228 protein-coding genes, 2 tRNA genes, 1 other RNA gene, 6 pseudogenes and 1 riboswitch (2 of these 238 running past the window's edge) are annotated in these 220,184 nt (G+C 70.9%); of the genes and pseudogenes, 74 read left to right on the top strand and 163 right to left on the bottom strand.

The window, feature by feature from the left end; genetic code table 11:
- The 8 genes from ACYQ1L_RS07285 to ACYQ1L_RS07250 all read right to left on the bottom strand — a co-directional run.
- On the bottom strand, positions 1-446 hold the 5' portion of the coding sequence (locus ACYQ1L_RS07285) for a hypothetical protein (RefSeq protein ID WP_460003553.1). 34 nt of this gene lie to the left of the window's left edge; only the first 446 of its 480 coding nucleotides appear in the window; it begins with the start codon at positions 444-446; its stop codon lies off the left edge, out of view.
- Positions 443-1,246 carry a GH25 family lysozyme gene (locus tag ACYQ1L_RS07280; protein WP_460005776.1) on the bottom strand — a complete coding sequence of 268 codons (804 nt, stop codon included), beginning with the start codon at positions 1,244-1,246 and terminating at the stop codon, positions 443-445. Before ACYQ1L_RS07280 ends, ACYQ1L_RS07285 begins: the two co-directional genes overlap by 4 nt.
- A 53-nt stretch (positions 1,247-1,299) precedes the next feature.
- Positions 1,300-1,980, bottom strand: coding sequence for a hypothetical protein (locus ACYQ1L_RS07275; protein WP_460003552.1), 681 nt, complete (start codon positions 1,978-1,980; stop codon positions 1,300-1,302).
- A gap of 8 nt (positions 1,981-1,988) precedes the next feature.
- Positions 1,989-2,741, bottom strand: a complete 753-nt coding sequence (locus tag ACYQ1L_RS07270; protein WP_460003551.1) for a hypothetical protein — start codon at positions 2,739-2,741, stop codon at positions 1,989-1,991.
- 8 nt (positions 2,742-2,749) lie between these two features.
- The gene (locus ACYQ1L_RS07265; protein WP_460003550.1) at positions 2,750-3,742 is read right to left on the bottom strand and encodes a hypothetical protein; all 993 of its coding nucleotides are present in this window, start codon (positions 3,740-3,742) and stop codon (positions 2,750-2,752) included.
- Positions 3,739-4,776: a hypothetical protein gene (locus ACYQ1L_RS07260; protein WP_460003549.1), complete on the bottom strand. Its 1,038-nt coding sequence runs from the start codon at positions 4,774-4,776 to the stop codon at positions 3,739-3,741. Before ACYQ1L_RS07260 ends, ACYQ1L_RS07265 begins: the two co-directional genes overlap by 4 nt.
- Before the next feature lie 73 nt (positions 4,777-4,849).
- Positions 4,850-6,106 carry a hypothetical protein gene (locus ACYQ1L_RS07255; RefSeq protein ID WP_460003548.1) on the bottom strand — a complete coding sequence of 419 codons (1,257 nt, stop codon included), beginning with the start codon at positions 6,104-6,106 and terminating at the stop codon, positions 4,850-4,852.
- Positions 6,107-6,115: 9 nt separating this feature from the next.
- The gene (locus ACYQ1L_RS07250) at positions 6,116-7,963 is read right to left on the bottom strand and encodes a tape measure protein (protein WP_460003547.1); all 1,848 of its coding nucleotides are present in this window, start codon (positions 7,961-7,963) and stop codon (positions 6,116-6,118) included.
- Positions 7,964-8,011: 48 nt separating this feature from the next.
- Between ACYQ1L_RS07250 and ACYQ1L_RS07245 the strand changes: the two genes are divergently transcribed.
- On the top strand, positions 8,012-8,401 hold the full coding sequence (locus tag ACYQ1L_RS07245; RefSeq protein ID WP_460003546.1) for a hypothetical protein: 390 nt from the start codon (positions 8,012-8,014) through the stop codon (positions 8,399-8,401).
- Here ACYQ1L_RS07245 and ACYQ1L_RS07240 read toward each other — a convergent pair.
- The 35 genes from ACYQ1L_RS07240 to ACYQ1L_RS07070 form a co-directional block, all read right to left on the bottom strand.
- Complete coding sequence (locus ACYQ1L_RS07240; protein WP_460003545.1) at positions 8,385-8,513, bottom strand: hypothetical protein; 129 nt, start codon at positions 8,511-8,513, stop codon at positions 8,385-8,387. The genes ACYQ1L_RS07245 and ACYQ1L_RS07240 overlap by 17 nt on opposite strands.
- A 68-nt stretch (positions 8,514-8,581) precedes the next feature.
- Complete coding sequence (locus ACYQ1L_RS07235) at positions 8,582-8,950, bottom strand: hypothetical protein (RefSeq protein ID WP_460003544.1); 369 nt, start codon at positions 8,948-8,950, stop codon at positions 8,582-8,584.
- A 13-nt stretch (positions 8,951-8,963) separates the two neighbouring features.
- Positions 8,964-9,539, bottom strand: coding sequence for a hypothetical protein (locus ACYQ1L_RS07230; RefSeq protein WP_460003543.1), 576 nt, complete (start codon positions 9,537-9,539; stop codon positions 8,964-8,966).
- A 3-nt stretch (positions 9,540-9,542) separates the two neighbouring features.
- Positions 9,543-10,571 carry a phage tail tube protein gene (locus ACYQ1L_RS07225; RefSeq protein WP_460003542.1) on the bottom strand — a complete coding sequence of 343 codons (1,029 nt, stop codon included), beginning with the start codon at positions 10,569-10,571 and terminating at the stop codon, positions 9,543-9,545.
- Positions 10,568-10,885, bottom strand: coding sequence for a hypothetical protein (locus ACYQ1L_RS07220; protein WP_460003541.1), 318 nt, complete (start codon positions 10,883-10,885; stop codon positions 10,568-10,570). The genes ACYQ1L_RS07225 and ACYQ1L_RS07220 overlap by 4 nt, the downstream gene beginning before the upstream one ends.
- 10 nt (positions 10,886-10,895) lie before the next feature.
- Complete coding sequence (locus tag ACYQ1L_RS07215) at positions 10,896-11,363, bottom strand: hypothetical protein (protein WP_460003540.1); 468 nt, start codon at positions 11,361-11,363, stop codon at positions 10,896-10,898.
- Entirely contained in the window at positions 11,360-11,950 is a 591-nt protein-coding gene (locus ACYQ1L_RS07210; RefSeq protein ID WP_460003539.1) for a hypothetical protein, read from the bottom strand. Before ACYQ1L_RS07210 ends, ACYQ1L_RS07215 begins: the two co-directional genes overlap by 4 nt.
- Positions 11,947-12,417, bottom strand: a complete 471-nt coding sequence (locus tag ACYQ1L_RS07205; RefSeq protein WP_460003538.1) for a hypothetical protein — start codon at positions 12,415-12,417, stop codon at positions 11,947-11,949. The genes ACYQ1L_RS07210 and ACYQ1L_RS07205 overlap by 4 nt, the downstream gene beginning before the upstream one ends.
- 66 nt (positions 12,418-12,483) lie before the next feature.
- On the bottom strand, positions 12,484-13,917 hold the full coding sequence (locus ACYQ1L_RS07200) for a phage major capsid protein (protein WP_460003537.1): 1,434 nt from the start codon (positions 13,915-13,917) through the stop codon (positions 12,484-12,486).
- Between the two features lie 137 nt (positions 13,918-14,054).
- Positions 14,055-14,855, bottom strand: a complete 801-nt coding sequence (locus ACYQ1L_RS07195) for an HK97 family phage prohead protease (RefSeq protein WP_460003536.1) — start codon at positions 14,853-14,855, stop codon at positions 14,055-14,057.
- Positions 14,852-16,015, bottom strand: a complete 1,164-nt coding sequence (locus tag ACYQ1L_RS07190; RefSeq protein ID WP_460003535.1) for a phage portal protein — start codon at positions 16,013-16,015, stop codon at positions 14,852-14,854. Before ACYQ1L_RS07190 ends, ACYQ1L_RS07195 begins: the two co-directional genes overlap by 4 nt.
- Positions 16,016-16,018: 3 nt before the next feature.
- Positions 16,019-16,174: a hypothetical protein gene (locus ACYQ1L_RS07185; protein ID WP_460003534.1), complete on the bottom strand. Its 156-nt coding sequence runs from the start codon at positions 16,172-16,174 to the stop codon at positions 16,019-16,021.
- A gap of 8 nt (positions 16,175-16,182) precedes the next feature.
- A complete protein-coding gene (locus ACYQ1L_RS07180) occupies positions 16,183-17,676 on the bottom strand; it encodes a hypothetical protein (RefSeq protein ID WP_460003533.1) in 1,494 nt (497 codons plus the stop codon).
- Positions 17,627-18,028, bottom strand: a complete 402-nt coding sequence (locus ACYQ1L_RS07175) for a hypothetical protein (RefSeq protein WP_460003532.1) — start codon at positions 18,026-18,028, stop codon at positions 17,627-17,629. The genes ACYQ1L_RS07180 and ACYQ1L_RS07175 overlap by 50 nt, the downstream gene beginning before the upstream one ends.
- A gap of 117 nt (positions 18,029-18,145) precedes the next feature.
- Positions 18,146-18,337 (bottom strand): hypothetical protein, encoded by a 192-nt coding sequence (locus ACYQ1L_RS07170; RefSeq protein ID WP_460003531.1) that lies wholly within the window; start codon positions 18,335-18,337, stop codon positions 18,146-18,148.
- A 6-nt stretch (positions 18,338-18,343) separates the two neighbouring features.
- Positions 18,344-18,649, bottom strand: a complete 306-nt coding sequence (locus ACYQ1L_RS07165; protein ID WP_460003530.1) for a hypothetical protein — start codon at positions 18,647-18,649, stop codon at positions 18,344-18,346.
- A gap of 115 nt (positions 18,650-18,764) precedes the next feature.
- On the bottom strand, positions 18,765-18,932 hold the full coding sequence (locus ACYQ1L_RS07160) for a hypothetical protein (protein ID WP_460003529.1): 168 nt from the start codon (positions 18,930-18,932) through the stop codon (positions 18,765-18,767).
- Positions 18,933-19,152: 220 nt separating this feature from the next.
- On the bottom strand, positions 19,153-19,473 hold the full coding sequence (locus ACYQ1L_RS07155; RefSeq protein WP_460003528.1) for a hypothetical protein: 321 nt from the start codon (positions 19,471-19,473) through the stop codon (positions 19,153-19,155).
- Positions 19,473-20,324, bottom strand: coding sequence for a hypothetical protein (locus tag ACYQ1L_RS07150; protein WP_460003527.1), 852 nt, complete (start codon positions 20,322-20,324; stop codon positions 19,473-19,475). The genes ACYQ1L_RS07155 and ACYQ1L_RS07150 overlap by 1 nt, the downstream gene beginning before the upstream one ends.
- 141 nt (positions 20,325-20,465) lie before the next feature.
- Positions 20,466-20,936 (bottom strand): single-stranded DNA-binding protein, encoded by a 471-nt coding sequence (locus ACYQ1L_RS07145; RefSeq protein WP_460003526.1) that lies wholly within the window; start codon positions 20,934-20,936, stop codon positions 20,466-20,468.
- Entirely contained in the window at positions 20,926-21,426 is a 501-nt protein-coding gene (locus ACYQ1L_RS07140; RefSeq protein WP_460003525.1) for a hypothetical protein, read from the bottom strand. The genes ACYQ1L_RS07145 and ACYQ1L_RS07140 overlap by 11 nt, the downstream gene beginning before the upstream one ends.
- Positions 21,423-21,599 (bottom strand): hypothetical protein, encoded by a 177-nt coding sequence (locus tag ACYQ1L_RS07135; RefSeq protein WP_460003524.1) that lies wholly within the window; start codon positions 21,597-21,599, stop codon positions 21,423-21,425. The genes ACYQ1L_RS07140 and ACYQ1L_RS07135 overlap by 4 nt, the downstream gene beginning before the upstream one ends.
- Positions 21,583-22,296 (bottom strand): hypothetical protein, encoded by a 714-nt coding sequence (locus ACYQ1L_RS07130; RefSeq protein ID WP_460003523.1) that lies wholly within the window; start codon positions 22,294-22,296, stop codon positions 21,583-21,585. The genes ACYQ1L_RS07135 and ACYQ1L_RS07130 overlap by 17 nt, the downstream gene beginning before the upstream one ends.
- Before the next feature lie 330 nt (positions 22,297-22,626).
- Positions 22,627-23,778: a DUF7666 domain-containing protein gene (locus tag ACYQ1L_RS07125; RefSeq protein ID WP_460003522.1), complete on the bottom strand. Its 1,152-nt coding sequence runs from the start codon at positions 23,776-23,778 to the stop codon at positions 22,627-22,629.
- A complete protein-coding gene (locus ACYQ1L_RS07120; protein WP_460003521.1) occupies positions 23,775-24,197 on the bottom strand; it encodes a hypothetical protein in 423 nt (140 codons plus the stop codon). The genes ACYQ1L_RS07125 and ACYQ1L_RS07120 overlap by 4 nt, the downstream gene beginning before the upstream one ends.
- Complete coding sequence (locus tag ACYQ1L_RS07115; RefSeq protein ID WP_460003520.1) at positions 24,194-25,108, bottom strand: DNA-methyltransferase; 915 nt, start codon at positions 25,106-25,108, stop codon at positions 24,194-24,196. Before ACYQ1L_RS07115 ends, ACYQ1L_RS07120 begins: the two co-directional genes overlap by 4 nt.
- Positions 25,105-26,400, bottom strand: a complete 1,296-nt coding sequence (locus ACYQ1L_RS07110; RefSeq protein WP_460003519.1) for a helicase-related protein — start codon at positions 26,398-26,400, stop codon at positions 25,105-25,107. The genes ACYQ1L_RS07115 and ACYQ1L_RS07110 overlap by 4 nt, the downstream gene beginning before the upstream one ends.
- Positions 26,397-26,846, bottom strand: a complete 450-nt coding sequence (locus ACYQ1L_RS07105; protein WP_460003518.1) for a hypothetical protein — start codon at positions 26,844-26,846, stop codon at positions 26,397-26,399. The genes ACYQ1L_RS07110 and ACYQ1L_RS07105 overlap by 4 nt, the downstream gene beginning before the upstream one ends.
- Positions 26,843-27,526, bottom strand: coding sequence for a hypothetical protein (locus tag ACYQ1L_RS07100; protein WP_460003517.1), 684 nt, complete (start codon positions 27,524-27,526; stop codon positions 26,843-26,845). The genes ACYQ1L_RS07105 and ACYQ1L_RS07100 overlap by 4 nt, the downstream gene beginning before the upstream one ends.
- On the bottom strand, positions 27,523-28,500 hold the full coding sequence (locus tag ACYQ1L_RS07095) for a YqaJ viral recombinase family protein (RefSeq protein ID WP_460003516.1): 978 nt from the start codon (positions 28,498-28,500) through the stop codon (positions 27,523-27,525). Before ACYQ1L_RS07095 ends, ACYQ1L_RS07100 begins: the two co-directional genes overlap by 4 nt.
- Positions 28,497-28,793, bottom strand: a complete 297-nt coding sequence (locus tag ACYQ1L_RS07090) for a hypothetical protein (RefSeq protein ID WP_460003515.1) — start codon at positions 28,791-28,793, stop codon at positions 28,497-28,499. The genes ACYQ1L_RS07095 and ACYQ1L_RS07090 overlap by 4 nt, the downstream gene beginning before the upstream one ends.
- Complete coding sequence (locus ACYQ1L_RS07085) at positions 28,790-29,140, bottom strand: hypothetical protein (protein ID WP_460003514.1); 351 nt, start codon at positions 29,138-29,140, stop codon at positions 28,790-28,792. Before ACYQ1L_RS07085 ends, ACYQ1L_RS07090 begins: the two co-directional genes overlap by 4 nt.
- Positions 29,137-29,448 carry a hypothetical protein gene (locus tag ACYQ1L_RS07080; protein ID WP_460003513.1) on the bottom strand — a complete coding sequence of 104 codons (312 nt, stop codon included), beginning with the start codon at positions 29,446-29,448 and terminating at the stop codon, positions 29,137-29,139. Before ACYQ1L_RS07080 ends, ACYQ1L_RS07085 begins: the two co-directional genes overlap by 4 nt.
- On the bottom strand, positions 29,445-29,681 hold the full coding sequence (locus ACYQ1L_RS07075) for a hypothetical protein (RefSeq protein WP_460003512.1): 237 nt from the start codon (positions 29,679-29,681) through the stop codon (positions 29,445-29,447). The genes ACYQ1L_RS07080 and ACYQ1L_RS07075 overlap by 4 nt, the downstream gene beginning before the upstream one ends.
- A gap of 67 nt (positions 29,682-29,748) precedes the next feature.
- On the bottom strand, positions 29,749-30,471 hold the full coding sequence (locus tag ACYQ1L_RS07070; protein ID WP_460003511.1) for an antA/AntB antirepressor family protein: 723 nt from the start codon (positions 30,469-30,471) through the stop codon (positions 29,749-29,751).
- Positions 30,472-30,503: 32 nt separating this feature from the next.
- Here ACYQ1L_RS07070 and ACYQ1L_RS07065 point away from each other — a divergent pair, with 32 nt between their 5' ends.
- Entirely contained in the window at positions 30,504-30,788 is a 285-nt protein-coding gene (locus ACYQ1L_RS07065; RefSeq protein ID WP_460003510.1) for a hypothetical protein, read from the top strand.
- Between the two features lie 17 nt (positions 30,789-30,805).
- Here ACYQ1L_RS07065 and ACYQ1L_RS07060 read toward each other — a convergent pair whose 3' ends face one another.
- The 3 genes from ACYQ1L_RS07060 to ACYQ1L_RS07050 form a co-directional block, all read right to left on the bottom strand.
- On the bottom strand, positions 30,806-31,129 hold the full coding sequence (locus tag ACYQ1L_RS07060) for a hypothetical protein (RefSeq protein ID WP_460003509.1): 324 nt from the start codon (positions 31,127-31,129) through the stop codon (positions 30,806-30,808).
- Positions 31,126-31,353: a helix-turn-helix domain-containing protein gene (locus tag ACYQ1L_RS07055; protein WP_378805919.1), complete on the bottom strand. Its 228-nt coding sequence runs from the start codon at positions 31,351-31,353 to the stop codon at positions 31,126-31,128. The genes ACYQ1L_RS07060 and ACYQ1L_RS07055 overlap by 4 nt, the downstream gene beginning before the upstream one ends.
- 411 nt (positions 31,354-31,764) lie before the next feature.
- Positions 31,765-31,840: transfer RNA gene (locus ACYQ1L_RS07050), tRNA-Lys, on the bottom strand.
- 164 nt (positions 31,841-32,004) lie between these two features.
- Here ACYQ1L_RS07050 and ACYQ1L_RS07045 point away from each other — a divergent pair.
- On the top strand, positions 32,005-32,829 hold the full coding sequence (locus ACYQ1L_RS07045) for an inositol monophosphatase family protein (RefSeq protein ID WP_460003508.1): 825 nt from the start codon (positions 32,005-32,007) through the stop codon (positions 32,827-32,829).
- Between the two features lie 185 nt (positions 32,830-33,014).
- A complete protein-coding gene (locus ACYQ1L_RS07040; RefSeq protein WP_460003507.1) occupies positions 33,015-33,407 on the top strand; it encodes a hypothetical protein in 393 nt (130 codons plus the stop codon).
- Positions 33,408-33,662: 255 nt separating this feature from the next.
- Here the strand turns inward: ACYQ1L_RS07040 and ssrA are convergent.
- Both ssrA and ACYQ1L_RS07030 read right to left on the bottom strand, forming a co-directional pair.
- Positions 33,663-34,032, bottom strand: a transfer-messenger RNA (tmRNA) gene (gene ssrA, locus ACYQ1L_RS07035).
- 181 nt (positions 34,033-34,213) lie between these two features.
- Entirely contained in the window at positions 34,214-34,570 is a 357-nt protein-coding gene (locus ACYQ1L_RS07030) for a hypothetical protein (protein ID WP_460003506.1), read from the bottom strand.
- A gap of 104 nt (positions 34,571-34,674) precedes the next feature.
- Here ACYQ1L_RS07030 and ACYQ1L_RS07025 point away from each other — a divergent pair, with 104 nt between their 5' ends.
- A complete protein-coding gene (locus ACYQ1L_RS07025; RefSeq protein WP_460003505.1) occupies positions 34,675-35,331 on the top strand; it encodes an SIMPL domain-containing protein in 657 nt (218 codons plus the stop codon).
- A gap of 65 nt (positions 35,332-35,396) precedes the next feature.
- Here the strand turns inward: ACYQ1L_RS07025 and ACYQ1L_RS07020 are convergent, their stop codons facing one another.
- From ACYQ1L_RS07020 to hflX, 3 genes are all read right to left on the bottom strand, one after another.
- Entirely contained in the window at positions 35,397-35,603 is a 207-nt protein-coding gene (locus tag ACYQ1L_RS07020) for an LAVTG motif-containing sortase-dependent surface protein (RefSeq protein WP_460003504.1), read from the bottom strand.
- Positions 35,597-37,354: an MSCRAMM family protein gene (locus ACYQ1L_RS07015; RefSeq protein WP_460003503.1), complete on the bottom strand. Its 1,758-nt coding sequence runs from the start codon at positions 37,352-37,354 to the stop codon at positions 35,597-35,599. The genes ACYQ1L_RS07020 and ACYQ1L_RS07015 overlap by 7 nt, the downstream gene beginning before the upstream one ends.
- Before the next feature lie 67 nt (positions 37,355-37,421).
- Positions 37,422-38,927: a GTPase HflX gene (gene hflX / locus ACYQ1L_RS07010; protein ID WP_460003502.1), complete on the bottom strand. Its 1,506-nt coding sequence runs from the start codon at positions 38,925-38,927 to the stop codon at positions 37,422-37,424.
- A gap of 74 nt (positions 38,928-39,001) precedes the next feature.
- On the opposite strand from hflX, the gene ACYQ1L_RS07005 reads away from it, so the two are divergent.
- On the top strand, positions 39,002-39,643 hold the full coding sequence (locus ACYQ1L_RS07005) for a class I SAM-dependent methyltransferase (protein WP_460003501.1): 642 nt from the start codon (positions 39,002-39,004) through the stop codon (positions 39,641-39,643).
- 6 nt (positions 39,644-39,649) lie between these two features.
- On the opposite strand, the gene dapF is transcribed toward ACYQ1L_RS07005, so the two are convergent.
- Entirely contained in the window at positions 39,650-40,522 is an 873-nt protein-coding gene (gene dapF, locus ACYQ1L_RS07000) for a diaminopimelate epimerase (protein ID WP_460003500.1), read from the bottom strand.
- A 198-nt stretch (positions 40,523-40,720) separates the two neighbouring features.
- On the opposite strand from dapF, the gene ACYQ1L_RS06995 reads away from it, so the two are divergent.
- Both ACYQ1L_RS06995 and ACYQ1L_RS06990 read left to right on the top strand, forming a co-directional pair.
- Complete coding sequence (locus ACYQ1L_RS06995; protein WP_460003499.1) at positions 40,721-41,341, top strand: ClpP family protease; 621 nt, start codon at positions 40,721-40,723, stop codon at positions 41,339-41,341.
- A 1-nt stretch (position 41,342) separates the two neighbouring features.
- A complete protein-coding gene (locus tag ACYQ1L_RS06990) occupies positions 41,343-42,008 on the top strand; it encodes a ClpP family protease (RefSeq protein WP_460003498.1) in 666 nt (221 codons plus the stop codon).
- Here ACYQ1L_RS06990 and ACYQ1L_RS06985 read toward each other — a convergent pair.
- A complete protein-coding gene (locus tag ACYQ1L_RS06985) occupies positions 41,990-42,358 on the bottom strand; it encodes a helix-turn-helix domain-containing protein (RefSeq protein ID WP_460003497.1) in 369 nt (122 codons plus the stop codon). The genes ACYQ1L_RS06990 and ACYQ1L_RS06985 overlap by 19 nt on opposite strands.
- 207 nt (positions 42,359-42,565) lie before the next feature.
- Between ACYQ1L_RS06985 and ACYQ1L_RS06980 the strand changes: the two genes are divergently transcribed.
- The 4 genes from ACYQ1L_RS06980 (at position 42,566) to ACYQ1L_RS06965 (ending at position 45,403) form a co-directional block, all read left to right on the top strand.
- Complete coding sequence (locus tag ACYQ1L_RS06980) at positions 42,566-42,817, top strand: DUF4242 domain-containing protein (protein ID WP_460003496.1); 252 nt, start codon at positions 42,566-42,568, stop codon at positions 42,815-42,817.
- Between the two features lie 16 nt (positions 42,818-42,833).
- Positions 42,834-44,087, top strand: coding sequence for an AAA family ATPase (locus tag ACYQ1L_RS06975; RefSeq protein ID WP_460003495.1), 1,254 nt, complete (start codon positions 42,834-42,836; stop codon positions 44,085-44,087).
- A 93-nt stretch (positions 44,088-44,180) separates the two neighbouring features.
- On the top strand, positions 44,181-45,287 hold the full coding sequence (locus ACYQ1L_RS06970) for a tetratricopeptide repeat protein (RefSeq protein WP_460003494.1): 1,107 nt from the start codon (positions 44,181-44,183) through the stop codon (positions 45,285-45,287).
- Complete coding sequence (locus tag ACYQ1L_RS06965) at positions 45,233-45,403, top strand: LuxR C-terminal-related transcriptional regulator (RefSeq protein ID WP_460003493.1); 171 nt, start codon at positions 45,233-45,235, stop codon at positions 45,401-45,403. The genes ACYQ1L_RS06970 and ACYQ1L_RS06965 overlap by 55 nt, the downstream gene beginning before the upstream one ends.
- Positions 45,404-45,509: 106 nt before the next feature.
- Here ACYQ1L_RS06965 and ACYQ1L_RS06960 read toward each other — a convergent pair whose 3' ends face one another.
- The 12 genes from ACYQ1L_RS06960 to dapA all read right to left on the bottom strand — a co-directional run bounded on the left by ACYQ1L_RS06960 (position 45,510) and on the right by dapA (position 58,207).
- Entirely contained in the window at positions 45,510-46,007 is a 498-nt protein-coding gene (locus ACYQ1L_RS06960) for a GNAT family N-acetyltransferase (RefSeq protein ID WP_460003492.1), read from the bottom strand.
- On the bottom strand, positions 46,000-46,977 hold the full coding sequence (miaA, locus tag ACYQ1L_RS06955) for a tRNA (adenosine(37)-N6)-dimethylallyltransferase MiaA (protein ID WP_460003491.1): 978 nt from the start codon (positions 46,975-46,977) through the stop codon (positions 46,000-46,002). The genes ACYQ1L_RS06960 and miaA overlap by 8 nt, the downstream gene beginning before the upstream one ends.
- Positions 46,974-48,524: a tRNA (N6-isopentenyl adenosine(37)-C2)-methylthiotransferase MiaB gene (gene miaB / locus ACYQ1L_RS06950; RefSeq protein ID WP_460003490.1), complete on the bottom strand. Its 1,551-nt coding sequence runs from the start codon at positions 48,522-48,524 to the stop codon at positions 46,974-46,976. The genes miaA and miaB overlap by 4 nt, the downstream gene beginning before the upstream one ends.
- Before the next feature lie 78 nt (positions 48,525-48,602).
- Positions 48,603-49,427, bottom strand: coding sequence for a regulatory protein RecX (locus ACYQ1L_RS06945; RefSeq protein WP_460003489.1), 825 nt, complete (start codon positions 49,425-49,427; stop codon positions 48,603-48,605).
- Positions 49,428-49,460: 33 nt separating this feature from the next.
- On the bottom strand, positions 49,461-50,510 hold the full coding sequence (recA, locus tag ACYQ1L_RS06940; RefSeq protein ID WP_460003488.1) for a recombinase RecA: 1,050 nt from the start codon (positions 50,508-50,510) through the stop codon (positions 49,461-49,463).
- A gap of 271 nt (positions 50,511-50,781) precedes the next feature.
- Complete coding sequence (locus ACYQ1L_RS06935; RefSeq protein ID WP_159576291.1) at positions 50,782-51,006, bottom strand: DUF3046 domain-containing protein; 225 nt, start codon at positions 51,004-51,006, stop codon at positions 50,782-50,784.
- A gap of 7 nt (positions 51,007-51,013) precedes the next feature.
- Positions 51,014-51,322, bottom strand: a complete 309-nt coding sequence (locus tag ACYQ1L_RS06930) for a helix-turn-helix domain-containing protein (RefSeq protein ID WP_045251803.1) — start codon at positions 51,320-51,322, stop codon at positions 51,014-51,016.
- A gap of 141 nt (positions 51,323-51,463) precedes the next feature.
- Positions 51,464-52,000, bottom strand: coding sequence for a CinA family protein (locus ACYQ1L_RS06925; RefSeq protein WP_460003487.1), 537 nt, complete (start codon positions 51,998-52,000; stop codon positions 51,464-51,466).
- Positions 52,000-52,587 carry a CDP-diacylglycerol--glycerol-3-phosphate 3-phosphatidyltransferase gene (gene pgsA / locus ACYQ1L_RS06920; protein WP_460003486.1) on the bottom strand — a complete coding sequence of 196 codons (588 nt, stop codon included), beginning with the start codon at positions 52,585-52,587 and terminating at the stop codon, positions 52,000-52,002. The genes ACYQ1L_RS06925 and pgsA overlap by 1 nt, the downstream gene beginning before the upstream one ends.
- The gene (locus ACYQ1L_RS06915) at positions 52,587-55,361 is read right to left on the bottom strand and encodes a DNA translocase FtsK (protein ID WP_460003485.1); all 2,775 of its coding nucleotides are present in this window, start codon (positions 55,359-55,361) and stop codon (positions 52,587-52,589) included. The genes pgsA and ACYQ1L_RS06915 overlap by 1 nt, the downstream gene beginning before the upstream one ends.
- A gap of 114 nt (positions 55,362-55,475) precedes the next feature.
- Positions 55,476-57,152, bottom strand: a complete 1,677-nt coding sequence (locus ACYQ1L_RS06910) for a ribonuclease J (protein WP_460003484.1) — start codon at positions 57,150-57,152, stop codon at positions 55,476-55,478.
- A 77-nt stretch (positions 57,153-57,229) separates the two neighbouring features.
- The gene (dapA, locus tag ACYQ1L_RS06905) at positions 57,230-58,207 is read right to left on the bottom strand and encodes a 4-hydroxy-tetrahydrodipicolinate synthase (protein WP_159576296.1); all 978 of its coding nucleotides are present in this window, start codon (positions 58,205-58,207) and stop codon (positions 57,230-57,232) included.
- Positions 58,208-58,271: 64 nt separating this feature from the next.
- On the opposite strand from dapA, the gene ACYQ1L_RS06900 reads away from it, so the two are divergent.
- Positions 58,272-58,811, top strand: coding sequence for an NUDIX domain-containing protein (locus ACYQ1L_RS06900; protein ID WP_460003483.1), 540 nt, complete (start codon positions 58,272-58,274; stop codon positions 58,809-58,811).
- A gap of 6 nt (positions 58,812-58,817) precedes the next feature.
- Here the strand turns inward: ACYQ1L_RS06900 and ACYQ1L_RS06895 are convergent, their stop codons facing one another.
- Genes ACYQ1L_RS06895 through ACYQ1L_RS06885 form a run of 3 tightly spaced genes read right to left on the bottom strand, consistent with a single transcriptional unit; the run spans position 58,818 to position 60,876 of the window.
- On the bottom strand, positions 58,818-59,579 hold the full coding sequence (locus ACYQ1L_RS06895) for an SDR family NAD(P)-dependent oxidoreductase (protein ID WP_460003482.1): 762 nt from the start codon (positions 59,577-59,579) through the stop codon (positions 58,818-58,820).
- A 14-nt stretch (positions 59,580-59,593) separates the two neighbouring features.
- Positions 59,594-60,070, bottom strand: coding sequence for a dihydrofolate reductase (locus ACYQ1L_RS06890; protein ID WP_460003481.1), 477 nt, complete (start codon positions 60,068-60,070; stop codon positions 59,594-59,596).
- Complete coding sequence (locus ACYQ1L_RS06885; RefSeq protein ID WP_460003480.1) at positions 60,067-60,876, bottom strand: thymidylate synthase; 810 nt, start codon at positions 60,874-60,876, stop codon at positions 60,067-60,069. The genes ACYQ1L_RS06890 and ACYQ1L_RS06885 overlap by 4 nt, the downstream gene beginning before the upstream one ends.
- 137 nt (positions 60,877-61,013) lie before the next feature.
- Between ACYQ1L_RS06885 and ACYQ1L_RS06880 the strand changes: the two genes are divergently transcribed.
- From ACYQ1L_RS06880 to ACYQ1L_RS06870, 3 genes are read left to right on the top strand one after another with little or no spacing between them, the layout of a single operon-like run.
- Positions 61,014-61,448, top strand: coding sequence for a TlpA family protein disulfide reductase (locus ACYQ1L_RS06880; protein WP_460003479.1), 435 nt, complete (start codon positions 61,014-61,016; stop codon positions 61,446-61,448).
- The gene (locus tag ACYQ1L_RS06875; RefSeq protein ID WP_460003478.1) at positions 61,445-61,999 is read left to right on the top strand and encodes a DUF4395 domain-containing protein; all 555 of its coding nucleotides are present in this window, start codon (positions 61,445-61,447) and stop codon (positions 61,997-61,999) included. The genes ACYQ1L_RS06880 and ACYQ1L_RS06875 overlap by 4 nt, the downstream gene beginning before the upstream one ends.
- 44 nt (positions 62,000-62,043) lie before the next feature.
- Entirely contained in the window at positions 62,044-62,469 is a 426-nt protein-coding gene (locus ACYQ1L_RS06870) for an OsmC family peroxiredoxin (RefSeq protein WP_460003477.1), read from the top strand.
- Positions 62,470-62,557: 88 nt separating this feature from the next.
- Here the strand turns inward: ACYQ1L_RS06870 and ACYQ1L_RS06865 are convergent, their stop codons facing one another.
- Together ACYQ1L_RS06865 and dapB are read right to left on the bottom strand one after the other, a co-directional pair.
- A complete protein-coding gene (locus tag ACYQ1L_RS06865) occupies positions 62,558-63,031 on the bottom strand; it encodes a hypothetical protein (protein ID WP_460003476.1) in 474 nt (157 codons plus the stop codon).
- On the bottom strand, positions 63,028-63,774 hold the full coding sequence (gene dapB / locus ACYQ1L_RS06860) for a 4-hydroxy-tetrahydrodipicolinate reductase (protein WP_460003475.1): 747 nt from the start codon (positions 63,772-63,774) through the stop codon (positions 63,028-63,030). Before dapB ends, ACYQ1L_RS06865 begins: the two co-directional genes overlap by 4 nt.
- 84 nt (positions 63,775-63,858) lie before the next feature.
- Between dapB and ACYQ1L_RS06855 the strand changes: the two genes are divergently transcribed.
- Entirely contained in the window at positions 63,859-64,341 is a 483-nt protein-coding gene (locus ACYQ1L_RS06855; protein WP_460003474.1) for a GNAT family N-acetyltransferase, read from the top strand.
- Complete coding sequence (locus ACYQ1L_RS06850; protein ID WP_460003473.1) at positions 64,338-64,772, top strand: pyrimidine dimer DNA glycosylase/endonuclease V; 435 nt, start codon at positions 64,338-64,340, stop codon at positions 64,770-64,772. The genes ACYQ1L_RS06855 and ACYQ1L_RS06850 overlap by 4 nt, the downstream gene beginning before the upstream one ends.
- A gap of 3 nt (positions 64,773-64,775) precedes the next feature.
- Here ACYQ1L_RS06850 and ACYQ1L_RS06845 read toward each other — a convergent pair whose 3' ends face one another.
- From ACYQ1L_RS06845 to ACYQ1L_RS06830, 4 genes and pseudogenes are all read right to left on the bottom strand, one after another.
- Positions 64,776-65,378: a histidine phosphatase family protein gene (locus ACYQ1L_RS06845; protein ID WP_460003472.1), complete on the bottom strand. Its 603-nt coding sequence runs from the start codon at positions 65,376-65,378 to the stop codon at positions 64,776-64,778.
- An 81-nt stretch (positions 65,379-65,459) separates the two neighbouring features.
- A pseudogene (locus tag ACYQ1L_RS06840) lies at positions 65,460-66,499 on the bottom strand (aldo/keto reductase).
- A gap of 201 nt (positions 66,500-66,700) precedes the next feature.
- Positions 66,701-68,977, bottom strand: coding sequence for a polyribonucleotide nucleotidyltransferase (locus ACYQ1L_RS06835; protein ID WP_460003471.1), 2,277 nt, complete (start codon positions 68,975-68,977; stop codon positions 66,701-66,703).
- Between the two features lie 156 nt (positions 68,978-69,133).
- Complete coding sequence (locus tag ACYQ1L_RS06830; protein WP_460003470.1) at positions 69,134-71,074, bottom strand: GDSL-type esterase/lipase family protein; 1,941 nt, start codon at positions 71,072-71,074, stop codon at positions 69,134-69,136.
- A 169-nt stretch (positions 71,075-71,243) separates the two neighbouring features.
- Here ACYQ1L_RS06830 and ACYQ1L_RS06825 point away from each other — a divergent pair, with 169 nt between their 5' ends.
- From ACYQ1L_RS06825 to ACYQ1L_RS06810, 4 genes are all read left to right on the top strand, one after another.
- Positions 71,244-71,414, top strand: coding sequence for a DUF5302 domain-containing protein (locus ACYQ1L_RS06825; protein ID WP_460003469.1), 171 nt, complete (start codon positions 71,244-71,246; stop codon positions 71,412-71,414).
- 174 nt (positions 71,415-71,588) lie between these two features.
- Positions 71,589-71,750: a hypothetical protein gene (locus ACYQ1L_RS06820; protein ID WP_460003468.1), complete on the top strand. Its 162-nt coding sequence runs from the start codon at positions 71,589-71,591 to the stop codon at positions 71,748-71,750.
- Between the two features lie 93 nt (positions 71,751-71,843).
- Complete coding sequence (locus tag ACYQ1L_RS06815; RefSeq protein ID WP_460003467.1) at positions 71,844-72,290, top strand: hypothetical protein; 447 nt, start codon at positions 71,844-71,846, stop codon at positions 72,288-72,290.
- Positions 72,291-72,305: 15 nt separating this feature from the next.
- Positions 72,306-72,734: an aggregation-promoting factor C-terminal-like domain-containing protein gene (locus ACYQ1L_RS06810; protein WP_460003466.1), complete on the top strand. Its 429-nt coding sequence runs from the start codon at positions 72,306-72,308 to the stop codon at positions 72,732-72,734.
- Between the two features lie 10 nt (positions 72,735-72,744).
- Here ACYQ1L_RS06810 and ACYQ1L_RS06805 read toward each other — a convergent pair whose 3' ends face one another.
- Both ACYQ1L_RS06805 and ACYQ1L_RS06800 read right to left on the bottom strand, forming a co-directional pair.
- Positions 72,745-73,230: an SRPBCC family protein gene (locus ACYQ1L_RS06805; protein WP_460003465.1), complete on the bottom strand. Its 486-nt coding sequence runs from the start codon at positions 73,228-73,230 to the stop codon at positions 72,745-72,747.
- 67 nt (positions 73,231-73,297) lie between these two features.
- On the bottom strand, positions 73,298-74,740 hold the full coding sequence (locus tag ACYQ1L_RS06800) for a cation:dicarboxylate symporter family transporter (protein WP_460003464.1): 1,443 nt from the start codon (positions 74,738-74,740) through the stop codon (positions 73,298-73,300).
- Positions 74,741-74,920: 180 nt separating this feature from the next.
- Here ACYQ1L_RS06800 and ACYQ1L_RS06795 point away from each other — a divergent pair, with 180 nt between their 5' ends.
- The 3 genes and pseudogenes from ACYQ1L_RS06795 to ACYQ1L_RS06785 all read left to right on the top strand — a co-directional run.
- Positions 74,921-76,219, top strand: a complete 1,299-nt coding sequence (locus ACYQ1L_RS06795; protein ID WP_460003463.1) for a sensor histidine kinase — start codon at positions 74,921-74,923, stop codon at positions 76,217-76,219.
- The gene (locus ACYQ1L_RS06790) at positions 76,216-76,899 is read left to right on the top strand and encodes a response regulator (RefSeq protein WP_460003462.1); all 684 of its coding nucleotides are present in this window, start codon (positions 76,216-76,218) and stop codon (positions 76,897-76,899) included. The genes ACYQ1L_RS06795 and ACYQ1L_RS06790 overlap by 4 nt, the downstream gene beginning before the upstream one ends.
- Before the next feature lie 21 nt (positions 76,900-76,920).
- Positions 76,921-77,065, top strand: a riboswitch (FMN riboswitch).
- 7 nt (positions 77,066-77,072) lie between these two features.
- Positions 77,073-77,513 (top strand): annotated as a pseudogene (locus ACYQ1L_RS06785) (6,7-dimethyl-8-ribityllumazine synthase); the annotation flags it as partial.
- A gap of 63 nt (positions 77,514-77,576) precedes the next feature.
- On the opposite strand, the gene ACYQ1L_RS06780 reads toward ACYQ1L_RS06785, so the two are convergent.
- The 5 genes from ACYQ1L_RS06780 to efeU form a co-directional block, all read right to left on the bottom strand.
- Positions 77,577-78,221, bottom strand: coding sequence for an FMN reductase (locus ACYQ1L_RS06780; protein WP_460003461.1), 645 nt, complete (start codon positions 78,219-78,221; stop codon positions 77,577-77,579).
- 1 nt (position 78,222) lies between these two features.
- The gene (locus ACYQ1L_RS06775) at positions 78,223-79,437 is read right to left on the bottom strand and encodes an LLM class flavin-dependent oxidoreductase (RefSeq protein WP_460005775.1); all 1,215 of its coding nucleotides are present in this window, start codon (positions 79,435-79,437) and stop codon (positions 78,223-78,225) included.
- A gap of 124 nt (positions 79,438-79,561) precedes the next feature.
- The gene (gene efeB / locus ACYQ1L_RS06770) at positions 79,562-80,884 is read right to left on the bottom strand and encodes an iron uptake transporter deferrochelatase/peroxidase subunit (protein WP_460003460.1); all 1,323 of its coding nucleotides are present in this window, start codon (positions 80,882-80,884) and stop codon (positions 79,562-79,564) included.
- Between the two features lies 1 nt (position 80,885).
- Positions 80,886-82,115, bottom strand: coding sequence for an iron uptake system protein EfeO (gene efeO / locus ACYQ1L_RS06765; RefSeq protein WP_460003459.1), 1,230 nt, complete (start codon positions 82,113-82,115; stop codon positions 80,886-80,888).
- Positions 82,112-83,107, bottom strand: coding sequence for an iron uptake transporter permease EfeU (efeU, locus tag ACYQ1L_RS06760; protein WP_460003458.1), 996 nt, complete (start codon positions 83,105-83,107; stop codon positions 82,112-82,114). Before efeU ends, efeO begins: the two co-directional genes overlap by 4 nt.
- Positions 83,108-83,326: 219 nt before the next feature.
- On the opposite strand from efeU, the gene ACYQ1L_RS06755 reads away from it, so the two are divergent.
- Positions 83,327-84,331, top strand: coding sequence for an isopenicillin N synthase family dioxygenase (locus tag ACYQ1L_RS06755; protein ID WP_460003457.1), 1,005 nt, complete (start codon positions 83,327-83,329; stop codon positions 84,329-84,331).
- 64 nt (positions 84,332-84,395) lie between these two features.
- Here ACYQ1L_RS06755 and ACYQ1L_RS06750 read toward each other — a convergent pair whose 3' ends face one another.
- The gene (locus tag ACYQ1L_RS06750) at positions 84,396-84,539 is read right to left on the bottom strand and encodes a hypothetical protein (protein ID WP_460005870.1); all 144 of its coding nucleotides are present in this window, start codon (positions 84,537-84,539) and stop codon (positions 84,396-84,398) included.
- Between ACYQ1L_RS06750 and ACYQ1L_RS06745 the strand changes: the two genes are divergently transcribed.
- The 5 genes and pseudogenes from ACYQ1L_RS06745 (at position 84,499) to ACYQ1L_RS06725 (ending at position 88,808) form a co-directional block, all read left to right on the top strand.
- On the top strand, positions 84,499-85,371 hold the full coding sequence (locus ACYQ1L_RS06745; RefSeq protein WP_460005774.1) for an ABC transporter ATP-binding protein: 873 nt from the start codon (positions 84,499-84,501) through the stop codon (positions 85,369-85,371). The two genes, ACYQ1L_RS06750 and ACYQ1L_RS06745, sit on opposite strands and share 41 nt — an antisense overlap.
- Positions 85,368-85,852: pseudogene (locus tag ACYQ1L_RS06740) on the top strand (ATP-binding cassette domain-containing protein); the annotation flags it as partial. The gene ACYQ1L_RS06745 and the pseudogene ACYQ1L_RS06740, both read left to right, overlap by 4 nt.
- Positions 85,853-86,047: 195 nt before the next feature.
- Positions 86,048-86,392 carry an oligopeptide/dipeptide ABC transporter ATP-binding protein gene (locus ACYQ1L_RS06735; RefSeq protein WP_460005773.1) on the top strand — a complete coding sequence of 115 codons (345 nt, stop codon included), beginning with the start codon at positions 86,048-86,050 and terminating at the stop codon, positions 86,390-86,392.
- Positions 86,379-87,589 (top strand): annotated as a pseudogene (locus tag ACYQ1L_RS06730) (amidohydrolase family protein). The gene ACYQ1L_RS06735 and the pseudogene ACYQ1L_RS06730 overlap by 14 nt, the downstream one beginning before the upstream one ends.
- A complete protein-coding gene (locus ACYQ1L_RS06725; RefSeq protein ID WP_460003456.1) occupies positions 87,573-88,808 on the top strand; it encodes an MFS transporter in 1,236 nt (411 codons plus the stop codon). Before ACYQ1L_RS06730 ends, ACYQ1L_RS06725 begins: the two are co-directional and overlap by 17 nt.
- A gap of 93 nt (positions 88,809-88,901) precedes the next feature.
- Here the strand turns inward: ACYQ1L_RS06725 and rpsO are convergent, their stop codons facing one another.
- Complete coding sequence (gene rpsO, locus ACYQ1L_RS06720; protein WP_045251768.1) at positions 88,902-89,171, bottom strand: 30S ribosomal protein S15; 270 nt, start codon at positions 89,169-89,171, stop codon at positions 88,902-88,904.
- A gap of 217 nt (positions 89,172-89,388) precedes the next feature.
- On the opposite strand from rpsO, the gene ACYQ1L_RS06715 reads away from it, so the two are divergent.
- On the top strand, positions 89,389-90,621 hold the full coding sequence (locus ACYQ1L_RS06715; protein ID WP_460005772.1) for an MFS transporter: 1,233 nt from the start codon (positions 89,389-89,391) through the stop codon (positions 90,619-90,621).
- Between the two features lie 33 nt (positions 90,622-90,654).
- Here ACYQ1L_RS06715 and ACYQ1L_RS06710 read toward each other — a convergent pair whose 3' ends face one another.
- Positions 90,655-91,149: a carboxymuconolactone decarboxylase family protein gene (locus tag ACYQ1L_RS06710; protein ID WP_460003455.1), complete on the bottom strand. Its 495-nt coding sequence runs from the start codon at positions 91,147-91,149 to the stop codon at positions 90,655-90,657.
- Positions 91,150-91,234: 85 nt separating this feature from the next.
- On the opposite strand from ACYQ1L_RS06710, the gene ACYQ1L_RS06705 reads away from it, so the two are divergent.
- Together ACYQ1L_RS06705 and ACYQ1L_RS06700 are read left to right on the top strand one after the other, a co-directional pair.
- Positions 91,235-92,101 carry a sigma-70 family RNA polymerase sigma factor gene (locus tag ACYQ1L_RS06705; protein ID WP_460003454.1) on the top strand — a complete coding sequence of 289 codons (867 nt, stop codon included), beginning with the start codon at positions 91,235-91,237 and terminating at the stop codon, positions 92,099-92,101.
- Between the two features lie 69 nt (positions 92,102-92,170).
- Positions 92,171-93,073 carry a DNA-3-methyladenine glycosylase family protein gene (locus tag ACYQ1L_RS06700; protein WP_460003453.1) on the top strand — a complete coding sequence of 301 codons (903 nt, stop codon included), beginning with the start codon at positions 92,171-92,173 and terminating at the stop codon, positions 93,071-93,073.
- An 87-nt stretch (positions 93,074-93,160) separates the two neighbouring features.
- On the opposite strand, the gene ACYQ1L_RS06695 is transcribed toward ACYQ1L_RS06700, so the two are convergent.
- The 3 genes from ACYQ1L_RS06695 to ACYQ1L_RS06685 form a co-directional block, all read right to left on the bottom strand.
- Positions 93,161-93,709: a YceI family protein gene (locus ACYQ1L_RS06695; RefSeq protein ID WP_460003452.1), complete on the bottom strand. Its 549-nt coding sequence runs from the start codon at positions 93,707-93,709 to the stop codon at positions 93,161-93,163.
- A gap of 158 nt (positions 93,710-93,867) precedes the next feature.
- A complete protein-coding gene (locus ACYQ1L_RS06690) occupies positions 93,868-94,236 on the bottom strand; it encodes an FKBP-type peptidyl-prolyl cis-trans isomerase (protein ID WP_159576330.1) in 369 nt (122 codons plus the stop codon).
- A gap of 219 nt (positions 94,237-94,455) precedes the next feature.
- Positions 94,456-95,838, bottom strand: a complete 1,383-nt coding sequence (locus ACYQ1L_RS06685; protein ID WP_460003451.1) for a PrsW family intramembrane metalloprotease — start codon at positions 95,836-95,838, stop codon at positions 94,456-94,458.
- Positions 95,839-95,898: 60 nt separating this feature from the next.
- Here ACYQ1L_RS06685 and ACYQ1L_RS06680 point away from each other — a divergent pair, with 60 nt between their 5' ends.
- A complete protein-coding gene (locus ACYQ1L_RS06680; protein WP_460003450.1) occupies positions 95,899-96,768 on the top strand; it encodes a fumarylacetoacetate hydrolase family protein in 870 nt (289 codons plus the stop codon).
- Between the two features lie 76 nt (positions 96,769-96,844).
- Here the strand turns inward: ACYQ1L_RS06680 and ACYQ1L_RS06675 are convergent, their stop codons facing one another.
- The 4 genes from ACYQ1L_RS06675 to ACYQ1L_RS06660 form a co-directional block, all read right to left on the bottom strand.
- The gene (locus ACYQ1L_RS06675; RefSeq protein ID WP_460003449.1) at positions 96,845-98,305 is read right to left on the bottom strand and encodes an aspartate ammonia-lyase; all 1,461 of its coding nucleotides are present in this window, start codon (positions 98,303-98,305) and stop codon (positions 96,845-96,847) included.
- A gap of 64 nt (positions 98,306-98,369) precedes the next feature.
- Entirely contained in the window at positions 98,370-99,272 is a 903-nt protein-coding gene (locus tag ACYQ1L_RS06670; RefSeq protein ID WP_460003448.1) for a metallophosphoesterase, read from the bottom strand.
- Positions 99,273-99,336: 64 nt separating this feature from the next.
- Positions 99,337-99,669, bottom strand: a complete 333-nt coding sequence (locus tag ACYQ1L_RS06665; protein WP_460003447.1) for a peptidase — start codon at positions 99,667-99,669, stop codon at positions 99,337-99,339.
- Complete coding sequence (locus ACYQ1L_RS06660) at positions 99,666-100,916, bottom strand: inorganic phosphate transporter (RefSeq protein ID WP_460003446.1); 1,251 nt, start codon at positions 100,914-100,916, stop codon at positions 99,666-99,668. The genes ACYQ1L_RS06665 and ACYQ1L_RS06660 overlap by 4 nt, the downstream gene beginning before the upstream one ends.
- A gap of 168 nt (positions 100,917-101,084) precedes the next feature.
- On the opposite strand from ACYQ1L_RS06660, the gene ACYQ1L_RS06655 reads away from it, so the two are divergent.
- Together ACYQ1L_RS06655 and ACYQ1L_RS06650 are read left to right on the top strand one after the other, a co-directional pair.
- Positions 101,085-103,217 carry a S9 family peptidase gene (locus tag ACYQ1L_RS06655; protein ID WP_460003445.1) on the top strand — a complete coding sequence of 711 codons (2,133 nt, stop codon included), beginning with the start codon at positions 101,085-101,087 and terminating at the stop codon, positions 103,215-103,217.
- Positions 103,218-104,087: 870 nt separating this feature from the next.
- On the top strand, positions 104,088-104,279 hold the full coding sequence (locus tag ACYQ1L_RS06650) for a DUF559 domain-containing protein (protein WP_460003444.1): 192 nt from the start codon (positions 104,088-104,090) through the stop codon (positions 104,277-104,279).
- 137 nt (positions 104,280-104,416) lie between these two features.
- Here ACYQ1L_RS06650 and ACYQ1L_RS06645 read toward each other — a convergent pair whose 3' ends face one another.
- From ACYQ1L_RS06645 to truB, 6 genes are all read right to left on the bottom strand, one after another.
- Positions 104,417-105,445 (bottom strand): 6-phosphofructokinase, encoded by a 1,029-nt coding sequence (locus ACYQ1L_RS06645; protein ID WP_460003443.1) that lies wholly within the window; start codon positions 105,443-105,445, stop codon positions 104,417-104,419.
- A 216-nt stretch (positions 105,446-105,661) separates the two neighbouring features.
- On the bottom strand, positions 105,662-107,806 hold the full coding sequence (locus ACYQ1L_RS06640) for a DEAD/DEAH box helicase (RefSeq protein ID WP_460003442.1): 2,145 nt from the start codon (positions 107,804-107,806) through the stop codon (positions 105,662-105,664).
- 254 nt (positions 107,807-108,060) lie between these two features.
- Entirely contained in the window at positions 108,061-109,026 is a 966-nt protein-coding gene (locus ACYQ1L_RS06635; protein ID WP_460003441.1) for a bifunctional riboflavin kinase/FAD synthetase, read from the bottom strand.
- The gene (locus tag ACYQ1L_RS06630) at positions 109,023-109,448 is read right to left on the bottom strand and encodes a hypothetical protein (protein WP_460005771.1); all 426 of its coding nucleotides are present in this window, start codon (positions 109,446-109,448) and stop codon (positions 109,023-109,025) included. Before ACYQ1L_RS06630 ends, ACYQ1L_RS06635 begins: the two co-directional genes overlap by 4 nt.
- A 139-nt stretch (positions 109,449-109,587) precedes the next feature.
- Positions 109,588-109,959 (bottom strand): hypothetical protein, encoded by a 372-nt coding sequence (locus tag ACYQ1L_RS06625; protein WP_460003440.1) that lies wholly within the window; start codon positions 109,957-109,959, stop codon positions 109,588-109,590.
- Positions 109,956-110,867 carry a tRNA pseudouridine(55) synthase TruB gene (truB, locus tag ACYQ1L_RS06620; RefSeq protein ID WP_460003439.1) on the bottom strand — a complete coding sequence of 304 codons (912 nt, stop codon included), beginning with the start codon at positions 110,865-110,867 and terminating at the stop codon, positions 109,956-109,958. The genes ACYQ1L_RS06625 and truB overlap by 4 nt, the downstream gene beginning before the upstream one ends.
- Positions 110,868-110,954: 87 nt before the next feature.
- On the opposite strand from truB, the gene ACYQ1L_RS06615 reads away from it, so the two are divergent.
- Positions 110,955-111,851 (top strand): HhH-GPD family protein, encoded by an 897-nt coding sequence (locus tag ACYQ1L_RS06615; RefSeq protein WP_460003438.1) that lies wholly within the window; start codon positions 110,955-110,957, stop codon positions 111,849-111,851.
- 21 nt (positions 111,852-111,872) lie between these two features.
- On the opposite strand, the gene ACYQ1L_RS06610 is transcribed toward ACYQ1L_RS06615, so the two are convergent.
- The 5 genes from ACYQ1L_RS06610 to nusA form a co-directional block, all read right to left on the bottom strand.
- A complete protein-coding gene (locus tag ACYQ1L_RS06610; RefSeq protein WP_460003437.1) occupies positions 111,873-114,068 on the bottom strand; it encodes a helix-turn-helix transcriptional regulator in 2,196 nt (731 codons plus the stop codon).
- 203 nt (positions 114,069-114,271) lie between these two features.
- Complete coding sequence (gene rbfA, locus ACYQ1L_RS06605) at positions 114,272-114,703, bottom strand: 30S ribosome-binding factor RbfA (RefSeq protein WP_460003436.1); 432 nt, start codon at positions 114,701-114,703, stop codon at positions 114,272-114,274.
- Between the two features lie 147 nt (positions 114,704-114,850).
- Positions 114,851-117,628: a translation initiation factor IF-2 gene (gene infB, locus ACYQ1L_RS06600; RefSeq protein WP_460003435.1), complete on the bottom strand. Its 2,778-nt coding sequence runs from the start codon at positions 117,626-117,628 to the stop codon at positions 114,851-114,853.
- A 59-nt stretch (positions 117,629-117,687) separates the two neighbouring features.
- Positions 117,688-117,978 (bottom strand): YlxR family protein, encoded by a 291-nt coding sequence (locus ACYQ1L_RS06595; protein WP_460003434.1) that lies wholly within the window; start codon positions 117,976-117,978, stop codon positions 117,688-117,690.
- A 63-nt stretch (positions 117,979-118,041) separates the two neighbouring features.
- Complete coding sequence (nusA, locus tag ACYQ1L_RS06590) at positions 118,042-119,028, bottom strand: transcription termination factor NusA (protein ID WP_460003433.1); 987 nt, start codon at positions 119,026-119,028, stop codon at positions 118,042-118,044.
- A 65-nt stretch (positions 119,029-119,093) separates the two neighbouring features.
- Between nusA and ACYQ1L_RS06585 the strand changes: the two are divergent.
- Positions 119,094-119,366, top strand: a pseudogene (locus ACYQ1L_RS06585) (nucleotide disphospho-sugar-binding domain-containing protein); the annotation flags it as partial.
- A 140-nt stretch (positions 119,367-119,506) separates the two neighbouring features.
- Here the strand turns inward: ACYQ1L_RS06585 and ACYQ1L_RS06580 are convergent.
- The 5 genes from ACYQ1L_RS06580 to ACYQ1L_RS06560 form a co-directional block, all read right to left on the bottom strand.
- Positions 119,507-120,547, bottom strand: a complete 1,041-nt coding sequence (locus ACYQ1L_RS06580) for an LOG family protein (protein ID WP_460003432.1) — start codon at positions 120,545-120,547, stop codon at positions 119,507-119,509.
- Positions 120,548-120,622: 75 nt separating this feature from the next.
- Positions 120,623-121,063, bottom strand: a complete 441-nt coding sequence (locus ACYQ1L_RS06575) for a cupin domain-containing protein (RefSeq protein WP_460003431.1) — start codon at positions 121,061-121,063, stop codon at positions 120,623-120,625.
- Positions 121,060-121,671: a pyridoxine/pyridoxamine 5'-phosphate oxidase gene (locus ACYQ1L_RS06570; protein ID WP_460003430.1), complete on the bottom strand. Its 612-nt coding sequence runs from the start codon at positions 121,669-121,671 to the stop codon at positions 121,060-121,062. The genes ACYQ1L_RS06575 and ACYQ1L_RS06570 overlap by 4 nt, the downstream gene beginning before the upstream one ends.
- A gap of 36 nt (positions 121,672-121,707) precedes the next feature.
- The gene (locus ACYQ1L_RS06565; protein WP_460003429.1) at positions 121,708-123,465 is read right to left on the bottom strand and encodes a proline--tRNA ligase; all 1,758 of its coding nucleotides are present in this window, start codon (positions 123,463-123,465) and stop codon (positions 121,708-121,710) included.
- A gap of 74 nt (positions 123,466-123,539) precedes the next feature.
- Entirely contained in the window at positions 123,540-124,313 is a 774-nt protein-coding gene (locus ACYQ1L_RS06560; RefSeq protein ID WP_460003428.1) for an isocitrate lyase/PEP mutase family protein, read from the bottom strand.
- 49 nt (positions 124,314-124,362) lie between these two features.
- On the opposite strand from ACYQ1L_RS06560, the gene ACYQ1L_RS06555 reads away from it, so the two are divergent.
- Entirely contained in the window at positions 124,363-125,781 is a 1,419-nt protein-coding gene (locus ACYQ1L_RS06555) for an RNB domain-containing ribonuclease (RefSeq protein ID WP_460003427.1), read from the top strand.
- 56 nt (positions 125,782-125,837) lie between these two features.
- Here ACYQ1L_RS06555 and ACYQ1L_RS06550 read toward each other — a convergent pair whose 3' ends face one another.
- Genes ACYQ1L_RS06550 through ispG form a run of 3 tightly spaced genes read right to left on the bottom strand, consistent with a single transcriptional unit; the run spans position 125,838 to position 128,357 of the window.
- Positions 125,838-126,296, bottom strand: a complete 459-nt coding sequence (locus ACYQ1L_RS06550) for a GNAT family N-acetyltransferase (protein ID WP_460005770.1) — start codon at positions 126,294-126,296, stop codon at positions 125,838-125,840.
- Between the two features lie 40 nt (positions 126,297-126,336).
- Positions 126,337-127,209 (bottom strand): alanyl-tRNA editing protein, encoded by an 873-nt coding sequence (locus tag ACYQ1L_RS06545; protein ID WP_460003426.1) that lies wholly within the window; start codon positions 127,207-127,209, stop codon positions 126,337-126,339.
- Positions 127,206-128,357, bottom strand: coding sequence for a flavodoxin-dependent (E)-4-hydroxy-3-methylbut-2-enyl-diphosphate synthase (gene ispG, locus ACYQ1L_RS06540; RefSeq protein ID WP_460003425.1), 1,152 nt, complete (start codon positions 128,355-128,357; stop codon positions 127,206-127,208). The genes ACYQ1L_RS06545 and ispG overlap by 4 nt, the downstream gene beginning before the upstream one ends.
- A 244-nt stretch (positions 128,358-128,601) precedes the next feature.
- Here ispG and ACYQ1L_RS06535 point away from each other — a divergent pair, with 244 nt between their 5' ends.
- On the top strand, positions 128,602-130,506 hold the full coding sequence (locus ACYQ1L_RS06535) for a chorismate-binding protein (RefSeq protein ID WP_460003424.1): 1,905 nt from the start codon (positions 128,602-128,604) through the stop codon (positions 130,504-130,506).
- A 46-nt stretch (positions 130,507-130,552) separates the two neighbouring features.
- Here ACYQ1L_RS06535 and ACYQ1L_RS06530 read toward each other — a convergent pair whose 3' ends face one another.
- From ACYQ1L_RS06530 to ACYQ1L_RS06520, 3 genes are all read right to left on the bottom strand, one after another.
- Complete coding sequence (locus ACYQ1L_RS06530; protein WP_460003423.1) at positions 130,553-131,881, bottom strand: M50 family metallopeptidase; 1,329 nt, start codon at positions 131,879-131,881, stop codon at positions 130,553-130,555.
- Between the two features lie 71 nt (positions 131,882-131,952).
- Positions 131,953-133,038, bottom strand: coding sequence for a 1-deoxy-D-xylulose-5-phosphate reductoisomerase (gene dxr, locus ACYQ1L_RS06525; protein WP_460003422.1), 1,086 nt, complete (start codon positions 133,036-133,038; stop codon positions 131,953-131,955).
- Between the two features lie 15 nt (positions 133,039-133,053).
- Positions 133,054-134,022, bottom strand: coding sequence for an FKBP-type peptidyl-prolyl cis-trans isomerase (locus ACYQ1L_RS06520; RefSeq protein ID WP_460003421.1), 969 nt, complete (start codon positions 134,020-134,022; stop codon positions 133,054-133,056).
- A gap of 238 nt (positions 134,023-134,260) precedes the next feature.
- Between ACYQ1L_RS06520 and ACYQ1L_RS06515 the strand changes: the two genes are divergently transcribed.
- On the top strand, positions 134,261-134,950 hold the full coding sequence (locus ACYQ1L_RS06515; RefSeq protein WP_460005769.1) for a lysophospholipid acyltransferase family protein: 690 nt from the start codon (positions 134,261-134,263) through the stop codon (positions 134,948-134,950).
- A 45-nt stretch (positions 134,951-134,995) separates the two neighbouring features.
- Here the strand turns inward: ACYQ1L_RS06515 and ACYQ1L_RS06510 are convergent, their stop codons facing one another.
- A complete protein-coding gene (locus ACYQ1L_RS06510; RefSeq protein WP_460003420.1) occupies positions 134,996-135,481 on the bottom strand; it encodes an OsmC family protein in 486 nt (161 codons plus the stop codon).
- Positions 135,482-135,563: 82 nt separating this feature from the next.
- Here ACYQ1L_RS06510 and ACYQ1L_RS06505 point away from each other — a divergent pair, with 82 nt between their 5' ends.
- Positions 135,564-136,559, top strand: a complete 996-nt coding sequence (locus tag ACYQ1L_RS06505) for an asparaginase (RefSeq protein WP_460003419.1) — start codon at positions 135,564-135,566, stop codon at positions 136,557-136,559.
- A 66-nt stretch (positions 136,560-136,625) separates the two neighbouring features.
- Positions 136,626-137,741, top strand: a complete 1,116-nt coding sequence (gene ald, locus ACYQ1L_RS06500; RefSeq protein ID WP_460003418.1) for an alanine dehydrogenase — start codon at positions 136,626-136,628, stop codon at positions 137,739-137,741.
- On the opposite strand, the gene ACYQ1L_RS06495 is transcribed toward ald, so the two are convergent.
- From ACYQ1L_RS06495 to prmC, 17 genes are all read right to left on the bottom strand, one after another.
- The gene (locus tag ACYQ1L_RS06495) at positions 137,713-140,574 is read right to left on the bottom strand and encodes an FtsK/SpoIIIE domain-containing protein (RefSeq protein ID WP_460003417.1); all 2,862 of its coding nucleotides are present in this window, start codon (positions 140,572-140,574) and stop codon (positions 137,713-137,715) included. The genes ald and ACYQ1L_RS06495 overlap by 29 nt on opposite strands.
- A gap of 57 nt (positions 140,575-140,631) precedes the next feature.
- On the bottom strand, positions 140,632-141,450 hold the full coding sequence (locus ACYQ1L_RS06490; RefSeq protein WP_460003416.1) for a PP2C family protein-serine/threonine phosphatase: 819 nt from the start codon (positions 141,448-141,450) through the stop codon (positions 140,632-140,634).
- 82 nt (positions 141,451-141,532) lie between these two features.
- Entirely contained in the window at positions 141,533-142,504 is a 972-nt protein-coding gene (locus ACYQ1L_RS06485; protein ID WP_460003415.1) for an aldo/keto reductase, read from the bottom strand.
- 109 nt (positions 142,505-142,613) lie between these two features.
- A complete protein-coding gene (locus ACYQ1L_RS06480) occupies positions 142,614-143,384 on the bottom strand; it encodes a large exoprotein (protein WP_460003414.1) in 771 nt (256 codons plus the stop codon).
- A 103-nt stretch (positions 143,385-143,487) separates the two neighbouring features.
- The gene (locus ACYQ1L_RS06475) at positions 143,488-144,252 is read right to left on the bottom strand and encodes a YaaA family protein (protein ID WP_460003413.1); all 765 of its coding nucleotides are present in this window, start codon (positions 144,250-144,252) and stop codon (positions 143,488-143,490) included.
- Between the two features lie 82 nt (positions 144,253-144,334).
- A complete protein-coding gene (locus tag ACYQ1L_RS06470) occupies positions 144,335-144,595 on the bottom strand; it encodes a F0F1 ATP synthase subunit epsilon (protein WP_159576379.1) in 261 nt (86 codons plus the stop codon).
- A 2-nt stretch (positions 144,596-144,597) separates the two neighbouring features.
- A complete protein-coding gene (gene atpD, locus ACYQ1L_RS06465) occupies positions 144,598-146,034 on the bottom strand; it encodes a F0F1 ATP synthase subunit beta (RefSeq protein ID WP_460003412.1) in 1,437 nt (478 codons plus the stop codon).
- A gap of 23 nt (positions 146,035-146,057) precedes the next feature.
- A complete protein-coding gene (locus ACYQ1L_RS06460; protein WP_159576381.1) occupies positions 146,058-146,957 on the bottom strand; it encodes a F0F1 ATP synthase subunit gamma in 900 nt (299 codons plus the stop codon).
- A gap of 20 nt (positions 146,958-146,977) precedes the next feature.
- Complete coding sequence (atpA, locus tag ACYQ1L_RS06455; protein WP_460003411.1) at positions 146,978-148,618, bottom strand: F0F1 ATP synthase subunit alpha; 1,641 nt, start codon at positions 148,616-148,618, stop codon at positions 146,978-146,980.
- A gap of 51 nt (positions 148,619-148,669) precedes the next feature.
- Positions 148,670-149,458, bottom strand: coding sequence for a F0F1 ATP synthase subunit delta (locus tag ACYQ1L_RS06450; RefSeq protein WP_460003410.1), 789 nt, complete (start codon positions 149,456-149,458; stop codon positions 148,670-148,672).
- Positions 149,458-150,012, bottom strand: a complete 555-nt coding sequence (locus ACYQ1L_RS06445) for a F0F1 ATP synthase subunit B (RefSeq protein WP_460003409.1) — start codon at positions 150,010-150,012, stop codon at positions 149,458-149,460. Before ACYQ1L_RS06445 ends, ACYQ1L_RS06450 begins: the two co-directional genes overlap by 1 nt.
- A gap of 28 nt (positions 150,013-150,040) precedes the next feature.
- On the bottom strand, positions 150,041-150,277 hold the full coding sequence (atpE, locus tag ACYQ1L_RS06440; protein WP_045251710.1) for an ATP synthase F0 subunit C: 237 nt from the start codon (positions 150,275-150,277) through the stop codon (positions 150,041-150,043).
- Positions 150,278-150,326: 49 nt separating this feature from the next.
- The gene (atpB, locus tag ACYQ1L_RS06435) at positions 150,327-151,112 is read right to left on the bottom strand and encodes a F0F1 ATP synthase subunit A (protein WP_460003408.1); all 786 of its coding nucleotides are present in this window, start codon (positions 151,110-151,112) and stop codon (positions 150,327-150,329) included.
- Between the two features lie 139 nt (positions 151,113-151,251).
- The gene (locus ACYQ1L_RS06430) at positions 151,252-151,767 is read right to left on the bottom strand and encodes a Cg1360 family ATP-synthase-associated protein (protein ID WP_460003407.1); all 516 of its coding nucleotides are present in this window, start codon (positions 151,765-151,767) and stop codon (positions 151,252-151,254) included.
- Positions 151,764-152,921 (bottom strand): MraY family glycosyltransferase, encoded by a 1,158-nt coding sequence (locus ACYQ1L_RS06425; RefSeq protein WP_460003406.1) that lies wholly within the window; start codon positions 152,919-152,921, stop codon positions 151,764-151,766. Before ACYQ1L_RS06425 ends, ACYQ1L_RS06430 begins: the two co-directional genes overlap by 4 nt.
- A 24-nt stretch (positions 152,922-152,945) precedes the next feature.
- Positions 152,946-153,620, bottom strand: coding sequence for an L-threonylcarbamoyladenylate synthase (locus tag ACYQ1L_RS06420; protein ID WP_460003405.1), 675 nt, complete (start codon positions 153,618-153,620; stop codon positions 152,946-152,948).
- A 79-nt stretch (positions 153,621-153,699) separates the two neighbouring features.
- Complete coding sequence (gene prmC / locus ACYQ1L_RS06415) at positions 153,700-154,557, bottom strand: peptide chain release factor N(5)-glutamine methyltransferase (RefSeq protein WP_460003404.1); 858 nt, start codon at positions 154,555-154,557, stop codon at positions 153,700-153,702.
- A 135-nt stretch (positions 154,558-154,692) separates the two neighbouring features.
- On the opposite strand from prmC, the gene cysK reads away from it, so the two are divergent.
- Genes cysK through ACYQ1L_RS06400 form a run of 3 tightly spaced genes read left to right on the top strand, consistent with a single transcriptional unit; the run spans position 154,693 to position 157,313 of the window.
- Complete coding sequence (gene cysK / locus ACYQ1L_RS06410) at positions 154,693-155,631, top strand: cysteine synthase A (RefSeq protein ID WP_460003403.1); 939 nt, start codon at positions 154,693-154,695, stop codon at positions 155,629-155,631.
- The gene (epsC, locus tag ACYQ1L_RS06405) at positions 155,631-156,215 is read left to right on the top strand and encodes a serine O-acetyltransferase EpsC (RefSeq protein ID WP_460003402.1); all 585 of its coding nucleotides are present in this window, start codon (positions 155,631-155,633) and stop codon (positions 156,213-156,215) included. The genes cysK and epsC overlap by 1 nt, the downstream gene beginning before the upstream one ends.
- Positions 156,216-156,248: 33 nt before the next feature.
- A complete protein-coding gene (locus ACYQ1L_RS06400; RefSeq protein ID WP_460003401.1) occupies positions 156,249-157,313 on the top strand; it encodes a DNA polymerase IV in 1,065 nt (354 codons plus the stop codon).
- A gap of 36 nt (positions 157,314-157,349) precedes the next feature.
- Here ACYQ1L_RS06400 and prfA read toward each other — a convergent pair whose 3' ends face one another.
- From prfA to lysA, 5 genes are all read right to left on the bottom strand, one after another.
- Positions 157,350-158,429, bottom strand: coding sequence for a peptide chain release factor 1 (prfA, locus tag ACYQ1L_RS06395; protein WP_460003400.1), 1,080 nt, complete (start codon positions 158,427-158,429; stop codon positions 157,350-157,352).
- A 42-nt stretch (positions 158,430-158,471) separates the two neighbouring features.
- Positions 158,472-160,397, bottom strand: a complete 1,926-nt coding sequence (gene rho / locus ACYQ1L_RS06390) for a transcription termination factor Rho (RefSeq protein WP_460003399.1) — start codon at positions 160,395-160,397, stop codon at positions 158,472-158,474.
- A 196-nt stretch (positions 160,398-160,593) separates the two neighbouring features.
- Positions 160,594-161,529, bottom strand: a complete 936-nt coding sequence (gene thrB / locus ACYQ1L_RS06385; protein ID WP_460005768.1) for a homoserine kinase — start codon at positions 161,527-161,529, stop codon at positions 160,594-160,596.
- A gap of 22 nt (positions 161,530-161,551) precedes the next feature.
- Positions 161,552-162,871, bottom strand: a complete 1,320-nt coding sequence (locus ACYQ1L_RS06380; protein WP_460003398.1) for a homoserine dehydrogenase — start codon at positions 162,869-162,871, stop codon at positions 161,552-161,554.
- Positions 162,868-164,328 carry a diaminopimelate decarboxylase gene (lysA, locus tag ACYQ1L_RS06375; protein WP_460003397.1) on the bottom strand — a complete coding sequence of 487 codons (1,461 nt, stop codon included), beginning with the start codon at positions 164,326-164,328 and terminating at the stop codon, positions 162,868-162,870. The genes ACYQ1L_RS06380 and lysA overlap by 4 nt, the downstream gene beginning before the upstream one ends.
- A 137-nt stretch (positions 164,329-164,465) precedes the next feature.
- Here lysA and ACYQ1L_RS06370 point away from each other — a divergent pair.
- Positions 164,466-164,857, top strand: a pseudogene (locus tag ACYQ1L_RS06370) (VOC family protein).
- Positions 164,858-164,898: 41 nt separating this feature from the next.
- On the opposite strand, the gene ACYQ1L_RS06365 reads toward ACYQ1L_RS06370, so the two are convergent.
- Complete coding sequence (locus ACYQ1L_RS06365) at positions 164,899-166,338, bottom strand: HNH endonuclease signature motif containing protein (protein WP_460003396.1); 1,440 nt, start codon at positions 166,336-166,338, stop codon at positions 164,899-164,901.
- Positions 166,339-166,616: 278 nt separating this feature from the next.
- Here ACYQ1L_RS06365 and ACYQ1L_RS06360 point away from each other — a divergent pair, with 278 nt between their 5' ends.
- Entirely contained in the window at positions 166,617-167,753 is a 1,137-nt protein-coding gene (locus ACYQ1L_RS06360) for a YihY/virulence factor BrkB family protein (RefSeq protein WP_460003395.1), read from the top strand.
- 27 nt (positions 167,754-167,780) lie between these two features.
- Here ACYQ1L_RS06360 and ACYQ1L_RS06355 read toward each other — a convergent pair whose 3' ends face one another.
- From ACYQ1L_RS06355 to ACYQ1L_RS06345, 3 genes are all read right to left on the bottom strand, one after another.
- A complete protein-coding gene (locus ACYQ1L_RS06355; protein WP_460003394.1) occupies positions 167,781-168,695 on the bottom strand; it encodes an LmeA family phospholipid-binding protein in 915 nt (304 codons plus the stop codon).
- Between the two features lies 1 nt (position 168,696).
- Positions 168,697-170,364, bottom strand: coding sequence for an arginine--tRNA ligase (gene argS / locus ACYQ1L_RS06350; RefSeq protein ID WP_460003393.1), 1,668 nt, complete (start codon positions 170,362-170,364; stop codon positions 168,697-168,699).
- Between the two features lie 65 nt (positions 170,365-170,429).
- The gene (locus tag ACYQ1L_RS06345) at positions 170,430-171,404 is read right to left on the bottom strand and encodes an N-acetylglucosamine kinase (RefSeq protein WP_460003392.1); all 975 of its coding nucleotides are present in this window, start codon (positions 171,402-171,404) and stop codon (positions 170,430-170,432) included.
- A 119-nt stretch (positions 171,405-171,523) separates the two neighbouring features.
- Between ACYQ1L_RS06345 and ACYQ1L_RS06340 the strand changes: the two genes are divergently transcribed.
- From ACYQ1L_RS06340 to ACYQ1L_RS06305, 8 genes are all read left to right on the top strand, one after another.
- A complete protein-coding gene (locus tag ACYQ1L_RS06340; protein WP_460003391.1) occupies positions 171,524-172,456 on the top strand; it encodes a MurR/RpiR family transcriptional regulator in 933 nt (310 codons plus the stop codon).
- A complete protein-coding gene (locus ACYQ1L_RS06335) occupies positions 172,453-173,205 on the top strand; it encodes a sugar isomerase domain-containing protein (protein ID WP_460003390.1) in 753 nt (250 codons plus the stop codon). Before ACYQ1L_RS06340 ends, ACYQ1L_RS06335 begins: the two co-directional genes overlap by 4 nt.
- A 59-nt stretch (positions 173,206-173,264) precedes the next feature.
- The gene (gene ngcE / locus ACYQ1L_RS06330; RefSeq protein ID WP_460003389.1) at positions 173,265-174,683 is read left to right on the top strand and encodes an N-acetylglucosamine/diacetylchitobiose ABC transporter substrate-binding protein; all 1,419 of its coding nucleotides are present in this window, start codon (positions 173,265-173,267) and stop codon (positions 174,681-174,683) included.
- A gap of 50 nt (positions 174,684-174,733) precedes the next feature.
- Positions 174,734-175,708, top strand: a complete 975-nt coding sequence (locus tag ACYQ1L_RS06325) for a carbohydrate ABC transporter permease (RefSeq protein ID WP_460003388.1) — start codon at positions 174,734-174,736, stop codon at positions 175,706-175,708.
- On the top strand, positions 175,705-176,616 hold the full coding sequence (locus ACYQ1L_RS06320; RefSeq protein WP_460003387.1) for a carbohydrate ABC transporter permease: 912 nt from the start codon (positions 175,705-175,707) through the stop codon (positions 176,614-176,616). Before ACYQ1L_RS06325 ends, ACYQ1L_RS06320 begins: the two co-directional genes overlap by 4 nt.
- A gap of 109 nt (positions 176,617-176,725) precedes the next feature.
- Positions 176,726-176,798 (top strand) — tRNA-Arg (locus tag ACYQ1L_RS06315).
- 84 nt (positions 176,799-176,882) lie between these two features.
- Positions 176,883-177,464: a hypothetical protein gene (locus ACYQ1L_RS06310; protein ID WP_460003386.1), complete on the top strand. Its 582-nt coding sequence runs from the start codon at positions 176,883-176,885 to the stop codon at positions 177,462-177,464.
- A 222-nt stretch (positions 177,465-177,686) separates the two neighbouring features.
- A complete protein-coding gene (locus ACYQ1L_RS06305; protein ID WP_460003385.1) occupies positions 177,687-180,290 on the top strand; it encodes a WD40/YVTN/BNR-like repeat-containing protein in 2,604 nt (867 codons plus the stop codon).
- A 51-nt stretch (positions 180,291-180,341) separates the two neighbouring features.
- Here ACYQ1L_RS06305 and ACYQ1L_RS06300 read toward each other — a convergent pair whose 3' ends face one another.
- From ACYQ1L_RS06300 to ACYQ1L_RS06290, 3 genes are all read right to left on the bottom strand, one after another.
- On the bottom strand, positions 180,342-180,728 hold the full coding sequence (locus ACYQ1L_RS06300; RefSeq protein ID WP_460003384.1) for a DUF1304 domain-containing protein: 387 nt from the start codon (positions 180,726-180,728) through the stop codon (positions 180,342-180,344).
- Positions 180,729-180,756: 28 nt separating this feature from the next.
- Positions 180,757-181,482 carry a tRNA (guanosine(46)-N7)-methyltransferase TrmB gene (trmB, locus tag ACYQ1L_RS06295; protein WP_460003383.1) on the bottom strand — a complete coding sequence of 242 codons (726 nt, stop codon included), beginning with the start codon at positions 181,480-181,482 and terminating at the stop codon, positions 180,757-180,759.
- 95 nt (positions 181,483-181,577) lie between these two features.
- Positions 181,578-182,441, bottom strand: coding sequence for a DUF3097 domain-containing protein (locus ACYQ1L_RS06290; protein WP_460003382.1), 864 nt, complete (start codon positions 182,439-182,441; stop codon positions 181,578-181,580).
- A gap of 125 nt (positions 182,442-182,566) precedes the next feature.
- On the opposite strand from ACYQ1L_RS06290, the gene ACYQ1L_RS06285 reads away from it, so the two are divergent.
- The 4 genes from ACYQ1L_RS06285 (at position 182,567) to ACYQ1L_RS06270 (ending at position 186,665) form a co-directional block, all read left to right on the top strand.
- Positions 182,567-184,591, top strand: coding sequence for a TPM domain-containing protein (locus ACYQ1L_RS06285; protein ID WP_460003381.1), 2,025 nt, complete (start codon positions 182,567-182,569; stop codon positions 184,589-184,591).
- A 67-nt stretch (positions 184,592-184,658) separates the two neighbouring features.
- On the top strand, positions 184,659-185,399 hold the full coding sequence (locus ACYQ1L_RS06280; protein ID WP_460003380.1) for a PspA/IM30 family protein: 741 nt from the start codon (positions 184,659-184,661) through the stop codon (positions 185,397-185,399).
- A gap of 1 nt (position 185,400) precedes the next feature.
- Entirely contained in the window at positions 185,401-186,213 is an 813-nt protein-coding gene (locus ACYQ1L_RS06275; RefSeq protein WP_460003379.1) for an arginase family protein, read from the top strand.
- Positions 186,210-186,665 (top strand): Fe-S oxidoreductase, encoded by a 456-nt coding sequence (locus ACYQ1L_RS06270; RefSeq protein ID WP_460003378.1) that lies wholly within the window; start codon positions 186,210-186,212, stop codon positions 186,663-186,665. Before ACYQ1L_RS06275 ends, ACYQ1L_RS06270 begins: the two co-directional genes overlap by 4 nt.
- Before the next feature lie 93 nt (positions 186,666-186,758).
- On the opposite strand, the gene ACYQ1L_RS06265 is transcribed toward ACYQ1L_RS06270, so the two are convergent.
- Both ACYQ1L_RS06265 and ACYQ1L_RS06260 read right to left on the bottom strand, forming a co-directional pair.
- The gene (locus ACYQ1L_RS06265; RefSeq protein WP_460003377.1) at positions 186,759-187,223 is read right to left on the bottom strand and encodes an SIP domain-containing protein; all 465 of its coding nucleotides are present in this window, start codon (positions 187,221-187,223) and stop codon (positions 186,759-186,761) included.
- 74 nt (positions 187,224-187,297) lie between these two features.
- Complete coding sequence (locus ACYQ1L_RS06260; protein ID WP_460003376.1) at positions 187,298-188,002, bottom strand: tyrosine-protein phosphatase; 705 nt, start codon at positions 188,000-188,002, stop codon at positions 187,298-187,300.
- 240 nt (positions 188,003-188,242) lie between these two features.
- Here ACYQ1L_RS06260 and ACYQ1L_RS06255 point away from each other — a divergent pair, with 240 nt between their 5' ends.
- The 6 genes from ACYQ1L_RS06255 to ACYQ1L_RS06230 all read left to right on the top strand — a co-directional run bounded on the left by ACYQ1L_RS06255 (position 188,243) and on the right by ACYQ1L_RS06230 (position 194,291).
- Positions 188,243-189,190 (top strand): alpha/beta fold hydrolase, encoded by a 948-nt coding sequence (locus tag ACYQ1L_RS06255; RefSeq protein WP_460003375.1) that lies wholly within the window; start codon positions 188,243-188,245, stop codon positions 189,188-189,190.
- A 114-nt stretch (positions 189,191-189,304) separates the two neighbouring features.
- Complete coding sequence (locus ACYQ1L_RS06250; RefSeq protein WP_460003374.1) at positions 189,305-190,837, top strand: ABC transporter substrate-binding protein; 1,533 nt, start codon at positions 189,305-189,307, stop codon at positions 190,835-190,837.
- Between the two features lie 10 nt (positions 190,838-190,847).
- The gene (locus tag ACYQ1L_RS06245; RefSeq protein ID WP_460003373.1) at positions 190,848-191,801 is read left to right on the top strand and encodes an ABC transporter permease; all 954 of its coding nucleotides are present in this window, start codon (positions 190,848-190,850) and stop codon (positions 191,799-191,801) included.
- Positions 191,798-192,685 carry an ABC transporter permease gene (locus ACYQ1L_RS06240; protein WP_460003372.1) on the top strand — a complete coding sequence of 296 codons (888 nt, stop codon included), beginning with the start codon at positions 191,798-191,800 and terminating at the stop codon, positions 192,683-192,685. The genes ACYQ1L_RS06245 and ACYQ1L_RS06240 overlap by 4 nt, the downstream gene beginning before the upstream one ends.
- Positions 192,682-193,467, top strand: a complete 786-nt coding sequence (locus ACYQ1L_RS06235) for an ABC transporter ATP-binding protein (protein ID WP_460003371.1) — start codon at positions 192,682-192,684, stop codon at positions 193,465-193,467. Before ACYQ1L_RS06240 ends, ACYQ1L_RS06235 begins: the two co-directional genes overlap by 4 nt.
- On the top strand, positions 193,464-194,291 hold the full coding sequence (locus ACYQ1L_RS06230) for an ABC transporter ATP-binding protein (RefSeq protein ID WP_460003370.1): 828 nt from the start codon (positions 193,464-193,466) through the stop codon (positions 194,289-194,291). The genes ACYQ1L_RS06235 and ACYQ1L_RS06230 overlap by 4 nt, the downstream gene beginning before the upstream one ends.
- Before the next feature lie 81 nt (positions 194,292-194,372).
- Here the strand turns inward: ACYQ1L_RS06230 and ACYQ1L_RS06225 are convergent, their stop codons facing one another.
- From ACYQ1L_RS06225 to ACYQ1L_RS06215, 3 genes are all read right to left on the bottom strand, one after another.
- Positions 194,373-195,551, bottom strand: coding sequence for a DUF3100 domain-containing protein (locus tag ACYQ1L_RS06225; RefSeq protein WP_460003369.1), 1,179 nt, complete (start codon positions 195,549-195,551; stop codon positions 194,373-194,375).
- A 140-nt stretch (positions 195,552-195,691) separates the two neighbouring features.
- On the bottom strand, positions 195,692-196,489 hold the full coding sequence (locus ACYQ1L_RS06220) for a peptidase dimerization domain-containing protein (protein ID WP_460003368.1): 798 nt from the start codon (positions 196,487-196,489) through the stop codon (positions 195,692-195,694).
- Entirely contained in the window at positions 196,425-196,928 is a 504-nt protein-coding gene (locus ACYQ1L_RS06215; protein ID WP_460003367.1) for a zinc-binding metallopeptidase family protein, read from the bottom strand. Before ACYQ1L_RS06215 ends, ACYQ1L_RS06220 begins: the two co-directional genes overlap by 65 nt.
- Positions 196,929-197,053: 125 nt before the next feature.
- Here ACYQ1L_RS06215 and ACYQ1L_RS06210 point away from each other — a divergent pair, with 125 nt between their 5' ends.
- Positions 197,054-198,052 (top strand): Lrp/AsnC family transcriptional regulator, encoded by a 999-nt coding sequence (locus ACYQ1L_RS06210; RefSeq protein WP_460003366.1) that lies wholly within the window; start codon positions 197,054-197,056, stop codon positions 198,050-198,052.
- Between the two features lie 51 nt (positions 198,053-198,103).
- On the opposite strand, the gene ACYQ1L_RS06205 is transcribed toward ACYQ1L_RS06210, so the two are convergent.
- The 4 genes from ACYQ1L_RS06205 to ACYQ1L_RS06190 all read right to left on the bottom strand — a co-directional run bounded on the left by ACYQ1L_RS06205 (position 198,104) and on the right by ACYQ1L_RS06190 (position 203,625).
- Positions 198,104-199,291 (bottom strand): amidohydrolase family protein, encoded by a 1,188-nt coding sequence (locus ACYQ1L_RS06205; RefSeq protein WP_460003365.1) that lies wholly within the window; start codon positions 199,289-199,291, stop codon positions 198,104-198,106.
- A complete protein-coding gene (locus tag ACYQ1L_RS06200) occupies positions 199,278-200,615 on the bottom strand; it encodes an aspartate aminotransferase family protein (RefSeq protein ID WP_460003364.1) in 1,338 nt (445 codons plus the stop codon). The genes ACYQ1L_RS06205 and ACYQ1L_RS06200 overlap by 14 nt, the downstream gene beginning before the upstream one ends.
- Positions 200,612-202,147, bottom strand: a complete 1,536-nt coding sequence (locus tag ACYQ1L_RS06195) for an APC family permease (protein WP_460003363.1) — start codon at positions 202,145-202,147, stop codon at positions 200,612-200,614. Before ACYQ1L_RS06195 ends, ACYQ1L_RS06200 begins: the two co-directional genes overlap by 4 nt.
- Before the next feature lie 134 nt (positions 202,148-202,281).
- Complete coding sequence (locus ACYQ1L_RS06190) at positions 202,282-203,625, bottom strand: type I glutamate--ammonia ligase (protein WP_460003362.1); 1,344 nt, start codon at positions 203,623-203,625, stop codon at positions 202,282-202,284.
- A gap of 171 nt (positions 203,626-203,796) precedes the next feature.
- Here ACYQ1L_RS06190 and ACYQ1L_RS06185 point away from each other — a divergent pair, with 171 nt between their 5' ends.
- Both ACYQ1L_RS06185 and ACYQ1L_RS06180 read left to right on the top strand, forming a co-directional pair.
- Positions 203,797-204,609 (top strand): class II glutamine amidotransferase, encoded by an 813-nt coding sequence (locus ACYQ1L_RS06185; RefSeq protein WP_460003361.1) that lies wholly within the window; start codon positions 203,797-203,799, stop codon positions 204,607-204,609.
- Positions 204,610-204,622: 13 nt separating this feature from the next.
- Positions 204,623-205,480: a MurR/RpiR family transcriptional regulator gene (locus ACYQ1L_RS06180; RefSeq protein ID WP_460003360.1), complete on the top strand. Its 858-nt coding sequence runs from the start codon at positions 204,623-204,625 to the stop codon at positions 205,478-205,480.
- Between the two features lie 15 nt (positions 205,481-205,495).
- Here the strand turns inward: ACYQ1L_RS06180 and ACYQ1L_RS06175 are convergent, their stop codons facing one another.
- From ACYQ1L_RS06175 to ACYQ1L_RS06160, 4 genes are read right to left on the bottom strand one after another with little or no spacing between them, the layout of a single operon-like run.
- Positions 205,496-206,029, bottom strand: coding sequence for a GNAT family N-acetyltransferase (locus ACYQ1L_RS06175; protein ID WP_460003359.1), 534 nt, complete (start codon positions 206,027-206,029; stop codon positions 205,496-205,498).
- The gene (locus tag ACYQ1L_RS06170; RefSeq protein WP_460003358.1) at positions 206,026-206,715 is read right to left on the bottom strand and encodes a uracil-DNA glycosylase; all 690 of its coding nucleotides are present in this window, start codon (positions 206,713-206,715) and stop codon (positions 206,026-206,028) included. The genes ACYQ1L_RS06175 and ACYQ1L_RS06170 overlap by 4 nt, the downstream gene beginning before the upstream one ends.
- Entirely contained in the window at positions 206,715-207,434 is a 720-nt protein-coding gene (locus ACYQ1L_RS06165; protein ID WP_460003357.1) for a Type 1 glutamine amidotransferase-like domain-containing protein, read from the bottom strand. Before ACYQ1L_RS06165 ends, ACYQ1L_RS06170 begins: the two co-directional genes overlap by 1 nt.
- 2 nt (positions 207,435-207,436) lie before the next feature.
- Positions 207,437-208,270, bottom strand: a complete 834-nt coding sequence (locus ACYQ1L_RS06160) for an SDR family oxidoreductase (RefSeq protein ID WP_460003356.1) — start codon at positions 208,268-208,270, stop codon at positions 207,437-207,439.
- A 166-nt stretch (positions 208,271-208,436) separates the two neighbouring features.
- Here ACYQ1L_RS06160 and ACYQ1L_RS06155 point away from each other — a divergent pair, with 166 nt between their 5' ends.
- The 3 genes from ACYQ1L_RS06155 to metX all read left to right on the top strand — a co-directional run bounded on the left by ACYQ1L_RS06155 (position 208,437) and on the right by metX (position 212,697).
- Positions 208,437-209,759 carry a bifunctional o-acetylhomoserine/o-acetylserine sulfhydrylase gene (locus ACYQ1L_RS06155; protein WP_460003355.1) on the top strand — a complete coding sequence of 441 codons (1,323 nt, stop codon included), beginning with the start codon at positions 208,437-208,439 and terminating at the stop codon, positions 209,757-209,759.
- Positions 209,760-210,070: 311 nt separating this feature from the next.
- Positions 210,071-211,102 carry a hypothetical protein gene (locus tag ACYQ1L_RS06150; RefSeq protein ID WP_460003354.1) on the top strand — a complete coding sequence of 344 codons (1,032 nt, stop codon included), beginning with the start codon at positions 210,071-210,073 and terminating at the stop codon, positions 211,100-211,102.
- Positions 211,103-211,488: 386 nt separating this feature from the next.
- Positions 211,489-212,697 carry a homoserine O-acetyltransferase MetX gene (gene metX / locus ACYQ1L_RS06145; RefSeq protein ID WP_460003353.1) on the top strand — a complete coding sequence of 403 codons (1,209 nt, stop codon included), beginning with the start codon at positions 211,489-211,491 and terminating at the stop codon, positions 212,695-212,697.
- Positions 212,698-212,739: 42 nt separating this feature from the next.
- Here metX and ACYQ1L_RS06140 read toward each other — a convergent pair whose 3' ends face one another.
- Genes ACYQ1L_RS06140 through ACYQ1L_RS06120 form a run of 5 tightly spaced genes read right to left on the bottom strand, consistent with a single transcriptional unit; the run spans position 212,740 to position 217,383 of the window.
- Positions 212,740-213,387, bottom strand: coding sequence for an NUDIX hydrolase (locus ACYQ1L_RS06140; RefSeq protein WP_460003352.1), 648 nt, complete (start codon positions 213,385-213,387; stop codon positions 212,740-212,742).
- A 50-nt stretch (positions 213,388-213,437) separates the two neighbouring features.
- Positions 213,438-214,679 (bottom strand): MFS transporter, encoded by a 1,242-nt coding sequence (locus ACYQ1L_RS06135; protein WP_460003351.1) that lies wholly within the window; start codon positions 214,677-214,679, stop codon positions 213,438-213,440.
- A gap of 9 nt (positions 214,680-214,688) precedes the next feature.
- A complete protein-coding gene (locus tag ACYQ1L_RS06130) occupies positions 214,689-215,021 on the bottom strand; it encodes a thiamine-binding protein (protein ID WP_460003350.1) in 333 nt (110 codons plus the stop codon).
- On the bottom strand, positions 215,021-216,379 hold the full coding sequence (locus ACYQ1L_RS06125; protein WP_460003349.1) for a hypothetical protein: 1,359 nt from the start codon (positions 216,377-216,379) through the stop codon (positions 215,021-215,023). Before ACYQ1L_RS06125 ends, ACYQ1L_RS06130 begins: the two co-directional genes overlap by 1 nt.
- A complete protein-coding gene (locus ACYQ1L_RS06120) occupies positions 216,376-217,383 on the bottom strand; it encodes an ADP-dependent NAD(P)H-hydrate dehydratase (RefSeq protein ID WP_460003348.1) in 1,008 nt (335 codons plus the stop codon). Before ACYQ1L_RS06120 ends, ACYQ1L_RS06125 begins: the two co-directional genes overlap by 4 nt.
- Positions 217,384-217,538: 155 nt before the next feature.
- Between ACYQ1L_RS06120 and ACYQ1L_RS06115 the strand changes: the two genes are divergently transcribed.
- Entirely contained in the window at positions 217,539-218,606 is a 1,068-nt protein-coding gene (locus ACYQ1L_RS06115) for an NADH:flavin oxidoreductase/NADH oxidase (protein ID WP_460003347.1), read from the top strand.
- 79 nt (positions 218,607-218,685) lie between these two features.
- Here the strand turns inward: ACYQ1L_RS06115 and ACYQ1L_RS06110 are convergent, their stop codons facing one another.
- Positions 218,686-219,747, bottom strand: a complete 1,062-nt coding sequence (locus tag ACYQ1L_RS06110; protein ID WP_460003346.1) for a hemolysin family protein — start codon at positions 219,745-219,747, stop codon at positions 218,686-218,688.
- Positions 219,744-220,184, bottom strand: partial view of a hemolysin family protein gene (locus ACYQ1L_RS06105; protein WP_460005767.1) — the end only. Its footprint extends 873 nt past the window's final position; the window shows 441 of its 1,314 coding nt (coding positions 874-1,314); its start codon lies off the right edge, out of view; the stop codon is at positions 219,744-219,746. Before ACYQ1L_RS06105 ends, ACYQ1L_RS06110 begins: the two co-directional genes overlap by 4 nt.

Raw genomic sequence — 220,184 nt, 5'->3', positions numbered from 1 at the left:
CGGCCGATGTCTCTTCGGAGGCCGCGCACATCTGCGCGGACCTCGCCCGTCTCGGTACGGCCGGCTTGGACGTCCTCGCGCAGCTGCTTGACGTCCTCAGAGGTGTCTCGGTTGGCGCGGACACTGTGCTCTGCGATCTCGCGCACGACGGTGAGTTCGCGGCGCACGTCGTCGACGTCGTCGCGGAGGTTCGTGCCGTGGCTGTTCTTCACCTGGTGACGGACCTCGCTGGTCCGCTGCACGAGCAGGCCGAGGAATGTGCCCGCGGTGCCGAGCAGCACGATCAGGATCTTCGCGACGGTGTCGTCGAGCAGCGGTGTTCCGTCGACAGGGTCGTGCAGGCCGCCCGCCCAGATGAGAGCGCCTCCTGTGGCGAGGACGCCGAGCGCAACGATCGCCCAGGACGGCAGGGTCCAGTGCTTGTGCGTCGGCTCCTCGTCGGTCATGCTGCCGCCTTGTAGATCGGGATCCCGCCGAGCCGCCGGGTGAGGTCCGTGAGCGTCTTCGTGCCGGGGTCGCCGTCGACCTTGAGGCCGAACTTGGTCTGGTAGAGCTCGACGACGCGGGTCGTGTCGTCGCCCTTGATCCCGTCGACCTTGAGATGCTCGCCGAGGATCTCGTTGAGGGCCTGCTGCAGGGCGTGCACGGTCCACAACGGGGTCCGGACGTTCAGGTCCAGGTTCCCGTCATAGCCGGGCATCCTGCCGGCACTGGTGTACTGCCACAGCTCCGCGGTCGGCCAGTAGCCGACGAGCGGCACCGACGACTGGGTGCCGTCGTTGAGCCCGTAGTCCGCCGCCCACACGGGCAGACCGAGCGCGACCACCGGAGACCAGTCGACGTTGCGGGTCACCGACGCAGACAGGTAGATCTCCTGCCGGGCCAGCGGCACCACATCGGCGAGCAGCTGCGCCGCCTGGACAACCTCCGCAGGCGTCCAGTGCGGCATGCTCTCCTCGTCCTCGACATCCCACACGAACTTCTCGTCGAGACGCAACGGGGTAGCGGCGAGGTACTGCTTGATCGCGATCACCTGGTCAGCAACGGCCGACGTCTCCCTCACGCCCGGTCCGTTGAACCAGTACCGGTCCGCGCGCAGGCCAGCGTCGTGCGCCGCGGCGACTTGGGCGCGGTGAGTCCAGCTCTCGTAGATGCCGGCGTTGCCGCCTCCGAGCTTCACGACCAAGCGGCCGACGGGCCAGGTGCGGAGCGTGTCGGCGGTGAACTCGGGCTGCCAGTGGGAGATGTCGACGAACTCCGGGTTCTCCGGTGTGGGCGTCCCCGGCTCAGGGTCCGGGGTCAGGCTTTTCCCGGGCGCACCGCGGCGAGCGACGCGAGCACCACGGCGGCGTGGCTGGCGCTGATCTTCGCCGGGGACCCGGCGAGGTTGTGCGCCCCAGCGACAGCCGTGTTGTATGCACCGTCCGCGCTGGACCACTGCTCGCCGTACCCGCTGGGGGTGTAGATCAGGTTCTGCTGCTGGCCCTTGTCGTCGAGCCACCAGACGTAGATTTCCTTCATGTCGTCCTCCTCGGACGGGTCGGCGGCCGCGGCCGCGGGGATGGAGTCCTTCCCCACGTCGGGGAGGCTGATCGGGCAGTCGAAGATGCTGGACGTCCAGCCGAGGTACTCCCGGCCGATCTGCTCCTCACGCTCGTCGAGCGTGCAGGTTCCGGTCTCACGCCATCCGGGATAGTCGGTCGCGGCGACCCGGCCCCCGCCGATGCTGATGACGACGTCGCCGTCGAGGTTCCCGTCGCTGTGCCGGCGACCCCACCAGACGGCGGCGCCGGCGGGCGGGTTGCGGTCGCCGGGTCGCTGGCCGCGGGACAGTTGCCACGCCTCATAGGCGGTACCGGCGCTGAGCCCAGTGGACGCACCCTGCGCCTTGTACGCGAGCCACACCCAGTAGAGGCATCGGCTCGGGGTGATGTCGGTCTGGTTGAGCAGCCACTGCGCGGCCACGACACCGTCGATCATGATGCCTCTCAGACCTGGTAGGAGAAGTTCGCGTGAAGCGTTCCGGACGCCCACGCGAACGGTGCCGACGCGCCGATGTTGTTGCTGTAGACGGTCGAGCCTGAGACGAACAGGTAGAAGAACGTCACGGATCCGACAGCGGCCTTGCGGGTGATCCCGGGAACCTCGGATCCCGCTGACGGGATGCAGGCCGTCGTCCCGTTCAGGTGCTCCACGAGAGCGTCGCTCGCGTTCTTCGGCAGCGTCACGGTCGGGTTGGTGCCCATCGTCGTGACCGCGATCCGGACGCGGCACTCGACCTCATGCAGCCCGTTCATCCGCCACATCGCGGTCGTCGTCCCGGTGACGTTGGACACCGTCGGCGTCCACGCGATCCAGTCCTGCGGCGCCCACGCGGCACCGTCCCAGAGATACCGGAGCCCGTTCGACACGCACTCGTCGTACACGGCGAGAAGGGCACTATTCGCCGTGGTCCAGGAGTCGCGCGCGGAGTCACTCGCGAACCGCAACTGCCCAGACACCGGCACGAACACCGTGCCGTCCTTCGTCAGCTCGACCGTGTGCAGGCCGGGAGCGTCCGCCCGACGCGTGAGCAGCGGCGCCGATGCGAGCACCTGCCCGCCGGCGACGACAGCCGACGCGACCTGCGCCTGCTCGGTCGCGTTCGCGACGGGGACGACGTCGTTGATCGACAGGATCGCGGCGCGGGACGGCTGCTCACCGCTGGCGATGCTGGTGTGCTTCTTTGCGTCGGTCGACATGGCGGCTCCTAGACGTTCTTGGTGTAGGTGATGGTGAGGACGAAGGATCCGGGGGTGGCTGTGCCGCCGAAGCCGCCGTAGTCGGATCCGACGGCGATGAGGCCCTTCACCGCGCCCGTGCGGAACGCCTCGTTCAGCGCGGCGGGGAGATTCACGGTGCCCCAGTTGCCCGGGCCGATCGCGGCGGTCGACGCGGTGCCGTACGCCGCGCCGGCGGGCGCCCCGCCAGGGCGCCCGCCGGACGCGGTGCCCTGCACGGTGAGCGCCGCGGACAGACCGTTGACGTCGTTCTTGCGAGCGGTGAGCAGGATGCTGCTGATCGCGACGGCGCCGAGGTTCACGATCTGATCGCCGTACCCGGCCCACCCGAGAAGCGGCCCGGACCCGTACGCGTCGCCCTGGTAGATGTCGGTGCGACCCCCGTACCGGTCCGTGTTCCAGGAGTCCCACCGGCCGCCGGAGGTGAGCCAGGTGCCGGAGTCCTGCGACCCGATCGTCGCGGTCGCGACGACTGTGCCACCGGACCCGGGGGCGGTGCTGCTCGCCCATCCGGGCGCGGGAGCAGTGGAGGGGCCAACAGCGACGACGGGAACACCCCATTCGTCGAGGATCACCCACGCGGACTGGCCGACCGTGTAGGTTCCGGACGCGGTCGGGATCGTGACCGAGGCCCCCTGGTAGGTGATCGTGACCGTTCCGGACCCGGTCGCGGAGACGCCGGCGACGACGGCCGGGGCGGCGGGGTCGACGGCGCCGGCGACGAGCACAGGGCGGGTCTGGATGGGGTCGAGGAGGATGCGTGCGAGGCCCCCGGACTGGTATCGGTCGGCGATCGCGGGGAGCGTGACCGTGCCCTGACGGGTGCCGACCTGCACGGTCTTCTTGACCGGGTCGACCGTGTACACGATCCCGGTCGCGTAGAGCGTCGCGTCGTCGGATTGGGCGGGGCCGGCGGGGAGGATTCGGGCGATCGCGCCGCGGCGGTCGAGAGCGTCGCTCATCCCGCCACCCCCACGTCGATGCGCATCGCCCCGCCGGTCGCGGTCAGCGGCAGGTCGTACCCGGTGACCCACCCCCACAGCTGCCAGTCGGTGCCGCGGAGGATCTTCACCGGGTCGTCGAGATCGATCCGCGGATCCGGCGCGATCGTCACCGGCACGGACTGCGCCGGCCGTGTCGAGTTGTCGAGCATGGTCTTCGCCGCCGCGGCTGCCGTCGCGGCAGAGTCCAGCAGCGGTGACGACCACCGCTTCACGACCCGCCCGTACGGGCCGTTCACGGACATCGGCCCAGCGGTGACCTGCGCGACCCCGAATACGTCGGCGCGGTCGCTCGCGGAGCTCGTCGCGACGACCACGTTGTACGCGTCCTTGCGGGAATCGGCACGGGGCGCCGAGATCAGAGTGCCGCCCTCACCGTCCGTGAGAGTGACGACCGGGGTCGGCACCGCCGGCAGCGGCGCCTTGAACCGGATCTGCCCCCACTCGTCCGTGCGCAGCAACGCCGGCCAAGCCCGAGCGATCTCCTGCAGCGCACCGAGCCGGTCCTCCGACCAGGACATCGAGGTCGGGCAGGTCCGGTCGACGAGCGCCGAGTCGAAGCTGACACCCATCCCGGGCGGAATCAGGCGCCGCACCTCCTGCGTGAGCGTCCCCGTCGGGGACGTGACCTGCGTCAGCTTGTCGTCCCGCGGGCGGGCGAGGAGCCCTTCCGCAGTGACAGTGATCGCGCCGGAATCGTCGTCGGCCCAATCGGAGATCTGATACCGGCCGATCCGGGTCTCCCAGCTCGAGGCGTTCGCGACCGACGAGACGATCACAGTCACGTCCAGCTGCTGCCCGAACCGGGCGAGCGCCGCGCGCGTGTTCGTCCCCGGCCGCCAGTCCACAACATCACCGCCATCGACGGCGGCCGCGAACCGCGGCACCGTCAAGGTGAGCTTCTCTGGGACGTCCTGGGTGGCTTTCGCCGTGACCCGGCCGGCGACGATCGGGACCTGGCCGGCGAGCAGCTCTCCGCCCAGCCAGGACGACACCCGACACCCGTACAGCGGGGTGCCAGCAAGAACCTCATCGGGAGCACCAGGACGCATGCGCACCCCCCTCGGGTCAGTAGAACAAGGCCCAGTCCGCAGCGTCGAACTGATCCCACGTGGCGAACATCTCGTCGAACGAGCCGACGGGGATGGTCGCGCCCTGGCTGAAAGTGATCGCGTCGAAGTCGAGCGTGTCGCCAGCGAGGAGCCCGGAGGTATTAGCCCAGACATCCCAGGAGAGACCCGTCGCGCCGGACGGCACTGTGCCGGTACATGCGAGCTGCTGCCATGCTCCGGTCGCTGTGGCACCGACCGAGGCGATGGCGATACCGCCGTTGCGCATCAACCACAAACCGATCGCTCGACCGGCAGGGGCTCGCACTCGGGCGGTGAGCGTCACGACCATTCCAGGGACGACGGGCGCGCCCAGCGTGACCGCTGCCTTCGTGTAGTCCGGGTCGATCACAGACGCGAACGTCGCGGCCGTGGTGACCGTCAGCCGCCCGAACGTAGTCCCCGACCCATCCGGATAGCCGCCCGTTGCCTGGGAGCTCAGCGTGCCGTTCCCGGCCGTCAGACCCGCCACGTTCGACAGGGTCGAGTGGTAGGACCAGACGCGCGGTTTCGCCATCGCCTGATCGAAGTTGTCCCACAGGTATGCGGCGAGCAGCGCCGACGGCTGCGGATCCGAGATCTCGTGCACCTGCAGCGTGAACCGCCGCCACGTGTCCCCACCACCGGTGAGCAGCTCGTCGTGCCAGGACAGCACTACACCGATCACGACCGTCTGGAAGTCGCGCATCCCGGGTGTCAGCCGCCGCACGACTGGAGTCCCGGTCGCGAGGATCGCCCGCAGCGCCGCCGTGTCGGTCTGCTGGGTGTCGATCAGCCAATCCGTGATCGCGGACCCGGGAACGTCCAGCCGCGCCGCCGGAGTCGACCGGCCCGCGATCTCGAACGTCGACGCCCGGATCCCATGCTTCTGCGGTTCCGTCACCGACGCGACCTCGATGTCGACGATGTTCTTCCCGCTGAGAGTCTGCAGCACCCCGACACCCGACCAGGTCACCGTCACCGGCGCCGCAGAATACGTGGCGCCGGCGACGAGCACCGTGTACGTCACCGCGACATTGAGCGCTGCCCGGTTGTCGACGACGACGACCTGAGTTCCCGCCGACGTGCCCTTGCCACCCGGGACCGGCCACGACGAACCATCCGCGGTCGTCCCACGGATCTCGTACGCCTGGCCTGCCGTGGTCCCGTTCAGGGTGATCTGCACCGGCCTCGGATTCGACGCGGTCAACAGCACCGCAGCGAGCGTGACAGCCATCCGTCCCCCCTAGCTGAGCGAGTCGAACACGGCCTTGGTGCCGCCGCGGTTGATGCCGTCGACGATGATCTGCCCGAGCTTCTGCAGCGAGTAGTCATCAAGACGGACAGGGCCCGTTGCGGCCTGGCCCGCGGCCGCCTGCATGGAAGGCTGGCCGATCGCGCGAGCCGCTGCGGCGAGCGCGACTCGCTCGAGTTGCTCTTGTGCCTGGTCGAGCGGTGTGACGATCTCGTGGCCGCCGGGGTTGTCACCGATGAGGGCGACCATGGGCCCGTTGGTGATGCCGCCTGTCGCGAGTCGTGGGAGGCCGACGTGGCCGATGGTGCCGATGTGGATTCCGACGACTCCGCTGACGTTGTTGACGGCGCCGATCATCCCGTTGATGAGGTCGATTGCGCCGTTGATGCCGCTTTCGATCCAGCCGAGGACGCCGTTGAATACGCCGCGGACGACGCCGGCTAGGCCGCCCCAGATGTTCGACCAGACCTGGTTGATGAAGTTCAACCCGTTCTGGATCGCTGATCCCACCCATCCGATGGCGCCGGAGACGGCGCTGACGATGCCATTCCAGATGCCTGTGACGAACCCGGCGATGCCGTTCCAGATCCCGACCCAGAACGAGACGTAGGCGTTGAGCGCAGCCATCATGAAGGCCACGAACCCGTTCCACACACCGACGATCCAGTTGATGAACCCGTTCCAGACATCGGAGATCCACTGTCCGACGGCGGACCAGACGCCGTTCCACCAGCCGACGAACGCGTTGATCACGCCACTGATCCAGGACATGAACCCGGCCCACACGTCGGAGATCCACTTGACCGCGGTGTCCCAGTTCATGATGAGCCAGACGATTGCGGCGACGAGGAGCCCGATGCCGATCACGATCCAGGTGATCGGGTTCGCGAGCAGCGCCACGGTGAACGCCCACGTCGCGGTGACGCCGGCCCAGATGGCCGGGGCGAGCGCGTACAGCAGAGCGGCACCGAGCCCGGCAACGACGGGGATGAAGATCTTGCTGTTCGAGATGAACCCGGCGAGCGTGGAGGTGAAGCCGGTGACGACCGGCTTGATGTAGTCGAACGCGGCGGCGAGCTTGCCGACGATGGTGGCCTGCAGGTTGCCGACGGCACCCTCGAATGTCTTCGTTGAGGTGGCCGCCTCGACGGCGACAGGCTTCGATCCGAGGGTGAGCAGGGCGGCGTTGAACTCGTCGGCGGAGATCTCGCCCTTCTGCATCGCGTCCCGGAAGTTGCCCGTGTAGGCGCCGGCCTTCCGCAGTGCCTCCTGCAGCAGACCGGACGCCCCGGGGATGGCGTCGGACAGCTGGTTCCAGTTCTCGGTGGTGAGCTTGCCCTGGCCGGCGGTCTGGGTGAGCACCATGCCGACGGACTTGAACGTCTCCGCGTTGCCGCCAGCGGCCGCGTTCAGGTTACCGGCGGCCTGAGCGAGCTTGTCGTAGTTCGGGACCCCGTTGGACGCGAGCTGCGCGGTGATGTTCTGGATATCGCCGAGCGAGTAGACGGTCTTGTCGGCGTACTCCTGCGTCGACTTGGTGAGAGCGTCGATCGCGTCGGGCTTGAGCCCAGCGAAGTTCAGCGACTGCTTGAACTTGTCGGTCGCATCCGACGCCTGCGCGGCCTGCCCGATCATGTCACCGACGGCCGACGTGATGCCACCGACTGCGTTGGAAACAGCGTTGCCGAGGAAGGATCCGGCGAACGACCCCTTGAAGACGTCCGCGGCCTGCTTTCCCTGCTCGAAGTTGCTCTTCAGCTTGGATCCGAAGGTCTCGACCGCCTGCACAGCGCTCGAGCTGTCGCCGATGATGCGGATCTCGAAATCGCGACCGGCCATGGATGACCTCCCTTGATGCCGCCACCCGGGAGGCGGTAGACATGCGGCATGGTGAATTTCACGGATCGGCTGAACTCAGCCGTCGGCTACCAGGCGCTGTACGGGCCCCACTGGGTGAAGAAAGGCGTGCTGTCGGTGCTGCCGAAGGGCAACCTGAAGCGGAGCTCGCATGACGTGAGCGGGGCCACTGCGACGTTCGAGACTGGCGACGAGCTCGGCGACCGGTCGACGCTGACGCGCGTGGCTGCGGGCGCGATCATCGCGGGGCCGGTCGGGGCGATCGTCGGCGCGCTGTTCCGGAAGGACCGCACCCGTGCCTATGTCACCGTCGAGTGGCCCGACGGCGTGGTATTCGTCATCGACGGGCCACGAAAGGACGCCGAGAAGATGCGTCACTTCGCTGACCAGGTGAACGCGGCCGCTAACGCCGGCTCATAGCGCTGCGCTGCTTCCGGTTCTCCGCGACGTACTCGTCGTATTCCAGGGCGAGTATCACCCACATCTCGTACTCGAGATCGAGGATCACCTCGGCGGTGTACCCGGGGAACACGTGGCCGATCCCGGCGAACCGGGACGCGATCTGAAGATCGATCCACGGCTCGGCGCGGTTGAACGCCGCTAGGCGGTCTGCTCCTCGGGCGCCGGATCCGCCGCGCGGTTGTCGCCGCCCGGATCGGAATCCGCGCGGGACATCTGAGGGTCCGGCTCCTCGACCTCCTGGCGGCGGTTGTCGCCGGGCTCCTCGATCAGCTCGAAGTCGTCCGTGTCGCGGTCGAGGAGCTCGTCCCAGGAAGGGTTGAAGCCGGCGTTGTGGAGTGCGCAGAAGACAGCCATCAGGCCGCCGTACACGCTGAGCTCGGCCTGCGTGAGCTTGCTCATGTCCCAGCCGGTCTGCTGCTGCAACTCCGCGAGCGCGCGGGTGGTCTTCTTGACGACGAGGGGCTTGCCGTCGATCGCGTCGTTGTAGCCGGTGATCTTGACCTTCAAGGTGGTCTCTCCTTCAGTTCTGCGCGAGGCGCTGCAGCGCGTCGTCGATGATGTCGGCGATGTGGTCTCGCATCGCCGTCGTGTGTCGGCGGACGGGGCCCCAGAAGTAGTCCTGGCCCTGCTGGTACATCCACCCGTGGCCGAACACCGGGTGCCGGAACCGCTTCTTTCCCCAGGTGCGGGCCATGTTGTAGCCGTCGTTGCGGGGACCGGTCGTCTTGATCGACACGGACTGTCGGGTCTGCCCGGCGGTGACACGGGTCCGGAGACCGGCGGAGATCTGCTTGCGCAGGTCTCCGACACCCCCGCTGTCTCGGTCCTCGCCGGTCTTCCAGACGATCCGCTTCGCGCGGTACGGCTTGCGCCCGTCCTTCGGGACGATGAGCCGGTACTCGTGATGATCGACGGCGAGCGAGCCGGGCAGGCTGCCGCTCAGCACGGCGCGGATCTCGGCGATCGTCTCGTCCCCCGTTGACCGAAGCTCGCGCCGGAGTCCGGTCGCGAGCTTCGGGTCGAACTCCTTCACATGAGAGAGGAGGCCGCGGAGATCCGGCGCGTCGATGTCGAACTCGAACTCGCCGTCGGCCATGGGTCAGAGCGCCGTGTCTGCCGTCTGCACCGCGACGTAGATGGGCTCCGCGGCGACGAGGTTGTCGTAGGCGGTGAAGTCCATCGACTGGGTGATGACGTCGGTGCCGGACACCTTCGCGAGCTCGCCGTTGAACCGGACGTCCGGGCAGACGATCTGCAGCACCGGCTTCTTGCCCGTCACGATGTCCGCGGCCGCGGACGCGGTGAACGTCGCGACCAGCGCGAGCGCCGTGTTCGATGCGAGGGCGTCACGGAACGTCGTCGAGTCGTACTCGGCGGTGAGCTTGCCCTTGATCTCCGCGAGCTGCACCGCGGACTGGCGGGTCCGCTTGCCCGAGCCGCCGAGGTTGCCCTTGTTGTCGTCGAGCTTGTTGTCGTACGTGAGCGAGAAGTCGCGCACGTCGGCGACCGTGGTGCCGCCGGTGGCGAGCGCCGTGGTCGTCGGGACGGTGACCGTGCCGCCGACGGTGAGCTGCGCGCCGACGAACGAGAACAGGTCGATCGGGGTGGGGTAGGTCGGAACCGCGTAGGCGACGCCCGTCTGCACCTCCTTGGACCGCCACGTCGTCTTCAGCTTGAGCACGTCGCTGTTCGACACGGAGAACTCGGCCGACTCGCACTCGGATCCGAGGTAGGTCTGCGTGTCGACGGTGTTGGCGCCGAGACGCGGCACGCCCTCCTGGATCGTGAACGACGGGAGGTAGTCGTTGTGCGTCGGGGTGAACAGCTGCTGGTACAGGCCAGCGCTCACCAGGGTGGACGTGCCGACCCCGAAGATCGCCTGCAGGAACGTCCCGAGACCACGGGACGGCACCTCGAGCTCGATGTCACCCTTGCCGCCGTCGCGGGACAGGACTCGGCGACCGGAGCGTGCAGCCCGGCGACCGGGTCGCAGACCCTGCCCCTGGTAGTAGTCGCGATCGAAGTCGAGGCTCTCCGAGGTGAACTCGAGGAACCGGTCGACGACGACGGCGGTGCCGTACGTGGTCTCCTGCTTGAGACCGATGCTCGCATCTGCCTGGATCGTCATGCCGAGACCTCCTCAGTGGGTGCAGCCTCAGCAGCTGCGGGGACGGTGGTGAGGGCCGCGCCGACCTCGGCGATCGCGAGGGCGGTCACGAGCTGGTGCCGGTCGAGACCGGTGTGGTCGATCTCGGCGTCCTTCGCGAGCGCCCGGAGCTCGGTGAGCTTCGGCGGCGCGGCGAGGCGGAACAGGTCGCCCTGGGTGAGCAGCGACAGGGCGATGTCGTCGTCGACGTCGAAGGGGACGCCGGGCGCGACGGTCCCGAGGACGGTCGGGATCTCGAGGTCGCCGAGCGGCGACTCGTGGATGAGCGTTGCCACGGTGGGGCTCCTATCCGGTGATGCGCACGCGCGCGGTGAAGGTGAACTCGATCTCGCACAGGCGGCCCTGCGCGAGCTGGTCGGCCGTGGTGTAGCCGAACGACCGGGCGGAGGTGAGGAAGCACCACAACGCGACGCCGCCGAGCGTGGGGTCCGTGCGGCGTACCTGGCGTTCGATGCTGCGGAGGATGTCCCAGGCGGCGTCCTCGACGGCCTTGTCATCGTCGTAGCCGGCCATCTGCACGGACACGACCCCGTCGACGGAGATGTCTTCGTCGCGGGACCGGTTCGTGGACAGCGTCGCGGGCTGCTGCTGCAGCTCGACGCCGAGGAACGCGACGATCTGGGTCTTGTCGCGGCCGATGGTCGGGATGCCCTGGGCGACGAGGACGACGTCGGGATCGCTGACGGCTCTCGCAGCGGCGACCAGCGCCTCCTTGACCTTGAGCGCCGTGGTGGCGGTGTCGGATCCGTTCACGCGAAGCCGCCTCCCATGAAAGGCCCGCACAGCTGGCGGACACGACGGGGGATGGCATACGGGTCGATCGGGTCCGCGGTCGAGTCGGTCTGCAGGTTGAGTACGCCGCCGGCGGGCGACTGCTTCCCGATCTGCACCCAGTAGCGGACGAGCTCACGGGCGGCGAGCTGCAGCCCGTCCGGGACGGGGTTGTAGCCGATCGTGAGGTCGACCTCGACATTGCGGACGCCGGGCGGGAAGCGGAGACCGGACCAGGTGGGGCCGGCGTAGACGATGCCGCTGTCGGCGTTCACGGTGTACCCGGACCAGGCGCCGCCGTCGACACGGACCGCGGTGACCGCGGCGGGGTTGGCGATCGCACCGGGCAGGAGCACTCCGAGCTTGCCGCCGTCGAGCATGATCGTCTTGGTCTGCGGGAGGACGGGCCCGACGAGGTACTCGATGACCGGGGTGGCGGCCTTGATGTAGGCGACGATGTCAGCGTCCCGGGCGGACGTCCCGTCACCCGGCGGCTGCACGGCGCCATAGCCGAGGCCGGTGAGCGCGTAGTCGAGGGTGATGAGCCCGCCCGGGACGCTGACGGTCACGCCTCTTCGCTCCGGGTCGTGTCGGGTCCGGCCGGCTTGGCGTCGGTCGGGGTGATGTCCTCGCCGGCGAGCTGCGCCTCGTGGCGGGCCCATGCGGCGAGTGCGCCGGTGGAGCGGTCGGCGAGCTTGGTGAAGCTGTCGTCGCGGTTGGGGTCGCCGACGAGCTGGCGGTAGTTGTCCTGCAGCCAGTCGGGCAGCGTCGTGATGAACGTCTCCTCGGCGGGTGCGGGCTCCTCGGCGGGAGCGAACACGGGCACGTCGTCGGCCGGCGGTGCGCCGTTCGGGTCGATGCTGGCGTCGTCCTCGGCGGGCGGCGTGGTGTCGGACGTGGGCTCCTCGGCGGGAGCGAACACGGGCACGTCGTCGGCCGGCGGTGCGCCGTTCGGGTCGATGCTGGCGTCGTCCTCGGCGGGCGGCGTGGTGTCGGACGTGGGCTCCTCGGCGGGAGTGTTCTTGCGCTGGGCCATGGTGGTCCTCCTTGTGCTGGGGGCGGGCCGCTCACCGGGTGAGGGTGAGCGGCCCGCCGTTCACGGTCAGAACGTGGGCGCGACCAGACCGAAGCCGGCGGCGGAGTTGCCGCCGACGACGCCGACGGCGGACGGGTAGCGGCCCGCGGTGAACGCGATGTAGCCGTACGCGACGAGCCGGTAGGTCAGCTGCTGACCGAGCGGCTGCTCGAAGCGCAGGGTGAACGGCGCGGACGGGTCTTCCCAGAGCATCAGGTCCTCGCGGCGGGCGACGATGACCTGGTCCTCGGGGCCGGAGCCGACGGAGGTCGGGATCGACGCGTCCACGATGACCGGGATGCCGAACAGCCAGCCGACCGGGGCGGTCGAGGCGACGTCCTCGCCGGGCTCGGGTGCGGCGACGCCGATGCCGTTCATCGGGCCGTTGGTGTTCGGCACGACCAGCGGACGGTTGGAAGAATCCAGCTGCGTGAGCAGCCAGTTCCACCGGCGCGGGTGCATGATGATCACGTTCGGGCCGTAGTACCGCGACGTCTCGACGGCGTTGATCGCGCCGGCGAGCTTCGTGTAGAACGTCTGCACAGTCGCGGCGGCGGCGAACGCGGTCGCCTGGTTGATGCCGGCGGTCGCGAGGATGCCGAGCGCCTGACCGGCGGCACCGGTCCCGGACAGCACCTGCTGGTTGACGTTGACCGCATACGCGCCGAGCAGGTCGGCGAACACGATCTGGTCGACGCCCGCGGCCCGCTCGATCGCCTGGCGGCTGATGTCGTTGTAACCGCCGACGGTGACCACCGGGACGGTCAGGTTCGACCAGACCTCGTCCTGCGTGGTGAGCGCGGTGTTCTCCGCCGTCTGCACCGCGGTCGCGGCGCCGGTGGTGCCACGCGGGATGATGAGCGACATGCCGTCGGACGGCAGATCCAGGTGCTCGACGACGTTCGCGGTCGGGCGGCCAGCACGCGCGATGAGCGCGTACTTGTCGACGAGGTACTGCGGCGGGATGATGCCCGCGAACGTCGACGTCGCCGCGGCACGCTCGGAGATGCGACCCGCGGCGCGGGCTTCCGCCTCGTGCTTCTGCAGCCGCTCCGTGGTCTCGCCGCGCGCCTGGCCGGTCGAGAACGCGAACAGGTCGCGCAGGAACTCGCCCTGGTTTCGCTCGTTGTACACGGTGTCGCGGTCCTGGGCGCGGAACGTGCCGCCGCGCGGCGCGTTGTCCAGGTCGTGCTGCTCCTGGGAGCGCCGGTCGAGCTCGGCGTCCTTGGCCTGCTCGGCGCGCCACTCGGTGACGTCCTTGTCGATCTCGGCGATCTGGTCGTCGAGCGTGCGGACCTGCGAGGTCTTCTCGGAGAACGCGGTGCGCTGCTCGTCGGTGAACGATGCATTGTCGGCGAGGGCGTCGACCATGGCGCGCTGCTCGGCCTTGAGGCCGGAGCGCTGCTGCTCGAGCGCGGCCTTGCGGCGCAGTGCCTGCTCGATGAGTGCCTTCCAGTTCATGACTGGTTCCTTTCGGGAAGTGGTGATGATGGTGGGTTGCGCGCTACGCATCCGGCTCATCTGGCCTGCCTTCCCTCCTCTGGGGTCAGCGGGCAGCGCAAGCACCCCGGGTCTGTGCCGGGGTGAGTTGGGGTGGGTCAGACGGCGTCGTCGAAGCCGGCGTCGAGCAGGGCCTCGATGGTCGCCTTGTCCGGCCCGGTGGGCGTCGCGGCCTCTTCCTCGTCGTGGACGTCGTCGGCCTGCACGTCGTCCACGGCGGCCGCGGCCCGGGTGGCGTCGCCGGCGAGGCGCTGCTGCGCGGCCTCGACGACGGAGCGGAGCACCGGCATCGGCAGGTCGTCGACGGCGCTCAGCGCAGCCTGGGCGCGCGCCGCGATCGACGTGTTCGGGTTGGCGCCGTAGTTCACGGCCGAGACGTCGCCACGGTTGAGGTCGACCTCGAGGATCCGGTACTCCTCGTAGTCCGGGGACCACTGCCCGCGGACGATCTGGAACGCGAACGACATCTCGGTGATCACGCCGTCGTCGATCGCCGCGGTGAGGTCCTTGACGTCGGACCGCTCCGGGTTCAGGTAGGAGCGGGACAGGAGACCGTGCTCGTCGACGGACAGCTCGAGCGTGCCGTTCGTTGTGCGCGCCATGGTGAGGCCGCGGTGGTTGACGAGGAACGACACGTCGGCGCCGGCGCCGAGGGTGCGGTCGAACGCGCGGGCGTCGATCACCTCGGTGTACGGGCCGAACATGTCGTACATCTCGTACGGCTCCTCGACGGTCGAGGCGTACCCCTCGAGGAGGCGGAACGCCTTGCCGTCGCGCTCGACGAGCTGGGAGCGGATCTGCCCGCCCTGCCAACGCTCTCGCGCGGGCGCGGACGGGATGCCGCCGGGGTGGGCGGTGCTCGCCGCGCGGCGGCCGGCGATGTCTGCTCGGATCTTCACTTCGATCCTCCGATCTGAGGCGCAAGCGGCGCCGGCGGGAGCTGATGGGTAATGCCGAGCGCTTCGAACTCGGCGAGCTGATCGGGCGTGAACGGCTGACGGTTCATCAGCGCGCGGGCCTCCGAAGGGGCGGTTATCTTCCCGGCCACCTCGGATGTGAGGATCCGGGACGTGGTCTCGGGGTCCATGCGCAGGATCGCGGCGGTGTTGAGCTTCACGAACCGCGGCGCCGGCAGCAGTGTGGACAGCGCGTCCTCGCGGCGTGCGACCGCGCCGCCGAGGTGCATGATCAGCAGCTGCAGGTTTCGCTGCGTGATGTTCGCGTACGTGATCGACTGGCCCTTGGTGGCGACGTCGATCAAGTCACCCGGGACACCGAGGAACCGTGCGGCCGCGGCATCGGCGTTCTCCTGCGCGGCGAGGAACTGGGCGTCGGCGGTGGCCGCGTTGATCGTCGAGAACTCCCAGTCCTTGCCGGTGACGAACACGTCGCCGCCCTCGACCGCGACCTTGAACCGCTCCTTGACCTTGTCGGCTTCGCCGTCGGCGAGGGTCTTGCCGACGTTCTTCAGGTGCGCGTTCGGGGTGATGCCGTGGTTCCCGAACCACTCGAGCGCGAACTCCGCGGCCGACTGCCACGTCGACAGAGACCAGGCCGCATAGGCGATCGGCGACAGACCGACCGGCAGGCCCGGGACGGTGTACTGCCGCTCGTGCCAGATCTGCTCGGTCGGGGTCACCTTGCCCTTGACCCGATAGACGACCTCGCCCTTCTCGATCTTCACGGTCACGTCTGACTGCGCGAGCAGGTCGATGCGACGGGGCTTGCCATTGCCGTCGAGCTCACGGATCAGCCCGAAGCAGTTCCCGTACCGGTCCAGATCGATCTGGGTGGAGTACATCCACTCGCGCATCGACAGCAACTGCGGCGACGGCGACGTGAGCACGGGAGGCTTCGTTACCTCGATCTGGATCCCGCCGCCCAACCGGAATGCGTCGATCGGGAACGAGCTGATCAGGTTCGCACGGAGCTGCAGCGCCGCCCAGACCGCGGACTGCCGGAACGCGGCGTCGGCGGTGACGATCGGGCTCGCGTGCGCGGACCGCGACCGGGACGGCCACCATGGCGTCGCGGAGGGAGCATCACGCTTCTGAAACACGTGTCACTCCTCCTTCCGGTTGTGATCGAGCAGTAGGCCGGTGCCGACGAGCGCGAGGCCGGCGGCGATGAGCACGGCGGCGATGCCGAGGGAGATGCCGACGCCGACGATCACGATGAGGAGTCCTGCAAGGTACAGCAGCTCGGCGAGGTACTTCACAGCGCCTCCTAGGCGATCGAATCCATGACGTCGTACTCGTGCTCGCCGAACTCGATGCGCAGCACGGCGGGGCCGATCGATACCGCCACGAGTGGGCAGATAATCGAGGTCGCCTTGCGGGTCTCCCACACGCGCGCCTCGCCGTTCGTCCACGCGGCACCGCCCACGGCGATGTCGAGCGGCAGTTGCCCTTCAGCGCGGTGCACGATCGAGGGCGGCGAGTCTGTGGTGCCTTCGACGTACTCGGCGACGGCGGCCGCGTAGTCGGCGCGGGACAGCACGACCAGCTCGATGCCGGCGCGCTCGAGTGCGTCCGCGCGAAGCGCCGCCTGTCCCCCGGGCGCGCAGTAGACGCGCCTGGGCGACTTCGGGTTCGCGGCGAACAGGGAGACGAAGAATGGCACGATCCAGTGCGTCGAGCGCTCGTGCTTCACGAGCTCCGACTGCACCTCACCGGACGAGTTCTCGCCGCACCATGCGACCGATGCCCAAGAGCTGTCGTTCGCGACGTCCAGCAGCATCACTCGGTGGCCGACGATGTCGTCCTCTACGGCGGCGTCCCCCCACTGCTCAGGGGTGAACACCGCGTCCTTCCCTGTGCTGGACCAGATGCCGAGACGCTCACGGCGGAACTGCTCGTCGGAGCCGGTCTCGCGAGCCAGGGTGTCGAACTCGTCGCGCACGTACTCCTCGGAGATCCGGATCCCCAGACCCGGGTTCGCCTCGTACCAGGCATCGACGTCGTCAGACGCCCGCGACTCGTCGACAGACCATTCGAAGTAGGCGAGGCGCTGCGCGCTCTTGTCCATCGCCTGCCGCCGCAGCGCGGCGAGCTGAGTGGACTCCGGCATCCCCGCCGAGGACGTGAACCACACCTGCGGATTCCCCGCCTTCGATCGGGCCGCCATCGTCGGCAGCAACGCCGCCATCTCGTCCAGGCTCAGCGCGTACGCCTCATCGAGCACGACCAGGTCGCCCGTGAAACCGCGTCCAGATCCCTTCGACCGAGCAGCGTAGGTGAGCCGGTTCCCGTTCTTCAGCGTGATGCCCGGCTTGTTGCCCGTGCGCATCCCAGGCACGCGCCGCTGATCGTCAACGTCGTCACCGACCTCCATGCCCTCGACGAGCTCGAGCAACTCCGGCGTCGACTTCAGGCGCGCCATCAGCGCCATCATCGACTCGTTCGCAGTCTTGTACTCGTGCGCCGTGTGCACGATGACCTTCTCGCCGAACAGGAACAGGCCGGCGAGCTCGCGCGCCTCGAGCAACGCGTTCTTGCCGTTCTGCCGCGGCACGACCAGACAGTTGCGGAACGACGTCCAACGTCCGTCCTCCCGCTCCCCCAGCGAGCCGCGGAGCACATGCTCCTGCCACGGATCCAGCTGCAGGCCGGCCACCGCGGCGAGATCGATCGCGTCGTCCGCGGCGGTGGTGAAGTACGGCGGGTACAGCTCAATGCGCGGAAGCTGCGAGCCTCTCCGCTCGGCGTCGGGCGAGTTCATCGAGCTTGCTCTCCTTCGGCCGGGCGGCGCCCTCGAGCTTCCGGATCAGCGCGACCAACTCCATCCGCTGCTTCGCCAGCGACGCGAGCCCGGGCGCTCCCGCCTTCATCGCGGCCGTGACCATGCGCAGCGTGTCCCGCGCCTCGGCGAGCTCGTCGATCGGCGCGTCCTCTGCCGGCGCTTCATCGACCGCGAGCGCGACGACCGCGGCGGTCTCCTCCCGCTTCGCGCGGACGCGGGAATTCTTCTGCTCGCGCGCGGCCGCCGCGCACGCATCATCGACGGGCTCGCCGCGACGGCGATGACGTCGGTACGCCGCGGGAGTGCCGCACGGAGCAAGAGGACGATCCATCGCGACACCTCCCGGATGTCAGACCCGGCGAATGTCAGACCGCCCAACAGACCGTGTGTGAAAAATGGAGACGGCGCGGTCTTGTCGCACCTCCACGATGCGAAAAAGCGGGTAGGTTTACCGGCGGCACCGCTCGAGGACGACGGCGATCGCGGTGTCGAGGGTGGTGAGGGCTTCGCTCGCGGTCAGGCTGTTCGGGTCGCGGCCCTGATCGGTGAGTGTGGTGAGCACCTCGGCTGCTACTTGGTCGACCTCGTCAGGGGTGAGGCCACGCCACAGGCTGGCAGCGGCGATGATCCAGGGCAGCATGCGCGGTCACGTCCAGTCGGGTGAGGTGGTGAGCTCTAGTCCGGTCTCGCCTCGGCGCTTGGCGTTGGTGCGGTGCGCTCCCCCGCGGTAGTTGCAGGGGGCGCACTGGGGTCCGTAGTTCGCTGGGTCGAATGGATCCGTGAGGCCGAGGTCGACGTCGGTGTAGTGGCCGACGGTGATCGACTGGGGGTTCGGCTTCCGTGCGGACGCGAGGAGTTCCTTCCCGCAGGACCAGCACGTCTGCACCTCACCGCGGGATCGCAGTTCGGCGAGCGCGAGCGCCTGCCGGGGATCGTGGTGCACCGAGCTCACGACTACCTCCGTGCCGGGGTGTCCCCACGGCTGAGCGCCCATCCCAGGAACGCACGCCAGGTGCGCAGCCAGACGACCACGGCCGTTACGCCGATCGCGACGCCGGCGAGGATCTTCACTGCAGGGCCAGGCGTGCGGTGGTGAGGTTCTCGTCCCACTCGTGGTCAGGATGCGCGGCGACGAACGCGTGGATCGCGTCCAGAGCATTGTCGTGCTCCGCCTGCAGGCGCGAGATCTCGTCAAGCGCCCCGTTCAGCGTGCGCTCCCACGTCGCCCCGAGCATCGGTCAATCCTCGTCACCGAACGCCGCCGGGTCACAGCACCATGACGCCGCGAGCTGCGACGTGTGCTCCTCCCCGCACTCATCACACACCCACAGCTGCCCGGACATGGCGAACCTCCCCGGGAACGACGAAGGCCCCTCCGTCAGTGGAGAGGCCTTCGGCATAGAACTTGTGCAAGCACAGCTTAACAGAAATCAGCGACACGTTTCCGAAGCACCATCACGGCGCGCCGTCGTCTGGACTCCCGATCGTGCGATCCGTGTGCCCGTACTCGTCGGGCGAGTCGCACTGGTCCGACCGGTGCGGCGTGTAGCAGCCGTGGACATGGATCGGAGCCGAGCATGTGCCCGAGCCGTCGCACTCGCCAGGCGCGAACTCGTCGTCGTCGCTCCGGATCGTGCGGTTCGGCATGAGCTTCGACGAGCAGCGGCGATTCTGTTCGCGGGCGAGCGACATGAGCGTGTGATGCGCTGCGTCGATGCGTGCGGACGCCGCCAGCATCTCGGCGGCCAGCTCCTCGTCGGTGAGTTCGTCCCACATCAGCGGTCCTCCTGACGAATCGTGCGGATGGGAGTGATCTTCTCCCCCGCGTTCAGCACTGCGAGCACCTGCGCGTTCTTCGGTCGGCCGACCTTCCCGGCCATCGCTGCCTTCACCCGCGCGAGGTCCGAGCCACGGAACATCGCGATCCGGGCGCCGGCGATCGTCACCGTGCGCACCGGCGCGATGAGTCCGTCCTTCCGCCACCGCTGCAACGTCCGCGCCGTGCCGACGAACTTCTCCGCCTGTTGGCGTGTGAGCAGCCCGTCGCCGTGCTCCGCGACACCGCCCACGACGATCTCGTCCGCGTCGTCGTCCGCCTCCCACGGCTCCCGCTTCGTGCGACGTTCAGCACCCCACTTCGCCCGAGCGTCCGCGACCGACCAGAACGACCGGATCCCGTCGGCGTCGAGCTCGTTGCGGTCCAAGAACCCGGTGCAGAGATCCTCCACATGTTGGTGGTCGTTCACGAGGCCGTCGATCGCCTGCTCGAGCGTGTCCGGGAAGCAGAAGGCCTGCCAGGCGCCCCACGTCGTCACCACATCGTTCAGCGCGTCCAGGAGATCAGCGTCGACCGGGGCCAGAGGCTCCGACGAGCCCCCACCACCCGGTGCCTTGTCCGTCGGCGTCGCCTTCGTCGGATCCGCCATCGATCGCATATGGCCGATCACATCCGGAGTGTCGTAGATCAGACCACGGAGGCGGCCATAGCAGCGGTCGCAGATCAGCGCGTGATCCCGAGCCGGGGTCTCCGCGCAGCCCGAGCACGGCGCCGGGCTGTTCGGCAGCGCCACGACCATCGGCACCAAGGCTTCGTCGATGCCGTACCAGGCGCAGGACGCGTAGTGCACGCCCCTCTGTGTGCACCCGCGGATGCAGAACCTCTCGCTCATAGCTCCCCCTCCGTGCATGTGCAGTCGATCTCGGTGTCCGGGTCCTTCGTCACGACGACGATCCCGGCGCCATGGCAGTACGGGCAGGACGGATCCGGCTCAGAACGGGGTGTCATCACCGAACCCCCATCCGTCTGCAGGCGGCTCCGACGTCGCCCACGTCTCCTCAGCGGCCGGCGCCGACGGCGCCGCGGTCCCGCCGGCACGCGCCGCGCGCGTCACCTGGGCGGTCGCGTAGCGGAGCGAGGGGCCGATCTCGTCGACCTCCAGCTCGATCGCGGTGCGGTTGTTGCCGTCGCGGTCCTGGTAGGAGCGCTGACGCAGGCGTCCGGATGCGATGACCCGCATGCCCTTCGTCAGGGATCCCGCCACGTGCTCGGCGAACTCGCGCCACACGGACGCGCGGAGGAACAGCGCTTCGCCGTCCTTCCACTCGTTCGCCTGGCGGTCGAAGGTGCGCGGCGTCGAAGCGATCGTGAAGTTCGCCACCGGCAGCCCGTTCTGCGTGTAACGCAGCTCAGGCGTGTCGGTCAGGTTGCCGACGATAGTGATGACGGTCTCATTGACCACGGTTGTACCTCTCTCGCTTGGTGGCGATCGGCCCGCCCGAGCGCGCGTAGCGGATGCCGCGCACGATCTGGCTGACCAGCCCGTTGGTGATCCGGTAGTCGCGCGCCAGGTTGACCTGGCTGGCGCCGTGCGCGTACCGCAGACGCATCGTGACGATCTCCTCGTCGGTGAAGCGCCCAGGGCGGTCTCGGCGCGCTGCCAGCATGTCGGCGACGTTCCCAGCGCGGGTGTCGAACCGAAGGTGATGCGGGTTGCAGCAGATCGGGTTGTTGCAGCTGTGGCAGGTATCCAGACCCGGGGCGCGCGTCTCTCCGGTCGTGAACGTCAGCGCGAGCTCGTGCGCCCCGACCATCTGCCCGTCCCAGAAGAACCGGCCGTACCCGTCCTCCTCGTACCCGATCCAAGGCCAGCACTCAGCCTCGTCATCCGAAACCGCCACGCTCATCCAGAACTCGGTGATCCGCGGCGCTACGTCGATCGGGGTGCTCATGATGCTGTCCTCCTCTGTGCCGCCTCGAACGCTTCGCGGCGGATCCTCTGTGCGGTCTCTCGTGGTGTCTCGTCCGCCTCGGCGAGCAGCCGGAGCCGGAACGCGCGGTCCTTCTCGAACCGCAGCGCGGTCATCTCGACGAAGTCGCCGAGAGCGTCAGAACGGTTCGTCATCCCAGACCCCTTCGGTCTCCTGCTTCGCCTCGTGGTAGTCGGTCATGCGCTCCTCGTAGACCTTCGAGACCACCCACTCCTCGCGGATGAGCCGTGCGTCCCTGCATGGCCCGCACTTCTTCTGGCCGGCACCGCCCGGCATGTGCTTGCGGCAGAACATCGGCGGGGCGTCGAGCATCCACGGGCGCTCCGGACGCTCCGGGGCGGGCTCCCGGTCCCGCTCCACCGCGTCCCACGCCGCGGCGCGCGCTTCCCGCTCGGCCCGCAGCTCCTCGCGCGCCCTCTCCCGCGCCCCCGCGCGCCCTCCCCCCACAGCCACGGGATACCCCGCGGGAAGTCGGACGAGACTCGCGATCTCGGGTGGCGGCTCCGGGGAACTGATCCTCACGTCGCGCATGTCCACCTTCAACGGGTAGAACAGCAGGATCCACTCGTCGCCCAGGTGCGGGAATGTCACCATCCACCGGGCGTCCATGAGCATGTACAGGTGCTCCTCGACCCGGTCCGCGACCAGATCCAGGGGTTCGCCTGTGTTCATCCGCCGTGCGATCACACGCGGATCCGCGAGCGTCCTCCCCAACGGGTCCGTGTGCAGCCACAGCCAGAACGCCGTCGGCTTCGCCTCGTCTGGCACCCCGGCGAGCGTGTCCAGATCGGTCGCGCTGATCTTGCGCTGCTTCGTACGCTGTCCTGACATCGTTCCCTCTCGCGAAGCCCTTGATGCACAGATCCAGGGCAAGATTCAGATCCTCCGGTTCGACGGTGAAGCACTCCGTGTAGCCCTTCCCGCCAGGGCCGAGCACGTCCTCGGCGTGCGCCCACGACCGGAACGCGGCCGGGAACGCACGGCGCAGGATCCGCAGTGCCTCGCGCTCCCAGGACGCGTCCGTGCCCCGCTGGCACACCACCACGACCCAGCCGCGATCGATCCACCGCTGCACCCGCGAGAACCGCCAGGCCCGACCGACCTTTAGCGTCCAGGAACGGGGATCCCATACGACGTAGGTCATGGCGAGGGTGGGCATGGTCACGGCTCGACGACCTTCCCGTCGCGGAGCGTGTACCAGGTGTCCGCCTTGATCGTCTCGCCGTCGACGATGACCGCCTGCGCGGCGATGATCGTCCACTCGTCGTCCCGCTCGGTGAGGAACAGGGCCGTGCCGATGGCACCACGCGCGCGGCCGTTGTAGCCGGAGGCCAGAGCGACCGACTTCTCCCCGCTCGCCGTGGCCGCGCCGGACTCCCCGCTCGCCGTGGCCGCGCCGGACTCCCCGCTCGCCGTGGCCGCGCCGTACCATCCGCTCGCCGTGGCCGCGCCGGACTCCCCGCTCGCCGTGGCCGCGCCGGACTCCCCGCTCGCCGTGGCCGCGCCGTACCATCCGCTCGCCGTGGCCGCGCCGTACCATCCGCTCGCCGTGGCCGCGCCGTACCATCCGCTCGCCGTGGCCGCGCCGTACCATCCGCTCGCCGTGGCCGCGCCGTACCATCCGCTCGCCGTGGCCGCGCCGTACCATCCGCTCGCCGTGGCCGCGCCGGACTCCCCGCTCGCCGTGGCCGCGCCGTACCGCCCGCTCGCCGTGGCCGCGCCGTACCATCCGCTCGCCGTGGCCGCGCCGTACCATCCGCTCGCCGTGGCCGCGCCGTACCGCCCGCTCGCCGTGGCCGCGCCGTACCGCCCGCTCGCCGTGGCCGCGCCGGACCATCCGCTCGCCGTGGCCGCGCCGGACTCCCCGCTCGCCGTGGCCGCGCCGTACCATCCGCTCGCCGTGGCCGCGCCGGACTCCCCGCTCGCCGTGGCCGCGCCGTTACTCGTGTCAGCGGAGGCGAGGCCGTGGGCAGCCTTCGATGTGCCGCCCTTCGCGGGCTTCTTCGCGTTCTTGAACACGAAATCGATCTGCGCCTTGATGAGGGCGGGGAGCTCGATGCGGGCTCCGATGCTGATCTCACGGCCCGCGATTTTCGAGTCCTCATCCTCGGGGCCTACGACGTCCTCGAGCTCGACCTCGTGATAGACGGAGGTGGCCGGCGGGTAGTAGCGGAGCACGTCGATCGGCTGCAACACCGCATGGAACCCCGTGCGGCAGAGTTCCGCCGGGTCGTCCTGCCGGTACGTCTCACCCACCTGGTACTGGAAGCCCCTGCACTTCAGGTCCTTGTCGAAACCCTTGATCGCCTTCATGCCCTCACTCCTTCGTCATCGAACAGGCGCGTCGCCTGCCACTTCATCCATTCGTCGCCGTACACCGAGCAGCCCATCTCCATCGCCACCTCGGCGGTGATCCGCACCCGGACGGTCCCCTCGAGACGGAACCAGCCGAACTCGTGCGGGAAGTACACCGGGACACGGGCGGGGTCCGCCCAGCGGCGCACCTTCCACCCGTTCGCGAGCGCCATCGTCTGCAGGGAGTGCTCGCACGCCTCGTTGCAGGACAGGCACAGGGTCAGCCCATCGACCGGGGCCGGAAGGTTCTTAGACCCGCCCATGCCCACCGCGCGGCGGTGCTGGAACGACAGACCAAGATCCGTCGCGCAAGCCGCGCACCGGTAGCCGTCCCGGACATACACCGCTGTGCGGGTCGCGGTCGTCGGGGCGGTCATGCGTCGCCTGCTTCGTCGAGTAGGTCGGTGAGCTTGGGGGCGGCGAGCTCTGCCTCGAGCTCGGCGAGGTACTGGCATCCGGTGCGCCAGTACGACGGCTTGAGCTCGATGCCGAGCGCGCGGCGGCCGTGCTGCACCGCGACGTAGAGCTCGGATCCGACGCCACCGAACGCCGTGAACACGGTCTCGCCCGGGTTCGTGTAGAGCCGCACGTAGCGGGACGTGAATCCCAGCTGCAGCGGGGTCAGGTGCCGCTCGTCGTCGGACTCCCGCGCGATGCGAGCATTGAGGGTGTCGCCCTCGCTGATGCCGTACCAGATCGGCCGAGCGAACTCGATCCACTCCTCGTTCGTGACGTCCGTCTTCACCGGACGGTCGCGCTCACCCGGCTTCTTGAAGATCAGCCCGTAGTCGGCCATCGCCATGCGTGACAGCGACGAGTCCCGATTCTTGGTGACGAACATCAGCGAGTGCGCCTTGGTCCGGATCGCCTGAGCCTGCGGGTCCTTGTCGACGACGTTCTCGCCGAAGTAGACGAACCCGGCCGCCTGGTAGGCGCGGATCACGTCGCCGCGGAAGTCTGTCAGCCCGACGACGCCGTGGGTCGCCTTCGTCGTCGACGTCTGCTGCACGTGCACGACGCACTCGGTGCCCGGCTTCTGGATCCGGAAGTTCTCCCGGATGATGTAGCCGTACTGCTCGAAGAAGTCCTCACGATCGAGGCTGTTCCCCATGTCCCGCGGCGACGGCGAGTAGGTGTAGAGCGACTGGAACGGCGGCGAGTAGACGGACAGGTCGACGCTGTTGTCCGGGATCTCCGTCATCCGCTCGGCGGAGTCGCCGAGCCAGAACTCCCACATCGCGCCGCGCGCCTCGTCGGTGATGTACGCGTCCTCGTTCGCGATCGTCATGCTGCCCTCCAGTGATTCCGTGCGACGAGACCGTCGATGACGCGGTTCGCCTGCGATTCCTTGCGCGCGACGTTCGCCGCGATCTGCTCTTCGATGTGCGAGAGGACGATGTGCGCCCGCACCACCCGGGTCTGCCCGTAGCGGTAGCAGCGGCGCATGCCCTGGTAGTAGCCCTCGTACGAGTCGTTCAGCCCGACGAACGCCATGCGCGCGCAGTGCTGGTAGTTCAGGCCCATCCCGGCGATGCCGATCTTCGTGATCAGCACGCGGAAGTCTCCGTGTGCGAACCCGAGCAGCCGGTCCGCCTTCTCGTCCGGCGTCATAGATCCGTGCACGTTCACAGCGCCGGGGATCGCGGCGGCGAGCGCGTCGGCTTCGTCGTTCAGCCCGCACCAGAGCAGCCATGGCTCGTCCGGCTCCGCCTCGACCAGCGCGACGGTGCGCGCGACACGCGCTTCCAGCGACTCGCGACGCACACGCGACCGCCCCGACACTCCACCGATGGACACCGCGAACAGCTCGCCGTCGGCCGGCTCGATCTCGACGTCGACGAGCTCGGGAATCACATCGAGCCCCGGGAGGTCGTACCCCTCATCCGGATAGCCGAGATCGGACGGGCGGCGGATAGCGACTGCCCACTGCGACATCCAGTCGAGCATCGGCTCGATCGCGTGCCCCTTGAGGCGCCATCCGTCCTGGTCGTGCACGAAGTACGCGGCGAGCATGTTCGTGCGTGTCATGTGACCGAGGAACTCGGCCTGGTTCGTCAGCTCCTCCGGGTCGTTCGGCGCCGGCGTCGCCGTCCACGTCGACCGGAACGGCACCGACTGGAAGTGCTCGATCAGGCGCGTGCGGGTCTTCCCGTCCGACTGCTTCAGGATCGACGCTTCATCGAGCGCGACCGCCCCGAACATCGCGGCCGGGAACCGCTCGACCATCTCGTAGTTCGTCACGTACAGGCCCGGCCCGGTGACGTCGCCGGCGTCGCGCACGTAGCGCGCGGTCACGCCGATCTTCGCGGCTTCCTCGACCGTCTGCTGCGCCACGGCTAGCGGCGTCACGATCAGCGCCGTGTCGGCCATGACCCGGCACCACTCGACCTGCATGCGCGTCTTCCCGAGGCCGGTGTCGGCCCACACAGCCGGCCGCCCAACGTGGCACGCCCACTTGACGACCTCGACCTGGAAAGGCTTCATGCTGCTGTGCAGCTGTGCCGGATCCACCTTCCGGCCGTCGACACCGATCTGCGCACGGCGACGCGCGATGAACTCGGCGTATGGGAGGGCGCTCATCGGTGTTCTCCTCGGAAGTTGGCGTTCAGGCTGCGGAGGATGTCAATGTCGCGGCCGATCGCACGGTCGTAGTCGCGGGCGTACTCGAGCAGCAGCCAGGCCTCGTCACGGGCCTCCTGCGCTTCCCGGACGCGGGTGTCTTCGGCGCGGGCGAGGTCGCGGCGTTCGGTCATCGGCATGCGCGGGTACTCGGTGAGCAGGTCGCGGGCGCCCTTGGCGAGCGCGATCGTCAGCTCCCGTTCCCGCTCCGCGAGGGTGCGGCGGAGCTCGTTCAGCGCCTTCGGTGCGCGTGCGGCAACCTGGCGGGCGTACTGCAGCGCGCCGGCGCACTGCACCGGAGTCGGGAGCATGGCGAGCAGCTCGTCCTCCGACAGGGCGGAGAGGTTCAGCGGCACGAGCTCCATCGGGGCGTCCTCGACCACGCCCGTGGCCTCATCGACGATCACTTCCGGCGTCCCTTCGACTTGGCGCGGCGGGCCGCGCGGTTCGGAAGCTGCCGCAGGTTCGCGAGGTTGGTCGGCGGGAGGTGATCGCGCAGCTCGGCCTTCCCGATCTGCGCGGCGTGATACCGGGCGCCGTCCTGCATCTCGGCGGCTGGCTCCTCAGCGGGCGCCCAGGCCGCCGCCTCGAGGCGGTTCCGGAGCTGGGCCTCGAGCTGCGGGGTCACTGCGCGGGCCCGCTTCATCTCGGCGTGCAGCGCGTGCACGGCGTCCGCGGTGGGCGCGGCGTCGATCTCCGCTTCCCAGTCGCGCGCCGGGGCGTCCGGGGCGGTCGTGGTCTCGTCGGGTTCGCGGCGGTCGCCGATCGCGTCGCGGAACGCGCGGCGCAGCGCGGCGCGGACCGTGTAGGCGCCGAACAGCTTCATCGGCTTCGCGAGCCACAGGGCCCGCCACGAATCCTCGGCCGGCAGGGACTCGCCCCACGCGACGTAGACCGTCGTCGGGATCGCCGCGCGGTGCACGGTCGCGCGTGCGGCGACCGGCGGCTGCTCGGCCGCCCAGAACGGGGCGAAGTTCTTGCCGTCGGCGGAGAACTCCGGCGGGTCGATCTGCACCGTGTCGCCGGTCGAGATCGCGAGGCGCTCGTACTCGGCGAGGGTCTGTGCGACGTCGTCGATGTTCGTCATGCTGCGTCCTTCGTCTCGGTCACGGTCAGACGGCCGGATGCCTTCGGGCGGGCGTAGAGGCGCATCGCCATGGTCTTGACCTCGTCGGCGCGGCGGACCATGTCGGCCCACTCGCGGTAGGTGTTCGGTTCCGCCTGAGCCCAGGCGTCCTCGTCGAGCACGTCGGTGGTGCTGATCGAGAACGTGAACGAGGCGCGGGATCCGGCGGCCTTCTTGCCGTGCGCGTCGGCCTCCTGGGAGGCGTAGACGCGGATCGTCTCGAGCGCGGCGGCCTCGGCCTTCTTGTGCGGGGCCATCGCGGCGCGCGCCTCGGCGACGATGGCGAGGGCCTCGTCGACGTCGGCGGGCAGGTCGTCGTCCGCGACGGGGGCGCCGGCGGCGCGCCACGCCATGAACGCGTCGGCCTCCTTCAGCAGCTTCGCGATGCGGGCATCGTCGCGCTCCACCCACCGGTAGCGGGGTGCGTCCAGGGTCGGGGTGCCGTCCTCCCCCATGACCTCCCACACGTACAGCCACCAGCGGGTCTCGGTGACGAACATGCCGAGCTGCATCTGGTCGTAGTGGTCGGCGGGGATGTCGTCGCGGTCGCCCCACCCGTGGTCGTGGGACTTGCACTCGACGCCGAACGCATCGCGGACCGGGTCGAAGCCCAGGCCGTCCGGGGTTGCGAGGACGTGCGGCATGTCGGGGTGACCGAACAGGCTGATGTTCGCGGAGCAGAGCGCGACGTGCGCGCACGCCCACGCCAGCAGGAACGGCTCCCGCTCGTGGCCGCGCTTCGTGTGCTGGTTGCCGTGGAACTTGGACCCGTTGAGCTTGTCGGTCAGGATCCGGCGCCACGTGCCGCGGCCGCCGACAGCGATCGCGTGGATCTCCGAGGCGGTGACGCCGGCGGCGCGCGCCGCGAGACCCTCATCGGACCCGAGGGAGTCCTCCGCGACCATGTGCAGCGGGCGGTCGATGATGTCGATCACGCGGCCACCCCCAGCATCGCCTCGAGCTCGCGCACCTCAGCGGCCGGGGCGTGGCGGGCGATCATCCGTCGCACCAGCGCGGCATCCTCGCCCACGCACGGCGAGATCGGGGCGTACGGGACCTCCCGGAACCGTGCGGCGCCCATCTCCCGGTTGCGCTTCTCAGCCTTGCGGCGCTTCGATTCCGCCGAGGCCTTCGCCTTGCACGCGTCGCAGCGGCATCCGTGCTTGGTGTAGCAGCCCTGCGCGTTCCCGTGCGAGTGGAACGGCGGGCAGACGTACGGGGCGATCACGACGCGTCCTCCGTCCGGATGTCTCCGAACGCGACCGGGCCCGTCGGGGCGTCCATGCCGAAGTCGAAGTCGAGGGTGTCGTTCCCGGTGCGTTCGCCCTGCACGCGCTGCATGATGTCGAGGATCTGGTCGGCGTCGCCGCGGTCACGGATCGGTTCGATGAAGAGGATCCCCATGACCGGGGTGACCTCGCCGCCGGCGGTGTAGTCGATCTGCTTCTTCGCGGTGTCGACGATCATCACGAGCAGGTGTCGGTCGGTGGGGTGGTTGACGAGGTCGCGGTGCAGCAATTCCACACCGCACGCGTCGAAGTCCTTCGGGAGCGCTGCGCTCAGTTTCACGGTCATGCTCGGTTCCTCCCAGGGATGAATGCGGCGACGAACATCGCCAGGACGATCAGGGCGGCCAGGTCGCCGCCATTCCAGCCAGGGGCCGCCGCGGCGACGCCGACCGGCCATGCGACGATCAACGCGGACGCGACGAGCGCGATCCGCCAGGGAGCGAGCGCCGGCAACTGGGGTCGCGGTGCACGCGGCACGGGCGGCGCCAACGGCGCGGCCGTGATCGGGGCGCCGCACCAGCAGCATTCCTCGCCACCCTCGGCACGGCAGCTCTCGCAGTGGTCGCGGTACATGCAGTCCTTCGCGAACATCACGCGACCTCGTCGATCGGGTCGGTCAGCGGCGGCACGTCGATCAGGCGGACGTGCCGGGTCGCGGCGATCGGGACGATGTCGACGATCTCGACCGGCTCGAGCGCGAACAGGCGCAGTTCCTCGGCGACCTCGGCGTCGAAGGTGTCGAGGAACTGGCGGCGGCCGCCGAGCGTCGGGTGTCCATCTCGCTCTTCGACGGCGAGGAACGTAGGCTGAGGGGTGCTGGTGGACATGTGCGTGTCCTCCTTCGTTTTCAGGTGGGGCGTCCGTTGCAGCGGGCGCCCCGCTTTCGTGTGGTGGTCAGATCGCGAGCGCGCCGAGGCGCACGCGGAGTCGTTCGAGGCCGCGGATGGTGATGCGCACCTGTGGGGCGTCCAGCACGAGCTCTCCCGTGCGGGGGTGGTGGTGAGACTGCGGCTTCTCGGTGAGGTAGCCGGCGTTCACCGCGGAGGCGTACGCGCGCCATCCGCCGTCGTGGCCGCGGTGGATCCAGCCGATCTCGCGCAGTTGCGCGAAGAGACGGTTCTGCCCCGTCTTCACGCCGGCGCGGGCGAGGATCCCAGCCGCATCCTTGACGGCATAGTCACCTTCCGCCGACGCGAGTTCGTCCCACGCCTCCGCGCGGGGCGTGATCTCGGCGACGTGAGCCTCGAGCGCCTGGCGCTGCTCCACCTCGGCGGCGTACGCCCGCAAGGCCTCCGGAAGGGTCTGCGGAATCTGCAGACCCCGTGACGCCTTCTCCACCTCGATGAAGTACTGGCGCGCCTGCTTCCCCTTCGGAGTGCGCTGGATCATCGCGAGTTCCTTCGCCATGTCCAGGGTGAGAGCGTGGTCTGTCGCCGGGCGGCCTCCGGTGCTTTCGCTCAGAATTGCGCCGAAGTCCTCGCCCTCGGTGAAGCCGTACGCGAGCATCCGCGGGAACCAGTCCTTGTATGGGGTCGCGACGTCGAGGAACGCGTGCAGCTCGCGGCCGCTGACTGCCTGCCGACCGTCGTGCTCCCGGATCGGGATGAGCGCGCTCACGATGTCGCCTCGCCATCGCTAGGCTCGGCGCCATGAAGATCCACGCCGCTGTCGTCAGCATCGAGCGCACCGTGACCGAGGCGCAGTCCGCGATCAACAAGCACTTCAGCGGGGACATCGCGCACGCCCAGGTCCGCGTCGAGCTCGAAGGCATGTGGCAGGTGCTCAAGCTCCTCGCCAGCGCGATCGACGACGAGGGCGTGGCTGTTCGTGAGCCCCTCGATGTGCCGACCCGCGCCGAGATCGAAGCGATCGTGAAGAAGGCATCCGATCGCGCCGCCGAGCACACCGGCGGCCGCCGCGGCCGCCGCCGCTGAGAGAACCTCGTGCGCGCTCACGACGCCGCCCCCTCGATAGGCTCGCCCGCATGGACTCCCCCATCCGCGCTCGCGAGGCGCTCACGCTCGGACAGCACGCCTGCGATACGGCCCACGTCACGGCGAACCGAGCGGACGTCGGACGCGAGGCTGAACCTCGCCGAGCTCGCCGAGGTACTGGCCGAACTCGCCTTTGAGGTCGCGTTCCGGTACTGGCTCGCCTTCACACCCCGCCCGCGAGGGACGAAGAACACCCACACCACCACGAAGCCGACCAGCAACACGGCCATGATCACAGCGATCACGGCCAACGCCCAGAACAGCAGCTCGAGCGGGCTCACGGCGCCACCGCCGACGTTCCGGGGAAGAATCGCGACACCGGGACGTCCATCGCCTGAGCGAGAGCCAGGATCTCGGGAGCGGTGAACGCGACGCGCCCGTTGATGCGCTCAACGACCGCCGCGCGGGATACGCCGATGGTCTCCGCGATACGCTGCTGCGTGTACCGGTTCTCTGCGGCGACGCCTCGAACCTTGGAAGCAATTTGGGCCGTTGTGGATGCCATGCGGGCTAGATTGGCACGGATTCATTCCATCCTCAACTACCGCTCAGCGCGTGTTGCATGGATTCGGACCATTTTGTGTCGTCATCTAGACACTCTGACTGGAAATCACTACACTCTCGGTTATGACCAGTACCGCATTCCTTGCGACGCCGCGCGATGAGATCCGCGCGGCGCGCGCTGAGTTCGTCCGCCAGGCGCTGAAGGCTGACCGTTGGTCAGTCCGGGCGGCGGCGCTCGCCATCGGAACCAGCCACACGGCGCTCGGCGCCAGGGTCAAGGGAGACACGGCGTTCCTCGCTGAGGACATCGAGTTGATCGCGATCCTGCTGAAGCGCAACCCCGTGGAGTTCTATGGCGCCTACCTTCGTGCGGGAACGCAAGAAGGCCCGGCCTCCGAAGAGACCGGGCCTGTGGTGCACCCCCTGGGACTCGAACCCAGAACCCACTGATTAAGAGTCAGTTGCTCTGCCGATTGAGCTAGAGGTGCTCGGCGGGCCGGTTCCCCGGCCGAGGAATCACATTACCAGCGGATCCGACGGAAGCGAAATCGGGACCGCCTCGGCGTGCATCCCTGGCGTGTCGCCGGTTCCGGGTGCGCTCCGAGCCGGATCCGGTCAGGGTCCGGCCGCTCACGGCCCGTATCCTGGAGCGGTGTCTGAGACCCGCGCCGATGCCGACTTCCAGAGCGACCTCGACCTCGCTCTCCGCCTTGCCGATGCCGCCGATGCGCAGTCGCTGCCGCGTTTCGATGCCGCAGATCTGAATGTGTCGCTGAAGGCGGACCGTTCCCATGTCACGGACGCCGACCTCGCGACCGAGCGCGCCATCCGCGGAATCCTGCAGGCGGAGCGCCCGGAGGACGGGATCCTCGGCGAGGAGTTCGGCACCTCGGGCGACTCGCGCCGGCAGTGGATCATCGATCCGATCGACGGGACCGCGAACTTCCTGCGCGGCGTGCCGATGTGGGGCACGATGATCAGCCTCGCCGTCGACGGCGTCGCGCAGGTCGGTGTGGTCAGCATGCCCGCACTGGGCCGCCGCTGGTGGGCGGCGCCTGGCCTCGGCGCCTGGGCGTCGACCGACGCGGAACCCCGCGCCATCCACGTGTCGGACGTCGCCACGCTCGAAGACGCGAGCGTGAGCTTCCAGAGCATCGCGCAGTGGGACGAGGCAGGGCGCCTCGACGCCCTCATCGCGTTGACCCGCCGGGTCTGGCGCGATCGCGCCTACGGGGACGTGTTCTCGTACATGATGCTCGCCGAGGGGCGCATCGACATGGTCGCCGAGTTCGGCGTCAAGGAGTACGACATCGCTGCAGCGTTCGCGATCGTGACGGAGGCGGGCGGCACGGCGACCGCGTTCGATGACACCCCCACGCTCGCCGGGCTCTCTGCCCTCGCCACGAACGGCGTGCTGCACGATGCGTTCCTGGCGCAGTTGCACGGGCCCGAGGCTCCCGCGGCGGCCGATCGCTGATGCGCCGCGCGTGCCGAGCGCTCATCGCGCTGGGGCTCGCCGCCGGCGTCCTCTCGGCGGCCACGGCGTGCAGCGGAAGCTCCTCCCCCGCGCCTTCTGCGACACGCACCGCGGAGACCCCGGCATCGGCCTCACCCTCGCCGTCCCCAGACGCCACCGACGTCCCGGCGGCCTCGCCGCGGCCGTTGAGCTGCGAGACCCTCATCCCGCCCGACACCGTGGCCGCCCTGCACAAGCAGGGCTGGGCTGCGGTGCAGCGCGACTTCGTGATCGGCTCCGCGACGATCCCCGGTGGCATCGCCTGTCTGTGGGCGGATCCGACCACCGCGTCGGACCACGGGCTGCTCTACGGCTGGGCGCCGATCTCCGGCGCCGATGCCGTGGCTCGCGAAGCGGAACTGGTCTCGGAAGGGTGGGTCCGCGAGGACAGTGACCGCGGCGTCTACATCACTGCCGATGCACGCACATCTCTCAGCAAGGACGCCGAGGGATACGGCATGACCTATCTGTTCGGCCGCGGCTGGGTGGCTGTCTCCGACACGAAGCAGGGCCTCATCCTGATCGAGCCGAAGGGCTGATCAGGAACTCGCGTAATGAAGTCGCTCCTGACCGGTCTCATCCATTGCACGGTCTCCGCGCGATCGGTTTCCAGATGTCGCTCAGCGCATCACGGCACCGTGCGGCGCCAGGGGGGGGATGGCGGGTGCGGCCGGTCGTCCCAACCGGCCGCACCGTCTTCGATGCGATCGTGCAGCCGGCGCCGGACATGGAGAAGCCCCCGGGCCCTCTGCCCACGCAAAGGAACCCGAGGGCTCTCGACAGCGACAACGGCTTGGTGGAGCTGGGGGGAATCGAACCCCCGTCCAACGCTGAGTCTCCACGCCTTCTCCGGGCGCAGTCTGTGCAGACGTTCTGCTCGGCTCCGACCTTTGTCACAGACACCTAAGTCGACAAGCCCAGCCTGGGAAGAGTCCCACGTGACGTCCAGACGCCGTCACGCAGCAAGATTCCTAGATGACGCCAGGATCCGTATCGGAATCACATACGGCCTGACGGACTATCGGGCTCGCTTAGGCAGCGAGGGCGAAGTCAGTGCGCTTTGCATTGGCACTTATTGTTTTGCAGGGAGCGTTCACGAGATAACCCTGCATCCTCGGCCCGCTTCTCGTGGATTCACAGGCGCTGTCGAAACCGATCAGCCCCGTGGACCTTCTCGCGAAGGAGCCGTTGTCGCACTGTTGAGTTTCCAGCGGGCGCCGCAGCGCCCGAGCATCACAGACTACAACGGATCGGGACGCTCCGCCATTCCCGGCCGGTCACGGCACGGTGCCCCGGCTGCTTCGCCGAGGCACCGCTGGTCAGCAGTGACCGACGTGCGGCGTGATCACTTCCCGCCGCTGCCGTTGCACGCCATCCCGGGCGAAGGCACGAAAGCCTTCAGACCGGCCTTCACGAACGACCCGTAGGACTGCACACCGTGATAGCGGTCGACGCCGCCGGGGCTCTGATTCCCGCGCATTGCGATGGCATCGTCATCGAAGCCGGGAGGGTTGTTCTCCAGCGCATCAGCCTGGTCGAGACCCGAGTAGGCGCACTCGGACGAGGCATGGGATGGTCCGGATGTCGGATCTCCATTCCCGGTGTACTCACCGGCATAGGCCGCGCTGGATCCCGCTGCAACGAGCCCCAGCGCGATCGCACAGCCGATCGCCAGTCGTTTCATCTGGTCTTCCTCCTTCACGCAGTTTCCTTCGCCGAGGCGCGGAACTGCGCCGCGGTGGCCGAAGTCTACGCGCGCGTCGCCGCCGCGTGAAGGGCGCCCGGACAGTGCCGTAGAGTCACGGCATGAGCGAGGTCGTCATCACCGTCCGGGGCGAGCACCAGGTGCGCATCGCGCCCGAGAGCGCCGTCGTCACGCTATCCGTCGCACTCGACGGTCCGGATCGCGAGTCCGTCATCGCGCGGACCTTGGCGCTCGCCGAACCCATCCGGGAAGCGCTGGCCACTCGGCAGACCGGCGGAGCCGTGGAGTCGTGGTCGAGCAGGCGCCTCGCCGTCCGCTCGGAGCGCCCCTGGAGCAACGACGGCACGCGCCTCGACCTCGTGCACCACGCCTCCGTCGATTTCCGCGCAACCTTCCTCGACTTCGCCGACCTCTCGTCCTGGGTCGCCGACGTCTCTGCGGAGGAGGGAGTATGCGTCGACGGCACGCAGTGGACCCTGACCCCGGAGACCCGCACCCGCGTCGAGCAGGAGGTCGCCGCCGAGGCCGTCCGCGTCGCCGTGCAGCGGGCGTCCGCCTACGCCGCAGCGCTCGGGCTGGACTCGGTCGAGCCGATCGAGATCGCCGACGCCGGCCTGATCAGCGACTTCAGCGCCACCGACGCCGCACCGAAGGCGATGCGGGCCTTCGGTGCGGCTCCGGCCCCCTCGGGCCTCGATCTGCACGGCGACGACATCACCGTCTCCGCGACCGTCGAGGCGAGGTTCGTCGCCGCCTGACCGCCGCGCACCCCGGTGCCGGCGCGTGCAGTCCCCACGGGCGCACGCGCCGGGCCGGGGTGGTCTCAGGCCCGCCGTCGACGCGACACGAGCACGGCGAGCGCACCCGCGAGGAGCAGCACGAACGCCGTGCCGAGCGCCGGAAGCGGATCCGCGCCTGTCATCGGCAGCGTCCCGGATCCGGTAGCGCCCGGCGCGGTCGTGGGCACCGGAGCCGGCGAGGTGGTGGGCGTCGGTGTGGGGGTCGGCGTGATCGCCACCGGCGTCAGCACGAAGTCCTGGCCTTCGACGAGCTCCCCGGCGTCGGTGATGGTGACCGAGCGCGTCGCCGGCGCGGCCCCCGCGTAGCCGTCCGGAACCTCGACCGCGATCGTGTAGTCGCCCGGAGCGAGGTCGCCGAGAGCATAGCCGCCGTCGGCACCGGAGGTGACGGGAACGGGGCCACCGGAACCGGTGACGGTGATCGTGGCGCACCCGCGACAGGCGCCGCGCCGCCGTCCGTGACGGTGCCCGACACGGATCCGAGGCGTGCCAGCGCGAAGTCGACACCGGTGACGTCCTGCGCTCCCACCGTCTCGGAACGGGATCCCGGGCCGGTGACGACGTACCCCTGCGGCGTCTGGACTGCGATGGTGTAGTCGCCCGACGGCAGCTGCGGGAAGGCGTAAGTTCCGTCAGCGGCGGTCACCGTGTGCACCGTGCCGTCCGGACCGTCGGCCGTGACCACGACACCGCCCAGGCCGAGGCCGGCAGCGCTCACGGTCCCTGACAGGGTCGGCAGCTGCTGCAGGACGAAATCCTGACCGGTGATCGGCGTCTCATCGTTCTCCGGAACCGTGAACGGTGCCGGAGAGGTCACCGCGGTGTACCCGTCCGGGGCGGTGATCGCGAGCGTGTGCTGTCCCACCGGCACGTCATCGAGAAGGTAGGTTCCGTCCGCCGCCGTGACCACGGTGCGGGCCCCGTCGAGCGTCACCGTCGCTCCTGCGACCGGATTGCCGTGCTGGTCCCGCGCCGTGCCCGAGACGGGGACGGGCACGATGTCACGAACGGCGAAGTCCGCCGTGACATCCGCGATCGTGACGTCGACGGTGCGTGTCGGCTCGTCCGAGATCTTGCCGGCCGGCGGCGTGATCTCGACGCGGTAGCCGTCCGTGGCGAGCACATCGGAGAAGGCGTACGCGCCGTCGGCGGACGTGGTCGTCTCCCCGAGGACGGAGCCGTCGGATCCGATCAGACGCACGGTCGTGCCGTCCGCCGGCCCGCCCGCGGTCGAGTCGGTCACCGTGCCCGAGATCGTGCGGGTGATCGCCGCGAACCAGGTCTGATACACCGGGAACCCCGCCCGGCGGGTGAATGTGAAGGTCAGCGAGGAGATCGGCGCGTTCGGTTCGAACCACGCCGCCGCGCCGCTTGTGTCGGTCGCCGTCGCGTTGCCGGTGAGCGTCGTCGTCGCAGCGTCCCACGTAGGCACGTCCGCGGCGTCGCCGGTGCAGGACGGCTTGCCGGCGAGGCCGGGGGCGCAGTAATTGAAACCGCCGCGGGATCCGAGCTGTGCCGCGGAGAGCGCGCTCCCGTCCGGGCCGACGGCCGTGATCCTCACCTGGTCCGCGTCGATGTCGCCGAGGACGAAGGTCCAATTCGAGGTGGGTGTCGGATGCGCGAACGTGTAGGTCGTCTCCGACGGAGAGGTGGCGTTGTCGGCGCGCGGTCGCAGGTTCAGGTACTGCTGGTCGCGGCTGCTGCCGTACTTCGCACCGACGTCCGTCGATTCGGCGAGCCAGACGCTCGCGCCCGACACGACGCCGACCGACCCGCCGCGGGAGTCGCTCGTATAGGCGGCGGCCAGCTGGGGCGACGCGATCTGCACGGTGCCCGAGTATGCGCCGCTCGTGCCCGTCATGGCGCTCCAGTCCGCCCAGGGCGTTCCGGTGGCGGCAGTGGCCGGTCCGCCGAGCGCGAGCCCGCCGAGGCTGAGGAGGACGACGACGAAACCCGACACTGTGCGTTTCACAGGTCTCATGCCGGCATGAGAACCACCGCAACCGAAATATCGGTTGCAGTGAGGGTGCTCAGGCGGTGAGGGGTGCTCAGGCGGCGTACGGCGCGAGCTCGGCGGCGAGGCGCTCGCCGACGTGCGCGTGGATCCGGGTGCCGGCCTCCTCGTGCGCGACCTCGAGCAGCAGCCCGGTCTCGTGCACCGCCGCGACCAGGTCGCCGCGGTCGTAGGGCACGACCGCGCGGATCTCCACGGCGGGCTTCGGCAGCACCTCGTCGATCGCGGCACGCAGCTCGGCGATGCCCTCGCCGGTGCGCGACGACACGAAGTGCGCCGCCGGAACCAGTCCGCGCAGCACCATCCGCTCATCGTCGTCGAGCAGATCCGCCTTGTTGAACACGACGATCTCGGGGATGCTTCGGGCACCCACGTCGCCCATCACATCGCGGACCGTCTTGATCTGCCCCGCCGGATCCGGGTGGGATCCGTCCACGACGTGGACGATGACGTCGGCGTCCGCGACCTCCTCCAGCGTGGAGCGGAACGCCTCCACGAGCTGATGCGGCAGGTTGCGCACGAACCCGACCGTGTCGGTGAGCGTGTAGACGCGCCCATCAGCGGTCTCGGAGCGACGCACCGTCGCGTCGAGCGTGGCGAACAGCGCGTTCTCCACCAGCACCCCGGCGCTGGTGAGCGCGTTGAGCAGGCTGGACTTCCCGGCGTTCGTGTAGCCCGCGATCGCCACCGACGGGATCGTGTGGCGCCTGCGCTCGGCGCGCTTGGCCTCGCGTGCGGGTTTGAACTCGCGGATCTGCTTGCGCAGCATCGCCATCCGGGTGCGGATGCGACGGCGGTCGAGCTCGATCTTCGTCTCACCGGGGCCGCGCGAGCCCATGCCGGCGCCGCCGGCACCCACCTGGCCACCGGCCTGGCGGCTCATCGACTCACCCCAGCCGCGCAGTCGCGGCAGCAGGTACTCGAGCTGGGCGAGCTCCACCTGCGCGCGGCCCTCGCGGCTCTTCGCGTGCTGGCTGAAGATGTCGAGGATCACGGTAGTGCGGTCGATGACCTTCACCTTGACGACGTCCTCGAGCGCGCGCCGCTGGCTCGCGGCGAGCTCGGTGTCGGCGATCACCGTGTCGGCCCCGACGGCGGCCACGATGTCCTTGAGCTCTTGCGCCTTGCCGCGGCCCAGGTAGGTCGCCGGATCCGGGTGCGGCCGCCGCTGCAGCAGGCCGTCGAGCACCACCGCACCGGCGGTCTCCGCCAGCGCGGCCAGCTCGCGGAGCGAGTTCTCGGCGTCCTCCTGCGCACCCTGCGGGTACACGCCGACGAGCACCACGTTCTCCAGACGGAGCTGGCGGTACTCGACCTCCGTGACGTCCTCGAGCTCGGTGGACAGGCCCGCCACGCGCCGCAGCGCGTGCCGCTCCTCCAGATCCCACTGCTCGCCGTCCGCAGAGGTGTGCCCGGCGGTGGCCGTGTCCTGCAGCGCCTGGGCCGCTCCGAACACGTGCGATTCCGCCCGTCGTTCGGCCGCCTGCAGGACGCGCTCGACCGCGTCGCCGTGCTCGTCATGTGTTGTGGACTGCGTCATCCGCACCTTTCTTGCGCCCGACGTTTCGCGCGGGCGCCTTAACTTTATCTGGGAGTGTCCGCTACGCTCGCTGCATGGGGTCGGACCACTACTTCACTGCGGCTCCCGCAAGCCCCGAGAACCTCCGCAGGATCAGGGTGACCCTTGCGGGCCGAGAGGTCGAACTCACCACCGCAGCAGGGGTTTTCAGTCCCGATCATGTGGACGTCGGCACCTCTGTGCTCCTCGCCAACACCCCGCCCCCGCCGCCCGGCGGGCACCTGCTGGATCTCGGCTGCGGCTGGGGGCCGATCTCGCTGTCGCTCGCGCTTGCCGCTCCGCACGCCACCGTGTGGGCGGTCGACGTGAACGAGCGCGCCCTCGATCTTGTGCGTCGCAACGCCGCCGAACTCGGCCTCGACAATGTCAACGCCGTGACACCCGACGATGTTCCCGCCGACGTGACGTTCCGCACGATCCGCTCGAATCCCCCGATCCGCGTCGGCAAGAGCGAGCTGCACGATCTGCTGGAGCGCTGGATCCCCCGCCTCGACGAGCGCGCGGACGGCTGGTTCGTGGTCAGCCGGAACCTCGGCGCGGACTCCCTGCAGCGCTGGCTCGCAGCGACGTTCGACGACGGCTACAGCGTGTGGCGGGCGACCACCGGCCGTGGCTTCCGCGTGCTCAAGGTCCGCCGCCACGGCACGCCGCGCACGGAGGCCATCGCGCTGCCCTAGCGGGTCTCAGGCGAGCTCGATCTCCCCGGAGAACGCGAGCTGCGCGGGACCCGACAGGAACACGTGCTCCCCGTCCGCACCGGGGGCCATGGTGACCCGCAGCGTGCCGCCCGGGACCTCGACGAGCCATTCGTCCGGCGCGCCCGCGCCCGCCCAGTGCCGCACGGCGAGCGCGGTCGCGGTGATGCCGGTGCCGCAGCTGAGGGTCTCCCCCACGCCGCGCTCGAACACGCGCATGCGAACCCGGCCGATGCCGTCCTGCACGAGCGGCTCCGCCGGGACGACGAACTCGACGTTCGCGCCGTGCTCGGGCATCGGCGCGAGCTCGGGCCCGTGGGTCAGCTCGAGGCCGTCGAGCTCGGTGTCGGAGGCGATCGCGACCACGACGTGCGGGTTGCCGACGTCGATGCCGAGGCCGGGCCGCGGCACGTCGAGACCCGCGGCGCGGGCCAGCGGGTCCTGCCCGGACAGGCGCCAGGCGCCGATGTCGACGCGGTACCCCTCCGGGCTGCGCGTGACGATGCGCACGCCCGCACGGGTGCCGATCGCGAGAGACTCCCCTTCGGCGAGATCGGCGAGCCCGGCGCGCAGCAGGTAGTGCACGAACACGCGCACCCCGTTGCCGCACATCTCGGCGATGGAGCCGTCGGCGTTGCGGTAATCCATGAACCACTCGGCCGCCGGATCCTCGGCGAGCGCCGCGGTCCCCTCCGGGAGCGCCGCGGACCGCACCACGCGCAGCAGCCCGTCGGCGCCGATTCCGAAATGGCGGTCGCAGAGCGCCGCGACCTGGTCGGCGCTGAGGTCCAGGGCGCCGTCGGGGTCGGCGATGATGACGAAGTCGTTGCCGGTGCCCTGCCCCTTGGTGAATGCGACCATGCGTCGATTCTAGGGTGGCGCGCCGATGCGGCCGCCGTGCGCGGCAACCGGCGGCGCCCGTGCGCGGCAACCGGCGGCGCCCGTGCGCGGCAACCCGCGGCGGCTCCCCGCGGCCGCCCGATCCGGCTCTGCCTGCAGCGGATCCGCCCGGAGCAGATCCGCTGGCGCCGTCGCCCGCGCCCGCCGCACGCTGAGGGCATGACCGATGACATGCCCCGCAACCTCTTCGACGCCGAGACGCGCCGGATGCTGTTCGCCCGACGGGTGCTCGTGCTCGACGGCGTCCTGGACGATGACAACGGCGTGCTGCTCATGACGCAGCTGCTCGCCCTCGCCGCCGAGGATCCGGACGCGGACATCACGCTCTGGATCCACTCGCCCGGCGGATCCGTTCCCGCCATGCTCGCGATCCGCGACCTCATGCGCACCGTGCCCTGCGATGTCGCCACCGTCGCGTTCGGACTCGCCTGCAGCGCCGGCCAGTTCCTGCTCTCCGCCGGCACCAAGGGCAAGCGCCGCGCCCTCCCGCACAGCCGGATCCTGCTGCACCAGGGCTCCGCGGGGATCGGCGGGACGGCGGTCGACGTGGAGCTGCAGGCGGCGGACCTCCGGCACACCCGGGACACCGTGCTCGGCCTCATCGCCGAGGACACCGGGCAGCCGCTCGACCGCGTCTTCGAGGATTCCCTGCACGACCGCTGGTACAGCTCCGAGGAGGCCCTCGCCTACGGCTTCATCGACGAGATCGCCACCGGATTCGCGGCGGTGCTGCCGCCCCTCACCCGCCGCACCATCGGCCTGACCGCAGAAGGAGCCTGACATGGCCTCGTTCCTCATCCCGAACGTCATCGCGAGCTCGCCGCGCGGCGACCGCGTGCTCGACGTGTACTCGCACCTGCTCGCAGAGCGCGTCATCTACCTCGGCACCCCGCTCGACGCGGACGTCGCGAACGTCCTGGTCGCGCAGCTGCTGCACCTCGATTCCACCGGAAGCGACCGGGACATCCAGCTCTACATCAACTGCGAAGGCGGGGATCCCAGCGCGATGCTCGCGGTGTACGACACGATGCGCTTCATCCGCTCGGACGTCGCGACGTTCTGCGTCGGTCAGGCCGTGGCGGTCGGGGCGGTCCTGCTCGCCGCCGGGGCCGCCGGGAAGAGGGCGGCGCTGCCGCACGCCCGGGTGATCCTGCACCAGCCGGCCGCACAGGGCCGCGGCACCATCCCCGACCTCATCCTGCAGGCGGACGAGGTCGTGCGGGTGCGCGACAGCCTCGAGCAGATCCTCGTCGCGCACACCGGGCAGAGCGCGGAGCGGCTGCGTGCGGACACCGACCGGGATCTGGTGCTGACCGCCGCGGGCGCCCGCGACTACGGCCTCGTGGACCAGGTGGTCGAACAGGCCCCTCCCGCGCGGAGCGCGCTGCCCGCGACGAGCGCCGGCGCGAGTGTCGGTGCCGGTGCGGGTCAGGCCGCGAGGGCGTAGGCGGCGCGAACGGGTTGCGCGGCCGCACGCGCCGGAACAGAGGCGCCCGCGGAGATCCGCTCGGCGACCCCGAGGGTGAGATCGAGCAGGGTCAGCTCGAGCGCGCCGGACACCGCGGCGAGCATCTCGCTGGACGGCTCCTTGCGGCCCCGCTCCATCTCGGACAGGTACTGCGGGGAGACGCCGGCGCGCTGGGCGGTCTCGGCGAGCGTCTCGCCGCGGTCGGCGCGGGCGTCGCGCAGCAGCTCGCCCACCACGGAGCGCCAGAGCCGTTCCGGCTCGGTGGCGCGGTGCGGGCGGTCGTCCTCCGCGGCGCGGTCGATGCGGGGGATCTCCGGTGTGGCGGTCATGGCGCCATGGTAGGCACGGCGCTTCCGATGCCGCGAGCGGATCCGCTCTGAGCAGAATCGTGCGCGGCGCACGACGCCGTTCCCGTCTCCGTGCCGCCGTTCCCGCCCCCGAAAGATGGGTGAGTTCCCCGATCCCGGAACTGCGCTCGAGCGGTGGAATCGAAGAGAGCGGGACGACCCCCGCGATCTCACCGAAAGGAGACGCTCATGGCGCTCTACATGGATGTCCACACTCTCGACGGGCCGGTCACGATGGCCGATGTCGCCGCGGCGCACGCCGCCGACCTCGCCACGCAGGATCAGCACGGCGTGCACTACCTGCGTTACTGGGTCGACGAGTCCGAGGGGAAGGTCTTCTGCCTCGTCGATGCTCCCGACGCGGAGGCGGCGAACACCGTGCATCGCGAGGCGCACGGTCTCGTCGCCGACGAGATCCATCTCGTCAACGAGGGTGTCTGAGCGGTTGAATGAGTGCGTGCTCGTCGAACGGGAGGCCCTCCTGGCCGAGCTCGTCACCGATCTCGACGACGCGCTCGCCGGATCCGGTCGCGTCGTCTTCCTGGGCGGCGAGGCCGGTGTCGACAAGACGGCGCTGGTGCGCGCCCTCGCCCGGGCCGTGCGCTCCCGCTGCCGTGTGCGGATCGGCGGTGCCGACAACATCACGACGCCGGGTCCGCTCGGCGCGGTCCAGGATGCGATACCGGAGTTCTCCGCCTCCGTGGCGGCCGGCGGCGACCGGATCCGGCTGTTCCAGAGCCTCCGCGACCTGATCGCATCGACACCGGGGCTGCTCATCCTCGAGGACCTGCACTGGGCGGATGAGGCGACGCTGGACGCGCTCCGCTTCCTCGCACGACGGATCGCGTCCGCGCCGGTGCTGGTGGTCGTGACCTACCGGCACGACGAGATCACGGCCCGTCATCCGCTCACGGCGCTGCTCGGCGATCTCGCCACGGTCGGCGAGGTGCGCCGGATGCTCGTGCCGCCGTTGACCGTGGACGGCGTCGCCCGGCTGGTGGCAGCCTCGGGTGACGCCGTCGATCCGGGTGCGCTGCATCTGCGCACCGGAGGGAACGCCTTCTTCGTGACGGAGAGCCTGGCGGTCGGAGGGGTCGCACTGCCGGCCACGGTCAGCGACGCGATCCTCGCCCGCGTCGCCCGACTGACCCCCGCCGCCCAGGACGTGGCGGCCGCTGCTGCGATCGTCGGCCCGGGCGCCGACGGGGATCTGCTCGCGCGGGTCGCTGCGCAGCCGCTGGAGGCCGTCGACGAGTGCGCCGATGCCGGCGTGCTGATCGAGCTCGACGGATCCTTCGGGTTCCGCCACGAGCTCGCCCGGGAGGCGGTCGAGGCGAGCCTCTCGGCCGTGCGCCGACGGCAGCTGCACGGGCGGGCGCTGCACGCGCTCACGGAGCGGACGCCGGAGGAGCATCGTGCGCTCGCGCACCATGCGGCGGGCTGCGGGGACGAGGCGGCCGTGGTGATGCACGCCGTGGCCGCCGCGGAGAAGGCCGCCCACGCGAGCGCGCACAGGGAGGCGGCGGAGCACTATCGGCTCGCACTGCGGCACTGCGCCGGGAGTGCGGAGCGGGCGGACCTGTTCGTGGCGCTGTCGTACGAGTGCTACCTGACGGACCAGCTGCCGGAGGCGCTCACCGCGCGGCAGCAGGCGCTCGAGTTGCACGAGCTCGTGGGCGACGCACTGCGGCGCGGCGACGACGAGCGCTGACTCTCCCGGCTCTCCTGGTTCTCCGGGCGCGGCGGGGATGCCGAGCGGTACGGCCGCCGCGCCATCGCGACCCTGGAACAGGAGCCGGCGGGAGTGGAGCTCGCCTGGGCGTACAGCAACTACGCGCAGCTGCGCATGCTCGCCGAGGATCCGGAGGAGGTCGAGGTCTGGGGACGCAAGGCCCTCGACCTGGCCCGGGCCCTGGGCCGGCAGGACATCGAGTGCCACGCGCTGAACAACCTCGGCACGGCGGAGCTCCAGTCGGGGCGGGTGGAGCAGGGGCAGCGCGATCTGACCCGCAGCCTCGAGATCGCGCGCGCGGCCGATCTTCCCGAGCACGTCGCGCGGGCGTACACGAACCTCGGCTCGTCGGCCGTGCTGCAGAAGCGCTTCGCCGACGCGCACGACGCCCTCGACGCCGGGATCGCTTTCTGCGAGGACCGCGACCTCGACTCCTGGGCCTGCTACATGACAGCGTTCCTCAGCCTCGCCCTCGCCGATGAGGGTCGCTTCGAGGAGGCTCTCGCCGCCGCCGATTCGCTACTCGACCACGTGGGGACCGCTCCGGTCTCCCTCATGCCCGCGGCGGGAGCGGCGGCACGAGTGCTGGCCCGACGGGGAGCCGACGCGACGGCGCGGCTGACGCTCGCCCGGCGACTGGCAGTGGAGGCCGGCGAGCTGCAGCGGCTCGCCCCCGCGGTGTGCGCTGCAGCCGAGCACGCCTGGCTCACCGGCGACGCGGGGGCCATCGACGCGCTGACCGCATCGACGTGGGAGCTCGCCCTCGCCCACGACGAGGAATGGGCCGTGGGTGAGCTCGCCTGGTGGCGCGTGCTCGGCGGCGCGGACGTCGCGGCCGCCCGGCGCGTGGCGGAGCCGTTCGCGCTCATTCTCGCCGGGGACCCACGGGCCGTCTCGGCATGGGCCGAACGCGGCTGCCCGGTGTGGACCGCGTACGCCGCGATGCTCGACCCGGATCCGGCCGCTGTGGATCACGGCATCCGCGTGCTCGACGGGCTCGGCGCCGCAGCCGCGATCGACGCGATCCTGCGCACCCGGCGCGAGCGCGGTCTGGCGCTCCCCCGCCGGCCCCGGGCGCAGGCGCGCGACAACCCCGCCCAGCTCACCGCGCGCGCGAACTCGAGGTGCTGGGGCTGCTCGGCGAGGGCCTCTCGACCCCGGACATCGCCGAGCGCCTGATCCTGTCCCGGCGCACGGTCGAGCACCACATCGCGGCGGTGCTCCGAAAGCTCGGCGAACCGACTCGGGGGCGCGCCGTCGCCGCAGCGACGCGCCTGGGACTGCTGCCGGTCTGAGGGCGGTCGCCATCGCCCCGGGTTCGTCGGCCGGCCCCAGCTCGTCGACCGGTCGGACATCGCCAGTTGGTCAGACGTCGCCAGCCGGTCAGACGTCGCCAGCCGGTCAGACGTCGTGGATGAGGCGCTTGCCCGTGTTGCTCACCTCGAAGCGCTCGTAACCGAGCGCGTCGTAGAAGCCGAGCACCCTCTCATTCCCTCGGCGGACCATGAGCTGCACTTTCGGGCAGCCCATCGCGAGCAGGAGCCGCTCCGCCTCGGCGACCAGCGCGCGGCCGATTCCCGCCCCACGCCGCTCGGATGCGCTCGCGAGGTAGTACAGCCAGCCGCGGTGTCCGTCGTAGCCCGCCATCACGGATCCGACGATGCGGCGGGCGTCCGATGTCTCAGGATCCGGGCCCTCCGTTGCTCCGCCCTGCGTTCCGGCCCCCGCGGGCGCGTGTTCCTCCGCGACCAGGAACAGCTCGGGCTGCACGGCGAGCTTGCGCTCGATGTCGGCCCGGGGATCGTTCCACGGACGGGTGAGGCCGGCGTCCTCCCAGAGCGCGACGACCGCGTCGGTGTCCCGACGCTCGAACGCCCGGATCCTGATGTCCTCACTCATCCGCGTCCCCTCCCAGGATGGCGTCCACGTCGATCGGCTGGAGGGCGTCGATCCACTCCGCCTCCGCGTACCGGCGGAACCACGACATCTGGCGCCGCGCGTACCGGCGGGTGAGCGCCTGGGTCTCGGCGATCGCCTGATCCTGGGTGAGGGCGCCCCCGAGCTGCGCGAGAGCCTGCGCGTACCCGATGGCGCGGCGCGCGGTCGTGCCCCGTGCGAGTCCTTCCTCGCGCAGCCCCTGCACCTCGGCGACCATGCCCTCGGCCCACATCCGCTCCACTCGCCGGTCGAGCCGCTGCACCAGCGCGGTGCGGTCGACGCCGAGGGCCAGCACGCGGGTGCCGGGGCGCCACAGCACCGGCTGCTCCGGCAGCGCGGCGCCGTGGGTGCGCTCGCCCTGGGCGAGCACCTCGAGCGCCCGCACGATGCGGCGGCCGTTGCGGGGATCGATCCGTGCGGCGGTCTGTGGATCCTGGTCCTGCAGGCGCGCCAGCAGCGGGCCGGTTCCGTGCTCCTCCAGCTCCGCCTCGAGCCGGGCCCGCAGCCCGGGATCGCGCGGCGGGAAGCGGAAGTCGTAGAGCACGCTGGACACGTAGAGCCCGGATCCGCCGACGAGGATGGCGTCGGCGCCACGGCCGTGGATCTCGGCGATCGCCTCACGGGCACGCGGCTGATACCAGGCGACCGCGGCTTCTGCGGTGACGTCGAGCACGTCCAGGAGATGATGCGGGATCCCCCGGCGTTCCGCGACCGGGACCTTGGCCGTGCCGATGTCCATGCCGCGGTACAGCTGCATGGCGTCCGCGTTCACGATCTCGGCGCGGCGGCCGCGCGCGGCGAGGGCCTCCGCGAGGTCGAGCGAGAGGTCGCTCTTGCCGGTGCCCGTCGCCCCGACGACCGCCCACAGCCGCGGTGCGGTCGCCGACCCGTGGACGGGAGCGGGGACCGGCACCGTCGCAGGCGCGGTCACACCCCGACGCGCAGCGTCGGCAGGCCCAGGGACACCGCCCGCGGCTTCCCGTCGGCGGCGGGGGCCGCCGGCACCGCGCAGGACTCGGACTGCGCGCGGTCCCAGGCGTCGCCGCCGCGGGTGCGCCGGATGCGGAGCGGCGCGCCGTCGGGCGCGTCCGCGAGCAGGTGGAACGGCGCGGCGTGGGTGATGGTGACCGTGACGACGTCGCCGGGACGAGGCCGTTCGGATCCGTCCGGAAGCTCGAAGTGCACGAGCCGGTTGTCCTCGGCGCGCCCGGTGAGACGGTGCGTCTCGGCGTCCTTCTTGCCCTCGCCGACGGACACGAGCACCTCGACCTCGCGGCCGAGCTGCTTCTGGTTCTCCTCGAGCGAGATGCGCTCCTGCAGGGCGATCAGGCGGTCGTAGCGCGCCTGGACGACCTCCTTCGGGACCTGGTCCTCCATCGTCGCGGCCGGTGTGCCCTCGCGGATCGAGTACTGGAACGTGAACGCGCTCGCGAAGCGGGCCTGCTCGACAACGCGCATCGTGTCCTCGAAGTCCTCCTCGGTCTCCCCGGGGAAGCCGACGATGATGTCCGTCGAGATCGCCGCGTTCGGGATCTTCGCCCGCACGCGGTCGAGGATGCCGAGGAACTTCTCGCTGCGGTAGGAGCGGCGCATCGCGCGCAGGATCCGGTCGCTGCCGGACTGCAGCGGCATGTGCAGTTGGGGCATGACGTTCGGCGTCTCGGCCATCGCATCGATGACGTCGTCCGTGAAGGCGGCCGGGTGCGGGCTGGTGAAACGGATCCGCTCGAGACCCTCGATCTCCCCCGCCGCGCGGAGCAGCTTGCCGAACGCCTGACGGTCGCCGAATTCGACGCCGTACGAGTTGACGTTCTGGCCGAGCAGAGTGACCTCGATCGCGCCGTCCTCGACGAGCAGGCGGATCTCGTTGAGAATGTCGCCGGGACGACGGTCCTTCTCCTTGCCGCGCAGGCTCGGCACGATGCAGAACGTGCACGTGTTGTTGCAGCCGACGGAGATCGACACCCAGCCGCTGTGCGCCGAGTCGCGACGGGTCGGCAGCGTGGATGGGAAGACCTCGAGCGACTCGAGGATCTCCAGTTCGGCCTCGCCGTTGTGGCGGGCGCGCTCGAGCAGCCCGGGAAGCGACCCCATGTTGTGCGTGCCGAACACGACGTCGACCCAGGGGGCCTTGTCGAGCACGGCCTGCTTGTCCATCTGCGCGAGGCAGCCGCCGACGGCGATCTGCATGCCCGCGTGCTTGTCTTTGCGGCTCTTCAGGTGGCCCAGTGTGCCGTACAGCTTGCCGGCGGCGTTGTCGCGCACGGCGCAGGTGTTGATGATGACGATGTCGGCCTCGTCGTCGGCCCCGGCACGGACGTAGCCCGCGCTCTCCAGCGATCCCGAGAGCCGCTCGGAGTCGTGCACGTTCATCTGGCAGCCGAAGGTGCGCACCTCGTAGGTGCGCGGACGCCCGGCCTCATCGAGCGCCGCGGCGGAGGGCGCGATGATCGTGGGCTCTGAGAGGGGAATGGTCATAGTGCCTGCCATTCTACTTTCGCCCGGTGGGAATCGGACCGCTGCGGGCGTCCGGCGCGAACGACCGGCTCGGCGACGTCAGCTCTCTTCGAACCGCACTCTGCCGACGCCCGCACCGCGCTGCGTCTCGCGCCATGCGGTGCGAGCCGCGGTCAGCGCAGTGCTTCCGCCGTAGCCCCGGCGGGACAGCTGACCCACGATGCGCCGGATGGCCGTGTCCTCGTCGTAGCGGCGCAGGCTCGAAACCTTGGACCGGGCGTAGTCGAGGGCGCGCTCGGCATCGTCGTCCTCCAGGACGGACAGCGCCTCATCGGCGATCTCCCTCGGGATGCCCCGTTGGCTGAGCGTCCGCGCGATCGCGACCCTCCCCTGACCCTTCCGCTGCGAGCCCGAAGTCACCAGCAGCTCGGCGAGCGAGACGTCGTCGAGATAGCCGCGCTGCTCGAACTCGGCGATGATCGTGTCCCTGTCGTCTGCGGAGACGCCGAACTCGCGGAGCGCGTCCCGCGCCTCCCTGCTCGACAGCTGCTTGGACCGCAGCCGTCGGACCAGGGACTCCGTCGCCGCCGCGATCGGATCAGCCGCAACGGCAGCGTCGGCCTCCTGGTGCCGCCCGACGGGGCGCAGACCGCGTCGCCGGTCCGAGGCGGCGGGCTGCGCCTCGCCGTCCGGCTCCCCGGCCGCGAGCGCCGCTGCAGCCGGGTGCCGGAGACTGGGCCCGCGCCGTTCTGCCGCGGACTCCTCAGCCCAGGTCGAGCGCCACTCCGCCTCAGACCTGGGCTTGCCGGTGCTCTCGTTTGCCGAGCTCGGTCGAGCCGCAGCGTCGGACCCGCGTGCGCCGAAGAGCGGGATCACGGGGGCGAGGCGCTCGTCGTCGGACGGCGCCCCGCTCCCGTCATCCATAGCTCACCCCGGTTGTTGAGCGACGTCGAAACATCAAGCCGGGCGGCGCTGAGCCAGCTCGTCGGCCGCCGCGACGGGCGCCGCCGCGCCGCCGATGCCGAGCTTCTGCTTGATCTGCGTCTCGATCGTCTCGGCGATGTCCGGGTTCTTCAGCAGGAAGTTGCGGGCGTTCTCCTTGCCCTGGCCGAGCTGGTCGCCGTCGTAGGTGTACCAGGCGCCCGACTTCTTCACGATGCCGTGGTCGACGCCGAAGTCGATCAGGCTGCCCTCGCGGGAGATGCCCGTGCCGTACAGGATGTCGAACTCGGCCTGCTTGAACGGCGGCGCCATCTTGTTCTTCACGACCTTGACGCGGGTGCGGTTTCCGACTGCCTCGGCGCCGTCCTTCAGCGTCTCGATGCGACGGATGTCGAGGCGGACCGACGCATAGAACTTCAGCGCCTTTCCACCGGCCGTGGTCTCCGGCGAGCCGAAGAACACGCCGATCTTCTCGCGCAGCTGGTTGATGAAGATCGCGGTCGTCTTGGTCTGGTTCAGGCCACCGGTCAGCTTGCGCAGCGCCTGCGACATCAGGCGCGCCTGCAGGCCCACGTGCGAATCGCCCATCTCGCCCTCGATCTCGGCGCGCGGCACGAGGGCGGCGACGGAGTCGATGACGACGAGGTCGATCGCGCCGGAGCGGATCAGCATGTCGGCGATCTCGAGCGCCTGCTCACCCGTGTCGGGCTGGGAGACCAGCAGCTGGTCGATGTCGACGCCGAGCTTCTTCGCGTAGTCGGGGTCGAGCGCGTGCTCCGCGTCGACGAAGGCGGCGATGCCGCCGGCGCGCTGCACGTTCGCGATCGCGTGCAGGGTCAGCGTCGTCTTACCCGAGGACTCCGGGCCGTAGATCTCGATGATGCGGCCGCGCGGCAGTCCGCCGACGCCAAGGGCCACGTCGAGGGCGATCGAACCGGTCGGGATGACCTCGACGGGGGCGCGCTCATCGCTGCCCAGCCGCATGACCGAGCCCTTTCCGAACTGCTTGTCGATCTGGGCGAGTGCCGACTCCAGGGCCTTCTCGCGGTCTGCGGGTGAGGGCATGACGTGCTCCTTCGTGCTCGTGAACTGCCGCCTGTAGGCTGTCGCGGCCACCCCGGCTGGGCGAACTCTCCGACAAGGCGTATGACCTCGTGGTCATGGGGAACACGGTAGGAGGAGCCACCGACATAGCGCCGGAATCGCCTCGATCCGTGCAGAACCCGATCACAAAACCATCTGTGCAGGACGATACCCGCACCTCGAACATGTCTTCGACGACACGCCGGTGCGAGACGGATCCCGGATCGAACACCGGGGAACCCGCGGTCGGGGCTCAGCGCCGCTTCGGCTCGAGCCGCCCCGCCCCGTAGCGACGGGATTCCGGAACGTCCGTCTCGGCGCACAGCGCCAGCCACACCTCGCGCGGAGGCACGCCGGCCTCCATGGCCTGCGCGGCCGTGCGCCCGCCGACAGCCGTCAGCACGAGATCCGCCACGAGGGCGGCACCGCGCGAGCCGAACTCCGCATCCACCGCGCGGAGGAATTCGCTTCGCCGCATCCGACGATCAGCGCAGGGACAGCTCGGACTCGACCGAGGCCACCAGCTCGTCCGGGACGACGTCCGGGATGACCTGCAGGCCCTCGAGCACGGCGATCCGATCGCCGACCTCGCGCATGATGGTCGAGATGGGCACATCGAGCGCTTCGGCGACCGAGGCGAGGATCTCGCTCGACGCCTCCTTCTGACCGCGCTCGACCTCGCTGAGGTATCCGAGAGCGACCGACGCCTTGCCGGCGACCTGACGGAGGGTGCGGCCCTTCTGCAGACGGAAGTCCCGCAGCACGTCACCGATCTCCTGTCGTACGAGAATCATCGGGACCTCCTCTCCCCCATCGATCCGGCGTGGCCGCCGGATCGGATGGTCAGTCTAACCCGACCTGACATGTTCGACGCTAGTGTTTCGTCCTGTGCGTTGAATGTGAGCACACTCGACTCAACTTCTCTGACAAGAAGTCTATTCCCCGTCGTCACGCCCGGGCGCGCCGCCACCCGGATCCACGTCGGCCAGCACCTCGGCGACCAGCGCGAGCGCGGCGCCCACCGTCGCCGCGCGGATCGCCGCCCGGTCTCCGGGGAACAGGAAGGCGCGGCTGATCGTGCGCTCGCCCGCACTCACCCCGATGTGCACGGTGCCGACAGGCTGCCCGCCCTGCGGCGTCGGACCGGCGACCCCCGTCGTGGCGACGCCGACGTCCGCCGCGCGCCCATCGACGGCCAGCGCGACGCGGGCCCCCGCGGCCATCTGCCGGGCGACCTCCGGGTCCACCGGACCGTGCGCCGCCAGCAGCGCGCGGTCCACGCCGAGCAGGGACGCCTTGACCGGCGTCGCATAGGCGACCACCGCGCCGTTGAGCACGTCCGAGGCGCCGGGCACTGCGACGAGGGTCGCCGAGAGCGCTCCGCCGGTGAGCGACTCGGCGACCGCCAGGGTCATGCCACGGCGGCGCAGAGCGTCGAGCACCGCTGCCGCCGCGTCCGCCGCGTCGCGCATCAGGACGCCGCGCCGCGGTCGGCCCGGGATCCCCGCACCTGCGCCACGATGTAGTCGATCCCGCTGAGGATCGTGAGGATCAGCGCGATCACCATGAGCACGGTGGTCGTCACGGACCACACGGGGAGGCCGATCCACATATGCAGCGGCAGCAGCGCCCAGGAGAGCGCGATGGCCTGCACCGTGGTCTTGATCTTGCCCATCCACGCTGCGGCGACGACGTGCTCCTTGACGATCATGAACCGGTGGATGGTGATGCCCCATTCCCGGACGAGGATGATCAGCACGAGCCACCACCACACCTCGCCGAGGATGGCCAGGCCGATGAAACCCGCTCCGGTGAGCAGCTTGTCCGCGATCGGATCCCAGAGCTTGCCGAAGTCGCTGACCAGGTCGTACCTGCGGGCGAGGTAGCCGTCCACCCAGTCCGTCGAGATCGCGAGGATGAACAGCGCGGCGGCGACCCAGCGCAGCACGGGCTGGGTCGCGCCGTTCGTGCCGCCCAGCAGGAGGAGCACGAAGAAGACGACCGCCAGCGGGATGCGAGCGACGGTGATCGCGTTCGGCAGCTGCCGCGGGATGGCCATCAGTCGCGTCCCGTCAGGCCCCAGGCGTCCTCATCCGACTCCGCCTCGACCTCGGGGAGACCGCGGTACTGCGCCTCCAGCGGGTCCTCGCCGTAGCGATCGGATCCGTGGCCCGACGACGCCGGGACCGGATCCGCCGGCCGCGGTGGAACCGCCGCCGGAGCGGCCGGGGCCGACGGGACGTCCTCCCCGCGCAGCTTCGCCAGCACCCCCGGCAGCTGCTCCGGCGTCACGAGCACGTCACGCGCCTTCGACCCCTCGGACGGGCCGACGATCTCTCGCGACTCCAGGAGATCCATGAGTCGCCCGGCTTTGGCGAAGCCGACACGCAGCTTGCGCTGCAGCATCGAGGTCGACCCGAACTGCGAGGAGACGATGAGCTCCGCGGCCGCGAGCAGGAGTTCCAGGTCGTCGCCGATGTCCTCGTCGACCTCCTTCTTCTTGCCCTCGACGGCTTCGGCGACGTCCGGGCGGTACTCCGGCCGTGCCTGACCGGTGACGTGCTTGACCACGGCATCGATCTCGCTCTCGTCCACCCAGGCGCCCTGCAGGCGGAAGGGCTTCGAGGATCCCATCGGGGAGAACAGCGCGTCGCCCTGGCCGATGAGCTTGTCGGCTCCCGGGCTGTCCAGGATGACCCGGCTGTCGGTGACGCTCGTCACCGCGAACGCGAGGCGCGACGGCACGTTGGCCTTGATGAGACCCGTGACCACGTCGACGCTCGGGCGCTGCGTCGCCAGCACCAGGTGGATGCCGCTCGCACGGGCGAGCTGCGTGATGCGCACGATGGAGTCCTCGACGTCGCGCGGGGCGACCATCATGAGGTCGGCGAGCTCATCCACGACCACGAGCAGGTACGGGTACGGCTTGAGCACGCGCTCGCTGCCGGGCGGCACTTCCACCTCTCCCGCACGGACCGCGCGGTTGAAGTCGTCGATGTGGCGGAACCCGAACGACGCGAGGTCGTCGTACCGCATGTCCATCTCCTTCACGACCCACTGCAGCGCCTCGGCCGCCTTCTTCGGGTTCGTGATGATGGGCGTGATCAGGTGCGGGACGCCGGCGTAGCTGGTGAGCTCCACGCGCTTCGGGTCGATGAGCACCATGCGCACGTCCGCTGGACGCGCCCGCATCAGCAGGCTCGTGATCATCGAGTTCACGAAGCTGGACTTTCCGGATCCGGTGGATCCGGCCACGAGCAGGTGCGGCATCTTGGCGAGGTTGGCGACGACGAAATTGCCGCCGACGTCCTTGCCGACGCCGATCGTCAGCGGGTGAGTGCTCTTCTGCGCCGCTGCGGAGCGCAGCACATCTCCGAGCGCGACGGTCTCGCGGTCGGCGTTGGGGATCTCGATGCCGATCGCGCTCTTGCCGGGGATCGGCGAGAGGATCCGCACGTCGTTCGACGCCACGGCGTAGGCGAAGTTGTTGCTGAGCTGCAGGATCTTCTCGACCTTGACGCCGTGGCCGACCTCGACCTCGTACTGCGTCACCGTCGGGCCCCGGGAGAAGCCGGTGACCTTCGCGTCGACGTTGAACTGGGTGAGCACGTTGGTGATCTGCTCGACCACGCGGTCATTCGCCTCGGAGCGCGCGACCGAGGGCGGCCCTGCCTTCAGCGTGCCCGGGGACGGCAGGATGTACGGCGCGACGGGCGCCTGCGGCCCGTCCTTGCCGGGTCCGTCGGTGCCGAATCCGTCGAAGCCTGCCAGCTCGAGCTCTCCGGTGTCGCCGTCGTCGAGGAGGGCCGTGGACTGCTGCTCGGCGAGCGAGTCGGCGACGGCGCGCACATCGGTGAGCACCTCGGTGGCCGCGTCGTACGGGTCGTCCGTGATGACGGCCTGGTCGTACGCCGTCGCCTGCGCGACGGTGGGCGTGTCGTCCGCGGCCGTGAGGAGCTCGGTGAGGTCCTGCGAGCCGAGTCCGCCCTCCGGATCCTCCTCGCGGCCGGTCTTGTTGCGCCGCCACCAGGGCAGCACGTCGGGGTCGTCGACCTTGTCCGCCTCGTCGACCGCGGCGGTGTCGTCGGACGGCTCGGCCTTCGCAGGGCGCTCCGCGTCGAACATCCAGGCGTAGAGGTCGCCCAGGCGCTGCCCGATGCGGTTCGGCGGCGTCTTGGTGAGGATCAGCACACTGAGCCCGGAGAGCAGCGAGAGGACGATGTACGCCGGAATCGCGGTCAGATAGCTGAGCGGCTGACCGAGCAGCCAGCCGAAGAGCCCACCGGCCGCGCTGAGCGCGACCATGCCCTGCCGGGGCTGCGGCATCCCGCCTGCGACGTGGCAGAAGCCGGCCAGGGAGATCACGAAAAGCCCGAATCCGATGCCGATCCTGCCGTTGTCGTGCACGGACGACGGATGGCGGAAGAGCCACCCCGCCAGAAGGAGCAGCAGCACCGGCATGATGAAGGCTGCCCGTCCGATGAGGGCACCCACCGAGTACGCGCTGATGTTGGTCGCGACGGCGTTGCCGATGAAGAACCATTCGTTCACCGCGCCGGCCACGGCGAGCAGCACCAGCAGGAACGGGAAGCCGTCGCGACGCTGGTCCTTCTCGAGGGTCTCCAGTCCGAAGGCGCGGAACAGCCCGCCGACGCCGTGCGCGAGCCCGACCCAGGCGCGCACCATCACCGGCGGCTTGTCGGGCTCGTCGACGTACTTCCTCGGGGCGGGCGCGGCCTTGGCCTGAGCGCGCGGCTTCGCCCCGGACGTGGAACGACCGCGCGTCGAGGGCTTGTCAGCCGCGCTCTTGGTCGCAGAGGAACTCCTGGGCATGTCTCCACGCTAGGGCCGCACGGCGACAACGGACCGCAATGACGCGGCATTCCGCGGGATTGCGACGCGGGTCCGACCCGGCCCACGGCGCGTCTCGCTTCGATGCGAGCGGGATCACGCCTCGATGACGAGCGGGACGATCATCGGCCGGCGGCGCAGCTTCTGGTTCACCCAGCGACCGATCGTGCGGCGGACGATCTGCGACAGCGCGTGGTTGTCGCGCACGCCGTTGGACGCCGCTTCCTTGAGAGCCGCCACGATCTTGGGCGCGACGTCGTCGAACACCGCATCGTCCTCGGCGACGCCACGGGCGTGGATCTCGGGGCCCGAGATGATGCGGCCCGTGGTCGAGTCGACGACGACGATGACGGACACGAAGCCCTCCTCGCCGAGGATCCGCCGGTCCTTCAGGTCCGCGTCGGTGATCTCGCCGACCGTGGAGCCGTCCACGTAGACGAAGCCGATGTCGAGCTGCCCGGCCACGCGGGCGACGCCGTCCTTGAGGTCGATCACCGTGCCGTTGGAGCCCAGGATGGTGCGCTCCTCGGGGATGCCGGTGTCCTGCGCGAGCTTCGCGTTCGCCATGAGGTGGCGGTACTCGCCGTGCACGGGCAGCACGTTGCGCGGCTTGAGGATGTTGTAGCAGTACAGCAGCTCGCCGGCCGCGGCATGGCCGGAGACGTGCACGCGGGCGTTCGCCTTGTGGACGACGTTCGCGCCGAGCTTGGTGAGGCCGTCGATCACCCGGTAGACGGCGTTCTCGTTGCCGGGGATCAGACTGGAGGCGAGGATCACGGTGTCACCAGGACCGGGCTCGATCGCGTGGTCGAGGTTGGCCATGCGGCTGAGCACCGCCATCGGCTCGCCCTGGGATCCGGTCGACATGTAGACGATACGGTCGTCGGGGAGGTCGCGCGCCTTCTTGTAGTCGATGAGGACGCCGTCGGGCACCTTGAGGTATCCGAGCTGCTCCGCGATCGTCATGTTGCGCACCATCGATCGGCCCAGGAATGCGACCCGGCGGCCGTGCGCGTGCGCAGCGTCGATGACCTGCTGCACGCGGTGCACGTGGCTGGAGAAGCTCGCGACGATCACCCGGCGCGGCGCCTTGCCGATCACCTGGTCCAGCACGGGGCCGATCGAGCGCTCGGTCGGCGTGAACCCCGGGACGTCCGCGTTCGTGGAGTCGACGAGGAACAGATCCACGCCCTCCTCCCCCAGGCGGGAGAACGCGCGCAGGTCGGTGATGCGGCCGTCCAGCGGTAGCTGATCCATCTTGAAGTCGCCCGTGGCGAGAACAAGGCCTGCCGGCGTGCGGATGGCGACGGCCAGCGCATCCGGGATGGAGTGGTTGACCGCGACGAACTCGAGGTCGAACGGGCCGACCTTCTCGTGCTGGCCCTCCTTCACGGTGAGCGTGAAGGCCTTGATCCGGTGCTCCTTGAGCTTCGCCTCGACCAGCGCGAGGGTGAGGCTCGAGCCGATCAGCGGGATGTCGCTCTTGAGCCGCAGCAGGTACGGCACGGCGCCGATGTGGTCCTCGTGCCCGTGGGTGAGCACGACGCCGACGATGTCGTCGAGGCGGTCCTTGATCGGCTCGAAGTCGGGCAGGATCAGGTCGACGCCCGGCTGGTGCTCCTCCGGGAACAGCACGCCGCAGTCGACGACGAGGATCTTCCCGTCGTACTCGAAGATCGTCATGTTGCGGCCGACTTCCCCGAGTCCGCCCAGGGGCGTGACGCGGAGGGAGCCGGGGGCGAGCGCTTCGGGCTCGGCGAGGGGAAGGGTCATGTGGTGCCTCCTAGGCGGGGCGCGGCGCGCCCGAAGATCTGGTCCCTGAGCCTGCCGAAGGGCACGACGGACGGCCCTCAGCGGGTGGTGCCGTGCACCTTGGGGAGAGCGCCGCCGGCGGCGGCGTTGCGATCGGGGCGGAAGTCGGAGAAGTCCGCGCCCGGGACGTCCTTGACGAGCGCGAGCTCGTCCTCGATGAGGGCGGCCTCCCACTCCTCCGGCCCCACCAGCGGCAGGCGGACGCGGGGGCTGGTGATGCGGCCGAGGCCGTGCAGGATGTACTTCGCCGCGACCGTGCCGGGCACGTGCGTCATGGCGGCGCGCACGAGCGGCTCCAGCCGCTTGTGCTCGGCGGTGGCGGTGGCCAGGTCGCCGCGGTTCACCGCATCGACGATCGTGCGGTAGGGCGCCGACGTGATGTTGGCGGTCACGCCGATGAGGCCGGTGGCGCCGATCGACAGGTGCGGCAGCACGTTCGCGTCGTCGCCCGAGAAGTACATCAGGTCGGTCTGGTTGAGCACCCGGCTCACCTCGGAGAAGTCGCCCTTGGCGTCCTTCACCGCGAGGATGTTGGGGTGCTTGGCGAGGCGCAGGATCGTCTCGTACTTGATCGGCACGCCCGTGCGACCCGGGATGTCGTAGAGGATCACGGGCAGGTCGGTGGCATCCGCGACGAGACGGAAATGCGTGAGGATCCCGGCCTGGGTGGGCTTGTTGTAGTACGGCGTGACGATCATGATGCCGTCGGCGCCGGCCTTCTCGCTGGCCTTGTACAGCTCGATCGCGTGCGCGGTCTCGTTGGATCCGCCGCCGGTGATGATCTTGGCGCGGCCCGCGGCGACGTCCTTGCCGACCTCGACCAGACGCAGCTTCTCGGCGTCGGTCAGGGTCGAGGTCTCGCCGGTGGTGCCCGTCACGACGATGCCGTCGGCGCCGTCGGAGATCACACGGTCGATGTGCTTCTCGACGGAGGGCCAGTCGACCTCGCCGTCGGCCGTCATCGGGGTGATGAGGGCGACGAGCACCTGTCCGAAGGGATTGCCCGTGTGCGTCATGCCTCCAGCGTATCGGGTCGGCCGGTTCTCACGTGGCCCTCGGTGCGCCGGTTAGGCTCACGCCATGGCCTGGCACACGCGGGAATCGCGCATCGTCTACGACAATCGCTGGATCTCGGTCCGCGAGGACGCAGTGTCCGGTCCCGCCGGCGACGGCATCTACGGCGTGGTCACCCTGAAGCATCCCGCCGTGTTCGTGGTGGCGCTGGATGCGCAGGACCGCGTGTGCCTCGTCACCATCGACCGCTACACGACAGGGCGCTCCGTGGAGGTCCCCGCGGGCGGCACCGACGGCGAGGATCCGCTGCTCGCCGCCCGTCGCGAGCTGCGGGAGGAGACCGGGCTCGAGGCGGACGAGTGGACGCCGATCGGCACCATGAACGCCCTCAACGGCGTGACCGTCGCGCCCGAGCACGTGTTCCTGGCCCGCGGGCTGCGCCAGGCGGGCGACAGCGCGCACACCCAGGCAGAGGAGGGCATCGACGAGGTGTCGTGGGTGCCGTTCGGCGAGGTCCTGGCCATGGTCGGCGATGGCCGGATCACCGACGGCGAGACCGTCGCGGCGCTCGCGTACGCGGGGATCGCCCTCGGCCGCTTCGCCTGAGCGGGCTCACATGCGGCCGCGGCGCGCGACGCGGGCCGTGACGGCACGCGGGACGAGGCGCGAGAGCGCGACGACGGCCTTGTAGCGCAGAGACGGGATCACGACCGACCGCCCGCGGGCCGCGGCGCGCAGGGCGGCGCGGACGACGTACGGGGCGTCGAGCCAGAGGATCCGCGGCACGCCCTCCTGCCCTGCCGCGAGGCCCATCCGGGCGTGGAACGTGGTGTGCACGAAGCCAGGGCACAGCGCGGTGACCGTCACCCCGTCGCGCGCGTACTCGTCGTCGGCCCAGCGGCTGAAGCCGATCAGCCACGCCTTGCAGGCCGAGTACGTCGACCTCGAGATGAAGCCGGCCACGGAGGCCACGTTGATGATGCGCCCGCCCCGTCCGCGCATCACCCGGAGCGCGGCGTGCATGAGCCGCATCGGCGCCTCCACGTGCACGCGCAGGTGCCGCACCTCGTCGGCGATGTCGTTGTCGGCGAACTGCAGCGGCAGGCCGAACCCGGCGTTGTTCACGAGCACGTCGATCGGACGCTCCGCGTCGGCGATCCGCGCCACGACGCGGGCGACGCCCGCCTCCTCCGCAAGATCGGCGACGAGCACCTCCACGGCGACGCCGTGCCGCGCGCGCAGCTCTGCGGCGAGGGCATCCAGCGCGTCCTGCGAGCGGGCGACGAGCACGAGGTCGGCGCCGCGGTCGGCGAGCTGCCGGGCGAACTCGGCGCCGAGCCCGGCGCTGGCTCCGGTGATGAGGGCCGTGGGCATCCGGATCCGTCCTCTCAGCGCTCGTAGCTCAGGAAGCGGTAACGGATTCCGGTCCTGCTGGTGTGCCACTCCCCCTGCGCCACCAGCCGGAAGCCGTCGCGTGAAGGCGCGAACGCGTCGCCCGGGACGTCGAGGTCCAGCTCGGTGACCTCGAGGCGGTCGGCCGCACCGACCACCTCGCGGAAGATCTCCCCGCCGCCGATCACCCACGCCTCATCGAGCCCGGCCAGCGCCGCCGCCACGGAGTCCGCGGTGCTGGCGCCGTCGGCGGCCCAGGCGGTCTGCCGGGTGATCACGATGTTCTCGCGGCCGGGCAGCGGACGGAACCGCTCCGGCAGCGACTCCCAGGTGCGCCGCCCCATCACGACCGGGGCGCCGAGGGTGACCTCCTTGAAGTGCGCGAGGTCCTCCGGCACGTGCCAGGGCATCGTGCCCGAGGCGCCGATGACGCCGCCGTGCGCCTCCGCCCAGATCAGGCCGACGCGGGTCATACGGCGACCGCGGCGCGGATCGCCGGGTGGTGCTGGTAATCCTCGACCACGAAGTCCTCGTACGCGTAGTCGAAGATCGAGTCGGGCTTACGCGTGATGCGCAGCGTCGGATAGGGGTACGGATCCCGGCTGAGCTGCTCGCGCACCTGTTCGACGTGGTTGTCGTAGATGTGGCAGTCGCCGCCCGTCCACACGAAGTCGCCGGGCTCCAGGCCCGTCTGCTGTGCGACCATCAGGGTCAGCAGCGCGTAGGACGCGATGTTGAACGGCACGCCCAGGAACAGGTCCGCGCTGCGCTGGTAGAGCTGGCAGGACAGCTTGCCGTCGGCCACGTAGAACTGGAAGAGCGCATGGCACGGCGCGAGTGCCATGTCGGGGATGTCCGCAGGGTTCCACGCCGACACGATGATGCGGCGGGAGTCGGGCGAGTTGCGGATCTGGTCGATCACCTGTTGCAGCTGGTCGATGTGACCACCGTCCGGCGTCGGCCAGGAACGCCACTGCACTCCGTAGACCGGACCCAGGTCGCCATCCGCGTCGGCCCACTCGTCCCAGATGGTGACGCCGTGGTCCTGCAGCCAGCGCACGTTGGAGTCGCCGCGGAGGAACCAGAGCAGTTCGTACGCGATGGACTTGAAGTGCACGCGCTTGGTGGTGATGAGTGGGAAGCCCTGCGACAGATCGAAGCGGATCTGCCGGCCGAACACGCTCGTCGTCCCTGTGCCGGTGCGATCGTCCTTGTGCGTGCCGGTGGCCAGCACGTCGCGGAGCAGGTCTTCGTACGGCGTGGGGATCGCGGCGCTCATGGGTTTCAGCGTACCGGCGACGGCGGACGTACGGGCCGTGGACCAGCGGCCGCGCGCGCGCCGACACGTGCATCGCATCGCTGACTCGATCCGTCATATCCGCCCCACCCCGCCCGTCGCAGACGTAGCCTCTGACCATGTCCCTGCCGATCGCCATCGTCATCGTGGCCGCGCTCGTCGCCGCCACGGTGCTCGCCGGCGTGCTGCTGCGGCGCCGGGACGGGCGCGCCGTCGCGGTGCACGGCGACCGGGTGGTGGATCCGGCCGACCTCATGCGACCGCTGGGCGCCCGCGCGACGCTGGTGCAGTTCAGCACCGAGTTCTGCGCGCGGTGCCCGCAGGTGCGGCGCCTGCTGGGGTCCGTCGCCGCAGAGCGCCCCGGGGTCGTGCACACGGAGGTGGACCTCACCTCGCGATCCGACCTCGCCGCCCGGTACAGGGTGCTCTCCACGCCGACCACGCTCCTCGTGGATCCCGATGGCCGGATCCGCTCCCGCTTCACCGGCGCGCCCAGCCGCGCCGACGTCCTGTCCGCACTCGACCGCGCCCTTCCCGAGGAGGCCCGCTCATGACCGCTCCCGCCGGCATCGATCCCCGCGGCCCGCGCTTCGCCGCGTGGATCACGTCCGCCCTGCTGCTCATCGCCACGGTGCTCGGGCTGGTCGCGGCGCCGACGTCATCGCCCTACCCGCAGCCGCTCCAGGACCTCGTGTCGCTGACGCGGCCGTCGCCTGGCCTACTGGCACTCGAGCGCGCCGCCCAGCCCGCCTTCCTGCTCACGCTCGCCATCGCGCTCCTGTTCCTGTGGGGCATGGTGTCGCCGCCCACGCAGCCGTGGAGCGCGCTGTTCCGCAGCGTGGTGCGCCCCCGTCTCGCCCCACCGGCCGAGCTGGAGGACCCGCGTCCGCCGCGCTTCGCCCAGGGCGTGGGGCTGTTCGTGGTGACCGTCGGCTTGCTGCTTCACCTGCTCGGCGTGCCATGGGCGCTGCCGATAGCGACGGCCCTCGCGTTCGTCGCCGCGTTCCTCAACGCGGCATTCGGGTTCTGCCTGGGATGCCAGATCTACCTGCTGCTGCAGCGCGCCGGGATCCTCGGCCGCGGCGGTTCCTCCGCCCTGAGCTGATCGGTAGGCTGGCAGCCACACACCCACCCCCGACTGGAGGAACCATGTCCGTCACGAGCGAAGCCGCTGCCACCTGGACCGGAAGTCTCATCGAGGGCGAGGGATCCGTCTCCTTCTCCTCCTCGCACCTGGGCACCTTCCCCATCAACTGGAAGGCGCGCTCGGAGGGATCCGACACCACGACCACCCCGGAGGAGCTCATCGCCGCGGCGCACTCGTCGTGCTTCAGCATGGCGCTCTCGCACGCCCTGGCCGGGAACGGCACCCCGCCGGAGCGCGTGAACACCACGGCGTCGGTCACCTTCAAGCCCGGAGTCGGCATCACGGGCAGCCACCTCAACGTGAACGCTTCGGTCCCCGGGCTCGACGCGGAGACGTTCCAGCGTCTCGCCGAGGAGGCGAAGCAGGGCTGCCCCGTCTCCGCCGCGCTCGCGGGGATCGAGATCACGCTCGAGGCGACGCTCGCCTGAGCTTCCCGCCACGCACGACGCGAACGCCGCATCCGTCAGGGTGCGGCGTTTCGTCTCGGTCGGTCCCTCCACGAAGGGCTGCGTCTCCTCAGAGATGCGGCCCTTCGTCGTGCCGGGGCAGTGATGTCTCCTTCGCCAGCCGGATCGCCGCACGGATCGCGGCGCGGGCGTCCTTGCGGTGCCCCGCGGCGTCCTGCACGACACCGAGCCGGTACTGGGCGCGCCAGTCGGCGGGCTCCGCGGCCGCGGCGGCGCCGTACTCGGCCAGCAGCCGGTCCGCGTCCTCCGGCAGCAGGCGCCCGTTGGGCCGCAGCTGCTCGGGCGCGGCCGGCATGCCGCCCTCGGCGTCCAGCGTGCGCCCCAGCCGGTCGGCGGCGAGGCCGAACTGCAGCTCGCGCACCAGCGCCCAGGCGCCGATGAGCGGCATCACCAGCAGCGCCACGCCCATCGTGACGCCGAGCACCTGGTCCGAGCCGAGCAGCACCACCGCCCGCCAGCCGATGAGCGCGATGTACAGCAAGAGAAGCGCGGCCATGACGGCGACGCCGATGCGGGAGATCATGCGCGCGGCCGGATCCCCAGGTCGATGACGTTCTCGAGGCCGACGACGACGCCGCGCAGATCGCGTGCGTACGGCAGCGCGAGGCGGATCCCCGGGGCGTAGGCCGCAGCGGGCTGCACGGTGTCGTGCACGATCGAGAGCGACTCCCCGGGTCCGGACAGGATGACCTCCTGCTTGGCGATCACACCGGGGCGGCGCAGCGAGTGCACCGGCACGCCGGCCACCTGCTGACCGCGGGCGCGCTGGTCGACGTGGGGCGCGTCGACCGGACCCTGGTCCGCGCGGGCCGCAGCGATGAGCTCCGCGGTGCGCACCGCGGTGCCGCTGGGCGAGTCGATCTTGGTGTGCTGGTGCGCCTCGATGATCTCCACGGATCCGAAGAACGGTGCGGCCAGGGTGGCCAGGACCGTGCCGAGGACGGATCCGATCGAGAAGTTGGGCACGAACAGCGCGCCGATGCCGGCCTCGTCGATGACCGGTCGCATCTGGGCGATCCGCGCCGCCGACCATCCCGAGGTGCCGACGAGGACGTTGATGCCGCGATCTGCGGCGGCGCGCACGATCTCCACGCTCGAGGCCGGCGTGGTCGCGTCGACCACGAGGTCGGCGCCGTCGAGCTCGTCCATCGTGCTCGCCGAACCCAGCACCGCGCCGAGCTCGAAGCCGTCGAGGTGCGCGACCACGTCGCCGATGATGGAGCCGAGCTTGCCGGAGGCGCCCACCAGGGCAACGCGCGTCGTCATGCCCTCAGTCTATTCAGGCGGTCGGACGTGCCGGTCCCGCGCGTCAGGCCGCCGGAGCGGCGCTCGGGGGAATAGCGTCGGAGCATGCCCACGTTCCGCATCGCTTCCCCCGAGGACGCCGACGCCCACGCCGTGCTGGTCGAGTACTTCACGCTGCGCGCCGCGGAGTTCCCCGGCGGGACCTACTCCCCCACGTACCCGACCGCCGCCGCGTTCCAGGACCCCGACGGCGTCTTCCTGCTGCTCGAGGACGACGGCGCGATCGTCGGCTGCGGAGGCATCCGCCGCGTCGCGATGCCGGACGGGGAGGCCGACGTGTTCGAGGTCAAGCATGTGTTCCTCCGCCCCGAGACGCGGGGACGCGGCTGGGGACGGCTGCTGCTGGATGAGCTGGAGCGCCGCGCCCGCGACCTCGGCGCCCGCGCTCTGGTGCTCGACACCCACCACACGCTCGCAGCCGCCGGCCACCTCTACCGCAACGGCGGCTTCACCGAGATTCCCCGCTACAACGCCAACCCGAACGCGACCCGGTGGTACCGCAAGGATCTGGAGGCGCGACCGCAATGAGGCTGTGGTCCGTGCATCCGCGCCATTTCGACCGCCAGGCGCTGACGGCGTGCTGGCGGGAAGGGCTGCTCGCCCAGGCGGTGCTCGCCGACCCCACGCGGCGGGGCTACGCGCACCACCCCCAGCTGCAGCGGTTCCGCGCCACGCGGGATCCGGTCGCCGCGATCGGCGACTACCTCGCCGCGGTCGTGGAGGAGGCGGATGCCCGGGGGTACCGCTTCGCCCGGGAGAAGATCCTGCGCACCGGACCCGTCGAACGGATCCCCGTCACTCGCGGTCAGCTCGAGTACGAGTGGGGCCACCTCCTGCGCAAGCTCGAGGTGCGCAGCCCCGAACTGTGGCAGCGATGGCGCACGGTGTCCGAGCCGGATCCGCATCCGCTGTTCACCGTCATCGACGGCCCCATCGCGGACTGGGAGCGCGTCGGCTGATACTCAGACGACCAGCGGATCCGGCAGGCCCGTGCGCAGCTCGACCGGCAGATGGCTCAGGTCGTTGTGCGCAAGCAGGCTCCACGGGCGGCCCTGCTTCTGGGCGATCACGGTGAGGCCGCAATTGGCCTGGTTCAGGGTCATCCAGCGCCACTCCGGCGCTTCCAGCACCTCACGCACGAACCAGCTGATCACGAAGTTGTGCGTGATCAGCACCTCGTGCACGTCGCCGGGCTTGCGCACCAGGAACTCGTTGACGGCGTCGGCCATCTGCGCCCGACCCGCCTCGATCTCCGCCTCCGTGACGGATCCGAAGAACGGCTCGAACGCGGCAGGGGTCTCCTCGGTCATGCCCGTCGGCACGCAGTCGAAGAGCAGGGCGGACGGCTCCGCCTCGACCGAGGGGATCCGCTCCGAGATGGCGCGTGCGGTCTCGGCTGCGCGCAGCAGCGGCGAGTGCCAGATGGCGTCAAGCGGCAGTCCCGACAGCCGGGCCGCGATCAGCTCCGCCTGGCGCCGACCCCGGGGCGAGAGAGGTCCGTCGGTGAGGCCGTGCTCGGCGTCCTGATGTTCGCCGTGCCGGACCAGATAGATGTAATGCGTCACAACCGCTCGCCTCGTCTCCGACTCCGTGGCCGGGGTACCTCCAGCCTATGTCACAGAAAGGACACGACGATGGCCACCAGGTCAGCTCGCAGCGCGGGTGAGCTCCGCGATCTGCGCACGACCCAGCGCGACCCCCGCGCCCTGCATGAGTTCGTCGACTTGCTCGGTGGCGAACGCGTTGACGATCGGAGCGGTCACGGTGCGCTGCGCGAGCAGCCACCCGATCGCGACGGCGGCCACGGGGACGTGCAGCTCCTCGGCGGCGAGGTCGAGCGCCCGCAGCACCTTGATGCCCCGGCGGTTGATGTTGCTGCGCAGCTGCATGCCGCGCACCCCTGCAGCGCCTGCTTCGAGCGGTGCCGGCCGGACAGGAACCCGTGCTCGAGCGCGTGCGACGGTGTGACCGCCAGGCCTTGTGCGGCCGCCACCAGCCGGAGGTCGCCCTCGAAGTCCGCCCGGCGCACCAGGTTGTACGGCTCGTCGAGCACCTCGATGCGCGGGTAGCCGGCCGACGCCAGGATCCGCGCCTCGACGAGGCGCTCCGCGGAGAAGCCGAACGCCCCGAGCGAGCGCACCTTCCCCGCCTCCACCAGCCACTCCGCGGTGGCGAGGGTGTCCTCCAGGGGGCTGCCGTCGTCGACCGAGCCGTCGAGGTAGAGCACGTCGATGCGCTCCACGCCGAGGCGGTTCAGCGATGCCTCGGCCGCGCGGACGAGGTTGACCGGGCCGATGCCCGGGTTGTCGGGGTGGCTGCCGACGCGCACGGTCAGCACGACGTCGTCGCGGTTGCGCCGCGTCGAGAGCCAGCGACCGATGATGTGCTCGCTCCGGCCCGCGGCGAAGCTGTCCGCCGTGTGCACGGCGTTGCCGCCGAACTCCACATAGCGGTCGAGGATGCGCAGCGCCGTGTCGGCGTCGGTGTTCCAGCCGAACTCGGCGCCGCCGAGGATCAGCGGAAAGGCGCGGATGCCGGTCTCGCCGATCGGCACGCGCAGCGCCGAGCCGATGCCCGGACCGATGACCGGGATCGGGGCCGACGGATGCGGCGGGACGATCGCAGGCGCGGTGGTGACGGCAGGCGCGACCCCGCCGGTTGCGGATCCGACACTGAAGAGACGCATGCGATCACCCCCGTGTCTGCTGCGTTGCGTTCCGAGACGCACCCCCCGGTGCGCTCTCTTCGAGGGTAAGGGAGGCCGCCGACGCTTCCGTTCATTGAGTCGACGCGGAGGCCAACAATCGGTAACGGTTCGATCACGAATACGCGAAGAAGCCCGTGGTGTCCTCCTTTCGGCGGACACCACGGGCCTCTTCTGCGGTTATCAGGCCTCGGCGGTCTGGGCGGCCGGCTCCGCGGCCTCAGCCGGCGCCTCGTCGATGACGGGCTCCAGCGAGAGCTTGCCGCGGTCGTCGATCTTCGTGATCTTCACGAGGATCTTCTGGCCGACGGAGAGCACGTCCTCGACGTTCTCGACACGCTTGCCACCGGCGAGCTTGCGCACCTCGGTGACGTGCAGCAGGCCGTCCTTGCCCGGCAGCAGGGAGACGAACGCACCGAAGGTCGCGATCTTGACGACCGTGCCGAGGAACTGCTCGCCGACCTCGGGGTTGGTCGGGTTGGCGATCGCGTTGACCTGGGCACGGGCGGCCTCGGCCGACGGGCCGTCGGTCGCGCCGATGTAGACGGTGCCGTCCTCCTCGATGGAGATCTGCGCGCCGGTCTCGTCCTGGATCGCGTTGATCGTCTTGCCCTTGGGGCCGATCAGCTCACCGATCTTGTCGACCGGGATCTGCACGCTGATCACGCGCGGCGCGGTCGGCGCCATCTCGTCCGGGCTGTCGATCGCGGCGTTGAGCACGTTGAGGATCGTCAGACGCGCGTCCTTGGCCTGGGTGAGCGCGCCGGCGAGCACCTCGGAGGGGATGCCGTCGAGCTTCGTGTCCAGCTGGATCGCAGTGACGAACTCGCTCGTGCCGGCGACCTTGAAGTCCATGTCGCCGAGGGCGTCCTCGGCGCCGAGGATGTCGGTGAGCGCCGCGTAGCGGGTCTCACCGTCGACCTGGTCGGACACGAGGCCCATCGCGATGCCCGCGACCGGAGCGCGCAGCGGCACCCCGGCGTTCAGCAGCGACAGGGTGGACGCGCAGACGGAGCCCATCGACGTGGATCCGTTGGACCCGAGAGCCTCGGAGACCTGACGGATCGCATACGGGAACTCCTCGCGGCTCGGCAGCACCGGCACGAGGGCGCGCTCGGCGAGGAAGCCGTGCCCGATCTCGCGACGCTTCGGCGAGCCCACGCGGCCGGTCTCACCGGTCGAGTAGGGCGGGAAGTTGTAGTGGTGCATGTAGCGCTTGCTCGTCGTGGGCGACAGCGAGTCGATCTGCTGCTCCATCTTGAGCATGTTCAGCGTGGTGACGCCCAGGATCTGGGTCTCGCCGCGCTGGAAGATCGCGGAGCCGTGCACGCGCGGGATGACCTGCACCTCGGCGTCCAGCGGGCGGATGTCCGCGAGGCCGCGGCCGTCGATGCGGACGCCCTCGGTGAGGATCCGACCGCGCACGATCTTCTTCGTGACGGACTTGTAGGCGGCGGAGAACTCGCTGAGGGCGACCTCCGGCTGCTCCCCGGCCTCGACGGCGGCGACGAGCTCGGCCTTGACGCGGTCCTTGACGGCGTCGTCCGCGTTCTGGCGCTCCTGCTTGTCGGCGATCTGGTAGACGTCGACGAGCTCGGCGAACGCGCGGGACGAGACGAAGTCGTAGGTCTCCTCGCTGTAGGGCAGGAAGACCGGGTACACACCCGGCTCCTTCGACGCCTGCGCGGCGAGCTCGGCCTGCGCCTTGACGAGCTGCGAGATGAACGGCTTGGCGGCCTCGAGACCCTGCGCGACGATGTCCTCGCTGGGCTTGGTGGCGCCGGCCTTGATCAGGTTCCAGCTGCCCTCGGTGGCCTCGGCCTCGACCATCATGATCGCGACGTCCTCAGTGCCGTCACCCTTGGTGACGACGCGACCGGCGACGACGAGGTCGAACACGGCCTGCTCGACCTGCTCGGCGTTCGGGAATGCGACCCACTGGTCGGCGTGCTCGCCCTGGCCGGGGATGAACGCGAGGCGCACACCGGCGATGGGGCCGGAGAACGGCAGACCCGAGATCTGGGTCGACGCGGAGGCCGCGTTGATCGCGAGCGCGTCGTAGTACTCGCCCGGAGCGATGCTCAGGACGGTGATGACGATCTGGACCTCGTTGCGCAGGCCGTCGACGAACGACGGGCGCAGCGGGCGGTCGATGAGACGGCAGACCAGGATCGCCTCGGTGGAGGGGCGCCCCTCGCGGCGGAAGAACGAGCCGGGGATCTTGCCGGCCGCGTACGAGCGCTCCTCGACGTCGACGGTGAGCGGGAAGAAGTCGAAGCCCTCGCGCGGCGACTTGCTGGCGCTCGTGGCCGAGAGCAGCATCGTCTCCTCGTCGAGGTAGGCGGCGACCGCGCCCTGCGCCTGCTGTGCGAGACGGCCCGTCTCGAAGCGGACGGTGCGGGTGCCGAAGCGGCCGTTGTCGAGAACGGCCTCGGTGGCAGTGATTTCAGGACCTTCCAAGAGGTCTCTCCTTCTTTGTTTAGGCTCGCTCTCCCGTGTGGAGCGCGAGCATGGACGGATGCACACAGAGGCATCCCGTCCGATCCTATCAGCGCGGCACCGTGCGACCGGCCGGAGGGCGGCACCGGCACTCCCGCGAGCCCCGACGGCGTGCGCTCAGACGTCGCTGGTCTCCCGCACGCCGCGCTCGCGCCCGAGCCGCACGTAGGCGTCGTGCTTCGGGCTGCGGCCGTCCCCGGCGGTGCGACCGTGCAGGCGGCGCCACACCCACGGCAGCGCATGGCGGCGCCACCACACCCCCGCGCTCGTGCGCTCGGCCGCGTGCAGCGCCTCGTCGAGAGCGCCGAGCTCATCGGCGAGGGGCACCCCGAGCGCGACCCCGGCACGGTAGGCGAGGAAGCGATGCCCGCGGCTGGAGAGGTGCACGAGATCCTCGCCCCAGTTCTCGCGTCGCGCGAGCTGGGGGTGCAGATCGGTGTCCACCAGGATCGCGCCCTGGCGGCGGGCGATGCCCGCGAGCGCCGTGGCCCACGCCGAGAACCGCCGGGCGTAGATCCGCGCTGCGGGGTTGCCCGGCAGGAACGCGGTGACGAGCAGCACGTCCGCCCCCGCCTCGCGCAGCTGCCGCACCGCGTCCTCGAGCCGGGCCGCGAGCAGCGGGATGGAGACCCGTCGCTTCACCAGGTCGTTCGCGCCGATCAGGATCGATGCCAGATCCGGGCGCAGCTGCAGCGCGCGAGGCAGCTGCGTGCCGCACACGTCCTCGACGCGCTTGGACCGGACCGCGAGGTTCGCGTAGTCCAGCGGCTCGCGGGCCGCCAGCAGCAGCGCCAGCCGGTCCGCCCAGCCGCGCAGCTCCCCGTCGGGACCGGGATCGCACAGCCCCTCCGTGAGCGAGTCACCCAGCGCGACATAACGGCGCCACCGTTTGCGCTCCCCCGGCGGGGCCGGCTCCGGCCGCACCGCGCGGGGCGCGCGCAGGGACGCGTCGACCCGGGCGAGCTCCTGAGCCTCGGCGAAGTGATCGAGCAGCTGGTCGCACACGGCGCTCCAGCTGCGCTGCTCCACGGCCGCGCGCCCCGCGCGTCCGAGCGCCTGCCGCTTGCGCGCGTCGCCGGCCAGGTCGCGCACCCGCTCGCGCAGATCCTGCAGGTCGCCGGGGCGGTACAGCCAGCCGTCGACGCCCTGGCGCACGAGGTCGAGGGGACCGCCGCGCCCCGTCGCGACGACGGGGATGCCGCTCGCGTGCGCCTCCTGCAGCGTCTGCCCGAACGTCTCGCTCTCCCCCGGGTGCACGAACACGTCGAACGACGCCATGGCCTCCGCGAGCTCCGCACCGCTCAGGTGCCCCAGGAAGACGGCGCCGGGCAGCAGCGCCTCCAGCCGCGGCCGGGACGGACCGTCGCCCACGATCACCAGCCGGACCCCGGGGAGATCCGCGAGCACGTGCAGATCCTCGACCTGCTTCTCCGGGGCGAGCCGGCCGACGTACCCGACCACCACGTCCGCACCGACGCGGTGCGGCCAGGCCGCCGCACGCCGATCGGGGTGGAAGCGCTCGGCGTCCACGCCTCTGCCCCAGCGGCGCACCCGGTCGACGCCGAGACGGGCGAGCTGGTCCTCCGACTCCGACGACGGGGCGAGCGTGAGGGTGGCGCGGCGGTGCAGACGGGCGATGTGCGCCTCGGCGAGGGCGGTGGTCAGCGCGACGCCGTACCGCGCGGCGTAGGCGGCGACATCGGTCTGGTACGCCGCCACGGCGGGGACGCCGAGGCGCTCCGCCGCGAGCGCACCGCGCCAGCCCAGTGCGAACGGGGAGGCGAGGTGCACCACGTCGGGCTCGAAGCGGGCGAGGGACGCCGCCAGGCGGTGCGCGCTCGATGTGCCGACCCGCACGGTGCGGTAGCCGGGCAGTGCGACGGAGGGGATCGGCTCGATGCGGGCGTGTCCGATCATGCGCGGCATATCGGCAGCGGCGGGGGCGTACACCCTCGCCTCGTGCCCGTGGCGCTCCAGATGCCGGAGGATCTGCAGGACGGACCCGGTGACGCCGTTCATGTGCGGGAGGAAGGACTCCGTCACGATCGCTGCTCTCACGGGACCAGGATCCCGCTCCGCGGCGCCCCGGGTCGCCGACAACGGCCGCCGTCGCGCACTGTTCACCGGATGCACCTCGATCGGTCACCGGCCGTCCCCCGGCGCGCCCGCCGCCGGTCGCCCGATGTTCTCCGGAGGCTCGGAAGGCAGCGGGGCTAGGCTGGCGCGCATGAGTACCGACGACACCGCCGCGGCGGACATGAAGCGCAAGTTCAAGGAGGCGCTGGACAAGAAGAACGCCCAGCAGCACCGGGGCGAGTCGCACCTGGACGGCGACTCCGCCGTCCACGGCACGCACGCCGCGCAGACCCGGCGCGAGTTCCGCCGCAAGAGCGGCTGACCCGCACCGATCCCGAAGGGGCGCCGGCGCGAGACCTCGGCGCCCCTTCTGCGTGACCGAAGCACGATAGGGCAGGAACCGAAGCACGATCGGGCAGGACCCGAGGCGGGATCCGGCAGGACCGGATCGGCGAACTCGGTGGCGAACCACAACCAACGGGGTTAGCGTCGGATGGTGAGCGTTACGACCCGAACCGTCGCTCCCCCGCACCGGGGCCGCGCCGCGCGCCCGCTGGCGGCGCTGCTGGCCGCCGCCGCGCTGATCGCGGCGCCGGTGTTCGCCCCGCCGGCGTACGCCGACGACTACCCGTCCTGGCAGGACGTGCAGAACGCCTAGGGGAACGAGCAGGCCACCCAGGATCAGATCGCCAAGGCCGACGACGCGCTGGCCGCCACCCAGAAGAAGGCCGCAGAAGCCTCGACCGCCGCGATGAAGGCGGCCCAGACGGCCAAGGCCGCGCGCACGGCGGCCGACGCCGCAGCCACGCGCGCCGATGAGCTCACCACCCAGGCGACCGCCGCGGAGCGGACCGCGCAGGAGGCGCACGAGCAGGTGGGCGCCCTCATCGCCGATCGCGCTCGGACCGAGACCTCGTCGCCGCTCCCCGCGCGGCTGTTCACCACGGCCGACCCCGATGAGCTGCTCACGCGGCTCGGCGTGATGCAGCGCCTCGACGCGACCTGGGCGACGCTGAGCGAGCGCGCGATCTCGGAGCAGGCGGTGGCCGACTCCCTGCGGGATCAGGCGCAGGCTGCTCGGGCGGCACGCGACCAGCTCGCGACGAGCGCCGAGCAGGCCGCGCGGCAGGCCCAGGCGGCCGCTGATGCCGAGACCGCCGCCGTGCGGGATCTGCAGGGCCACATCACGACCCTCTAAGCGCAGCTGGCGGCGTTGAAGAACACGACGGCGGACGTCGAGCGGCGCTACCGGCTCGGGCAGCAGGTGGCCGAGCAGAGCGGGGCCGCGGGGTCGGGCGGGGACTGGAGCAGCCTCGGCGCGGACGGCGTCGACGTCGACCCGGCCGGAGCCCAGGCCTACGCCGCCGGGCAGCTGGGCAACTACGGCTGGGGGCAGGACCAGTTCCCGTGCCTCTACCGGCTGTGGATGCAGGAGTCCAGCTGGCGAGCGGACGCGCTGAACCCCGACAGCGGCGCCTACGGCATCCCGCAGGCTCTGCCGGCCGACAAGCTGGCCGCCGCGGGCGCCGACTGGCGCACCAACGGGAACACCCAGGTCGACTGGGGTCTGAGCTACATCCTGGACCGCTACGGATCGCCCTGCGGCGCCTGGGCGCACGAGGTCGCGAACAACTGGTACTAAGCGGGCGCTGTCACGGCCGTGCGAGCGCCGTGCGGGCCGCGTCGAGCACGACCGGATCCGCGCAGCCGCGGGCGAACCCGGCGATCCGCCGGCGGATCTCGTACCCGAGGACCAGCGATCCGATCCACTCCGCGACCGGTGCGAGCCAGCCCGGGCGGCAGGTGAAGTTGTACTTCCAGACGGCGCGCGTGCCGCCTTCCGCGGGCTCGAAGCGCCAGCCGGCGCCGAGCGTCCGGAAGAACCACGGCCCCTTCTCCATCGTCATCCCGACGTTCGTCGGCGGCGCGTACGAGACGTAGCGCGTGATCATCGACAAGCCGAACCGCTGCCGCGTGAACGTGCGCACGCCCTTGGCCGGGGCCGTGGACCCGTCGAGGAAGTGCTGCTCGCGGATGAAGCCGTCCCACCGCCGGCGCACCTTCCCGGTCGTCTGCGACACGGCGTACGCCAGGGCGGGCGGGATCGGGACGACGACGGCGGCCTGAACGACGGGCATGCTCCGACGCTATCGCCACCGGGCGCAACCTGCGCGTCGGCCCGTGACGACCCGCGGGCCGCCCCGGTCAGCCGCGCTCGCTGCGCGCGCGGGCGGGCTCCTGCTTCGCGGCCATCTCGTCGACCGCCGCCTGGCCGAGGGTCGCCGTGCTGACTCCCTCACGCGACCGCGCCTCGTCGTGCCCGTGGACGCCGTCCAGCATCGACTCGTCGAACGGCTCCGCTCCCGACAGCACACGCCGCATCCGCTCACCGTCGACCTGCTTGGTCCAGGTGCCGATGAGGATCGTGGCCACCGCGTTGCCGGTGAAGTTGGTCACCGCACGCCCCTCCGACATGAATCGGTCGATCCCGACGATCACGCCGACGCCGTTGACCAGATCGGGACGGTAGGCCTGCAGCCCTCCCGCGAGCGTCGCGAGTCCCGCGCCGGTGACGCCTGCCGCGCCCTTGCTCGCGATGATCATGAAGACCAGCAGCCCGATCTGCTCGGGGATCGACATCGGCTGTCCCAGGCCGGTGGCGATGAACAGCGACGCCATCGTCAGGTAGATCGCCGTGCCGTCGAGGTTGAACGAGTACCCGGTCGGCACCGTGATGCCCACGACGGGCTTCGCGACGCCGAGGTGCTCCATCTTCGCGATGAGCCGGGGCAGAGCCGACTCGGACGAGGAGGTGCCGACGATCAGCAGGTACTCGCGGGCGAGGTACTTCATCAGCTGGAAGATGTTCACCCGGGCGACGAGCATCAGGATCCCGCCGAGCACCACGACGATGAACACGATGCAGGTCAGGTAGAAGGCGCCGAGGAGGATCCCGAGGCTCCAGATGGCGGCGACGCCGGTCTTGCCGACCACGGCCGCGATCGCGCCGAACGCGCCGAGCGGGGCCAGCCACAGGATCATCCCGAGCACCCGGAACACGAGGGTCTGCAGGTGCTTGATCGCCCCCATGATCGGCGCGCCGCGCTCGCCCAGGCCCTGCAGCGCGAAGCCGACCAGGAGCGCGATGAACAGCACCTGCAGCACGCTCTCGCCGGTGAAGGCGCCGAAGAACGTCGCCGGGATGATGCCGAGGATGAAGTCCTGGGTGGTCTTCGCCTCGGTCGTCGCGGCCGCCTGATACGTCGCGCCGGCCATGTGCAGCCCCTCGCCGGGGTGGATGATGTTGCCGACGATCAGGCCGATCGCGAGGGCGAACGTCGACATGACCATGAAGTACACCAGCGCGAGGCCGCCGATCTTGCCCACGGTCGCCGCCTTGGCGATGGATCCGACGCCGATGACGATCGTGCAGAAGATGATCGGGGCGATCATCATCTTGATCAGGCTGACGAACCCCTTGCCGGTGGGCTCGAGCCCCTGGGCGAACTGCGGGAACACGAGCCCCACCACGATGCCCAGCGCCACCGCGATGAGCACGGACACGTAGAGCCAGGTGTGCTTGTCCCAGGAGTTCTTGCCGCGGCGCCAATCGTGCCGCGGGAGAGTGAAACCTTCGGTGAGAGCCATCATCGCCTCCGCTGAATGAACCGGACGCCCGCACCACTTCGGGCGGGCCGTGCCGACCATGCTGCGGATCGACGGCACCTCACGGCGAGTTCTGTTCGTATTGAAACCGGGGCCGACGCGGTGCAGAGCCCCTCGGCCGCGCCATCTCGCGCATACTGGCTGGGGAGGTCCGGATCGGCGATGGCGACGACACGACGCAGCAGAGTGCGCAGCGCCGCATCGCGCGTGTTCGCCCTGCTGATCGGATCCGTGCTGCTGATCGGCGCCGCGATCGGAGCCTTCCTCACCTGGGAGGCGCAGACCTCGGCACGTCAGGAGGCCGAGCACGTGACGGCGGCGATCGCGAACGCGCTGGCCACCGCCCCCGCGGTGGTGGCGGCCGTGTCCGCGCCCGATCGCACGGCGGCCTCAGCGGGGCTGCGCGCGTACGTCGAGTCGGTGCGCACCGGGGCGGGCCTGGACTTCATCACCGTGATGGACCGCGACGGCGTGCGCCTCACCCACCCGGATCCCGCGCAGGTCGGCGGGCACTACCTCGGCACGATCCCCGGCGACGGTCGCACGCTCACGGAGCAGTACACCGGGACCCTGGGACCATCGGTGCGCACGATCGCCCCGGTGCACGATGCGGGAGGCGCGGTCGTCGGATGGGTCTCGGCCGGGGTGACCGTGGAATCGCTGGCCGGCGCGCTGCTGCGCCGCCTGCCCGTGATCGCGCTGCTCACCCTCGCGGTGGTGGCCCTGGGCGCCGTGGGCGCGGTGCTCGCGCGGCTCGCCACGCGCAGGATCACCGGCGATCTGGACGCGCGCGACGTGCGCGACGCCGTCGCGGGCTACGAGTCCGTGCGCACGCTCGGCGAGGCTCTGCGCGCGCAGACCCACGAGCACGGCAACCGGCTGCACACCGCGCTCGCACTGCTCGAGCTCGACCGCAAGGACGAGGCGATCGCCCTGCTGTCGGAGTCGTCGGTGCAGAGTCAGTCCGTGATCGATCAGATGACCCTGCGCGACGGGGATCCCACTGTGGCCGCGCTCCTGCTCGGCAAGGCGTCCCAGGCGAAGGAGCGCCGCGTGCACTGGCAGGTCGTCGTGGACCCCGCCGCGCGGCGCGCGGACCTGGATCCCGTCGACGCCGTCGCGGTGGTCGGCAACCTCATCGACAACGCCCTGGACGCGGCCGCTCAGGAGAGCGCCGATGACGCCGGCCGCTGGGTGCGCGTGGAGATCGCCCCGGCGGAGAGCGGCCAGGTCGCGATCACCGTCTCGGACAGCGGACCAGGGATCCCGGAGGAGCTCGGCGAGCGCGTCTTCGAGCACGGTGTCTCCACCAAGCCCAGCGATCGCGCGGGCCGCGGCGTCGGCCTCGCCCTCGTCCAGGAGGTCGTGCAGGCCGCCGGCGGGAGCATCGCCGTCACGCGCGATCCCACCGCGTTCCGTGTGACGCTGCCCGCGGCGCCGGTGAAGGCAGGACGCCGATGATCGGGGTCCTCATCGTCGACGACGACCCGCTGACGCTCGAGCTGCACGCGGCGTACGTCGGCAGGCTGGAGGGCTTCTCCGTCGTCGGCGAGTGCACCGGCGTCCGCGCCGCGCTCACCGCGATCGCCGAGCTGGGCCCGCGCATCGATCTCGTCCTGCTCGACATCACCATGCCGGACGGATCCGGGATCGACGTGCTCCGGCGGATCCGCGCCGCGGATGCGGACATCGACGTGATCGCTGTGACGAGCGTACGCGACGTCGACGCGGTGCGGCGGATGTCCGCCCTCGGGGTCGCCCAGTACCTGCTCAAGCCCTTCCCGTTCCGCGTGTTCCGCGAGCGCATGGAGCAGTACGCCGAGCGCCGGGCGCGTGCGATAGGGATCACCGGCGCCGCCAGCCAGGACGAGATCGACGCTCTCGTCGGAGGTCCGCCCACCGGCGCGGTGACGCTGCCCAAGGGGCTCACCGCCGAGACGCTGCAGGCGGTGACGGCAGCCCTGCGCGCGCACGGCGAGCTGTCCGCGAGCGAGGCCGGGCCGCTCGTCGGCGTCTCCCGGGTGACGGCGCGGCGGTACCTCGAGCACCTCGTGGAGGTGCGCGTCGCCATCCGCGCTCCCCGCTACGGCACCCCGGGGCGGCCGGAGACCGCGTACCGGCTCGCACGCGCCGGCTCCTGACCGCCCGCGGTGATAGCGTCGTCCTGTCCTCAGGGCGGGGTGGAATTCCCCACCGGCGGTGACGCGGCGATGCCGCGCGAGCCCGCGAACGGTCCCCATGGCGGGGACTGCCGATCCGGTGCGAATCCGGAGCCGACGGTCAGAGTCCGGATGAGAGAGGTCAGAAGGAGCAGTGCACCATGCCCAGAATCGCCATCGTCGCCGCGCAATGGCACTCCGAGATCGTCGAGCAGGCCGTCGCGGCCTTCCGTGAGCGGCTGACAGAGCTCGGGATCGACCAGGTCGACGTCTTCCGAGTTCCGGGAGCCTTCGAGATCCCGCTCCACGCCAAGCGGCTGGCCGTCACGGGCCGCTACGCCGCAATCGCGACGAGCGCTCTCGTCGTTGACGGCGGGATCTACCGGCACGACTTCGTCGCCGGAACCGTCGTCGACGCGCTCATGCGGGTGCAGCTGGAGACCGACGTCCCGGTGTTCTCCGCCGTGCTCACCCCGCACAACTTCCACGAGCACGCCGAGCATCGCGACTACTTCACCCGGCACTTCGCCGTGAAGGGCCGGGAGCTCGCCGATGCCGTGTCCGCCACGATCGAGAGCCTCGCCGCGATCGGCTGATCGCGACGGCGGTGGCCGGTGCACCCGAACGGAGTGCACCGGCCACCGTCCCTGTTTCGCGCCCTACTCCCCGGCGAGTCCGCCGAGGAGATGCCCGAAGGAGCGGCCCTCGCCGAGATAGTTGCCGGGGTCGAACGGATCCTTGTCTGCGGCCGGCTCGCGCCGCGCCATCGCCTCGGCGAGCTCCCGCGCGCCGCGCTCGATGCGCTGGCTGAGCGGCGCGACGTCGTCGGCCTTCGCGCCCCAGTCGCTGGATGCGGCGAACACGCCTGTCGAGACCGGCTCCGCGTGCAGGTACGTGAACAGCGGGCGGATCGCGTAGTCGATCGCGAGCGAGTGCCGCGCCGTGCCCGCGTTCGCGCCGATCAGCACCGGTTTGCCGGCGAGCGCGTCCGGATCCAGCACGTCGATGAACGACTTGAACAGGCCGGAGTAGCTCGTCGAGAAGATCGGCGTGACGGCGATGATGCCGTCGGCGGACACCACGGTGTTGATCGCGGAGTCCAGCGCCGGCGGCGCGAACCCGGTCAGCAGATTGTTGGTGATGTCGTGCGCGAGGTCGCGCAGCTCGATCACGTCGACGCTGACCTCGGATCCCAGCTCGCCGAGCCGGTGGGCGCTCTCCGCAGCGAGCCGGTCGGCGAGCATCCGGGTGGAGGACGGATTGCTGAGTCCCGCGGAGATCACCGCGATGCGACGCGCGCCCATCTCAGTTCGCCCCCTTCGTCGCCGCAGCGCCGAACGAGGAGCCGGCCGCAGCCGGGACCGCGCCGCCGTCCTGGTAGGGCGAACCGGCGGTGAGGTTGTCGCCGCGGTTCGCACCCGGACGCGCCTCCCGCGACGGTCCGTCTCCGTACACGGCCTTCACGCGCGCGGCGTGAGTGGGGGCGTCCGGAACGGAGGCGGGGCGGTTCTGGGCGAGCTCCTTGCGCAGCACCGGCACGACCTCGCCACCGAGCAGGTCGAGCTGCTCGAGCACGACCTTGAGCGGGAGCCCGGCGTGGTCCATCAGGAACAGCTGACGCTGGTAGTCGCCGAAGTGGTCGCGCATGGCCGCGTAGCGGTCGATCACCTGCTGCGGCGAGCCGACGGTGAGCGGCGTCATCTCGGTGAAGTCCTCCATCGAGGGGCCGTGGCCGTACACCGGGGCGTTGTCGAAGTACGGACGGAACTCGTCGATCGCGTCCTGCGACTTCGGCCGCATGAACACCTGGCCGCCGAGGCCGACGATCGCCTGCTCGGGGGTGCCGTGACCGTAGTGCGCGAAGCGCTGCCGGTACAGCTCGATGAGGCGCTGGTAGTGCTCCTTGGGCCAGAAGATGTTGTTCGCGAAGAAGCCGTCTCCGTAGTACGCGGCCTGCTCGGCGATCTCCGGCGTCCGGATCGAGCCGTGCCACACGAAGGGCGCCACGCCGTCGAGCGGGCGCGGAGTGGAGGTGAAGCCCTGCAGCGACGTGCGGAACTTGCCCTCCCAGTCCACGACGTCATTGGTCCACAGCTCGTGCAGCAGCGCGTAGTTCTCGATCGCGAGCGGCAGGCCCTGCCGGATATCCTTGCCGAACCACGGGTACACCGGTCCGGTATTGCCGCGGCCCATCATGAGGTCCATGCGGCCGCCGGAGACGTGCTGCAGCATCGCGTAGTCCTCGGCGATCTTCACCGGGTCGTTCGTGGTGATCAGCGTCGTGGACGTGGAGACGATCAGGCGCTCGGTCTGCGCGGCGAGCGCCGCGAGGAAGGTCGTCGGGCTCGACGACCAGAACGGCGGGTTGTGGTGCTCGCCGATCGCGAAGACGTCGAGGCCGACCTCTTCCGCATGCTTGGCGATCGTGAGCGTGTTCTGGATCCGCTCCCGCTCGCTCGGGGTCTCCCCGGTCACCGGGTTGCGTGTGATGTCGCTGACCGACATGAGGCCGAACTGCATTCCCGACCAGGTGCTCGACTCGCTCACTGCTGTCTCCTTCAGATTTCTATTCACTTGAATATATCTGGTGAAACACGTGCTGCTCAGAAGTATTCCCCGGATCCGGGATGCGGACCAGGTCCGCTCAGGCGAAGAGCCCGGCTCCGACGTAGGACCCCTTCTCCGCCCCGGGCGGGATCGCCCAGATCCCGGATCCGATGTGGCGGATGTACTCGCTCATCAGGTCGGTGGCGAGCCGCTTCTGCAGCGTCAGGAACTGCTCCGGCGAGCGCTGATAGGACAGGAAGAACAGCCCGGCATCGAGCCGGCCCAGGTCGTTGTTGCCGTCGACGTAGTTGTAGCCGCGGCGCAGGATCCTGATGCCGTCGTTGAGGGTGGGATGCGCGAGTCGCACATGCGAGTGCTCGTCGATCGCGGGGCCGGAGAACACCGGCTCCGTCATCTCGCCGCCGCCCGACAGCGGCGCCCCGCTGCCCTTGGCCCGGCCGATGGTGCGATCCTGCTCGGCGAGCCGCAGCCGATCCCAGGTCTCCACGAGCATCGCGATCTTGCGGGCGACGAGGTAGGACCCGCCCGCCATCCAGGCCGGCTCGTCCTTCTCCCCCACCCAGACGTGCTCGGCGAGCGCCTTCGCGTCGTCGGCGAGGATGTTCGCCGTGCCGTCCTTGTATCCGAACAGGTTGCGCGGCGTCTGCTGATCGGACGACGTGCGCGAGGTGCGACCGAATCCGAGCTGCGACCAGCGCAGCCGGGCCCGGCCGAACGCGATCCGGCTCAGGTTGCGCACCGCGTGCACCGCGACCTGCGGGTCGTCGGCGCAGGCCTGGATGCACAGATCCCCGCCGGTGTAGGCCGCATCGAGCGCGTCGCCGACGAAGCCGGGCAGGTCGGCGAGCACGGAGGGCCGCCGGTCCGCGATCCCGAACCGGTCGCCCTCGGCGAGGAAGAGGGACGGTCCGAGCCCGAACGTGATGGTGAGTCCGGCCGCGGTCAGGCCCTGAGCCTCTCCGGTGTCGTCCGGCGGCGCCTCCGGGGAGCCGCCGACCGCGCCCGAGGCGCTGACGTCCAGCCCCTTCGTGAGACGCGACGCGGCGTAGCTCCAGTCCTGGAGCAGCGAGATCAGGTCGTCGCGGCCGGCGCGGGGCATCATGTCGAAGCTCGCGAAGTGCAGATGGTCCTGCACGCGGGTCGTGATCCCCGCCTGATGCGCCCCTTCGAAGGCGTACTCGTCCGTGGCGGATCCGGGCATCCCGGCGGTCGCACCGATCGCCACGGCGCCGCCCGCGCCGACGGCGATGCCGGCGGCACCGCTGCCCAGCGCCCAGCCGATCAGGCCGCGGCGGCTGATGCCGGCACGCCCGGCGTTCTCGGATGCGGTCGCGTCCGTCGACTCGGACGCGGTCTCGGACTGCGGGGCCTGTCGCTCCCCGGCCTCGGATGCGGTCATGTCAGCCGAGGATCGTGCTGGTGAGCTTCGAGAGCGGCTCGGCGAGCGCGTTCAGCAGGTCGGTGAGGTCGCGCTTCTGCGTCTCTGTGACGGTCGAGTAGGGCGCGAAACCGCCCTTCAGCGAACCGTGCACGGCGAGCTCCGCCTCCAGCGCCGAGAAGCCGCGGTCGATCTGCCCCACGAGCTTGTCGCCCTCCGCGCCCTTGCTCTCCGCAAACTCGCGCACCACCGAGAACGCCATCTTGGATCCCTCGACGTTCGCGGCGAAGTCGGAGAGGTCGGTGCCGGACCACCAGTCCTCCTCGCCGGTGATCTTGCCGTTGGCCACCTCGTCCAGCAGGGAGATCGCTCCGTTGGAGATCCCGGCGATCCCCTTGGCCTCGAGATCCTTCACGAACGCGTCCGAGTGCACGTGGTCGAAGAGCTCCTGCAGATCGGCGAGAAGCTTGTCGGCGAACGCCGCACGCTCGGCGGGGGTCGACGGTGTCCAGTCCTGGGTCGCGGGCGTCGTGCCGTCCGAGTTCATGGCGCCTGCGGCCGGCGCCCACAGGTCCTTCTCGATGCGGTGGAAGCCGGTCCAGTCGATGCCCTCGGCCTTCGCGTCGAGCTCGCGGAAGTCCAGCCGCGGGTCGAGGGTGCCCAGCTGCTCGGCGATCGGCTCGATGCGCTCGTAGTAGGAGCGCACGGTCGCGAACTGCGCCTTGGCGGCCGCATCGTCGCCGTTGCGGTAGGCGTCGGTGAACGCCTTCGCCGCCGGCATCAGCTGACCGACCTGGTCCTTCACGTACGCCGCGTACTGCGTAAGGGCCTTGTCCTTCTGGGCCGCATCGCCGCCCTTCTCCGCGACCTTCGCACCGGTGACGGAGAACGCGGTCCTGCCGACACCGGATCCGGTCATGCCGGGCTTGCAGACGGTGAAGTACTTGCCCGGCTGGGCGACCACGGTGAGGGTGCGCGACGCACCGGGCGCCACGTTCTCGACCTCGCCGACGATGCGCACGCCGTCCGCGGCGAGAAGGTAGAACTCGGTGACCTCGTCCCCCTTGTTGCTCACGTCGAAGGCGAGCGTTCCGCTCGTCGCGGTGCCGGCCGAGACGGTGCACGCGTCGGCCGTGGACGACACGGTGAGGCGTCCGGCGGCAGCGACGTCGCTCTTCGCGACGCAGCCGGTGAGCGCGAGACCGAGGACGGTCACCGCCCCGAGCACGGCGAGAGGGCGGGAGAGAGTCATGAGGCTCCTTCGGAAGAGACGGTCGTCGACGCCACGCGGGCGGCCGACGTCTCCGCGGCGGCGAGCGCCGACGCGGACGAGGGGACGGGAGCAGAGGCGGAGGGCGCGGCGGCGGCACGCGGAACGGTGCGCCGCAGCCCGCGCACGAACAGGGTGCCGACGATCAGCAGGTACAGCGCCCAGGCGATCACTTGGATCCAGCTCATCCGCGGCATGAAGCCGACCGTGGCCTGCAGCAGCACTGCGAGGGCGCCGTCGGGGCGGACAGCGGCCGACACGTCGAAGGCCCAACCGAAGGGAAGCGCCGCCCAGCCGGTCAGCACCGCACCGCCGGCGTCGAGCGGTGCGGCAGCCGTGAACGGACCGGGCACGACCCCCGCCTCCTGCAGGTCGCTGAACGCGTACGCGAGGACGCCGGCGGCGATGACGACGAGGAAGCCGCCGGTCCAGGTGAAGAAGCGGGACAGGTCGAGACGCACCGCGCCGCGGGCGAGAAGCCAGCCGGCGAGGACGGCGACGACGAGTCCGAGAGCCGCGCCGAGGATCGCCGAGGGCGCGTCGGCGAACGACTGCACCATCGACCACAGCAGCAGCGTGGTCTCGACGCCCTCGCGCGCCACCGACACGAACCCCACCAGGACGAGCGCCCATACGGTGCCCGCCTCGAGGGCGCGGTCCACGCCGCCCTGCAGGGTGGCCTTCATCGTGCGCCCGGCCTTGCGCATCCAGAAGATCATCCAGGTGACCATGGCGACCGTGACGATCGACAGCGTGCCGCCGATGATCTCCTGGCCCTGGAACGTGAGCGCGTAGGCGCCGAACGTGAGCACCGCTCCGATGACCAGGGCGAGCAGGACAGCGGCTCCGACGCCCGCCCACAGCCGCGGCAGAACGTCCTTGCGGCCGAGCCGCTTGAGGTAGGCGACGAGGATGCCGACGACGAGCGCGGCTTCGAGGCCTTCACGAAGGCCGATGAGGAAGGTGGCGAACACGGAGGGCAGTTCCTGACGAGGTTGTGAGGTAAGGCATCCCTTACCTCCTCACTGTAACATCCGACGCACGGCTGCTCCGCACCGCCAGTCGGCGTCTCCGCGCGCACCGCGGCCCGCCCACCGTATGCGAGAACGAGCCCCTCGCACCCGAGCGCGGGCCGGGAGTAATCCTCGGCAACATTCGGCTCCGCCCCGCTCGCGCCGATCTAGCCTCGGCTCATGGCCGAACTGAACCTCCCCATCCTGGATCTCTCTCAGCTCGACGCCGGCCCTGAGGCGGCCGCGCGATTCCGCGACGACCTGCGCGCGGCGACGCACGACGTCGGATTCTTCTACCTCACCGGAACCGGCGTGACGCCGGAGCTGGAGGGGCGCCTGCTCCAGGCCGCCAAGGACTTCTTCGCCCTGCCCGAAGCCGACAAGCTCGCGATCGAGAACGTGAAGAGCCCGCACTTCCGCGGATACACCCGGATCGGCGGCGAGCGCACGCAGGGAGCGGTGGACTGGCGCGAGCAGATCGACATCGGTCCCGAGCGCGAGGCGGTCGACGGCGGCCCGGGTTACAACCGTCTGATCGGGCCCAACCTGTGGCCCGCGGCTCAGCCGGAGCTGCGCGAGGTCGTCGCGGAGTGGCACGAGCACCTCTCCGGTGTCGCACGCAAGCTGCTGCGCGCCTGGGCGCTCGCACTGGGCGCTGCGGAGAGCTACTTCGAGGAGAACTTCGGCGACCCGTCGACACTGATCAAGATCGTCCGCTACCCCGGCACGCATGAGCCCGAGCCGCAGCAGGGCGTCGGCGCCCACAAGGACTCCGGCGTGCTGACGCTGCTCTGGGTGGAGCCCGGCAAGGGCGGCCTGCAGGTCGAGCGGGACGGCATCTGGGTCGACGCTCCCCCGGTCGACGGCGCGTTCGTCGTCAACATCGGCGAACTCCTCGAGTACGCCACCGACGGCTATCTCAAGGCGACGAACCATCGCGTGGTCTCGCCGAAGGCTCCGGACGAGCGGATCTCGATCCCGTTCTTCTTCAACCCCGCTCTCGACGCGCGGCTGCCGCTCATCGAGCTTCCGCCGGAGCTCGCCGCTCAGGCGCGCGGCATCACCAAGGACCCGTCCAACCCGATCCACGCCCTGTACGGCGAGAACGCCTTGAAGTCACGGCTGCGCGCGCACCCCGACGTGGCGGCGATCCACCACGCGGACCTGGTCGGCGCTCCGGCCTGACCCGGAGCCGGCCCCGGCGTGGGATGCGCCCCCCGTGTCGCTGGGCGCGCATCCCACGCCGTTCTCAGGCGTCCAGCACGCCGTCCAGCTGCGCGAGCACGGGTTCGCGGCTCATCTCGATGTGCGCGTACATCTGCGCCGAAGCGAGGGCCCCCCGCCCGTGCGCGATCGAGTCGACGAGTTCGTCGTGCTCGTCGTTCAAGGGCACCCGTGCGCGCGTCAGCGGACAGATCCTGTTCGAGGGCACGGATCTCGTGCCCCTCAGCGAGAACGAGATGCGCCCCTACCGTGGACGCAAGATCGGCATGATCTTCCAGGATCCGCTGTCGGCGATGCACCCGTTCTACACGGTGGGCACGCAGATCGCCGAGGCCTACCGGGTGCACAACACGGTGAGCGCCAAGGCCGCGAAGGCCCAGGCGATCGACATGCTCGCCCGCGTCGGCATCCCGGATCCGGTGTCGCGCTACGACGCCTACCCGCACGAGTTCTCCGGCGGGATGCGGCAGCGCGCGATGATCGCCATGGCGCTCATCTGCGAGCCGGAGCTGCTCATCGCGGACGAGCCGACGACCGCGCTCGACGTCACCGTGCAGGCGCAGATCCTCGACCTCATCTCCTCGCTGCAGCAGGAGACCGGATCCGCGGTCATCTACGTCACGCACGACCTGGGCGTCGTGGCCGAGGTCTGCAAGCGGGTCGTGGTCATGTACGGCGGCCAGTGCGTCGAGCAGGCCGACGTCGTCGACGCGTTCGACCGCACCGCGCACCCGTACACGAAGGGGCTGCTCGCCTCGATGCCGTCGATGGCGGACGATGCGGGGCGGCTCACCCCGATCCCGGGCTTCCCGCCGTCGCTGCTGAACCTGCCCCGGGGATGCCTCTTCGCGGAGCGCTGCCCGGTGCGCCATCTCGTCCCCGGCGACCGGTGCCTCACCGAGCGCCCCGCACTGCACGGCACCGGGTCGCACCGTTCCCGCTGCCACCTGTCCGAGAGCCTCGGCATGCCCGACGCCGTCCCCATGGAGGCCGCACGATGAGCGAACCGCTGCTGCAGGTCGAGGGCCTGACGAAGCACTTCTCCGTCTCGAAGGGGTTCCTCCGGCCGAAGAGCACCGTGCGCGCCGTGGACGGCGTGTCCTTCACGCTCGAGCGCGGGAGGACGCTGGGCCTCGTCGGCGAGTCCGGATGCGGCAAGTCGACGACGGCCGCCTGCTCATGCGCCTGCTCTCCCCGACCGCGGGGAGCATCAGGCTCGACGGTCAGGAGATCGCGGGGCTCAAGGGCTCGGAGCTGCAGGACTTCCGCCGTCGCGTGCAGATGGTGTTCCAGAACCCGGCGTCGTCACTGAACCCGCGCCAGAGCGTGGGAGCGGCGATCGCGGCTCCGCTGCGCGCCCAGGGCATCAGCCCCAAGGAGGGGATGAAGACCCGGGTGCAGTCGCTCATGGATCGCGTGGGCCTGCGGCCCGAGCATTACAACCGCTTCCCGCACGAGTTCTCCGGAGGGCAGAAGCAGCGCGTCGGCATCGCCAGGGCGCTCGCCCTCGAACCCGACGTGGTGATCTGCGACGAGCCGGTCTCGGCGCTGGACGTGTCCGTGCAGGCGCAGGTGATCAACCTGCTGCAGGACATCCAGGCGGACACCGGGATCTCGTACGTGTTCATCGCCCAGGACCTGTCGGTGGTCAAGCACTTCGCCGACGAGGTCGCCGTGATGTACCTGGGCAGGATCATGGAGTTCGGCACGCGCGACGAGGTGTTCGACGCACCCCGGCACCCGTACACGCAGTCGCTGCTGTCCTCGGTCCCCTCGCCGGATCCGCACGCCGACCGCAGCGGACGGATCCGGCTCACGGGAGATCTCCCGCACCCGTCGAACCCGCCGAGCGGCTGCGTGTTCCGGACCCGCTGCCCCGTCTTCCCGCTCCTGCCCGAGGAGAAGAAGACGATGTGCGTGGAGCAGGTGCCCACCGGCGCCGCCGCCTGCCACCACCTGCCCGAGGCCGCGGCCTTCGCCGCGAGCACCCCCGAAGAGAGGAAGATCCATGCTGATTCGTGACGTCCGACCCTGGGGCGGCGACGCCGCCGATGTCGTGATCGAGGACGGCCGGATCGCCGCGATCCGCCCGCACGATGCGGCCTCTCCGGTGGTGGGGGCGACGTGGACGGCCGCGGCCGTCTCCTGCTGCCGTCGTTCAGCGACGTGCACGTGCACCTGGACTCCAGCCGCATCGGACTGCCCTTCCGCGAGCACACCGGGGCTCCGGGCGTGTGGGCGATGATGATGAACGACCGCCTCAACTGGCGCAACACCGACGTGCCGCACGCGGAGATCGTCGCCGGCACGCTGGAGCGGATGATCGCCCGCGGCAGCACGCGCGTGCGCAGCTACGCGCAGGTGGACGTGGACTGCAAGCTGGAGAAGTTCGAGTCGGTCATGGCGGCGAAGGAGAAGTTCCGGGACCACGCCGACGTCCAGATCATGACGTTCCCGCAGGCCGGCATCCTGCTCGAGGAGGGCACGGTCGACTACCTCGAGGAGTCCCTCAAGCAGGGCGCCGACGTCATGGGCGGCATCGACCCGTCGCAGCTCGACCGGGATCCGGTCACGCACCTCGACATCGTGTTCGGGCTCGCCGAGAAGTATCAGGTGGAGATCGACATCCACCTGCACGAGCCGGGTCACCTGGGCGTGTTCAGCACCGAGCTCGTGCTGGAGCGGGTGCGCGCGATCGGCCTGCAGGGCAAGGTCACGATGTCGCACGCCTACGAGCTCGGCGGGGTGGACGAGGCCACCAGCCGCCGTCTGATCGACGCGTTCGCCGAGCTCGACATCGCGATGGCCAGCGTCGCGCCCGCTGCGCGCAACCAGCTGTCGCTCGTCGACCTGGTCGAATCCGGCGTGCGGTTCGGCCTGGGCGAGGACGGGCAGCGCGACTACTGGAGCCCCTACGGCAACTGCGATCCGCTGGACCGCACGTGGCAGCTCGCGTTCACGAACAACTTCCGCCGCGACGAGCTCATCCAGATGTGCCTGGCCATCGCGACCATGGGCGGCGCCAGCATCATGTCGCACGAGGTGCCGCGCTTGAAGGGCGTGCAGGACCGCCCGGGGACGGCGGTCGGAGACCGGGCCGACCTGGTGCTCGTCGACGGCGAGACCCCGACCAGCGCCGTGATGGACCGCGGTCTGGATCGCACCGTCATCCATGACGGGCGGGTCGTCGCCGATGGCCTTCGTGTCCTCGCACACTGAGCGGACGGGCGGCACGGCGGGCGCGGTGCGGGCCGGGCACGCGGGTTCCCGGCCCGCACCGTCCGGCGGAGCCGCCCGCGCCTTCGCCCTCGCGGCCGCGCTCCTGGTCGGCGTGAATCTCCGGCCTGCGATCACCTCGGTGTCCGCCCTGCTGGACCAGGCGACGAGCGAGTTCGGACTGGACGGCGTGGAGCGCAGCCTGCTCGCGACGCTCCCCGTGATCGCGTTCGGCCTGACCGCCCCGCTCGGGCCGCTGCTGGCGCGACGCGTGGGCACGACGCGCGCGATCCTCGTCGCCATGGCGGCTCTCGCCGCGGCACTCGTCCTGCGTGCGGTGAGCGGCTGGACGCTGCTGCCGGGGACGTTCCTCGCCGGCGCGGCGATCATGGTCGCCGCGACGCTGCTGCCGCCGTACCTGAAGGCGCTCGGCGCGAGCGGTCTCTGGGTCGGCCTGAGCAGCATGTCGTTCGGGATCGGCGCCGCCCTCGGGGCGGCCCTCGCCGTGCCGCTCGACGAGGCGTTCGGCCTCGCTCCTGCGCTCACCGCGTGGGCGCTGCTGGCGGTGCTCGCCGCGCTCGCGCTGCTCGCAGTGGATCACGGGTCCCCGGCCGCCGCGCCGACCAGGGCGCCCATCGCGATCCCCGCAGGCACGCGCGCCACGGTGGCGCTCATGACGACGGTGTTCTCGCTGCAGGCGCTGCTGTACTTCGCGGTGACCACGTGGCTGCCGCTCATGCTGGCCTCGCACGGAGAGAGCCGCGCCGCCGCGGGCGCTCTGCTGGGCTGGTTCAGCCTGATCGGGCTCGTCCCCACCCTGGTCGCCCCGGTGATCGCGCGCCGTCGCCGCTTCCTGACCTGGTTCGGTCCTGGTCTGGGGGTCATCATGGCCGCGGGGTTCACCTGGTTCGCGCTGGACGGCGGCCACGACCCGGTCGTCGTCACCGTGCTCGGGATCGCGCAGAACGCGGGGTTCGGGCTCGCCATGGGCCTGCTCGTGAGCCTCGCCGCCGACGAGTCGTCCGCGGGGATCCTCTCCGCGATCGCGCAGGGCGCCGGCTACGCGGTCGCCGGCACGGGAAGCCTGCTGCTGGGCCTCGTGCACGAAGCCACCGGCGCATGGACGGCGAGCCTGCTGATCATGGCGGTCTGCGGGATCCTGCTCGCCGGATCCGTGGCGCTCGTCATCCGCCGGCGCCCGGTGTCGCTCCTGCGGCCCTGAGGACCGTACCTGCTCCGGACAAAGGTCGAGGCCCGCCCCACACCGTGGGACGGGCCTCTCAAGAATGTTCTGCGCGATTGAACGCTGGGCTGCTTAGCGGCGCAGGCCGAGACGCTCGATCAGCGAGCGGTAACGCTCGATGTCGACGTCCTGGAGGTAGCCGAGCAGACGACGGCGCTGACCGACGAGCAGGAACAGGCCACGACGCGAGTGGTGGTCGTGCTTGTGCTCCTTGAGGTGCTCGGTGAGGTCCTTGATGCGCTGCGTCAGCATCGCAACCTGCACCTCGGGGGATCCGGTGTCACCGGGGTGCGTCGCGTACTCTTCGATGATCGCCTTCTTGACGTCTGCATCCAGTGCCATAGGTGATCCCCTTCCTCTTTGCTGCGCGGTGCCCGACGCCGGATGCGTGGGCTCTCTTTATCCGCGGCCGATCGAACGGCAACCGCACAAGTCTATCAGCACCGGGCGCCCATGCGCGCCGCACCGGATCCGAGGCTCGTCCGACGCGGATACGCTCGATCGAGTGAGTCACCTGATCGACCTGAGCCCGTTCCGGCAGAGCCCGGCATTCGCCCGGATGTGGATCGGATCCACGCTCAGCGGCATCGGCGGTCAGCTCACCGCGGTCACGGTGATGCTGCATGTGTTCGCGCTCACGCACAGCACGTTCGCCGTGTCCATGACCGCGGTGGCAGGGCTCGTGCCGATGATCCTCGCGGGTCTCTACGGAGGGATGCTGGCCGACGCGTTCGATCGCCGGCGGGTGGCGCTCCTCGCCGCCGTGGTCACCTTCGCGGCCACCGCCCTGCTCGCGGTCCTCACCTGGACGCACACCGAGAGCATCTGGTGGCTGTACGCGCTCAGCATGCTCATCGCCGCCGCGAACTCCGTGGGCATGGCGACGCGCACGGCGATCGTGCCGCGCCTTCTCCCCCGCGAGCTGCTGGCGCCGGCCTCGGCGCTCAACGGGGTCGCTTTCGGGATGACCGTGATGGTCGGTCCGGCACTCGCGGGCGTGCTCGTGGCGCTCACCGGTTACGGGTGGACCTACACGATCGACGTGGTCCTGATGCTGTCGATGTTCCTCGGCCTGTGGACGCTGCCCGCGCTCGCGCCGGAGGGCGAGATCGTGCGCCCGGGTCTCGCCTCGCTCGTCGACGGATGGCGCTTCCTGCGGCGTGCGAGCAACATCCGCATGCAGTACGTGCTGGACCTCTGCGCGATGACCTTCGGACAGCCGCTGGTGCTGTTCCCCGCTCTCGGCACCGTGATCCTCGGAGGCGGCGCGGTGACGACCGGCCTGCTGACCGCGGCCGTCGCGGTCGGCACCTTCCTGTCGAGTCTGTTCTCCGGGCGCATCGTGCACTACCGCTGGCACGGCCGGGGCATCGCTCGCGCCGTGCAGGCCTACGGCGCCGTGATCGCCCTGTTCGGGGTGGTGCTCGTCGCCGGGGCGCTTCTGCCCGGCAGGCACGCCGATGCGGCATCCCCGGACGTCCTGCTGATCGTGCTCGCCTGCATCGCCCTGGCGTTCTCGGGCGCCGCCGACAACGTGAGCTCGATCTACCGCAACACGATGATGCAGGCCGCCGTGCCGGACGCGATGCGCGGGCGCCTGCAGGGCGTGTTCATCGTCGTCGTGGCCGGCGGGCCGCGCCTGGGCGCGCTCTACGCGGGGACGCTCGCCTCGCTCACGGCGCTGTGGTTCCCGCCGCTGCTCGGCGGGCTGGTGGTGATCGGCCTCGTCGCCGTGCTCATGCGGCTGAGCCCGCGGTTCCGCGCCTACGACGCCGAGGAGCCGCAGCCCTGAGCAGCGCCCTGGGCTGCGGCTCCGGCGGCGGCGTCAGCGCTGCCCGGCGGGCTGCCGGATCGCGACGTTGATGCGGTTCCACACGTTGATCGCGCTGATCGCGAGGATCAGGGCGGACAGCTGGCGCTTGTCGAACTGCGCCGACACCTCGGCCCAGAGCTCGTCCGGCACCGGGTCGGCGGTGTCGGCGATCCGGGTCAGCGCCTCGGTGAGCGCGAGCGCAGCGCGCTCCCGGGCGGTGAACAGCGGCGCCTCGCGCCAGGCCGCCACGCCGAACACCCTCTCGTCGCTCGCGCCGTCGGCGCGCATCTCCTTGGAGTGCTCGATGGTGCACCAGCTGCAGCCGTTGATCTGGCTCGCACGCAGGTGAACCAGGTGCAGCAGCTCCTCCGGCAGATCGGTCGACGTCGCCACCCTGCTGAGCCCGGTGAGCGCGTCGAAGCCGCCCTCCAGCAGGAACGCCGGGTGAGGCATCCGCGCCTTGATCCCGACGGCGGCCGTGGTGTCGATGGTCTGGTCGATGGTCATGTCAGACTCTTCCCGTTCTCTGTGTCGTGCACCGCGCCGTTCGCCGCGGTCACTCTGATGACACGCCGGCCGGAGGAGATGTGACATGAGTGATCAGAATTCTTTCGCGGTGCTGTTCGAGGAGCATCGCCCGCGGCTCCGCCGTCTCGCCGAGCGCATGCTCGGATCCACCGCGGAAGTGGACGACGTCGTCCAGGACGTCTGGCTGCGCGCATCCCGGGCGGGCGTCGACGACGTGGAGAACATCGGCGGCTGGCTGACCACGATCGCCTCGCGCGCCTGCCTGAACGTGCTCCGCACGCGGGCCACCCGCGGCGAGATCCCGCTGGACGATGACGGGGACCCGATCGTCGAAGCGGATCCGCGCACGCCGGATCCGCTCGCCCGGGCCCAGCAGGAGGACGCGGTCGGTGCGGCGCTCACCCTCGTGCACGAACGCCTCTCCCCCGCCGAGCGGGTCGCGTTCGTGCTGCACGATTCCTTCGACGTGCCGTTCGAGCACATCGCGGACCTGCTCGAGCGCTCCCCCGACGCCGTGCGGCAGCTCGCCAGCCGCGCCCGGCGTCGAGTGCGCTCGGCCGATGCCGCCGGCATCCGGTCTGTGCGGGAACGGCGCCCTGTCATCGACGCGTTCTTCGCCGCGGCCCGCGCCGGCGACTTCGACCGCCTGGTGTCGCTGCTCTCGCCGGAGGTGGAGCTGCGCATCGATCAGGGGCTGTCGGTCACGGCGCTGGTCCGGGGCGACGCGGCCGTGGCGAGCCGCGCCCTCATGTTCGCGATCCCCGATGCCGTGCTCGAGCCGGTGCTCGTCGACGGCCTCCCGGGAGTGGTGGTGACGGTCGCGGGACGCGCGGTCTCGGTCATGGCATTCGATGTGGCCGGCGAGCGGATCGCCGCGATCGATGCCTTCGCCGGCCCCGCCCGGGTGGCGGCGCTCGCGCTCCCCGCGTGACAGCCGGGCGTCTGCGCGCGAGCTGATCGCCCCGCGCGAATGTCCCCGCCCCGGAGCAGAGTGTGCGGCATGAGCACCGCCATCCGCACCACCACACTGCCCCTCGTCGGGCCGTACGACCTCCGCGAGGTCGCACTCATGGGATTCGGCCACCGCGACGAATCCGCCTTCGACGGCGTCATGCGACTGGCGTTCTGCACCGATGCGCTCGACACCCAGGTCGGCGTGGAGGTGCGCCAGCAGGATGACGCGCTCCTCCTGACCGTGCACGGCGACGGCGACCTCGACGCGATCGCCGCGCAGGTCGCCCGGGTCGTCTCCGCCGACCACGACGGCGAGGCCTGGGCGCGGGTGTGCAGCGCCGATCCCGTGCTCGCGCGCGTGCACGCGACAGCTCCGGGCTTCCGTCCCTCGAACTTCTACAGCCCGTACGAAGCCGCTGTATGGGCCGTGCTGTCGGCGCGCCGTGCGCGGCGGCAGGGGATCGCGCTGCGCGAACGGCTGTCGCGTCGGCACGGCGCGGTCTTCGAGGTGGCCGGGCGCAGCGAGGCCGCACTCCCCCTGCCCGAGCAGCTGCTCGGAGTCGAAGCCTTCCCCGGGCTGCCGTCGGATCGGGTCCCGCGACTGCACGCGATCGCTCGAGCGGCGCTGGACGGCCGGCTCGACGTGCAGCGGCTCGCTGCGCTCCCGCCGGCGGACGCGATGCGCGACATGCAGCAGCTGCCCGGCATCGGACCGTTCTACAGCGCACTGATCGTGATCCGCTCCTGCGGATTCGCCGACGTGCTGCCCACCCAGGAGGATCACACGCGGGCGGCGGTCCAGGCCCTGTACGGCCTCGATCACGCCCCCGATCAGGCGGAGCTCGAGCGGATCGCGGAGGCCTGGCGCCCGTTCCGCACCTGGGCGGCGGTGGCGCTGCGGGCGGTCGGATCCCGGCTCATCGACGAGAAGCATGCGATGACGGCGTGACGCTCCCGCCGCCCCGCGGAGACGACGAAGGGCGGACGCCGCATGCTGCGGCGCCCGCCCTCGAGTCGTGCCGGGCTGATGCGGAGGTCAGGCCTCCAGCGCGCCCTGCAGGTCGAGCGTGATCGTCACGTCCTTGCCGACGAGGACGCCGCCGGTCTCCAGTGCCGCGTTCCAGGTGAGACCGAAGTCCTCGCGGTTGATGACGGTCTTCGCCGAGGCGCCCGCCTTGTAGTTGCCGTACGGGTCGGAGCCGAAGCCGCCGAAGTCGAGCTCGAAGGTGACCGGCTTGGTGACGCCGTGGATGGTGAGGTCGCCGTCGACGAACAGGTCGCCGTCCTCGGCGCGTGCACCGGTGGAGACGAAGTCCATCGTCGGGTACTTCTCCACGTCGAAGAAGTCGCCGGACAGCAGGTGTCCGTCGCGGCCGGCGTCGCCGGTGCTCAGCGAGCTCACGTCCACGCTCGCCTCGACGCGCGCCTCGAGCGGGTTCTCGGGGGCGACGAGGGTGGCGCTCTTCACGCCGAACGTGCCGCGCACCTTCGAGATCATCATGTGACGGACGCTGAAGGTGACCTCGCTGTGGGCGGGGTCGAGGTTCCAGGTGCCGCTGCGGTAGCCGGGGATGTCGATGGTCATGAGTGCTCCTCGTCGGAAGTTTCGTGGGTGTCGCGTCGGCGACATGATCATCCAACCTGCATTCATCTGAATACATTCCCGACTCGCCGGATTTTTTCGGAACGGTGCCCGGACACGATGAAGGCCCCGCCTGATGACGGGGCCTTCGCTCGAATCGTTCAGCCGACGGCGACGAGGTCGATGATGAAGATCAGCGTCTTCCCACCGAGGAAGTGACCGGATCCGGCCGGCCCGTAGGCGAGGTGCGGCGGGATGGTCAGCTCCCGACGGCCGCCGACCTTCATGCCGGGGATGCCCTCCTGCCAGCCCTGGATCAGGCCGCGCAGCGGGAACTGGATGGTCTCCCCGCGACCCCAGGAGGAGTCGAACTCCTCGCCGCTGTCGTACTCGACTCCGGCGTAGTGCACGGTCACGGTGTCGCCGGGCTTGGCCTCGTCGCCCGTTCCCTCGATGATGTCGCGGATCACGAGCTCCGTGGGAGCGGGTCCGGTGGGGGCGTCGAACTCGGGCTTGGTGCGCTCAGTCATGCCTCCATACAACCCGAGCGCGCACGGCGAGGTCAACGCGAACGGTGCGCCGACGGCGAACAGGGCCGCGGCCAGGGCTCTGTAGGGACGGGATCCGTCGGTGCGGAATCCTTGACATCCCGGCGCGGCGGGTGCAACCTGTCTTCAGATCAACTCAGCGCCCGGAGGACTTGCAGGCATCGCCGCAGCACCGGGCGCTGAGTCTTGCTCCGCGAGGCCTCACACCGCCAGCAGCGCGTCCCGGGCGGCGTGCGTCCGGTGCAGGAGCGCCTGCTCGTCCTGCGCGGCCAGCGGGTCCCGGCCCGTGATGATGCGCTGGCGCACCGACGCCAAGGTCGTGGCGTCCTTGATGAACCCGCGCATGACGGGCCGGCGGTCGCCGCGGAGACCCGCGGCCCATTGCAGGCCCGCGCGTCGTCCCGCCGGCGTCGCGAGCATCGACACCTCCTGAGGCGTGAACCACCCGGCGGTCGCATAGTCGCTGAGGCGGGCATAGGTCAGCCGCGCCTCCTCCTTGCGCAGCAGGATGATCGCGATGATGAAGCCCACGAACAACGGCACCTGCAGGACGAAGTAGACCACGTAGAAGCTGCCGATCGACGCGGATCCGTTCCACAGCGCGTGCAGAGCCATGGCGCCGAGCAGGCCGACGGCCCCGAACCCCAGTGCCCGCCCCGCAGAGGCACCGCGTCGTGCCGCGAGGCCGATCGCGAAACCTGTCACCGAGGTGAACATCGCGTGCGCGAAAGGCGACATGAGCCCGCGGAGCACGAACGTGCCGGTGAGCTCGCCCGGCCCGCCCTCGATCAGGCTGATCGCGAAGTACTGGATGTTCTCGGTGAAGGCGAAGCCGGCGCCGACGAGCGCACCGTAGACGATGCCGTCGATCGGTCCGTCGAAGGTGCGCCGTGCCATCAGGAAGATCAGGAACACGCCGAGCCCCTTGGCCCCCTCCTCGACGAGCGGGGCCTGGACCACCGCGCTCAGGTCACTGCTGCGCTCCCCCAGGAGGAGGGTGAGCAGCGTGTCGACCAGCAGGGCGAGCCCGACGGCGGCGATCGCTCCCCACGCGATCGCGAAGGCGATGAGCGAGCGCGGCTCCGGCTCCCAGCGGTCGATGAAGAACACGCCGAAGAACACGATCGCGAGCGGGATGAGGGCGAGCACCATGCCGATCACCGACGCGGCGGGCCCGAGCGCCAGCACGAAGTACGCGATGAGCCCCAGCAGAACGAATCCGAGCGCGCCGAACGCCCACACCGAGGCGTGGCGGCCCTTGACGGACGGGACGGGCAGCGCGGGCACGGCCTGGACCGGGGCGGGCGGCGTGTACGTGCCATAGGCGACGGCGCCGTGATGCTCCGGCCTCTGCGCCAGCACGGAGCCGTACACCGGCGATACCGGCGTGGAGGCCGTCTGCGGATAGCTCTGCGGCTGGACGAACTGAGGCTGCTGCGCGTACTGGGGCTGCGTGTATTGCGGCTGCGCGTATTGCGGCTGCGACTGGTACTGCGGCGAAGCGGCGGCGGCGGGCGGGGCGTACGGCGAGGTCTGCGGGGCGGGGCGCTGCGCGGCCGGATCGCCGTGTCCTCCAAAGCTCATGCCCAAAGCCTAGAGGCTCGCTCGGGGGGCGTCGCGGACGCGGCCGGTAGCGTGGAACCCATGCGGTTCGCTCATCTGCGCCGTCCCGAGTCCGACATCCCCGTCCTCGCCGTCCTCGACGACGCCGGCGCGACGCTCGTCTCCGATCTCGTGGATCCGGCCCCTGCCACACTCCAGCAGCTCATCGAGGGCGGCGACGACCTCCTCGCCCGCGTGCGCGCTGCGCACGCCGAAGGCACCGCCCCGGTGCGCCCTCTCGACGGATTCGGGTTCAGCTCGGCCGTGCTCGCTCCCCCGGTCGTGCTGGCCGTCGGACTGAACTACGCCGCGCACTCGAGCGAGCTCGGACTCAAGACCGACACCGCCCCGACCGTGTTCACGCTGTGGCCCAACTCGCTCAGCGGCCATGGACAGACGACCTCCTGGCCGCGCGCCCTGTCCGAGTCGGTCGACTACGAAGCCGAGCTCGGCGTCGTGATCGGCACCGCGGCGAAGGACGTCTCCGCCGCGGACGCGCTCGACCACGTGTGGGGATACACGGTGGTCAACGACATCACCGCCCGCGACATCCAGTTCGCCGAAGCGCAGTGGTCGCGCTGCAAGTCGTTCGACGGCTTCTCCCCCACCGGCCCCGTCGTCGTGACCGCCGACGAGATCCCGGATCCGCAGGATCTGCACATCTGGACCGTGGTCGACGGCCACACTGTGCAGGACGCTTCGACCGCGCAGATGGTGCGGTCCGTGCCGGCGCTGATCGCGCACCTGTCGCGCTCGCTCACCCTGCGCCCTGGGACGCTGATCTCGACCGGCAGCCCCGGCGGCGCCGGATACTCGCGCGACCCGCAGATCTTCCTCCGCGACCGCTCGACCGTGACCGTCGGCATCGACGGAATCGGCGAACTCACGACGCACTGCCGGATCCTCGACTGACCTCGCGGGGGGGGACGCTCCCTACGCGAACGGCCCGCCACTCGAGAAAGCGGCGGGCCGTTCGGCGTGCGAGCGCTCAGGCCCCGGCGTCGACGTCCTTCGTCGGGATCACCGGGATCGCCGCCGTGATCGTCTCCAGGCCCGAGAGGCGGGCCGGCGAGAGCTGCTTGGTGACCTCTTCGCGCGACATCAGCCCGGCCTCGACGACGAGGTCGGCGACGTTGCGGTTGGTCAGCAGCGCGGTCTTGGCGAGCGCCGCGGACGCCGCGTAGCCGATGAACGGCGTGAGCGCCGTGATCACGCCCACCGACGATCCGACCATGGCGCCGAGACGGTCGCGGTTGGCCGTGATGCCGTCGACGCAGTTGACCCGCAGCGTCCACATCGCCTGACGCATCCAGGTGATCGACTGGAAGATCGAGTGCGCGATGACCGGCTCGAACGCGTTCAGCTGCAGCTGTCCCGCCTCGGCCGCCATCGTCACCGTCATGTCCGCGCCCGCGACCGCGAACGCCACCTGGTTCACGACCTCGGGGATCACCGGGTTCACCTTGCCCGGCATGATGCTGGATCCGGCCTGCATCGCGGGCAGGTTGATCTCACCGAGACCGGCCTGCGGACCCGACGACAGCAGACGCAGGTCGTTGCAGATCTTGGAGAGCTTCATCGCGTTGCGCTTGAGCGACGAGGAGAACGACATGAAGGATCCGGTGTCGCTCGTCGCCTCGACGAGGTCGCTCGCCGTCGCCAGGTCCAGGCCGGAGATCTCGCGCAGGTGCTTCAGGACAGCGGGCGCGTAGGCGGGGTGCGTGGTGATGCCGGTGCCGATCGCGGTCGCGCCCATGTTGATCTCGTACATGAGCCAGGCGTTCTCGGTGAGGCGCGTGTGGTCGTAGCCGAGGGTGGAGGCGAAGCCGTGGAACTCCTGACCGAGCGTCATCGGCACGGCGTCCTGCAGCTGGGTGCGGCCGACCTTGAGCACGTCGTGGAACTCGCGCGCCTTGTTCAGGAACGACACGCGCAGCAGGTCGAGCTCGTCCAGCAGGGAGCGCAGGTTGAGCGAGAGACCGATCTTGATCGCGGTCGGGTACACGTCGTTCGTGGACTGGCTGCGGTTGGTGTGGTCGATCGGCGAGAGGAAGGCGTAGTCGCCCTTCTCGCGGCCGGCCAGCTCGAGCGCGATGTTGGTGATGACCTCGTTCGCGTTCATGTTGGTCGAGGTGCCTGCCCCGCCCTGGATGACGCCGACGATGAACTGGTCGTGGAACTCGCCGTTGATGACCTTCTGCGCCGCGGCGTCGATGAGGTCGGCCTTCTCCGGGTCGAGGACGCCGATCTCCTTGTTGGCGCGGGCGCTGGCCTGCTTCACCATCGCGAGGGCTTCGATCAGCTCCGGGTAGACGGAGATCGGACGCTTCGTGATCGGGAAGTTCTCGGCGGCGCGGAGCGTATGGATCCCCCAATACGCATCAGCAGGGATCTCCTTGCTTCCCAGGGAGTCGGTTTCGGTTCGGGTGGCAGGCGCAACGGCGGCCATGGACACATCCTCGTGGGTGATGGCGAACAGGGAAGGGGGATGCATCCATCTTAGCCGTCCGCGCTCACCGTCCCGGTTTGCGCGAGAACGCCTCCAGCCGCTGCTCCGGAGTCAGCTGCGCCATCCGGGCGACCCATTCCGGGCTGAAGGTGTCCACCGGCGTCGCCTCGACCACCGGGACCACGGTGTGCGTGATGGTCTCGGGCCGCACGTGCACGAGCTGGAACGACTGCGCCGCGTCCATGCCGTTCACCCGGTCCCCCGGGCTCGCGACGTCCATCGTGTAGCACGTGGCGCTCGCGACGCTCACCGGGATCCCGGCGAACGTGGCGTGCAGCGAGTAGTGCAGGTGACCGGCGAGGATGCCCCGCACGTCGGATCCGCGCAGGATCTCGGCGAGCTCGTCCTGATGGCGGAGCTCGAGGATGTCGAAGAAGGGGATGTGACTGGGCACCGGAGGATGGTGCATCGCCAGCAGCGTGCCGTGCGGCGCGGGCGTCGCCAGCTGCTCGGCGAGCCAGGCGCGCTGCTCGGCGTCCACGTCGCCGTGGTGCCAGCCGGGGACGGTGGAGTCCAGGGCGATCACGCGCAGGCCGTTCAGCTCCCAGACGGCGGTGAGCGGATCCTCGCTGGGCGGCGCGGCGAGCAGATGCTCACGCAGCGCGGGGCGCTCGTCGTGGTTGCCCGGGACCCAGATCACCGGCGCGCCCAGGCGCTCCGAGACGGGCTCCATCGCGGCGCGGAGCCGCCGGTATGCGTCGGGCTCGCCGAGGTCGGCGAGATCGCCGGTGACCACGATCGCGTCGGGGCGCTCGACGGCGTTCTCGATCGCCGCCAGGGTGCGCGCCAGGGTGCGGTCCACGTCGAAGCGGCCGCCCAGGGCGGCGCCGCCGGCGAGCAGGTGCGGATCGCTCAGGTGCACGAGGGTGTGCGTGGGCGGCGCGTATCGGCCGAACTGCACTGTCATGCCCCCAGGCTAGCCGGAGCTCCGGACGCGGGAAGGACCCCCCTTGCGTGCCGGAGGGCCGCGGCTACTTCACGACGATGAGGAGGATGCCGCCGACGACCGCCGCCGTGCACACTGCGAAGCAGGCGTAGGCGGCGACGAGCGCGAGCACCTTCTCGCCCTCGCTCAGCGGGCTCTTGCGGGCGGCCTTCGCGGCGGCCTTCGCGGCCCGCTTCGCCTCTTTCTCGCTGATCACCGTGATCGCGTCGGTGAACTCCACGGGTGTGACCACCGGCACCCGCCCGGAGCGCACCAGCATGCGCAGGCCGAGCGCGTAGAAGCCGACCACGATCAGCGTGCCGATCAGTGCGGCGCCGAGCACCTGGAAGAACGCCTCCCAGTGGATGACCACGGTCATCGCTCCGCCCCCTTCTCCTTGGCCTTGGCCTTCGCCTTCGCACGTTCGCGCGCCCGCTGCGCGCGGGCCTGACGCGGAGTGAGCGGCGGCTCCTCGGGCACCTCGACGGCACGACCGGAGTCGGCCACCTCGCTGAAGGCGTTGTTGGCGGTGACCGCGTTGCGCCGCGAGCGCAGGAACAGCCCGACGATCACGGCGAGCGCCAGGATCGCGTCGATGAGCACGCCCCAGCCGTGGCCGACGACAACGATGAGTGCGGCGACGGCGCCGACGGCTGCCGCAGCCGGAAGCGTGAGCACCCAGCCGATGGCGATGCGGCCGGCGGTGCGCCAGCGCACGGCGGATCCGCGCCGGCCCAGTCCGGATCCGATCACGGATCCCGAGGCGACCTGCGTCGTGGACAGTGCGAAGCCGAGCGCGCTGGACGCGAGGATCGTGGCAGCGGTGGACGTCTCGGCCGCGAAGCCCTGCGCGGGCTTGACGTCGGTGAGCCCGCGGCCGAGGGTGCGGATGATGCGCCAGCCGCCGAGGTAGGTGCCGAGCGCGATCGTGCAGGCGCAGGCGACGATGACCCACAGCTGCGGCTCGTGATGCGCCCCGGACTGCCAGCCGACGGTGATGAGGGCGAGGGTGATGACGCCCATCGTCTTCTGGGCGTCGTTCGTGCCGTGCGCGAGCGCGACCAGCGAGGACGTGAAGATCTGCCCCCAGCGGAACCCGCTGCGGCCGTCGGGCTTGCCGTCGTAGCGGCGTGTGATCAGGTACGCGAGTTTGGTGGCGAGGAAGGCGATGAGGCCGGCGGTCACCGGGGCGATGAGGGCCGGCAGCACGACCTTCGACAGCACGGCGCCGAAGTCGATGCCGTTCATGCCGATCCCGACGAGCGTGGCGCCGATGAGACCGCCGAACAGGGCGTGCGACGAGCTGGACGGGAGTCCGAGCAGCCACGTGAGCATGTTCCAGGTGATCGCGCCGATGAGGCCCGCGAAGATCAGGGCCGGGAACAGATCGCTGTGGATCTGGTCCTCCCGGACGATCCCGCCCGAGATGGTCTTGGAGACCTCGGTCGACAGGAACGCACCGACGAGGTTCAGACCGGCGGCGAGCATGACCGCGGTGCGCGGCTTGAGCGCGCCGGTGGCGATCGGGGTCGCCATGGCGTTCGCCGTGTCATGGAACCCGTTGGTGAAGTCGAAGAAGAGTGCCAGCAGGATCACCAGCACGACGATGAGGGCTGCGGTTTCCACCGTTCGCTTTCGTGAAGTGGAGGGACGTGACGAACGAAGAGTTCACCGGGAGTACAGCATCCGTTAACGGGCCGCTTTGCATCCTCCCACCCCGGCCCAGGCCGGTCAACTCGGGCCCGGATCCCCGCACGAGGTCGCGGGCCCCCGGCCCTCGGCTAGCGTGGGAAGGTGACCTCCGTCTCCGCTTCATCCTCTCCCTCCTCGCTCGTCCCGCCGCGCGCCGCGCGCCGCTCCCGGATCCGCAGCCACCACGGCGACGTGTTCGACGATCCCTACGACTGGCTGCGCGCGAAGGACGATCCCGAGGTGATCGCGCACCTCGAGGCCGAGAACGCCTACACCGAGGCCCGTCTCGCGCACCTGGAGCCGTTGCGCGAATCCCTGTTCCAGGAGATCAAGGGACGCGTGCAGGAGTCGGACCTCTCCGTGCCGACCCGCCGCGGCGACTGGTGGTATTACGGCCGGACGGTCGAGGGGCAGCAGTACGGCCTGCAGTGCCGCGCCGCGGTCTCCTCTCCCGACGACTGGACGCCCCCCGTGCTGGATCCGGCCGTTCCGGTGCCCGGCGAGCAGATCCTGCTCGACGGCAACGTGGAGGCCGAGGGGCACGAGTTCTTCGCGATGGGTGCCTTCGACGTCTCGGACGACGCCACTCGACTGCTCTGGTCGACGGACTTCGAGGGCGACGAGCGGTACACGGTGCGCGTGCGCGATCTCGTCACCGGCGAGACGCTCCCCGACGAGATCCCCGGCACATCCGGCGCGTTCTTCACGCCCGACGGCGCGTCCGTGATCTACACGACCGTCGACGAATCCTGGCGCCCGGACACCCTGTGGCTGCACCGCATCGGCACGCCCGTGGCCGACGACGTGCAGCTGTTCCACGAGGCCGACGAGCGGTTCTGGCTCGGCGCGGGGATCACCCGCAGCCGGAAGTACCTCGTCATCGGCGTCGGATCCTCGATCACGAGCGAGGAGCTGCTCGTCGATCTGGACGACCTCACCGCCCCGCCGCGCGTCGTGTGGCCGCGCCGGGAGGGCGTCGAGTACTCGATCGAGCACGCCGTGGTCGACGGCCGCGACGAACTGCTCATCCTGCACAACGACGGCGCGCTGGACTTCGAGCTCGTCGCCGTGTCCGCCGCCGACCCGCAGGGAGAGCGCCGCGTAGTGCTGCCGCACACACCGGGACGGCGCCTGCTCGACGTCGACGCGTTCCGCGACGTGACGGTCGTCGCGTACCGATTCGAGGGCCTGGAGCGCATCGCGCTGATGGATCCGGCGACCGGCGCTCTGGACGAGCTCGCCTTCGACGAGCCGCTGTATTCGGCCGGCTTCGGCGGCAACCCGGAGTGGGCCGCCCCGTTCCTGCGTCTGGGCTACGGATCCTTCGTGACCCCGGCCACCGTGTACGACCTGGAGCTGGCGACCCGCACGCTGCACCTGCGCAAGCGCCAGCCCGTGCTCGGCGGGTACGACCCGGCCGAGTACGGACAGCGCCGCGATTGGGCGGTCGCCGACGACGGCACGCGCGTGCCGATCTCGCTGGTGTGGAAGCGCTCGTTCGGTGAGCCGGGCGCCGCACCCCGGCCGGTGCACCTGTACGGCTACGGCTCATACGAGCACTCGATCGACCCGGGCTTCTCCGTCATGCGCCTGAGCGAGCTCGACCGCGGCGTGGTGTTCGTGGTCGCGCACGTGCGCGGCGGCGGCGAGATGGGCCGGCAGTGGTACGAGGACGGCAAGCTCGGGCGGAAGACCAACACCTTCACCGACTTCGTCGCCGCGGCGCGCCACCTCGTCGCCTCCGGCGTGACCGTCCCGGAGCGGATGGTCGCCGAAGGCGGCAGCGCCGGAGGCCTGCTCATGGGCGCCGTCGTGAACCTCGCGCCGGAGCTGTTCGGCGGCGTGCTCGCCTCGGTGCCGTTCGTCGACGCGCTCACCACGATCCTGGATCCGTCACTGCCCCTCACCGTGATCGAGTGGGACGAATGGGGCGACCCGCTGCACGACGCCGAGGTGTACGCGTACATGAAGTCGTACACGCCGTACGAGAACGTGCGCGACGGCGTCGCCTACCCGTCGATCCTCGCGGTCACCTCGCTCAACGACACCCGGGTCCTGTACGTGGAGCCCGCCAAGTGGGTTTCGCGCCTGCGCGACGCCGGGGCGGAGGACGTGCTGCTCAAATGCGAGATGGTCGCCGGTCACGGCGGCGTCAGCGGGCGGTACAACTCCTGGCGCGAGCGCGCCTTCGAGCTCGCCTGGATCCTGGACCGCCTGGGCGCCACCGAAGCGTGAGCGGAGGCCGCGCACGGGCGCCGTGGTCCGCCGAGCACGGGACGGGCCTCCGGCCTCGCCCCCAGACGAGGCGCATTGACCGAGATCAGGTGGATGTCCACAGATCCGCCTGATCTCGGTCGAAAGACCTGTTGCCGGGAAGCGGCGCATTCGTCCTCCACAATCGGAGACCTCCGATTCCATTGTGGACAACCCGGATTCCGACTCCACGACCGTTCAGGCTGTCCGAATGGACCTGCTCTCCTGGCTCGCCGAGCACCACGGCATCGCGCACACCTCGGACCTGTATCGGGCCGGATTCAGCAAGCACGGGATCGCGGGCGCCGTGGCGCAGGGCCTTGTCACCCGCATCCGCAGGTCATGGATCCTGGGTCCGGGCGCGAGTGAGGCATCCACTCACGCGGCGCGCTTCGGCGGCCGGGTGTCGTGCGTGACACAGGCGAAAGCGCTGGGTCTGTGGACGCCGGACGCGTCCGTGTGCCATATCGCCGTTCCCGCGAAGACAGCCGGCACGCAGGATCCCGCCGTGCGGCTCCACTGGGCGCAGGGGCCTGCACCCTTCGCACCGCGGGCGGTCGCCGACCCCGTCATCAACGTGCTCTTCCATGTCGCACGCTGCCAGCCCGCCTCGGATGCGCTCGCGATCTGGGAGTCGGCTCTGCGCAGCAAGCTGATCGGCGTGGACGTTCTCCAGCGCATCGAATGGCACTCGACCCGTGCACGTAGACTCGCGCGAGCGGCGGGCGCGCTCTCCGATTCCGGACTGGAGACCCACTTCGTCGAGCTCATGCGTCAGATCGGCGTGGCGGTGCGGCAGCAGGTCTGGCTCGACGGCCACCCAGTGGACATCGTCACGGTGATCGTCTCGTCGTGCAACTCGATGGCTTCGAACATCACAGCGGAGCCGAGCAGCGCCGCCGAGACATCCGCGCCGATGCCCGTCTGGCCTTGCGCGGTTACACCGTGCTGAGGTTCGACTACGCGCAGGTGATGTTCGAGCAGGCATTCGTGCAGGAGACCGTGCGTGCCGCGATGGCGCAGGGCCTCCACCTTGCACGCTGAATTCGCCGAAAGCCCGAACTGCCGCTCCGGATCCCGAGACGAGGTCGATCGACCGAGAAGAGGCGGATCCGTGATTGTCTTCCGGATCTGGGTCAATCGACCCGATCTGGGAAGCGAATGAGATGCGGCGCGCCGGGTCAGCCGAACAGAGTCGCCGCGGCGTCGTAGCGGTTGCGCGGAACCGTGTTGAGTTCGCCCAGGGCGTCCGCGAACGGCACCCGCACGATCTCGGTGGCGTGCAGCGCGACCATCTGTCCCCACGCCCCCTCGACGACCGCATCCGCGGCGTGCATGCCGAGGCGGGTCGCGAGGACCCGGTCGAAGGCGGACGGCGCGCCACCGCGCTGGATGTGACCGAGGATCGTCGCACGGGTCTCGATGCCCGTGAGCCGCTCGATCTCGGGGGCGAGCAGATCGCCGATGCCGCCGAGCCGCGGGCGGTTGAAGGCGTCCAGGCCCTTGTCGCTGTACGCCTCGTCCATGTCCTTGAGCTTGAAGCCCTCGGAGACCACGACGAGCGGAGCCCGCCCGCGATCGTTCGCGCTCGTCACGAGAGCGGCGATCTCGTCGAGCGACATCGGCACCTCGGGGATGCAGATCACGTGCGCCCCGGCCGCGATTCCCGCGTGCAGGGCGATCCAGCCGACGTGGCGGCCCATGACCTCGGCGACCATGCAGCGCCGGTGGGAATCACCGGTGGTGCGCAGCCGGTCCATCGCCTCGGTCGCGATGTTGACGGCCGTGTCGAAGCCGAACGAGTAGTCGGTGGCGCGCAGGTCGTTGTCGATGGTCTTGGGCACCCCGACGACGTTGATCCCCTCCTTGAACAGGCGGTCCGCGGCGGCGAGCGTACCCTCGCCGCCGATCGCGATGATGCCGTCGATCTTGTGGCCGAACAGCGTCTTGGCGATGTTCTCCGCGCCGCCGCGCGGGCCCTCGTAGGGGTTCGTGCGGCTGGTGCCGAGGATCGTTCCGCCGACCTTCGAGAGGCCCTTGACCTCGTGCCGGGTGAGGGGGAAGAAGTCGCCGTCGACGACGCCGCGCCAGCCGTCGCGGATTCCGACGAATTCGAGGCCGTACGCCTCGGTGCCCTTGAGCACGATGCCGCGGATGACCGCGTTCAGGCCGGGGCAGTCGCCACCGCTGGTCAGGATGCCGATCTTCATGGGTCGTCCTCGGGAAGGGATGGGGGAAAAGAAGCGCGGCACCATTGCCTCGTTCGACCCTAGTGCCCAACAGCACCTCGGCGCCATTCCGGGTCGCCGAAAACCGGGATTCTTACAACGCGGATCCCCGACTTTCGGCCTTCTTGACGAAGACCGGCGCTTCACCCCCCGAATCGAGAGGAAGAAGCGCCGTTCTTGACGGGCGTTCTGGCCGGTTCAGGCGCCGCCCAGCGCCTCCCGGAGCAGATGCATGAGCGCCGCCAGCTGCACCGACTCGCTCGCGCCCTCCTCCACGGCTTCGCCGTCGAGGGCCCGCGCGGCGAGCCCCTGCTTCTGGTCGATCAGCTCGGCGATCTTCGTGTCGAGCGTGTGCGCGGCGATGATGCGCCATGCGGTGACCGGCTCGTCCTGACCGATGCGGTGCACGCGGTCGATCGCCTGGGTCTGCTCGGCCGCCGTCCAGCTGAGCTCAGCCAGCACCACGTTCGACGCGGTCTGCAGGTTCACGCCGACGCCGGCCGCCGTCAGCGAGCAGACGGCGATCCCGACCTCGGGGTCGTTGTTGAACGCGTCGATCGCCTGCTGACGCGCAGGAGTGGACTGATCGCCGCGGATCGAGACCGCCCGGATCCCGGCAGCCGCGAAGTGCGCCTCCGCCTGATCCATGACGTCGATGTGCTTGGCGAAGAACACGACCTTGCCCACGGAGCGCTGCAGCTGCGCGGCGTAGTCGGCCGCGAGCAGCGCCTTGGCCTGGCCGATCTTGCGCACCATCGTGAAGACATTGTCGCCCCCGGTGCCGGCGGCCTTCGACTCCTCCAGCTCGCCATGGGCGACGAGACGGACGATGTCCTCGTCGATCTCGCCGTGCGCCAGGCCGCGGTCGCCGCGCGCCTCGATGATGCGACGGTACTTCGCCGCCATCCGCGCACCGAGCTCTGCTTCGGCCTGACGGATGCTCCGGCCGAACTCGTCGTCCAGCTGCACCGGCAGATCGGCGATGAGCTTGTCCGGCAGGTCGGCCGCGACGTCCTTCTTCTTGCGGCGCACGATGCCCATCGAGATGACCGCGTCCCTGGCTTCGCTGTAGAACGCCTTGTCCGCCGGCGTGAGCCCGGTCGCGTCGAGCTTGTCCGCCAGCTCCGGGGACGGGCGCTCGCCGTTCGTCCAGCCCAGGAAGCGCCAGATGGCGTCGAAGTCCTCGACGTCGTTGATCAGGGGGGTTCCGGTCAGCGCCATCAGCAGTGGGCGGCCGTTCGAGGACTGCTCGCGGATCCGTGAGGCGAGTGCGAGCACGTTCTGCGAGCGCTGCGAAGACAGGTTCTTGATGAAGTGCGCCTCGTCGACGACCATGCCGCGCAGGCCGATCTCGCCGAGCCAGGACAGGTGACGATCGAGGATCTCGTAGTTCACGATGAACACATCGGCGAAGGCGTCGACGTCCTGGCCGTCGCCCTGGATCACCGCGGCACGGCGCTGCGGCGTCCACCGCTCCACCTCGCGCGCCCAGTTCATCTTCACGACGTTCGGCACGACGACGAGCAGCGGGTAGGCATTGGCGACCGACGCGGCCAGGACCGACTGCGCGGTCTTACCCAGGCCGGGCTCGTCCGCGAGCAGGAACGAGCGGTGCCCCGCGCGCACCGCCTCCAGGAACCGCGACTGGTGCACCATCACCTCCAGCCCCTTCGGCGAGACGTGGTCGTACTCGGGCAGGGGCGGGAGCTCCATCGACGCCATACCGCCGCCGGCGCCCGTCTCGAACGACTTGTACAGCGGCCCCATCAGCTCCCAGCCGTCCAGGCGCCGGCGCGGGGTCGCGGCGGGGCGCGGGGTGAGGTCGGGGGCGCGGAACGGGTTCGCGAGCATCCGCGACTCGACCGAGGGCGGCGTCACCTGGCGCTCGGCGAGCGCCGCGGGCACGACGGGCGCCTGCTGCACGCGGACGACGTCCGCGATCACCAGCTCCTCCGGGGCGAGCTCGGCGCCGGACTCCAGCAGCCAGTCGCGGCGCATCCGCTTGGCGACGGGGCTCGTGGCCTGGTCCGCCTCGAGCAGCTGGATCAGCGACGTGTCGCGCGCGGCCGTCTTCGCCAGGATGGTCGCCACGCCGTCCAGGCGCTTGAGCAGCTCCGCGCGGGCGGCGTCGCCGAGCTCGGCGTCGCTCTTGACCCTGGCGCGCTCCTCGCGCACCAGGAACGCGATCACCTGGAACTTCACGCGGTTCGTGGGGCCGAGCTTCCCGTGCTGGGCCTTGGCCTCGACCTCGCGGACCTTGCGCGCGAGGATCGGGATCAGCGGCGCGTCTTCGTCTCGGCGCGACGTCTTCTTCCGCCGGGTGGCGGTCGCCGTGGTCGGCATGCTCCTCCTGAGCGTGGATGCCGTCCCACACGGACGGCGACTGGTCCGAACAATGACCGTCCGGACGGCGGTGCCTCCGGGCGATGCGATGTCCGCGGACGGCGACTGTCGGTCGGCAGTGCGCGGACCGGGCGGACGGCGAACCCCGCAGGCGTGCATCGCGCACGTCGAACACAACGGGTTCGCGGCCAGTTTACGCCACTCGCGCCGTCACTCGGTCACGCGGTGCGCGCGTCCGCGATTCTGCACGGGGCTCAGGGGCGCTCGAGGACCGGAGGCACGCCCAGCAGCTCCCGCGCCTCGGCGACGTCCGAGGCGATGCCTGCGATGAGCGCCTCCATGCTGTCGAAGGCGACCATGCCGCGCAGCCGGTGGGTGAACTCCACCGTCACGTCGTGGCCGTACAGATCGAGTCCCGCGCCGTCGATCACATGCGCCTCCACCTGACGCTGCGGGACGTCGTCGAAGGTGGGGTTCGTCCCGACGGAGATCGCGGCGGGATGCGTCTCGCCCGCGGTGTGGTCGACCAGGCGCCCGGCGTAGACGCCGTCGGCCGGCACCATCTCGTCGAGCAGGGCCGGGAGGTTCGCCGTGGGGAAGCCGAGCTCGCGGCCGCGCTTGAGACCGTGCACGACCTCCCCGCGCACGGAGACCGGGCGCCCCAGCACGGCTCCGGCGAGGGCGACATCGCCGGCCGCGAGCAGCTCACGCACCCACGACGAGGACACCCGGCGATCGGTGCCCTCGAGGAACACGTCCTCGATCTCATCGACCGTGAAGTCGAAGCGCTCCCCCAGCTGCGCCAGGAGCGCGGGTGTGCCGCTGCCGCCGCGACCGAAGCGGAAGTCCGGGCCCACCAGCACCGTGGCGACGTGCAGCGCGCCGACGAGGATCGACTCCACGAAATCCTCGGCGGTGCGCGCCGCCAGCTCCTCGTCGAACGTCAGCACCAGCACCGCATCCAGCCCGCACTCCGAGAGCAGCTCGATCTTGCGCTCCACGGACACCAGGTCGTCCGGGCAGCGATCGGGGCGCAGCACGCTGAGCGGGTTGCGGTCGAACGTCACCGCGACGGTCTTCGCGCCGGTGCGGGCGGCATCCTGCTGCGCGCGTCGGAACACGGCGCGATGGCCGGAGTGCACGCCGTCGAACTTTCCGATCGCGGCGACCGTCCGGCCGAAGTCGGCGGGGACGTCGGCCGGATCCCGGAAGACGATCATGCGGCGGATCCTTCTGACGCCGGCGCGGCACCTGACGCCGGCGGTGAGGGCCGGTGCGAGATCAGCCACCACAGGCCCACCATCGGCAGGAACAGCGGGATGAGGACGTAGCCGAGGCCGAACTGCGACCACACGGTCTGGTGCTGGAAGAGCGCGGGATGCGTGAGGCTCAGGGTGCCGACGACGAGCACCCCGACGAGCTCGAACGCGATGGCGACCCAGGCCACGCGATACCAGCCGGGGCGGCCGGAGAGGATCAGCGCGAGCGTGGCCACGATGTAGACCACGGCCGAGACGGCGGACAGGGTGTAGGCGAGCGGAGCCTGGTCGAAGGCGCGCGCGATCTGCACGAAGGACCGGCCGGTCGCGCCGAGCGCCATCACCGCGTACACGATCACGAGCACGCGCCCGATGCCGCGCATCCGCGGCCGCACCGGAGCGGTTTCGGACGCGCCCTCCGGCTGGGAGGAGGAGTCGGACGGGGTCGTGGGATGCGCGGTGCTCATGGCATGTCCATTCTACGGAACCGCGCTGACGTGACGGCCCCTGAGGGACAGTCGCTCAGCCGTGCATCGGGGTCGTCCAGATCACCTGCATCCGCCAGATCATCACCGCCAGCGAGAGGGCGACGACGCCCATGATCACCGTGCTCCATCGGGATCGTTCCAGCAGTGCCCACAGCCCGCCGCCGATCGGCAGCAGCACGGCCGACACCAGGTACACGCCGTACTCGAGCGGATCGCCGAGTGCTGGGTTCCCCGCGAACGGGGAGACGATCGCCATCACCACCTGCACGATCAGGAGCAGTTCGATGAGGGCCAGGGATCCGACCGTCCAGTCGCCGGGGCGCTTGCCCGCGAAGCCCATGACGAGGCAGAACAGGCCGGCCGCGACGGCGACCGCGATCTGCACAGCGGTGAACCACAGGATCATGACGCCCCCTCCGGCATGTTCATGGCGCTCTTCAGATCGTCGCCGCGGCGTTCCACGATCCCGATCAGCGCCCCGTCGGGATCGATCGCTGCGGCACGGACGCCCTCGAGTCTGCCACGCTGTCCGACCAGGCGCTTTCCGTGGCGGAGGTCGACGGCCTCCTGCGCGGTCACCGGGAGCACAGGCAGGATCCGGCCCGCGGCCTCGGCCGCCGTGAGCGGCCGTGCGTCGGCGAGCCCCTCGAGCCCCGTCGCCTCCGCGACGTCGAACGGGCCGACCCGTGTGCGCCGCAGTGCCGTGAGGTGCGCCCCGACGCCGAGCGCGGCCCCGAGGTCGCGGGCGAGCGCGCGGATGTACGTGCCGGAGGAGCAGTCGACGATCACGTCGAGGTCGCGCGTCCCGGCCCCTGAGCCTGTCGCGGGGCCTGGGCGATCGGCGAGCACGTCGAAGCGGGAGACGACCACCTCGCGGGCGGCGAGGACGACCTCCTCCCCCGCGCGCACCCGGTCGTAGGCCCGGCGTCCGTCGACCTTGATCGCGGAGACGGCGCTCGGCACCTGCGAGATCGCGCCGGTGAGGGCCGAAACACCGGCATCGATCTCCTCCACGCTGAGGGCGGCGACGCGCTCCGGGTCGGCGACGGCGGTGATGTCGCCGTCCGCATCGTCGGTTCCGGTGCTCTGGCCCAGCCGGATCGTGGCGCGGTACGTCTTGTCGGCGCCGACCACGAACGTCAGGAGCCGCGTGGCGGCCTCGATGCCGATGACGAGCAGACCCGTGGCCATCGGATCGAGGGTGCCGGCGTGACCGACCTTCCGGGTGCCGAACGCCCGGCGGGTGCGGGCGACGACGTCGTGACTCGTCATCCCGCCCGGCTTGTCGACGAGCAGGATCCCGCTGGTTGCCATCCCCCCAGCCTATTGGGACCCGGTGCGCCTCGTGGACCGCAGCACGAGCGCGTCCCGCCACGACCAGGGAGGGTAGCGTGGACTCCCGTGCCCGAGTCACCTGCCGACGCGCCGATCGGCCCCGCGCTCATCGCCTGGTACCGCGCGCATGCCCGCGACCTGCCGTGGCGGCGGCCCGAATACCTCGCGCAGTACGGGGCGTGGGGCGTGCTGGTGAGCGAGTTCATGCTGCAGCAGACTCCCGTCGCGCGCGTGATCCCGCATCTGCAGGCGTGGCTCGCGCGGTGGCCGGACCCGCGCGCGCTCGCGTCCGCGACCGGCGCCGAAGTGCTGCAGCAGTGGGCGAACCTGGGCTATCCGCGACGTGCGCTCTGGCTCCACGGGGCGGCGACGGCGATCCGCGATCAGCACGACGGCGTCACGCCTCGCGACGTGGCATCGCTGCTCGCTCTGCCCGGCATCGGCGACTACACGGCGCGTGCCGTGGCCGTCTTCGCCTTCGGGGATCGGCACCCCGTCGTCGACACCAACACACGGCGCGTCATCGCGCGGGCCGTGCACGGCAGGGCTCAGCCCGGCCCGCCCTCGCGGCGCGACCTCGACGACATGCTCGCACTGCTCCCCGCCGCTGCCGAGGATGCCGCGGTGGTGAACGCCGCGACCATGGAGCTGGGCGCGACCCTGTGCACCGCCCGCTCCCCCGAGTGCGATCGCTGCCCCCTCGCGCCGACGTGCGCCTGGCGTGCGGCCGGGTATCCCGCGAGCGAGGACCGGCGGCGCAAGCAGGCGCGCTACGAGGGATCGGATCGGCAGGCGCGCGGGGGCGTGCTGCGCGCGCTCCGGCACGCAGACGGCCATCGCCTGCCGGCCGACGCCGTGATGGCGGAATGGCCGGATCCGGCGCAGCGCTACCGTGCCATCGACTCCCTCATCGCCGACGGCCTGGTCGAGGCGTTCGACGGAGAACTCCGGCTGCCCCGCTGAGGCTGCGCGCGATCGCGCGACTCAGAGATGCTTATCGGTCCGGTGAGCGAGCACGGTGAGCTCATGCCGGGTGCGCACGTCGAGCTTGGCGAAGATCCGCCCTCCATGCACTTCCACGGTGCGCACCGAGACATGCAGGGCCAGCGCGATCTCGCGGTTGCTGCAACCCTCCGCCATCAGCAGCGCGACCTCGAGCTCGCGCGTCGTGAGGACCGGCTCCCACGCTGCACGGCACACCTCGAGGGGCGACGATCCGCCTCTGTCGGCTTCGCTCGCACCGCCCCGCCGGTGCTGCTCGGCCAGTGTGCGCAGCCGGCGATCCACCATGTCGCGCCAGGCCAGGGCGCCGGCCTCTTCGAAGAGACTCCGGGCCGCGCGCAGGTGCCGCACGCCACGCCCCCGGTCGCCCCGCGCCGCGCACGATGACCCCAGCAGCGCCTCCACCCTGGCGCGCTCGAAGGGCGAGCGGATCCCTCTGCTCTCCTCGGTCACGGCATCGAGGTCGGTGCGCCACGACGCCTCCCGTGCCGCGCGCACCCGTTCGCGGAGCGCGCGAGCCGCGGTGGCATCCGATGGCTCCGGCGCGTCCGGTGCTCCCAGCGGCCCGATCTCGTCCAGCCCGGGTACCCCGAACGGCTCCGAGGGCCGGCCCTGGTCGTGCCAGAGTCCCAGGTGCACCGCCGCCTCGTCGCTGCGTCCCTGCAGATAGGCGCGGATCGCACGGTCGACGAACCCGCCGGGCCCGCACGGCCATGGCACTGCGGTCTCGAGGTCGCGTGAGCGCTGCCCGACCCTGCCGTCGACGGCGAGATCGAGCCGACGGGACAGCGTCACGGCGAGCCCGGCGAACGGCAGCGCGACCGGAAGCTCGGCGGCGGCGGAGCGCAGCAGTTCCCGGGCCACGCCCATCCGTCCAGCCCACATGTGAAGCAGCACCTCGGCGACCGCACGGCGCGCGCGGAGCAGAGGCGCCTGCACCGGCAGCCCCGCGATCACCTCCGCGGCCTCACGCGGAGCCGGCTCGGCGAGGGCACGGAGCCCGCCGTCCGGGTCGCCGCCCACTCCGAGACCGAGGGCGTGCGCGACGCGCTCGATGCCGTCGCCCGCTGCGGAAGCGCCCCCGCTCGAGCGCTCCCCCGCCAGCGCCGCACGCCACGCCTGCAGCGCCGCGCCCTCCTCGGCGCCGAGCTGCAGCCGCCCACCGGCGGTGAACCAGGCCGCGCCGCGCTCGCGATCGCCGAGCTCCGCGCAGAGGGCTGCACCCACCATCGATGCGCGGCGGAACTCGGGTCCTGCCGCGCCCTCGGGGATCACCGCGTCGGGCGCCGGGGCCGTACCGTGCCGCAGCGTGTGCGCGAGGACGAGCACCTCGGCGGCCTCCCCGCGAGGGGCGCCGTCGATGCGCGACGACCGCTCCGCGCACTCCAGTGCATCGCTGACCCATCCGCCGGCCAGCGCGGCGCGCGCCGCCCACAGCAGCGCCGTCGCATGCGCCGTCGTTCCGGAGGGCGCATGTTCCACGGCCTCCACTGCGAGCGCCCAGGCGCGTGACGCGACTCCGCTCTGCAGGGCGGCGCGCGACTGCTCCAGCAGCGGCTCGACGAGCGCCGGGTCGCCGGCGGCAGAGGCGCACGCGCGGTGCCACACGGCCCCATCGGTGTCTTCCGCCTTGGCGAACGCGGTCGCCAGCACGCGATGGGCGCTGGCGCGATCCGCGGGGGTCGAGACCGCCAGCAGGGACGTGCGCAGCGCGGGGTCCGCCAGGCGGAAGCTGCCGCCGTGCACCTCCAGGAGACGGTCCGGAGGCGATGCCATGAAGCGGTCCTCGGCGTGCTGCGTGATCTCACGAAGCACCGTGAGCGGCCCGCTGCCGCACAGCGCAAGAGCGAGCATCATGTCCGGATCGGTGTCGGCGGGCAGTTCGCCGGCGAGGCGGGCCGTGTGAGCGGGCAGTCGCGGCAGCGGGTCCGGCAGCACGCGCCAGCCACGACGATGCTCGGGGTCCAGCGCCGCCAGGAGCTCGCCCGCCATCGCGGGATCGCCGCCGCATGCCGTGAGAACGGCCGCGCGCACGTGCGGCGCTGCGGAGATCCGCTCAGGCGGGTCGGCGTGGCTGCCGAGCGGAGCGCGCCGCGCCGCCGCCGAGTCGCGACCATCGCCGACGGGCAGTCGCGTGTGGTGTCGCGCCGCCGGGCGCGCCTGTTTCGTGCCATCCATGTCGCGCAGCCCCCCGCTGTCCTCGACTGCGCGCACCGTCGCGCGCGTTCGTCGGATGCTAGCAAGAGCCACCCGGATCACCAAAGTTCTTGAACCCGGTGGAAGAAGTCGCCGTCCGGCCAATCGGCACGCGAAAGGCCCCGGGACGATGTCCCGGGGCCTCGACGAATGCGCCGCATCTCCCTGCGGCGAGCGAGGATCCGTCAGTCCTGCGCGGAGTCCTCCTCGACCCGATACGGGTCGGCGTCGCCGGCGTAGCGGCCTGTGGCCGCCAGCTTCGCGACCTCCTCATCGCGCTCGCGCGCCTGGCGGAGGAGATCGCTGATTTGGTCTGCGTTCTCCGGGAGCGCATCGGGGATGAACTCGAGCGTCGGGACGAGCCGCACGCCGAGCTGCCGGCCGACCTCCTTGCGCAGGAGGCCCGTCGCAGAGGTCAGCGCGGCGCCGGACGCCACGCGCTCCTCCTCCGAGCCGAGCACCGTGTAGAACACGGACGCGTGCTGCAGGTCGCCCGTGACGCGCACGTCGGTGATCGTCACGAAGCCGAGGCGCGGATCCCGCAGCCCCTTCTCGAGCCGCTCGGCGAGGATGACGCGGATCCGATCCGCGAGTCGTGCCTGTCGTTCTCCGGCCATGTCCCTACCCTCTCACCTCTTCATCCGCCCGCCCGCTGAATTGCTGGCGGAGCCGGCAGGCATCCTGAGGCGGCCGTCGGGGCGCCCGCGAAGCGGGCCGGGGCCCCGTAAGGCCGACTCAGGATGCCGAACGGCGAAACCACGAACTCAGCCGCGCGGCTTCTCCACCATCTCGGTCGTCTCGATCTCGTCGCCGACCTGGATGTCGTTGTACTTGCCGAGGCCGATACCCGCCTCGAAGTCCGTGCGGACCTCGGTGACGTCGTCCTTGAAGCGGCGCAGCGACTCGATGCTCAGGCCGTCGGCGATGACCACGCCGTCGCGGATGACGCGCGCCTTGGCGTTGCGCGTGATCGTGCCCGAGCGGACGATGACACCGGCGATGTTGCCGAACTTCGAGGAGCGGAACACCTCGCGGATCTCGGCGACGCCCGACTGGACTTCTTCGAACTCCGGCTTGAGCATGCCCTTGAGGGAGTTCTCGATCTCGTCGATCGCGGTGTAGATGACCGAGTAGAACCGCACGTCCACGCCCTCGCGGGCGGCGGCCTCGCGGGCCTTCGTGTCGGGGCGGACGTTGAAGCCCACGATGATCGCATTGTCGATCGTCGCCAGGTTCACGTCGCTCTCGGTGATCGCGCCGACGCCGCGGTGGATGATGCGCAGCTGCACCGAGTCGTCGACCTCGATCTTGAGCAGCGACTCCTCCAGCGCCTCCACGGCACCGGACACGTCGCCCTTGATGATGAGGTTGAGCGTCTCGACCTTGCCCTCTTCCAGAGCGCGGGTGAAGTCCTCGAGCGAGATGCGCTTGCGGGCCTTGGCCAGCTGCGCGTTGCGCTCGACGGCCTCGCGCTTCTCCGCGATCTGACGGGCCGTGCGGTCCTCGTCGGTCACGATGAAGACGTCGCCGGCACGCGGGACCGAGTTCAGACCCTGCACCTGCACCGGGCGGGACGGAGCCGCGGCCTCGACCGCGTCGCCGTTCTCGTCGATCATGGCGCGCACGCGGCCGTAGGCGGTGCCTGCGACGATCGCGTCGCCCACGCGGAGCGTTCCGGACTGGATGAGCACCGTCGCCACCGAACCACGGCCCTTGTCGAGCTTCGCCTCGATGGCGATGCCTCGGGCGGCCTTGTTCGGGTTGGCGGTGAGGTCCAGGCCCGCGTCCGCGGTGAGCAGCACCGCATCCAGGAGCTCCTGGATGCCGGTGCCGGCTCGCGCCGACACGTCGACGAACATGACGTCGCCGCCGTACTCCTCGGCGACCAGGCCGTATTCGGTCAGCTGCTGACGCACCTTGGCCGGGTTGGCCTCGGGCTTGTCGACCTTGTTGACCGCGACCACGATCGGCACGTTCGCCGCCTGGGCGTGGTTCAGCGCCTCCACCGTCTGCGGCATGATGCCGTCGTCGGCGGCGACCACGAGGATGGCGATGTCGGTCACCTGCGCACCACGGGCACGCATGGCGGTGAACGCCTCGTGACCCGGGGTGTCGATGAAGGTGATCGCACGCTCGATGCCCTCGTGCTCGGTCCACACCTGGTACGCACCGATGTGCTGCGTGATGCCGCCGGCCTCGCCCTCGATGACGTTGGTCTTGCGGATCGCGTCGAGCAGTCGGGTCTTACCGTGGTCGACGTGGCCCATGACGGTGACCACCGGGGGCCGGATCTCGAGGTCTTCCTCGCTCTCCGCCTCCAGCTCGGCCTCGAGGTCGAGACCGAAGCCCTCCAGGAGCTCCTTGTCCTCGTCCTCGGGCGACACCATCTGCACCTTGTAGCCCAGCTCGGCGCCGAGCACCTCGAAGGTGGCCTCGTCCAGCGACTCCGTCGCCGTGGCCATCTCACCGAGGTTGAAGAGGATCGTGACGAGCGTTCCGGGCTGGACGGTGTAGCCGTTCAGCGCCTCGAGCTTGTCCGCGAAGTCCGCGATGGAGGCACCGCGGCGCAGACGGATCGTCTCGCCGTTGCCCTTGGAGACGTTGACGCCGCCGACGACCGGCGCCGACCGCATCTCGAACTCCTGCCGCTTCGCCCGCCGCGACTTGCGCTGCTTGCTCTTGCCGCCGCCCTTGCCGAACGCACCCGCGGTACCGCCGCCGGGGCCGCGGCCACGGCCGCCACCGCCGGGACGTCCGGCGAAACCGCCGGCCGGGGCGCCGCCGGGGCGCTGGAAGCCACCGGCACCGGCACCGGCGCCGGGACGACCGGGGCCGCCCGTGCGCTGCTGGAACGGAGCGCCGGGGCGACCGCCGCCCTGACCCGGACGACCGGGACGACCCGCACCCTGACCGGGGCGGGGCGCGCCGACGCGCGGGGAGCCGGGACGCGGCGCCTGCGGACGCGGGATGTTGCCCGGGGTCGGACGCTGGCCCATCCCCTGCTGCGATGCGAACGGGTTGTTGCCCGGACGCGGGCCCGCGGGACGCTGCCCCATGCCCTGCGACGAGGCGAACGGGTTGTTACCCGGACGCGGAGCGCCGGGCTTGGGCGCCGCCGAGCCACCGGGCTTGGGCGCTGCCGAACCGCCGGGCTTGGGCGCCGAGGACTTCTCCACCGCGGGAGCCGCGGGAGCAGCCGGTGCGGCGGGAGCCGCCGGCTTGGCCGCCGCGGGAGCGGCCGGTGCGGGTGCGGCCTCGGCCGGCTTGGCCGGGCCCGGCTTGGGGCCGGGGGTCGGCGCCTTCGGGCCGGGCGTGGGCGCACCGGGGGTGGCCGTGCTCTTCGCGGGAGCGGCGGCCGGGGCAGGCGCGCCGGCGGGCTTGTCGGCCTCGATGGCAGCGCGCAGCTTGCGCGCCACCGGGGGCTCGATGGTGGATGAGGGGGACTTCACGAACTCGCCGAGCTCCTTGAGCTTCGCGAGTGCGAACTTGCTGTCGACGCCGAGTTCAGCGGCGATCTCGTGCACGCGTGGTTTACCAGCCACAATTCTCCTGTCAGGGTCGGTCGGCCCTGGCAGGGCAGACCACTAGTCGCGGACGGGTCTCATTTCGAGCCGTTCACTTTGTTTCCATAGCCGTTCAGCCGTTTCTCGAGGGTCTGCATGTTCTCTGCTTCCGGGAATTCCAGGGCAGTGGACACACGGAGCGCACGGGCGAAGGCGCGACGCCGCAGAGCGGTATCCACGCACTCCGGCGTCGGATGCACCCACGCACCCCGCCCCGGCATCACAGCCCGCTCGTCGAAGACGAGTGAATTGTTCCGGATGACCACCCTGAGCAGGGAGGCACGAGATGCACGAGCGCGGCAACCGACACACGTTCGTACAGGTTCCATGTTACACCTCGGATCCTGAGCGCCGGCGCGCAGCGCCGGTCGGGCGCACACCGGGTCGGCAGATCACGCTTCGAGGATCGAGTCCGGCTGGATGTCGATCTTGGCGCCGGTGAGCTTCGCGGCGAGACGGGCGTTCTGCCCCTCCTTGCCGATCGCGAGCGACAGCTGGTAGTCGGGGACGAGCGCGCGCACGGCCTTGGTCCCGGCGTCGAGGACGAAGGCGCTGGTCACCTTGGCGGGAGACAGGGCGTGCGCGACGAACGTCGCCAGATCCTGGTGGTAGTCGACGATGTCGATCTTCTCCCCCGCCAGCTCTTCGGTGACGGCGCGGACGCGTCGGCCGAGCTCTCCGATGCAGGCGCCCTTCGCGTTGATGGACGGGTCGTTCGCCTTCACCGCGATCTTGCTGCGATGTCCGGCCTCGCGCGCGAGCGCCACGATCTCGACCAGGCCGGCCGCGATCTCCGGCACTTCGAGGGCGAAGAGCTTGCGGACCAGTCCGGGATGCGTGCGGGAGACCGTGATCGAGGGGCCCTTGGCGCCCTTGGCCACGGAGGTCACGTAGACGCGGATGCGAGAGCCGTGGGTGTACTCCTCGCCGGGCACCTGCTCCTCGGGCGGGAGGATCGCCTCGACGGATCCGAGGTCGACGTGGATCATGCGCGGGTTGGGGCCCTGCTGGATCACGCCGGCGACGATGTCGCCCTCCTTGCCGCGGAACTCGCCCAGCACGGCGTCGTCGGCGATGTCGCGCAGGCGCTGCCCGATGACCTGCTTCGCGGCGAAGGCGGCGATCCGGCCGAAGTCATCCGGCGTGGAGTCCTCCTCGCCGATGATGACGCCCTCTTCGTCGCGCACAGGCACCAGCACTGCCACGTGTCCGGTCTTGCGGTCGAGCTCGACACGGGCGCCTTCGGTCAGCGACCCCTCGTTCGACTCGTGCTTGGCGTAGGCGGTCAGGACGGACTGTTCGATGATCGCGACCAGCTCGTCGAAGGGGATCTCCTTCTCCCGCTCGATCGTGCGCAGCAATCCGAGATCGATATCCATGACGGCCTCCCTGTTCAGCTCTCGTCGGCGCGCACCCGCACGCACGACATCCGTACAACGATACCGTGGCCGCGGCCGTCCCGGCGAAGCGGACGAACCGGCGCGGGCGCGAGGCTCTCAGCCACGGCGGCCTCAGCACCGCGTTCCGTTCCCTCGCGCACGGCGTGCCGTTGCTGCTGATGCCGATGAACCCGCTGCTCGATCAGCCGATGGTGGCGCGTTCGATCCAGGAGGCCGGCGCCGGCCTCGTGCTGCCCCGCACCGCCGATCCGGCGACCATCGCGAATGCCGTGACACGCAGCCTGGGCGACCCCGGGTTCACGGCTGCATCCGCGGCGATCGGTGAGCGTCTGCGGAGTGCTGACGGCGCGGCGCGCGCCGCCGACGCCGTGGTCGGGCTTCTCGCCGCCCCGTCCCGTGACGGACGATCCCTGACGCTGCCGCGGGGACCTGCGCGACGCACTGCCGGAGCCGCGAGTCAGCGCTCTGGGGCGGACCCGAGTCGGTTGATCGCGCCGATGAGGCGGAACAGTCCGCCGACCGTACGCTGGTTCAGATGCAGGCAGATCCGCGGGAGCTCCAGCGCATCCTGGTCTGCGAGCTCCGCGGGCTGCGGCCCGCACGCCTCGATCCGGCCCGATGCGAGCAGAGTCCCGAACTGCGCATTCAGCTGCGCGATCTCGTCGGGCGTGGGCTCGGCGCGCAGGCGCATCACCAGCAGATCGCCGACCCAGCGCAGAGAGTCGTAGTTGCGCCAGAACCCGGTGATGACGGCGGCCGCCTCGGCGACGGAATCGGTGATCGTCACGCGGTCGAAGTCTCCCGGCGAGATCACACCGGTGGGGGCCAGCTCCTCCTGCACGAAACGCTCGAGGCCGTGCCAGAACCTGCCGCCGGGCTGATCCAGGAGCACGATCGGCATCGGCTCCGCCTTTCCGGTCTGCTGCAGGGTGAGCAGTTCGAACATCTCGTCCAGCGTGCCGAATCCGCCCGGAAGGCAGATGAACCCGCGCGACTCCTTCATGAGCATGAGCTTGCGCGTGAAGAAGTACTTCATCGCGACGACGTGCTCCTGCTCTGCCACGATCGTGTTGGCCTTCTCCTCGAAGGGGAGGCGGATGGAGACGCCGAGGGAGCGCTCCGGTCCCGCACCCTCGGCGGCAGCCTGCATGATCCCCGGGCCGGCGCCGGTCACGACCATCCATCCCTCCGCGGCGAGCGCGGCGGCCACGTCGCGTGCCTGCCGGTACAGGGGGTCGTCCTGGAGCGTGCGCGCGGATCCGAAGACCGTCACCTTGGAGACGCCGTGGAACGGCGCGAACAGGCGGAACGCATCCCGCATCTCGCTGAGCGCGGCCGAGGCGATCTTCAGGTCGAGCCGATCCGTGCGGTCCTCGCCGAGGAGCACCGCGGTCTGCAACATCCGCAGCACGAGGCGCCGGTCGGCGTACACCCCGGCGTCGTCGAGCACGGCGTTGATCTCGGCGCGCAGGGTCGGCGGCAGCAGTTCTTCGGTCATGCTCCCAGCGTGTCACGCGCGCGCGAACGCGGGGTGCCGCCGCGCGGCAGGCGCAGCGCAGCGCAGCGGCCTGAGTCAGTCCGCCGATCCCCAGGGCATCGGTCGCTCCGTCAGGCGCGCGCTGTCGTCGGGAAGGTGCGGCAGCGCCTCGCCGCCGGCGCGGATGCAGAGCCAGCGCAGCTCGCCGGGGCTGTCGGGGCGGGCGCGCCAGGTGCGCGGCAGATCCTGCCCGACGCGCACGACCGTGCCGGGGCCGACCTCGACGACGTCGTCGCCGACGCCCATCTGACCCCGCCCGGCGAGGAAGACGTAGAGCTCCTCGATGCGGGAGTGGGTGTGCCAGTAGCCTGCCTCCTCCCCCGGCTCGAGCGCGTTCGCCGTCATCCCGATGTACTGCATCGACAGCTCGTGGTCGACGACGCGACGCCCGTCGCGCGAGCGCGACGGGTCGAAACCGCCGTAGTGCGCGCGCCACTGCTCCGGCGCGCCGATCTCGATGACCTCGTAGTCGGTCATGCGTCCTCCCTCTCGTCCGTGCTCTCGTCAGTGCGGGGCCCTGCGCCCCCACCCGCCCGCCACGTGTGCGACCAGGCGTCGCCGTCCCGCACATAGACGATGCGCGTGTGCCGGCGGTCCCGCGCGCCCTGCCAGAACTCGATGCGAGTCGGCACGATCCGCCACAGCACCCAGTCCCCCTCTGCGACTCCGGCACGTGCCTGGGCCGAGCGGGCCGCGAGATCCGCGGCGCTCTCCTCGGCCGTCGCCTCCTGCACCGGACCGCGCACCCGCACGGCGCGCAGCACCGGCTGCCACCAGAAGTTCAGGGCCGCTGCCGGGTTCGTCGCGAGCTGGCGACCCTTGGCGGACGAGCGGGAGCCCGCGAACGCCCAGCCGCGCTCGCCGACGTCCTTGAGGATGAGGGTTCGCGCGTCCGGCACGCCGTCCGCATCGACCGTCGCCAGCGTCGCCGCGTGCGGCTCGGCCACCCCCGCTTCGGCCGCTGTCGCGATCCAGTTCAGGAACAGGGCGACCGGATCGCCGGTCACAGACGCGGGGTGCAGGGGCGGAGCGGATCCGGTGAGCGAGGGACGTGCCCTGAGCCAGGCGGCAGGCGTGGTGTCCATGCTCCCCATCCTGCCGTGCAGAGCCGGCTCGACGGGTCAGCGCGCGGTGAGCTGCCGCAGCGCCTCGGCGATCGCGACCGTGTCGCGCTCCCCCGTGCGGCGGTCCCAGAGCTCGACCTGGCCGTCGGCCGCGCCGCGCCCGACGACGACGACCCGCGGCACGCCCACAAGCTCGGCGTCTCCGAACTTCACGCCCGGGGAGACCTTGGGGCGGTCGTCGTAGAGCACGTCGAGCCCCGCGGACTCGAGCTGCGCGGCGACGTCCTCGGCCACGTCGAAGGCGACCTGGTCCCGGCCGGCAGCGACCACGTGCACGTCGAACGGCGCGACCGACGCCGGCCAGATCAGGCCCTTGTCGTCGTTGTTGAGCTCGGCGATGATCGCCAGGATCCGGGTCACGCCGATGCCGTACGAGCCCATGGTGACCGTGACCAGCTTGCCGTTCTCGTCGAGGACCTTGAGGCCCAGCGCCTCCGCGTACTTGCGGCCCAGCTGGAACACGTGACCGATCTCCATGCCGCGCGCGAGATGCACTGGACCGGATCCGTCGGGTGCGGGGTCGCCCTCGCGCACATCGGCGATCTCCACGACGCCGTCCGCGGCGAAGTCGCGCCCGGCGACCACGGAGTGCGCGTGCTTCTGGTCGATGTTGGCGCCCGTGATCCAGCTGGTGCCCTCGACGACCCGGGGATCGACGAGATAGCGGATGCCGGTCGCGGACTCCTCGCCGAGGATCGCGCCGGTCGGCGACCAGGGCCCGATGTAGCCCTTCACGAGCAGCGGGTTGTTCTCGAAGTCGTCCGCGGTCGCCGGCTCGACCTCGGCGGGCGCGAAGGCGACCTCGGCGCGCTTCTCGTCGACCTCGCGGTCGCCCGGGATGCCGACGACGACGAGCTCGCGGGTGCCGTCGAGATGGGTCAGCGCCAGCACCACGTTCTTCAGGGTGTCAGCGGCGGTGTACTCGCCGTCCAGGTTCGTGTTGCAGTGCGCGACGAGCGTCTCGATCGTGGGCGTGTTCGGGGAGTCGAAGACCACCGGAGCACCGTCGGCGTCGTAGGGCACCGGGTCGGGCGCGACTGTGGAGAACGCCTCGACATTCGCCGCGTAGCCGCCCTCCGACCGCACGAAGGTGTCCTCGCCGACGGGCGTCGGGTGCAGGAACTCCTCGCTGCGGGAGCCGCCCATCGCGCCGGCGTCGGCCTGGACGATGACGTACTCGAGGCCGAGACGCTGGAAGATGCGCTCGTAGGCGTCGCGCTGCGCCTGGTAGCTGGCCTCGAGGCCCGCGTCGGAGGCGTCGAAAGAGTAGGCGTCCTTCATCGTGAACTCGCGGCCGCGCAGGAGACCGGCGCGGGGCCGGGCCTCGTCGCGGTACTTGTCCTGGATCTGGTAGATCGTCAGCGGCAGGTCCTTGTACGACGAGTAGAGATCCTTGACGAGGAGCGTGAACGCCTCCTCGTGCGTGGGCGCGAGCAGGTAGTCGCCACCCTTGCGATCCTGCAGGCGGAACAGCAGGTCGCCGTACTCCTCCCAGCGCCCGGTCGCCTCGTATGCCTCGCGCGGCATGAGCGCCGGGAAGTGCACCTCCTGCGCACCGGCCGCGGCCATCTCCTCACGGATGACGGCCTCGATCTTCGCCTTCACGCGCAGCCCCAGCGGCAGCCACGCGAAGATGCCCGCCGCCTGCGGTCGGATGTACCCGGCACGGATCAGGAGCTTGTGGCTCGCGACCTCGGCGCCGGCCGGGTCTTCGCGGAGCGTACGGAGGAAGAAGTTCGAGAGACGAGTCACCACGCCACAAGTCTAGTGAGGCGCCCCGGCCGCCCCGTGCGCGTTGCACGAGGCGGCCGGGGCAGCAGCACGCGCTCTCAGTTGAGGGCGCGGGTGCCTGACGGGATGATCCCGCCGGCGTAGATGCCGGCCGCGGCGTCCTGCAGCGCGGTGAGGGCGACCCGCTGCGGGAGCGGTCCGTAGGAGATGCGGGCGACGCCGAGGGCCTCGTACTCCGTCGAGGTGAGCGCGCCGGGAAGGCCGATCACGCTGACCTTGCCCCGGCCGATCCCTTCGACGAGGACGCGGGTCGTGTCGGCGTCGAGGATGCCCGGCACGAACACGCACGTCGCTCCTGCGTCGAGGAACGCCCTGCCCCGCGCGACGGCGTCGGCCACGGACTCCTCGACCGGACGGCCGCCGCCGCGCACGAACGCGTCGGTGCGCGCGTTCAACACGAACGGCACGCCCTCCGCCTCCCCTGCCCGGATCATCGCCTCGACGTCCGCCGCCGCCTCGGCGAGGGGGCGCAGCCGGTCCTCCACGTTCGCCCCCACAGCACCCGCGCCGATGGCACGGCGCACGGTCTCGCCCGGGTCGCCGTAGCCGTCGTCGAGATCGGCGGTCACCGGCAGCTCGACCGCGGCGGCGATGCGCCCCACCATGTCGAGCATGAGCTCGCGCGGGATCCCGCCGTCGGGGTAGCCGAACGAGGACGCGATGGAATGGCCTGCCGTCGCGATGGCCGTGGTCTCCGGCAGGGCGGCGACCGCCCGCGCGGAGACGACGTCCCACACGTTCACGACGCGGAGGATCTCGGGTGCCGCGTAGAGCGCGGCGAGGGTGCGGGCCTTGTCGGCAGTGGTGGTCATGAGACCACGCTAACGGCCCGCGGGGACGCCCGGCGCTTAGGCTGAAGCCATGCCTCAGCGCCGATCGCACGTCGCCCCGTCCGCCGCGCAGTCCGAGCTCGCCACGGCACTCGCCGCCCTGCGCACCGAGCTCGACGCCCCGACCGATTTCTCGGCGGAAGCGCTCGCCGAGGCCGCCGCCGCCGCACCCGCGACGCCCGACCTGGACCTGCGCGACGTCCCCTTCGCGACGCTGGATCCGGCCGGATCCATGGATCTCGACCAGGCGTTCCACCTGGAACGGAGCGGATCCGGTTACACGGTGCGGTACGCGATCGCCGACGTCCCCGCGTTCGTCGCACCCGGTGGCGCTCTCGACGCCGCAGCCCGCGCGCGCGGCGAGACCCTCTACGCCGCGGACGGGACGATCCCCCTGCACCCGCCGATCCTGAGCGAGGATCACGCCTCCCTGCTGCCCGACCAGGACCGTCCCGCCCTCGTCTGGACGTTCGCCCTCGACGCCGCCGGATCCGTCACCGACACCCGGCTCGAACGGGCTCTGATCCGGTCGCGCGCGAAGCTCGACTACGTCTCGGTGCAGGCCGACCTCGACGCCGGGCACGACTCGCCCGCGACGCTCCTGCCGGAGATCGGGCGGCTGCGCCTGGAGCAGGAGGCGCAGCGCGGAGGCGCCAGCCTGAACCTGCCCGACGACGAGGTGGTGCGGCGCGACGACGGCACCTACGCGATCGAGCGCCGCACGCCGCTGCCCGTGGAGGACTGGAACGCGCAGCTCTCCCTGATGACCGGCATGGCCGCGGCGCAGCTCATGCTGCAGGCGCGGATCGGGATCCTGCGCACGATGCCGCAGCCCGACGATGCGGCGTTCCAGACGTTCCGCCGGCAGACCGAAGCGCTCGGGGTGCCGTGGACCACCGGGCGGTACGGCGACTACCTCCGCACCCTGGACAAGACGGATCTCCGCACGCTGCCGATCCTGGAGGCGGCATCCGCGCTGTTCCGCGGCGCCGGGTACGTCGCGTTCGACGGCTCCGTCCCCGCGGACACGACCCAGGCGGCGATCGCCGCGCCGTACGCGCATGCCACCGCTCCCCTGCGGCGCCTCGTGGACCGGTGGTCGCTGACCGTCGCGCTCGCGGTGAGCCGAGGCGAGGAGGTCCCGGCGTGGGCGCGCGAGAGCCTGCCGCTCGTGCCCGACCTCATGCGGGCCTCGGCGCAGCGGTCGTCGACCCTGAACTCGCGCACCCTCGACCTTGTCGAGGCGGCGCTCCTGGCGCCCCGCGTCGGCGAAACGTTCGACGCGGTGGTGATCCGGCGCAACAGCGAGCACGGAACGGTGCAGATCGAGGATCCGCCGGTGACGGCCTCCCTGGCGCTGCCGGCCCAGATCGCGCCGGGAGCGTCGGTCCGGGTCACACTCACCGCGGCGGACATCGCCAAGGGGCAGGTCTCCTTCACGGTCGCCTGAGGAGGCCGCTGACCCCCGCACCACGCGGATCCGCGGTCACGCCCCGCCTTGCCCTGTCAGAGCTCGCGGATGTAGCAGAGCATGCGGTAGTCCCTGCCCGGCTCCACGTTCACGAAGCCGTGCCGCTCGTAGAAGCGGCGCGCGTCGGTGTCGATCTCGTCGACGTTGATGTGCATCTCCCCTCCGCCGCGGGCACGGACCTCCTCGATCGCGCGTCGCAGCAGCTGCGTGCCGATGCCGCCGCCGCGCAGATCCGGGATCACGTAGAGCTCATCCAGCACCGCGAGCGGTCCGTCGCAGTAGATCGTGGGGCGCAGGGTCACCACGGCGTATCCGACCGGATCCGTGGGGTCGCCCGCGAACAGCACGAAGGCGGCCGGGTCGGCCAGCAGAGCGCGGAAGCGCCGCTCCAGCACCGGGAGCGGCGGCGACGGGTCGCCGAACTCGTCGCCGAAGTCGATCTGCAGCCGGGCCGCGATCGTCGCATGATCGACCGCGCCGATCCTGATGTCGATCGACTCCTCGCCCGCCACGATCGCGCTCCGGCTCAGCGGCTCAGGAAGGAGAGCCCGCGGGAACGGCCGTGGTGGTCATCACCAGGAGCTGCGGATCCGACAGGTCCAGAGACACCCGGATGGAGGCGAACTCCGCGAGTGATGCGACGTGCGTTCCGCCGCAGAGGATCGAGGCGGTGCCCTCCGGCAACTCGCAGACCCAGCGGCGGCGATCGACGATCGTGTCGCCGTCGACCTCGATCCTGCTGGCGGCCGCCGACGCGAGCCACGCATCCAGTTGCGCGATGATGCGCTGCTCGCGCTCGGCGAGCGATGCGGCGAACCCCTCGGTGTCGAAGCCCGCCTTGCGCAGGCTCTTGCCGAGGCGGTACTCGTCGACCGATCCGTCGGGGTGGATGAAGCTGGTCTGGTTCGCCCTGCCCTCGAAGTCGGGGCTTCCGAGCGCATCGGATCCGGGATCCTTGCGCCACAGGTCCGCGACCGCGAGGTCGAGAGCCAGCGAGGCGAGGTGGCAGGCGGAGTGCCCGCGGCTCAGGCCCGTCCGGTACGCGGGGTCGACGGTCGCCTCGATCGCGGCCCCCGGGGCGAGCGCGGCCGGGACGGCTTCCACCCGGTGCCCGACCAGCCAGGTCCAGCCCTCCGCGCCGCGCTTGACGGGGATGGCGGCGCCGATCGCGATCTCGCCCTCGTCGCTGACGGCGGCCATCACGGCCTCCGTCACGGCGACCTCGACGTCATCGGCGCGCAGCGCGCCGCGGTCGCCCGGCTGGTCCGGCCAGGTGTGGTCGACGGGGTGGAACGGCGTGCGGTCCAGGACGACGACGGCCCCGCCGTCTTCGGGGTGCACGCCGATCACGTGCGCGGACTCGACGACGGATCCCGAGGGGAACGTGACGATCGTGGCGCCGGTCACGACGTGACGACCTGTGCGGTGCCCAGCGGGGCGTTCGGGCCCATCTCGTCGGCGATGCGGTTCGCCTCCTCGATGAGGGTCGCGACGATGTCCTCCTCGGGCACCGTCTTGATCACCTCGCCCTTGACGAAGATCTGACCCTTGCCGTTGCCGCTCGCGACGCCGAGGTCGGCCTCGCGTGCCTCACCCGGCCCGTTCACGACGCAGCCCATGACGGCGACGCGCAGCGGCACGGTCATGTCCTTGAGGCCCTCGGTCACGTTCTCCGCGAGCGTGTAGACGTCGACCTGCGCACGCCCGCAGGACGGGCACGAGACGATCTCGAGCTTGCGCTCGCGCAGGTTCAGCGACTGCAGGATCTGATGACCGACCTTGACCTCCTCGGCAGGCGGGGCCGAGAGCGAGACGCGGATGGTGTCGCCGATGCCCTCGCCGAGCAGGATGCCGAACGCCGTCGCGGACTTGATCGTGCCCTGGAATGCGGGGCCCGCCTCGGTGACGCCGAGGTGCAGCGGCCAGTCGCCACGCTCTGCCAGCAGGCGGTAGGCCTTGACCATCACGACGGGGTCGTTGTGCTTGACGGAGATCTTGAAGTCGTGGAAGTCGTGCTCCTCGAACAGGGACGCCTCCCACACGGCGCTCTCGACGAGCGCCTCCGGGGTCGCCTTGCCGTACTTCTCCAGCAGACGCCGGTCGAGGGATCCGGCATTCACGCCGATGCGCAGCGAGACGCCGGCGTCCTTCGCGGCCTTCGCGATCGCGCCGACCTGGTCGTCGAACTTGCGGATGTTGCCCGGGTTGACGCGCACCGCGCCGCAGCCCGCGTCGATCGCCTGGAACACGTACTTCGGCTGGAAGTGGATGTCGGCGATCACCGGGATCTGGCTCTTCTTCGCGATGATGTGCAGCACGTCGGCGTCATCCTGCGACGGCACCGCGACGCGCACGATCTCGCAGCCGGACGCGGTCAGCTCGGCGATCTGCTGCAGCGTCCCGTTGATGTCGGTGGTCTTCGTCGTGGTCATCGACTGGACGCTGACGGGGGCGTCGCCGCCGACGAGCACCTTGCCGACCTTGATCTGGCGGCTCTTGCGTCGCGGGGCGAGGACATCGGGGATCCGGGGCATCCCCAGGTTCACAGCTGGCACGACATCCAGGTTACCGGTGCGCGGCTGGATGGGATCCGCGCGCCGCCTGAGCGGGAGCCGTGTCCCGGGCCGTCACGACGGGCGACGGGAGGGCGCCGTTGTGATAGTTTCGGCGCATGTCCGCGAACCGCTCTTGGTGGCCCGCCTCCTAGGCGGTGAGTTCGCGTACCACGATCCAGACCGCCTTCCGGGGCGGTCTTGTCGTTTCTGCCGCGTCGGATCCCCTTGCTCAGGAGCCCTTTTGATGACCACCGCCGACCGGATCCATACCCTCGAGGCACCGTTCGTGCTGCTCGCCCGCGAGGGCTCGGACAGCGTCGAGCTGCTCACCGGCGACATCGTCGATGTCGCCGATCTGGCCGACATCCCCCTCGGCGCGGGCGGCGAGCGCCGCGAGGTGTTCGCACTCGTCCCCTATCGCCAGGTGCGCGAGCGCGGTTTCGAGGCGCAGGACGACGGCGCACCTCTGCGCTGCCTGCTCGTCGAGGAGCATCTGCGCCTGCCCGCGGAGGAGGTGGTCGCGGCCCTTCCCGCGGAGCCGCTCCCCCTGCGCGACGGCGGCTTCGACCTCAGCGACGACGAATACGCCGCGATCGTCGAGCGCGTGATCGCCGACGAGATCGGACGCGGCGAGGGCGCGAACTTCGTGATCCGCCGCGATTACACCGCACGCATCGACGCGCGGACCCCGGAGGCGGAGCGCACCGCGGCGCTCACCTGGTTCCGGGCGCTGCTGGAGCACGAGCGCGGCGCCTACTGGACGTTCGCCGTGGTCACGCCCGGTGTGGTGGCGGTCGGCGCGAGCCCCGAGGCGCACGTCGTCGCACAGGGCGGCGTGGTCACCATGAATCCGATCTCCGGCACGTTCCGCCACCCGGCCGGAGGGTCGACGACCGCCGCGCTCGGCGAGTTCCTCTCCTCCGCGAAGGAGACCGAGGAGCTGTTCATGGTGGTGGACGAGGAGCTCAAGATGATGAGCGCCGTGTGCTCCGACGGCGGCCGCATCACCGGCCCGCACCTGAAGCAGATGTCGCGTCTCACGCACACCGAGTACATGCTCCGCGGCAGCAGCCGGCTCGATCCCCGCGACATCCTCCGCGAGACCATGTTCGCGCCGACCGTCACCGGCTCGCCGATGCAGAACGCGTGCACGGTGATCCGCCGGCACGAGCGCAAGCCCCGCGGCTACTACTCCGGGGTGGCGGCGCTGTTCACCCCGAACGACGCGGGCGGCCACGACCTGGACGCTCCGATCCTCATCCGCACCGTGTACCTGAAGGACGGCGAGCTGAGCGTGCCGGTCGGCGCGACGCTCGTGCGGCACTCCGATCCGGCCGGCGAGGTCGGCGAGACGCACGGCAAGGCCGCCGGTGTGCTGGGCGCGATCGGCGCCGTGGCGCGCGACACGGTGGCCGAGTCCCGGGAGGATCCCGACGCTCCCGGCTCGGGCTCCACGCCCGCCGAAGATCCGGGGATCCAGGCGCTGCTCGCGTCCCGGAACGCACGCCTGGCCGAGTTCTGGATCAACCCGCAGGACGGCGGCGCCGGCGCCGCGGCGGCCGCACCCTTCGCCGGCCGCACGGCGGTCGTGGTGGACGCCGAGGACCGCTTCACCACGATGCTCGCCCACCAGCTGCGCCACCTCGGCCTGGACGTGCGCATCCAGCCGTGGGCGGAGGCCGACGACGCGGACATCGACGCGGCGGATCTGCTCGTCGCGGGGCCCGGCCCGGGCGACCCGCGGGACGGCTCCTCCGCGCGCATCTCCCGGATGCGGGAGCTGGTCGCGCGCCGCAGGGAGAGCGGCCGTCCGCTGCTGGCGGTGTGCCTGAGCCACCAGATCCTCGCGGACTCGCTCGGGATCGAGCTGGCACCGCTGGCGAGCCCGCATCAGGGGCTGCAGAAGTCCGTGCCGGTGTTCGGCGAGGACGCGTCCATCGGCTTCTACAACACGTTCACCGCGCGCGTCGCACCCGGGACGAGCAGGGTCGGCGTCGCCGAGGTGTCCGCGGATCCGGACTCCGGCGACGTCTATGCGCTGCGCGGCCCGGGGTTCGCCTCGGTGCAGGGCCACCTGGAGTCGATCCTCTCCCGCGACGGCATGACGACGCTGCAGCGCCTGGTCGGCCACGCACTCGAGGGGCGCTGAGCCGACCCCGCCCGGCGCCTGATCGGCCAGCGGCGGCACGGCTGCGTCAGCCGATCGACACCGGCCGGAACAGGTCGGCGACCAGCAGCAGCGCACCCATCGCGATGAGCAGGCCCGCGACGACGATGGTCAGCGGCACCAGCCGCGTGGCGTCGACGGGAGCCGGCGGCGGACGGCGGAACAGCTTCGCCCATGCGCGCTTGAGACCGTCCCACAGCGCCACCACGATGTGACCGCCGTCCAGCGGCAGCAGCGGGATCAGGTTGAACACGAACAGGGCGATGTTCAGCGAACCCATCAGGCTCAGCAGCACGGCGAAGCGGTTCAGCAGGGGCGCGTCCGCCGCTGCCACCTCGCCGGCGATGCGGCCCACGCCGATCACGCTCAGCGGCCCGTTCGGATCCCGCGGGGTGCCCGTCACCAGCGAGACGCCGACGTCCCACAGCCGCACGGGCAGGGTGCCGATCAGCTGCACCACGGATCCGGCGTTCGCCATCGCCTGCTCGAAGCCCGCGCTCAGCGGCTGCCGCACGTAGGCGAGCTGGGCGTAGACGCCGGCGTATCCGACCGTGTGCACGACGGGATGGCCCTTGTCGTCGACGACCGGACGGCCGCTGCCGTCGACCTGCTGCCGCTGGGCGGCCACCGGGGTCAGCCGCAGCGTGACGTCGGCGCCGTCGCGCTCCACGACGAGCGGGATGGTCTTCCCGGGCGACGCCTGGATGATCGCGCTCGCCTCGGCGAACGTGGACACGGAGGTGCCGTCGACCGAGATGATCCTGTCCCCCGGCTTGACCCCCGCCTCAGCGGCGGGCGCGACCGGATCCGCCGAGGTGCAGGACGTCTGCGTCGATCCGGCGGGGAGCACGCACTCGGACAGCGAGGCGACCGTGGTGGTGCCCTGCTGCACCCCGATGCCGCTGAGCAGCACGGTGAACACGACGATCGCGAGGACGAGGTTCATGAACGGGCCGCCGAACATGACGATCACGCGCTTCCACACCGGGAGCAGGTAGAAGACCCGGTTCGCGCGCTCGGGCTCGATGGTCTCGTCGTTGGCCGCCCTGGCGTCCTGGATCAGGCTGCGGAACGCGCCGCGGGAGCGGCTCTGCGCCGCGTCCTCCGGCTCGCCGGGTGACGGCGGGTACATGCCGGACATGGAGATGAACCCGCCGATCGGCAGGGCCTTCACGCCGTACTCGGTCTCGCCGATCCGCTTCGAGAACAGCCGCGGCCCGAACCCGATCATGTACTGGCCGACGTGCACGCCGAACAGCTTGGCCGGCACCAGGTGCCCGAGCTCGTGCAGGGCGATCGAGACGCCGAGCCCGACCAGGACGAACAGCAGGCCGCCGACGTATAGCAGGATCTCCACCCCGCCACGCTACCGGTGCCGGGCTAGGAAACGGCCGTGCCGGGGCTGTGCGCGCGCCCGGTCCGCGCGCGTCAGGACGACGCGGCGATCAGGCGGTCGGCGGTCGCCCGCGCCCAGGCCTCGGCGTCGGCCAGCGTCTCGACCGTGAGCTCGTCCGGCGGCTCGTGGGCGTCGACCACGCGCGCGATGGTGTCGACGATGCCGAGGAACGGCAGACGCCCCTCGTGGAACGCGTCCACCGCCTGCTCGTTCGCGGCGTTGTAGACCGCCGGGAACGTGCGACCGGCGCGTCCGACCTGCTTGGCCAGCGCGACCGACGGGAACGCGACCGCGTCGAGCGGCTCGAACGTCCAGTTCGCCGCCTTCGTCCAGTCCAGCGGCCGGCCGACGCCGCCGACCCGGTGCGGCCAGTCCAGCCCTAGCGAGATGGGCAGGCGCATGTCGGGCGGGGAGGCCTGCGCGATCGTGGATCCGTCCACGAACTCGACCATGGAGTGCACGATCGACTGCGGATGCACCACCACGTCGATGCGCTCGTAGTCGACGTCGAACAGCAGGTGCGCCTCGATGACCTCGAGGCCCTTGTTCACGAGTGTCGCGGAGTTCGTCGTCACCATGCGGCCCATGTCCCAGGTCGGGTGCGCGAGCGCCTCCGCGGGGGTGACCGCCGCCATCTCCTCGCGCGAGCGGCCGCGGAACGGGCCGCCCGACGCGGTGACGACGAGGCGGCGCACCTCCGGCTTCGCACCGGAGCGCAGCGCCTGCGCCAGCGCCGAGTGCTCGGAGTCGACGGGGACGATCTGCCCCGGCGCGGCGAGGGCCGTGACGAGGGCGCCGCCGACGATCAGCGACTCCTTGTTGGCGAGGGCCAGCGTGCGTCCTGCCTTGAGCGCGGCGAGCGTGGAGCCGAGGCCGATGGATCCGGTGATCGCATTCAGCACCACGTCCGCGTCGACGTCGCGGACGAGCTGTTCCGCCTCGGCTGCGCCCAGCGCGGTGTCGTCGACGCCGAACTCCTCCGCCTGCTGCGCCAGCAGCTGGGCCTGCGTGCCGGCGGCGAGCCCGACCAGCTCGAACCGATCGGGGTTCGCCCGGATGACGTCGAGGGCCTGGGTGCCGATCGAGCCGGTGGAGCCGAGGATGAGGACGCGACGCATGGCCTCAGCCTACGGTCACTGCGCCGGCGCCGCCGAGGGAACGGTGCCGAGGATGTCGATCACGAACACGAGGGTGGAGCCCGCGGGGATGGATCCCGACGCCTTGTCGCCGTAGCCCTCTGCGGGCGGGATGACCACGAGCACCTGCGAGCCGACCTTCTGCCCCTCGAGCGCCTTCTTGAACCCGGTCACGACGCCCGTGGTCTGGAACTGCGCCGGCGCGCCGCGCTTCCAGCTGGAGTCGAACTCCTTGCCGTCGGCCCAGGTCACGCCGCGGTACTGGACGATCACGAAGTCGCCGCTGGCCACCGTCGGACCGTCGCCCTGCTTGAGCATGGCGATCTTCGTCTCGGCCGGCGGGTCGCTCTTCGGGACGGTGATCTCGGGGGCGCCGCTCTTGTCGAGCTTCACCGTGGGCATGCCGTCGGTCGGCGCGACCTCGGTGCCGGTGGCGACCGTCGGCAGCTTCTTGGTGGACTGGGCGTACACGACGATCGCCTTCTGCCCCGCTCCCAGCAGCTTGCCCGGGAGGGCGAGAACGACGGAGGATCCGAGCGGCTGGCACTCCAGCGCTGCGACGAACAGGGACTGCTGATTGGGGTCGAGGAGCACCGGCAGCTGGTCGTCCACCCCGCGCGAGCTGGAGTCGAGCACGGTGCCGTCCGCGGCGGTGACGATCCGGTACTGCACGGAGACGAGATCGCCCGCCTTGACGTCCTTGCCGTCGCCCTTCTTCAGCACCGTGCGCTCGGGGGCGCTCGCGGCGTCGATGTCCGCGTCGGCGGGGACGCTGACCTTCAGATCCTTGCCCTGACCGTCTACCTTGACCGCGTCCGAGGCCTTGCCCGGCTTGGCGTCGAGCAGGCAGGACGACGACGCCGACGGGGACGGCGAGGCCGACGGAGCGCCGGCCCCGGCGCAGCCGGAGAGCAGGAGAGCCGTCGCGGCGACGGCGGACAGAGCAGCGGCGATGCGGATGCGCACGGAGGACCTCGAGACGTAGGGACGAACCCGCCTATCCTGCCCTATCGGGCTTTGCCGCCGCTGGGAGGTGCGTCGGGCACCGCCCATTCCGATCGCGGAATGGATCCTGATCTAGCCTTGTCTGGTGACACCGGAACCCGAACCCGCAGCGTCGGCAGACCGCGACGGAGTCGTCGCGGAGACGCACCAGACCGACGAGGAAGTGCGTCGCACCGGTGCGACGTATCTGCTCGGCCGGATGATCCTGATCCCCCTCACGCGTCTCATCTACCGGCCCCGCGTCGAGGGCCGGGCGAACGTGCCGAAGACGGGCCCGATCATCATCGCCTCGAACCACCTCTCCTTCATCGATTCGATCGCGATCCCCGTCGCCGCGCCGCGCCGTGTGCACTTCCTGGCGAAGTCGAGCTACTTCGAGGGCACGAGCCTCAAGGGCCGGTTCGTGGCGAACTTCATGCGTGCGGTCGGCGCGATCCCGGTGCGCCGCGGCGCCGGGCAGGCGGCGCTCGACGCCCTCGACGAGCAGCGGAAGCTGCTGGATCAGGGGCTCGCCGTCGCGCTGTATCCGGAAGGCACGCGTTCCACCGACGGGCGGCTGTACAAGGGACGCACGGGCGTCGCCTTCCTCGCCCTGCAGACCGGGGCGAAGGTCGTGCCGGTCGGCGTGATCGGCACGGACAAGGCGATGCCGGTCGGCGCGAACATGCCGAAGCTCGGTGAGAAGGTGACGATCCGATTCGGCGAGCCGCTGGACCTGTCGCATCACGGATCCGCCAACTCGGGGCGGGCCCGTCGCGGCGCCACCGACGAGATCATGGCGGCCATCCATGCCTTGAGCGAGCAGGAGCTCGCGGGCGTCTACAACGAGGTGCCCGCGCAGGGCGCGATCGAGAAGATCAAGCAGGCGCTGCCGCACGAGAGGCGCTGAGTCCGCGAGGGGCGGAGCCTGCCGGTCGTCCGCGATGCGGCGGCTTCAGTCCGCGGACGCTGCGACCAGGATCGTCGCCTCGTGCCGCACCGGGAACGCGACCGAGTTCGCGATGAAGCACCAGGCGTTCGCCTGGGCGTGCGCCGACTCCGCGGCCGCGCGCATGGACTCGTCGGCGACGGTGACGACGGGGTGCAGGGTCACCTCGGTGAACGCTCCCCCGCCGCGCCCGTCCTCCTGCATCGTGCCCGTCGCCTCGTCGCGATAGTCCACCACGACGACGCCGGCCGTCACGCACGCGTGCAGGTAGCTCAGCAGATGGCACTCGCTGAGCGCCGCGAGCAGCATGTCCTCGGGGTTCCACCGTGCCGGATCCCCGCGGAACGGCTTGTCCGACGAGGCCAGCAGATCCGGCTTGCCCGCAACGGAGATCGTGCTCGCCCGGTCGTAGTCGCGGTATCCCGACGTGCCGGTGCCGCGGTTTCCGGTCCACGTGGTGGTGAGGGCGTAGCGGTGGGTGCCGAGACTCATGGATCCATCGTGCCAGGCGCCGCAGCGTGTGCGGCCAAGACGCCGCATTCGAGGCGAGCGCACGCCCACTAGGCTTGCCTTCGTGGTGCAGACTCTGACCGTCCAGGATGCCGTGGAACTCGCCGTCGTCGAGAGGAACGGGTTCATCGAATCCCGCCACATCGGAGCCGCCGTGGTGCTGTCGCCCGAGGCTGAGATCATCGCCCGGCACGGCAACCCGGAGGCGCTCGTGCTGCCGCGCTCGAGCCTGAAGCCGCTGCAGGCCGTCGCCTGCCTGACCGCCGGCGCGCCCCTCGAGGGCGAGCAGCTGGGCCTTGCCACGGCGAGCCACATCGGCACCGACCGTCACGCAGCCGTGGTGCGCGACATCCTCGCCGCCGGCGGGCTCACCGAGGACGATCTGGCCTGCCCCGCCGACTGGCCGGGCGACTCCGCCACCCGGGACGAGCTCGTGCGCGATCATGCCGGGAAGGCGCGGATCCGGATGAACTGCTCCGGCAAGCACGCCACGATGCTGCGCGCCTGCGTGGCGAACGGCTGGCCGACCGCCGGATACCTCGACCCGGAGCATCCGCTGCAGGTCCACATCAAGGAGACCGTCGAACGGCTCAGCGGCGAGCGCGTTGCGGCCACCGCGATCGACGGCTGCGGTGCGCCCGTGCACGCGCTCACCCTGACCGGCCTCGCCCGGGCGCTGCACCGCATCGGCAGCGCCTCGGAGCGCTCCCCGTTCGCGCTGCACCGGGTGGCCGGCGCCCTGGTGCGCACGGTGCGCGAGAACCCGTGGACGATCGAGGGTCCCGGCCGCCCCGACACGATCGCGATCGAGAAGCTCGGCGTCTTCGCCAAGCACGGCGCGGAGGGCGTGATGGTCATGGTGGCCCCGAACGGCACCACGCTCGCGCTGAAGATGCTGGACGGATCGGGCCGGGCAGCCACGATCGTCGCAGCGACCCTGCTCGCCCGTGCGGGCGCGCTGACCGACGCGCAGGTGGACAGCCTCGCCTCGGCCCTTCCTCTTGCCGTCCTCGGCGGCGGCAGCGACGTCGGGGTCATCCGCCCCGGCGCCGGAATCTGAGCGCCCCCAGAAGGGGCCGGAACCCGCGGGCGGGCAAGCCCATCAGGGAAAAGGAAAGGAGCCACGATGAGGATCTCGGTCCCCAGCGAGGTGAAGAACAACGAGTTCCGCGTCGCGCTCACCCCCGCGGGTGTGCACGATCTGGCGCTCGCCGGTCATGAGGTTTTCGTGCAGTCCGGCGCCGGCGTCGGCTCCTCGATGTCGGATGACGACTACCGCGAGGCGGGAGCGACGCTGCTCGACGACGCGGACGAGGTCTGGGCGCGCGCGGAGCTGGTGCTGAAGGTGAAGGAGCCGATCGCCAGCGAGTACCACCGCTTCCGCAGCGACCTGGTGCTTTTCACGTATCTGCACCTCGCGGCCGATCGCGCGCTGACCGATCGGCTCGCCGAATCGGGCATGACCGCGATCGCCTACGAGACCGTGCAGCTGGCATCGGGCGCGCTGCCGCTGCTCGCCCCGATGAGCGAGGTCGCGGGTCGTCTCGCGCCGCTCGTCGGCGCGAACACGCTGATGCGCTCTCAGGGCGGGCTCGGCCTGCTGATGTCCGGCGTGCCAGGGACCCGTCCTGCGGTCGTCACGGTGATCGGCGGCGGCGTCGCCGGTGCCAACGCCGCGGTGATCGCGGCCGGCATGGGAGCTGACGTGACGATCTTCGACACCAACATCGCACGCCTGCGCTACCTGGACGACTTCTTCGGCGGCAGGGTCAAGACCGCCGCGTCGAACCCGCTGGACCTGCGCCGTGCCGTGGTCGGATCGGACCTCGTCATCGGATCGGTGCTGATTCCCGGCGCGAAGGCCCCGAAGCTGGTCACGAACGAGATGGTCGCCGAGATGCGTCCGGGCAGCGTGCTCGTCGACATCGCCGTCGACCAGGGCGGCTGCTTCGAGGACACCCACCCGACGACGCATGACGACCCCACGTTCCGGGTGCACGACACCGTGTTCTACTGCGTCGCCAACATGCCCGGCGCGGTGCCGAACACGTCCACCTCGGCGCTGACCAACGCGACGCTGCCGTACGTGCGCCAGATCGCGTCGCGCGGTTGGCAGGCGGCCCTGCGCGCCGACGCCGCACTGGCGGCCGGCCTGAACGTCACCGGTGGCAGGATCGCGAACGCCGGCGTGGCGACGGCGCACGATCTGCCCCTCACTCCGCTGGACGAGCTGCTGGGCTGACGTCGTCCCGCGGGGCGGGCAGGACCACGCGGGACGGCCTTCCGTCCACGCCCACGGTCCAGGCCCGCCCCGCGTGCGTCAGGGCGTACGGCGGGAGTTCGCGCACGCCGGCGAGCGTGCGCAGCTCCCGCCCCGCCTCGGCGACCACCACCGCCTCGCCGGTGCGCAGGATGCGCTGCCAGAGCGCGTACTGCCGCTGCCAGGCCTCCGCGTCGCCGACGAGCATCACGAGCTCCGCGCGCCCCCTCCCGCCGTCGGCCAGGACCACGGGGGCGCCGTCGACGAGCACCTGCACGACGCCCGGTCCGAACCGGGCAGCCAGCCCTTCGGCGGTGCGCGAGGGCGCCGGGCTCACCACGCCGACGAGGTCGGCCCGCGGGTGCCACCGTGGCACGCCCTCCTGCTGCGTGCCCGCCCCGTCGCCGCTATCCGCACCGCCCCGCCTGTCGGCGCCACCGTCGTCGGCGCCGCGTCGGTCGGGAAGGGCGAACTGCACCTCCACGCCGTCCAGCAGCCCTCTGCCGGGCGGGCGCGCGGGATCGTAGGAGCGCGGATCGCCCCCGGCGGTGAGGTGCTCGGTGCGGCTCGCGGCACGCAGGAGCACCCGCGTCGGCAGCAGGTCGGCGAGGGCGGAGAGCTGGGCCGTGCACCGGGAGGCGCTGAGCAGCACGGTGCAGTCGCGGTCGCCGGCGATCCGGAGCACCCGCTGCAGCCGCTCCAGCCATGCCGAGGCGTATTCGAGGGGGAACGCGGAGAGGTGCCGATCCACGTCGTCGACCGCCAGCAGCTGCGGCAGCGGACGGCGCCCGTCGGCCAGGTCGTCGAGCAGGGACCACGCCTCCTCCGGATCCCGCGGCAGCAGCAGCGCGTCCGGCACCTGTTCCACGGCGCTGCGCAGCAGGCTGCTCTTGCCGGATGAGGGACCACCGAACACCGCGAGACCACGATCCTCCCCCGCACGCAGAGCGCGGTTGACCTGGCGCTGCCGCTCCGGTTCGTCCGCGAGTCCCAAAAGGATCTCGCCGGGCGCGGCCGCCGGCAGCTCCGCGCGCTGCAGCCGTGCCGGCAGCGCGGGCAGCCACGGGCTGGCGGCGCGCACGTCACTCCGCCACCGAGCGCTGATCTCCGCGAGCTCCTCCGGGGCGGTGCGCGCGACCCGGAACGCCCCGGGCGCGGTGTCCTGCGCGCGGCGGACGTAGGCGAGCCCGCGTCCGGCGGGATCGCCCGGAAGTGCTGCCGCCTCGTCGGTGCCGATCATGGCCCGGCTGTCCGCGGCGTCGGTGACCCGCAGCGCGATCCGGAGCGGGCAGTTCGCGGCCAGCGCGTCTCGGATCACCCCGGTCGCGCGCTGCGTGCCCAGGATCAGGTGCATTCCCAGGGCACGCCCCCGCGCGGCGATGTCGGTGAACACCGCCGCGAGATCGGGATGCTCCTGCACCAGCGCGGCGTACTCGTCCACGACGATGACCAGCCGTCCGAGCGCGCCTCGGGCGTCCGCGATGCTGCGCGCGCCCTTCTCTGCCAGCACCGCTTCCCTGCGGCGCAGTTCGGCGCGCAGGCTGCGGACCCCGCGCTCGGCGCCGTCCGCATCGAGGTCGGTGATGACGGCGGCCACCTGCGGCAGCGACCGCAGCGGTTCGAACGCGGTGCCGCCCTTGAAATCGGCGAGCACGAAAGCGAGCTGCTCGGCCGAGTGCGCCGCCGCCAGCGCCGCCACCCAGCTCACCAGGAGCTCGCTCTTGCCCGCGCCGGTGACGCCGGTCACGAGCGCGTGGGGTCCGTCCGCCACGAGGTCGACGGCGACGGCTCCCTCGGCGTCGCGCCCGAGCGCCGCCGGCAGACCTGCCGACCCGACGGGGTCCGCGGAAGCGGTGCCCTCCCTCGGCGGCGTTGCGAGCACCTCGCGCAGGCCGACAGCCGCGGGGATGACCGCCTCCGCACCGCGCTCCTCGACGAGGTCGCGCACGATCTCCGCGGCCTGCTCGCGGGAGATGCCCTCGACGACGCAGTCGCGGATGCCCTCCGATGTGCGCAGGGCCGCGCTGGAGGGGTCCGTCACGTCGAGAACCGCGTGGTAGCCGGCCGGCGGCGGCGCTCCGGGCTCCCGCAGGCACAGGCGCGGGCCCGAGGGCGCCGTCCGCCCCAGCCCGGCGTGCACGACGACGCCCGCGCGGGATCCCCGCGCACGGGTGAGCTCGTCCAGCCCGAGCGCCGCCGCGCCGTCCCCGTCGAGACGGATCGCGCCGCCGGCGTGGCGCAGGCAGAGCTGCAGCAGCAGCGCGCGGGCGACCGCCGCCGCGACCGGCGCCGGCCCGCGCACGCACAAACCGTCCGACAGCGGCACGGTCACCGGGACGCCCGGAACGGTGCGATGCAGGGCGCGGAACCCCTCCGCCCGGTCCCCCGCGCCGGTGAAACGCAACGGGGAGGGTCCGTCGCCCCGCCCCACAGCGAGCTCCGTCCTCTCCGCGAACAGGATCGGCCTGGTGGGCGGATCGGCGAGGCACGCGGAGAGATCAGGGGTCGCCCGAAGCCGTCGCGCCCGTTCCTCCGCCTCCCGGACGGCGACCGTCTCCTGCACCCGCTCCCAGGCCTGCCCCTCCTCCGCCCGGCTCAGGCGCAGGGCCCGCCGGCGCTGGCGCAGGCCGTCCAGGAACGATCCCAGGATCATCACAGGGCCGAGCGCGGCGAAGCACAGCGAGAGCGGCGATCCGGTGACGGCGAACAGCACCACGCCGGACACCACCGGGACGACGGCGGCGATCAGGGGCAGCGAGCCGCGGCCGGGTGGTGCCGGGGGCGCGGGAAGGACGATCGTCTCGACGGTTTCCATGCCGCCATCCCATCGCCTCCGACGCGAGCGCAGGAGCCTGCTCGCGCGATCGGTGCGCTAGTCGACGGGAATCGGCGCTGTGGAGGACGAGTCCGAGCCGGCGGGGATCCGCCGCACGTCCACCACGATGATGGTCACGTTGTCGCGTCCGCCGTTCTCCAGCGCGGCGCTGAGCATCGCATCGACGGCGGCGTCCGGCGTCGGGTTGAGGCCGAGGAAGTGCTGGATCCCGTAGTCGGTGAGCTCCTTGGTGAGACCGTCGGAGCAGATCACGAAGCGGTCGCCGTCGTGCACGGCGAACTCGCGGTAATCCGGCGGCAGCGCCTCACTCACGCCGACGGCGCGGGTGATCACGTTGCTGTAGGGATGCCCCTCGGCCTCCTCAGGGCTGAGCCGCCCTGCGGTGATGAGCTCCTGCACGACGGAGTGATCGGTCGTGACCTGACTGAGCGCGCCGTCGCGGAGCAGGTACACCCGGGAATCGCCGATGTTGAGCGACACCCAGTGCGCGTCGTCGTCGATGACCGTGAAGAACACGCCCGTGAGCGTGGTCCCGGTGCCCTCGTCCGTGGTGTCAGGGTGCGAGGTGATGTCCTGCACGGCGGCGAGGAGCGCCGACTCGATGGTCGCCGCGGAGACCTCCCCGGCGCCGACCGCCTCCTGGAGCCGCGCGATGGTGCGCTGGCTCGCGATCTCACCGCCGGCGTGGCCGCCCATGCCGTCTGCGACGACGAAGAGCGGGAACTCGGCGAGCAGCGAATCCTGGTTGCTCTCCCGCCGGCGACCGGTGTCGGTCGCGCCCGCCCAGCTCAGGATGACCGTGTCGCCGGACGCCAGCGCGACCTCGCGCGTGTGCGCCGCAGAACCTTGGCTCATCGCGATCCTCCCTTTCCTCGGGCGATCGGAACGACCGCTGAAATCTCCCACATCGTAATGGATCCGACCGGCCTCACGCGGCTCAGACCGCCGGATCCGCCGGCAGCGGAAGCAGCGCGTCGATCGCGGCGATCTCCTCGGCCGTGGGCGTCCACGCGGTGCCGGCGCGGGCATTCGCCTCGATCTGCTCCGCGGAGGTCGCCCCGGCGATGACGGAGGCCACGCCGGGCTGCGCGAGCAGCCAGCCGAACGTCGCCTCCAGCATCGTGATGCCCCGTTCGTCGCAGAAGGCGCGGTAGGCGTCCAGCGCGTCCCACGGCGCGTCCTTCCAGAGGTGGGCCCTGGTGCGCATGATGCGGCTCTGCGCCGGGCCTCCCTCTCGCGTGAACTTGCCCGTGAGCAGTCCGTTGTGCAGGGGGAAGAACGGGAAGAAGCCGAGCCCGAACCGGTTCACCGCCGGAAGCACCTCGCGCTCCGCGGCGCGAGAGAGCAGCGAGTACTGATTCTGCGAGGAGATGAAGCGCGCGCTGCGCGACGCGCGCAGCTCTGCCTCCGCGATCTGCCAGCCGCTGAAGTTGGAGTGCCCGAAGTAGCGGATCTTCCCCTCCCGCACGAGCTCGTCGAGCGCGTCGAGCGTCTCCTCGATCGGCGTCAGCGGATCCGGCCAGTGCAGCTGGTAGAGATCGATCCAGTCCGTGCGCAGACGGCGCAGGGACTCGGCGACGGCCTTCCGGATATAGCGACGGGACCCGCGCGCGGCCGGGAAGTCGTACCCCATGTCCACGCCGGCGTAGCCGAACTTGGTCGCCAGCACGACGCGATCGCGGCGTCCTTCCAGTGCCTCCCCCATCAGGGTCTCGCTGAGGCCAGGATCCTTGCCGTAGATGTCAGCGGTGTCCAGGAAGGTGACGCCGTGATCGATCGCCGCATCCAGGACCTCTCGCGTGCCCTGCAGCGTCTCCGTCGCCGTTCCCGCCCGTCCGAAGTTGTTGCATCCGAGTCCCACAGCGGAGACCAGGAGGCCGGACGATCCGACTCGACGTTCAGCGCTCATGCCTCCAAACTACAGGCCATGTTCGTACAGGCCATGTTCGGCTGCGCGGGTCGGCACCCCGGGGACGCGGGAAGCCCCGGTCCGGGGACCGGGGCTTCCGAGAACGGCGTCAGGCCGGGGGCTGCTCACCTGTGGCAGGCGCGTCCGGGTTGGCGGCCGGCGGTGCCGGCGGTGCCGGCGGCGCGGGCGGTGCCGGCGGCGTCGCCGGAGGAGCGGCCGGCGGCTGGAACGTCGGCGCCTGCGGCGCGACCGGAGCCTGCGGGGCTGCGGGCTGGCCGTAGTCCGGCTGCGGCGGGGCGTAGCCCTGAGCGGCCGGCGGCTGGTAGCCCTGCGGGGCGCCGTAGCCTGCGGCCGGAGCCTGCGCGGACGGCTGCACCGGGACGCCCTGCCACACCGTGCGGTCGCCGAAGAATCCGTTGCCGGCCCAGGAGGCAGGAGCGATGTTCGGGTTCCAGCGCGACTTGTCGAACGCGTTGATGCCGAGCCAGATCAGCGACGTGAGTCCGCCCGTGACCGCGCCCGCTGCGTAGAGAACGACCCATGCCGCGCTCTTCTGCAGCTTGAGCCCCACCCGCCAGGCGGCGATGGAGAGGACCACGAACGACGCGATCCCCGTCAGGTAGTTCAAGATCGGGATGATCGACGCGACCATCAGGATCAGAATCAGCCACGGCGACATGTCGCCGAGCTTGAGGAAGATCATCTGGTTGTAGACGGGCACCCATGCGCGCCATTTGCCCTGCACACCGGCCTTCTCGAAGATCTTCATCAGGAAGATGGAGCCGATGACGTACACGATGACGATCAGGATCAATGCGAAGAAGAAGATGCCGAGGGCAGCTGCGACGCTTGCGCCGCTGTCGTATCCGTAGTCGTTCATTTTTCCCTCCGGGAAATGATGGTGATGCGATGCATCGGGCGCTATGAGGAGCGAGGAGCGCCGACGCGAAAACCCTACCGTGTCCTCCCACCGAATTCACAGACTATTTGCGGGCTGTCGGCTGATCCGTGACCAGATCCAGGATTCCGGAATCCTCGGTGGCGCGGAGCTCGATCCCCGAGCGTGACGCCCAATTCAGCAGGCTCCGTCGCGATGCGATCTTCGGCCGCTCCTGTGCGAGCCGGCGGATGAGAGCGCCCTTCGCATGCTTGTTGAAGTGGTTCAGCGCCCTGCCCTGGGCGGTGACGACCCGCACATACGCCGAGGGCACCTCGGCCGGCACGGGTCCGAGCCCGACATAGGCCTCTGAGCGCAGGTCGAGCACGAAGCCGGGATCCGCCGCCGCGAGCTCGGCCGTCACCGCGTCGGCCCAGAGCCGGCGCAGCGCGGGAAGCCCCGGTACGGAAGCGGCCGCGCCGAGACGGTACGAAGGGATCACGTCCAGCGCGCCGACCGGGCCGAACGGCGCGGAGTGGATCCGCACGTGCGCGCCGAGCCACCGCCGGGCATAGCCGTCGAGCGAGGCGGCATCCAGCGCGTCGAACAGCACGCCGGTGTACCGGTCGACGGCCGGCATGACGGGACCGTCGCCGAGGGACGCGTTGTCGCGCACCGCGTCGGCGAGCTGCGTGTCGCTGAGCTTGAGCACCCGCCGCGTCGCCTCGGGATCCGCCGCGAGCGCCGCGAGCGCTTCACGCACCCGGGCGCGCTGCGGGAGCAGGCCGGGCAGCGCCCATGCCGCGGGATCGGCGGGGCCCCGTCTCCCGCCCGGGCGCTTGGTCTCGCTCGGGGGCAGCAGAATCATCATGGGCGGACTCCTCGGGGCGCAGGGCGGGGAAACGCGAGCGCCGGACCCCCGAAGGGATCCGGCGCCGGCGTGAGGTGGTGGATCAGGCGACAAGCGCCGCGTTGCCCGCCACGATGGTCAGGGAGTCGCCCTCCATCGAGACGAAGCCGTCACGCGCGCTGGCCAGCACCTTGGTGCCGTCCAGCTGCGTGATGCGGACCTGCCCCTCGGCGAGGATGGCCAGCACGGGCTCGTGCCCGGCCATGAAGCCCAGCTCGCCCTCGACGGTCTTCGCGACGACGAGGCTGGCCTCGCCGGTCCAGACCTCCGCGTCGGCGGAGACGAGGCTGACGTGCAGCGCCATGATCAGGCGTTCTCCTTCTGGATCTGCGCCCACTTCTCCTCGACGTCCGAGATCGGGCCGACGTTGAAGAAGGCCTGCTCGGCGACGTGGTCGAAGTCGCCGCGGCAGATCGCGTCGAACGACTCGATCGTGTCCTTGAGCGGAACCGTGGAGCCCTCGACACCGGTGAACTTCTTCGCCATGTAGGTGTTCTGGGACAGGAACTGCTGGATGCGGCGCGCACGGGCGACGACGATCTTGTCCTCTTCGGAGAGCTCGTCGACACCGAGGATCGCGATGATCTCCTGCAGCTCCTTGTTCTTCTGCAGGATCTGCTTGACCGTCGTGGCCACGCGGTAGTGGTCCTCGCCCAGGTAGCGGGGGTCCATGATCCGCGACGTCGAGGTCAGCGGGTCGATCGCCGGGTACAGACCCTTCGAGGCGATCTCACGCGAGAGCTCGGTGGTCGCGTCGAGGTGCGCGAAGGTGGTCGCCGGAGCCGGGTCGGTGTAGTCATCGGCCGGCACGTAGATCGCCTGCAGCGAGGTGATCGAGTGACCGCGGGTCGAGGTGATGCGCTCCTGGAGCACACCCATCTCGTCGGCGAGGTTCGGCTGGTAGCCCACCGCGGACGGCATGCGGCCGAGCAGCGTGGAGACCTCGGATCCGGCCTGCGTGAAGCGGAAGATGTTGTCGATGAAGAGCAGCACGTCCTGCTTCTGCACATCGCGGAAGTACTCCGCCATGGTCAGCGCGGACAGCGCGACACGCAGACGCGTCCCCGGCGGCTCGTCCATCTGGCCGAAGACGAGGGCGGTCTTGTCGAAGACGCCCGCCTCCTCCATCTCGCCGATGAGGTCGTTGCCCTCACGGGTGCGCTCACCGACACCGGCGAACACCGACACACCGCCGTGGTCCTGCGCGACGCGCTGGATCATCTCCTGGATGAGGACGGTCTTGCCGACGCCCGCGCCGCCGAACAGGCCGATCTTGCCGCCCTGCACGTACGGGGTCAGCAGGTCGATCGACTTGATGCCGGTCTCGAACATCGTGGTCTTGGACTCGAGCTGGTCGAAGTTCGGCGCCTTGCGGTGGATCGGCCAGCGCTCGGTGACCTCGATCTGCTCGCCGGGCGCGGCGTTGAGAACCTCGCCGATCACGTTGAAGACCTTGCCCTTGGTCACGTCGCCGACGGGAACCGAGATGGGCGCACCGGTGTCGCGCACCTCCTGGCCGCGGACGATGCCGTCGGTCGGCTTGAGGGCGATGGCGCGGACGAGGTCGTCGCCGAGGTGCTGCGCGACCTCGAGCGTGATCTCGGTCGACTCGTCGCCGATCGCGATCGTCGTCTTCAGCGCGTTGTAGATGTCGGGGATCGCATCGTGCGGGAACTCGATGTCGACGACCGGGCCGGTGACGCGAGCAACGCGGCCGACGACCGTCGTAGCAGTGTCAGTCATATTTCGTCTCTCTCCTGAGGGTCTTACTTGCTCGACGCCAGGGCGTCGGCGCCGCCGACGATCTCGGCGATCTGCTGCGTGATCTCCGCCTGGCGCGCGTTGTTGCGCAGGCGGGTGTAGTCGGTGATGAGCTTGTCGGCGTTGTCGCTGGCCGACTTCATCGCCTTCTGCGTCGCGGCCTGCTTGGCGGCGGACGACTGCAGGAGGGCGTTGAAGACGCGGCTCTGGATGTACACCGGCAGGATCGCGTCGAGCACCGTGGCCGCATCCGGCTCGAACTCGTACAGCGGGTAGACCGCGGTCGAGGTGTCGGACTCGTCCGCCTCCGCAATCTCCAGCGGGAGCAGCCGGACCGTCTCCGGCGACTGCGTCATCATGCTGACGAAGCGGTTGTAGACGAGGTGGATCTCGTCCACGCCGCCCTGGTCGCCACCGCGCGCGAAGGCCTCCAGCAGGGTGGCCGAGATGGCCTCCGCGGTGTGGAAGGACGGCGTGTCGGTGTCGCCGGTCCACTCCGCCGCGGCGTCGAGCCCGCGGAACTGGAAATAGCCGACGGCCTTGCGGCCCACCAGGTAGAACACCGGCTCGCGACCCTCGGAGCGCAGCAGCTCGGCGAGCTCCATGCCCTCACGGAGGATCTGCGAGTTGAAGGCGCCCGCGAGGCCGCGGTCCGACGAGAAGATCACGACCGCGGAGCGGCGGATGTTCTCGGGCTCACGGGTGAGCGGGTGGTCGACGTTGGAGTGCGTGGCCACGGCGGAGACGGCTCGGGTCACGGCTCGCGCGAAGGGCGACGACGCGTTGACGCGCGCCATCGCCTTCTGGATGCGCGAAGCCGCGATGAGCTCCATCGCCTTCGTGATCTTCTTGGTCGTCTGAGCAGAAGAGATCTTCTGCTTGTAGACCCGGAGTTGTGCGCCCATATCGGAAGACTCCCCCGCGCTTACGCGCGGCGACCCTTGACGATCTTCTCCTGGTTCACGTCCTCGGCGTCCGCGGCACTGTGCTCCTCGTGACCGGGAGCGCCGATGCCGTGGCCCTTGCCGCCCTGAAACTCGAGGATGAAGGCGTCGGTCGCCTTCTCCAGCTCGGCGACGGTGTCGTCGTCGAGGACGTTCGTGTCGCGGAGCTTGGTCAGGACGTCGGTGTTGCGACGCAGGTGGTCGAGCAGCTCGCGCTCGAAGCGCAGCACGTCCTCGACCTCGATCGTGTCGAGCTTGCCGTTGGTGCCGGCCCAGATCGAGACGACCTGGTCCTCCACCGGGTACGGCGAGTACTGCGGCTGCTTGAGCAGCTCGGTCAGGCGAGCACCACGGGCGAGCTGACGACGCGAGGCCTGGTCGAGGTCGGACGCGAACATCGCGAACGCCTCGAGCGACCGGTACTGCGCGAGCTCCAGCTTCAGCGTTCCGGAGACCTTCTTGATCGACTTGACCTGGGCGTCACCACCGACGCGGGACACCGAAATGCCCACGTCGACAGCCGGACGCTGGTTCGCGTTGAACAGGTCGGACTGCAGGAAGATCTGGCCGTCGGTGATCGAGATCACGTTGGTCGGGATGTATGCCGAGACGTCGTTGGCCTTGGTCTCGATGATGGGCAGACCCGTCATCGAACCGGCGCCGAGCTCGTCGGACAGCTTCGCGCAGCGCTCCAGCAGGCGGGAGTGCAGGTAGAAGACGTCACCGGGGTACGCCTCGCGGCCCGGCGGACGGCGCAGCAGCAGCGACACGGCACGGTAGGCCTCGGCCTGCTTCGACAGGTCGTCGAAGATGATCAGGACGTGCTTGCCGCCGTACATCCAGTGCTGGCCGATGGCCGAGCCGGTGTAGGGGGCGAGGTACTTGAAGCCGGCCGGGTCGGACGCGGGGGCTGCGACGATCGTCGTGTACTCCAGGGCGCCGGCCTCTTCCAGCGCGCCCTTGACAGAGGCGATGGTCGAGCCCTTCTGGCCGATCGCGACGTAGATGCAGCGGACCTGCTTGTTGACGTCGCCGGATTCCCAGTTGGCCTTCTGGTTGATGATCGTGTCGATCGCGATCGCGGTCTTGCCGGTCTGGCGGTCGCCGATGATGAGCTGGCGCTGGCCGCGGCCGACGGGGATCATGGCGTCGATCGCCTTGATGCCGGTCTGCATCGGCTCGTGGACGCTCTTGCGCTGCATGACGCCGGGCGCCTGCAGCTCTAGCTCGCGGACGCCCTCCGTGGCGATGGCGCCGAGACCGTCGATCGGGTTGCCGAGCGGGTCCACCACGCGGCCGAGGTAACCGTCGCCGACGGGCACGGAGAGCACCTCGCCGGTGCGGGTGACCTCCTGGCCGGCTTCGATGCCGGCGAAGTCGCCGAGGACGACCACACCGATCTCGTGCTCGTCCAGGTTCAGCGCGAGTCCCTTGGTGCCGTCGGCGAAGGTCACGAGCTCGTTCGCCATGACGCCGGGCAGTCCCTCGACGTGCGCGATGCCGTCCGCGGCGTCGATGACGGTGCCGACCTCGGTCGCCGTGCCGGACGTCGGCTCGTACGCGGCGACGAAGTCCTTCAGCGCGTCACGGATGACGTCGGGGCTGATCGAAAGTTCTGCCATTGTCTTCCCTTTGTATACAGGTGCGCGGCCTTACCGCGCGAAGTTCGTTTGTCAGCCCGCGAGCTTCTGCCGGAGATCGGCGAGGCGGGCGGCGATGCTGCCGTCGATGACGTCGTCCGCGACCTGCACGCGCAGGCCTCCGACGACGGCGGCGTCGAGCACCTCGTTCAGCGCGACCCGACGGCCGTAGCGGCCGGTCAGCACCGTGCGGAGACGGTCGCGCTGCTGCGCGGTGAGCGGCCGGGCGGTGCGCACGGTCGCGACGATGCGGTCGCGCTGCGCGGACACGATGCGCATGGCCCGGCTCAGCAGCCGGCGCACGCGACGTCCCCGCGGCAGACGCACCAGGGACGTGACGATCAGCGACGTCGCAGGGTGCAGGCTCGACCCGACCAGCTTCTGCAGGAGTGCGGCCTTGCCCTCGCCGCCACCCAGGCGGCTGCCCAGGGCCAGCTCGAGGTCGGCGTTGTCGGCGACCAGACGCGAGACCGAGAACAGCTCGCCCTCGATGTCGGCCTCGGGCGATGCGATCGCCGCGGCGCGCACAGCGAGCTCCTCCACACCGTCGACCAGGTCGGCGGCGGAGGACCAGCGCTGCGAGGCGGCCGTGGTGAGCACGCTGCGCGCAGCCTCGGAGGCGCCGGCGAACACCCGCGACACCAGGGCGGCGCGGGCCTCGACGGGGGCAGCGGGATCGGCGAGCGCGCCGCTCAGCGCGGAGGACTCACCGATCAGGCGCGTGGCGGAGAAGAGCTCTCCGGCGACGTCGAGGGTGATCCCCTGCGCGGCGGTCAGAGCGCTGCTCGACGCCGTGAGGGCCTGAGCGGTCGCGCTGCCCATTACTTCGCCGCCTCGGAAGCCTCGAGGTCCGCGAGGAAGCGGTCCACGACGGCCGTCGCGCGTGCGTCGTCGGAGAGGGTCTCGCCGACCACACCGCCGGCGAGGTCGAGGGCGAGGCCGCCGACCTCGTTGCGCAGCGAGACGAACGCCGTCTGACGCTCCGCCTCGATCTGCGCGTGTGCGGCGGCGGTCAGACGCGCGGCCTCGGCCGCAGCGGTCTCCTTCGCCTCGGCGACGATCTTCTTGCCGTCCTCGCGGGCGGTCTCACGGATCGTGCCGGCCTCGGTGCGGGCCTCGGCGAGCTGGCGGGTGTACTCCGCCAGGGCGGCCTCGGCCTGCTTCTGCGCCTCGTCCGCCTTCGCGATGTTGCCCTCGATGGCCGCAGAGCGCTCGTCGAGCATCTTCGTGAACCGCGGAAGGGCGTAGAACCACACCACGAGCAGGATCACGACGAACCACAGCGCCGACCAGACCAGGTCGTACCACGCGGGCAGGAGCGGGTTGTGCGCCGCCTCACCCTCGGCCGCGAGGTTCGTGACAAGAGCGTTCAGCATCCTGTCTCCTTCGGGATTCGGGTGCGGATTACGGGAAGGGGATGAAGCCGACGGCGATGCCGACGAACGCGAGCGCCTCGGTGAAGGCGATGCCGATCCACATCAGAACCTGCAGACGACCGGCCAGCTCGGGCTGGCGGGCGACACCCTCGATCGTCTTGCCGACGACGATGCCCACGCCGATGGCCGGGCCGATGGCAGCGAGGCCGTAGCCGATCGCCGCGAGGTTGCCGTTGACTGCTGCGAGAACCGTAGTAGCGTCCACGGATTTTTCCTTTCGTTGTGGGCGGCGGTCTCGCCGCCCGCAGGGGTTGTCAGTGCTCTTCTGCGACCGCGAGCTGGATGTAGACCGCGGTGAGGACGGTGAAGACGTAGGCCTGGAGGACGGCCACCAGGATCTCGAAGACCGAGAAGGCGCCGCCGAAGGCGAGGGTTCCGACACCGAGCGCGGCCCAGCCGCCGCCGGCGGTGAAGAAGAAGAACGCGGTGGCCGAGTAGCACAGCACCAGCAGCATGTGACCGACGACCATGTTCATCAGAAGACGCAGGGTGAGGGTCACCGGGCGGATGATGAAGGTCGAGATGAACTCGATCGGCGTGACGATGATGTACACCGGCCACGGCACACCGGCCGGGAAGAGCGCGTTCTTGAAGAAGTTCTTCGGGCTCTTCTTGATGCCCGCGTAGATGAAGGTCACGTAGCTGACCACCGCGAGCAGCAGGGGCACGCCGATGATGCTCGTGCCGGCGATGTTCAGCCCCGGGATGATGCCCGTGATGTTCATGAACAGCGTCATGAAGAAGATCGTGGTGAGGATCGGCAGGAACCGGTCGCCGTCCTTGCGGCCGAGCAGGTCGTGCGCGATGCCGCCGCGGACGAAGCCGAGACCCATCTCCACGACGCTCTGGAACCGTCCGGGGACGATCTTCATCCGGCGTGTGCCGAGCACGAGGATCAGCACCACGGCGACGACGGAGACGAACTGGACCAGGTGGATCCGGTGGACCGGGACGCCGAACGCGTTGAAGAGGATCTCCGGGAAGAACTCGTCCATCGACGGGCCGTGGAAACCGCTGTCGTCGGCCAGTCGAGGAATCATGGTCGCAGCAAGATTAAACAGCGCGGGCTCCAACTTCGGGGCACCGGGGGCTACCGGGGCGTCGGTCGATGTGCTTCACAGCGCAGCGCTCGCGAAACGAGCGGGCTCACGCACCAGCCTATCAGACATGTGAGTTCCCTTAATCCGCGTCACGACCGCGATCGGAGGGGTTGCGCTCCCCCGCCGAGGGCGCGACATCATCGGGTGCGACGGTCGGCAGCGAGGTGTCGCTGACGTGCGGGAGACGCATCTTCAGGAACACCACGCCGTCGATCGCGAGCGAGACCAGCACCCCTGCCAGCAGCGACCAGAAGAAGACCACCGGCTCCAGCCAGGGCTGTCCCCGCAGCACCAGGATCAGGACGACGAACAGTCCCAGTTTGAGGAACCAGCCGCCCATCACGATCGCGAAGAACAGCTGCACGTACAGCTCCTGACCGAACCACCGGTTGGCGATGAGGATGCTCCCGGCCGTGATCGCGCCGAACACCACCGCGATGAGCGCGCCGATCAGCCCGCTCCACACGCCGGGCGCGCCCTTCAGCGCCCCGCCGACGACGCCGGCGATCGCTGCCAGCACGACGGCGGCCACTCCGGAGGCGATCAGCGCCGTGCGCAGGATCGGGGTGCTGGTGACGGGGCTCGCGGAGCTCATTTCGGTTCCTTCTCGGGGACGTTCCGCGGCGCGCGCGGACGCGACGGGATGAGGGTGACGATCAGGCACGCTCCGGCGCCGACGACGCCGAACACCACGCCCGCGGCGTACTCGCCGTACCAGCCCTCCCGCGAGCCGATGTACATCAGCAGCACGGCGAGGGAGATGACGGCGGTCCACGCGTAGAAGATCAGCACGGCGTCGCGGCCGCGGTGGCCGAGGTCGAGCATGCGGTGATGCAGGTGCTTGCGATCCGGGGAGAACGGCGACTTCCCGGCCCCCATGCGCCGCAGCACGGCCAGCCCGAAGTCGAGCAGCGGCAGCAGCACCACCACGACGGGGAGCAGGATCGGGATGAACGCGCCGAGCAGCTGCGAGCGCCCGATCTGCGCATTGGCCAGCACCGTCGGGTTCAGCTGCCCGGTGATCGCGACGGCGCTGGTGGCCATGAGCAGGCCGATCACGAGAGCACCGGAGTCCCCCATGAACAGCTTCGCCGGGGTCCAGTTCATCGGCAGGAATCCGATGCAGGCGCCGATGAGCATCGCGGCGATGAACGGCGCGAGGCTGAAGTAGCTGGACTGGCCGATGTCGCGGGCGATGATGTAGGAGTACGCGAAGAACACGCCGTTCGCGATGAGGCACACGCCCGCCACCAGACCGTCGAGTCCGTCGATGAAGTTGACGGCGTTCATCACGATCACGATCGCGAACATCGTGATCACGATGCTCAGCCAGCTGGATCCGATCACGGGCTCCGCCAACGGCAGCGATGCGATCTGCAGGCCGCCGACGATCGTGACGAGGCCGGCAGCGATGAACTGGGCGCCGAGCTTGATCATCCAGTCCAGGTCCCACAGGTCGTCGATGACGCCGACGACGGCGATGAGCAGCACCGCGCCGAGCACGGACCACATGGTCTGCGGCTGCGCCCAGATGATGTGGAAGAACGGGCTCGCCGCGCTCGCGGCGAACGCCGCCAGGATCCCGAGCAGCATCGCCACTCCCCCGAGGCGCGGCGTGGGGGTGGTGTGCACGTCGCGTTCGCGGATGCCCTGGTACAGCTTGAAGCGGTGGCTCAGCTGCCACACCACCCACGAGCACGCGAGGGTCACGGCCGCCGTGAGGATCACGGTGAACAGGTACTGCTTCACGTCGTCGCTCTCATCCGAGGACCGTCAGGACGGCTCTTCGAGCAGATCCCCGAGCACCGCGACGAGGGCGTCGCGCGAGATCGCGCCCTCGCGGAGCACCCGCACCTTGGCGTCGTCGCCGCCCGGGCGCACGAGCGACGTGGCGTCGACGATCGTGGAGGCGACGCCGCCGGTCGCCGGGCCCGCATCGAGGTACACCGAGACGCTGTCGCCGAGCATGCTCTGGGCGGCCTCGGCGTCCACGGCGGCGGGACGGCCGGTGAGGTTCGCACTGGAGACGGCGAGAGGGCCCGTCTCCTCCAGCAGTGCGAGCGCGACCTTGTGGTCGGGCATGCGCACCGCGACGGTGCCGTGGGTCTCCCCGAGATCCCAGACCAGCGACGGCTGCGACGGCAGCACGATCGTGAGGCCGCCCGGCCAGAACGCGTCGACGAGACGCTGCACGGGCTCGGGCACCGTCTCGACGAGGGCGGCGAGGGTGGCGGTGCTGCCGACGAGCACGGGCGGCGGCTGCTGGCGCCCCCTCCCCTTCGCATCGAGCAGGCGCTGCACGGCTGCGGGGCTGAACGCGTCGGCGCCCACGCCGTAGACGGTGTCGGTGGGGAGCACGACCAGCTCGCCCCGGCCGATCGCGAGACGTGCCTGGCGCATGCCGGTGAGGATCTGATCCGCGTCGCGGCTATCGAAGAGGGAGGACATGACCGGCCCAGTCTACGGGGCGAGGCCTGCGCGCCGCTGAGCGCGGCACGCGAGCGGCCTCGGCGCGGACAGCCCGGGACTACGGCCGGATCGCCGTCGTGGCGCGATCGCGGCGGGTGAGGTCCTGGTGCGTGGCGGTCGCCCCCCAGCCGTCCGCGGCGAGCAGCTCGCGGATCGCGGCGCCCTGCACCTCGGCGTGCTCCAGCACCAGCGTGCCGCCCGGGTGCAGCAGCGCCCAGGCGCGCCGGCTGATGGCGCGCACCACGTCGAGCCCGTCCGGGCCGCCGTAGAGCGCCATCGCCGGGTCGAACAGGCGCACCTCCGGGTCGCGCGGGATCGCGTCGTCCGGCACGTACGGCGGGTTGGAGATCACCACGTCGACGGTGCCGTCGAGCTCGCCGAGCGTGTCGCGGAGATCGCCCAGCACGAGCGCGAGGTTCGGCTGACCGGCGGTGTTGCGCTGAGCCCAGGCGTGCGCCTCCGGCGACAGCTCCACGGCGTGCACCCGTGCGTGCGGGACCTCGGTCGCCATCGCCAGGGCGATCGCCCCGGAACCCGTGCACAGGTCGACGCCGACCGGCTCGGGCGAGGCCGCGGCGAGCAGTGCGTCGATCGCGAACTGCGCGACGATCTCGGTCTCCGGCCTCGGCACGAACACTCCGGGTCCGACCGCCAGCTCGAGGTGGCGGAAAGGCGCCGTGCCGGTGAGATGCTGCAGCGGCTCGCGCGCCGCGCGCCGCGCGACGAGGGCGTCCAGCGCCTCCGCCTGCGCCTCGTCGAGCGCGTCGCCGCGGATCGTCGCCGCCTGCACCGCCCCTCGCCCCGCGCCCAGGACGTGCCCGGCGAGCAGCTCGGCGTCCACGGCGGGATCGAGGACGCCGGCCTCGGCGAGGGCGTTCACGGCGCGGCGGAGGGCTTCGGCGAGCGGCACGGACATAGACGTCCAGCGTAATGCGGGCGTCACATTCACCGTGCGCACCGATGGCGGTCCTAGGCTGTGCACGATCGTGTCCTCCTCCATCGGGACGGGCTCATCGCCCCCCGACGCAGTGCGCCCATCGAAAGGTCCGTCATGGCAGGCATCCACTCCGACATCACCAGCACGTTCGGCAACACCCCGCTCGTCCGGCTGAACCACGTCACCGACGGCCTCGACGCCACGGTGCTCGTCAAGCTCGAGTCGTTCAACCCGGCCTCGAGCGTCAAGGACCGCATCGGCATCGCGATCGTCGACGCCGCAGAGGCGTCCGGCGAGCTGAAGCCCGGCGGCACGATCGTCGAGGCGACCAGCGGCAACACGGGCATCGCGCTGGCCATGGTGGGCGCCGCCCGCGGCTACCGCGTGATCCTGACGATGCCGGCGTCCATGTCGAAGGAGCGGCGGGTCCTCCTCAAGGCGTTCGGCGCCGAGCTCGTGCTCACCGACCCGACGCTCGGCATGAAGGGCGCGATCGAGGAACTGCAGAAGATCATCGCGGAGACCCCGGGCGCCGTGTGGGCTCGGCAGTTCGAGAACGCCGCCAACCCGCAGATCCACCGCGAGACCACCGCGCAGGAGATCCTGCGCGACACCGACGGCGCCGTCGACGTCTTCATCGCCGGCGTCGGCACCGGCGGCACGGTGACGGGCACCGGGCAGGCGCTCAAGGCCGCGAACCCCGCGGTCAAGGTCTACGCCGTCGAGCCCAAGGACTCCCCCCTGCTCAGCGAGGGCCGCGTCGGACCGGCGAAGATCCAGGGCATCGGCCCGAACTTCGTGCCGGAGATCCTCGACCGCGAGGTGATCGACGAGGTCCTCACCGCCGAGTTCGACGAGTCGCTCGCGACCTCCCGGGACCTCGCCGCCAAGGAGGGCCTGCTCGTGGGGATCTCCGCCGGCGCGGCGGTCGCCCAGGCGCTCAAGGTCGCGGCCCGCCCGGAGAACGCGGGCAAGACGATCGTCGTGATCGCGCCCGACACGGGCGAGCGCTACCTGTCCACCGCGCTGTTCGAGGACCTGCGCGAGGACTGATGCCGAACCCCGACATGTCGTGGATCGGGCGGATGCGCGAGGACGTCGCGTCCGCCCGACTCCGCGACCCCGCCGCCCGCGGCGGACTCGAGATCGCCCTGCTCTACCCCGGCCTGCACGCCATCTGGGCGCACCGGCTGAACCACGCGCTGTGGACCCGGGGACTGCGCTTCCCGGCGCGGATGGGCTCGCAGGTCGCCCGGTGGCTCACCGGCATCGAGATCCACCCGGGCGCGCGGATCGGGCGCCGGTTCTTCATCGATCATGGCATGGGCGTCGTGATCGGCGAGACGGCGGAGATCGGCGACGACGTGATGCTGTACCACGGGGTCACCCTGGGCGGCCGCACCCGCGACGCCGGCAAGCGCCACCCCACGCTCGAGGACGGCGTGCTCGTGGGCGCAGGCGCCAAGATCCTGGGGCCTGTGGTGATCGGAGCACGGTCGGCGATCGGCGCCAACGCCGTGGTGACCAAGGACGCCCCGGCCGACTCCGTGCTCACCGGGGTCCCTGCCCGTGCGAGGCCGCGTGTCGAGGGAGAGAGCACGGCCCGGATCCTCTCCGTGCCGGAATACTCGATCTGAGCGGAACGCCCGGGATCCGCGTAGGGTCGGGGCATGCGATGGGTGCTCCACGTGGACCTGGACCAGTTCATCGCGGCCGTCGAGGTGCTGCGCCGTCCGGAGCTCGCCGGCCTGCCCGTGATCGTGGGCGGTCGCGGCGACCCGACCGAGCGCGCCGTGGTGTCGACCGCGTCCTATGAGGCCCGCGCTTTCGGCGTGGGCTCGGGCATGCCGCTGCGCATCGCCGCGCGGAAGGCGCCGGATGCGGTGATCCTGCCCGTCGATGCTCCCGCGTATCTCGCGGCCTCCGCCGAGGTGATGGACGAGCTGCGCGCCCAGCCCGGCGCGGTGGTGCAGGTGCTCGGGTGGGATGAGGCGTTCGTCGGCGTCGACACCGACGATCCCGAGGCGTACGCGCGTCGCCTGCAGCGCGCCGTGCTGGAGCGCACCCGGTTGCACTGCAGCGTGGGCATCGGCGACACGCTCGTGCGGGCGAAGATCGCGACGGGCTTCGGCAAGCCCCGGGGCGTCTTCCGCCTCACGGCCCGCAACTGGGATCAGGTGATGGGCGACCGCGCCGTGATCGAGCTGTGGGGCGTGGGCTCGAAGGTGTCGAAGCGCCTCACGGCCCTCGGCATCCGCACCGTCGCGGAGCTGGCGTCGGCGCCCGAGCACGTACTCACGGCCGAATTCGGTCCGCGGATGGGACTCTGGTACCGCGAACTCGGGCAGGGCGGCGGATCCGCGGTCGTCGACGACACCCCCTGGGTTCCTCGCGGACACAGCCGGGAGACCACGTATCAGACGGATCTGGCCGGCCGCGGCGAGATCGAGCACGCCGCGCTCGTGCTGCTCGACCAGGTGCTCGACGACGTGGCGGAGGACGGACGCGCCGTCATCGGGCTCGGCCTCAAGGTGCGCTATGCGCCGTTCACGACGAAGACGTTCACCAAGCGGATCCCGGAGACGACCGACCGCGCCGCCGTCGTGGCGAAGGCGCGCGAGCTCTTCGCCCGCATCGAGCCGGACCGGGCGGTGCGGCTGCTCGGCGTGCGCGCCGAGATGGCGATGCCCGAGGACGCACGCGAGGGGCGCACAGCGGTGCGCGGCGCCTGGTGACCCTCTCCGACGCGACGGCACCGGGCGGCGGCGCGTTCAGCCCTCGGTGCCGAGGGCCGCGAGGCGGGCCTCCTCATCCGCGTGGATCGCGGACTCGATGATCGGCGCCAGCGCCCCGTCCATCACCTGGTCGAGGTTGTAGGCCTTGAAGCCGGTGCGGTGATCCGCGATGCGGTTCTCCGGGAAGTTGTAGGTGCGGATCCGCTCCGAGCGGTCCATGCCGCGGATCTGCGAGCGGCGGGCGTCGCTGGCGGCGGCCTCGAGCTCCTCCTGCTGCTTGGCGAGCAGACGGGCGCGCAGCACGCGCATCGCCGCCTCGCGGTTCTGCAGCTGCGACTTCTCGTTCTGCATCGACACCACGATCCCGGTGGGCAGATGCGTGATGCGCACCGCCGAGTCGGTGGTGTTCACGGACTGGCCGCCCGGTCCCGACGAGCGGAAGACGTCGATCTTGAGGTCGTTCTGGTTGATCGCGATCTCGTCGGGCTCGTCGACCTCCGGGAACACGAGCACCCCGGTCGTCGAGGTGTGGATGCGCCCCTGCGACTCGGTGGCGGGAACCCGCTGCACGCGGTGCACACCGCCCTCGTACTTGAGGTGCGCCCAGACGCCCTGGGACGGATCCGTGGAGCTGCCCTTGATCGCAACCTGCACGTCCTTGTAGCCGCCGAGGTCGGACTCGGTGCGCTCGAGGAGCTCGGTCTTCCAGCCCTTCGACGCGGCGTACTGCATGTACATGCGCAGCAGGTCGGCGGCGAAGAGCGCCGATTCGGCGCCGCCCTCCCCCGCCTTGATCTCCATGATGACGTCGCGGGCATCGTCCGGATCCCGCGGGATCAGCAGCCGCCGCAGTCGCTCCTGCGTCTGCTGCAGGTGCTCCTCGAGGGCCGGGATCTCCGCCGCGATCGACTCGTCCTCGCGGGCGAACTCGCGCGCGGTCTCGAGATCCTCACCGGCGGCGATCCAGTCGTCATGCGCCTTCACGATGCGGCTGAGCTCGGCGTAGCGGCGGTTGACGCGCTTCGCCCGCACCGCGTCGGCGTGCACCTCGGGGTCGGAGAGCTCCCTCTCCACCCTGCGGTGCTCGTCGCGCAGCGCCTCGACCTGTTCGAACATGACGACCGGATCCCGGAACGACAGCTGATCCGCGGAGGCGGGTCAGCGGATGCTGTTCTCGGACGCGTGGCTGTGGCCGGTGCCCGAGGAGGGCTTGCCCAGCTGTGCGTTCTGCATCTGCAGCAGGAACTCGACGTTGGAGTCGGTCTCCTTGAGCTTGCCGAGGACGACCTCGAGGGCCTGCTGCGGGTCGAGCCCGGCGAGGGCGCGGCGCAGCTTCCAGGTGATCTTGACCTCGTCGGGGCTCAGCAGCATCTCCTCACGGCGCGTGGAGGACGCGTTGACGTCCACGGCCGGGAAGATCCGCTTGTCGGCGAGCGCGCGGGACAGGCGCAGCTCGCTGTTGCCGGTGCCCTTGAACTCCTCGAAGATGACCTCGTCCATCTTGGATCCGGTCTCCACCAGCGCGGTGGCGAGGATCGTGAGCGATCCGCCGTTCTCGATGTTGCGCGCGGCGCCGAAGAAGCGCTTCGGCGGGTAGAGCGCCGAAGCGTCCACGCCGCCCGTGAGCACCCGGCCGGAGGCGGGCGCCGAGATGTTGTAGGCGCGGCCGAGGCGGGTGATCGAGTCGAGCAGCACGACCACATCGCGGCCCAGCTCGACGAGGCGCTTGGCGCGCTCGATCGCGAGCTCGGCGACCGTGGTGTGATCCTCCGCGGGGCGGTCGAAGGTCGAGGCGATGACCTCGCCCTTCACGGTGCGCTGCATGTCGGTGACCTCTTCGGGGCGCTCGTCGACGAGCACGACCATGAGGTGCACCTCCGGGTTGTTCTGCGCGATCGCGTTGGCGATCTGCTGCAGCACGATCGTCTTGCCCGCCTTCGGCGGGGCGACGATGAGGCCGCGCTGGCCCTTGCCGATCGGTGCGACGAGGTCGATGATCCGCTGCGTGAGCTTCGAGGCGGACGTCTCCAGCCGCAGCCGCTCCTGCGGGTACAGCGGGGTGAGCGACGAGAACTCGACGCGGGAGGCCGCGTCCTCCGGGCTCAGACCGTTGATCGAGTCGACCTTGACCAGGGCGTTGTACTTCTGGCGACCCTGCTGCTCGCCCTCGCGGGGCTGCTTGATCGCGCCGACGACGGCGTCGCCCTTGCGCAGGTTGTACTTCTTCACCTGTCCGAGCGAGACGTACACGTCGCTGGGGCCGGAGAGGTAGCCCGTGGTGCGCACGAAGGCGTAGTTGTCGAGCACGTCGAGGATGCCGGCGATCGGGATGAGGACGTCGTCCTCGCCGATCTCGGTCTCGAACTCGTCCACGTTCTGGTTGCCGCCGCCGCGGCGCTTGTTGCGCTGCCGGCTGCGGCTGCTGCCGCCGTCCTCGTCGGCGTCGGCGGGAGCACCGCCGCGGCTGTTCTGGTTGCCGTTGCCGTTCTGGCCGTTGTTCTGGTTGCCGCCGTTGTCCTGTCCGCCGTTGCGATTGCGGCTGCGGCTGCGGGAACGGCTGCGGCTGCGGCCGGTCGGCTCGTCGCCGCCCTCCGCGGGAGCCTCGGCCGGCTGCTCGGACGGTGCGGCGTCCGCGGACGCCTCCTTGACGGCGGGCTCCGCCGGCGCCTCGGCGGGTGCAGCGTCCGCGGACTCCGCAGGCGCTTCCTCGGCCTTCTTCGCACGGCTGCGACGCGGGGCCTTCGCCTTCGGCGCCTCCTCGGCAGGGGCGTCGGCGGACGCGGCCTCGGCCGGAGCGGCGGCGGACGCGGCGTCTGCGGACTCCGCCGGCGCCTCCTCAGCCTTCTTCGCGCGGCTGCGACGCGGGGCGCGCGCCTTCGGCGCCTCCTCAGCCGGAGCCTCGGCAGGTGCGGCCTCGGCCGGAGCTGCGACGGCGGTGTCGCCCGCTTCGGCGGCCTGGGCTGCGGCGCTCGCGGTGGTTGCGCGGCGCGGCGCGCGCTTGCGCGGCGCCTTGGGCGCGTCCTCGGTGGACGCGGTCTCGGCAGGAGCCGAGTTCTCGATCTGGGTCTCGGAGATGGTCTCCACGAGTACTCCTCTTGTAAGTCGTGGGTGTTTCGACGCGCACACGGCAGATGCCGGGGCGCGGCCGCACGATCATGCCGAGAACAGGCTGTCCCCTGCATGCCACCCGGAGAACACGCTCACGACGAGCCGGTGACCGGCTCGCGGTGCGGTTTCGGATGCTGTGCGGCTGACGCAGGAAGTGCGTCGCGGGCCGGGATCACGATTGTGACGAAGAACCCTCCGCTCGTTCCCTCACTGTACCACCTCGCACATCGACGGCGACCATCTGCGGGATCCACGGAGTGTCCGTCGCCGCCTCGGCGACCCGGACGGCCTCCAGGCGGCTGCCCGGGCCGTCGCACAGCACGAGCACGCTCGGTCCGGCGCCCGAGACGACGGCCGCGAAGCCCTCCGCCCGCAGCGCGCGCACCAGGCGGTTCGTCTCCGGCATCGCGGGGGCGCGATAGTCCTGGTGCAGCCGGTCGTCGGTGGCGTCGAGCAGCACGTCGGGGCTCTGCGTGAGCGCCGCGATGAGCAGGGCGGAGCGGGACACGTTGAACACCGCGTCCTCGCTCGGCACGTGCTCGGGCTGCAGGCTGCGGGCCGCCTTGGTCGACATGGTGTATCCGGGTACCAGCACGAGCGGCGAGACGCCGCGGTGCACCAGCAGCTTCTTGTGCTGCGGGCCGCGCTCGGCGGTCCACGCGATCGTCAGGCCGCCGAACAGGGCGGGGGCGACGTTGTCCGGGTGTCCTTCGAGCTCGGTCGCGAGCCGGAGCAGCGCGTCGTCGTCGAGCTCGACGACGCCCTTCAGCAGGCCCTGCGCGGCCAGAACGCCCGCCGCCACGGCGGCGCCGGAGGACCCGAGCCCGCGGCCGTGGGGCACGCCGTTTCGGGCGATGAGGCGGATCCCGGGCATCGTGACGCCGGCGTCGGCGAAGACGTGCGCGATGGATCGGATCACGAGGTTCGACGCGTCGCGCGCGATCTCCTCGGCGCCGGATCCGGAGATGTCGAACTCGTAGACGCCGGGCTCGAGCGCCGTGACCTCGAGCTCGTCGTACATGCTCAGCGCCAGGCCCAGGGTGTCGAACCCGGGGCCGAGGTTGGCGCTGGTGGCGGGGACGCGCACCTCGACGGTGCGCCCGGGCATCGGTCCTTCGGCGGCGGTCACGTCACTCCCCCTCGACGCGCAGCACCGACACCACGCGGGAGACGGCGTCGCTGTCGGCCAGACGGGCGACGGTGTCGCTGAGAGCCTGCTCGGTGGCACGGTGCGTGCCGATCACCAGGCGGGCGGTCGTGCTGTCCTCGCCGCGCTCCACGGTCTGCAGCGCGGTGGCGATCGAGACGCCGTGGTCGCTGAGGATGCCGGCGACGGTCGCGAGCACGCCGGTGACGTCGGCGACCTCGAGGGTGATCTGGTAGCGCGTGGTGATGTGCCCGAACGGCGCGATCGGCAGGCTCTGCCGGGCCGACTCGCCCACGCCCACACCCCCGGCGATGTGCCTGCGCGCGGCGGAGACGACGTCGCCGAGCACGGCCGACGCGGTCTGCACTCCGCCCGCACCGGCGCCGTAGAACATCAGCGGGCCGGCGGCCTCTGCCTCGACGAACACGGCGTTGTTGCCGCCGTGCACGCTGGCCAGCGGGTGGTCGCGATCGATCAGCGCCGGGTACACGCGCACCGAGACGGCGTCGCCTTCGGGCTCGGGGAGCCGCTCGCACACCGCGAGCAGCTTGATCACGTACCCCGCACGACGGGCGTCGCCGATCATGTCGGCGGTCACCGAGGAGATGCCCTCGCGGTGCACGTCGTCGATCGAGACCTGCGTGTGGAACGCGAGGCTGGCGAGGATCGCCGCCTTCTGTGCCGCGTCGAAGCCCTCGAGGTCGAGGGTCGGATCCGCCTCGAGGTACCCCAGGTCGGTCGCGATCCGCTGCGCCTCCTCGGCGCTGAGCCCCTGGCGGTCCATGGAGTCGAGGATGAAGTTCGTGCTGCCGTTGACGATGCCGAAGATCCGCTTGATCCGGTCGCCGGCCAGCGAGTCGCGCAGCGGACGGATGATCGGGATGGCGGCGGCGACGGCGGCCTCGTACGACACGGAGGCGCCCACCTGGTCGGCGGCCTCGAAGATCTCCGCCCCGTGCGTCGCGAGCAGCGCCTTGTTGCCGGTGACCACGTCGGCACCGCTGCCCAGCGCCTGCAGCACGTATCCGCGCGCGGGCTCGATCCCGCCCATGAGCTCGATCACGATGTCGGCTCCGAGGACGAGCGCCTCGGCGTCGGTGGTGAGCAGCTCGCGCGGCAGGTCCGTGTCGCGCGGCGCATCCACGTCGCGGACCAGGATCCCGGCGAGCTCGAGGGTCGCGCCGCTGCGCTCGGCCAGGTCGGCCTGGTGCTCGAGGAGCAGGCGCGCGACCTGCGATCCCACGGATCCAGCCCCGAGCAGGGCTACCCGGAGGGTGCGGCGGTGGCCGTCGAGTTCCGTCATGCTTCTCCTTCTCCGGTGCGGGCACCGGTGCGCTCCGCCCCCGGCGCGGCGATGCCCGCGTCCCGGGAGAGGAGGTCGGCGAGGGTCTCCCCGCGGACGATCACCCGTGCCTGGCCGTCGCGCACGGCGACGACTGCGGGACGCGGGGTGGTGTTGTAGTTGCTGGACAGCGCGTAGCAGTACGCGCCGGTCGCCGGCACCGCGAGCAGGTCGCCCGGGGTGACGTCGGAGGGGAGGTACTCGTGATCGACGACGATGTCCCCCGATTCGCAGTGCGAGCCCACGACACGGACGAGCACGGGTGCACCGGTTCCCTCGCGCGACGCGATGCGCGCGGAGTACTGGGATCCGTACAGGGCGGGGCGGGCGTTGTCGCTCATGCCGCCGTCCACGCTCACGTAGAGCCGCTCGCCGCGGTCGCCGAGCGACACCTCCTTGGTGGTGCCGACCTCGTACAGGGTCACGCCCGCCTGGCCCACGACCGCGCGGCCGGGCTCGAAGGCGAGGGTGGGGATCGGGATGCCGCGCACCTCGCACTCGCGTGCGACGGCGTCGACGATCGCGTTCGCGAGCTCCTCGATGGGCGTCGGATCGTCGGCCGCGGTGTAGGCGATGCCGAAGCCGCCGCCGAGGTTGAGCATCGGCAGCTCGCCGCCCTCGCGCAGCGCCGCGTGCAGCTCGATCATGCGGGAGGCCGACTCGGCGAAACCGCGGGATCCGAAGATCTGCGAGCCGATGTGGCAGTGCAGGCCGCGCAGCTTCAGGCTGGGGATCTCGCGGATCCGCTCGACGAGCGCGGGTGCTGCCTCGAGCGGCGTGCCGAACTTCTGGTCCTCGTGCGCGGTGGCGAGGAAGTCGTGGGTCTCGGCGTGCACGCCGCTGTTCACCCGGAGCAGCACGCGCTGCCGGAATCCTCGGCTCTCGGTGCCGCGGCGCTCGGCGATCGCGCCGAGGCGCTCGATCTCGATCGCGGAGTCGAGGATGATCGTGCCGACGCCGACCTCGACCGCGCGCTCGAGTTCGACGACGCTCTTGTTGTTGCCGTGGAATCCGATCCGCGACGGTTTGACGCCGGCCGCCAGCGCGATCTCGAGCTCGCCGCCGCTGCAGACGTCGACGCGCAGGCCCTCCTGGGTCACCCAGCGCGCCACCTCCGTGCTGAGGAACGCCTTGCCCGCGTAGTAGACGCGCGCCTTGGTCCCGTGCGCGGCCGCGGCGTCGTCGAAGGCACTGCGGATCCGTGCCGCGTGCGCGCGCACCTCGGCCTCGTCGAGCACGTAGAGCGGCGTGCCGAAACGGGCCCGCAGCTCTGCCACGCCCACTCCGCCGAGCTCGAGCTCACCGTCGACGTCGCGGCGTGCGGATGCCGGCCACACCGTCGAGGGCAATCCGTTCGGATCGGCGGGTACCTCCAGCCAGTCCGGGGCGAGCGCGTCGTCGGGCGATGCGGAGAGCACAGGGCACCAATCGTCGTGTGGGACTCGGGTTCGAGGGCGGCCCAGAGCGGGCCGGGTTCTGAGAATTCTAAGGCACCGCGCCGCCCCGGCCCGACGGCTGTGACGACGTGCGACGCGTCTACCTGATTGGATGAGGCGTGCGCGGATTCCATCATGTCGAGCTGTGGGTCATCGATCTGGATCGCGCGAGAACCGAATGGTCCTGGCTTCTCGAAAGGCTCGGATTCGCACCTGCGGACGCCTGGACCGACGGCAGCTCGTGGAGAGCCGAAGGCGCCTATCTGACGATCTGCGTGCCGCCCGGTCTGCGGGGCTCGCGTCACGATCGGCGGCTCCCCGGGCTCAACCACCTCGCCTTCCCGGTGGTTCGCGCAGCGACGTCGACCGGCTGATGGCGGAGGCTCCGGAGCATGGCTGGAGCGTGCTGTACGGCGACCGGTACCCGCACGCGGGCGGCCCCGACCACTACGCGGGATGGCTGGAGAACGGCGAAGGGTTCAAGGCCGAGGTCGTCGCGACGGAGGTCTGAAGCGCGTCGACGCCCTGCCGTGCTGGGGATCCGCGAATACGTCAGAACGGCGGCGGCTGGTCGGGTCGTGGATCCGGTTCGGGGATGGTGAAGGTCACCGGTGGGGGTGGCTGGTCGATGTAGCTCGCCCCGGTCGGGCTGGTCCATTCCAGGACTCCCGCGCCGAGCTGTTTCACCGTCCACGCGGTCTGGTGTTTCAGGACGTGGTGGCGTCGGCAGAGCCCGCCCAAGTTCCCTTCCTCGGTCTGACCGCCGTAGGCGGCGTCGATCGTGTGGTCGAGGTCTTGAGTGACGGGTGGGAGCCCGCAGGTCACGAACCGGCACCGGGAGTCCCTTGCGTGCAGGAGCCGCCGCAGGTCGGCGTTGGGCCGGTAGCGGTCGACGGCGAGAATCGCCCCGGTGACCGGGTGGGTGAGCACCCGTTCCCACGCCGCGGCCCCGCCGGCGAGGAGCCGGGCGGTCTCGGTGTCGATGGGTTGCCCGCCGGCGAGTTCGGCGGGCTGTTCGCTGCGGGTTCCGAACGCCGGGTCGGCACCTGGGTGAGAGGCGCACCGGGGCGCCGTATCGGGACGCATGGCGGTGAATGCGGGGACGGCGACCTCGACCCGCGCCTGGATCGCCGCGAGCAGCCCGGCCGTGGTGTCGTGCCCCGACGCGGCGCCGGTGAGGAGTGTGTCCGCGCACAGGTCGGCGCGCAGCTGGTCGAGGGTGCGGTCATCGGCGGGGTCGCCGATCCCTTCGGTGTCGACGACACCGCTCGAGTCCGGGGTGGTTCCCGCGGCAGCGTCTTTCGCCGCTTTCGTGTTCGCGGTCTTCAGCAAGTGGGCTTGTTGGGTGAGTCGGTCGTAGATCCCGTCGATCACCGCCGCGGAGTGGATGAGCCCCAAGGCCTTCTGCCCGTCGGGGAGTTCCTCCCGCCACACGGTCCGCTTCTCCTGCGCCGAGCGGTGCCGCTCAGTGAGGCTGCGCGGGGCCAACCGTTCGGCGATGCGTTCCACGATCCGCTTCGCCCGATGCGGCGTCTCACCCTCGCACGCCGCGACCGCGGCTTGTTCGAACTCGGCCCGCACCTCGTCGTCGAGGCGGGCGCCCGTGTCTTGGATGAGACGGACGTGGGCGGTGTTGATCCGCGCGTCGCTGAACGCCTGCATCGTGATCGGGTACCGGGTCATCAGTTCCGCGGCGCGCGCCATGCGCCCCTGTACGACGCGATCCGACATGTGCAGCACCGCCGCCAGCTCGGCAGCGACACTGCGCGCGGCCAGATCCACCGCTTCACCCCGCACCGCAGAAGTGCCGCCGGCCGCGGCGAGGTCCTCAGCAAGCCGTTGGGCGACAGCAAGGTGCGCGTCCCGCACTGCCTGCAGCCGGATGATCGACGCTTCCGTCGCCGCGAGCCCGGACGTGACCATGGCCAGCACGGCGACCGGATCCACTGGGTCAACCCCGGGCTCCTCCACCATGTCGACTGTGTTCGTCATACCCTCATTCAACTCGGGGGCACCGACATTCCGGGCCGGAAAAGGACCAGATCAGATAGCGAAAGATCACGAACAGGTCACGAAACCTCGTGCGCGAAAGCGCGTCGACGACGGCGCGGATCCCGCGTGCCCACCGGGCCCGTCGACAAGCTCAGAGACCGGACGCACGACCCTCTGAGGGACGGGTGTGCCGGTCCTCGGCCCGCATGGGAACCCGGAAGTTCCAGCCGCGCGTCAAGCCCCCGGACCAGGCTCGCGCCTCTCGCTACGCTCGGACCATGGCCACCCGTACCGATGCCGAGCACCCGCCTGCCGAGAAGTCGCAGCTCCAGCGCAGGATCGAAGCCGTCGTGGCGCGCGTGCTGCGCTGGCGACTTGCACGCACCTGGCTGCTGTACTCCGAGAAGCACGGGCCGGCGCTCGCCGACGGCATCACCTACCGCGCGCTGTTCAGCGTCTTCGCGGCGGTGCTGCTGGGCTTCTCCGTCGCGGGCCTGTGGCTGGCGGGCAACCGACCCGCCCTCACCGCGCTCATCCACGCCGTCGACGCCGCCGTGCCGGGCCTCATCGGCCACGACGGCCTGATCAGCATCGCGACGATCACGGCGCCCACGGGGCTCTCCCTCGCCGGCGCGTTCTCCCTCGTCGGCCTCATCGGCGCGGCACTCGGTGCGATCGGATCTCTGCGCATCGCCCTGCGCGCGCTCGCGGGCCGACTCGCCGATGACGTGCAGTGGTATTGGGTGATCCTGCGCAACCTCGGACTCGCCGCGGGGATCGGCATCGGGTTCGTGCTGTCGGCCGCCGCCACGGTGCTCGGCTCGCTCGGCGTGGGCTCGATCGCCGCGCTCTTCGGCGCAGAGCACTCCCTCGCCGCCGCGTGGACGGAGCGGATCGTGTCCGTGGCGGTCGTGTTCGCCCTCGACATGGCGCTCGTGGCGGCGCTGTTCGCGGTGCTCTCCGGTGTGCGCGCCGATGCGAGGAATCTCTGGGCCGGCGCCGCACTCGGAGGCGCCGGCCTGCTCGCACTGCAGCAGCTGTCCGCCTTGTTCGTCCGGGGGGCTTCGGCGAACCCGCTCCTGGCGTCGTTCGCCGCCCTCGTCGCCCTGATGCTGTGGCTCAACCTGTCGGCGCAGGTGGTGCTGCTCGCGAGCGCCTGGATCATCACCGGGGTCGAGGACGATGAGGACCGCGCGTCCGGCCGACCGCGGTCGTTCGCCGAGCGGCGGCTCGACCGTGCCGAGCGTCTGCTGGCGGCGACCACCGCGGAGCGCGACGCGGCGCGGGCTCAGCTCGGCGAGGAGAGCCCGGAGATCCTGGCCGAGCGCGACGCCCTGCTCGCACCGCAGGAGGAGGAGGAGCAGGAACGGCCGCACCTGCCCTGGTACAAGCGGCTGCTGCACCGCCGCGATTGAGCGGTGCGCCGCCGCGGCGAAGGGCGGTCAGGACGCGGGGCAGGTGCCGTTCTCGAGCAGGGCCGGATCCGTCGTGATCGCGCTGTCCGCCGTGAACGTGGCGACCAGCACGCCCTCCTTCACCCGCAGCCCGCCGAGGTGAACCCCCGCCGGCAGCCGGTCCGCGATGCACACCTTCTGGGTGGCGAACAGCGGCTTCAGCGCCGGACCGAACGGGGAGGACGCGACCGTGTCCGGATCGAGGGTGAGCGCGCCGATCGAGGCCGACGTCGGCGTGAACGTGAGCTCGCCGCCTTCCGCGCCCGGGGTGAGCGAGAGGGCGAGCGGCACATTCGCCCCGAACAGCTCCACGGATCCGGTCGCCTTCACGTCCGCGCCCGCGATCGTCACCGCGTCGATCGGCGACGGCTCCCCCGCGGCGGCCTTGACCGCGGCCTGCAGCTGATCCGCCGTGATCCGGAACGTGCCGGTGGCGCTGCCGAGGGCCCCGCCACGGATAGGCACACCGGTGGCCTCGACCTGGACCGCGCTCGTGATGGGCCCGATCGCGACGCTCTTCGTGGACAGATGCACGTCGTCCAGCTTCCCCGCCACGAGTTGAGGCAGCACGATGCCGTCGACGGCGACGTCCAGCTGCTGGTCCGCCGGCAGCTTCAGCGCTCTGATGACCTGCGCGCGGATCTGCTGCGCCACGACGGCGCGGGCGACGAACTCGCCGCCGACCACGAGGGCCGCGAGCACGAGCACCGCAGTCCCCACGGCCCACGGCCAGCGACGGCGACGGCGCGGTGGCGGCACCGCGATGGGGGCAGTGGGCAGCGGCGGGCGAGCCGGAATCGCGGATGACACTCCCGCCTCCCGAGGAAGCGGTACGGTCGGGTGCTCCGAACCGAGATCGCGCGGATACGGCTCGGTCGGGTGCGTGCCCTCCGTGCCGCTCATGTCACATCCGCTCCGGCGCCGAGACCCCCAGCAGCGAAAGGCCGTTGCGGAGCACCTGGCCGGTGGCGTCGTTGAGCCACAGGCGGGTGCGGTGCACGTCCTCCACGGGGTCGTCGCCCTGCGGGATCACCCGGCAGTTGTCGTACCAGCGGTGATAGAGGCCGGCGAGCTCCTCCAGGTAGCGCGCCACGCGATGCGGCTCGCGCACTTCAGCGGCGAACGCCACGATCCGGGGGAACTCCTGGAGCGCGCCGAGCAGCGCGGACTCCGTCTCGTGCGTGAGCAGCTCGGGCGCGAAGGCCGAGCGGTCCACGCCGGAGTCCGCGGCGTTGCGCGCCACATTGTGCGTGCGGGCGTGCGCGTACTGCACATAGAACACGGGGTTGTCGTTGGTGCGCTTCTGCAGCAGCTCGGGGTCCAGCGACAGCGGCGAGTCCGCGGGCGAGCGCTCGAGCGAGTACCGCAGCGCATCGGTGCCGAGCCACTCGCGCAGGTCGTCCATCTCGATGATGTTGCCCGCGCGCTTGCTGAGCCGGGCTCCGCCCACGGATACGAGCTGGCCGATGAGCACCTCGACGTCCTTCTCAGGATCGTCGCCGGCAGCGCCGGCCAGCGCCTTGAGGCGGTGCACGTAACCGTGGTGATCCGCGCCGAGGAGGTAGATCTTGTGCTCGAAGCCGCGGTCGCCCTTGTTCAGGTAATAGGCGGCGTCCGCGGCGAAGTACGTGTACTCGCCGTTGGAGCGGCGGATGACGCGATCCTTGTCGTCACCGAAATCGGTCGTGCGCACCCACACCGCGTCGTCCTGGTCGAAGACGTGCCCCTGCGCGCGCAGCCGGTCCACCGCCTGGTCGACGAGGCTCGGCCCGCCGTCCGCACCCTTCGCGTGCAGGATCCGCTCCGAGAACCACACGTCGAAGACGACGTTGAACTTCGCGAGCGATTCCTTCTGCTCCGCGAGCTGGTACTGGTAGCCGAGCTCACGGGCGACGAGCAGCTGCTCGGCCTCGTCGAGGCTCAGGAAGTCGGGCCGCTCCGCGAGCACGCGCTGTGCGATGTCGGCGATGTAACTGCCCGCGTAGCCTCCCTCGGGGGTGGGCTCGCCCTTCGCCGACGCGACGATCGAGCCGGCGAAGCGCTCCATCTGCGCACCCGCGTCGTTGATGTAGAACTCGCGGGCGACTGTCGCGCCGCTCGCGTCGAGGAGGCGCGCGATGGCGTCGCCGAGCGCGGCCCAGCGGGTGTGCCCGATGTGCAGCGGACCGGTCGGGTTCGCAGAGACGAACTCGACGTTGATCGAACGCCCGGACTGCGACTCGTTGCGCCCGTAGGCCTCGCCCGCGTCGACGATCACCTTGGCGAGCGCGCCCGCGGCGCCGGCCTCGAGACGCACGTTGAGGAACCCGGGGCCGGCGACCTCGGCTGAGGCGATGCCGTCCACGGCCCCCAGGCCGTCGGCGATCTGCTGCGCGAGCTCGCGCGGGTTCGTGCCGAGCTGCTTGGCGAGGCGCATGGCGATGTTGGTCGCCCAGTCGCCGTGGTCGCGGTTGCGCGGACGCTCGAGCACGATGTCGGCGGCGTCGAGCGCCAGCGGCTCACCCGGTCGTCGCTCGTCCGCGATCGGGGCGAGGACGGACAGGATCGCTGCGGCGAGGGCTTCGGGATTCATAGGGTTCCGATTCTACGGCGTGCGCTCCGCGCGGACCGCCGCATCGCGCGGTATCGCGCGCCGCCTCAGACCGGGATCCCGGCGCGCAGCCGCGCGAGCACGGACTCGTCCACGTCGATGCCCTCGTGCCGGAGAGCCAGCATCGTCGCCCCGGCCGCTCCGCTGTCCACGAGCACGAACGGCTGATCCCCGAACGCCGCGGCGAGGTGCTCGCGCAGCAGCCGCTGCGGCGCGCCGTTGCGGGAGACGATGCTGCCCCCGGCGACGACCGGCCCCGGCTCGGCGCCGACCAGTTCGAGCGTGCGCACCAGCTGCTCCCCCGCCGCGTCCAGGATCCGCACCGCGACCGGATCCTCGCCCTCGGCCGCATCGAACACGAGCGGCGCGAACGCCGCGAGCTGCACCGGGGCCTGCGCGTAGAGCGCGCGCACGAGCTGCTCGAGAGCGGCGGGACGTCCTTCCGCGCTGCGGTCGGACCGCTCCACCGTGACACCGGCGGCCCGCAGCACCAGCGGCGTCAGCGCGGTCTCCGGCCCGAGCCCGTCGAGCTCGGCGACCGCCGCCGCCGCCGCGCTGCGGCCGATCCAGAATCCGCTGCCGCGATCGCCGAGCAGCCACCCCAGGCCATCGGCCGTGGCCACGATGCGACCGCCCTCCACGCGCACCGCGCTCGCCCCGGTGCCGCACACCACGCCGTAGCCCACGGGAGCGACGGCGCCACTCGAATACATGGCGAGCAGATCGGACTCGAACGTCAGGGTTCCCCCGAAACCCTCCTCGCGCAGAGGATCCAGGATCCAGTCCGACCGACCTCCGCGCGCATCGTGACCGGCCATCGCGATGACGATCCCCGCGACGTCCGCAAGGGTCGCCCCGCTGTCCTCCAACGCTGCGGAGATCGCGCCGCGCACGCCGGCGAGGGCGGTGGGAATGCCCGATGATGTGGGATTTCCACGACCGCCGCGACCGAACCCGGCGCACTCGCCTGCGGTCGTGGCGAGCACCGCCCTGGTGGACGTCCCGCCGGCGTCGACACCCATCACGAGCATGTTGCACCCCAATTTGTTATCTGTCCTACTTGATTTTTCCGGCGAGACACGATGAGAATGTTTTTCACCCAAACCGGGACCCGTTTTCACCGGAGGCTATGGTGCCACTCATGCAGGACGTCGGCAACGAGTTGTCGATCACGCAGCGGATTTCGCTGCGGCGCCCCGCGATGCCCAAGGCCATGGCCAAGATCGCCGACGTGATCACGGCGCACCCGACCGCGCCCGTCGAGCTGACCATCACCGAGCTGGCCGATCAGGCGGGCACCTCCGCCGCGACCGTCACCCGCTTCTGCCGCGCGATCGGCTTCGAGGGCTACACCCAGTTCCGGGTCGGCGTCGCCGCCGAATCGGGTCGCGGCGACGCAGGGACGACCTGGCGCACCGACATCGCCGAGGACATCGGCCAGGACGACCCCGCCGATCGGGTGCTGCTGACCCTGCTGGGCCTGCACACGCGGAGCATGGAGACCACCACGAGCCTGCTCGACCTCGACGACGTCCAGCTCGTCGCCCGCGCGATCGCCGAGGCGCGGCACGTCGAAATCTACGGCGTCGGCGGCAGCGGAGTCATCGCCGACGAGTTCCGCGGCCGCCTCTACCGGATCGGCGTCAACGCGCACTCCTGGTCCGATGTGCACGACGGCCTCACGAGCGCCGTCCTGCAGGACGCCTCCTCCGTGGCCGTCGCGATCTCGAACACCGGCCGCACCGAGGAGACCATCGAGATGCTGTCGCACGCACGCGCGGCCGGCGCCCTCACGGTCGCGATCACGACCGACGCGGACTCCTGGCTGGCCTCGACCGCCGACGTAGCGCTGATCACGGCCTCCGAGAACCAGGCGCAGCGACCGGACGACCTGTCCATCAAGCACGCGCAGCTTCTCGTCATCGACCTGCTCTACGTGCTCGTCGCCCAGCGCACGCTCGGTCAGGCCGCCACCCGTCTCGCGGCCAGCGCCATGGCCGTTTCCAGCCACCGCCGCACGCCGTCCGCTCCGGACGGCCGCGGCACGACCCGTCAGAAGGAGTCCACCCGATGAGCGCCTCCCCCAAGGATCTGCTCCGCGAAGCCGAGACGCGCCTGGAGCGCCTCGCCGACGACGCCGAGAACGGCGCGCTCGATGCCGCGATCGATCTGCTGGTCGCGTCACTGCGCGCCGGCGGCGTCATCCAGGCTTTCGGCACCGGGCATTCCGAGGCGTTCGCGATGGAGATCGCGGGGCGCGCGGGCGGCCTCATCCCCACGAACCGCATCGCGCTGCGCGACATCGTGCTGCACGGCGAGCGCACCGCCGAGGTGCTGACCGGCTCGCTCGAGCGCGAGCCCTGGGTCGTCGACGAGCTCATGGCCGTGTCCCCCGTGACCGAGAACGACGTGTTCGTGATCGCGTCGAACTCGGGCGTGAACGGCTCGATCGTGGGCGTCGCCCTGTGGGCCAAGGAGCACGGGCACAAGGTCATCGCCGTCACCAGCCTCGAGCACACGGTCCGCGTCGAGCCCAAGCACCCGAGCGGCAAGCGGCTCAGCGAGATCGCCGACGTCGTCATCGACAACCTCGCCCCCTACGGCGACTCCACCCTGCAGGTCACCGACACGATCTCGGCCGGCGCCATCTCGTCGATCACCGCCGCGTTCATCGCGCAGTTGCTCACCCTGGGCGTCGCCCGCACCCTCGCCGAGGCCGGCGAGGTGCCGCCGATGTACATCTCCGCCAACATCCCCGGCGGCGACGAGCACAACTCCGCGCTCGAGGCGCGCTATCTCGACCGACTCCGCCGCGGCGTCTGAGCGCCCCACAGACTCATCCTCTCCTCTCCCTCACCACCCACCAGGAAGGCAAGAATCACATGGAAACCAGAGATGCTTCCATCAGCCGGCGCTCACTGCTGCGCGGCGCGGCGCTCGCTGCCGTCATGGTGCCCCTCGGCGTCAGCCTGGCGTCCTGCGCGGCGCCCGGCGGCGGAGGCGGCGGCAACACCGGCGGCGGCACGAAGTCGGCCGACAACCCCTTCGGCATCGCGGCGAACTCGAAGGTCGACGCGGTGATCTTCAACGGCGGCTACGGCGTGGACTACGTCGAGAACGCGGCGAAGGTCATGGAGGGCAACAAGAAGCTCGGCGGCGTGACCGTCAAGGTCTCGGCCTCGACCAAGATCGCCCAGGAACTGCAGCCGCGCTTCGTCGGCGGCAACCCGCCGGACCTCATCGACAACTCGGGCGCCAACCAGATCGGCTGGAACACGATCCTCGACCAGCTCGAGACCCTCGACGACGTGCTCGACTCGAACAACCTCGAGGGCACCAAGATCAGCGACACGCTCTACGGCGGCGTCAAGGGCCCCGGCACCTTCGACGGCAAGTTCGTGGCGCTGAACTACGTCATGACCGTCTACGGCATCTGGTACTCGGACAAGCTGTTCAAGGACAACGGCTTCAGCGTGCCGACCAGCTGGCAGGACCTCAAGGCGCTCGGCGAGGCCGCCAAGGCCAAGGGCAAGTATCTGTTCGTCTGGGGCAAGGAGGCGGCGACCTACTACCAGACGCTCGTCGTCGACTCCGCGGTCATCCAGGGCGGCGACGACGTGCGCCTCCCGCTCGAGAACCTGAAGGAGAACTGCTGGTCGCACCCGATCATCCAGGACATCCTGAACATCTTCTACGAGCTGATCCAGGCCGGCTACATGAAGCCGGGCGGCGCCGGCACGCAGTTCACGCAGGCGCAGTCGCAGTGGAGCCTCGACCAGGCCGCCCTGCTCTACCCCTCGGGCTCGTGGATCGAGAACGAGATGAAGAAGCAGACGGCGGACGGCTTCACGATGAAGGGCATCGGCGAGCTCCCGCTCGACGGCAACCAGAAGACCCCCAAGGGAACCCTGCGCGCCGAGGCCGGCGAGCCGTTCATCGTCCCGTCGAAGGCGAAGAACCCCGCCGGCGGCAAGGAGCTGCTGCGCACGATGCTGTCGAAGGAGTCGGCGACCGCGTTCGCGAAGAACAAGCTGGCCCCGACCATCGTCAAGGGCATCGTCCCCGACGACGGCTTCGGCTCGACGGCTCTGGTGTCGCAGAAGGAGCTGCTGGACAAGGCGGGCGACAACGTCTTCACGATCAAGTCGTTCGGTCTGTACGGCATGAACTCCGACCAGCTGCCGATCTGGAACTCGTTCCTCGACGGCAAGATGACGGTCGCCGATCTCACCAAGGCGCTGCAGGATCTGACTGACAAGATCCGCAACGACAGCTCCATCAAGAAGATCGAGATCAAGTAATGTCCGCCAGCGGTCCGGGAGGATACGGCGGTGGACTGGACACCGTCGCCGTGACTGCTGCTCGCACGGGGGGCCGCAAGGCCCCCCGTCTGGGGCAGCGCCGATTGACGCTCGACTACGTGTCGTTCCTCCTGGTGTTCCTCGTGCTGCCAGTGGCGCTGTTCCTCGTGTTCGTGATCTCGCCGTTCCTCCAGGCCGTCTACTACTCGATGACGAACTGGACCGGCTTCTCGCCGAACATGAGCTTCGTCGGGGTGGACAACTTCGTGAAGCTCTTCCAGGATCCGACGTTCCTGCACGCGATGGCGAACAACGTCCTGCTTGCGATCGTCGTCCCTCTCATCACGATCGTCATCGCTCTCATCTTCGCGAGCATGATCACGGTCGGAGGGCCCAGCCACGGGCAGGTCAGGGGCCTGACGGGGTCGAGCTTCTACCGCGTGGTGTCGTTCTTCCCGTATGTGATCCCCGCGATCGTCATCGCGATCCTGTGGAGCATGATCTACCAGCCGTCGAACGGCCTTCTGAACGGCATGCTCCGGGCCGTCGGCATGACCGACATGGTGGACTGGCTCGGCGACCAGCGCACGGCCATGGGCGCGACGATCTTCGTGATCGTGTGGAGCATGGTCGGCTTCTACATGGTGCTGTTCATCGCGGCGATCAAGGGCATCCCCGCGGAGACGCTCGAGGCTGCCCGCATCGACGGCGCCGGACGGTTCCGCACCGTCATCTCGATCCTGCTGCCGCAGATCCGTGACAACGTGCAGACCGCATACATCTATCTGGGGATCATGGCGCTGGATGCCTTCGTCTACATGGCGGGCCTGAACGCATCCGGCGGCCCGAACAACAGCACCCTGGTGATGAGCCAGTACCTGTTCCGCACCGCGTTCGAGAAGGGCCAGTTCGGCCTCGCCACGGCCATGGGCGTCGTGCTCGCCGCGATCACGCTGATCTTCGCCGGTCTCGTCATCGGCGTGTTCCGCCTCATCGGCGGCAAGGACGAAGGAGGACGCGCATGAGTCTCGACACGCGCGCCGCGGTGACGGTCGACCCGAAGGCCGCCAAGCAGATCCGCGCCACGAAGTCCACGAAGTCCACGAACTCGGACAAGGTCGTCGGCGGCATCTCGCACGTCGTCCTCGCCCTGTGGTCGCTGGTGGTCATCCTGCCGATGCTGTGGACCCTGCTCGGCTCCTTCAAGACGACGAAGGAGATCTTCAAGTCCCCGTTCGGGCTGCCGGCCAACTGGAACTTCGACAACTACGTGAACGCGTGGGTGAAGAACAACTTCGGCCCGATGTTCCTGAACACGGTCATCGTCGTCGGCACGGCCCTCATCCTGGTGATGCTCCTGGGAGCCATGTGCGCCTACGTGCTCGCTCGGTTCTCGGTCCCGGGCAGCCGGGTGATCTACTACCTGATGCTCGCGGGCCTCACGTTCCCGCCGTTCCTCGCGATCGTGCCCCTGTTCTTCATCCTGCAGGGGATGCAGCTGCTGAACACGCTGCCGGGCCTGATCATCACGTACGTCGCGTTCGCACTGCCGTTCACGGTGTTCTTCCTGTTCTCGTTCTTCAAGTCGCTTCCCTACGAGATCCAGGAAGCGGCCTACGTCGACGGAGCGAGCGAGTGGCGCACGTTCTTCCAGGTGATGCTGCCGATGGCGAAGCCCGGCCTGGCAGCGGTGGCCATCATGAACTTCCTGGGCCTGTGGAACCAGTTCCTGCTGCCGATCTCGCTGAACACGAACCAGGACAACTACGTGCTGTCACAGGGCATGGCGTCCTTCGCGTCGTCGGCCGGCTACCAGGTCGACTTCGGTGCGATGTTCGCCGCGGTGATCATCACGATCGTGCCGGTGCTGATCGTCTACATCCTGTTCCAGCGTCAGCTGCAGGGCTCGGTGTCGCAGGGCACCTCGAAGTAGCGCCCGCCACCCCCGAGAAGCGCTCCCCGGCCGTTCCGGGGAGCGCTTCCTCGTTCCCCCCGGGGGCCGTCGTTCCGAGCCCGGAACCGATGCTAGGCTCGTTCGGTACGCCTCCGTAGCTCAGCGGATAGAGCGCCGGTTTCCGGTACCGTAGGTCGCAGGTTCGATTCCTGTCGGGGGCACGCATACGAAGAAGGGCCGCCCGCGGGGCGGCCCTTCTTCGTATTCCTCACCCTCGGACGCCCCGGTATCGCCACACTGGGTTCATGACGGTCTCATACGCTCCGGGTCCGACGCTCCCTCCGGGAACGCCCGCCCACACTCGCTGGGGCTGGGTCAACGCACTGGTGCCCGTCGCGTATCTGGTGCTTACGGCCGTGCAACTCCCGGTGGTGACCCTGATGATGCGGGACTACTTCCGGCAGCTATCCACGATCATCGCCGCCCAGCGTGCGGATCCCTATGCGTCATCGGCGATGCGCGGCCTGATGTCGACCGTGATGCCGATGATGCTCACCTCCGTCGCGTTGTCGGTGCTGAGCTTGGCTCTGGGCGCCCTCTTCGTGGTCGCGGCGAACCGGGACCACGAAACGCTCGGTCGCCTCGGTTACCCGCGGCGGTTCCACTGGGCGTGGAGCTTCTTCGGATTCGTCCACCCGTTCGGGATCCTCGTCTACCCGATCGGACGGGCTGTCGTCGTGCACCGCCAGGCCGCGGCAGGCTGGGGCCCGATGTGGCTGGCGATCGCAGCAGCGGCCGCGTCGTTCACGATCAGTGTCGGCTGGTCGATCTGGTTGATGTTCACCTTCTTCCAGGAGATCTCCGCGCTGCGCGGCACGATCGCCTGAATCCGGAGCGGGGGGATCACCAGCGGCGCTATCAGGATCAGCAGGAGCAGCCCTCGCGACCTCTGATCCACCGCTCCCCTGTTGCGATGCCCCGGTTCGGGTCTAGAGTGTCAGCGCCTGCGTGGACTCGGCGGTCGAAAGCCGTTCCCAACAGGCTCACAGGCCATCAGCCTGCGGCGTATCCGCGTCTCACCAGGACGCTCCGAGCAAGGAGGCTCTGCCGTGTCGTTGCCGAAGAAGAAGTCGTCACTCAGGGACCGCCGCGGCGGCCGCATCGCGCTGGGCCTCCTCGGAGCCGCCGTCTTCGCGATCACCCAGTTCATCCCCGCGGCGAGCTTCGCGAGTGGGTCGCCCGGCGGAGGAGGCCGGTACCACGACGCCGGCGACGAGGCCGCCGAGCTCATGACGTCGCAGACCGAGTTCTCCCAGGCGCGGACCGCTCCCACCGGGCTGGTCCAGCCCGGTGCGTACGCCAAGGCCTATGCCGACCTGTCCGCCCTGCCGCCCGCGTCGTCGACCTGGTCCTCCGTGACCGACGTCCCCTACAACGCCGACGACCCCCGCTACCGCGACCCGAGTGCCTCCAACAGCGGCGGCGGCGCCGGATACGTCACCGGCCGGGTCGAGGCGCTCGCCGTCGACGCGAGCTGCGTCTTCGCCGGCGGCGCTGCGGGCGGGGTGAAGCGCTCGTGCGACGGCGGCACCACCTGGACGGCGATCGCCGACGCCCTGCCCACCCAGTCGATCGGCAGCCTCGCGATCGCGCCCGACGGCGCTCTGTGGGTCGCCACCGGCGACGGCACGACCGGATCCGCGACCTACGTCGGCGCCGGCGTGTACCGGCTGGCGTCGCCCGACACCGGGACGTTCACCGCATCCTCGAAGGTCGGCGGGACCGAGCTCGACAGCCAGGTGATCCGCCGGATCCTGGTCGACGGCGAGAACGGCCGTGTCTTCGTCGCCGCGTCGCGAGGACTCTACATGCGGTCGCTCACGGACACCGGGTCGAGCGCGTGGACGCAGACGCTCGCGCCGTGCGCCCAGCAGACGATGGACTGCAGCGACGTGAACGCCAGCTACCGTGACATCGCGAACGATGTCGCCGTGCAGCCCGGCACCGGTGGCAAGGTGGTCCTCGCCAACCTCGCCTGGCGCAGCGGCGCCGCGTACAACGGCTTCTACCTGAGCAGCGACGGCGGCGGCACCTGGACGAAGATCAACCCGAACGGCGCCATCAACCCCAAGGACGTCGGCAACGCCACGCTGCAGTACTCCGCCGACGGGTCGACGCTCTACGTGATCCTCGAGTCGCCGGCGGCCCTGAACTCCGGTGCCGCGAGCGCCCTGAACGCCGTCTACGTCTCGCGCTCCGGCAAGGCGGTCGGACCCTATGCGCAGATCGCCAACCCGAGCACGCTGGCGCAGAGCGGTTCGGCGGAGCGGAAGCAGCTGATCGGCAAGGGCTACCAGCCCGGCGTCCAGGCCTGGTACAACCAGTTCCTCGGCGTCGACCCGGCGAACCCCCAGCACGTCTACGTCGGCCTCGAGGAGGTCTACGAGTCGTGGAACGGCGGGGCGACATGGAACACGATCGGCCGCTACTGGGACTTCGGCTTCTCCTGCTACTCCTACCTCGACGCCGCCAACACGTGCGACGGGAACGTCATGCACTCCGACCAGCACGCCATCGCGTTCGGCGCCGGCTCGACGGCGGGCCAGGTCCTCGTCGGCAACGACGGCGGCCTGTATCGACGTGCGATGACGGCGGACGCCTCGTCCTGGACGTCGCTGTCGACGTCCGGCCAGCTCGATCTGCTGCAGTACTACTCGGTCGCGGTCGGCAAGGACGTCCAGCATCCCGGGCAGGTGCAGATCTGGGGCGGCCTGCAGGACAACGGCGTCTCGCTGCTCGACCCGGGCAACGGCGGCACGATGGTCTCTCCGTTCGGCGGTGACGGCGGGCAGCAGCTCGTCGACAGCGAGAACGGCTGTCGGACGGTCGGCGAGTACGTCGACCTCACACTGCAGATGACCGTGAACTGCGGCGTCGCCGACGGCAGCCCCGCCTCCGACGGCTCGATCGTCAGCATCGCGCCGACGGATCCCAGCCCGCGCTTCATCGCGCCGTTCAGCGCCGACGCCACCGACCCCGGCACCTGGGTCGCGGGCGGGCGTTACGTCTGGGTGAACACGAAGACCTGGGCGAGCACGAGCGGCGCCGACTGGAGCCAGGCCGGCGATGCGGGATCGGGCCATTCGATCACCGCGCTCGCCAGTCGCAACCACGTCGTGTGGGCGGGCTGGTGCGGGTCGTGCAACCCCGGCGGTTCGTTCGCCCGCGGCATCCTGACGAATGCCGGCGGCAGCTACCAGCAGGTCGCCCTCGACGGCGTCCCCAACCGGATGGTCACGGGTGTCGTCCCGGATCCGCAGGATCCGATGAGCGCCTACGTGATCTTCGGCGGATACTCGCGCAACTGGGTCGACGGACCCGGCAACCTCGCCGCGGGGACGGGTCACCTCTGGAAGGTGACGCTCGGCACCGGGACGAACCCGAACGGCCTGGCGAACGCCGTCTGGACCGACGTCAGCGGGAACCTGCCCGACATCCCGGCGTCGAACCTTCTGCTGACCTCGACGGGCCGCGCCATCCTGTCCACCGACCTCGGCGTGGTGGAGACCAGCACCGCGTCGCTGCAGTCGGGTGCTCCGCAGTGGTCTCGCGACGGCATCCCGCCGACCATCGCGACCCAGGCCGTGGAGGGCCCGGACGGTCAGGTCTACGTCGCCACGTACGGACGGGGGATCTTCCGCGCCGGAGCATGAGACAGTGAGCCCGGGGCGTGGAACACGGCCCCGGGCTCGGTCCTCGAGGGCTCAGAACAGGGCGATCACCAGCGGCACGACCGCGACCAGCGGGAACAGCCCCTGCACGGTCGCGGCGCGGGCCTTGGACCGGTCGGAGAGGATCAACACCAGGGCCGCCGCGAGCATGGAGCCCGTGCCGGCCAGCATGAGCGCGATGCCGACCGGATCGGATCCGGCCGTGGCGATCACGATGCCGGTCACGGCGACGATGGCGAGGAACAGGTTGTAGAAGCCCTGGTTGAACGCCAGCGGGCGGGTGATCTCGGCGTCCTCGGCGGACGTACCGAAGATCCGCCGGGTGGACGCGTGCGTCCAGCGCACGGACTCCAACACGAAGATGTAGACGTGGATCAGCGCGGCCAAGCCGGCGAAGACGGATCCGAGCAGCAGGAACATGGTGCGATTGTCCCGCACCGGTCTCGTCTCAGCCGCGCACGACGCGGCGGTAGGTGAGGTCGCGGATGTCGCGGCCCTTCGCGATCCCCTTGCGCTCGAACGCGGTCATCACGCGCCCGTCGAAGCGCTCGGCCCACTCCCCCTCGAAGGCGCGCTCGAACTCGGGCGCCTCGTCGAGCACCTCGCGCATCTGCAGCGCGTAGTCCTCCCAGTCGGTGGCGAGCCGCAGCAGGCCGCCGTCGCGGATCGCCGCACCCGCGGTGGCGCCGAAGCCCGGCCGCACCAGCCGGCGCTTGGTGTGGCGCTTCTTGTGCCAGGGGTCGGGGAAGAAGATCCAGACCTCGTCCGCCGCGCCGGCGGGGAGATACGTCGCGAGCACCTCCGGCGCGTTGGCCTCCACGAGCCTGAGGTTGCGCGCCCCCTCGCGGTCCGCGTCGAGCATCGTGCGTGCGAGACCGGCTCGGAACACCTCGACGGCGAGGAAATCGCGCTCGGGGTGCGCGGAGGCGGCGGCCACGATGGCGTGTCCCTGCCCGGATCCGACCTCCACGGTCAGCGGGGCCACCCGCCCGTAGGCCGCCGCGGGGTCGAGCCGCGCCTCGGGGTGCACCGAAGTCCAGGCCACGTCGCGGGGCACATCGAGCACATAGAAGTCGGCGAGCTCGGCGAAGGCCCGTTCCTGGGCCTCGGACATGCGGCCGCTGCGGCGCACGAAGGAGACCGGTTCGTCACGGAAGGTGCGGGGTTCGGGCATCCCTCCAGGGTATCCGCCGTCCGGCCCCGCAGCGGGCGTCGCCGCGGGGGCTCCGGGAACAGCGGCCCTGCCCGCGGAGCGGGCGGAGCGCCCGCTCATCGCCGCGCGCCCGCGGAACCCGAGACGGGCTCGGTCACGAAGTCGATCAGCTCCTCGACGCGCCCGAGCAGGGAAGGCTCCAGGTCGCGGTAGCTGTGCACGCGCGAAAGGATGCGCTTCCACGCGTGGGCGATGTCGGCCTGCGTCTCGGCGGGCCAGCCCAGCGCCCGGCAGATCCCGGTCTTCCAGTCCATGCCGCGGGGGATCTGGGGCCACGCGCGGATGCCCATCGCCGCCGGCGTCACGCACTGCCACACGTCGATGTACGGGTGCCCGACGATGCGCAGGTGCGGTCCATGCGGTCCGCGCAGGATCTGCTCGACGATCCGGGTCTCCTTGGATCCGGTGACGAGGTGGTCGACGAGCACCCCGTAGCGGCGGTCCCGGCGCGGCGGCGCCTCGGCCAGGAGCTCCTCGAGGAGGTCGACGCCCTGCAGGTACTCGACGACCACGCCTTCGACGCGGAGGTCGTCTCCCCACACCTTCTCCACCAGCTCCGCGTCGTGCCGTCCTTCGACGAGGATCCGGCTGGGTAGCGCGGTGCGAGCGCGGGCGTCGGCGACCGCGAAGGAGCCGGACGCGGTCCGCTTCGCGGTCGCGTCGCCAGCCTTGGAGGGGTGCACGAGCCGCACCGGTTCGCCGTCGATCATGTAGCCCGCGCCGAGGGGGAACAGCCGGCGACGGCCCTTGTAGTCCTCGAGTTCCACCTGCCCGCCCTCGATCCGGGTCACCGCGCCGCAGAACCCGTCGACGGCCACCTCGACGACGAGATCGCGTTCGGCGGGGACGTCCACGGCGACCTTCGCGCCGCGCTCCCGCCAGCCGTCGGCGAGCACATCGGATCCGTACCTGTCGTCCATCGTGATCAGCCTAGCGAGGCCGCGGTCGCGGGCCGGCGAACCCGGACAGCAGGTGCAGGAGAAACACAACGTGACACACCCTAGACTCGCTCCTGGGGGCTTTCGGGGTCCCGGGAGGAGCGAAGATGCGCGCACGCTGGCCTGTCGTCGTAGCCGTGATCCTGGGCGTGCTCGGCATGTCGTTCGCCGCCGTTCCCGCGGTCGCCGCTCCGGCCGCCTCGCCTGCGGCATCCGTCCCCGCGGCGGCTCCGGTGACACTCGGCAATGGGTTCATCACGGACCTGGTCGGCGCTCTCGGCACCTCCGAGACCGAAGAGCTGAACAGCCGCCTCGAGAAGCTGAGCAAGACGCAGAACATCCAGTTGTTCGTCGTCTTCGTCGACACGTTCTCGAACCCGGACAACAGCCAGCAGTGGACCAACCAGGTCGCGGTCGACAACGGGCTCGGACAGACGCAGTACCTCCTCGCCATCGCGACGCAGTCCCGTCAGTACTACCTGTCCGCGGACAAGGCGGGCCCCGTCCCGCTGTCCCGGGTCGATCAGATCTCGCAGTCGCTGGTCAACGACCTGCATGCGGACGACTGGGCCGGCGCGGTTCGCACCGCCGCGGACGGCTTCTCCGGATCCGGTGCTTCCGACCTCGGCGGGATCGTGCTGATCGTGCTCTGCGTCCTCGCGGTGGTCGCTGCGATCGTCGTGCTGGTGGTGATGCGCCGCCGCGCGGCCGCGCGCGTCAGGCAGGCGACCCCGACAGCGACCGGCGACCCGCTCGACGCCATCAGCGACAAGGAGCTGGCTCAGCGCGCGGGGCTGGCGCTCGTGCACACCGACGACGCCATCACCTCCTCCACCGAGGACCTCGGCTTCGCAACCGCGCAGTTCGGCGAGACGGCGACGAGCACGTTCGCCGATGTCGTCGCCAAGGCCAAGGCCAAGCTCGACGAGGCCTTCTCCCTCAAACAGAAGCTCGACGACGAAGTACCCGACTCCGATCAGCAGCGTCGCGACTGGTATCTGCAGATCATCCGGCTGTGCGAGAGCGCCGACACTGCGCTCGACGCGAACGTGGCAGCCTTCGATGAGCTCCGCAAGCTGGAGCAGAACGCCGAGGACGCGCTCGCGCAGCTGAAGACGCACCGTGAGACCGCGGCGGGCGCGGTCGCCGCCGCCCCCGCCGCGCTGCAATCGCTCGCCGCGGTGTACGACGCGTCGGCGCTGCAGCCCGTCGCCGGCAATCCGGCCGAGGCCGCGAGCCGCCTCGAGCTCGCCGACACGAACATCGCGCAGGCCGGCGAGCTCATCGCCCAGGGCAAGCGCGGCGAGGCCGCTTTCGCGATCCGGACGGGCGAGGAGGCGGTGCTCCAGGCGTCGCAGCTCGCCGCCGCGATCACGACGCTGCAGACCGACCTCGCTGCGGCCGAGACCCAGGCGCAGGCGCTCATCGCGAACCTGGAACAGGACGTCGCCGGAGCCGCGGCCCTTCCCGCGTCCCCCGAGCTGAACGCGGCGATCGCCGCCACCCGCGCCGCACTGGATCAGGCCCGCGCCGACGCGACCGGCACCGGACGTCGTCCGCAGGCCGTGCTCGAGTCGCTCACCGCGGCGAACACGCGCATCGACAGCACGGTGGACGCGATCCGCAACGCGCAGCAGCAGGCCGAGCGCGCGCAGCAGGTGCTCGAGCAGACCCTCACCCAGGCGCGCGCGGAGATCTCCACCGCCAACAGCTACATCACGACGCACCGCGGTGCGATCGGCCCCGACGCCCGCACGAGGGCGGCCCAGGCGTCCGCAGAATACGACCAGGCCGAGGCGGCCCGCGTCGCCGACCCGGACGCGGCTCTGCAGCATGCGCAGCGCGCGATCGCCCTCGCCCGCGAAGCCACGCAGCTCGCCGCCGGCTCCATCGACGCGTGGGGAAGCGGCAGCGGCTGGGGCGGCGGCTGGAGCGGCGGGAGCCGCGGCGGCATGGGCGACGCGATCCTCGGCGGCATCATCGGCGGCATCCTCTCCGGCGGTGGCGGCGGCCGGACCAGCGGAGGCTGGGGCGGAGGAGGAGGCGGCTGGCGCTCCAGCGGCGGGGGCGGCGGCTTCAGCCCCTCCAGCTTCGGAGGAGGCGGCCGCGGCGGATCGGGCGGCCGCTTCTGACAGCAGGATCCTGAGCATCATTTCACGTGCACGACCACATCGACCGGAAATCTGGAAAGGACATCCCATGACCAAGCAGTCCATCTTCGGCCGCATCTCCACCCTGGTGAAGGCCAACATCAACGCCCTCCTCGACTCCGCCGAGGATCCGCAGAAGATGATCGACCAGCTCGTCCGCGACTACACCAACAACATCGCGGACGCCGAGTCGGCCATCGCCGAGACGATCGGCAACCTGCGGCTGCTGGAGCGCGACCACCAGGAGGATGTGCAGGCCGCCGCGGAGTGGGGCAACAAGGCGCTCGCCGCCAGCCGCAAGGCCGACGAGCTGCGTGCGGCGGGCAACACCGCCGACGCCGACAAGTTCGACAACCTCGCCAAGGTCGCCCTGCAGCGCCAGATCACCTCGGAGCAGGAGGCGAAGACGGCCGAGCCGCAGATCGCCGTCCAGACCGAGATCGTCGACAAGCTCAAGGTCGGCCTGAACGGCATGAAGGACAAGCTCACCGAGCTCAAGAACAAGCGCAGTGAGCTGCTCGCCCGCGCCAAGGTCGCCGAGGCGCAGACCAAGGTGCAGGACGCGGTCTCGTCGATCAACGTACTCGACCCGACCAGCGAGCTGGGACGCTTCGAGGACAAGGTGCGCCGCCAGGAGGCGCTCGCCCAGGGCAAGGCCGAGCTCGCCGCGTCCAGCCTGGACGCGCAGTTCGAGAGTCTCGAGGACATCGGCCAGCTGAGCGAGGTCGAGGCCCGCCTCGCGGAGCTGAAGGCCGGATCCGCGAAGCCTCAGGAAGCGCTCGAGGGCTGAGATGACCCGCTTCCTCGTCGTCCCGCAGTGGCAGGGCTCCCCTGCCCCGCGGGCGATGCTGCTCACCGAGGGCGCATCCGCCATCGCCGGCGACCTCCCCAGCGCGCGCACGACCGTGCTGGAGGTCCCGCTCGAGGCAGGAGACGCTGAGGGCACGGGCGTGCACCGGCTCAGCAGCCTGCGCCGCACCAGGGAGCTCATCGAGGAAGCGATCACGGCGCACGCCGAGCCCACGCTCGTGGTGGGCGGTGACTGCGGCGTCAGCGTCGCCGCCGTCGCCGCCCTCCCGGGCGCCCTCCACGACGTCGCGATCGTGTGGTTCGATGCGCACCCCGATCTGCACACCCCGGAATCGTCCTCATCCGGCGCCTACGCGGGCATGGCGCTGCGCGCGCTCATCGGCGACGGATCCTTCCCGATCGAGGGGCCCACGGGCCTCAGCCCTGAGCGCACGGTTCTCGTCGGCGCCCGATCGGAGGACGATGCGGAGACCGAGTATCTGTCGTCCTCCGGCATCGTCCGCCTCGACGTGCTGGATGACGCGCAGGCGCTCGCGGATGCCGTCGCGGCGACCGGCGCCTCGCGCGTGTACGTGCACATCGACGTCGACGTGCTGGATCCCTCCGAGCTCGTCGGCGTCTCCTCCGCCGTGCCGTTCGGTCTGCGCACCGCCGAGGTCGTGAGCGCCGTCCGCGCCCTCCGCGAGCGCCTGCCGCTGGCAGGGGCGACCATTGCGGGATTCGCGCCGCGCTCCCCCGCCGACGCGGTGCAGGACCTGGGCGCGATCCTGCGCCTGATCGGCGCCCTGGCGTGACGGCGGGTGACGCCGCCCGGATCGCCGCCGTCGAGGCCGAGGCCGCGCGGATCCTGGAGCGCGGCCGACGCCGGGACCTGCATCTGCCCGGCGTGCTGCTGCGCTCCCCGATCAGCCGGCTCGGATACGCCTGGGGCATGGCCATCGGCTGGATCTGGGGCGGCCTGTGGAGCACGGGCGTGGTCGAGCGACGCGAAGGACTGTGGATCTTCCGAGGCATGCCCGCGTGGACGTTCGCCCGCGGAGGGGTCTGCGTCGCGGGCTGCTATCTCACCGGCGATGACGTCCCCGACGACCGGGTGCTGCAGCACGAGGCCGTGCACAAGCAGCAGTGGCTGCGGTACGGCTTCCTCATGCCGGTCCTGTATCTGCTCGCCGGACGGGATCCGCTGCGCAACCGCTTCGAGATCGAGGCGGGGCTGGCGAATGGGCACTACCTCCCGCGCCGCTGATACGGTCCCTGAGCCTGTCGAAGGGCCCTGAGCCTCTCCGGGCCCTGAGCCTGTCGAAGGGACCTCAGCCCGTCGAAAGCCGGGATCCCGTGCTCAGAACAGGCCGAAGCGCTCGGGAGCGGCGATCCGGTCGGCGGCGATGCCGAGCCGCTCGGTGAGGTGCTCGACGATGTCGGCCGTGCCGAGGAAGCCGCCGAGCAGCGTCACCGACGTGCGGTCGTCGGCGCCCTCGCAGAGCATCTCATCGGCCCAGGCGATCGCGGCGCGGGCGGCCGCCTCCCCCGGCGCACAGCGGCGGCCGGACCCGGATACCTCGGCACGCGCGGCGCGCGGCAGCCAGGTGACCGTCATCCGCGGCGGTGCGGCGACGGCCGAGAGGGACGCGACGTCCGGCACCTCGATGAAGACGCGCCCCGTGGCGCACAGCGGCAGCGTCGCCAGCACCGCCTCCAGCTCGGCGAGCGACGCCTCGTCGGCGACGACGAGGTGCTGAGCCTTCGCGGAGCGGCGCAGCGCGCGGCGCTCCGCGCGCGCGGTGGTGCGGGTCGCGGTGGTCATGATGCCTCCACGATATCACCCGAGGAAGGATTGCCTAACCTACTCCAGCAGCGGCCGCAGCACCCGCGCTCCCGCTAGGCGACCAGGGCGGATCCCAGTGCTTCGAGCTCCTGCGTGGTGAGTCCGGCGGCCAGCAGGTAGTCCGCCACTGAGCCGTACTCGTCGTCGATGCCCGCGAGCAGCTCGTGCATCACCGGTGCCGGCGACTGGGTGGCGACGGCGATCGCATCATGCGCGATCGGAAGACGCTCCTCCAGCCACTTCGCGATCGCACGGTTGCGGGATTCCGGCAGCTGTGAGGCCGTCAGCGCGTAGTCCTCCACGATCGCGTCACGATCCGCGCCGACGGCGGCCAGCGCCAGCGCGACGCTCACCCCGGTGCGGTCCTTGCCGAGGGTGCAGTGCACCAGCGTCGGCTCCCCCTCGGACAGGATCCGCACGACGCGCACGACGCGATCGGCGCCGCCCTCCACGATGTGGCGGTACAGGCCGGTGAGGCTCACGTCACCGAGCAGGAAGGACGCGACCGAGCCGGCGAACAGCGGGATGTGGTCGATGCGCAGCCCCGGAAGGGCGCACGGCTCCGCACTGACCTCGCTGTCGTCGCGGAGGTCCACCACGCGGGCGACCCGCGTCGTGAGGAAGTCCTGGGCCTCGAGCCCCACATGCGCGAGATTGCCGGAACGGAAAAGCATCCCCTCGCGGACCCGCGACGTGCCCACCGGGATGCCCCCGACATCGCGCAGATTCGTGATCCCGGGCACGGTCAGCACCGCCATCCCCGCACCCGCTCCCTTCGCCTGCCGACCATGGCTCCAGCCTAGAGTCTGACGGCACGGCCGAGGTCGGCTGCCGTCATGCGTCGCCCTGCGCGCGGGGCGCCGGACCGCGCCGGTTCCGGAGCATGATGACCATCATTGCGTATCGCACATTTCTGATTCTTTCACTTTGTGACGAAACAACTGGGCAGATCGCTCCCATATTTCACCCGAACGGTGTGCGGGGAGCACAATGAAGGCGTGTCCCACGTCGCACCAGAAGAGACCACAGAGTTCTCCTTCCTCGCCGGGCAGGCGCGCACCCTCGGCGTGGCACTCCCGAGGGTCGAGCGCCTCTCACTGCCCCTCCCCGACGGCCGCGTGCTCAGCGCCCTGCGCTACGGCGAGGATCCGGTCGAGGTGACCCTGCTGCACGGCGCGGGCCTCAACGCGCACACGTGGGACACCACCGTGCTGGCGCTCGGCCGGCCCGCGCTCGCGATCGACCTCGCCGGGCACGGCGACTCCTCGTGGCGCGACGACGCGGACTACACCGGGCGCACCCTCGCGCCCGACGTCGTGGAGGCCCTGCGCGCGTGGACCGACCGCCCGCAGGTGCTCGTCGGGCAGTCGCTCGGGGGGCTCACCGCCGCCGCTGTCGCCGCACCGGCGCCCGAGCTGGTCCGCGAGCTCGTCGTCGTCGACATCACGCCCGGCGTCGACCAGAGCGTGGGCCCGGCCGCGCTGCGCGAGTTCTACCGCGTGGTCGACGGAGCGTCCCGCGACGAGCTCGTCGACCGCGCCCAGCAGTTCGGCTTCGGCGGTTCCCGCGAGGACACCGTCCGCGGCGTGTTCCTGAACACGCGGGTGCGACCCGACGGTCGTGTCGAGTGGAAGCACCATTTCGCGCACATCGCCGCGCAGCTGCTGGACGCACCGTCCGCCGTCGGAGATGCCGCCCCGTCGGCGATGACCGGCATCCTCGGCGAGCACGGCTGGGCGGACCTGGCGGCGACCGTCGCCCCGGTGACACTGGTGAGGGCCTCGCACGGCTTCGTCTCGGACGGCGCCGAGAACGAGTTCCGCACGCGCCTCCCCGCCGCCCGCGTGCAGCGGCTGGACGGCAGCCACAACCTGCAGGAGACCGCACCCTCCGCCCTCGCCGACATCATCCGCACCGCCATCGGCACCGCTCCCGCGGCGCCCTGACGGCCGGTTTGTGACGCCGCATTCCAGAACGCGGCTGCCGTGACCCGGCGCCCGCCTAGGCTCGACCGCACAGCCCGCCCACAGCATCCACAGCACCCCCGAGAGGATCCCGTCATGCACCGCACCCGCGCTGCTCTCCCCCTGCGCCGCCGCACCGGCGCCGCCCTGCTCGCCGGCCTCACCGCGGCCGCGCTGCTGCTCACCGCCTGCTCCGGATCCCCTTCGCCCTCGAAGAGCGGCGCCACCGGAGCCGTGGATCCGAACGCCGCCCTCACGGTCGGCCTGGTGCTCGAGCCGTCCAGCCTCGACATCCGGCACACGGCGGGCGCTGCCCTCGAGCAGGTGCTCGTCGACAACATCTACGAGGGCCTGGTCAGCCGCACCCAGGACAACAAGATCGTCGACCGGCTCGCCAAGAGCCACGAGATCTCCGCGGACGGGCTCACCTACACGTTCGTGCTGAACGACGGCATCACGTTCCACAGCGGTGCGAAGCTCACCTCCGCCGATGTCGTCTCCTCGCTGCAGACGGCGAAGGACGACAAGACGGTGCAGGGCCACGCGGACCTCGCCGGAGTCGCGTCCATCGCCGCACCCGACGACAAGACCGTCGTGATCAGCCTCACCCAGCCGAGCCAGAACTTCCTGTTCAGCCTGACCGGCACCGCCGGCCTGGTGTTCCAGAAGGGCGACGCCACCGACCTGCAGTCCGCCGAGAACGGAACGGGTCCGTTCACCCTCACCCAGTGGAAGAAGGGCGACTCCCTCGCCTTCGCCCGCAACGACAAGTACTGGGGCGCGAAGGCCGGCGTGAAGAGCATCGTCTTCGACTACATCCCCGACTTCACCGCCGGAGTGAACGCGGCACAGAGCGGCACGCTCGATGTGCTCACCGCTGTCGACGCGAACCTCGCACCTCAGCTCGACAAGAAGTTCACGCTCACCAAGGGGCGCACCACCGACAAGGGCACGCTCGCGTTCAACAACGCCAAGGCGCCCCTGAACGACAAGCGCGTGCGCGAGGCGCTGCGTCTCGCCATCGACCACAAGGGGATCATCGAGGCCCGCGGCATCGGCACGACCCTGTACGGCCCGATCCCGCAGCTCGACCCCGGGTATCAGGACCTGTCCGGCACGGCGCCCTACGACCCTGAGAAGGCGAAGGCCCTGCTGAAGGAAGCGGGCCAGGAGAACCTGTCCCTGACCCTCACCATCCCGTCGTTCTACGGATCCACCGTGCCGCAGCTGCTCACCAGCGACTTCAAGAAGGTCGGGGTCAAGCTCACCGTCAACTCGGTGGAGTTCCCGGCTTGGCTGGACTCCGTGTACACCAAGCACGACTACGACCTGAGCTTCGTGCTGCACGTGGAGCCGCGGGACTTCGGCAACTTCGCGAACCCCGAGTACTACTTCGGCTACAACAACCCCGAGGTGCAGAAGCTGTACACGCAGTCGCAGACCGAGCTCGACGCGAAGAAGTCGGCGCAGCTGCTGTCGCAGGCCGCCGAGATCGTGGCGAAGGACGCAGCCGCCGACTGGCTGTACGAGGATCAGACGCTGACCGCCGTCCGCCCGGGCGTGCACGGCTTCCCGAAGGACTCGATCAACTCGCGGCTCGACCTGCGCGGCGTGACGGTCACCCAGTAGCGTCTGGTCTGTGCTCCGATACGCGCTCGTCCGAGGAGCCCTGCTCATCGCGGGGCTCCTCGTCGCGAGCGCCCTGATCTTCCTGGCGCTGCGGGTGTTCCCCGGCGATGTGGCCCAGCTGCTCGCCGGCGACAAGGCCACGCCGGAGCAGGTCGCCCAGATCCGTCGCTCACTCGGCCTCGACCAGCCCGTCCTCCTCCAGTACCTCGGCTGGATCGGGGGCGTCCTGCGCGGCGATCTCGGCACCTCGCAGCTGAATGGCGCGTCCGTGGCCGCCGAGCTCGCGCAGAAGGCGCAGGTCACCGTGCCTCTCGCGGCGCTGGCCCTCCTCATCGCGCTGCTGATCGCCGTGCCTCTCGGCATCGGATCCGCGATGCTCCGCGGCCGCGCAGCGGGCACGGCACTGAACGTGGCCGCCCAGGCTGTCGCCGCCGTCCCCGTCGTCTGGGCGGGCATGATGCTCGTGGTGGTCTTCGCCGTATGGCTGGGGTGGCTGCCCGCGCAGGGCTTCCCCCGCGACGGCTGGGCCGATCCCGGGCAGGCGATGCAGGCGCTCATCCTGCCGGCCCTGACCATCGGCGTGATCGAGGGCGCGCTCCTGCTGCGCTTCGTGCGCAGTGCGACCCTGCAGGCCGCGTCGCAGGACTTCGTGCGCACGGCCGCGGCGAAGGGCCTCACCCGCAACCGCGCCCTCATCCAGCACGGACTGCCTGCGGTCGGGCTGTCGGTGATCACAGTGCTCGGGATCCAGGTCGCGGGCATCATCGTCGGATCCGTCGTCGTGGAGCAGCTGTTCACCCTGCCGGGGATCGGGCGGATGCTCGTGGCCGACGTCGGCACGCGCGATCTCGTGAAGGTGCAGGGCGAGCTGCTGGTGCTCACCGGCATGGTGCTGATCATCGGCTTCGTGGTGGATCTCGTGCACCGGACGCTCGATCCGAGGCAGCGGGAGGCCGACGAATGACCGCCCTGCGCCGCCTCTGCTCCTCCGCCGCCGGCCTGTTCGGCGTGATCGTCGTGGGCCTGATCCTGGTCACCGCCCTGGTCTCCCTGTTCTGGACGCCGTTCGACCCGCGCGCCACCGATGTGACGGCGCGCTGGCGGCCGCCGGGCTGGCCGCATCTGCTCGGCACCGACCTCACCGGCCGCGACATCCTCAGCCTCATCATGGCGGGCTCCCGCACGACGGTGGTCGTCGCGGTCGGAGCGGGCGTCGTGGCCACGCTGATCGGCGTCGCGCTCGGCGCCCTCGGTGCACTCACCGCGCGCTGGATGCGCGAGACCGTGGCGGTGCTCGTCGACATCCTGATCGCCTTCCCTGTGCTCATCATCGCGATGCTCATCTCCACCGTGCACGGCGGATCCCTCTGGGTCGTGATCTGGGCCGTCGGGATCGGCTTCGGCGTGAACGTGGCCCGCGTCACCCGGCCCGAGCTGCGCCGCGTGCAGCACAGCGACTTCGTCGTCGCCGGCAGGGCGTCCGGGCTGACCCCGCTCGAGAACCTCGTCCAGCACCTGCTGCCCAACATCGCGCCGGTGTTCATCGTGCAGCTGAGCTGGGCCATGGCGACCGCCGTGCTCGCCGAGGCCGGGCTGTCCTACCTCGGCTTCGGCGCCTCGGTCGTGGATCCGTCCTGGGGCATCCTGCTCGCCGACCTGCAGCGCTACATCCAGGTCCACCCGTTCTCCGTGGTGTGGCCGGGCCTGGCGATCACCCTCACGGTGCTGGCGTTCAATCTGCTCGGGGATGCGCTGCGCGACGCCACCGATCCGACGCTGCGCGCGACCGCACGCCGCCCCCGACAGGCGCGTCCCGGTCCCGCTCCGCTGCCGGGGGTGACCGCATGAGCCTCGAGGTGAGCGGCCTCGTCGTGGAGATCGACGGCCGCCGGGTCGTCGACGGCGTGTCCTTCGCCGTGCCCGACGGTGCGCGCGTCGGGCTCATCGGCGAATCCGGATCCGGCAAGTCGCTCACCGCTCTCGCCCTCATGGGACTGCTGCCCGACGGCGCCACTGCTTCGGGGAGCGTGCGCTGGAACGGGCGGGAGATCCTCGGGCTTCCGGATCGCGACCTCGCGGGGATCCGCGGCGACGAGATCGGGATGGTGTTCCAGGAGCCGCGCACCGCGCTCAACCCGATCCGCACGATCGGCCGGCAGATCGCGGAGACCATCCGGATCCACGAGCGCATCGACCGGCGCGAGGCGCGGAGCCGCGCCGTGGCCGAGGCCGCGCGCGTGGCCCTGCCCGACCCGGAGCGGATCGTCGACCGCTACCCGCACCAGCTCAGCGGCGGCCAGCGGCAGCGCGCCGCGATCGCAATCGCCCTCGCCGCCCGACCGCGTCTGCTCGTCGCCGACGAGCCCACCACCGCGCTGGACGTGACGATCCAGGCCGGGGTGCTGCGGCTGCTGCTGTCGCTCGTGGAGTCGGACGGGATGTCGCTCGTGTTCATCACGCACGACCTCGCGGTCCTCGCCCAGGTCGCCACGGAGGCCGTCGTGCTCGCCGACGGCCGCGTGGTCGAGAGCGGACCGCTCGAGAGGCTGCTGACGACTCCCACCTCGCCGATCACTCAGGGCCTGCTGCGCGACGCCACCGCGACACTGTGGCGCGGGGAGGAAGCATGAGCGACACGACCGCACCGCGCGCCGACTCCGCACCGGCCGAGACGCTCATCCGCGCCCGGGGCCTGCGCCGCGAATACCTCGGCCCGCGCAAGGAGCCGTTCGCCCGGCGTCCCCGCACCGTCGCGCTGGAGGACGTCGACCTCGACGTCACGGCGGGGCGGGCGCTCGGCATCATCGGCGAATCCGGATCCGGCAAGTCCACCCTCATCCGGCTGCTGCTCGCGCTGGATCGACCCACCGCCGGCACGGTGACGATCGACGGGCGCGCGGTGGACGCATCGGCCCCGGCCCGCGCCCTGCACTGGCTGCGCCGCGAGACCGGCCTCGTCTTCCAGGATCCGTACGCGTCGCTCGATCCGCGGCAGACCGTCGGCCGGATGGTCTCCGAGCCGCTGCGGGCCCTCGGCATCGCGGGCGATCACCGTGCCAGGGTCGCCGAGGTGCTCGCCCGGGTGGGGCTGGATCCGGCGATGGCCGACCGGTACCCGCACGAGTTCTCCGGCGGGCAGCGCCAGCGGGTCGCCCTGGCCCGGGCGATCGCACACAGGCCGCGGATCCTCGTCGGCGACGAGCCGATGTCCGCGCTCGACGTCACCGTGCGCGCGCAGATCCTCGAGCTGCTCCGGGAGCTGAGCGCCGACGGCATGACGCTCGTGCTGGTCTCCCACGACATCGGCGTGGTGCAGAACCTCTGCGACGACGTCGCGGTGATGACCGACGGCAGGATCGTGGAGCACGGGCCGACGGCGCAGGTGCTGCGCCACCCCGCGCACGAGTACACCCGCCGGCTGCTGGCCGCGATCCCGGTGATACCGGGACGCTGATCGCCTCGTCCCGAGAGCGCTCGCGGAACGAGGGGAAGGGGGCGGGATCCGCGTATCCCGCTCCCTTCCCGCATGCTCTGGTCAGTGCCAGAAGCCCAGTGCGACCTCCGCGACGATCGCGGACAGCACGAACGATGCGACCAGGGCGACGATGCCGACGGGGACGATCTTCCAGCCGATGCTGCGCAGCAGTGGCAGATCCTTGCCGAGGCTGAGGCCCGCGATCGTCAGCATGACCGTGATGACCGAGATGACGTCGACGGTCGCGGAGGCCTGGGCCAGCCAGGACGCGATCGGAGAGATCGGCGAGGAGACGAGCACGCCCAGCGTCGTCACCGTGATGATGGCGGGCAGCTTCCCCTTCGTGACCCGCGCGAGACCGATGCTGATGCCCGCGAGCAGCGAGAGGATGGCGTAGACCGCGATCATCTCCCAGCGGAACGCCTTCGCCGCGATCATGGCGGCGATGACGCCGGCGAGGCCGATGATCAGGAGCGAGCTGATCATGCCTACCTTGACGGTCGAGGTCTCCATCAGCACGGCAGCGGTCGCGCGCGTCGCACGCAGCTCCTCTTCGCTGAGGCGCTCCGCTCCGGAGCCGCTGTCCGCACCGACCGCGAGCACCTGGCTCTGCATGTCGGGGTGCGCCGCGACGATCACGCCGGCCGCGGCGGCCATCATGGATCCGGATCCGACACCGGAGGCCATCGCGAGCGCGAGCGGGTCGAAGATGTGCATCGAGACGCACAGCGACACGACCAGGCTGATCACGATGGCGCCGAAGATCGTGCCGAACACGTACATCGACAGCACGCCGCGGTACTGCGGGGAGTCGGATCCGTACTTGCCCGAGACCATCGCGAACGCCCCCTCGCGGTCGATCGAGAAGGTCGCTCCGATCGTCGCCGGGCCCATCCGCAGCAGCACGGCGAGGGGCAGTGCGAGCAGGATCGTGCCGAACATGTGCCCGAGCTCCTTCAGCAGCAGGGCCGGCCCGGCCTTGAACAGCAGCGGGATGTTCGGGCCGATCGAGAACGCGAGTCGGGCGCACAGCACGAGCACCGCGACACCCATGATCACGGTCGCGGCGCGCTGCAGGTCGGCCGGGATCGGCTTGAGCTTCTGGCCGGACACCACGGTGCCGGCGACGATCGCCCAGATCATCGGCAGCAGGGTGATCGCGAGCGCGCCGATCGGGATCACCACGGGGCCGATCGCCTGGGATCCGGCGGTGATCGCGACGATGAGCGCGCTGATCACCCACAGCTTCGGGCTGCGCAGGGTGAGGGTGACGGCGTCCGCGACGCCCGCGCGAGGCCTCGCCGGTGGCGGCGTCGCCGGTCTCGTGGCTGGTGGTCATGTGCTTCTCCGGGGGACGGGAGGCGGGCTCGTCGTCGAGCTCAGGCCTCGAGGGTGATGCGGGTGGCGCCGGCGGGACGCTCGGCGGTGCGGCGTAGCAGGTCGGCGCGCAGCTCGGCGTCGGCGGCGATGTCGAGCACGGTCCAGGCCATGGTGAGGGCGGCGTCGATCGCGGCGTCGTCGGCCGCAGGCGTGGCCGCCGCGGCCGTGAACGCGGGATTGTGCGGCACGGCGGTCTCACCGAGGATCGCGATCATCGGGTGGATCGAGGGGACCACCTGCGAGACATTGCCCATGTCGGTGGATCCGCCGCCGATCCCGGCGCCCTCGGCGATCCTGCGGCCGACCGCGACGAGGTTGCGGTCCCAGACGGCGGCGAGGGCCGGATCGGGGTTCAGCGGGGCGTAGGGGTGCTCGGTGGGCGCCCACGTCCAGCCGCAGCCGGTCGCGATCGCGGCTCCCTCGAAGCAGGCGAGCACCTTGGTCTTCATGTCGCGCCAGATGTCGATGTCGTAGGCGCGCAGCTCGACCTGCACGACGGTGCGGTCGGGGATGATGTTGGTCGCCTCGCCGCCGTGCGAGACGAACGCGTTGAGGTTCGTCTCCTTGGGCAGCTGCTGACGCAGCAGCGCGATCGCCGTCTGTGCGAGGGTCGCGGCTGCGGCGGCGTTGATCCCCTGCTCGGGAGCGCCCGCTGCGTGCGCGGTGCGGCCCGTGAAGACGACCTCGAAGCGGTCGACCGCGGTGGCCCGGAAGGCGGCCGCGGAGTGGTCCTCACCCGTCATCCCGTGCACCATGAGGGAGAAGTCCACGTCCTCCCAGGCGCCGGCCTTGAGCATCGAGACCTTGCCCCCGCCGTGCTCCTCCGCGGGGGTGCCGAGCAGTTTGACCCGCAGGCCCGCCTGGGTTCGCGACGGTCGCGAGGGCGAGCGCCGCGCCGACACCGGCGGTCGCGATCACGTTGTGCCCGCAGGCGTGGCCGATCCCCGGCAGCGCATCGTACTCGGCGCAGATCGCAACGGTGAGGTCGCCGTCGCCCGCGATCGCCTCGATCGCGGTGGGCACGCCGTACGCTCCCGGCTCGACGGTGAAGCCGGCATCGCGCAGCACATCGGAGATCAGGGCGGCGGCCTCATGCTCCTCCCAGGACAGCTCGGGGTTGCTGTGGATCGCGTGGCTCATGGCGAGCAGCTGCTCCCGTCGTGCCTCGATCTCCTGCGAGGCCCTCGCCTTGCGGGTGCCGACAGCGGTGTCGTCGGTGATCTGCATCGCGTCCATGAGCGTCCTTCCGGGTCGGGGATCGTTCAGAGTGTGCTCCCCTGCCGGCCCAGTCACGTGATCTGTGCAGGAAATCTGCGGAAGTGAAAGGATGGATCCCGAAATCCATGACGATGGAGGTCAGGATGGTGGATGCCGATCTGCGCACGGCGCTCGATGAGACCGACCTGCGTCTGCTGCACGCGCTGCAGGTCGAGCCGCGCGCGAGCTGGAGCGAGCTGGCGCCGATCGTCGGTGCCGATCCGGCCACGCTCGCGCGGCGCTGGGCCCGGATCGACGAGCAGGGGCTCGCCTGGGTGACCGGCCACGGTGTGCGGCAGGTCGCGCTGCTCGAGATCGAGTGCGACCTCAGCCTCCTCGAGCAGGTCGCCGCCGAGCTGCAGCACGAGCGCCAGGTGATCGTGCTCGACTTCGTCTCGGGCGAGCGCGACCTGCTGGCGCTGTACATGGGCAGGGATCTCGCCGAGATCTCCGCCTTCGCGACCCGGCACCTCGGCGCGATCTCCGGGGTGCGCCGGGTGCGCACGCACATCGCCAACGACATCCTCATCGAGGGGTCGCGCTGGCGCCTGCGCGCGCTCAGCGCGGCGGAGGTGGCGCGGATCCGCCCGCCCAGGCCGCCCCGGGAACGCGCGGCCCGCCGTGTCGACGACGACCTGCGCGAGGCGATCGAACGCGAACTCTGGCGTGACGGCCGCGCCAGCATCGCCGACATCGCCGCCCGCACCGGCTTCGGCGCGCAGCGCGTCTCCGACGCGATCGCGACGCTCCGGCTGCATGGCGAACTGCAGCTGCGCATCGACGTCGCGAGGGGAGCCTCGGGCTGGCCGGTCTACACCTGGTACTTCGTCGAGGCGCCCGCACGCACGATCGAGGCTGCGCGCACCGCGATCGCGGCAGTGCCGGAGGTGCGCCTCGCGTTCACCGCCTCGAGCCGTTACAACCTGATCCTCGCCGTCTGGCTGCGCCGGATCGCCGATATCAACCGCTTCGAGATGGCCCTCGAACAGGCGCTCGAGGGGTCTCGGATCGCCGACCGCGCCGTCGTGCTGCGCATCGCGAAGCACATGAATCGCCTCATCGGTCCGGACACCCGCGCGATCGGATCCGCGCTGCGGTACTGAGTGCCGCCACCACCGCCTCGGACTGCGGTCGGCGGTGCTCGCGTCGCGACGTCAGAGCCGGTAGACCCGGCGCGCGTTGTCCGCGCCGATCATCTCCAGCACCCGGCAGGCATCGGCCTCGCTCCACTCCCCTTCTCGCACCCAGCGCGCCAGTGCGACCGCCATGCCGCGCCGCCATAAAACCGATCCGACGAGGTGCAGCTCAGGGAGCCCGAAGGCGTCCGAGGAGTACAGCTGCTTCGCGAACGGGGCGAGCTCGAGCGCCTCCGCGACGAGCTGCCGGCTCTGCGCGCCGAGGTAGTTCACGCCCAGCCCGATGTCGAAGTAGACGTTGTCGAAGCCCTGCGCCAGGTACGCCGCCTCGCGGTGGTACGGGTAGCAGTGCAGCAGCATGATCGGCGTGCCCAGCACGTCGGCCCGGCGGAGCAGCGGCAGCAGCAGCATCGGGTTGGTGCGGTGCAGGTCGAGGTCGCGGTCGCCGAAGCCGACATGCACCTGCAGCGGCAGGCCGAGCGCGACGGCCGCGTGCACGACGAACGCCTCGAGCACGGGATCCGACAGCCGCGGCTTCTCCTGGCCGAGCGCGGCCCAGCGCGCCACGGCCGCTGCCACGGCGGTGTCGGTCGGCGGCTCCCAGTCGATGTCGAAGCCGACCCGGTACGCGACGATCGTCTTGAAGCCCTTGGCCTCGACCGCGGCCTCGGCGATCGCGGCGCGGAACGCCTCGGCGAAGTCGGCCGGAGCGACGCCGGAGGCGAGCAGCCCCTCGGCGACGAGCTCGAGCCGCACGATCTCGCTGGTCGCACCGCCCGACTCCTCCGCCATCGCGGCCGGATCCGTGATCGGGCGCAGACTGAAGCCGGTGTCCATGACCCAGTGCTCGACACCGGCCGGGCGCAGCAGCAGCCGGTTCAGCTCGGCGGGCGCGAGCGCGCTGCGCGCCACCCAGTACTCGTCGGCGGGCGCGTGCCGCTCGATGCCCAGCAGCGGTGCGCACCAGCGCCGGAACGCGAAGCCGGGCTGGGAGTCGAACTGCGTCATGAACGCGGGGATCGGATCCGTCGACGCCTCGTTGAACGACTCCTCGAACGCGGCGCGGTCGATCTCCTCGACGTAGCAGCCGTGCACGTGGTGGTCGATCAGTCGCAGCGACTGCGCAGCCTCGGCCAGGCGAGGCGGGATGCCCTCCAGCCCCTCCAGGATCCAGTTCTCGTCGAGCGTGAGCTCACCAGCCGGCATATTCCTGCACCTCCTCGTCGCTGACCCGACCCGCGATCGCGTCGGCGATCGCCCGGTCGAGGACGTCCGCCGCGCGGTCGATCTCATCATCGGTGATGACGAGCGGCGGCGTGATCTCCAGGACGTTGCCGCCCACGTAGTAGACGACCGCGCCGAGCTGCCAGGCCCGGTAGACGACGCGGCGCGCCAGGTCGCCGTCGGGTTCCAGGCCGTCGCGGTCGCAGACCAGCTCGAGCCCGATCGTGAGGCCGCGGCCGCGCACGTCGCCGATGCGCTCGGCGGACAGACCGCCCGAGACGCCCTCGCCCGCGGCCAGGCGTCGCAGCGCCGCCGCGAACCGGGCACCAGCCTCGGCGGCGCGCTCGACGAGCCCCTCCTCGGCGATGGTCCGCAGCACGGCCCGGCCCGCGGCGGTCGACACCGGATTGCCCGCGGTGGTGAGCAGGGCGGATCCGGCCGGGTGGTCGAGGATCGCGGCCGGCCCCACCGCCGCGGAGAGCGGGATCCCGGCGCCGAGCGCCTTGCCGAAGGTGACGATGTCGGGCACGACGCCGTCGTGCTGGAACGCGTGCAGCGTGCCGGTGCGGGCGAGGCCGACCTTGACCTCGTCGACGACGAGCGGCACCCGGGCCGCACGGCAGACCTCGTGCACCGCGCGGAGGAACCCGTCCGGCGGCACCACGAGCCCGCCGTCGGAGAGGATCGGCTCGACGATCAGGCAGGCGACGCGGTCCGTCGCGAGGGCGCCGCGGATCGCGGTCAGGGACGCGGCGACGTCGGCGTCGATCCCGTCGGGGCCCGGTCGGAACGGGTTCGGATAGGGCACGAGCACGAGATCCGGATCGCCGTCGTGTCCGGCCTCGATCTGCTGTCCGGAGACGCCCATCGCCAGGCCCAGGCCGCCGTGGTAGCCGTGCTCGAACGCGACCACGGTGCGGCGCCCGGAGGCGTGCCGGCACGCGCGCAGCACGACGTCGTTGGCGTCGGATCCGGCGTGCCCGAGATAGACGCGGCGCTCGCCCCCGCCCGAGGCGGGGACGATCGCGAGCAGGTCCTCGGCGAGCCCGACCGAATCGGGGTGGATCGCCGACAGCCCGCCCGCGCCCGGAGCGGTGCGCACGGCGCGGGACACCGCCTCGACCACGGCGGGGTGGCCGTGGCCGAGGCCGTTCGCGGTCCAGGTCGCGGACAGGTCGATCAGCTCGCGCCCGGCGGGGTCGACGAGGATCGAGCCGTGCCCGCTCGCGACCTCGAGCGGGAAGAAGCGCAGCTTCTCGATGCCGGCGATGGCCCGGGCGTCGCGCTCGAGCAGCGACGGGCTCATCGATCCCCGTCCGGGCCGGTGAGATGGATCGGGTCGAGTTCCTTGCCGAGCCCGGGCAGCTCGAGCTCGCGGGCCAGCGAGGCGCCGACGCGCTTGGCGATCCGGGAGGCGGCGAGCGCGAGGACGAGGCCGAGTGCGCACCACAGCAGAGCGACGATGCCGGCCGCAGACGGATCCGCCGAGTCCTTCACGTTGAACCAGATCACGATGGCGATCACGACCGCGCCGAGGACCGGCAGCACGGTGCCGAGCACGCGTCCCCCACCGCCGTGCACGGGGTGGAACCGGCTGTGGTTGACGAAGTACACCGCAGCCACCTCGACCATGAGGTACGCGACCATGAGGCACACGGTGCCGGCGACCGCGAAATAGAAGTACGCGTCGATCGCGGCGTTGCCCGTGCCCATCACGGGCCAGCCGGTGGCGGCGCAGATCAGCAGCGTCACGACGACCACGCCGAGCACGAGCCAGGCGGCGCGGCGCGGGCCGCCCTTGGGGTGCAGCACGCCGAGCGAGCGCGGGCCGAAGCCGTCGCGGGAGAAGGCGTAGAGCATGCGGCTCGCGGTCGCGACGGTCGCCATGTGCGATCCGAACGCGGCGCAGGTGGCGGTGAAGATCGCGATCACGCCGAACCACGGACCGATGTACTGCGTACCGAGGTCGCCCAGGGTGTTGCCCGAGGTGCCGAAGGCCTTGAGACCGGCCTCGTCGGTGCCGAATCCGATGGTCTCGGCGAACATCACCACGACGAAGAGCACGCCGGTCAGCAGCAGGGTGCCGAACAGCGCGCGCGGGATGTTGCGCTTGGGGTTGTTCGTCTCCTCGCCGAGCGAGGCGCACGCCTCGAACCCGGCCCAGGACAGGAACGCGGCGACCACTCCCGAGAGCACCTGGCCGACGTCGACGCCGGTGAAGCTGAAGCTGGAGAAGTCGACGCCCGTGGTGTGCGCGCCGCCGTGGCCGAAGATCGCGACCACGAGGATGATCATCGCGACGATGCCGACGCCCTCGATGACGAGCAGCACCTTCGCGATGAGGGCGACGTCACGCCCGGCGAGGAGGAACGACACGACCGCGCCGAGGATCATCAGCAGCGGCCACGGCAGCTGGAAGGGGTGTTCGACGCCCGGCTGGAACGCCGCGATGAGCGCGTTCACGAAGGCGGCGGTCAGCGCGAGCGTGCCGATCGAGAACCCGACGTAGGCGCCGAGCATGGCCCAGCCGGAGAAGAACCCGGTGCGCGGACCGATCGTGCCGCCGATCAGGCCGTACGCGGATCCGGCGTGGTTGAGGTGCCGGGTCAGGCGCATGAAACCGTAGCCGACCAGCGCGACGCCGATCGCGCCGATCACGAACACGAGCGGCACGGACTTGCCGACGATCGCGACCAGGCCCTGGCCGTTGCCGGACATCGCGAGGGTCGGGCCCACGGTCGCGAGCGAGAGGGCGAGCGCCGCCCACAGCGGCAATGCCCGGCGCGGGGCGGATGCGGGCGCCTCGACGGGCGTCCCGGTGGATTCGGTGGCGGACATTCGGGTCTCCTCCGTGGGGGATGGATGAGGGATGGTGCGGTCGGTGCCGCGGGGTGGGGTGTCTTGGTCACAGGACCGGTCGACATGACGGATCCGGCGTGAGTTCCTTCGACAGGCTCAGGGGCCGGGGAGAGTCAGCTCCAAGCGAGGCGCAGCGCAGCGGTGATCTCTTCGGGCGTCGCGTCGCCGAAGGCGGCGAGCTCGTGGCGGCGCACCGCAACCGCGCCCTCGACGATGCCCGGGCCGAAGAGCTCCCGGGCGAGCGCCGAGGCGGCAAGCCGGTCGAGGGCCGCGGACGGCTCGGCGTCGAGCCGGAGCCGAGCGAACTCGGGCGTCTCCGCGGGGTTGCCGACGACCTCCGCAGGCAGCGGCAGTCCGCGTTCGATGCCGCCCAGCGCGGATCCGAGGAACGCCGCCGCGGCGAGGTAGAGGTTCGCGCTCGGGTCGACGATCTTCAGCTCGATGTTCGCGCCGTGCGGATTGCCGGGCGTGCCCGCGAGGAACCGCAGCGCGGCCTCGCGGTTCTCCAGTCCCCAGCACACGGCGGCGCCGGACCAGGATCCCGGCTTCAGCCGCAGCGAGGAGACCACGGACCCGGCGTAGACCGCGAGCAGGTCCGACAGGCCGTCGAGCACTCCCCCGATCGCGCTGCCGCCCTCGGGCGCGAGGCCGTGCGGACCGTCGCCGGTGCCGAACAGGTTCTGACTGTCGCGAGCGAGCGAGAGGTGCAGGTGCATCCCGTTCCCGGATCCGCCGACGAAGGTGAGGGGCGAGAACGAGGGGGCGAGACCGTGGCGGGCGGCGACGAGGCCGATCAGGATCCGGGTGAGCACCGCGGTGTCGGCCATCTGCACGGGGGGCAACGGCGCGAGCGAGACCTCGAACTGGTCGGTGCCGTACTCCGCGTGGATCTGCTCGGCGCCGACCTGGGCGTCCTCGAGCGTGCGGGTGAGGTCGGTGAGGAAGGCGCGCCGCGCCACGACCGAGCGCATGCCGTAGGCGGCCCAGGACGACTGCTCGAGCCGGGATCCGTCGGGGTTCACCAGGGTGAACTCGAGCTCCGCGCCCATGAGCGCCGTGAGGCCTGCGGCGGCGACCCGCCGCTCCTGGTCGTTGAGGCGGCCGCGGGCGCACAGCTCCGAGCGGGCGCCGCTCTGCTCGTGATAGCAGGTCGGACCCCACGCCAGGCCGTCGCCGATCGGACGGACCGCCGCGGCGTCAAGCCGCAGGCGCAGATCGCCGGAGACACCGATGTCGTCCGTGAAGGCGATGCCGTTGTCGGCGCAGAACACCACCCATGACGGGGACGCGCCCATGCCGGACTCCACGAAGCTCGCCAGCCGGCGGACCGGGACGGCCTTGCTGCGGGTCACGCCCGCGAAGTCGAGGGCGGTACCGACGAGGAGCTCGACCCCGCTGTCGTGCAGCGCGCGGGCGTAGGCGGCGGGGTCACGGTCGTTCGGTTCGCCGATGGTCACAGGTCGTCCCTTCTTCGGGTTTCACTTCGTTGTGCGGCATCGTTGCAGCATCGCGTTACAGGATCATGTCACGCCTGTTACAGTGTTGCACACTTTACAGATTCTGTTACGTTTGAATCAGAATCGTGAACACCGCGGTCGTACGCTCGACCGCCTGGAGCGGAGGTCGCCATGTGCCGTCTGTTCGCCTACGTGTCCCCAGACACGTCCACGGCCGATCGTGAGCTCGGCGAGGACGGCATCGAGAGTTTCCTCTCGCTCGCGCGTCTGCACGGGGACGGCTGGGGCTGGGCCGGCGTGGAGCACCTCGGCGACGCTCCGATCGTGCACAAGTCGCCGCTGTCGGCGGCGGTCGACCCCGAGTTCCGGCGCACGATCGGCACACCCGGGCACGCCGCGATGATGCATCTGCGGTGGGCGACCCTCGGCCTGCCCGTCGAGCTGCACAACGCCCATCCGTTCCGCAGCGGCGATGTGTCCTTCGAGCACAACGGATCCCTCAAGCCCATCGACAAAGCCCGCGCGATGCTCTCGCCCGAAGCGCTGGCCCGCATGACCGGCGACACCGACAGCGAGATGTACTTCGTGCTCATCCAGGAGCAGCTCGCCGCAGGTCTCAGCCTGCCGGAGGCCACCCTCCAGGTGGCACGGCGCCTGCGCGAGGCGTTCCCGCTGTCCAGCCTGAACGCGATCCTGCTCGACCGGCAGCAGCTCGTCGCAGTGCACGCGAGCGCCCGCAGCGTACTGCCCGATGACGACCTCGAAGAGATCGCCCAGCTCGGCGGACTGCCCGATGAGCACAACGAGGACTACTTCGCGCTGCGGTGGAAGCGCTCTGCGGACGGCACGCTGCAGATCAGCTCGACCGGGGTGGCGGGGAAGGGCTGGACGCCGCTGCCTCCCGAGTCCGTCACGACCGTTCGGCTGGACGACGGCACGATGCGCACCGAATCCATCGACGCCCGCCACCCCACCGCCGCATGACAGACTGAGCGGTATGGCCGACGACGACACCCTCGCCGACCTGGTCGCCGCAGCCCTGCCCTCGCTCAGCCGCGCCGGACGCCAGGTGGGCCGGGTGCTGCTCGCCGACTACCCGAGTGCGGGCCTGTCGACGCTCGCCGATCTCGCGGCGCGCGCGGGCGTGAGCCCGCCGACCGTGCTTCGTTTCGCGCAGAGCCTGGGCTTCGGCGGCTTCACCGAATTCCAGCGGGCGCTTCGCGATGAACTCACCCGGCGGTCTTCGGGCCCGCTCGTCCGGCTGCGGGCGCCAGCGGAGGCGGGCACGCCGCGCGAGGTCGTGGTGCGTGACGCGACGGCGCAGGCCGAGCGCACCCTCGAGTCCTTCGCGCGGATCCCCGACGCGTCATATGCGGCCGCGGTCGACCTGCTGGCGGATGCCGGGCGACGCATCCTGCTCACCGGAGGCCGTTTCACCTACCTCGCCGCCTACCACCTCGGCACCCACCTGCAGGAGCTTCGCCCCGGGGTGAGGATGTTCAACGACCCATCCGGTCACGATCTCGGCGCCATCATCGACATGACCCAGCGCGATGTGCTGGTGCTCTTCGACTTCCACCGCTATCAGCGCAGCGCCGCCGATCTCGCCGCGGCCGCCAAGCACCGCGGAGTCGCACTCCTGCTCATCACCGACAGCCTGGAGTGCCCGATCGCGCCCCGTGCCGACGTCGTGCTCGACGTCGCGAGCACGACGGACCGAGCGTTCCAGAGCGACTCGGCGGCGTTCATGCTCAACGAACAGCTGCTGAATCTCGTGCTGGAGCGGATCGGCGAGCCGGCGCACACGCGTCTCGCACTGTGGGAGCGCATGCGCGAGGGCGAACTGCTGACGTGACCCTGTGTGGTGTTCCTACAGCGTGCGCTGCAGAAACACCACGTCGAGCGAGCGGCCGAACTTGACGCCGACGTTGCGCAGGTGGCCGGCGTCGACGAAGCCGAACCGCCGGTGCAGCGCGATGGAGGCGGCCGCGGCCGTCGGCTCGATCACCGCGATGATCTCGCGCAGCCCCGCCGCGGCGCTCGCGTCCAGCAGCTCCCGCAGCAGCGCCGCACCCAGGCCCCGCCCTGCGGCCTCGGGCCGGAGGTAGATCGTGTTCTCGGCGCTGAAGCGGTAGGCCGACTTGGCGCGCCAATGCTGCGCGTAGGCGAATCCCAGCACCGCTCCCCCGGCGTCCTCGGCGGTCAGGAACGGCAGACCCGTGGCGGCGAGCAGCTCGTGCTTGTGCTCCCACGCCGCCAGCTCCGTCTCCTCCTCATCGAAGGTCACCGTGCTGGTGCGCACGTAGTGGTTGTAGATGTCCCGGATCGCGACGAGGTCCTCGCTGCAGGTGGGGCGGATCCGGACGGCGTCGCCGGGACCGGTGGCGGTGGGGTCGTCGCTCACGCGATCCTCCAGTCGACGGGTGCCGCACCCTGCTGCTCGAGAAGAGCGTTGGCACGGGAGAAGGGCCGGGATCCGAAGAAGCCCCGGCTCGCCGACAGCGGCGACGGGTGCGCCGAGGCGATCACCGGAGTGTCGCCGAGCATGGGCCGCAGCCCTTCCGCATCCCTGCCCCACAGCACCGCGACGAGCGGCGCGTCACGGGCGACAAGAGCGCGGATCGCGAGCTCGGTGACCTTCTCCCACCCCCAGCCGCGGTGGGACGCGGGCGTGCCGGGTCGCACCGTGAGCACCCGGTTCAGCAGCATCACGCCCTGGTCGCTCCAGCTCGAGAGATCGCCGTGCGGCGCGGGCGGGATCCCGAGGTCGGTCTCCAGCTCGCGGTAGATGTTGGAGAGGCTGCGCGGCAGCGGCCGCACCGCCCTGTCCACGGCGAACGACAGCCCGATGGGATGCCCCGGGGTCGGATACGGATCCTGTCCGACGATGAGCACCTTGACGTCGGCGAGCGGACGGGTGAAGGCCCGCAGCACGTTCTGACCGGCCGGCAGGTAGCCGCGCCCCGCGGCGTTCTCCGCGCGCAGGCGGTCGCCGAGCTCGGCGACCAGCGGCGCGACGGGAGCCAGCGCCTCGGCCCAGCCCGGGTCCAGCTGCCCGTCGGCGGCGAGCTCGGCCAGCGACTTCGGCATCAGAGCGCTGCCCGGTCGCTGGAGACGGTCACGCCGTCGGAGCCCGCGAAGACGCGCCACACGCTGCCGGCGCCGGCGATGCGCAGGCCCTCGGCGTCCGCGATGAGCACGGTGCTCTCGTCGATGCCGACGCCGCCGTCGACCGCCCCGGCCTCGGTGGCGGCGATGAGCCGGGACAGGGTGCCCCACTGCGAGACGTGCACATCGACGGAGACGTCGACGAGCCCGATGCCGGGCACGACCGTGACCTCGTCGAGGTCCTCCGCGGTCTCCTCGGGGGCGACCGCGATGCCGCCGATCCGCCAGCCGCCGAGGATCGCGCGCTCGGCGGCGATCATCGCGCCGGCCGAGAAGCCGAGGTAGGGCGTGCCGCCCTGCACCGCGGTGCGGATGCGGTCGTAGCAGCGCTCGAGGGCGGTGTGGTACGCCGGGGTGAGCCCGCCGCCGATGACGATGGCGTCGACGTCGTCGAACACGGCCGGATCCACACGGTCGGTCAGGCCGACTGTGGTCGTGCGGGTGTCCAGCTCGAGCGCACCATCGGCCGTGAGGGCGTCGACGAGATGTCCGGCATGCCCCGGATGGGCGTCCTCCCGGACGGTGACCACGGCGATCCGGGGGACGGCGACGCCGTTCACGGCGGCGACGGCCCGGGCCTCCGCCGCGAAGGGCGCGAACGCGGCGCGGCCGAACCCGCCGCCGATGAGGTGCACCCCCACGCTCAGTCCTCCCCGCGCGGGCGCAGCGGTCCGCGTGCGAGCAGGTGTGCGGCGGCCTGCGCGACGGGGCGGATGACGACGAGGTCGAGGTTGACGTGCCCAGGGGCGTTCAGCGCGTACGCGATGAGATCGGCCACGTCCTCGGCGACGAGGGGCGCCTCGACGCCCGCGTAGACGGCCTCCGCCGCCACCTCGTCCCCGCCGAGCCGGCGCAGCGCGAACTCCTCCGTGTGCACGAGTCCCGGCGCGATCTCGGTCACCCTGATCGGCTCGCCGTTCAGCTCCTGGCGCAGCACCTGCGGGATCATCGACTCCGCGGCCTTCGCGGCGTTGTAGCCGGATCCGCCCGGGTACCCCTGCCGGGCCGCCGTGGACGTCAGGAACAGCAGGTCCGCGTGGCCGCCGCCGGCCGCGGCCGCGCGCAGCTGCGGCAGCAGCGCCGCGGTGAGCTGCTGCACGGCGAGCACGTTCGCCTCGAACATCCACCGCCACTTCTCGGCGGATCCGTCCTCCACACGCTCCGTGCCCCGTGCGCCGCCCGCGACGTGGACCACGGCGTGCAGCGGCCCCGTCTCCGCGAGGTGCGCGGCGAGGCCGGCGATCTGCTCGGCGTCGGTGAGGTCGGCGGCGTACGCGGTGGATCCGGTCTCCGCGGCGAGCGCCTGCAGCCGGTCCTCGCGGCGCGCGACGCCGACGACGTCCCAGCCGGTGGCGCGCAGCGCGCGCACCGTCGCCTCGCCGATACCGGTGCTCGCCCCGGTCACCACCGCTCGCCGGTGCTGTTCTGCCGCGGAATCGCCGGAGGTGGATCCGGCCGTGGAAATGCTCGTCGCCATGCCATAACGCTACGGGATCCGCCTGTTACGTCACATTTCCCGCGCCTTGTTGACAGCGTCGCGGCTTCGTACTCTCGATGCAATGCCACCGTCCCCTCGCCGGCCGAGGGACGGCCCCCACCCACCCTGCGACGCGGTTCGGTGTCGCTCATCTCAAGGAGACATCATGACCGCTGCCGAGAACTGGCGCTTCGAGACCAAGCAGATCCATGCGGGCGCGGCACCCGACCCCGTCACCAAGGCCCGGGCCACGCCGATCTACCAGACCACGTCGTACGTGTTCGACAACGCCGACCACGCCGCGAACCTGTTCGCCCTCGCCGAGTTCGGCAACATCTATACCCGCATCCAGAACCCCACCCAGGACGTGCTGGAGCAGCGACTCGCCGCGCTCGAGGGCGGCACCGGCGCGCTCGTGCTCTCCTCCGGACAGGCCGCGTCGACCTTCGCGATCCTCAACATCGCCCAGGCCGGCGACCACTTCGTGTCGAGCTCGTCGATCTACGGCGGCACCTACAACCTGTTCAAGTACACGCTCGCGAAGCTCGGCATCGAGGTCACCTTCGTCGAGAACCAGGACGACATCGAGGAGTGGCGCCGCGCGATCCGCCCGAACACCAAGCTGTTCTTCGCGGAGACCATCGGCAACCCGCAGATCAACGTGCTCGACATCGCCGGCGTCGCCGGCGCCGCGCACGAGGCCGGCATCCCGCTCATCGTCGACAACACGATCGCTACCCCGTACCTCATCCGCCCGTTCGAGCACGGCGCCGACATCGTGGTGCACTCGGTCACCAAGTTCCTCGGCGGCCACGGCACCACCATCGGCGGTGCGGTCATCGACGGCGGCAAGTTCGCCTGGTCGCAGAACGTGGACAAGTTCCCCGGACTCACCGAGCCCGACCCCTCCTACCACGGCGCCAGCTACACCACCGCGGTGGGCGACGGCCTCGCGTACATCATCAAGGCGCGCGTGCAGCTGCTGCGCGACCTCGGCTCGGCGATCGCCCCGCAGAGCGCCTGGAACCTCATCCAGGGCATCGAGACGCTGTCGCTGCGCATCGAGCGCCACGTGCAGAACGCGCAGGAGATCGCCGAGTGGCTCGACGCCCGCGACGACGTCGCCACGGTCAACTACTCCGGTCTTCCCACCTCGCCCTGGTACGCGGCCGCGAACACCTACGCCCCCAAGGGCGTCGGCGCGGTGCTGTCGTTCGAGCTCAAGGGCGGCGTCGACGCCGGCCGCGAGTTCGTGAACAACCTCACCCTGTTCAGCCACCTCGCCAACATCGGCGACGTCCGCTCGCTGGTGATCCACCCGGCCTCCACCACGCATGCCCAGCTCACCCCCGAGCAGCAGCTCACCGCGGGTGTGACCCCCGGTCTCGTGCGCCTCTCGGTCGGCCTCGAGAACATCGACGACCTCAAGGCCGACCTCGACCAGGCCCTCGCCGCCGCGCGCAAGGTCTCCGAGGCCGCCCGCGCCTGACGACTCCTCCTCAGAGACGGAACCGCCCCGGATCAGCCGATCCGGGGCGGTTCCGTGTCTGCGCGGGACCCGCGGCGCCTGCGCAGCGCCGCACCGCCGCGGCTCCGCCGCCGCACTCCGCCGAAACCCCCATGTCCCGTCGAAACCCTCACGAGCCGACGTTTGTGCACGGGGGTCTGGGCGGCGCGTGGGGGTTTCGGCAGAAGCCGACACCTCGACAGGTGGATCCGCACAGAGGCGGATCTCTCGCAGAAGTCCACCGACCATGGCCGGACGCACCAGCACGAGAACCGTGCGGGCACCCTTGCGGAATGACTCTCGACCCGTTCGACGCTCGCGCGGCGCATCCGCTGCTGGGGTCCGCGGACCGGCACACCCCCGGCCGCGCGCAGACCCTGCTGCTCTCCCGTGATGAACTGATCGAGGCGGGGCACACTGAGCGCGAGCTTCGCGCGCTCGTGGCCGAGAAGCGTCTCATCCGGGTGCGCCGCGGCCGCTACGTCCATGCCGACGACTGGGCCATGTTGTGGAACGACGAGCGGCATCTGCTCGATGTGATCGCAGCGCACCGGAACTCCTCGTCGCCCGGGCTGGTGTTCTGGGGGCCGTCTGCGGCGGTACTGCATGGACTGCCGCTCTACCGATGGCGCCCCACGCAGGTGCACGCCGTCATCCTCGGCACACGTCACACGCGTGCACGGGCGCGGCTCATGATGCACGACGTCACCGTGGGCCCGGCAGACGTCACGGACGTCGACGGCATCGCGTGCACCGTGATCGACCGCACCGTCCTGGATCTGCTGTGCGGCGCCTCGGCAGAGGTCGGCCTTTCCGCCGCCGATGCTGCACTGCGCGCCCACGCTGTGCAGCGGCACGAGGAGGATCCCGAACGGGCAGGCGCGTGGCGAGCGCGGATGCACGAGCGGGCCGCCCGGATCCACGTCCGCGGCATCCGCGCGGCGCGGGAGCTCATCGACTTCGCGGACGGCCGCGCGCAGCTGCCCGGCGAGAGCGTCAGCAGACTGCACCTGCTCCGGCTCGGCTACCAGCGCGTGCCCCTGCAGACCCCCGTGCGCGGTCCGGACGGTGAGGAGTTCTGGCTCGATTTCGCCTTCCCTCGCAGTCGCGCGTTCGGCGAATTCGACGGCCAGGGCAAGTACCGGGATCCACGGCTGCGCGGCGCACGGCGGGTCGAGGACATCCTGCTCGCTGAGAAGCACCGGGAGGACATCGTCCGCGGGGTCACCGGGTGGCGCACGGTGCGATGGGGCTCTTCCCACATCCGCTCCGCCGACGCGCTCGGTGCTCGGCTGCACGCGTTCGGCATCCACCCACCGACCTGACGCCCGCGTCGACCGCGCGCCATCGACACTCGCCGACGCCCCGTTGAAACCCCCACAGGGCGCCGAGACCCCCACGGACAGGCGTCTGCACGCGGGGGTCTCGCCGGCCCGCGCGGGTTTGGGCAGCCCCCGGGGGTTTGGGCAGCCCGCGTGGGTTTCGGCCGCCCGCGCCGACCGTCCGCGCCGACCGACGCGCCCCGGCAGACCCCCCGCGCCACGGACGCGACACCCGCGCCGAAACCCCCACACGGCGCCGAGACCCCCACGGCGGGACGTCTCCCTGCCGGGGGTTTCGGCGGCACGTGGGGGTCTCGGCAGGACGACGGACACCGCCCGCGATCCGTAACCTGCCGCCACGTCGGCAGTCCACCCGGGAGAATGGATCCATGGACTGGCAGACCACCTCGGAGGACACCGTGCCCTCGGCGCGCGTCTCGGAGGCGGACGCCCGCCTGCTGCGCGCTCGTCCGCCCGCCACCGGCGCCTGGCGGGACGGGGATCCGGCCGGCGATCGCCTGTTCGAAGCGTTCGGGCCGTTCCGCACGGAGGGCGGCGAGGAGCTGCCGCTGATCCGCCTCGCCTACGAGTCGTGGGGGACGCTGAACGCGGCGCGCGACAACGCGGTGCTGGTCCTGCATGCCCTCACCGGGGACAGCCACGTGGTCGGCGAGGCCGGCCGCGGCCACGCGACGAGCGGATGGTGGGCCGACATCGTCGGCCCTGGCCGTGCCATCGACACCGACCGCTGGTTCGTCGTCGCCCCCAACATGCTCGGCGGCTGCCAGGGCTCCACCGGGCCGGCGAGCATCGCGCCGGACGGCTACGAATGGGCGTCGCGCTTCCCTTACCTCACCATCCGCGACCAGGTCGCCGCGCAGGTGCTGCTCGCCGACGCGCTCGGCATCGCGCGCTGGGCCGCGGTGATCGGCGGATCCATGGGCGGCATGCACGCCCTGGAGTGGGCCGTCGGGCACCCCGAGCGCGTCGAGCGGCTCGCCGTGCTGTCCTCTCCCCCGGTGACCACCGCCGACCAGCTCGCGCTGAACTTCGTGCAGCTGGAGACGGTGCGGATGGATCCGCGCTTCGCCGGCGGGGAGTACTACGACGCCCCGGTCGGCGAGGGGCCGCACCGCGGTCTCGCCCTGGCCCGGCGCATGGCGCTGCTGAACTACCGCAGTCCGATCGAGCTGAACCAGCGCTTCCAGCGCTCCTGGCAGTCCGACGTGTCACCGCTCGGCCACGGCGGGCGCTACGCCGTGGAGAGCTACCTCGACTTCCACGGCAACAAGTTCACGCGCCGCTTCGACGCCAACAGCTACCTGACGCTCGTGGAGGCGATGAACTCCCACGACATCGGCCGGGACCGCGGCGGCGTCGAGGACGCGCTGAAGCGAGTGACGGCGACGACGCTCGTGCTCGGGATCGACACCGACCGACTGTTCCCCGTCGACGGCCAGCACCGCATCGCCCGCGGCATCCCGAACACCCTGGACGGGAACGAGGCCGTGGTGCTCGCGAGCGACTTCGGCCACGACGGGTTCCTCATCGAGACCGACGCCGTCGGCATGCACCTGGAGCGCCTGCTCGAGTCCTGAGCCCGCGCGCGGCGCTCTCGCCGACATCGGCGCAGGAGGCGTTCAGGAGCCCTCGAACCGCCAGGCCGGATCCTCCGCGACCAGGCGCTCCCGGGCGCCGGCCGCGGCCCCGGCCAACTCGTCGCCGTCCCAGAAGAACAGCCTGCCCGCCGCGGTCGCCTGCATGCGGGTGCGGAAGACGGCCGGATCCCCGGCGCCCGCCAGGGCCTCCTCGACATCGGCCGCACGCTGCAGCGCATGCAGGGTCCGCCACGTCGGCGGCATGAGCGCGATCTGCCCCGCGTCGCGCGCCGCGAGCGCCGAGTCCGGCCGGAACCACCGCGCCTCGACCACCTCGGCGGGCGCAGGACGGAGCGCGCCGCCGGGATCCGCAGCGAGGAAGAACCAGGTGCGCACCCGCTTCGGGATCCCCGCGGGCGGCACCCAGCACGACAGCGGCACGAGGCGCTCGAGTTCGAGGCCCGCCTCCTCGGCGGTCTCGCGCACTGCGGCACGTCCCGCGTCCTCCTGCTCGTCGGCGCCGGGGACGTGGTCCCCCGGTTCGACCATGCCGCCGGGGAACACCCAGGCGCCCGCGAACGAGCCCCGGTCGGGTCGGCGCAGCAGCAGCACCTCGATGCCGCCCGCCGCGTCGCGCAGGACCACCGCGGTGCCGGCGACGGGCAGGTCGTCGTCCTCAGCCGAGCTCATCCGCCCATCGTAGGGTGCGCGGCCGTCGAGGGGACGAGGTGTCCGGCGCCTCAGACCAGGTCGCGCACCCGCACGGATCCGGTCTCGGTGTGGAACCGGCGCTGCACCGCGTAGGAGGCGAGCGCGATGCCGAGCCCGATGACGGCGAGCCCCGCACCGACCCAGGACGGCGCCGCGAAGCCCCAACCCCACGCGACCACCAGGCCGCCGAGGAAGGCGCCGAGGCTGTTTCCGATGTTGAGCGAGGAGTGGTTCAGCGCCGCTGCGATGGACTGGTTGTCGCCGGCGACCTCCATCAGTCGGGTCTGGATCGAGACGCCGAGGACCGACGAGAGCGCCGCCATCAGGAACGCCAGCGGGACGAGCAGCCAGATCGAGAACGACAGCACGGCCAGCAGCGCGAGCAGCACCGCCAGCCCGCCCATCCCGTAGAGCAGGGTGAGCCGCAGGTTGCGATCGGCGAAGTGACCGGCGAGCAGGTTGCCCAGGGTCATCCCGAGCCCGAACACGACGAGGGTGATCGGCACCATCCACTGCGGCGCCCCTGCGCGATCGGTGATGAGCGGCGCGACGTAGCTGTACAGGGCGAAGAACCCGCCGAAGCCGATCGCGCCGGTCGCGAGCGCGAACCACACCTGCGGGCGCCGGAAGACGCGCAGCTCCGCGCGGAACGTGCGGCCGGGATCCCCGGCGTGCTCCGGCACGAAGAACCCGATGCACAGGCTCGCGAGGGCGAAGACGACCGTGACCACGAGGAAGGCGATGCGCCAGCCGAAGTGCTGGCCGAGGAACGTGCCGAGCGGAACGCCGACCACATTGGCGATCGTCAGTCCGGTGAGGATGAAGGCGACGCCCTTCGCGCGCTTGCCGGGGCCGAGCACGTCGGCCGCGACGAGCGCCCCGATGCCGAAGTAGGCCCCGTGCGGCAGCCCGGCGATGAAACGGGCGAGCCCGACGGTCTCGAAGGTCGGCAGGACGACCGCGAGTCCGTTGCCGAGCGTGAGTGCGATCGCGAGGCCGAGCATCACCCGGTGCCGGGGGAAGCGCGCGACGAGGCCCGCGATGGTGGGCGCGCCGAGGACGACGCCGAGGGCGTACAGCGAGACGAGGATGCCGGCGCGGCCGATCGCCTCGTCGGGGCTCTGCGCCCACAGGCCCGGCAGCAGGTCCTGCGCGATGTTCGGCAGCAGGCCCATGGCGACGAACTCGGTCATGCCGATGCCGAAGCTGCCGATGGCGAGAGAGAGGAGCGCCCGCGTCGCCGCACCCCTCGAGAGGCTCGAGGGTTTCATCCGTCCAGCTTAGAGGGTGCCGGACTCGCCGATCGCGCGCTCCAGGCGCTCGATCTTGCCATCGATCTCGCCGGTGTAGCCGGGTCGGATGTCGGCCTTGAGCACGAGGGACACCCGGGAGCCGAACGGCATCACGGCCTCGGTCGCGCGCTTGACGACGTCCATGACGGTGTCCCAGTCGGGCCCCTCGATCTCCGTGAACATGCTCGTGGTGCGGTGCGCGAGGCCGGAGGCGCGGACCACGGCCACGGCGGCGGCGACCGCATCGTGCACCGAGGCGTCTGCGCTCTCGGGGCGGTCAGGGGCGGACCCGCTGGGGGCGACGGAGAAGGCGACGAGCATCAGGACCTCCGGGTTTCGGGGAGTTCGCGGGTGCGGGCCGGGCGGCGGCGCACCGGCGTGCGCACGATCGCGCGGATCGCGATCACGCAGATGATGACGACGAGGATGTTGCGGACGCTCAGCAGCGCGATCGGCAGGGCCTCGGCGCGCAGCAGACCGTCGTACACCACAGGGTAGACCGCCTGGGTGAACAGGTAATCGACGAGGATGAGCACCGCGGGGACGCGTACCCGCGGGCCGTCGAACAGCCACCACAGCAGGATCGGCGCGAGCATCCACACCTGGAACTGCGGGGATCCGACCTTGTTGCAGGCGATCAGCACGGCGACGAGGGCGAGCGCGGTCGCCGGCAGCAGCCGGCGCGCGGATGCCCCGGACCGCAGCCTCCACAGCGCGAGCGCGGCGATCGCGAGCACGGCCAGAGCCATGAGCGGGGTGAGCACGGCCGCGGCGAGATCGACGCCCGGGCCGGCGAGCTGGAACGTGAGGATGTGCCGGTCGTACTCGATGCGGGTCGCGCCGGTCTGGGTCAGCCACAGCAGCGGGGTGGCGCCCACGGCCTCGATCTGCAGCCCGCGTCCGCTCATCTGGCTGAGGAAGCCGAGCAGGTTCGCCCCGCCGCCCAGGAGCATCAGTCCGAGCACCACGACGAAGGTGACGACCGCCGCCGCGACGATCATCCGGATCCGCCCGCGCAGCAGCGCGAGCGCGGCGAGGAACAGCGCGCCCGGCCAGATCTTGATCCAGGCGCCGACCGTGAACAGCGCGCTCGCCACGGCCGGGCGGGAGAACAGCCACAGGCCGCCGATCAGCGCCAGCGGCACCGTGACCGCATCGATCCGGAACATCGCAATCGGCCCCAGCGCGACCAGTGCCGCCATCCAGAACAGGGCCGCGCCGCGGCGGATCCGGCTGCCGGCCGCCCGCCGGCAGCGGAGCAGGAACGCGAACCCGACGGCGTCGAGGATCGTGATCAGGATCGACCAGGCGACGACGTAGCTCGCGGATCCGACCGCGTACGTGCCGGGGATGAGCGGATGCAGCAGTTGCGAGATCCCCTGGGCGAGGAGCATCGGCACCAGGGCCAGCTGCGGGTACACCCAGCTCTCGGTGATCCCGACGACCGCGCCGCCACCGAGCGCATTGCGCGACCACGGCTCGTACACGAACACGGTGTCGCCCATCGGCAGCGCGGGCATGACCCAGCCGACGGTCGCGACGTAGACGTGCGCCAGGACGAAGGCGACCCACAGGACGGTGAGCGGCAGCCCCGCACGGCGCACCGCGGCCGGAACCTGTCCGGCGGCGGCCCGGGTCTGTGCTGCGCGGGTCGCGCCCGTCGGCTCGGCACCGCTCACGCGTGGTCCTCCTCGATCCGGTGGTCTTCGGGGTCGTCGACGCGTGCGCCGTCCGGGACGGAAGCGCGTTCGTCGGCGACGACCGCACCGTCGGCGCCGTCGTCGGCGAGGGCGTGCGCGAACGCGGCCGGCAGGGCCTCCGCCACATCCAGAGCGACGAGGGGACGGCCCACGGATCCGCCTGCGACGGCGGCGGCGATCCGGCCCGCGTGTCCGTGCAGCCAGGCGGCCGTCGCGGCGAGCTCGGGCAGCGGCGTCGAACGACCGCCGGCACGATCGGACGCGACGAGTGCGCCGATCACGCCGGCGAGCACGTCGCCGGTGCCCGCGGCGGCCAGCCAGCCGGTGCCGGCGTCCACGGCGATCGCGCGGGCGGCGTCGGCTGCGGCGACGAGCGTGGTCGCGCCCTTCAGCAGCACCGTTCCGCCGAGCACGCGCGCGGTCTCGAGGACGGCCGCCGCGCGCCGCTCGAGATCGTCGAGCGCCTCGGACGCGAGGGGTGTCAGCCCGAGCGTGGCGCGCAGCCGGACGAACTCTCCGGCGTGCGGGGTCACGATCACCGGGGCGCCCGCGGGGACGAGGTCGAGCGCACCCGCATCCACGACGACCGGCACCGCGCCGGCGAGCAGGCGATGCAGCCCGTCGGTCTCCTCGGGCGTGCGCAGGGCCGGGTCGGTGCCGGAGCCGATCACCCAGGCGTCGGCATGGACGTCGGCGGCCGGCAGAGGCTCGGCCACGACGGTCTCGGGCCGGCGGCCCAGCACGAGGTCGGCGGGGCGCCGCGGACCGATGTAGCGCACGTACCCGGCGCCGGCGCGCCAGGCCGCCTCGACGCCGAGCACCGCGGCTCCGGGGTACGCGTGGGAGCCGGTGCGCAGGGCGACGGTGCCGCGGGTGCGCTTGTCATCGGACCGCCCGGGGACGCGCAGCAGCGGGCGGACGTCGCGGCGCGTCCACGCGACAGGGCCGTGCGCGTCGAGCGCACCGGCGGACGGAGAAGGCATGGGATCAACGGTACTGGGCCGAGGCTGTGGATGCGGCCGCTCGCGATCTCGGCAGCAGCGCACGCTGCCGGGAGGGCGTCGACCGTCCGGCTGCGCCGGGACCGGATCCCGGCCCCGCGCGTCCTCACCCGCTCCGCGGCCGGTAGCGTCGTCACGTGAGTCTTCTGTTCTCCCCGCTGCCCCTCCGCTCCCTCGTCCTGCGCAACCGGCTCTGGGTCTCCCCCATGTGCATGTACAGCGCCGTCGACGGCGTGCCGCAGGAATGGCACCACACGCACCTTGCCCAGTTCGCGTCCGGCGGTGCCGGCCTCATCGTCGCCGAGGCCACGGCGGTGATCCCCGAGGGGCGGATCAGCCCGCGCGACACCGGCCTGTGGAACGACGCGCAGCGCGATGCGTGGGCGCCGATCGTCGCGGCCGTGCATGCACGCGGCGCGCACATCGGCGTGCAGCTCGCGCACGCCGGCCGCAAGGCCTCGACGTGGTGGCCCTGGGCTCCGGAGCAGGGCTCCGTTCCCCTCACGGAGGGCGGCTGGCCCACCGTCGCACCCTCGGCGATCGCGTTCGAGGGGTTCGCCGAGCCGGCGGCCCTGGATGCCGCCGGCATCGCCGCCGTGGTCGGGGCCTTCGCCGCCGCCGCACGCCGCGCCCTGGACGCGGGGTTCGACGTGCTGGAGATCCATGGCGCGCACGGCTACCTGCTGCACGAGTTCCTCTCCCCGCTCAGCAACCGCCGCGACGACGCGTACGGCGGCTCGCTCGAGAACCGGGCGCGTCTGCTGCTCGAGGTCACCGAAGCGGTGCGCGCGGTCGCGGGCGAGGACGTCCCGCTCTTCGTGCGGATCTCGGCGACCGACCACGCGCCCGGCGGTTTCACGGCCGAGGAGGCCGCGCAGGTCGGCGAGTGGGCCGTCGCCCGGGGTGCGGACCTCATCGACGTGTCCAGCGGCGGGCTCGTCGCCCACCAGCGCATCGACGTGCACCCCGGCTACCAGGTGCCGCTCGCCGCGGCCGTGCGCCGGGGCGGACGGATCCCGTCCTCCGCCGTGGGCCTGCTGACCAGCGGCGCGCAGGCAGAGAGCGTGCTCGCCGAGGGCGCTGCGGACGCGATCTTCGCCGGACGGGAGTGGCTGCGCGACCCGCACTTCGGACTGCGGGCCGCGCACGAGCTCGGCGACGAGATCGCCTGGCCCGACCAGTACCTCCGCGCCCGCTGGCGCTGAGCCCCGGCCGGTCCCGAAGCGTCCTTCGTCCCGCCTTCGGCTCGCTCAGGACCCGGAAGGCGAGGCGAAGGGCGCCGGATCAGCGGCCGAAGCCACGCCGCGTGATATCGCGCACCTCTCCGACGAGCTCCTCGATGATGTCCTCCAGGAACAGGACCGCGGTGGTCTCGCCGGCCGCGTCGCGCACCTGGGCCAGGTGACGCCCCGCCCGGCGCATGATCGCCAGCGCATCCTCGAGGTCGGTGTCCTCCTGCATCGGCACCATCTGATGGATCCGCTTCGCGGGGATCGGCAGCCCCGCCCGCGCGGCGGCCTCCGGGCCCTCCGCCGAGCGGATCACGTCCTTCAGGTGCACGTAGCCCACCGGGGCGCCCTCGGCGTCGACGATGACGTAGCGGGAGAAGCCGTGCTTCGCCACGGCGCGCTCCACGTCGTCCGGGGTCGCGCCGAGCGGCAGGGTGACCAGGCCGGCGAGCGGCACCGCCACGTCACGCGCATCCTTGTCGGTGAACTCGACGACCGCGCTGACGGTTCCGGCGGAGTCGTCCAGCACGCCCTCACGCCGGGACTGGTCCACGATCGTGGCGACCTCCTCGAGCGTGAACGTCGAGGCGGCCTCGTCCTTCGGCTCGACGCGGAACAGCCGCACGACGCCGTTCGCGGTCGCGTTCAGCGCCCGGATCACCGGGTAGAACACCTTCGAGAGCCACACCAGCGGAGTCGCCAGGATCAGCACCGACCGGTCGGGCACCGAGAACGCCAGGTTTTTCGGCACCATCTCGCCGAAGATCACGTGCAGGAACGACACCAGCACGAGCGTGATCGCGAACGCGACGACGTCCACCGCGGTCTCGGCCAGGCCGACGGCGTGCAGCGGCGCCTCGAGCAGGTGGTGCATGGCGGGCTCGGAGACGTTCAGGATCAGCAGCGAGCACACCGTGATGCCCAGCTGCGAGGTGGCGAGCATCAGGGTCGCGTGCTCCATCGCGTACAGGGCGGTGCGCGCGGATCGGGATCCCCGCTCCGCGAGCGGCTCGATCTGCGAGCGCCGCGCCGAGATCACTGCGAACTCCGCGGCCACGAAGAACGCGTTGCAGGCGAGGAGCACGAACAGCCAGGCGATTCCGGCCCAATCGTTCATCGCTCGCCCCCTTCCTCGGCGGACGGCGCCGGGATGAAGCGGATCCGATCCACCCGACGCCCCTGCATGCGCACGACATGCAGGGTGCCGCCGGGCACCGGCACCTCGTCGCCGGCCTTGGGCAGCCGCTCCAGAACGCTCATCACATACCCGCCGACGGTGTCGTAGACGTCGCCCTCCGGCACCTCGATGCCCGTGCTCCCGCGGAGCTCGTCCGGGCGCAGCTCGGCCGGGAACGTGATCCCGTCGCGGCCCTTCACGACGCCCGCCCTGCTGCGGTCGTGCTCGTCGGACACCTCCCCGACGATCTCCTCCACGAGATCCTCGAGCGTGACGATCCCCGCGGTGCCGCCGTATTCATCCACCACGATCGCCAGCTGGTAGCCGCCGCCGCGCAGCTCCGCGACGAGTGCGTCCAGGTGCACCGTCTCCGGCAC

It is taken from the genome of Microbacterium xylanilyticum, assembly GCF_054654695.1.
The sequence above is the reverse complement of the archived record's forward strand: the minus strand, read 5'-3'. Positions and strand labels throughout refer to the sequence as shown.

Coding starts and splice junctions, on each gene's coding strand:
- ACYQ1L_RS06715 (WP_460005772.1), top strand. CDS start 89,389: ATGTGGATCGGATCCACGCTCAGCGGCATCGGCGGTCAGCTCACCGCG.
- ACYQ1L_RS06795 (WP_460003463.1), top strand. CDS start 74,921: ATGGCGACGACACGACGCAGCAGAGTGCGCAGCGCCGCATCGCGCGTG.
- recA (WP_460003488.1), bottom strand. CDS start 50,510: ATGCCCTCACCCGCAGACCGCGAGAAGGCCCTGGAGTCGGCACTCGCC.
- ACYQ1L_RS06865 (WP_460003476.1), bottom strand. CDS start 63,031: ATGATCTCCCGCATCGGCGTCGCCGTCATGGCCGCGCTTCTCTTGCTG.
- ACYQ1L_RS06995 (WP_460003499.1), top strand. CDS start 40,721: ATGACCGATGACATGCCCCGCAACCTCTTCGACGCCGAGACGCGCCGG.
- ACYQ1L_RS06430 (WP_460003407.1), bottom strand. CDS start 151,767: ATGAGCTCCGCGAGCCCCGTCACCAGCACCCCGATCCTGCGCACGGCG.
- ACYQ1L_RS06495 (WP_460003417.1), bottom strand. CDS start 140,574: ATGGAAACCGTCGAGACGATCGTCCTTCCCGCGCCCCCGGCACCACCC.
- ACYQ1L_RS06515 (WP_460005769.1), top strand. CDS start 134,261: ATGATCCTGATCCCCCTCACGCGTCTCATCTACCGGCCCCGCGTCGAG.
- atpD (WP_460003412.1), bottom strand. CDS start 146,034: ATGACTGACACTGCTACGACGGTCGTCGGCCGCGTTGCTCGCGTCACC.
- ACYQ1L_RS07025 (WP_460003505.1), top strand. CDS start 34,675: ATGAGCGAGGTCGTCATCACCGTCCGGGGCGAGCACCAGGTGCGCATC.
- ACYQ1L_RS06195 (WP_460003363.1), bottom strand. CDS start 202,147: ATGTCCGCCACCGAATCCACCGGGACGCCCGTCGAGGCGCCCGCATCC.
- ACYQ1L_RS06680 (WP_460003450.1), top strand. CDS start 95,899: ATGCGGTTCGCTCATCTGCGCCGTCCCGAGTCCGACATCCCCGTCCTC.
- ACYQ1L_RS06945 (WP_460003489.1), bottom strand. CDS start 49,427: ATGGATGACGGGAGCGGGGCGCCGTCCGACGACGAGCGCCTCGCCCCC.
- ACYQ1L_RS06990 (WP_460003498.1), top strand. CDS start 41,343: ATGGCCTCGTTCCTCATCCCGAACGTCATCGCGAGCTCGCCGCGCGGC.
- ACYQ1L_RS07265 (WP_460003550.1), bottom strand. CDS start 3,742: ATGAGCGACGCTCTCGACCGCCGCGGCGCGATCGCCCGAATCCTCCCC.
- ACYQ1L_RS06205 (WP_460003365.1), bottom strand. CDS start 199,291: ATGCCGGCTGGTGAGCTCACGCTCGACGAGAACTGGATCCTGGAGGGG.
- ACYQ1L_RS06645 (WP_460003443.1), bottom strand. CDS start 105,445: ATGAAGATCGGCATCCTGACCAGCGGTGGCGACTGCCCCGGCCTGAAC.
- ACYQ1L_RS07085 (WP_460003514.1), bottom strand. CDS start 29,140: ATGACCGTGAAACTGAGCGCAGCGCTCCCGAAGGACTTCGACGCGTGC.
- ACYQ1L_RS06485 (WP_460003415.1), bottom strand. CDS start 142,504: ATGAGCGCTGAACGTCGAGTCGGATCGTCCGGCCTCCTGGTCTCCGCT.
- atpB (WP_460003408.1), bottom strand. CDS start 151,112: ATGATTCCTCGACTGGCCGACGACAGCGGTTTCCACGGCCCGTCGATG.
- ACYQ1L_RS06705 (WP_460003454.1), top strand. CDS start 91,235: ATGAGTGATCAGAATTCTTTCGCGGTGCTGTTCGAGGAGCATCGCCCG.
- dxr (WP_460003422.1), bottom strand. CDS start 133,038: ATGCGTCGCGTCCTCATCCTCGGCTCCACCGGCTCGATCGGCACCCAG.
- ACYQ1L_RS06850 (WP_460003473.1), top strand. CDS start 64,338: ATGAGGCTGTGGTCCGTGCATCCGCGCCATTTCGACCGCCAGGCGCTG.
- ACYQ1L_RS06700 (WP_460003453.1), top strand. CDS start 92,171: ATGAGCACCGCCATCCGCACCACCACACTGCCCCTCGTCGGGCCGTAC.
- ACYQ1L_RS06825 (WP_460003469.1), top strand. CDS start 71,244: ATGAGTACCGACGACACCGCCGCGGCGGACATGAAGCGCAAGTTCAAG.
- ACYQ1L_RS06755 (WP_460003457.1), top strand. CDS start 83,327: ATGGCCGAACTGAACCTCCCCATCCTGGATCTCTCTCAGCTCGACGCC.
- ACYQ1L_RS06135 (WP_460003351.1), bottom strand. CDS start 214,679: ATGAAACCCTCGAGCCTCTCGAGGGGTGCGGCGACGCGGGCGCTCCTC.
- ACYQ1L_RS06640 (WP_460003442.1), bottom strand. CDS start 107,806: ATGCCGACCACGGCGACCGCCACCCGGCGGAAGAAGACGTCGCGCCGA.
- ACYQ1L_RS06450 (WP_460003410.1), bottom strand. CDS start 149,458: ATGGGCAGCGCGACCGCTCAGGCCCTCACGGCGTCGAGCAGCGCTCTG.
- ACYQ1L_RS07160 (WP_460003529.1), bottom strand. CDS start 18,932: ATGCTCGGGGCGACGTGGGAGCGCACGCTGAACGGGGCGCTTGACGAG.
- ACYQ1L_RS06340 (WP_460003391.1), top strand. CDS start 171,524: ATGCAGGACGTCGGCAACGAGTTGTCGATCACGCAGCGGATTTCGCTG.
- ACYQ1L_RS06800 (WP_460003464.1), bottom strand. CDS start 74,740: ATGGCTCTCACCGAAGGTTTCACTCTCCCGCGGCACGATTGGCGCCGC.
- ACYQ1L_RS06355 (WP_460003394.1), bottom strand. CDS start 168,695: ATGAGCGGCACGGAGGGCACGCACCCGACCGAGCCGTATCCGCGCGAT.
- ACYQ1L_RS06230 (WP_460003370.1), top strand. CDS start 193,464: ATGAGCGACACGACCGCACCGCGCGCCGACTCCGCACCGGCCGAGACG.
- ACYQ1L_RS07250 (WP_460003547.1), bottom strand. CDS start 7,963: ATGGCCGGTCGCGATTTCGAGATCCGCATCATCGGCGACAGCTCGAGC.
- ACYQ1L_RS06445 (WP_460003409.1), bottom strand. CDS start 150,012: ATGCTGAACGCTCTTGTCACGAACCTCGCGGCCGAGGGTGAGGCGGCG.
- ACYQ1L_RS07120 (WP_460003521.1), bottom strand. CDS start 24,197: ATGACCGCCCCGACGACCGCGACCCGCACAGCGGTGTATGTCCGGGAC.
- ACYQ1L_RS06285 (WP_460003381.1), top strand. CDS start 182,567: ATGCGCGCACGCTGGCCTGTCGTCGTAGCCGTGATCCTGGGCGTGCTC.
- ACYQ1L_RS06985 (WP_460003497.1), bottom strand. CDS start 42,358: ATGACCGCCACACCGGAGATCCCCCGCATCGACCGCGCCGCGGAGGAC.
- ACYQ1L_RS06290 (WP_460003382.1), bottom strand. CDS start 182,441: ATGGACGACAGGTACGGATCCGATGTGCTCGCCGACGGCTGGCGGGAG.
- ACYQ1L_RS07270 (WP_460003551.1), bottom strand. CDS start 2,741: ATGTCGACCGACGCAAAGAAGCACACCAGCATCGCCAGCGGTGAGCAG.
- ACYQ1L_RS06735 (WP_460005773.1), top strand. CDS start 86,048: ATGTACCTGGGCAGGATCATGGAGTTCGGCACGCGCGACGAGGTGTTC.
- ACYQ1L_RS06335 (WP_460003390.1), top strand. CDS start 172,453: ATGAGCGCCTCCCCCAAGGATCTGCTCCGCGAAGCCGAGACGCGCCTG.
- ACYQ1L_RS06275 (WP_460003379.1), top strand. CDS start 185,401: ATGACCCGCTTCCTCGTCGTCCCGCAGTGGCAGGGCTCCCCTGCCCCG.
- ACYQ1L_RS06185 (WP_460003361.1), top strand. CDS start 203,797: ATGTGCCGTCTGTTCGCCTACGTGTCCCCAGACACGTCCACGGCCGAT.
- epsC (WP_460003402.1), top strand. CDS start 155,631: ATGCCGAACCCCGACATGTCGTGGATCGGGCGGATGCGCGAGGACGTC.
- ACYQ1L_RS06555 (WP_460003427.1), top strand. CDS start 124,363: ATGCCTCAGCGCCGATCGCACGTCGCCCCGTCCGCCGCGCAGTCCGAG.
- ACYQ1L_RS06930 (WP_045251803.1), bottom strand. CDS start 51,322: ATGATTCTCGTACGACAGGAGATCGGTGACGTGCTGCGGGACTTCCGT.
- ACYQ1L_RS06110 (WP_460003346.1), bottom strand. CDS start 219,747: ATGAACGATTGGGCCGGAATCGCCTGGCTGTTCGTGCTCCTCGCCTGC.
- ACYQ1L_RS06265 (WP_460003377.1), bottom strand. CDS start 187,223: ATGACCACCGCGACCCGCACCACCGCGCGCGCGGAGCGCCGCGCGCTG.
- ACYQ1L_RS06480 (WP_460003414.1), bottom strand. CDS start 143,384: ATGAACGACTACGGATACGACAGCGGCGCAAGCGTCGCAGCTGCCCTC.
- ACYQ1L_RS06570 (WP_460003430.1), bottom strand. CDS start 121,671: ATGGACACCACGCCTGCCGCCTGGCTCAGGGCACGTCCCTCGCTCACC.
- ACYQ1L_RS06380 (WP_460003398.1), bottom strand. CDS start 162,871: ATGACGGAACTCGACGGCCACCGCCGCACCCTCCGGGTAGCCCTGCTC.
- ACYQ1L_RS06130 (WP_460003350.1), bottom strand. CDS start 215,021: ATGCTCGTCGCCTTCTCCGTCGCCCCCAGCGGGTCCGCCCCTGACCGC.
- ACYQ1L_RS06915 (WP_460003485.1), bottom strand. CDS start 55,361: ATGCCCAGGAGTTCCTCTGCGACCAAGAGCGCGGCTGACAAGCCCTCG.
- ACYQ1L_RS06880 (WP_460003479.1), top strand. CDS start 61,014: ATGTCCCTGCCGATCGCCATCGTCATCGTGGCCGCGCTCGTCGCCGCC.
- truB (WP_460003439.1), bottom strand. CDS start 110,867: ATGGCAACCAGCGGGATCCTGCTCGTCGACAAGCCGGGCGGGATGACG.
- trmB (WP_460003383.1), bottom strand. CDS start 181,482: ATGCCCGAACCCCGCACCTTCCGTGACGAACCGGTCTCCTTCGTGCGC.
- ACYQ1L_RS07180 (WP_460003533.1), bottom strand. CDS start 17,676: ATGAACTCGCCCGACGCCGAGCGGAGAGGCTCGCAGCTTCCGCGCATT.
- ACYQ1L_RS06180 (WP_460003360.1), top strand. CDS start 204,623: ATGGCCGACGACGACACCCTCGCCGACCTGGTCGCCGCAGCCCTGCCC.
- ACYQ1L_RS06120 (WP_460003348.1), bottom strand. CDS start 217,383: ATGCCTTCTCCGTCCGCCGGTGCGCTCGACGCGCACGGCCCTGTCGCG.
- ACYQ1L_RS06260 (WP_460003376.1), bottom strand. CDS start 188,002: ATGGCGGTGCTGACCGTGCCCGGGATCACGAATCTGCGCGATGTCGGG.
- thrB (WP_460005768.1), bottom strand. CDS start 161,529: ATGCCCGGGCGCACCGTCGAGGTGCGCGTCCCCGCCACCAGCGCCAAC.
- ACYQ1L_RS07075 (WP_460003512.1), bottom strand. CDS start 29,681: ATGTCCACCAGCACCCCTCAGCCTACGTTCCTCGCCGTCGAAGAGCGA.
- ACYQ1L_RS06635 (WP_460003441.1), bottom strand. CDS start 109,026: ATGATCGTCTTCCGGGATCCGGCCGACGTCCCCGCCGACTTCGGCCGG.
- ACYQ1L_RS06475 (WP_460003413.1), bottom strand. CDS start 144,252: ATGATGATTCTGCTGCCCCCGAGCGAGACCAAGCGCCCGGGCGGGAGA.
- ACYQ1L_RS06670 (WP_460003448.1), bottom strand. CDS start 99,272: ATGACAGTGCAGTTCGGCCGATACGCGCCGCCCACGCACACCCTCGTG.
- ACYQ1L_RS07015 (WP_460003503.1), bottom strand. CDS start 37,354: ATGAGACCTGTGAAACGCACAGTGTCGGGTTTCGTCGTCGTCCTCCTC.
- atpA (WP_460003411.1), bottom strand. CDS start 148,618: ATGGCAGAACTTTCGATCAGCCCCGACGTCATCCGTGACGCGCTGAAG.
- ACYQ1L_RS06250 (WP_460003374.1), top strand. CDS start 189,305: ATGCACCGCACCCGCGCTGCTCTCCCCCTGCGCCGCCGCACCGGCGCC.
- ACYQ1L_RS06220 (WP_460003368.1), bottom strand. CDS start 196,489: ATGCTCAAGGCCGGCGCCTGGGAGGACGTGGACTTCTCCCTCATGGTG.
- ACYQ1L_RS06900 (WP_460003483.1), top strand. CDS start 58,272: ATGGCCTGGCACACGCGGGAATCGCGCATCGTCTACGACAATCGCTGG.
- ACYQ1L_RS06490 (WP_460003416.1), bottom strand. CDS start 141,450: ATGAGCCAAGGTTCTGCGGCGCACACGCGCGAGGTCGCGCTGGCGTCC.
- ACYQ1L_RS07055 (WP_378805919.1), bottom strand. CDS start 31,353: ATGGCATCCACAACGGCCCAAATTGCTTCCAAGGTTCGAGGCGTCGCC.
- pgsA (WP_460003486.1), bottom strand. CDS start 52,587: ATGGCCATCCCGCGGCAGCTGCCGAACGCGATCACCGTCGCTCGCATC.
- ACYQ1L_RS06925 (WP_460003487.1), bottom strand. CDS start 52,000: ATGCGCGACGCGGCGGACGCGGCGGCAGCGGTGCTCGACGCTCTGCGC.
- ACYQ1L_RS07205 (WP_460003538.1), bottom strand. CDS start 12,417: ATGGCCCAGCGCAAGAACACTCCCGCCGAGGAGCCCACGTCCGACACC.
- ACYQ1L_RS06160 (WP_460003356.1), bottom strand. CDS start 208,270: ATGGCGACGAGCATTTCCACGGCCGGATCCACCTCCGGCGATTCCGCG.
- ACYQ1L_RS06630 (WP_460005771.1), bottom strand. CDS start 109,448: ATGCGCGGCATCGGGCGCGTGCTCGTGATCGTGTACGCGGTGATGGCG.
- ACYQ1L_RS07275 (WP_460003552.1), bottom strand. CDS start 1,980: ATGATCGACGGTGTCGTGGCCGCGCAGTGGCTGCTCAACCAGACCGAC.
- ACYQ1L_RS06240 (WP_460003372.1), top strand. CDS start 191,798: ATGACCGCCCTGCGCCGCCTCTGCTCCTCCGCCGCCGGCCTGTTCGGC.
- ACYQ1L_RS07065 (WP_460003510.1), top strand. CDS start 30,504: ATGAAGATCCACGCCGCTGTCGTCAGCATCGAGCGCACCGTGACCGAG.
- ACYQ1L_RS06400 (WP_460003401.1), top strand. CDS start 156,249: ATGCGATGGGTGCTCCACGTGGACCTGGACCAGTTCATCGCGGCCGTC.
- ACYQ1L_RS06695 (WP_460003452.1), bottom strand. CDS start 93,709: ATGACCATCGACATCCCCGGCTACCGCAGCGGCACCTGGAACCTCGAC.
- ACYQ1L_RS06150 (WP_460003354.1), top strand. CDS start 210,071: ATGACTCTCGACCCGTTCGACGCTCGCGCGGCGCATCCGCTGCTGGGG.
- ACYQ1L_RS06885 (WP_460003480.1), bottom strand. CDS start 60,876: ATGAGCGCCGCGATCCCCACGCCGTACGAAGACCTGCTCCGCGACGTG.
- ACYQ1L_RS06960 (WP_460003492.1), bottom strand. CDS start 46,007: ATGAGTGAGGACATCAGGATCCGGGCGTTCGAGCGTCGGGACACCGAC.
- ACYQ1L_RS06460 (WP_159576381.1), bottom strand. CDS start 146,957: ATGGGCGCACAACTCCGGGTCTACAAGCAGAAGATCTCTTCTGCTCAG.
- ACYQ1L_RS06780 (WP_460003461.1), bottom strand. CDS start 78,221: ATGGGCGCGCGTCGCATCGCGGTGATCTCCGCGGGACTCAGCAATCCG.
- ACYQ1L_RS06360 (WP_460003395.1), top strand. CDS start 166,617: ATGGCCACCCGTACCGATGCCGAGCACCCGCCTGCCGAGAAGTCGCAG.
- ACYQ1L_RS07135 (WP_460003524.1), bottom strand. CDS start 21,599: ATGACGAACCGTTCTGACGCTCTCGGCGACTTCGTCGAGATGACCGCG.
- ACYQ1L_RS06200 (WP_460003364.1), bottom strand. CDS start 200,615: ATGAGCCCGTCGCTGCTCGAGCGCGACGCCCGGGCCATCGCCGGCATC.
- nusA (WP_460003433.1), bottom strand. CDS start 119,028: ATGGATATCGATCTCGGATTGCTGCGCACGATCGAGCGGGAGAAGGAG.
- ACYQ1L_RS06675 (WP_460003449.1), bottom strand. CDS start 98,305: ATGGCCGCCGTTGCGCCTGCCACCCGAACCGAAACCGACTCCCTGGGA.
- ACYQ1L_RS06685 (WP_460003451.1), bottom strand. CDS start 95,838: ATGAGCTTTGGAGGACACGGCGATCCGGCCGCGCAGCGCCCCGCCCCG.
- ACYQ1L_RS06690 (WP_159576330.1), bottom strand. CDS start 94,236: ATGACTGAGCGCACCAAGCCCGAGTTCGACGCCCCCACCGGACCCGCT.
- metX (WP_460003353.1), top strand. CDS start 211,489: ATGGACTGGCAGACCACCTCGGAGGACACCGTGCCCTCGGCGCGCGTC.
- ACYQ1L_RS06910 (WP_460003484.1), bottom strand. CDS start 57,152: ATGACCCTTCCCCTCGCCGAGCCCGAAGCGCTCGCCCCCGGCTCCCTC.
- ACYQ1L_RS07245 (WP_460003546.1), top strand. CDS start 8,012: ATGGTGAATTTCACGGATCGGCTGAACTCAGCCGTCGGCTACCAGGCG.
- ald (WP_460003418.1), top strand. CDS start 136,626: ATGAGGATCTCGGTCCCCAGCGAGGTGAAGAACAACGAGTTCCGCGTC.
- ACYQ1L_RS06575 (WP_460003431.1), bottom strand. CDS start 121,063: ATGACCGACTACGAGGTCATCGAGATCGGCGCGCCGGAGCAGTGGCGC.
- ACYQ1L_RS07155 (WP_460003528.1), bottom strand. CDS start 19,473: ATGTGGGACGAACTCACCGACGAGGAGCTGGCCGCCGAGATGCTGGCG.
- miaB (WP_460003490.1), bottom strand. CDS start 48,524: ATGACCATTCCCCTCTCAGAGCCCACGATCATCGCGCCCTCCGCCGCG.
- ACYQ1L_RS06935 (WP_159576291.1), bottom strand. CDS start 51,006: ATGCGGCGAAGCGAATTCCTCCGCGCGGTGGATGCGGAGTTCGGCTCG.
- prfA (WP_460003400.1), bottom strand. CDS start 158,429: ATGTTCGAACAGGTCGAGGCGCTGCGCGACGAGCACCGCAGGGTGGAG.
- efeO (WP_460003459.1), bottom strand. CDS start 82,115: ATGACTCTCTCCCGCCCTCTCGCCGTGCTCGGGGCGGTGACCGTCCTC.
- ACYQ1L_RS06510 (WP_460003420.1), bottom strand. CDS start 135,481: ATGAGTCTCGGCACCCACCGCTACGCCCTCACCACCACGTGGACCGGA.
- ACYQ1L_RS06790 (WP_460003462.1), top strand. CDS start 76,216: ATGATCGGGGTCCTCATCGTCGACGACGACCCGCTGACGCTCGAGCTG.
- ACYQ1L_RS06980 (WP_460003496.1), top strand. CDS start 42,566: ATGGCGCTCTACATGGATGTCCACACTCTCGACGGGCCGGTCACGATG.
- ACYQ1L_RS06310 (WP_460003386.1), top strand. CDS start 176,883: ATGACGGTCTCATACGCTCCGGGTCCGACGCTCCCTCCGGGAACGCCC.
- ACYQ1L_RS07230 (WP_460003543.1), bottom strand. CDS start 9,539: ATGGCCGACGGCGAGTTCGAGTTCGACATCGACGCGCCGGATCTCCGC.
- ACYQ1L_RS07125 (WP_460003522.1), bottom strand. CDS start 23,778: ATGAAGGCGATCAAGGGTTTCGACAAGGACCTGAAGTGCAGGGGCTTC.
- efeB (WP_460003460.1), bottom strand. CDS start 80,884: ATGACCGCATCCGAGGCCGGGGAGCGACAGGCCCCGCAGTCCGAGACC.
- ACYQ1L_RS06365 (WP_460003396.1), bottom strand. CDS start 166,338: ATGACGAACACAGTCGACATGGTGGAGGAGCCCGGGGTTGACCCAGTG.
- ACYQ1L_RS06890 (WP_460003481.1), bottom strand. CDS start 60,070: ATGACCCGCGTCGGCCTGATCTGGGCGGAGGCGCACGGCGGCGTCATC.
- ACYQ1L_RS06300 (WP_460003384.1), bottom strand. CDS start 180,728: ATGTTCCTGCTGCTCGGATCCGTCTTCGCCGGCTTGGCCGCGCTGATC.
- ACYQ1L_RS06140 (WP_460003352.1), bottom strand. CDS start 213,387: ATGAGCTCGGCTGAGGACGACGACCTGCCCGTCGCCGGCACCGCGGTG.
- ACYQ1L_RS06815 (WP_460003467.1), top strand. CDS start 71,844: ATGAAGGCGGCCCAGACGGCCAAGGCCGCGCGCACGGCGGCCGACGCC.
- ACYQ1L_RS07175 (WP_460003532.1), bottom strand. CDS start 18,028: ATGGATCGTCCTCTTGCTCCGTGCGGCACTCCCGCGGCGTACCGACGT.
- ACYQ1L_RS06710 (WP_460003455.1), bottom strand. CDS start 91,149: ATGACCATCGACCAGACCATCGACACCACGGCCGCCGTCGGGATCAAG.
- ACYQ1L_RS07225 (WP_460003542.1), bottom strand. CDS start 10,571: ATGACGATCCAGGCAGATGCGAGCATCGGTCTCAAGCAGGAGACCACG.
- prmC (WP_460003404.1), bottom strand. CDS start 154,557: ATGTCCGTGCCGCTCGCCGAAGCCCTCCGCCGCGCCGTGAACGCCCTC.
- ACYQ1L_RS06625 (WP_460003440.1), bottom strand. CDS start 109,959: ATGATCCTGTGGTTCACCGCTGTGCAGATCGCGGTCGCCGTCGCGGCC.
- ACYQ1L_RS06610 (WP_460003437.1), bottom strand. CDS start 114,068: ATGGATGGCACGAAACAGGCGCGCCCGGCGGCGCGACACCACACGCGA.
- ACYQ1L_RS07110 (WP_460003519.1), bottom strand. CDS start 26,400: ATGAGCGCCCTCCCATACGCCGAGTTCATCGCGCGTCGCCGTGCGCAG.
- ACYQ1L_RS07200 (WP_460003537.1), bottom strand. CDS start 13,917: ATGAACTGGAAGGCACTCATCGAGCAGGCACTGCGCCGCAAGGCCGCG.
- cysK (WP_460003403.1), top strand. CDS start 154,693: ATGGCAGGCATCCACTCCGACATCACCAGCACGTTCGGCAACACCCCG.
- ACYQ1L_RS06870 (WP_460003477.1), top strand. CDS start 62,044: ATGTCCGTCACGAGCGAAGCCGCTGCCACCTGGACCGGAAGTCTCATC.
- ACYQ1L_RS07255 (WP_460003548.1), bottom strand. CDS start 6,106: ATGGCTGTCACGCTCGCTGCGGTGCTGTTGACCGCGTCGAATCCGAGG.
- ACYQ1L_RS06155 (WP_460003355.1), top strand. CDS start 208,437: ATGACCGCTGCCGAGAACTGGCGCTTCGAGACCAAGCAGATCCATGCG.
- ACYQ1L_RS06280 (WP_460003380.1), top strand. CDS start 184,659: ATGACCAAGCAGTCCATCTTCGGCCGCATCTCCACCCTGGTGAAGGCC.
- argS (WP_460003393.1), bottom strand. CDS start 170,364: ATGAATCCCGAAGCCCTCGCCGCAGCGATCCTGTCCGTCCTCGCCCCG.
- ACYQ1L_RS06595 (WP_460003434.1), bottom strand. CDS start 117,978: ATGGAACCTGTACGAACGTGTGTCGGTTGCCGCGCTCGTGCATCTCGT.
- dapB (WP_460003475.1), bottom strand. CDS start 63,774: ATGACGACGCGCGTTGCCCTGGTGGGCGCCTCCGGCAAGCTCGGCTCC.
- ACYQ1L_RS06855 (WP_460003474.1), top strand. CDS start 63,859: ATGCCCACGTTCCGCATCGCTTCCCCCGAGGACGCCGACGCCCACGCC.
- ACYQ1L_RS07005 (WP_460003501.1), top strand. CDS start 39,002: ATGGGGTCGGACCACTACTTCACTGCGGCTCCCGCAAGCCCCGAGAAC.
- ACYQ1L_RS06535 (WP_460003424.1), top strand. CDS start 128,602: ATGACCACCGCCGACCGGATCCATACCCTCGAGGCACCGTTCGTGCTG.
- ACYQ1L_RS07170 (WP_460003531.1), bottom strand. CDS start 18,337: ATGCTGCCCTGGATCATCGCCGCTGCCAGCCTGTGGCGTGGCCTCACC.
- ACYQ1L_RS06170 (WP_460003358.1), bottom strand. CDS start 206,715: ATGCCGAAGTCGCTGGCCGAGCTCGCCGCCGACGGGCAGCTGGACCCG.
- ACYQ1L_RS06320 (WP_460003387.1), top strand. CDS start 175,705: ATGAGTCTCGACACGCGCGCCGCGGTGACGGTCGACCCGAAGGCCGCC.
- hflX (WP_460003502.1), bottom strand. CDS start 38,927: ATGACGCAGTCCACAACACATGACGAGCACGGCGACGCGGTCGAGCGC.
- ACYQ1L_RS06215 (WP_460003367.1), bottom strand. CDS start 196,928: ATGGACGCGATGCAGATCACCGACGACACCGCTGTCGGCACCCGCAAG.
- ngcE (WP_460003389.1), top strand. CDS start 173,265: ATGGAAACCAGAGATGCTTCCATCAGCCGGCGCTCACTGCTGCGCGGC.
- ACYQ1L_RS06470 (WP_159576379.1), bottom strand. CDS start 144,595: ATGGCGCTGCACGTCAGCCTCGTCTCCGCCGACGCGGAGGTCTGGACC.
- ACYQ1L_RS06210 (WP_460003366.1), top strand. CDS start 197,054: ATGGTGGATGCCGATCTGCGCACGGCGCTCGATGAGACCGACCTGCGT.
- ACYQ1L_RS07130 (WP_460003523.1), bottom strand. CDS start 22,296: ATGTCAGGACAGCGTACGAAGCAGCGCAAGATCAGCGCGACCGATCTG.
- ACYQ1L_RS07100 (WP_460003517.1), bottom strand. CDS start 27,526: ATGACGAACATCGACGACGTCGCACAGACCCTCGCCGAGTACGAGCGC.
- ACYQ1L_RS06560 (WP_460003428.1), bottom strand. CDS start 124,313: ATGACCACCACTGCCGACAAGGCCCGCACCCTCGCCGCGCTCTACGCG.
- ACYQ1L_RS06775 (WP_460005775.1), bottom strand. CDS start 79,437: ATGCAGTTCGGCCTCATGTCGGTCAGCGACATCACACGCAACCCGGTG.
- ACYQ1L_RS06420 (WP_460003405.1), bottom strand. CDS start 153,620: ATGTCCTCCCTCTTCGATAGCCGCGACGCGGATCAGATCCTCACCGGC.
- ACYQ1L_RS06875 (WP_460003478.1), top strand. CDS start 61,445: ATGACCGCTCCCGCCGGCATCGATCCCCGCGGCCCGCGCTTCGCCGCG.
- ACYQ1L_RS06235 (WP_460003371.1), top strand. CDS start 192,682: ATGAGCCTCGAGGTGAGCGGCCTCGTCGTGGAGATCGACGGCCGCCGG.
- ACYQ1L_RS06805 (WP_460003465.1), bottom strand. CDS start 73,230: ATGCCCGTCGTTCAGGCCGCCGTCGTCGTCCCGATCCCGCCCGCCCTG.
- dapF (WP_460003500.1), bottom strand. CDS start 40,522: ATGGTCGCATTCACCAAGGGGCAGGGCACCGGCAACGACTTCGTCATC.
- ACYQ1L_RS06580 (WP_460003432.1), bottom strand. CDS start 120,547: ATGACCGAAGAACTGCTGCCGCCGACCCTGCGCGCCGAGATCAACGCC.
- ACYQ1L_RS07140 (WP_460003525.1), bottom strand. CDS start 21,426: ATGAGCACCCCGATCGACGTAGCGCCGCGGATCACCGAGTTCTGGATG.
- ACYQ1L_RS06345 (WP_460003392.1), bottom strand. CDS start 171,404: ATGGGTGTCGACGCCGGCGGGACGTCCACCAGGGCGGTGCTCGCCACG.
- rpsO (WP_045251768.1), bottom strand. CDS start 89,171: ATGGCACTGGATGCAGACGTCAAGAAGGCGATCATCGAAGAGTACGCG.
- ACYQ1L_RS06895 (WP_460003482.1), bottom strand. CDS start 59,579: ATGCCCACGGCCCTCATCACCGGAGCCAGCGCCGGGCTCGGCGCCGAG.
- ACYQ1L_RS06665 (WP_460003447.1), bottom strand. CDS start 99,669: ATGACCGTGGTCATCCACTGGGAGGCGTTCTTCCAGGTGCTCGGCGCC.
- dapA (WP_159576296.1), bottom strand. CDS start 58,207: ATGACGCACACGGGCAATCCCTTCGGACAGGTGCTCGTCGCCCTCATC.
- rbfA (WP_460003436.1), bottom strand. CDS start 114,703: ATGGCCGGAGAACGACAGGCACGACTCGCGGATCGGATCCGCGTCATC.
- ACYQ1L_RS07115 (WP_460003520.1), bottom strand. CDS start 25,108: ATGACGATCGCGAACGAGGACGCGTACATCACCGACGAGGCGCGCGGC.